The organism is Vibrio hannami (assembly GCF_029589055.1).
In the GTDB taxonomy this organism is placed as follows: domain Bacteria; phylum Pseudomonadota; class Gammaproteobacteria; order Enterobacterales; family Vibrionaceae; genus Vibrio; species Vibrio hannami.
In genome coordinates this window covers 1-230,686 of record NZ_JARQZP010000003.1, presented here as the reverse complement: position 1 = coordinate 230,686, position 230,686 = coordinate 1, and the positions used below count along the sequence as shown (strand labels likewise).

213 protein-coding genes and 13 pseudogenes (1 of these 226 cut by a window edge) are annotated in these 230,686 nt (G+C 43.5%); 78 read left to right on the top strand and 148 right to left on the bottom strand.

The features are described from left to right. The 10 genes and pseudogenes from modC to nifU all read right to left on the bottom strand — a co-directional run. Window positions 1-1,059, bottom strand: partial view of a molybdenum ABC transporter ATP-binding protein gene (modC, locus tag P7F88_RS02505; RefSeq protein ID WP_277821775.1) — the 5' portion only. It extends 39 nt beyond the left edge of the window; the window shows 1,059 of its 1,098 coding nt (coding positions 1-1,059); its start codon is at window positions 1,057-1,059; its stop codon lies off the left edge, out of view. A 9-nt stretch (window positions 1,060-1,068) separates the two neighbouring features. After that, a complete protein-coding gene (gene modB / locus P7F88_RS02500) occupies window positions 1,069-1,746 on the bottom strand; it encodes a molybdate ABC transporter permease subunit (RefSeq protein WP_277821774.1) in 678 nt (225 codons plus the stop codon). An 11-nt stretch (window positions 1,747-1,757) separates the two neighbouring features. Then, window positions 1,758-2,495 (bottom strand): molybdate ABC transporter substrate-binding protein, encoded by a 738-nt coding sequence (modA, locus tag P7F88_RS02495; RefSeq protein ID WP_277821773.1) that lies wholly within the window; start codon window positions 2,493-2,495, stop codon window positions 1,758-1,760. Between the two features lie 48 nt (window positions 2,496-2,543). Next, on the bottom strand, window positions 2,544-3,371 hold the full coding sequence (locus P7F88_RS02490) for a peptidylprolyl isomerase (RefSeq protein WP_277821772.1): 828 nt from the start codon (window positions 3,369-3,371) through the stop codon (window positions 2,544-2,546). Then, on the bottom strand, window positions 3,364-3,849 hold the full coding sequence (locus tag P7F88_RS02485; RefSeq protein WP_277821771.1) for a nitrogen fixation protein NifZ: 486 nt from the start codon (window positions 3,847-3,849) through the stop codon (window positions 3,364-3,366). The genes P7F88_RS02490 and P7F88_RS02485 overlap by 8 nt, the downstream gene beginning before the upstream one ends. 11 nt (window positions 3,850-3,860) lie before the next feature. Then, on the bottom strand, window positions 3,861-4,133 hold the full coding sequence (locus P7F88_RS02480; RefSeq protein WP_277821770.1) for a nitrogenase-stabilizing/protective protein NifW: 273 nt from the start codon (window positions 4,131-4,133) through the stop codon (window positions 3,861-3,863). A gap of 14 nt (window positions 4,134-4,147) precedes the next feature. Beyond that, window positions 4,148-4,351, bottom strand: a complete 204-nt coding sequence (locus tag P7F88_RS25730) for a hypothetical protein (protein ID WP_422127330.1) — start codon at window positions 4,349-4,351, stop codon at window positions 4,148-4,150. Between the two features lie 191 nt (window positions 4,352-4,542). After that, window positions 4,543-5,283: pseudogene (locus P7F88_RS02475) on the bottom strand (beta/alpha barrel domain-containing protein); the annotation flags it as partial. A 23-nt stretch (window positions 5,284-5,306) separates the two neighbouring features. Continuing rightward, a complete protein-coding gene (nifS, locus tag P7F88_RS02470) occupies window positions 5,307-6,548 on the bottom strand; it encodes a cysteine desulfurase NifS (protein WP_277821768.1) in 1,242 nt (413 codons plus the stop codon). Beyond that, entirely contained in the window at window positions 6,538-7,464 is a 927-nt protein-coding gene (gene nifU / locus P7F88_RS02465; RefSeq protein WP_277821767.1) for a Fe-S cluster assembly protein NifU, read from the bottom strand. The genes nifS and nifU overlap by 11 nt, the downstream gene beginning before the upstream one ends. A gap of 399 nt (window positions 7,465-7,863) precedes the next feature. Here nifU and P7F88_RS02460 point away from each other — a divergent pair, with 399 nt between their 5' ends. Beyond that, entirely contained in the window at window positions 7,864-8,136 is a 273-nt protein-coding gene (locus P7F88_RS02460; RefSeq protein WP_277821766.1) for a type II toxin-antitoxin system TacA family antitoxin, read from the top strand. Beyond that, entirely contained in the window at window positions 8,133-8,630 is a 498-nt protein-coding gene (locus P7F88_RS02455; RefSeq protein WP_277821765.1) for a GNAT family N-acetyltransferase, read from the top strand. Before P7F88_RS02460 ends, P7F88_RS02455 begins: the two co-directional genes overlap by 4 nt. A gap of 334 nt (window positions 8,631-8,964) precedes the next feature. On the opposite strand, the gene P7F88_RS02450 is transcribed toward P7F88_RS02455, so the two are convergent. From P7F88_RS02450 to nifH, 12 genes are all read right to left on the bottom strand, one after another. Then, complete coding sequence (locus P7F88_RS02450) at window positions 8,965-9,696, bottom strand: NAD(+)--dinitrogen-reductase ADP-D-ribosyltransferase (RefSeq protein ID WP_277824516.1); 732 nt, start codon at window positions 9,694-9,696, stop codon at window positions 8,965-8,967. A 96-nt stretch (window positions 9,697-9,792) separates the two neighbouring features. Further along, window positions 9,793-10,704 (bottom strand): ADP-ribosylglycohydrolase family protein, encoded by a 912-nt coding sequence (locus P7F88_RS02445; RefSeq protein ID WP_277821764.1) that lies wholly within the window; start codon window positions 10,702-10,704, stop codon window positions 9,793-9,795. 5 nt (window positions 10,705-10,709) lie between these two features. Continuing rightward, a complete protein-coding gene (gene fdxB / locus P7F88_RS02440; RefSeq protein ID WP_277821763.1) occupies window positions 10,710-11,015 on the bottom strand; it encodes a ferredoxin III, nif-specific in 306 nt (101 codons plus the stop codon). 38 nt (window positions 11,016-11,053) lie between these two features. Continuing rightward, window positions 11,054-11,548 carry a NifB/NifX family molybdenum-iron cluster-binding protein gene (locus tag P7F88_RS02435; RefSeq protein WP_277821762.1) on the bottom strand — a complete coding sequence of 165 codons (495 nt, stop codon included), beginning with the start codon at window positions 11,546-11,548 and terminating at the stop codon, window positions 11,054-11,056. Continuing rightward, window positions 11,542-12,945, bottom strand: a complete 1,404-nt coding sequence (gene nifN, locus P7F88_RS02430) for a nitrogenase iron-molybdenum cofactor biosynthesis protein NifN (protein ID WP_277821761.1) — start codon at window positions 12,943-12,945, stop codon at window positions 11,542-11,544. Before nifN ends, P7F88_RS02435 begins: the two co-directional genes overlap by 7 nt. A 10-nt stretch (window positions 12,946-12,955) precedes the next feature. After that, window positions 12,956-14,386 carry a nitrogenase iron-molybdenum cofactor biosynthesis protein NifE gene (gene nifE / locus P7F88_RS02425; protein WP_277821760.1) on the bottom strand — a complete coding sequence of 477 codons (1,431 nt, stop codon included), beginning with the start codon at window positions 14,384-14,386 and terminating at the stop codon, window positions 12,956-12,958. A 281-nt stretch (window positions 14,387-14,667) separates the two neighbouring features. Further along, on the bottom strand, window positions 14,668-14,955 hold the full coding sequence (locus tag P7F88_RS02420) for a hypothetical protein (protein WP_277821759.1): 288 nt from the start codon (window positions 14,953-14,955) through the stop codon (window positions 14,668-14,670). Between the two features lie 37 nt (window positions 14,956-14,992). Beyond that, window positions 14,993-15,646, bottom strand: coding sequence for a NifB/NifX family molybdenum-iron cluster-binding protein (locus P7F88_RS02415; protein WP_277821758.1), 654 nt, complete (start codon window positions 15,644-15,646; stop codon window positions 14,993-14,995). A 15-nt stretch (window positions 15,647-15,661) separates the two neighbouring features. Continuing rightward, window positions 15,662-15,880, bottom strand: coding sequence for a putative nitrogen fixation protein NifT (gene nifT / locus P7F88_RS02410; protein ID WP_277821757.1), 219 nt, complete (start codon window positions 15,878-15,880; stop codon window positions 15,662-15,664). A 167-nt stretch (window positions 15,881-16,047) separates the two neighbouring features. Then, window positions 16,048-17,619, bottom strand: coding sequence for a nitrogenase molybdenum-iron protein subunit beta (gene nifK, locus P7F88_RS02405; protein ID WP_277821756.1), 1,572 nt, complete (start codon window positions 17,617-17,619; stop codon window positions 16,048-16,050). 99 nt (window positions 17,620-17,718) lie between these two features. After that, complete coding sequence (gene nifD / locus P7F88_RS02400; protein ID WP_277821755.1) at window positions 17,719-19,188, bottom strand: nitrogenase molybdenum-iron protein alpha chain; 1,470 nt, start codon at window positions 19,186-19,188, stop codon at window positions 17,719-17,721. A 69-nt stretch (window positions 19,189-19,257) separates the two neighbouring features. Further along, window positions 19,258-20,133, bottom strand: a complete 876-nt coding sequence (nifH, locus tag P7F88_RS02395; RefSeq protein WP_277821754.1) for a nitrogenase iron protein — start codon at window positions 20,131-20,133, stop codon at window positions 19,258-19,260. Between the two features lie 346 nt (window positions 20,134-20,479). Between nifH and ahpC the strand changes: the two genes are divergently transcribed. From ahpC to cowN, 3 genes are all read left to right on the top strand, one after another. Next, entirely contained in the window at window positions 20,480-21,037 is a 558-nt protein-coding gene (ahpC, locus tag P7F88_RS02390) for an alkyl hydroperoxide reductase subunit C (protein ID WP_277821753.1), read from the top strand. A gap of 153 nt (window positions 21,038-21,190) precedes the next feature. Continuing rightward, on the top strand, window positions 21,191-22,786 hold the full coding sequence (gene ahpF, locus P7F88_RS02385; RefSeq protein ID WP_277821752.1) for an alkyl hydroperoxide reductase subunit F: 1,596 nt from the start codon (window positions 21,191-21,193) through the stop codon (window positions 22,784-22,786). 204 nt (window positions 22,787-22,990) lie between these two features. Beyond that, window positions 22,991-23,275 carry a N(2)-fixation sustaining protein CowN gene (cowN, locus tag P7F88_RS25725; protein ID WP_422127324.1) on the top strand — a complete coding sequence of 95 codons (285 nt, stop codon included), beginning with the start codon at window positions 22,991-22,993 and terminating at the stop codon, window positions 23,273-23,275. Between the two features lie 21 nt (window positions 23,276-23,296). On the opposite strand, the gene P7F88_RS02380 is transcribed toward cowN, so the two are convergent. Next, a complete protein-coding gene (locus P7F88_RS02380; protein WP_277821751.1) occupies window positions 23,297-23,938 on the bottom strand; it encodes an START domain-containing protein in 642 nt (213 codons plus the stop codon). A 296-nt stretch (window positions 23,939-24,234) separates the two neighbouring features. Between P7F88_RS02380 and P7F88_RS02375 the strand changes: the two genes are divergently transcribed. From P7F88_RS02375 to P7F88_RS02355, 5 genes are all read left to right on the top strand, one after another. Next, window positions 24,235-24,867 carry a substrate-binding periplasmic protein gene (locus tag P7F88_RS02375; protein ID WP_338405522.1) on the top strand — a complete coding sequence of 211 codons (633 nt, stop codon included), beginning with the start codon at window positions 24,235-24,237 and terminating at the stop codon, window positions 24,865-24,867. Window positions 24,868-24,950: 83 nt separating this feature from the next. After that, window positions 24,951-25,349: a hypothetical protein gene (locus P7F88_RS02370; protein WP_277821749.1), complete on the top strand. Its 399-nt coding sequence runs from the start codon at window positions 24,951-24,953 to the stop codon at window positions 25,347-25,349. A 111-nt stretch (window positions 25,350-25,460) separates the two neighbouring features. Further along, a complete protein-coding gene (locus P7F88_RS02365) occupies window positions 25,461-26,015 on the top strand; it encodes a c-type cytochrome (protein WP_277821748.1) in 555 nt (184 codons plus the stop codon). A gap of 14 nt (window positions 26,016-26,029) precedes the next feature. Next, window positions 26,030-26,470, top strand: coding sequence for a DUF411 domain-containing protein (locus tag P7F88_RS02360; protein ID WP_277821747.1), 441 nt, complete (start codon window positions 26,030-26,032; stop codon window positions 26,468-26,470). Between the two features lie 35 nt (window positions 26,471-26,505). Further along, a complete protein-coding gene (locus P7F88_RS02355; RefSeq protein WP_277821746.1) occupies window positions 26,506-27,261 on the top strand; it encodes an alpha/beta hydrolase in 756 nt (251 codons plus the stop codon). Between the two features lie 14 nt (window positions 27,262-27,275). Here the strand turns inward: P7F88_RS02355 and P7F88_RS02350 are convergent, their stop codons facing one another. After that, the gene (locus tag P7F88_RS02350) at window positions 27,276-27,734 is read right to left on the bottom strand and encodes an exoribonuclease R (protein WP_277824514.1); all 459 of its coding nucleotides are present in this window, start codon (window positions 27,732-27,734) and stop codon (window positions 27,276-27,278) included. A 106-nt stretch (window positions 27,735-27,840) separates the two neighbouring features. Next, complete coding sequence (locus P7F88_RS02345; RefSeq protein ID WP_277821745.1) at window positions 27,841-28,710, bottom strand: helix-turn-helix domain-containing protein; 870 nt, start codon at window positions 28,708-28,710, stop codon at window positions 27,841-27,843. Window positions 28,711-28,884: 174 nt separating this feature from the next. Here P7F88_RS02345 and P7F88_RS02340 point away from each other — a divergent pair, with 174 nt between their 5' ends. From P7F88_RS02340 to P7F88_RS02330, 3 genes are all read left to right on the top strand, one after another. Beyond that, window positions 28,885-29,355, top strand: a complete 471-nt coding sequence (locus tag P7F88_RS02340) for a putative pterin-binding protein (protein ID WP_277821744.1) — start codon at window positions 28,885-28,887, stop codon at window positions 29,353-29,355. Then, the gene (locus P7F88_RS02335) at window positions 29,345-30,436 is read left to right on the top strand and encodes a GGDEF domain-containing protein (protein WP_277821743.1); all 1,092 of its coding nucleotides are present in this window, start codon (window positions 29,345-29,347) and stop codon (window positions 30,434-30,436) included. Before P7F88_RS02340 ends, P7F88_RS02335 begins: the two co-directional genes overlap by 11 nt. Window positions 30,437-30,526: 90 nt before the next feature. Continuing rightward, window positions 30,527-33,667, top strand: coding sequence for an EAL domain-containing protein (locus tag P7F88_RS02330; protein WP_277821742.1), 3,141 nt, complete (start codon window positions 30,527-30,529; stop codon window positions 33,665-33,667). 67 nt (window positions 33,668-33,734) lie between these two features. Here the strand turns inward: P7F88_RS02330 and P7F88_RS02325 are convergent, their stop codons facing one another. The 5 genes from P7F88_RS02325 to P7F88_RS02310 form a co-directional block, all read right to left on the bottom strand. Then, the gene (locus P7F88_RS02325) at window positions 33,735-35,114 is read right to left on the bottom strand and encodes a DUF3373 family protein (RefSeq protein ID WP_277821741.1); all 1,380 of its coding nucleotides are present in this window, start codon (window positions 35,112-35,114) and stop codon (window positions 33,735-33,737) included. Window positions 35,115-35,237: 123 nt separating this feature from the next. Beyond that, window positions 35,238-35,564 carry a hypothetical protein gene (locus tag P7F88_RS02320; protein ID WP_277821740.1) on the bottom strand — a complete coding sequence of 109 codons (327 nt, stop codon included), beginning with the start codon at window positions 35,562-35,564 and terminating at the stop codon, window positions 35,238-35,240. Window positions 35,565-35,804: 240 nt separating this feature from the next. Further along, window positions 35,805-36,032, bottom strand: coding sequence for a sensor histidine kinase (locus P7F88_RS25720; protein WP_422127795.1), 228 nt, complete (start codon window positions 36,030-36,032; stop codon window positions 35,805-35,807). A 23-nt stretch (window positions 36,033-36,055) separates the two neighbouring features. After that, a complete protein-coding gene (locus tag P7F88_RS02315) occupies window positions 36,056-37,204 on the bottom strand; it encodes a histidine kinase dimerization/phospho-acceptor domain-containing protein (RefSeq protein ID WP_277821739.1) in 1,149 nt (382 codons plus the stop codon). Continuing rightward, window positions 37,197-37,922 carry a response regulator gene (locus P7F88_RS02310; protein ID WP_277821738.1) on the bottom strand — a complete coding sequence of 242 codons (726 nt, stop codon included), beginning with the start codon at window positions 37,920-37,922 and terminating at the stop codon, window positions 37,197-37,199. The genes P7F88_RS02315 and P7F88_RS02310 overlap by 8 nt, the downstream gene beginning before the upstream one ends. Window positions 37,923-38,102: 180 nt before the next feature. Between P7F88_RS02310 and P7F88_RS02305 the strand changes: the two genes are divergently transcribed. Continuing rightward, a complete protein-coding gene (locus tag P7F88_RS02305; protein ID WP_277821737.1) occupies window positions 38,103-38,426 on the top strand; it encodes a hypothetical protein in 324 nt (107 codons plus the stop codon). A gap of 14 nt (window positions 38,427-38,440) precedes the next feature. Then, window positions 38,441-38,653 (top strand): SHOCT domain-containing protein, encoded by a 213-nt coding sequence (locus P7F88_RS02300; protein WP_277821736.1) that lies wholly within the window; start codon window positions 38,441-38,443, stop codon window positions 38,651-38,653. Window positions 38,654-38,749: 96 nt separating this feature from the next. On the opposite strand, the gene copI is transcribed toward P7F88_RS02300, so the two are convergent. From copI to P7F88_RS02270, 6 genes are all read right to left on the bottom strand, one after another. Beyond that, on the bottom strand, window positions 38,750-39,250 hold the full coding sequence (gene copI, locus P7F88_RS02295) for a copper-resistant cuproprotein CopI (protein ID WP_277821735.1): 501 nt from the start codon (window positions 39,248-39,250) through the stop codon (window positions 38,750-38,752). 68 nt (window positions 39,251-39,318) lie between these two features. Further along, the gene (locus P7F88_RS02290) at window positions 39,319-42,450 is read right to left on the bottom strand and encodes an efflux RND transporter permease subunit (protein WP_277821734.1); all 3,132 of its coding nucleotides are present in this window, start codon (window positions 42,448-42,450) and stop codon (window positions 39,319-39,321) included. Further along, complete coding sequence (locus P7F88_RS02285; RefSeq protein WP_277821733.1) at window positions 42,447-44,150, bottom strand: efflux RND transporter periplasmic adaptor subunit; 1,704 nt, start codon at window positions 44,148-44,150, stop codon at window positions 42,447-42,449. Before P7F88_RS02285 ends, P7F88_RS02290 begins: the two co-directional genes overlap by 4 nt. Beyond that, a complete protein-coding gene (locus P7F88_RS02280) occupies window positions 44,150-45,481 on the bottom strand; it encodes a TolC family protein (RefSeq protein WP_277824512.1) in 1,332 nt (443 codons plus the stop codon). The genes P7F88_RS02285 and P7F88_RS02280 overlap by 1 nt, the downstream gene beginning before the upstream one ends. Window positions 45,482-45,609: 128 nt before the next feature. Next, window positions 45,610-45,990: a hypothetical protein gene (locus tag P7F88_RS02275; RefSeq protein WP_277821732.1), complete on the bottom strand. Its 381-nt coding sequence runs from the start codon at window positions 45,988-45,990 to the stop codon at window positions 45,610-45,612. Between the two features lie 174 nt (window positions 45,991-46,164). Beyond that, the gene (locus P7F88_RS02270; protein WP_277821731.1) at window positions 46,165-47,052 is read right to left on the bottom strand and encodes a LysR family transcriptional regulator; all 888 of its coding nucleotides are present in this window, start codon (window positions 47,050-47,052) and stop codon (window positions 46,165-46,167) included. Between the two features lie 140 nt (window positions 47,053-47,192). Between P7F88_RS02270 and P7F88_RS02265 the strand changes: the two genes are divergently transcribed. The 3 genes from P7F88_RS02265 (at window position 47,193) to P7F88_RS02255 (ending at window position 51,048) form a co-directional block, all read left to right on the top strand. Further along, window positions 47,193-48,185 carry a zinc-binding dehydrogenase gene (locus P7F88_RS02265; protein WP_277821730.1) on the top strand — a complete coding sequence of 331 codons (993 nt, stop codon included), beginning with the start codon at window positions 47,193-47,195 and terminating at the stop codon, window positions 48,183-48,185. Between the two features lie 117 nt (window positions 48,186-48,302). After that, window positions 48,303-49,349: a 23S rRNA (adenine(1618)-N(6))-methyltransferase RlmF gene (gene rlmF, locus P7F88_RS02260; protein ID WP_277821729.1), complete on the top strand. Its 1,047-nt coding sequence runs from the start codon at window positions 48,303-48,305 to the stop codon at window positions 49,347-49,349. A gap of 103 nt (window positions 49,350-49,452) precedes the next feature. Beyond that, complete coding sequence (locus P7F88_RS02255) at window positions 49,453-51,048, top strand: ABC-F family ATPase (protein WP_277821728.1); 1,596 nt, start codon at window positions 49,453-49,455, stop codon at window positions 51,046-51,048. Between the two features lie 73 nt (window positions 51,049-51,121). On the opposite strand, the gene serC is transcribed toward P7F88_RS02255, so the two are convergent. The 6 genes from serC to P7F88_RS02225 all read right to left on the bottom strand — a co-directional run bounded on the left by serC (window position 51,122) and on the right by P7F88_RS02225 (window position 57,854). Further along, the gene (serC, locus tag P7F88_RS02250) at window positions 51,122-52,315 is read right to left on the bottom strand and encodes a 3-phosphoserine/phosphohydroxythreonine transaminase (protein WP_277821727.1); all 1,194 of its coding nucleotides are present in this window, start codon (window positions 52,313-52,315) and stop codon (window positions 51,122-51,124) included. Window positions 52,316-52,360: 45 nt separating this feature from the next. Next, window positions 52,361-53,098, bottom strand: a complete 738-nt coding sequence (locus P7F88_RS02245; RefSeq protein WP_277821726.1) for a sulfite exporter TauE/SafE family protein — start codon at window positions 53,096-53,098, stop codon at window positions 52,361-52,363. Window positions 53,099-53,284: 186 nt separating this feature from the next. Continuing rightward, window positions 53,285-54,241: an ABC transporter permease subunit gene (locus tag P7F88_RS02240; protein ID WP_277821725.1), complete on the bottom strand. Its 957-nt coding sequence runs from the start codon at window positions 54,239-54,241 to the stop codon at window positions 53,285-53,287. Continuing rightward, window positions 54,238-55,092 (bottom strand): taurine ABC transporter ATP-binding protein, encoded by an 855-nt coding sequence (locus P7F88_RS02235; RefSeq protein ID WP_277821724.1) that lies wholly within the window; start codon window positions 55,090-55,092, stop codon window positions 54,238-54,240. Before P7F88_RS02235 ends, P7F88_RS02240 begins: the two co-directional genes overlap by 4 nt. Window positions 55,093-55,125: 33 nt before the next feature. Next, entirely contained in the window at window positions 55,126-56,154 is a 1,029-nt protein-coding gene (tauA, locus tag P7F88_RS02230) for a taurine ABC transporter substrate-binding protein (RefSeq protein WP_277821723.1), read from the bottom strand. 326 nt (window positions 56,155-56,480) lie between these two features. Continuing rightward, the gene (locus P7F88_RS02225; RefSeq protein WP_277821722.1) at window positions 56,481-57,854 is read right to left on the bottom strand and encodes an aminotransferase family protein; all 1,374 of its coding nucleotides are present in this window, start codon (window positions 57,852-57,854) and stop codon (window positions 56,481-56,483) included. A gap of 150 nt (window positions 57,855-58,004) precedes the next feature. Here P7F88_RS02225 and pdxR point away from each other — a divergent pair, with 150 nt between their 5' ends. The 5 genes and pseudogenes from pdxR (at window position 58,005) to P7F88_RS02200 (ending at window position 63,608) form a co-directional block, all read left to right on the top strand. Beyond that, window positions 58,005-59,492, top strand: a complete 1,488-nt coding sequence (gene pdxR, locus P7F88_RS02220; protein WP_277821721.1) for a MocR-like pyridoxine biosynthesis transcription factor PdxR — start codon at window positions 58,005-58,007, stop codon at window positions 59,490-59,492. An 88-nt stretch (window positions 59,493-59,580) separates the two neighbouring features. After that, complete coding sequence (locus P7F88_RS02215; protein WP_277821720.1) at window positions 59,581-60,357, top strand: SDR family oxidoreductase; 777 nt, start codon at window positions 59,581-59,583, stop codon at window positions 60,355-60,357. 61 nt (window positions 60,358-60,418) lie between these two features. Continuing rightward, window positions 60,419-60,787 (top strand): annotated as a pseudogene (locus P7F88_RS02210) (cyclic nucleotide-binding domain-containing protein); the annotation flags it as partial. A gap of 66 nt (window positions 60,788-60,853) precedes the next feature. After that, window positions 60,854-62,290, top strand: coding sequence for an aspartate ammonia-lyase (gene aspA / locus P7F88_RS02205; RefSeq protein ID WP_277824510.1), 1,437 nt, complete (start codon window positions 60,854-60,856; stop codon window positions 62,288-62,290). Between the two features lie 118 nt (window positions 62,291-62,408). After that, window positions 62,409-63,608: a DegT/DnrJ/EryC1/StrS family aminotransferase gene (locus tag P7F88_RS02200; protein WP_277821719.1), complete on the top strand. Its 1,200-nt coding sequence runs from the start codon at window positions 62,409-62,411 to the stop codon at window positions 63,606-63,608. 84 nt (window positions 63,609-63,692) lie between these two features. Here P7F88_RS02200 and P7F88_RS02195 read toward each other — a convergent pair whose 3' ends face one another. The 7 genes from P7F88_RS02195 to P7F88_RS02165 form a co-directional block, all read right to left on the bottom strand. Next, window positions 63,693-64,331 carry a hypothetical protein gene (locus P7F88_RS02195; protein WP_277821718.1) on the bottom strand — a complete coding sequence of 213 codons (639 nt, stop codon included), beginning with the start codon at window positions 64,329-64,331 and terminating at the stop codon, window positions 63,693-63,695. 191 nt (window positions 64,332-64,522) lie between these two features. Further along, window positions 64,523-64,705: a hypothetical protein gene (locus P7F88_RS02190; RefSeq protein WP_277821717.1), complete on the bottom strand. Its 183-nt coding sequence runs from the start codon at window positions 64,703-64,705 to the stop codon at window positions 64,523-64,525. A 75-nt stretch (window positions 64,706-64,780) separates the two neighbouring features. Next, entirely contained in the window at window positions 64,781-65,149 is a 369-nt protein-coding gene (locus P7F88_RS02185) for a hypothetical protein (protein ID WP_277821716.1), read from the bottom strand. Between the two features lie 57 nt (window positions 65,150-65,206). Continuing rightward, window positions 65,207-65,743 (bottom strand): GNAT family N-acetyltransferase, encoded by a 537-nt coding sequence (locus P7F88_RS02180; RefSeq protein WP_277821715.1) that lies wholly within the window; start codon window positions 65,741-65,743, stop codon window positions 65,207-65,209. Beyond that, window positions 65,736-65,972, bottom strand: a complete 237-nt coding sequence (locus tag P7F88_RS02175) for a hypothetical protein (protein ID WP_277821714.1) — start codon at window positions 65,970-65,972, stop codon at window positions 65,736-65,738. Before P7F88_RS02175 ends, P7F88_RS02180 begins: the two co-directional genes overlap by 8 nt. Before the next feature lie 19 nt (window positions 65,973-65,991). Continuing rightward, window positions 65,992-66,135 carry a hypothetical protein gene (locus tag P7F88_RS02170; protein ID WP_277821713.1) on the bottom strand — a complete coding sequence of 48 codons (144 nt, stop codon included), beginning with the start codon at window positions 66,133-66,135 and terminating at the stop codon, window positions 65,992-65,994. 108 nt (window positions 66,136-66,243) lie between these two features. Further along, on the bottom strand, window positions 66,244-68,802 hold the full coding sequence (locus P7F88_RS02165; protein ID WP_277821712.1) for a winged helix-turn-helix domain-containing protein: 2,559 nt from the start codon (window positions 68,800-68,802) through the stop codon (window positions 66,244-66,246). A gap of 395 nt (window positions 68,803-69,197) precedes the next feature. Between P7F88_RS02165 and P7F88_RS02160 the strand changes: the two are divergent. Then, window positions 69,198-70,066 (top strand): annotated as a pseudogene (locus tag P7F88_RS02160) (SDR family oxidoreductase). Between the two features lie 156 nt (window positions 70,067-70,222). On the opposite strand, the pseudogene P7F88_RS02155 reads toward P7F88_RS02160, so the two are convergent. Beyond that, window positions 70,223-70,374: pseudogene (locus tag P7F88_RS02155) on the bottom strand (tryptophan--tRNA ligase); the annotation flags it as partial. 114 nt (window positions 70,375-70,488) lie between these two features. On the opposite strand from P7F88_RS02155, the gene P7F88_RS02150 reads away from it, so the two are divergent. Beyond that, on the top strand, window positions 70,489-70,827 hold the full coding sequence (locus P7F88_RS02150; RefSeq protein ID WP_277821711.1) for a cytosolic protein: 339 nt from the start codon (window positions 70,489-70,491) through the stop codon (window positions 70,825-70,827). Window positions 70,828-70,965: 138 nt separating this feature from the next. Here P7F88_RS02150 and P7F88_RS02145 read toward each other — a convergent pair whose 3' ends face one another. Then, entirely contained in the window at window positions 70,966-72,705 is a 1,740-nt protein-coding gene (locus tag P7F88_RS02145) for a methyl-accepting chemotaxis protein (protein ID WP_277821710.1), read from the bottom strand. A 188-nt stretch (window positions 72,706-72,893) separates the two neighbouring features. Further along, complete coding sequence (locus P7F88_RS02140; RefSeq protein WP_277821709.1) at window positions 72,894-74,096, bottom strand: MFS transporter; 1,203 nt, start codon at window positions 74,094-74,096, stop codon at window positions 72,894-72,896. Between the two features lie 167 nt (window positions 74,097-74,263). Here P7F88_RS02140 and P7F88_RS02135 point away from each other — a divergent pair, with 167 nt between their 5' ends. After that, the gene (locus P7F88_RS02135) at window positions 74,264-75,139 is read left to right on the top strand and encodes a LysR family transcriptional regulator (protein WP_277821708.1); all 876 of its coding nucleotides are present in this window, start codon (window positions 74,264-74,266) and stop codon (window positions 75,137-75,139) included. 144 nt (window positions 75,140-75,283) lie between these two features. Continuing rightward, a complete protein-coding gene (locus P7F88_RS02130; RefSeq protein WP_277821707.1) occupies window positions 75,284-76,039 on the top strand; it encodes an SDR family NAD(P)-dependent oxidoreductase in 756 nt (251 codons plus the stop codon). Between the two features lie 92 nt (window positions 76,040-76,131). Here the strand turns inward: P7F88_RS02130 and cobA are convergent, their stop codons facing one another. From cobA to P7F88_RS02105, 5 genes are all read right to left on the bottom strand, one after another. Next, window positions 76,132-76,896, bottom strand: a complete 765-nt coding sequence (cobA, locus tag P7F88_RS02125; protein ID WP_277821706.1) for a uroporphyrinogen-III C-methyltransferase — start codon at window positions 76,894-76,896, stop codon at window positions 76,132-76,134. Window positions 76,897-76,989: 93 nt separating this feature from the next. Further along, entirely contained in the window at window positions 76,990-77,844 is an 855-nt protein-coding gene (locus tag P7F88_RS02120) for a formate/nitrite transporter family protein (RefSeq protein ID WP_277821705.1), read from the bottom strand. A gap of 113 nt (window positions 77,845-77,957) precedes the next feature. Further along, the gene (gene nirD / locus P7F88_RS02115; RefSeq protein WP_277821704.1) at window positions 77,958-78,284 is read right to left on the bottom strand and encodes a nitrite reductase small subunit NirD; all 327 of its coding nucleotides are present in this window, start codon (window positions 78,282-78,284) and stop codon (window positions 77,958-77,960) included. Beyond that, window positions 78,281-80,872 (bottom strand): nitrite reductase large subunit NirB, encoded by a 2,592-nt coding sequence (gene nirB / locus P7F88_RS02110; protein ID WP_277821703.1) that lies wholly within the window; start codon window positions 80,870-80,872, stop codon window positions 78,281-78,283. Before nirB ends, nirD begins: the two co-directional genes overlap by 4 nt. Before the next feature lie 258 nt (window positions 80,873-81,130). Beyond that, window positions 81,131-82,033, bottom strand: coding sequence for a LysR family transcriptional regulator (locus P7F88_RS02105; RefSeq protein WP_277821702.1), 903 nt, complete (start codon window positions 82,031-82,033; stop codon window positions 81,131-81,133). Between the two features lie 128 nt (window positions 82,034-82,161). Between P7F88_RS02105 and P7F88_RS02100 the strand changes: the two genes are divergently transcribed. Continuing rightward, window positions 82,162-82,950, top strand: coding sequence for a DODA-type extradiol aromatic ring-opening family dioxygenase (locus P7F88_RS02100; RefSeq protein ID WP_277821701.1), 789 nt, complete (start codon window positions 82,162-82,164; stop codon window positions 82,948-82,950). A 72-nt stretch (window positions 82,951-83,022) separates the two neighbouring features. Here the strand turns inward: P7F88_RS02100 and P7F88_RS02095 are convergent, their stop codons facing one another. Both P7F88_RS02095 and P7F88_RS02090 read right to left on the bottom strand, forming a co-directional pair. Beyond that, the gene (locus tag P7F88_RS02095) at window positions 83,023-83,847 is read right to left on the bottom strand and encodes a beta-keto acid cleavage family enzyme (protein ID WP_277821700.1); all 825 of its coding nucleotides are present in this window, start codon (window positions 83,845-83,847) and stop codon (window positions 83,023-83,025) included. Further along, a pseudogene (locus P7F88_RS02090) lies at window positions 83,813-85,191 on the bottom strand (aspartate aminotransferase family protein). The gene P7F88_RS02095 and the pseudogene P7F88_RS02090 overlap by 35 nt, the downstream one beginning before the upstream one ends. A 261-nt stretch (window positions 85,192-85,452) precedes the next feature. Here P7F88_RS02090 and P7F88_RS02085 point away from each other — a divergent pair. Both P7F88_RS02085 and P7F88_RS02080 read left to right on the top strand, forming a co-directional pair. After that, window positions 85,453-86,355 (top strand): LysR substrate-binding domain-containing protein, encoded by a 903-nt coding sequence (locus tag P7F88_RS02085; protein ID WP_277821699.1) that lies wholly within the window; start codon window positions 85,453-85,455, stop codon window positions 86,353-86,355. A 268-nt stretch (window positions 86,356-86,623) separates the two neighbouring features. After that, on the top strand, window positions 86,624-88,186 hold the full coding sequence (locus P7F88_RS02080; protein WP_277821698.1) for a polysaccharide lyase family 7 protein: 1,563 nt from the start codon (window positions 86,624-86,626) through the stop codon (window positions 88,184-88,186). Between the two features lie 346 nt (window positions 88,187-88,532). On the opposite strand, the gene P7F88_RS02075 is transcribed toward P7F88_RS02080, so the two are convergent. Then, window positions 88,533-89,495: a nitrilase family protein gene (locus P7F88_RS02075; RefSeq protein ID WP_277824508.1), complete on the bottom strand. Its 963-nt coding sequence runs from the start codon at window positions 89,493-89,495 to the stop codon at window positions 88,533-88,535. A 93-nt stretch (window positions 89,496-89,588) separates the two neighbouring features. Between P7F88_RS02075 and P7F88_RS02070 the strand changes: the two genes are divergently transcribed. After that, a complete protein-coding gene (locus P7F88_RS02070) occupies window positions 89,589-90,467 on the top strand; it encodes a LysR family transcriptional regulator (protein WP_277821697.1) in 879 nt (292 codons plus the stop codon). A gap of 308 nt (window positions 90,468-90,775) precedes the next feature. Here P7F88_RS02070 and P7F88_RS02065 read toward each other — a convergent pair whose 3' ends face one another. Continuing rightward, window positions 90,776-91,663 carry a LysR family transcriptional regulator gene (locus P7F88_RS02065; RefSeq protein WP_277821696.1) on the bottom strand — a complete coding sequence of 296 codons (888 nt, stop codon included), beginning with the start codon at window positions 91,661-91,663 and terminating at the stop codon, window positions 90,776-90,778. A gap of 107 nt (window positions 91,664-91,770) precedes the next feature. Here P7F88_RS02065 and P7F88_RS02060 point away from each other — a divergent pair, with 107 nt between their 5' ends. Next, complete coding sequence (locus tag P7F88_RS02060) at window positions 91,771-92,637, top strand: MBL fold metallo-hydrolase (protein ID WP_277821695.1); 867 nt, start codon at window positions 91,771-91,773, stop codon at window positions 92,635-92,637. Then, window positions 92,631-93,284 (top strand): DsbA family protein, encoded by a 654-nt coding sequence (locus P7F88_RS02055; RefSeq protein WP_277821694.1) that lies wholly within the window; start codon window positions 92,631-92,633, stop codon window positions 93,282-93,284. The genes P7F88_RS02060 and P7F88_RS02055 overlap by 7 nt, the downstream gene beginning before the upstream one ends. 285 nt (window positions 93,285-93,569) lie before the next feature. On the opposite strand, the gene P7F88_RS02050 is transcribed toward P7F88_RS02055, so the two are convergent. Then, window positions 93,570-94,553, bottom strand: a complete 984-nt coding sequence (locus P7F88_RS02050; protein WP_277821693.1) for an aldo/keto reductase — start codon at window positions 94,551-94,553, stop codon at window positions 93,570-93,572. Window positions 94,554-94,600: 47 nt separating this feature from the next. On the opposite strand from P7F88_RS02050, the gene P7F88_RS02045 reads away from it, so the two are divergent. Further along, complete coding sequence (locus P7F88_RS02045; RefSeq protein WP_277821692.1) at window positions 94,601-95,548, top strand: LysR family transcriptional regulator; 948 nt, start codon at window positions 94,601-94,603, stop codon at window positions 95,546-95,548. A gap of 95 nt (window positions 95,549-95,643) precedes the next feature. Here the strand turns inward: P7F88_RS02045 and P7F88_RS02040 are convergent. Then, a pseudogene (locus tag P7F88_RS02040) lies at window positions 95,644-96,180 on the bottom strand (shikimate kinase). 449 nt (window positions 96,181-96,629) lie between these two features. Here P7F88_RS02040 and P7F88_RS02035 point away from each other — a divergent pair. Beyond that, the gene (locus P7F88_RS02035) at window positions 96,630-96,917 is read left to right on the top strand and encodes a YciI family protein (RefSeq protein WP_277821691.1); all 288 of its coding nucleotides are present in this window, start codon (window positions 96,630-96,632) and stop codon (window positions 96,915-96,917) included. Window positions 96,918-97,073: 156 nt separating this feature from the next. Here P7F88_RS02035 and P7F88_RS02030 read toward each other — a convergent pair whose 3' ends face one another. The 7 genes from P7F88_RS02030 to P7F88_RS02000 form a co-directional block, all read right to left on the bottom strand. Next, window positions 97,074-98,942: a methyl-accepting chemotaxis protein gene (locus P7F88_RS02030; protein ID WP_277821690.1), complete on the bottom strand. Its 1,869-nt coding sequence runs from the start codon at window positions 98,940-98,942 to the stop codon at window positions 97,074-97,076. Between the two features lie 203 nt (window positions 98,943-99,145). Then, window positions 99,146-100,153: a LacI family DNA-binding transcriptional regulator gene (locus tag P7F88_RS02025; RefSeq protein WP_277821689.1), complete on the bottom strand. Its 1,008-nt coding sequence runs from the start codon at window positions 100,151-100,153 to the stop codon at window positions 99,146-99,148. A gap of 153 nt (window positions 100,154-100,306) precedes the next feature. Beyond that, the gene (locus tag P7F88_RS02020; protein ID WP_277821688.1) at window positions 100,307-101,404 is read right to left on the bottom strand and encodes an ABC transporter ATP-binding protein; all 1,098 of its coding nucleotides are present in this window, start codon (window positions 101,402-101,404) and stop codon (window positions 100,307-100,309) included. Between the two features lie 4 nt (window positions 101,405-101,408). After that, window positions 101,409-102,371, bottom strand: a complete 963-nt coding sequence (locus tag P7F88_RS02015; protein ID WP_277821687.1) for a carbohydrate ABC transporter permease — start codon at window positions 102,369-102,371, stop codon at window positions 101,409-101,411. A gap of 6 nt (window positions 102,372-102,377) precedes the next feature. Further along, window positions 102,378-103,241 carry a carbohydrate ABC transporter permease gene (locus P7F88_RS02010; protein WP_277821686.1) on the bottom strand — a complete coding sequence of 288 codons (864 nt, stop codon included), beginning with the start codon at window positions 103,239-103,241 and terminating at the stop codon, window positions 102,378-102,380. Between the two features lie 203 nt (window positions 103,242-103,444). Then, a complete protein-coding gene (locus P7F88_RS02005) occupies window positions 103,445-104,794 on the bottom strand; it encodes an ABC transporter substrate-binding protein (protein WP_277821685.1) in 1,350 nt (449 codons plus the stop codon). A 65-nt stretch (window positions 104,795-104,859) separates the two neighbouring features. After that, on the bottom strand, window positions 104,860-106,569 hold the full coding sequence (locus P7F88_RS02000; protein WP_277821684.1) for an alpha-amylase family glycosyl hydrolase: 1,710 nt from the start codon (window positions 106,567-106,569) through the stop codon (window positions 104,860-104,862). Window positions 106,570-106,867: 298 nt separating this feature from the next. On the opposite strand from P7F88_RS02000, the gene P7F88_RS01995 reads away from it, so the two are divergent. From P7F88_RS01995 to ohrR, 4 genes and pseudogenes are all read left to right on the top strand, one after another. Further along, window positions 106,868-108,274: a glycosyltransferase family 4 protein gene (locus P7F88_RS01995; RefSeq protein WP_277821683.1), complete on the top strand. Its 1,407-nt coding sequence runs from the start codon at window positions 106,868-106,870 to the stop codon at window positions 108,272-108,274. Next, on the top strand, window positions 108,219-109,580 hold the full coding sequence (locus P7F88_RS01990; RefSeq protein WP_277821682.1) for a phosphohexomutase domain-containing protein: 1,362 nt from the start codon (window positions 108,219-108,221) through the stop codon (window positions 109,578-109,580). The genes P7F88_RS01995 and P7F88_RS01990 overlap by 56 nt, the downstream gene beginning before the upstream one ends. A gap of 122 nt (window positions 109,581-109,702) precedes the next feature. Next, window positions 109,703-109,924, top strand: a complete 222-nt coding sequence (locus tag P7F88_RS01985) for a hypothetical protein (protein ID WP_277821681.1) — start codon at window positions 109,703-109,705, stop codon at window positions 109,922-109,924. Between the two features lie 133 nt (window positions 109,925-110,057). Next, window positions 110,058-110,493: pseudogene (gene ohrR, locus P7F88_RS01980) on the top strand (transcriptional regulator OhrR). 41 nt (window positions 110,494-110,534) lie between these two features. Here the strand turns inward: ohrR and P7F88_RS01975 are convergent. After that, complete coding sequence (locus tag P7F88_RS01975) at window positions 110,535-112,319, bottom strand: choline/carnitine O-acyltransferase (RefSeq protein WP_277821680.1); 1,785 nt, start codon at window positions 112,317-112,319, stop codon at window positions 110,535-110,537. Between the two features lie 290 nt (window positions 112,320-112,609). Here P7F88_RS01975 and betB point away from each other — a divergent pair, with 290 nt between their 5' ends. The 3 genes from betB (at window position 112,610) to P7F88_RS01960 (ending at window position 117,194) form a co-directional block, all read left to right on the top strand. After that, window positions 112,610-114,076, top strand: coding sequence for a betaine-aldehyde dehydrogenase (gene betB, locus P7F88_RS01970; RefSeq protein ID WP_277821679.1), 1,467 nt, complete (start codon window positions 112,610-112,612; stop codon window positions 114,074-114,076). An 8-nt stretch (window positions 114,077-114,084) separates the two neighbouring features. Beyond that, complete coding sequence (gene betA, locus P7F88_RS01965; RefSeq protein WP_277821678.1) at window positions 114,085-115,773, top strand: choline dehydrogenase; 1,689 nt, start codon at window positions 114,085-114,087, stop codon at window positions 115,771-115,773. 203 nt (window positions 115,774-115,976) lie between these two features. Continuing rightward, window positions 115,977-117,194, top strand: a complete 1,218-nt coding sequence (locus tag P7F88_RS01960; RefSeq protein ID WP_277821677.1) for a hypothetical protein — start codon at window positions 115,977-115,979, stop codon at window positions 117,192-117,194. Between the two features lie 78 nt (window positions 117,195-117,272). Here the strand turns inward: P7F88_RS01960 and P7F88_RS01955 are convergent, their stop codons facing one another. Then, a complete protein-coding gene (locus P7F88_RS01955; RefSeq protein WP_277821676.1) occupies window positions 117,273-117,566 on the bottom strand; it encodes a hypothetical protein in 294 nt (97 codons plus the stop codon). A 69-nt stretch (window positions 117,567-117,635) separates the two neighbouring features. After that, window positions 117,636-118,964: a D-serine ammonia-lyase gene (locus P7F88_RS01950; RefSeq protein ID WP_277821675.1), complete on the bottom strand. Its 1,329-nt coding sequence runs from the start codon at window positions 118,962-118,964 to the stop codon at window positions 117,636-117,638. A 134-nt stretch (window positions 118,965-119,098) separates the two neighbouring features. Between P7F88_RS01950 and P7F88_RS01945 the strand changes: the two genes are divergently transcribed. Continuing rightward, a complete protein-coding gene (locus tag P7F88_RS01945; RefSeq protein ID WP_277821674.1) occupies window positions 119,099-120,223 on the top strand; it encodes an amidohydrolase in 1,125 nt (374 codons plus the stop codon). A 60-nt stretch (window positions 120,224-120,283) separates the two neighbouring features. Here the strand turns inward: P7F88_RS01945 and P7F88_RS01940 are convergent, their stop codons facing one another. From P7F88_RS01940 to P7F88_RS01930, 3 genes are all read right to left on the bottom strand, one after another. Then, window positions 120,284-121,030, bottom strand: a complete 747-nt coding sequence (locus P7F88_RS01940) for a substrate-binding periplasmic protein (protein ID WP_277821673.1) — start codon at window positions 121,028-121,030, stop codon at window positions 120,284-120,286. Between the two features lie 125 nt (window positions 121,031-121,155). Next, window positions 121,156-122,217, bottom strand: a complete 1,062-nt coding sequence (locus tag P7F88_RS01935) for a 6-phosphofructokinase (RefSeq protein ID WP_277821672.1) — start codon at window positions 122,215-122,217, stop codon at window positions 121,156-121,158. Between the two features lie 17 nt (window positions 122,218-122,234). After that, on the bottom strand, window positions 122,235-122,426 hold the full coding sequence (locus P7F88_RS01930; protein WP_277821671.1) for a ribbon-helix-helix protein, CopG family: 192 nt from the start codon (window positions 122,424-122,426) through the stop codon (window positions 122,235-122,237). A gap of 263 nt (window positions 122,427-122,689) precedes the next feature. Here P7F88_RS01930 and P7F88_RS01925 point away from each other — a divergent pair, with 263 nt between their 5' ends. The 4 genes from P7F88_RS01925 to P7F88_RS01910 all read left to right on the top strand — a co-directional run bounded on the left by P7F88_RS01925 (window position 122,690) and on the right by P7F88_RS01910 (window position 127,815). Next, complete coding sequence (locus tag P7F88_RS01925) at window positions 122,690-124,768, top strand: TonB-dependent receptor plug domain-containing protein (protein WP_277821670.1); 2,079 nt, start codon at window positions 122,690-122,692, stop codon at window positions 124,766-124,768. 8 nt (window positions 124,769-124,776) lie between these two features. Beyond that, the gene (locus P7F88_RS01920; protein ID WP_277821669.1) at window positions 124,777-125,307 is read left to right on the top strand and encodes a YfiR family protein; all 531 of its coding nucleotides are present in this window, start codon (window positions 124,777-124,779) and stop codon (window positions 125,305-125,307) included. Next, window positions 125,304-127,325: a bifunctional diguanylate cyclase/phosphodiesterase gene (locus P7F88_RS01915; protein WP_277821668.1), complete on the top strand. Its 2,022-nt coding sequence runs from the start codon at window positions 125,304-125,306 to the stop codon at window positions 127,323-127,325. Before P7F88_RS01920 ends, P7F88_RS01915 begins: the two co-directional genes overlap by 4 nt. A 136-nt stretch (window positions 127,326-127,461) precedes the next feature. Then, a complete protein-coding gene (locus P7F88_RS01910) occupies window positions 127,462-127,815 on the top strand; it encodes a tRNA-binding protein (RefSeq protein WP_277821667.1) in 354 nt (117 codons plus the stop codon). 98 nt (window positions 127,816-127,913) lie between these two features. On the opposite strand, the gene P7F88_RS01905 is transcribed toward P7F88_RS01910, so the two are convergent. The 10 genes and pseudogenes from P7F88_RS01905 to P7F88_RS01860 all read right to left on the bottom strand — a co-directional run bounded on the left by P7F88_RS01905 (window position 127,914) and on the right by P7F88_RS01860 (window position 137,404). Next, a complete protein-coding gene (locus tag P7F88_RS01905; RefSeq protein ID WP_277821666.1) occupies window positions 127,914-128,201 on the bottom strand; it encodes a hypothetical protein in 288 nt (95 codons plus the stop codon). Between the two features lie 355 nt (window positions 128,202-128,556). Then, window positions 128,557-129,408, bottom strand: a complete 852-nt coding sequence (locus P7F88_RS01900; RefSeq protein WP_277821665.1) for a tetratricopeptide repeat protein — start codon at window positions 129,406-129,408, stop codon at window positions 128,557-128,559. Between the two features lie 65 nt (window positions 129,409-129,473). Next, window positions 129,474-129,740, bottom strand: a complete 267-nt coding sequence (locus P7F88_RS01895; protein ID WP_277821664.1) for a hypothetical protein — start codon at window positions 129,738-129,740, stop codon at window positions 129,474-129,476. Continuing rightward, window positions 129,740-130,420 (bottom strand): energy transducer TonB, encoded by a 681-nt coding sequence (locus P7F88_RS01890; protein ID WP_277821663.1) that lies wholly within the window; start codon window positions 130,418-130,420, stop codon window positions 129,740-129,742. Before P7F88_RS01890 ends, P7F88_RS01895 begins: the two co-directional genes overlap by 1 nt. After that, window positions 130,421-130,825, bottom strand: a complete 405-nt coding sequence (locus P7F88_RS01885) for an ExbD/TolR family protein (RefSeq protein ID WP_277821662.1) — start codon at window positions 130,823-130,825, stop codon at window positions 130,421-130,423. It lies immediately after the preceding gene. Then, window positions 130,822-131,306: pseudogene (locus P7F88_RS01880) on the bottom strand (MotA/TolQ/ExbB proton channel family protein). Before P7F88_RS01880 ends, P7F88_RS01885 begins: the two are co-directional and overlap by 4 nt. Window positions 131,307-131,365: 59 nt before the next feature. Then, window positions 131,366-132,703 carry a MotA/TolQ/ExbB proton channel family protein gene (locus tag P7F88_RS01875; protein ID WP_277821661.1) on the bottom strand — a complete coding sequence of 446 codons (1,338 nt, stop codon included), beginning with the start codon at window positions 132,701-132,703 and terminating at the stop codon, window positions 131,366-131,368. Then, on the bottom strand, window positions 132,700-133,437 hold the full coding sequence (locus P7F88_RS01870; protein WP_277824506.1) for a DUF3450 domain-containing protein: 738 nt from the start codon (window positions 133,435-133,437) through the stop codon (window positions 132,700-132,702). The genes P7F88_RS01875 and P7F88_RS01870 overlap by 4 nt, the downstream gene beginning before the upstream one ends. Window positions 133,438-133,531: 94 nt before the next feature. Then, window positions 133,532-135,220, bottom strand: coding sequence for a pyridoxal phosphate-dependent decarboxylase family protein (locus P7F88_RS01865; protein WP_277821660.1), 1,689 nt, complete (start codon window positions 135,218-135,220; stop codon window positions 133,532-133,534). 165 nt (window positions 135,221-135,385) lie between these two features. Then, on the bottom strand, window positions 135,386-137,404 hold the full coding sequence (locus tag P7F88_RS01860) for an alkyl/aryl-sulfatase (RefSeq protein WP_277821659.1): 2,019 nt from the start codon (window positions 137,402-137,404) through the stop codon (window positions 135,386-135,388). Between the two features lie 115 nt (window positions 137,405-137,519). On the opposite strand from P7F88_RS01860, the gene P7F88_RS01855 reads away from it, so the two are divergent. From P7F88_RS01855 to yegD, 4 genes are all read left to right on the top strand, one after another. After that, on the top strand, window positions 137,520-138,419 hold the full coding sequence (locus tag P7F88_RS01855; protein ID WP_277821658.1) for a LysR family transcriptional regulator: 900 nt from the start codon (window positions 137,520-137,522) through the stop codon (window positions 138,417-138,419). A gap of 117 nt (window positions 138,420-138,536) precedes the next feature. Next, window positions 138,537-138,893: an MltR family transcriptional regulator gene (locus P7F88_RS25715; RefSeq protein WP_422127297.1), complete on the top strand. Its 357-nt coding sequence runs from the start codon at window positions 138,537-138,539 to the stop codon at window positions 138,891-138,893. Beyond that, window positions 138,890-139,054, top strand: a complete 165-nt coding sequence (locus P7F88_RS01850) for a hypothetical protein (protein WP_277821657.1) — start codon at window positions 138,890-138,892, stop codon at window positions 139,052-139,054. Before P7F88_RS25715 ends, P7F88_RS01850 begins: the two co-directional genes overlap by 4 nt. 87 nt (window positions 139,055-139,141) lie before the next feature. Further along, window positions 139,142-140,494, top strand: coding sequence for a molecular chaperone (gene yegD / locus P7F88_RS01845; protein ID WP_277821656.1), 1,353 nt, complete (start codon window positions 139,142-139,144; stop codon window positions 140,492-140,494). A 51-nt stretch (window positions 140,495-140,545) separates the two neighbouring features. On the opposite strand, the gene fghA is transcribed toward yegD, so the two are convergent. Both fghA and P7F88_RS01835 read right to left on the bottom strand, forming a co-directional pair. Then, complete coding sequence (fghA, locus tag P7F88_RS01840; protein WP_277821655.1) at window positions 140,546-141,385, bottom strand: S-formylglutathione hydrolase; 840 nt, start codon at window positions 141,383-141,385, stop codon at window positions 140,546-140,548. A 79-nt stretch (window positions 141,386-141,464) separates the two neighbouring features. Beyond that, window positions 141,465-142,613 (bottom strand): S-(hydroxymethyl)glutathione dehydrogenase/class III alcohol dehydrogenase, encoded by a 1,149-nt coding sequence (locus P7F88_RS01835; RefSeq protein WP_277821654.1) that lies wholly within the window; start codon window positions 142,611-142,613, stop codon window positions 141,465-141,467. Between the two features lie 209 nt (window positions 142,614-142,822). On the opposite strand from P7F88_RS01835, the gene P7F88_RS01830 reads away from it, so the two are divergent. Beyond that, window positions 142,823-143,698, top strand: a complete 876-nt coding sequence (locus P7F88_RS01830; protein ID WP_277821653.1) for a LysR family transcriptional regulator — start codon at window positions 142,823-142,825, stop codon at window positions 143,696-143,698. A 41-nt stretch (window positions 143,699-143,739) separates the two neighbouring features. Here the strand turns inward: P7F88_RS01830 and P7F88_RS01825 are convergent, their stop codons facing one another. After that, window positions 143,740-144,651 (bottom strand): LysR family transcriptional regulator, encoded by a 912-nt coding sequence (locus tag P7F88_RS01825; RefSeq protein WP_277821652.1) that lies wholly within the window; start codon window positions 144,649-144,651, stop codon window positions 143,740-143,742. A gap of 352 nt (window positions 144,652-145,003) precedes the next feature. Here P7F88_RS01825 and P7F88_RS01820 point away from each other — a divergent pair, with 352 nt between their 5' ends. Beyond that, window positions 145,004-145,849 (top strand): enoyl-CoA hydratase/isomerase family protein, encoded by an 846-nt coding sequence (locus tag P7F88_RS01820; RefSeq protein ID WP_277821651.1) that lies wholly within the window; start codon window positions 145,004-145,006, stop codon window positions 145,847-145,849. A 160-nt stretch (window positions 145,850-146,009) separates the two neighbouring features. Further along, on the top strand, window positions 146,010-146,885 hold the full coding sequence (locus P7F88_RS01815; RefSeq protein WP_277821650.1) for a radical SAM protein: 876 nt from the start codon (window positions 146,010-146,012) through the stop codon (window positions 146,883-146,885). A 75-nt stretch (window positions 146,886-146,960) separates the two neighbouring features. On the opposite strand, the gene P7F88_RS01810 is transcribed toward P7F88_RS01815, so the two are convergent. Continuing rightward, window positions 146,961-148,265 carry a dicarboxylate/amino acid:cation symporter gene (locus P7F88_RS01810; protein WP_277821649.1) on the bottom strand — a complete coding sequence of 435 codons (1,305 nt, stop codon included), beginning with the start codon at window positions 148,263-148,265 and terminating at the stop codon, window positions 146,961-146,963. 577 nt (window positions 148,266-148,842) lie between these two features. Between P7F88_RS01810 and dcuC the strand changes: the two genes are divergently transcribed. Together dcuC and P7F88_RS01800 are read left to right on the top strand one after the other, a co-directional pair. Further along, window positions 148,843-150,210 (top strand): anaerobic C4-dicarboxylate transporter DcuC, encoded by a 1,368-nt coding sequence (gene dcuC, locus P7F88_RS01805; protein ID WP_277821648.1) that lies wholly within the window; start codon window positions 148,843-148,845, stop codon window positions 150,208-150,210. Window positions 150,211-150,408: 198 nt separating this feature from the next. After that, window positions 150,409-151,065, top strand: coding sequence for an NAD(P)H-dependent oxidoreductase (locus P7F88_RS01800; RefSeq protein WP_277821647.1), 657 nt, complete (start codon window positions 150,409-150,411; stop codon window positions 151,063-151,065). 82 nt (window positions 151,066-151,147) lie between these two features. Here the strand turns inward: P7F88_RS01800 and P7F88_RS01795 are convergent, their stop codons facing one another. Continuing rightward, entirely contained in the window at window positions 151,148-151,336 is a 189-nt protein-coding gene (locus tag P7F88_RS01795) for a hypothetical protein (RefSeq protein ID WP_277821646.1), read from the bottom strand. Window positions 151,337-151,616: 280 nt separating this feature from the next. On the opposite strand from P7F88_RS01795, the gene P7F88_RS01790 reads away from it, so the two are divergent. After that, complete coding sequence (locus P7F88_RS01790; protein WP_277821645.1) at window positions 151,617-152,213, top strand: TetR/AcrR family transcriptional regulator; 597 nt, start codon at window positions 151,617-151,619, stop codon at window positions 152,211-152,213. A gap of 10 nt (window positions 152,214-152,223) precedes the next feature. Here the strand turns inward: P7F88_RS01790 and P7F88_RS01785 are convergent, their stop codons facing one another. The 3 genes from P7F88_RS01785 to P7F88_RS01775 form a co-directional block, all read right to left on the bottom strand. After that, window positions 152,224-153,348, bottom strand: coding sequence for a GGDEF domain-containing protein (locus P7F88_RS01785; RefSeq protein WP_277821644.1), 1,125 nt, complete (start codon window positions 153,346-153,348; stop codon window positions 152,224-152,226). Between the two features lie 212 nt (window positions 153,349-153,560). Beyond that, entirely contained in the window at window positions 153,561-154,418 is an 858-nt protein-coding gene (gene yghU / locus P7F88_RS01780) for a glutathione-dependent disulfide-bond oxidoreductase (RefSeq protein ID WP_277821643.1), read from the bottom strand. A 101-nt stretch (window positions 154,419-154,519) separates the two neighbouring features. Then, a complete protein-coding gene (locus P7F88_RS01775; protein ID WP_277821642.1) occupies window positions 154,520-155,200 on the bottom strand; it encodes a glutathione S-transferase family protein in 681 nt (226 codons plus the stop codon). A gap of 202 nt (window positions 155,201-155,402) precedes the next feature. Between P7F88_RS01775 and P7F88_RS01770 the strand changes: the two genes are divergently transcribed. Beyond that, window positions 155,403-156,425, top strand: a complete 1,023-nt coding sequence (locus P7F88_RS01770; protein WP_277821641.1) for an acyltransferase — start codon at window positions 155,403-155,405, stop codon at window positions 156,423-156,425. Between the two features lie 65 nt (window positions 156,426-156,490). Here the strand turns inward: P7F88_RS01770 and P7F88_RS01765 are convergent, their stop codons facing one another. The 12 genes from P7F88_RS01765 to glgC form a co-directional block, all read right to left on the bottom strand. Continuing rightward, on the bottom strand, window positions 156,491-157,180 hold the full coding sequence (locus P7F88_RS01765) for a ChrR family anti-sigma-E factor (RefSeq protein WP_277821640.1): 690 nt from the start codon (window positions 157,178-157,180) through the stop codon (window positions 156,491-156,493). After that, on the bottom strand, window positions 157,177-157,803 hold the full coding sequence (locus tag P7F88_RS01760) for a sigma-70 family RNA polymerase sigma factor (RefSeq protein ID WP_277821639.1): 627 nt from the start codon (window positions 157,801-157,803) through the stop codon (window positions 157,177-157,179). The genes P7F88_RS01765 and P7F88_RS01760 overlap by 4 nt, the downstream gene beginning before the upstream one ends. 58 nt (window positions 157,804-157,861) lie before the next feature. Then, the gene (locus P7F88_RS01755) at window positions 157,862-158,506 is read right to left on the bottom strand and encodes an LON peptidase substrate-binding domain-containing protein (protein ID WP_277821638.1); all 645 of its coding nucleotides are present in this window, start codon (window positions 158,504-158,506) and stop codon (window positions 157,862-157,864) included. Between the two features lie 395 nt (window positions 158,507-158,901). Beyond that, window positions 158,902-159,420 carry a DUF2058 domain-containing protein gene (locus P7F88_RS01750; RefSeq protein WP_277821637.1) on the bottom strand — a complete coding sequence of 173 codons (519 nt, stop codon included), beginning with the start codon at window positions 159,418-159,420 and terminating at the stop codon, window positions 158,902-158,904. 122 nt (window positions 159,421-159,542) lie between these two features. Then, window positions 159,543-161,216, bottom strand: a complete 1,674-nt coding sequence (locus P7F88_RS01745; RefSeq protein ID WP_277824504.1) for an EAL domain-containing protein — start codon at window positions 161,214-161,216, stop codon at window positions 159,543-159,545. Between the two features lie 39 nt (window positions 161,217-161,255). Continuing rightward, on the bottom strand, window positions 161,256-162,182 hold the full coding sequence (locus tag P7F88_RS01740) for a DMT family transporter (protein WP_277821636.1): 927 nt from the start codon (window positions 162,180-162,182) through the stop codon (window positions 161,256-161,258). A 113-nt stretch (window positions 162,183-162,295) separates the two neighbouring features. Continuing rightward, entirely contained in the window at window positions 162,296-163,003 is a 708-nt protein-coding gene (locus P7F88_RS01735) for a helix-turn-helix domain-containing protein (RefSeq protein WP_277824502.1), read from the bottom strand. Next, on the bottom strand, window positions 162,996-164,288 hold the full coding sequence (locus P7F88_RS01730; RefSeq protein ID WP_277821635.1) for a hypothetical protein: 1,293 nt from the start codon (window positions 164,286-164,288) through the stop codon (window positions 162,996-162,998). The genes P7F88_RS01735 and P7F88_RS01730 overlap by 8 nt, the downstream gene beginning before the upstream one ends. Beyond that, on the bottom strand, window positions 164,285-164,545 hold the full coding sequence (locus P7F88_RS01725; RefSeq protein WP_277821634.1) for a DUF2249 domain-containing protein: 261 nt from the start codon (window positions 164,543-164,545) through the stop codon (window positions 164,285-164,287). The genes P7F88_RS01730 and P7F88_RS01725 overlap by 4 nt, the downstream gene beginning before the upstream one ends. Window positions 164,546-164,552: 7 nt before the next feature. Continuing rightward, complete coding sequence (locus P7F88_RS01720; RefSeq protein WP_277821633.1) at window positions 164,553-164,993, bottom strand: hemerythrin domain-containing protein; 441 nt, start codon at window positions 164,991-164,993, stop codon at window positions 164,553-164,555. Window positions 164,994-165,088: 95 nt separating this feature from the next. Continuing rightward, window positions 165,089-165,214, bottom strand: coding sequence for a hypothetical protein (locus tag P7F88_RS01715; protein WP_277821632.1), 126 nt, complete (start codon window positions 165,212-165,214; stop codon window positions 165,089-165,091). Window positions 165,215-165,389: 175 nt separating this feature from the next. Beyond that, window positions 165,390-166,658, bottom strand: coding sequence for a glucose-1-phosphate adenylyltransferase (glgC, locus tag P7F88_RS01710; protein ID WP_277821631.1), 1,269 nt, complete (start codon window positions 166,656-166,658; stop codon window positions 165,390-165,392). A 166-nt stretch (window positions 166,659-166,824) separates the two neighbouring features. Between glgC and P7F88_RS01705 the strand changes: the two genes are divergently transcribed. Continuing rightward, a complete protein-coding gene (locus P7F88_RS01705; RefSeq protein WP_277821630.1) occupies window positions 166,825-167,109 on the top strand; it encodes a hypothetical protein in 285 nt (94 codons plus the stop codon). Window positions 167,110-167,203: 94 nt separating this feature from the next. On the opposite strand, the gene P7F88_RS01700 is transcribed toward P7F88_RS01705, so the two are convergent. Both P7F88_RS01700 and P7F88_RS01695 read right to left on the bottom strand, forming a co-directional pair. Then, on the bottom strand, window positions 167,204-169,219 hold the full coding sequence (locus tag P7F88_RS01700; RefSeq protein ID WP_277821629.1) for a pyridoxamine 5'-phosphate oxidase family protein: 2,016 nt from the start codon (window positions 169,217-169,219) through the stop codon (window positions 167,204-167,206). A 38-nt stretch (window positions 169,220-169,257) separates the two neighbouring features. Then, window positions 169,258-169,905 (bottom strand): glutathione S-transferase family protein, encoded by a 648-nt coding sequence (locus P7F88_RS01695; protein ID WP_277821628.1) that lies wholly within the window; start codon window positions 169,903-169,905, stop codon window positions 169,258-169,260. Between the two features lie 150 nt (window positions 169,906-170,055). Between P7F88_RS01695 and P7F88_RS01690 the strand changes: the two genes are divergently transcribed. Beyond that, on the top strand, window positions 170,056-170,958 hold the full coding sequence (locus tag P7F88_RS01690) for a LysR family transcriptional regulator (protein WP_277821627.1): 903 nt from the start codon (window positions 170,056-170,058) through the stop codon (window positions 170,956-170,958). A gap of 132 nt (window positions 170,959-171,090) precedes the next feature. Here the strand turns inward: P7F88_RS01690 and P7F88_RS01685 are convergent, their stop codons facing one another. Then, entirely contained in the window at window positions 171,091-172,665 is a 1,575-nt protein-coding gene (locus tag P7F88_RS01685) for an ATP-binding cassette domain-containing protein (RefSeq protein ID WP_277821626.1), read from the bottom strand. 376 nt (window positions 172,666-173,041) lie between these two features. Here P7F88_RS01685 and P7F88_RS01680 point away from each other — a divergent pair, with 376 nt between their 5' ends. Further along, window positions 173,042-173,602, top strand: coding sequence for a carboxymuconolactone decarboxylase family protein (locus P7F88_RS01680; RefSeq protein WP_277821625.1), 561 nt, complete (start codon window positions 173,042-173,044; stop codon window positions 173,600-173,602). A gap of 219 nt (window positions 173,603-173,821) precedes the next feature. Here P7F88_RS01680 and fucO read toward each other — a convergent pair whose 3' ends face one another. From fucO to rhaB, 9 genes are all read right to left on the bottom strand, one after another. Next, the gene (fucO, locus tag P7F88_RS01675) at window positions 173,822-174,973 is read right to left on the bottom strand and encodes a lactaldehyde reductase (protein ID WP_277821624.1); all 1,152 of its coding nucleotides are present in this window, start codon (window positions 174,971-174,973) and stop codon (window positions 173,822-173,824) included. A 10-nt stretch (window positions 174,974-174,983) separates the two neighbouring features. Further along, on the bottom strand, window positions 174,984-175,808 hold the full coding sequence (gene rhaD, locus P7F88_RS01670; RefSeq protein WP_277821623.1) for a rhamnulose-1-phosphate aldolase: 825 nt from the start codon (window positions 175,806-175,808) through the stop codon (window positions 174,984-174,986). Window positions 175,809-175,837: 29 nt separating this feature from the next. Beyond that, complete coding sequence (rhaM, locus tag P7F88_RS01665) at window positions 175,838-176,164, bottom strand: L-rhamnose mutarotase (protein ID WP_277821622.1); 327 nt, start codon at window positions 176,162-176,164, stop codon at window positions 175,838-175,840. A 7-nt stretch (window positions 176,165-176,171) separates the two neighbouring features. After that, on the bottom strand, window positions 176,172-177,182 hold the full coding sequence (locus tag P7F88_RS01660) for an ABC transporter permease (protein WP_277821621.1): 1,011 nt from the start codon (window positions 177,180-177,182) through the stop codon (window positions 176,172-176,174). Window positions 177,183-177,203: 21 nt separating this feature from the next. Then, on the bottom strand, window positions 177,204-178,187 hold the full coding sequence (locus P7F88_RS01655) for an ABC transporter permease (protein WP_277821620.1): 984 nt from the start codon (window positions 178,185-178,187) through the stop codon (window positions 177,204-177,206). Beyond that, window positions 178,184-179,692, bottom strand: a complete 1,509-nt coding sequence (locus P7F88_RS01650) for a sugar ABC transporter ATP-binding protein (protein ID WP_277821619.1) — start codon at window positions 179,690-179,692, stop codon at window positions 178,184-178,186. The genes P7F88_RS01655 and P7F88_RS01650 overlap by 4 nt, the downstream gene beginning before the upstream one ends. Window positions 179,693-179,787: 95 nt before the next feature. Next, window positions 179,788-180,786 carry a rhamnose ABC transporter substrate-binding protein gene (gene rhaS, locus P7F88_RS01645; RefSeq protein WP_277821618.1) on the bottom strand — a complete coding sequence of 333 codons (999 nt, stop codon included), beginning with the start codon at window positions 180,784-180,786 and terminating at the stop codon, window positions 179,788-179,790. A gap of 104 nt (window positions 180,787-180,890) precedes the next feature. Beyond that, window positions 180,891-182,153 (bottom strand): L-rhamnose isomerase, encoded by a 1,263-nt coding sequence (gene rhaA / locus P7F88_RS01640; RefSeq protein ID WP_277821617.1) that lies wholly within the window; start codon window positions 182,151-182,153, stop codon window positions 180,891-180,893. A 3-nt stretch (window positions 182,154-182,156) separates the two neighbouring features. Next, a complete protein-coding gene (gene rhaB, locus P7F88_RS01635) occupies window positions 182,157-183,611 on the bottom strand; it encodes a rhamnulokinase (RefSeq protein WP_277821616.1) in 1,455 nt (484 codons plus the stop codon). A gap of 230 nt (window positions 183,612-183,841) precedes the next feature. On the opposite strand from rhaB, the gene P7F88_RS01630 reads away from it, so the two are divergent. After that, window positions 183,842-184,663, top strand: coding sequence for a helix-turn-helix domain-containing protein (locus P7F88_RS01630; RefSeq protein ID WP_277821615.1), 822 nt, complete (start codon window positions 183,842-183,844; stop codon window positions 184,661-184,663). A 28-nt stretch (window positions 184,664-184,691) separates the two neighbouring features. Here P7F88_RS01630 and P7F88_RS01625 read toward each other — a convergent pair whose 3' ends face one another. The 12 genes and pseudogenes from P7F88_RS01625 to kduD all read right to left on the bottom strand — a co-directional run bounded on the left by P7F88_RS01625 (window position 184,692) and on the right by kduD (window position 199,060). Next, window positions 184,692-185,519 carry a type 2 periplasmic-binding domain-containing protein gene (locus P7F88_RS01625; protein ID WP_277821614.1) on the bottom strand — a complete coding sequence of 276 codons (828 nt, stop codon included), beginning with the start codon at window positions 185,517-185,519 and terminating at the stop codon, window positions 184,692-184,694. Between the two features lie 236 nt (window positions 185,520-185,755). Continuing rightward, window positions 185,756-187,336, bottom strand: a complete 1,581-nt coding sequence (locus P7F88_RS01620) for a methyl-accepting chemotaxis protein (RefSeq protein WP_277821613.1) — start codon at window positions 187,334-187,336, stop codon at window positions 185,756-185,758. A gap of 141 nt (window positions 187,337-187,477) precedes the next feature. Continuing rightward, window positions 187,478-189,242 (bottom strand): annotated as a pseudogene (locus tag P7F88_RS01615) (sodium:solute symporter family protein). Between the two features lie 342 nt (window positions 189,243-189,584). Further along, window positions 189,585-191,552: a heparinase II/III domain-containing protein gene (locus tag P7F88_RS01610; protein ID WP_277821612.1), complete on the bottom strand. Its 1,968-nt coding sequence runs from the start codon at window positions 191,550-191,552 to the stop codon at window positions 189,585-189,587. A gap of 10 nt (window positions 191,553-191,562) precedes the next feature. Beyond that, window positions 191,563-192,978: a glucuronate isomerase gene (gene uxaC / locus P7F88_RS01605; RefSeq protein ID WP_277821611.1), complete on the bottom strand. Its 1,416-nt coding sequence runs from the start codon at window positions 192,976-192,978 to the stop codon at window positions 191,563-191,565. A gap of 117 nt (window positions 192,979-193,095) precedes the next feature. Further along, complete coding sequence (locus P7F88_RS01600; protein WP_277821610.1) at window positions 193,096-194,862, bottom strand: sodium:solute symporter family protein; 1,767 nt, start codon at window positions 194,860-194,862, stop codon at window positions 193,096-193,098. A gap of 244 nt (window positions 194,863-195,106) precedes the next feature. Further along, window positions 195,107-195,730 carry a bifunctional 4-hydroxy-2-oxoglutarate aldolase/2-dehydro-3-deoxy-phosphogluconate aldolase gene (locus P7F88_RS01595; protein WP_277821609.1) on the bottom strand — a complete coding sequence of 208 codons (624 nt, stop codon included), beginning with the start codon at window positions 195,728-195,730 and terminating at the stop codon, window positions 195,107-195,109. Between the two features lie 13 nt (window positions 195,731-195,743). Continuing rightward, window positions 195,744-196,673: a 2-dehydro-3-deoxygluconokinase gene (gene kdgK / locus P7F88_RS01590; RefSeq protein ID WP_277821608.1), complete on the bottom strand. Its 930-nt coding sequence runs from the start codon at window positions 196,671-196,673 to the stop codon at window positions 195,744-195,746. A gap of 69 nt (window positions 196,674-196,742) precedes the next feature. Continuing rightward, window positions 196,743-197,381 (bottom strand): RpiB/LacA/LacB family sugar-phosphate isomerase, encoded by a 639-nt coding sequence (locus P7F88_RS01585; RefSeq protein ID WP_277821607.1) that lies wholly within the window; start codon window positions 197,379-197,381, stop codon window positions 196,743-196,745. Window positions 197,382-197,435: 54 nt separating this feature from the next. Continuing rightward, window positions 197,436-197,756, bottom strand: coding sequence for a cupin domain-containing protein (locus P7F88_RS01580; protein WP_277821606.1), 321 nt, complete (start codon window positions 197,754-197,756; stop codon window positions 197,436-197,438). 9 nt (window positions 197,757-197,765) lie between these two features. After that, on the bottom strand, window positions 197,766-198,284 hold the full coding sequence (locus tag P7F88_RS01575) for a YgjV family protein (RefSeq protein ID WP_277824500.1): 519 nt from the start codon (window positions 198,282-198,284) through the stop codon (window positions 197,766-197,768). Window positions 198,285-198,301: 17 nt separating this feature from the next. Beyond that, window positions 198,302-199,060: a 2-dehydro-3-deoxy-D-gluconate 5-dehydrogenase KduD gene (gene kduD / locus P7F88_RS01570; protein ID WP_277821605.1), complete on the bottom strand. Its 759-nt coding sequence runs from the start codon at window positions 199,058-199,060 to the stop codon at window positions 198,302-198,304. 240 nt (window positions 199,061-199,300) lie between these two features. Here kduD and kdgR point away from each other — a divergent pair, with 240 nt between their 5' ends. The 3 genes from kdgR (at window position 199,301) to P7F88_RS01555 (ending at window position 202,748) form a co-directional block, all read left to right on the top strand. Further along, window positions 199,301-200,086 (top strand): DNA-binding transcriptional regulator KdgR, encoded by a 786-nt coding sequence (gene kdgR, locus P7F88_RS01565; protein ID WP_277821604.1) that lies wholly within the window; start codon window positions 199,301-199,303, stop codon window positions 200,084-200,086. Window positions 200,087-200,172: 86 nt separating this feature from the next. Further along, the gene (locus P7F88_RS01560; RefSeq protein WP_277821603.1) at window positions 200,173-202,032 is read left to right on the top strand and encodes a DUF294 nucleotidyltransferase-like domain-containing protein; all 1,860 of its coding nucleotides are present in this window, start codon (window positions 200,173-200,175) and stop codon (window positions 202,030-202,032) included. An 8-nt stretch (window positions 202,033-202,040) separates the two neighbouring features. Then, complete coding sequence (locus tag P7F88_RS01555; RefSeq protein ID WP_277821602.1) at window positions 202,041-202,748, top strand: 3'-5' exonuclease; 708 nt, start codon at window positions 202,041-202,043, stop codon at window positions 202,746-202,748. 36 nt (window positions 202,749-202,784) lie between these two features. On the opposite strand, the gene P7F88_RS01550 is transcribed toward P7F88_RS01555, so the two are convergent. The 8 genes and pseudogenes from P7F88_RS01550 to P7F88_RS01515 all read right to left on the bottom strand — a co-directional run bounded on the left by P7F88_RS01550 (window position 202,785) and on the right by P7F88_RS01515 (window position 211,689). Further along, complete coding sequence (locus P7F88_RS01550; RefSeq protein ID WP_277821601.1) at window positions 202,785-203,552, bottom strand: IclR family transcriptional regulator; 768 nt, start codon at window positions 203,550-203,552, stop codon at window positions 202,785-202,787. Between the two features lie 11 nt (window positions 203,553-203,563). Further along, window positions 203,564-204,870 (bottom strand): annotated as a pseudogene (locus P7F88_RS01545) (TRAP transporter large permease). A 4-nt stretch (window positions 204,871-204,874) separates the two neighbouring features. Continuing rightward, window positions 204,875-205,384, bottom strand: a complete 510-nt coding sequence (locus P7F88_RS01540) for a TRAP transporter small permease (RefSeq protein WP_277821600.1) — start codon at window positions 205,382-205,384, stop codon at window positions 204,875-204,877. Window positions 205,385-205,442: 58 nt separating this feature from the next. Next, window positions 205,443-206,426: a TRAP transporter substrate-binding protein gene (locus tag P7F88_RS01535; protein ID WP_277821599.1), complete on the bottom strand. Its 984-nt coding sequence runs from the start codon at window positions 206,424-206,426 to the stop codon at window positions 205,443-205,445. 19 nt (window positions 206,427-206,445) lie between these two features. Then, complete coding sequence (gene kduI, locus P7F88_RS01530; protein ID WP_277821598.1) at window positions 206,446-207,285, bottom strand: 5-dehydro-4-deoxy-D-glucuronate isomerase; 840 nt, start codon at window positions 207,283-207,285, stop codon at window positions 206,446-206,448. Window positions 207,286-207,653: 368 nt separating this feature from the next. Then, the gene (locus P7F88_RS01525) at window positions 207,654-209,273 is read right to left on the bottom strand and encodes a methyl-accepting chemotaxis protein (protein WP_277821597.1); all 1,620 of its coding nucleotides are present in this window, start codon (window positions 209,271-209,273) and stop codon (window positions 207,654-207,656) included. Window positions 209,274-209,525: 252 nt separating this feature from the next. Then, window positions 209,526-210,617 carry an NADH:flavin oxidoreductase gene (locus tag P7F88_RS01520; RefSeq protein ID WP_277821596.1) on the bottom strand — a complete coding sequence of 364 codons (1,092 nt, stop codon included), beginning with the start codon at window positions 210,615-210,617 and terminating at the stop codon, window positions 209,526-209,528. Between the two features lie 178 nt (window positions 210,618-210,795). Further along, complete coding sequence (locus P7F88_RS01515) at window positions 210,796-211,689, bottom strand: LysR substrate-binding domain-containing protein (protein WP_277821595.1); 894 nt, start codon at window positions 211,687-211,689, stop codon at window positions 210,796-210,798. Window positions 211,690-211,822: 133 nt separating this feature from the next. Here P7F88_RS01515 and cuyB point away from each other — a divergent pair, with 133 nt between their 5' ends. The 5 genes from cuyB (at window position 211,823) to P7F88_RS01490 (ending at window position 216,753) form a co-directional block, all read left to right on the top strand. Next, window positions 211,823-212,509 (top strand): cysteate racemase, encoded by a 687-nt coding sequence (cuyB, locus tag P7F88_RS01510; RefSeq protein ID WP_277821594.1) that lies wholly within the window; start codon window positions 211,823-211,825, stop codon window positions 212,507-212,509. Between the two features lie 138 nt (window positions 212,510-212,647). Beyond that, window positions 212,648-213,187, top strand: coding sequence for a peroxiredoxin-like family protein (locus P7F88_RS01505; protein ID WP_277821593.1), 540 nt, complete (start codon window positions 212,648-212,650; stop codon window positions 213,185-213,187). A gap of 242 nt (window positions 213,188-213,429) precedes the next feature. Continuing rightward, window positions 213,430-215,547 carry a bifunctional diguanylate cyclase/phosphodiesterase gene (locus P7F88_RS01500; protein WP_277821592.1) on the top strand — a complete coding sequence of 706 codons (2,118 nt, stop codon included), beginning with the start codon at window positions 213,430-213,432 and terminating at the stop codon, window positions 215,545-215,547. Next, the gene (locus P7F88_RS01495) at window positions 215,537-215,692 is read left to right on the top strand and encodes an EAL domain-containing protein (protein ID WP_277821591.1); all 156 of its coding nucleotides are present in this window, start codon (window positions 215,537-215,539) and stop codon (window positions 215,690-215,692) included. Before P7F88_RS01500 ends, P7F88_RS01495 begins: the two co-directional genes overlap by 11 nt. A 92-nt stretch (window positions 215,693-215,784) precedes the next feature. Next, a complete protein-coding gene (locus tag P7F88_RS01490) occupies window positions 215,785-216,753 on the top strand; it encodes a LysR family transcriptional regulator (RefSeq protein ID WP_277821590.1) in 969 nt (322 codons plus the stop codon). A 49-nt stretch (window positions 216,754-216,802) separates the two neighbouring features. On the opposite strand, the gene iadA is transcribed toward P7F88_RS01490, so the two are convergent. The 3 genes and pseudogenes from iadA to P7F88_RS26590 all read right to left on the bottom strand — a co-directional run. Continuing rightward, complete coding sequence (gene iadA / locus P7F88_RS01485; RefSeq protein WP_277821589.1) at window positions 216,803-217,960, bottom strand: beta-aspartyl-peptidase; 1,158 nt, start codon at window positions 217,958-217,960, stop codon at window positions 216,803-216,805. Between the two features lie 2 nt (window positions 217,961-217,962). Beyond that, window positions 217,963-218,862, bottom strand: a complete 900-nt coding sequence (locus P7F88_RS01480; protein ID WP_277824498.1) for a Na+/H+ antiporter NhaC family protein — start codon at window positions 218,860-218,862, stop codon at window positions 217,963-217,965. Between the two features lie 119 nt (window positions 218,863-218,981). Then, a pseudogene (locus tag P7F88_RS26590) lies at window positions 218,982-219,056 on the bottom strand (hypothetical protein); the annotation flags it as partial. Between the two features lie 563 nt (window positions 219,057-219,619). On the opposite strand from P7F88_RS26590, the gene P7F88_RS01475 reads away from it, so the two are divergent. The 3 genes from P7F88_RS01475 to P7F88_RS01465 all read left to right on the top strand — a co-directional run bounded on the left by P7F88_RS01475 (window position 219,620) and on the right by P7F88_RS01465 (window position 222,628). Further along, a complete protein-coding gene (locus P7F88_RS01475; RefSeq protein WP_277821588.1) occupies window positions 219,620-220,570 on the top strand; it encodes a LysR family transcriptional regulator in 951 nt (316 codons plus the stop codon). Between the two features lie 180 nt (window positions 220,571-220,750). Beyond that, a complete protein-coding gene (locus P7F88_RS01470; RefSeq protein WP_277821587.1) occupies window positions 220,751-221,920 on the top strand; it encodes a sugar efflux transporter in 1,170 nt (389 codons plus the stop codon). A 123-nt stretch (window positions 221,921-222,043) separates the two neighbouring features. Then, window positions 222,044-222,628 carry an NAD(P)H-dependent oxidoreductase gene (locus P7F88_RS01465; RefSeq protein WP_277821586.1) on the top strand — a complete coding sequence of 195 codons (585 nt, stop codon included), beginning with the start codon at window positions 222,044-222,046 and terminating at the stop codon, window positions 222,626-222,628. Between the two features lie 66 nt (window positions 222,629-222,694). On the opposite strand, the gene P7F88_RS01460 is transcribed toward P7F88_RS01465, so the two are convergent. Further along, window positions 222,695-222,988, bottom strand: a complete 294-nt coding sequence (locus P7F88_RS01460) for an ArsR/SmtB family transcription factor (protein ID WP_277821585.1) — start codon at window positions 222,986-222,988, stop codon at window positions 222,695-222,697. A 209-nt stretch (window positions 222,989-223,197) separates the two neighbouring features. Between P7F88_RS01460 and P7F88_RS01455 the strand changes: the two genes are divergently transcribed. Further along, window positions 223,198-224,250, top strand: a complete 1,053-nt coding sequence (locus P7F88_RS01455) for a permease (RefSeq protein WP_277821584.1) — start codon at window positions 223,198-223,200, stop codon at window positions 224,248-224,250. A gap of 25 nt (window positions 224,251-224,275) precedes the next feature. On the opposite strand, the gene P7F88_RS01450 is transcribed toward P7F88_RS01455, so the two are convergent. Together P7F88_RS01450 and P7F88_RS01445 are read right to left on the bottom strand one after the other, a co-directional pair. Further along, a complete protein-coding gene (locus P7F88_RS01450) occupies window positions 224,276-224,512 on the bottom strand; it encodes a hypothetical protein (RefSeq protein WP_277821583.1) in 237 nt (78 codons plus the stop codon). Between the two features lie 104 nt (window positions 224,513-224,616). Next, window positions 224,617-225,270, bottom strand: a complete 654-nt coding sequence (locus P7F88_RS01445) for a DsbA family oxidoreductase (protein WP_277821582.1) — start codon at window positions 225,268-225,270, stop codon at window positions 224,617-224,619. 110 nt (window positions 225,271-225,380) lie between these two features. Here P7F88_RS01445 and P7F88_RS01440 point away from each other — a divergent pair, with 110 nt between their 5' ends. Next, window positions 225,381-225,749: a winged helix-turn-helix transcriptional regulator gene (locus tag P7F88_RS01440; protein WP_277821581.1), complete on the top strand. Its 369-nt coding sequence runs from the start codon at window positions 225,381-225,383 to the stop codon at window positions 225,747-225,749. A 15-nt stretch (window positions 225,750-225,764) separates the two neighbouring features. Here P7F88_RS01440 and P7F88_RS01435 read toward each other — a convergent pair whose 3' ends face one another. Continuing rightward, window positions 225,765-226,190: a hypothetical protein gene (locus P7F88_RS01435; protein ID WP_277821580.1), complete on the bottom strand. Its 426-nt coding sequence runs from the start codon at window positions 226,188-226,190 to the stop codon at window positions 225,765-225,767. A 134-nt stretch (window positions 226,191-226,324) separates the two neighbouring features. Continuing rightward, window positions 226,325-226,885 (bottom strand): sugar O-acetyltransferase, encoded by a 561-nt coding sequence (locus tag P7F88_RS01430; RefSeq protein WP_277821579.1) that lies wholly within the window; start codon window positions 226,883-226,885, stop codon window positions 226,325-226,327. 176 nt (window positions 226,886-227,061) lie between these two features. On the opposite strand from P7F88_RS01430, the pseudogene P7F88_RS01425 reads away from it, so the two are divergent. Then, window positions 227,062-227,899: pseudogene (locus tag P7F88_RS01425) on the top strand (IS5 family transposase). A 126-nt stretch (window positions 227,900-228,025) separates the two neighbouring features. Further along, a pseudogene (locus tag P7F88_RS01420) lies at window positions 228,026-228,154 on the top strand (transposase); the annotation flags it as partial. A gap of 102 nt (window positions 228,155-228,256) precedes the next feature. Here P7F88_RS01420 and P7F88_RS01415 read toward each other — a convergent pair. After that, window positions 228,257-229,207 carry an NAD(P)H-dependent oxidoreductase gene (locus P7F88_RS01415; RefSeq protein WP_277821578.1) on the bottom strand — a complete coding sequence of 317 codons (951 nt, stop codon included), beginning with the start codon at window positions 229,205-229,207 and terminating at the stop codon, window positions 228,257-228,259. 193 nt (window positions 229,208-229,400) lie between these two features. On the opposite strand from P7F88_RS01415, the gene P7F88_RS01410 reads away from it, so the two are divergent. Next, entirely contained in the window at window positions 229,401-229,793 is a 393-nt protein-coding gene (locus P7F88_RS01410) for a hypothetical protein (RefSeq protein WP_277821577.1), read from the top strand. A gap of 38 nt (window positions 229,794-229,831) precedes the next feature. Here the strand turns inward: P7F88_RS01410 and P7F88_RS01405 are convergent. Then, window positions 229,832-230,686, bottom strand: an 855-nt coding sequence (locus P7F88_RS01405; RefSeq protein ID WP_277821576.1) for a LysR family transcriptional regulator, incomplete at its 5' end; no start/stop codon positions are given.

Here is a 230,686-nt window from a genome sequence, read left to right as displayed (position 1 = left end):
CATTCCGATTTGTATGCCGAGTTGACTCAGGGAGCGCTCAGTAATCACTGATAGTAAAGATTGTCCATTACTCAGCGTTATTACCAATATTTTTTCTCCACCATGTACCGAGTCTTCAATTTTGCATAGTTTTCCTTTTACCACATTCAAAATCGAAGTCTGTGCTGGTTTCGTAAGACATATACTCACGTCGGAAGCGAGAATTCTGCATCTTACATAGTCACCGATTTGGCCTTGTATCTCGGGAACATAGAAGTAAAGCCGTCTCCCCACTTCTAACTGTGTGAGATGATCAGGAGAAACATCGCTGATAATCGTGTCGAATATAGCGCCGGTCTCATGATTAAATATTCGACTATAGGCAGGATCAGACATCACTTCCACAGCCCCTCCTGACGTTAAAATGTTTCCCTGATAAAACAGCACTATATGGTCTGCCAGGCGTGCCAATTCTTCCACAGAATGAGTGACGTAGATAATTGGGATAGAGAGCTTCTTGTGGAGCTTCTCCAGATAGGGAAGGATTTCTGCTTTTCTGGCACTATCTAAAGCTGCTAGAGGTTCATCCATAAGGAGCATTTTAGGTGAAGTAAGTAGCGCTCTGGCAATCGCAACTCTTTGCATCTCTCCTCCTGAAAGCTTTTCAGGTGATCGTTCCAGAAGGTGAGTAATGCCCAATAACTCGCATACATCCCTCAACTTTAAAACCCTGCGTTCTTCAGCTACTCGCTTAAAACCGTACTCTAAATTCTTACGGACAGATAAATGAGGAAATAGCCCCGCTTCCTGAAATACGTAGCCAATGTCTCTTTGGTACGTTGGTACAAAAAAATCGTTCGCACTATCTTGCCAGGTGGTCTCACCAACCGAGAAATAACCACTACTCAACTTTTCCAATCCAGCCATGGCTCTTAAACAAGTGGTTTTTCCAGAACCAGAATGCCCGAACAATACAGTGACTCCTGTACTAGGCAGCGTAAGATCCGCCTTAAGGGAAAAATTTTCAAACTCGATATTAAATCGAGCAACGATATTCACTTCCTGGTTCATATCAGACATCAGCCTCCCTTATCCCATTTTTGACTGATATCTACTGTTTAACCAATACATAACCAGCAGGGCTGCGAATGAAAAAGCCACCATTCCACCAGCAAGCAAATGCGCCTTGCCATACTCTAGTGCCTCAGCATGATTGTAGATCTCTACGGAAACTACCCTTGTCTTCCCAGGGATATTGCCACCAATCATCAGCACGATGCCGAACTCACCCAGGGTATGACAAAAGCCCATAACCATAGCTGAGAATATTCCAGGCCAAGCAAGCGGGAATGTGACTGAGAAGAAAGTATCAACCGGAGAAGCTCTAAGCGTAGCCGCAACTTCTATCGGGCGTTTACCGATGGATTCAAACGCGTTCTGCAATGGCTGAATAACAAACGGAAGTGAATGCACGATACAAGCAATGGCAATCCCGGCAAAAGAGAATGGTAGCTGTTGTAAACCTAAAGCTTGAGTTAATTGACCCACCGGCCCATTCGGTCCCATTAGTATCAACAGATAAAAACCAAGTACGGTGGGTGGTAGTACCATAGGGAGCGTACAAACAGAGACAACAATACCTTTTAGTCTTGAGTTGGTATTCGCTATCCACCAGGCAACCGGGATTGATATCAGCAGCAGCCACAGTGTTACCACGAAGGCCAGTTTAAGTGTTGTGGTGATTACTGTGATATCTAAACCCATCATAGGAATGCCGCTTACAGATATCCAAAATCAACGATAATTTTTCGGGCTCTTTCACTCTTTAAGTACTCAATAAATGAATTCGAAGCATTTTTATTTTGGGCCGATTTGAGCAATACGGCGTTTTGCCTGATGGGGTCATACATCTGCTCAGGAATTATCCAGTAAGAGCCATCAATAAACTCGGAATCTTTGTAGATTTGAGACATAGCCAGAAACCCCGCCTGAGCGTTTCCAGTAACAACAAACTGATAGACAACACTTAAATTCTTGCCCTCAACAAGCGTCGATTTCAACTCAGAATACACTCCTGCTTTTTCCATAACCTGTACAGAAGCGTAACCGTATGGAGCAAGTTTAGGGTTAGCCAAAGCCAGATGTTTAAAGTTGTTTATCGTTAATGACGCAGCGCCTTTTTTCAGCAGTTGGCTATCTGAGGACCAGAGTACAAGCCTTCCTAAAGCATAGGTAAACGGCTCAGAGGCTAATCCTGCTTCCACTAACTTAGCTGGACGTGCAGCATCCGCTGACAAAAAGATATCAAACGGTGCACCATTGATTATCTGAGCATAGAGTTGACCGGTGGAGCCCGTGCTTATGACAACGCTGTCCCCAGATTGTTGCTGGTAGTCCCTAGCAAGCTCTTTAAGAGGGCCATAAAAGTTATTCGCGACAGCGACCCTAACTTCCGTAGCTGAGGCCTGAAAGGCTCCTAAAAGAAAAAACATACAAAACAGACTGAATCTTTTCATACAACCTCCGATTCATTTAAGACACTAAGGAACTATGCCACTAAGGAACTATGCCACTAAGGAACTAAGCCACTGACGTTGAAGAAAGGCTTTTGCTCTCGAAGTATGCTTTTCCTCCAGATATGGAAGAACTTCTTCGAAAGGTGCAATATAAGCGGGCTTTTGCTCATGCCATTGAACCAGGTGAAAGCCAACTTCTGTTTCAATCGGTAAGCTCACTTCACCTTGCTGTAATGTTTGAAGCGCCTTTGTAATCTCGGGAAAAAGTTTTCCTTCTTCACACCAACCCAACTGTCCTTTTTCAAGTGCACTTGGGCACTCTGAGTAGCGTAAAGCCAACTCTTCAAATGGTTCTCGCTTTGTTTTTTGATAGGCCTCTTCGATTCTTCGGAGAACGCTTTCATGTCTATTCTCTACGAACTCATCATTCACGGTTATCAGTATTTGACTAAGTTTCCAGGTTTTAGCACGAGAGAAATTGAGTTTGTTTTTATTGTAGTAATCAATAGCTTGTTGCTTATCCAATTTAGGGACGTCCTGAGCCACGCTATCTAAAACCTTGTCGCACCACAGCTCTTCGCGCAACGCATGCTTAAATCCTTCCTGCGTAATACCTTGTTTTTTGAGAACCGCGTAAAACTCATCTTTAGAGTCAAACTGTTCAATACACTTGCAATAAGACTCTACAACTTCACCTGAAGAAACCTTTATTTTGGAAGCCTCTTTAGATGAGATGATTTTCGCTTGTAATGCCTGAAGTTTGTTGACTTCTTCATCCAGCTCTTTTAATTGTTCCGCTGATAAATACTCTGGATTAAGTTTGTGCTTTTCTGTCGATAGCTTTATTCGCAAATATCGCTTCTTCTGTTTATCCATTTGCCGCTACCTCTCTCTGAACACTGCTCTCTTTGGGCGAGACTAAGAAACGAGAATCGACCCTGACTAATGACCCTGCAACCTCGATTTCGTAATCTAACCGCCCAGTTTCCAGATCTCTGTAAACTCTTTGAACCTCTACCAGATCCCCCTTCATTGCGACGATTTCATCCTTCATCTTAAGAGCGACCGTTAACGCAGCTTTATCGAGAGAACGAAAAAGGCAGGGAGACCAGGCTAGTGAGGCGTGGATAACTTCCTGATCTCTGACACCTATAGTGCGTTCGACAGCCGGGAAATAGACCTGGTATATCACCTGATCTTGCAAGAAGTAACCTGAACTTCTGACAATGCCTGTCTCTCCCTGAGTCACCAAAAGCTCACCTTTTTCTAGCCCCGTAAAGCTTCCATCATTACGGACATTTCTTACGACTCGCACCTCTGAGCCACTCAAAAACCTAGCGCTGGAACAATCCATTGTCCCCCTCCCTAATCATCACACTCAGTACAGCCTTCACAACTCCGTTCTGGAAACGCTAATTCATTACCGTTCTCCAGCTGTTTGTACGCTATTTTTAACGCTCTTTTATAGTCCTGGCGTTCCGGGGCTTTGTTCAAAGCCTCCAACACCGAATGGAACAGTCGGAGTAACTGTATGCGTTTGGTTTGTACAAGCGTTGGGTTGTAGTCCACTTGAAAGTAATTAAGAAAATCTTCAGCACTGGTTAACGCTGATAATTCAGATTCCATATTCTGGCTCATCTATTCCCTCTCAATTAGGCGGCATTGCCCTGGACAAGTTTGAAAAGATCGTCTGTTGTTGGCATACATTTATACCTTTCAGACCAGTGTCTAAGCTCTAATCGCAGTTGTTCACACTGAGCCGTAGACAGATGCACCCCGAGGTTTTGATATACCGCTCTGATGGCCTTAAGACCCGAATGCTTTCCAAGAACAAACTCGTGCTGACGGCCAACCAATTCGGGGGAAAACCCTGATAGTTATTACTATCTTTCATCAAACCATCAACATGAACTCCGGATTCATGAGTAAACACACTTCCCCCGACAATGGCTTTTTGTAACCACTCTGGACGACCAGATGCGTTTTGAACTAACTGGCACAATTGGGGAAGCGCCTGTAGGTCAATTCCTGTAAAGCCTTTGTTCAACACAGAAAGCGCAACCGCTACCTCTTCCAATGCGGCATTCCCTGCTCTCTCTCCTAAACCAACCACTGTGGTATTTATCGATGTTGCACCAGCATCAATGGCAGCCAGGGTATTTGCGGTCGCAAGTCCCAGATCGTTATGGGCGTGCATCTCAATCTGTAAGTCGGTATTGGCTCGCAAAGAAGAGATATAAGACCGAGTCTTGTCGCCATCTAAAATGCCAACTGTATCGGCGAACCGAACACGTTTCGCACCGCACTCTTGCGCTAATTCAGTCAATCGGAGCATAAAGTCTAGGTCGGCTCTGGACGCATCTTCCATGCCTACACAAACATCCACACCTAACTCAACAGCTTGTTTCAGGTATCTTTCACCGTGAGCAAAATACGCCTTATCTGAATCAAAGCCGAGCTTGCTTCTGATTTGCTGTTTTGAGACCGGAATAGACACGTCCACCCAATCGAGCCCGAGTCCGGATGCCGAGTTCAGGTCCTGATCCGTCATTCGGCACCAACCCATCGTCTTCGCTCTAGTTAAAGAAGCGGCTATTACAGACATTGTTTCTTGCTCTGCTTCACCCATCGCCGGAACACCAATTTCAAGTTCCTGGACGCCAACAGATTCCAGGTTTAGGGCAATCGCCAGTTTTTCTTCCGTGTTAAACGCAACACCCGGGCTCTGTTCCCCATCCCGCAACGTGGTATCGTTAATGGTTACTACAGGTATTTGATTCCTTTCCATCACCAACCTCTTTGATATTCCGTTTACGCGTAGGCGGGAGTAAAACTGCTTTCCGAGCCCTTATTCGTCGCGCTATCCCAATACGGAGACATTGCCCTCAGACGTTCAACAATTGGAGGCAAGTGCTCAAGTACAAGGTCGATATCCGAATCTTTAGTAAAGCGTGAAAGTGAAAAACGAAGCGTGCCATGTGCAGCAGTAAAAGGGATGTCCATCGCTTTCATTACATGTGATGGCTCCAGTGATCCTGAAGTACATGCTGAGCCAGAAGACGCTGCAATTCCGACGTGGTTCATCATAAGAAGTAAGGCTTCACCTTCAATATATTCAACAGCAATGTTTGTTGTGTTCGGAACACGTTCTCTAGGGTTTCCGGTCACAAAAGTATTTGGAACTCTCGCCAGTATCCCCTGCTCAAGTCGATCACGCATCACCGCTATGCGACTGATATCATTTTCCAGTGAGATTTCAGCCAGTTCTGCTGCTTTTCCCATCGCGATAATAGACGCGGCATTTTCAGTACCTGCACGTCTTCCTCGTTCCTGATGACCTCCTCGTAAAAGAGGACGGAACCGCGTTCCCCTTCTTAGATAAAGCGCACCCACACCTTTCGGTGCATGAAACTTATGACCAGATAACGAGATCATATCGATATCAGTTAACTTGACCTCGATTGGGTATTTGCCGATAACCTGAACAGCATCCACATGAACCTGCGCTCCAACCTTTTTTGCCAGACTGGCGATCTGAGCGGCCGGGAAAAGTGTTCCTGTTTCGTTGTTTGCCCACATCACCGACACCACTGCGACATTTTCACTCAGCGCTTGTTTGTATGACTCGATATCAAATCGGCCTTTATTGTCTACCCCAATCCAATGCACCTTGTACCCCTTTCGCTCAAGGTTCTGACACAACTCTAAGGTGGCAGGGTGCTCAATGACCGAGGTTATGACCTCTTTCCTATCCGGAAGTGCTTCGAGAGCAGAATGAATCGCTGTCGACGTTGCCTCTGTAGCCGACGAAGTGAAGATAATTTCGGAGCTATGCTCTGCCCCAACAAGCGATTGAACCTGTTCACGGGCAACTTCCAGTGCTTTACCTACAGTCGCACCTAAACGGTGAATAGAGGAGGGATTGCCGTAAAACTCCGTTAGATACGGCAACATGGTCTCCAGGACTAATGGGTCGATACAGGTGGTTGCATTGTTATCTAGATAAGCTGTATCGAGGTAAGCTACCTCTGATGGTTTTGAATCAAGAGTCATAGGTCGCCTCCTTTTTTGGAGCTGCACTTTGAACCGGGAACACTGTAATATTCTCGCCCAGTGATTCTGAGATTTTTGTTTCAACACTAGCCAAAGTAAGCCCGGACAAACCACAACCAGTACATGCTCCGGTAAGGCTAATGAATACGATATCTTCCTCAATATCGACCAATGAAATATCGCCGCCATCTAGCAAGATACCAGGGCGCACCTCTTCAATCACCGATTCGATGACTTCTACCCGTCTTTTCTTATTGGCGAACAGTTCCGCCGCCTCTGCCTCTTTATCCACTTTAGCCATATCTGCTTTTGATACGGCGGCCACAGGAAGGACTTCAGCTGATTCTTTTGCTTCCAGACATTCCTCTAAAACCCACTCGATTTTTTCGTGACAAGAAGCACAAGCACCACCTGCTTTGGTGTAGTTAACAACTTCTTCTAAAGTGGTTAAGTTATTGGCTGAAACCACGCGTTTGATCATCAGGTCATCGATGGCAAAGCACTTACAAATCAACTCACCTTCTTCGTGATCATCTTCGACCTCTTCTCCACGGTAATCCGCTATAGCAGCATGTAATGCTTCCATACCCATTACCGAACAGTGCATTTTTTCTGGCGGAAGACCATCAAGAAAATCTGCAATCTCCTGGTTGGTGACTTTTAACGCTTCATCTATGGTTTTACCGATAATGATCTCGGTAAGCGCGGACGACGACGCTATCGCGCTCCCGCAACCAAATGTTTGAAAGCCAGCGTCGGTGATCACCTCAGTTTCTGAGTCAATATTTAAACTTAAGCTGAGTGCATCCCCGCAACTTAAAGAGCCTACATCACCTTTTGCGCTCGCATTTTCTAGTAGTTTCGCATTTCTGGGCTGAAAGAAATGTTCCTTCACCTTTTCTGAGTAGTCCCACATAAGCACTCCTTGCCGTGTACTTTCTCCAAAACAGAGAATTCAAACATATGAGTGGCTTCTGCAATCATCACACCACAAGACGAAGATCACATATCTGGCTGTTTTAAATGGATAAAAGAGGGAGTAATAGCTGATTGAAAAGTGTGACGAACAACAAATTTATCTATTTTGTCGTAAAACGGATAATGCTTTGTCGTGTTTAAAACAAAGGGGGCAAGATGGTTTGTCCGTTTTTTAACAACAGTTAGAACTATCCCCCTAAAGCTACCGGTAGTTTAGTTTGAAAGTAAATCATCGTCTTATGTTGATATGCGTGCCAAAATGACACAATGATTGCTTATTACACACTTTACGACCATAATAGCCATGTGACACTTTGACACAATAGGAGATCACATTATGGCTACTAGTTTACCTCGCATCACGGCTAGAGTTGATGTCGATACACAAGATTTACTAACAAAAGCTGCCGCAATTGCTGGCATGTCGAGTATCAACTCATTTGTTCTAAGTGCTGCTATTGAAAAAGCTAAACAAGTGATCGAGCGCGAGCAGGCTCTAAAACTAAGCCAAGCTGACGCTATGCTATTAATGGAGGCTTTAGACAGTCCTGCAAAACCAAATTCAAAACTGAAAGCTGCGTCTGAACGTTACGAGAACAAAACTCAATGATGAATACGGTACTTCTGGATAAAGCCAAGCACGATAGAAACCGATTCAACTGTGGCATCGAAGCTCTTAATAATTACTTAAAAGCGATGGCGAGTCAGCAGGCAAAGAAAGACAACACCAGAACTTTCGTATTGGAAGACAATAACAACAACTCACATATCATCGGTTTTTACACGCTAACAATGGCACCAATTGACTTGAAGGCTTTGCCTGATAAGTTACAGAAGAAACACCAGTCATCTACTTCAGGTGGTCTCATTGCTCGCTTAGCTGTTGATGATCGATACAAAGAAAAAGGCTTTGGTGAGTGGCTACTTATCGACGCGCTCCGAAAACTTTTGACTGCTAGTGACAGCGTAGCGTTCCCTGTAATCATCGTTGACGCCAAAGACGGCGCGAAGTATTTCTATGAACGCTATGGGTTTCAAGCGTTTCAAAATTCTGAAAACAAGCTCTTCATTACTATTGCCGATGTCAGGGCGAGTTTAAGTTAGTTAACCTTTCGCAGGTGGATGATGTTTTATATGCCCAAAAGCGGGCATATTACATAAGTGCAGTAAGGATGTACCAAATTTGATAGTTGCTTAAGCTAGCTAACAACGCACCACCGATAGTGGAAAGAAGCAGTGAATATTTAGCGATTGTCATAACGTACTCCTGATGAGTGTTGGCGATTGATGGAGTAGATTATAAGCAGATTCTTATATAGGAAAAACAAATGTAATCTCCATTCACTGGTGCCAGAATTGCAACAATGGGATCGAGAGTCACACTACCCTAACGCTGTTAAGGTAGTGTTCTAGATTGATATACTTAGAAGTATGCACGCTAAAAATTGACTTTGCGCCCCTGGTATAAACCACCGAGTACCATATATTCCTGCTCACCATTCAGGGAACCGGGAAGAAGTGAGTCAAAGCAAACAACCTTGAATTTCGGTACTCTCACCTCGTAGACTTTTGTACCAAAGCGAAGCGCGGATTCAGGGTCAGAAGTTAAAGAGCTCAAGTTGTTAAATAGGTGAACCTCTTTATCCTCTATCGAATACTCTGGTAGGTCGGCGCAGCCGCGATACAAAGTTAAATGACTGGCTGAAGGGAATCTGAAATTGAGTTCGTGCTGACAAAACTGGTACAGCGCGTCCAGTTGAGAGTAAAGTTCATTAGTGTTGTGTATTGCTTTCGCACACAACTGTCGAAAGCGCAATTCTGACTCACTATCAGGAGGGCCTATTGGCTCGCCATGATAGCGAGTAATCAATCCAAAGCGAGACTCTACCCAACTACGCCAGGCTGCTCCTTGCTCGTTATCTGAGTCAAACAACCAACCGAGCAGTAGTTTTTTGTAGTCTACCTTAGCTCTTGTTGGTGGATCATCATTAAAGCGGTCATCCTCTTTCGATAGACGAAAACGTACCTGCATATATTCCTGAAAAGTAGCAACACGTTCATCGATACTATGAGAAATGTCCAGCGCTTGAAAAAGCTCTTTATTCCACACCTGCAAATTATCGATGTCGATAGGAATCGGTCGCTGTTGGTAGGACAAACTGGCTAATATTCGGGGGGAATATTGCAGTGGCTAAAGGCAAGCGTTATCTCTTTTAATAACGCCTCTTCGGTTTTACCGGATACATATTGAAAACTACCCATCGAATCAGATCTCTCCTCCTTGTAGATAAAGACGGTTAGCGAGTTCCATTATATCGCTATGCAGATAGAGAGCTTCCCGCCACTCTTTTCTGATCCCGCTATGTCCATAATAGGCTCCCGCGAGCTGACCTGCAATCGCTGCAGTCGTATCTGCGTCATTTCCAAGGTTTGCAGCGGATAGAACACAAGAGTCAAAACAGTCTGTGTTCAGAAAACACCATAACGCTGATTCAAGACTTTCAATCACATAACCACTACCCGTAAGATCATCATAGCTCAGGCTATTCACGGAGCCTAACACTATTCTCTCGAGTGTTTGTGTGGTTGGGGCATAACCGCTATCGAACACGACCTGTTTATCTGATCCATTGATAAGCAAAGATAGAATCTTCGAAAGATAGCGGCAACTATCCACACACTGCTCAGAACCATGGGTCGTTCGTGAACTTTCTCCTCCGAAAAACTCAGCTTGCTCTATATCACGGTGGAAATAGATAGGAATAGGAGCAAGACGCATGATCGACCCATTACCCGAGCTCATTTTTGCTTTAGACCCAGAATATGGCTCTCCGGTTTTTTGATAGCGCCTCAAAGCGGATGAAACGGTTATTCCGACATCAAAACAGACGCCGATACTGCTCATGTAACCGTTATCCATCCAGTCACAGTATTTTTCTATCTGATCTTTCGGGTTGAAACCCTGGCACTCTACCAGACTGTGACCTAAGCAAAGTGCCATCGAAGTATCATCCGTCCAGTACCCTTTTTTAAGGCTAAAATGGCCTCCTCCCTTCATATCAGTCAGAGGCTTGAACGTCCCTCTGGGTTTGAACTCTAGCGTAGTACCAATAGCATCACCAACGGCTAACCCTGCAAGGCAACCTTTTGATCTGTCTAATGCTTTATCTGAACTCATTATAATTACGCTGGCATAGCTGCCGATTCAAAGCTATGGCAGTTCTTAGGGCAAACTTTGGCGCACGAGCCACAACCCACACAATCCATTTGATCTTTCACAGCCATAACCATCATTACTTCGTCGTCATCGTAATCGTCGTATAGATCATCATCTTCATCGGAGATCTCCTTTTCAACCAGATCAAACACATCTCTGGAGCAAACCTTGTAACAACGGCCACAACCAATGCAGCTGTCCTGGTTCAATTCACTTATAAATTTTGGCTCCCATAACGCTCCACCATGGGTGTACCCCATTATCATGCTCATATAACATTCCTTGTTTTAAGTTAATATACTCAAGTAATTTACCAATCTTCTTCCATCATCTGAGCAAGTCTTTTCTCAGATGAAACATCACTATTCAATGGCTTATTGATCGACTTTATTGCCCTGTTAACCCAACCTGTCGGCGTACCCTTCAGCTTGTCCTGAAGCTCACAAATCAAATCGTGAATATCGGCTCCTTCATGAACCTTTACCGGGTTTATATCGTTCTCCAACAACTTACGAATCGCCGATACACCACAGGCATTACAATAGATAGCCGAACACTTGAGTTCAGCCAGATCCTGAATCCGCCCCGGTAACTTGTCGTGTCTTCGTTCATCACTGTCCGGATACTCAATCGCTTCAATTAAAGACCAATTATCTTTGCCGACTCCATAGACCAAAACACATTTCGCTGTACCGAAGTGTTGGTCTACGTGATGTCGATCCTGAGTAGTAAAAGCTACCTTAAGGTTAAATAGCGATTCATCTGGGCGCGGCTCTACATGCAGCTTTCTTTCGCTTCTTAACATTGTGTCTCCTTACGGGGCGTCTCATTACATGGCGTCTCCTGTTGAATGACCTCCGAAGGCTCAAAGCGGTAACTACTGACATGAGGTGGAACTTCTTCATGGGCATGAACCAATCGGTTTGCCAGCGCGAACAATCGTTCTCTACTTCCCTCATAACCAAATTGGCGCATATCCATATTGCCAAACTGATCATGGCAAGGATATCCTGCTCGGATGACAGGAATTTCCGGCTCACAAATATGCGCCGCATGGGTATTGCTGATAACTGCAGATATTTTTGTCGCCGAAGGCAACAACATGGATAGGTCTCCCACAATCACCTCATCGGCTTCTATACGTTTAAGACCACGAGTTTCTAATGTTGAAACAACCCGAACGATATTAGCGCCAACACTATTGAGTAACGCGCCGTAGCCAATCGCCAGATCAGGCTCTAGTCCCAATGAAATGTTTGCTGTGGTGAGGAAGAAATGAGTATCTACCATTGCATCCTGAAGTCGCTTTCTCTCTCTGGTTATCCATTTAGGAACAGGCATGCCACTTAATTCACTAAGAGCCATGATCAACTGGTCTACAGCTTCCAGTCCCATACCCATGTCTGCTTTAATCACCGGAATTTCGAAGCGTTTTTGCAGCCACTTCGCCGTCGGAAGCATAGATTCGCCCAGAACAATAGTCGCAGAGCTCTCTGACATCATTTCAACTTCGAGTATGGATGTTCCCCCTGTACTGGTTGGTGAGTAATCTTCGTCATCCATATGCCCATCCAGTGATAGAGATATATCAGGAACCACTACCGCGTTAAGTTGAAATGCCTCTATATACTTTTTCAATGTTTCGATATCCGCTGACGTCATCGCTACGGAACAGAGAACGTTGACCTGCTTCTTTTCAATTGGTCGGCCAGTAGCCGCTTTCACGTTCTGACGCACAATACGGTCTACTGCGTGCGCGAATCCGGTTTGCATCGATCCAGTAAAGTCGGGAGTATTCATATTTACCACCGTTGTCGATGCGTATTCCGGATGAGCCAATTTAAAGTCTTTTATTACCCTGACTAGATCTGTACCCTGCATTTCTGTTAAACCTGTAGTCATGACAGAAATTAGCTCAGGCGAATGTTTTTCGCACAATAAAGCCAGTGCCTGAAAGAGGCTTTCGTCACCTCCCATTACTGCGGAGATATGATCGATTGCTGTGTTTTGAGTTGGAATCGGTTCGCGAAAATGGGAAATCAGGTAGATCTTACTAAAAGCAGCACACCCTTGAGCGCCGTGTAACAGAGGAATACTCCCGCGAAACCCGAGTGTTGCGACTGTAGCCCCTGTAGCCGCACTGGTTTTTAGAGGCTGTGTCGCTAAAGGGCTGTTGGTTTTTGAAAATTTGGCTTTCTTCATGATGATCCCCTTACGCTTTTATGTTCGACGCCACAGCGTTATCTTCAAATAAATCAGCTTCTGGCTTTGAATCCCATGGAGCTGAACTTCTCGCCGCTTCCCACACAGGGCTTTCAATGGTACGACAGAGCTCTTTAGCCATGGTGATCATCCCTTCATAACCAGCGTAAGCGAGTTCTCTCTCCTGATTGATATGCAGGAAAGGAATCGGAGCTTTTAGGGCGGTGTACATATTCCGGCCACCCGCAATCATCACATCTGCATCGTGTTCGTAGTACACATCCAGTAGCCTTCTCGCTCCCCCTTCGTCCAACATGACCGCATCCTCGCCCATGATTTGGGTAATACGATTTTTATCCGATTGAGTGGACTTTCTTGTTCCTGTAGCCACAGTATGTATACCCAACTCAGCAAGAGCAGAGATCACCGACCAGGATTTAACACCACCTGTGTAGAGCAACGCTTTTTTGCCTTGCAACTTTTCCCTATACGGCTTTAGAGCATCACGTACCCGCTGCTCTTCTCGGGCAATCACCTCTTCGGTATGCTGAGTAAGTTTTTCATCATTCAACAAACGGGCAAATTGCCTCAACGCATCTGATGTGTCTTCAATACCGTAAAAACTCCCCTCAAACCACGGAATACCCCAGTTCTCCTGAAGCTTTCGGGCGACATTTATCTGTGCACGTGAACACACCACCATAGAGGCATCGGCGCGGTGCATGGTCTGAATTTGGTGGAACTGGGTATCACCAGCCATACAACAAAGAACCCTAAGCCCTAGCTCTTCAAACAAGGGAGACACATGCCAAAACTCTCCAGCAATGTTGTATTCACCAATCAGCACGATATCGTGCACTTTCCGAGAGGAGTCATGTTTCATCAGTGGCTTTTCTGGTGGCTCGGCACTACCAATCACCTTTTCCACCATCACCTCACCCGCAATTCGGTTGCCCAGGTTTTTATTGCCGTAGAAACCCGCGGCATCGACGTTGACAACTGGAATACCAAATCTCTTTTGAGCTAACTCACAGATCGCTTCTACATCATCACCTTCTAACGCCGGTACACAAGTCATATACACAAATACAGCCGGTGGTTGATGTTCTTCCACCAGCTGTTTTATCGCATGTAGGAGACGCTTTTCAGACCTCCCCATGATGACGTCTTGCTCATTAAGATCGGTAGTAAACCCAAGCCGAAACAGATTTTTTCCTGTCGCTCGTGTTCCACGGTTATTCCAGCTATTACCCGCACAACCAATTGGACCGTGAACGATATGGCCTACATCGGCAATAGGAAGAAGGCTTATCTGAGCACCATCAAACGTACAGCCACCCGCAGTAGCCCCTGGGGTTGGACGCGAGCATCCTGATTTTTCCCCATCATTGTGCTCACATGCGGGTTCATCCTGAAGTAATCGAATATCGGATCGTTTCATTGCGCCTCCTGCGACAGAATCCTTTTGTACTCTGTTGCAATTTGGAAACCAGAATATAACCAATTGTTTTATTGAACTTTTTTGGATAGAAAGAAGAGAATTGAAAGACAATTGTCATAAAGCAGACAATTTTTGTGACACTAGGGCATTTGGAACGAAAGTACTCACTTTCTGGGTGTCTCAGCGGAAATCTAATAAATTTTGGTACATTAAGTTGAATAGATCCCTGCCTTCGCAGGGATGACGGGCTTTATTAGCGATGACGGGTCTTATTAATGATATCACTCTTCGTGAAGCGCTATCAGAATACCATTGCACTGTTCTGCGTTGTAGGTGAGGTGACTACAACCACCGGGATGGGACGCAACCAGATGGATATCAAAGTTACTGAAACACTCGTAAGCTTCCCGCTCCCCTACTTCATCTTCACTGGACAAGGTGAACCGAAGCGAAGGGAAAGCTTCCCGTAGCTTGCTAATGGCCTCTTCATCGATAATGTTACGTGATTCGAGCAACTGTCCGATATACGCTATCTGTACTTCTCCAATAAGCTCTGGAGTTCTATCCATAACAAATCCTTACTCTTACTGCTTTACGCTGAAAGCCCTATTCTGAAAGTAGTTTCTTCATCCATGGAGGAGGCGAACCGGCAATTACCTTACTCAGCTCACTCAATACCTCTTCAGCGTTAACTGGAGCAAGTTTCTTCACAGGATGAATGTTGGCACGCGTCACTTTCGCTGCAGCAGGGCCACCAATTGAAAGCGTAAATAGAATTTGACATTCACGCAGCAGTGAAAGCATATAGTCAGAGCGCGACTCTCCTTTCAAGCTATTATCAACCGACCTCACGTCTACCAACTGGTAAGCTGTTTCATTTACTTCGTAAACTAATACCCGCATACAAGAGCCATAATGACCGTTTAACATTTCCCCCTGGTTTGAGGTAATAGCAATACGCAGCTTTGGCCCCATAAGTGGAGGAAGATCCGGGATATCCGGTATCTCTAGTGCCTCTAATTCCTGATTGGTTAATACAGCTAAAGCCGATGTAACATCTCTGCGAGATATACTGTCATCTAAAGAAGAGACCAGAATTCTAAAGGACTTGGGAGAAATTCTGCTTAACGTCTGCTCTGATAGGGGTTCACCCAGATGTTGTACAAGCAGTCCAAGCAAAGATTTAATATCTACATTTGGCAGAGATTTCGCAGCCATCGCTACTCGCAATGCTGCCTCATTTGAAATATTCGCATCCATACGCTTAACTCCTTATTATGCCGCCTGAAGTCGCCTTGCTCTGATAGTGATGGGAAGACGAGGTTTCGATATGGGTTCTATGTAGTAAATGGCACCACTAGGGAGGTGAACTTCTCCTCCCCATTTATCCTCTTCGTCAAACTCAAAGTGAGTGATTACTTCTTCAGAATCCTTTTTCGGTAAATACAAAGAGAGGTTACCTTCCTCGTTGTACTGAATCATTACATTTGCCATAGTGTTTTCCTCGGTTAACTGTTTCCAGACAGACCGCGATTCACAGAACCAAAGACTGTCATTCCACTAGCCGCACGCCTGCGAAGGCAGGAATCTTATTGCTTCTTAGATTCCCGCCTGCGCGGGAATGACGATAAGCCAACAGCTTTCGCTGTCGGCTTATTTATCTATCGAACAAGGTCGAAGCCAAAGTCTGTTTTACCTAAATCGCTCGTGTCACGATCCAGCTTAGCCAGCACTTCATTGACCAGAGTAGTCAAGATGTACATAGCACCTTCGTACCCAAGAGTGGTGCTGCGATGCAGGTGGTGACGGTCAAAGATAGGGAAACCAATACGAACTAACGGAACCTCAAACTCTGCACCTTTTGCCTTGGTATCACGTTCAATAAACTTACCGTACGAGTTACCAATCATCAGATCAGGTTTGTCTGTTAGTACCAGTGAACGGAAGTGCCACAAGTCTTTACCTACGTGAATCTCAGCGTTTTCACTATATGGAGACTCCGCCATCTGCGCTTCCATCTTCTTACGCCAGCGTTTGTTACCATTGTTACAAAGCACATGTTTGATTTCACAACCCAGCTCTGTCAGGAACTTACACATGCCTAGTAAGTAATCCGGATCCCCGTAGAGAGAAATAGACACACCGTGTAACCATGAATGGGAGTCGGTCATCATGTCCACCAGACGACCACGTTCTTTAGTGATCACTTCAGGGATCTCTGTACCTGCCAGCTCAGCCATCTTCATGACAAAGTTATCCGTCCACTCTAGACCCATAGGGATCTCTAGTTCAGGCACTTCCTGTTTCCATGTACCTGAGACGAATTTCTTCGTTTTAATCAGATGCTGTGGTTGAAGCAGGACGGTGGCTTTCGCATTTGGCGCGTCTTTAATCGCGTCGATTGGCGTACCACCTGAGTACATGCGGTATTCACCATCAGCCGGTGTATCCAGCACTTCTGATGGGTCACACAGGTATGAATATTCAATACCCATATCATCCAACATACGCTGAATTACGCGATAGTTACCAAGATATGTTTCAAACCCAGGAACGATATTGATCTTGCCGTTGCTACCTACTTCCTTACCTTCCATGTCGCTACGAGTAAAGTAACCAAGGAAGCCTTCAAACATGTTGTCCCAACCTGTCAGATGACTACCCACGAAACTCGGAGTGTTTGCGTGAGGGGTTGGTACGTCTTCAGGAAGATAACCGCCCGCTTTTGCGTTTCCGGTAAAGGCGTTCAAGTCATCACCGATAACCTCTGCCATACAAGTTGTAGAAATCGCAATCACTTCTGGTTTGTATAGTGCGTAAGCATTCTGCAAGCCATAGAACATGTTGTCCTGACCACCGAATACCGCGGCATCTTCTGTCATGGAGTCGGAAACACACGCCACCGGCTCTTTAAAATGACGGTTAAAGTAGCTTCTGAAGTAAGCAACACAACCTTGTGAACCATGCACATAAGGTAGTGTTTTTTCAAAACCTAGCGAGCAAAGTACTGCGCCAAGCGGTTGACACGCCTTAGCAGGGTCAATCGTAATGTGCTTACGTTGAAAGTTTAACTCTTTGTATTCTTCGGTTGTTGTCCACTCAAAGGTCTCTTTTACCTTTGCAGCTTCAACCGCATCTTCATGGGTATTACGCTTGCTCTTAAACATCTCCTGATATTCAGGCTGTTTGAACAAGTCATAACCAGTCTTGATATCATCAATTTTCTGGCTCATAGATATTCTCCTACCGTGCCACTAATCTGTGAACTCCGGTTCGGTTAACTTCTGATGGCTTTCTTTAATGTAAAATCCATCTCACATTGCATTGCTAAATTAAGCAGACTTCGCCAGAACTTCTTCTGATGCGTCATCTTTTAGCCATGGCGCTTTAACAGCTGTCCAGCATGGGTTGTTAATGGTCAAATCCATATCACGAGCAAAGATCGCAAAGCCATCAACACCGTGGTAAGGGCCTGAGTAATCCCAGCTGTGCATTTGACGGAATGGATAACCCATCTTCTGGAATACATACTTCTCTTTGATACCAGAGCCGACTAGATCCGGATTTAGTTTCTTAACAAACTCTTCCAGTTCATAAGCGGTCGCATCATCAAACAGCAAGGTGGCGTCTTTCACTTCCGGGGTCGTCTTCACGTAGTCATCGTTGTGAGCGAACTCATAACCTGCACCCACGATTTCCATACCCAGATCTTCATACGCACCAATGATGTGACGTGGACGCAGACCACCGACATAAAGCATCACGCTCTTTCCTTCAAGGCGAGGACGGTACTTATCGATAACCGCTTGCCACTGCTCTTTATAGCGCTTAATCACTTCTTCAGTTTGAGCCTTGATCTTGTCATCGAAGTATCCTGCGATCTTACGCATTGACTCTTCGATTTTGGTTGGACCAAACAGGTTGTATTCCACCCAAGGTACGCCGTGTTTTTCTTCCATATGGCGTACGATGTAGTTCATGGAACGATAACAGTGAACCAGGTTCAGTTTCACTTTCGGTGTGTTTTCCATCTCAGGAAGCGTACCGTCACCAGACCACTGAGCTACTACGTTAAGCCCCATATCTTCCAGAATGATACGTGAAGACCATGCATCACCACCGATGTTGTAGTCACCAATGATTGCGACATCGTAATCACCCGCCTCAAACTCACGCTCATCAGATTTAGAGAGAACATGGTCACGGATGGTGTCGTTCGCGATATGGTGACCCAGCGACTGAGATACACCACGGAAACCTTCACAGCGAACCGGAACAATCGTTTTACCGATCTCTTCACCTTTGATTTTCGCTACCGCTTCAATATCATCACCAATCAGACCAACCGGACACTCAGACTGTACTGAGATACCTTTTGATAGTGGGAACAACATCTCCAGCTCATCAATAGCCGCAGAAAGTTTCTTATCACCACCAAAAACGATATCACGTTCCTGGAAATCGGTTGTGATGTTTAACGTGCCGAATGAATCGACTCCTGTTGTACCCGTGTAGTAGTTACGACGGCCTGCACGAGAGTATTGACCGCAACCAACTGGACCATGAGAAATATGGATCATATCTTTCACCGGTCCCCATACCACACCCTTAGAACCTGCGTATGCACAACCACGAACGGTCATTACACCCGGTAAGGATTTACGGTTTGAGGTGATGCATTTACCACCCGCCTCTTGATCATTGACGCCAAGGTGTTTCGCACGGTCTTCACGCGCGACTTCCGGATAAACTTCCAGTACCTCGTCGATCAACGCTTGGGATTCTTCTTTATTCATAGACATTGCTGCCTCCAAATTGCTTCCTAGCTTTAGCTCATTATCTTTTCTAGCCCGAAGGCCAGACGTAAGGACTTACGCAACTTCTGCTGCAGACTTACCAATGATGCTTTCGTCTTCCACTTCCATGATGCCGAATTCCATCAGTAGGTCTTCAAGCTCATCCATAGTGGCTGGGTTTGGAATAACAAACATTTCGTTAGCGATCACTTTCTGAGCCAGTGCGCGATACTCGTCAGCCTGGTTACAAGTTGGATCATATTCGATAACCGTCATACGGCGGATTTCTGCGCGCTGAACGATGTTGTCACGTGGTACAAAGTGAATCATTTGTGTACCGATTTTCTCTGCAAGAGCGACGATCAGCTCATCTTCACGGTCTGTGTTACGAGAGTTACAGATAAGACCTGCAAGACGCACGCTACCAGATGTCGCATACTTACAAATACCTTTAGAGATGTTGTTTGCAGCGTACATCGCCATCATCTCACCTGATACAACGATGTAGATTTCTTCTGCTTTGTTTTCACGAATTGGCATCGCGAAACCACCACATACAACGTCACCCAGTACGTCATAGAATACAAAGTCTAGGTCTTCTTCGTACGCACCTTCTTCTTCTAGGAAGTTGATCGCTGTGATTACACCACGACCCGCACAACCAACGCCTGGCTCAGGACCACCTGACTCCACACATTTCACGTCCCCGTAACCGGTCAGTAGTACATCTTCCAGCTCGATATCTTCTACCGTACCCGCTTCTGCTGCCATCTCCATGATGGTGTTCTGCATTTTTGTATGCAGGATCAGACGAGTTGAGTCCGCTTTTGGGTCACAGCCGATGATCATCACTTTTTTACCGGCTTCTGCTAGAGCAGCAACTAGGTTCTGAGTTGTGGTTGATTTACCGATACCACCTTTTCCGTAAATAGCACATTGACGAATTGCCATAATGGTTCCCTCCATAGGATATGTGAAAAAACAATTCATCATGGTTAGTGCGAAAAGTAAGCCAATTCAAAAATTATACGTATCTATCTGTATTTAAAGAAATAAAATTAGCAGCCAAACAAATAAAACCAAACAAACAAACTGGTTTTGTCAGCTAATGTACAAACTTGTCTTGTTAAGATATGACTTGTTTTTCTTGCAAGAATCCTCTGTTAACGGACATCAAGATAACTTTTACCTATCAAATCTATAGTAGCAATCGATTTTTCTAATCTCAGTCATCGGGGCATGATAGACCCATCAACGCAATGAAGCGTTAAATACTAACAACTGAGAGAGAAAAGTTATGATCAACACGACTATTAAGCCATTCACAGCAACAGCATTCAAAAAAGGTGAGTTTGTAGAAATTACTGAGCAAGACGTACTAGGAAAGTGGGCAGTATTTTTCTTCTACCCAGCTGACTTCACTTTCGTATGTCCTACAGAGCTAGGTGACCTGGCTGACCACTATGAAGAACTTCAGAGTCGTGGTGTTGAGGTTTACTCAGTTTCAACAGACACACACTTTACACACAAAGCATGGCACGATACTTCTGACACTATCGGCAAAATCGATTACTTCATGGTAGGTGATCAGACTGGCACAATCACTAACAACTTCGGTGTTATGCGTGAAGGCCAAGGCCTTGCAGACCGTGCAACATTCCTTATCGACCCAGAAGGTGTTATCCAGGCGATGGAAATCACAGCTGAAGGTATCGGTCGTGAAGCAGAAGACCTAATGCGTAAGGTTAAAGCAGCACAATACGTTGCAAACAACCCAGGTGAAGTTTGCCCAGCTAAGTGGAAAGAAGGTGAAGAAACTCTAGCACCATCTCTTGACCTAGTTGGCAAGATCTAAGCCGTAATAACGCTTCGACAGTCTCCCCTGCCTCGCTCCTATGGGTGGGGGGGACACCCCAAAACCAGTAACATCATGTGGACCCCCTTTTTCTACACCCCCTTTTGAATCCCACTGATGTAAGAACCACAGTAAAAATTGATAGGTAACGCCATGTTAGATCAAGCAATGAAGCAACAATTAAAAGCGTATTTAGACAACCTTAAAACGGGTATCCAATTGGTACTTAGCCTTGATAGTAGTGAAACTGCTAGCAAGCTAGATGCGCTAGCAAAAGATATCGCATCACTGAATGATAAAATTGAGGTTGTTAGAGAAGACAATGCAAGTGAAAGAAAACCAGTAATGCAAGTGGTTAATCCAGAAAAAGGCACCTCTATCAAATTCGCTGGTTTGCCGATGGGACATGAATTTACTTCTCTGGTTCTTGCTCTGCTTCATTCGGGTGGTCACCCGATCAAACTGGAACAGGAAGTTATCGATCAGATTTCTGAGTTAGATCAGGAGCTAAACGTAGAGGTATTTATCTCTTTGTCTTGTCAAAACTGTCCGGAAGTCGTTCAGGCATTCAACATGATGTCTGCGATTAACCCACTAATCAAAACTACGATGATTGATGGAGCGGTATTCCAAGATGAAGTAAAACAGCGCGATATCATGGCGGTACCAAGCGTATTTGTTAATGGAGAGCTATTTGGGCAAGGGCGTATGTCATTGGCTGAAATCCTGAACAAAGTAGACACAGGCGCAGTTGAAAAGCAAAAAGCTAAACTAAGCAAAAAAGAGCCTTTCGATGTGTTAGTTGTTGGTGGTGGCCCTGCTGGCTCTTCAGCCGCTATCTACGCTGCACGTAAAGGTATTCGTACAGGTGTTGTTGCAGAACGTTTTGGTGGTCAGGTAATGGATACCATGGCAATTGAAAACTTTATCTCTGTAAAAGAGACAACAGGTCCAAAACTGGTTGCAAGCCTTGAAGAGCACGTGAAGGAATACGGTGTTGATATCATCACTGAGCAGCGAGCTGCCAACATTATCGATGCAGAAAACACTGATGATGGTTACATTCATGTCGAGCTTGAAAGTGGCGCTGTACTTAAAGCGCGTACAGTAATTAACTCTACCGGTGCTCGCTGGCGTGAGATGAATGTTCCGGGTGAGCAAGAGTATCGCAACAAAGGCGTTGCTTACTGCCCTCACTGTGACGGTCCTTTATTTAAAGGCAAACGTACCGCTGTAATCGGTGGTGGTAACTCAGGCATTGAAGCGGCTATTGACCTTGCAGGTATTGTTGAGCACGTCACTGTACTAGAGTTTATGGACACGCTACGCGCCGATCAGGTGTTGATCGACAAAGCGAACAGCATGCCAAATATTGACATCATCACTATGGCTCAAACGACTGAAGTGGTAGGTGACGGAACTCGAGTAACTGGAATCGAGTACAAAGATAGAAATACAGATGAAATTAAGCAGATAGAGCTTTCTGGAATCTTTGTACAGATTGGTCTGGTACCGAATAGCGAATGGCTGAAAGATTCAAAAGTTGAACTATCTCCACGCGGCGAAATCGTAGTTGACGCTCACGGAAGTACAACAGTAAATGGTGTCTTTGCAGCAGGTGATGTTACGACAGTCCCATACAAGCAGATCATCATCGCTATGGGTGAAGGTGCGAAAGCAAGCCTTGGGGCATTTGATTACCTAATTCGTAACCCTGCACCAGTAGTTGCTGAAGAAGCTACTGCTTAACTTCAAGCTTCATTAAAAAATACAGAAAGAGGTTCGCTGGTTGCTCGGTGAACCTTTTTTTGCAACCAACGAGTCAATGTCATATTGACGACATTTCACCGACAAACATTCATCGACCATTTATAAACTGACTATAAATCATAATGTTATATCTGGCACTTTAATTGCCTTATTAGTTCTTTTATTTTTTGGACCGAGGACGTTATGGAACAATCTCAAACGGATCGATACATTTCATTTTGCGATATAGATTGTGACAAGAATGCCGACAAGCTCATCGAGATTCTCGACAAGCATATTGAATGCGGAAACGGACACGAAAAATGGCAGCATTACTTTTCTTCAAAACGAAGTGAACAGCAGCGAATGTCGCACGATAATCTCCACTTCATAGGTAATCAAATCAATACATTATATTCGTATCTCAAAGATTGTAATGACGAAGCAGCACTAGCATTGTTATATCAACTTGAACAAGAATGCTGTTAAGCCTCAACTCACTGAATATAGTTACTCCTCTATTTGGGGATGAGAGAACTCTTGGTACTTAGGAAGCTGTTCCCGCAAACCTTCGAATGTTGATTGAGCTCCCTGTCTGGAGAGCTTGTTAATCAGCCAATTTGGCAACATACCTCCCGGATCAGCAAACGCCTTGTACTCAATTAAGGTAGTACCATTGGTGAGCTTCTGTAGCATCCAGCTAGCTTTGACGGAGCGGATGCGGACGTAGCCTTTTTGCTTGGTAAGGGCCGATTCAGGCGCATCGGTGATCGTTAAATTAAACCCTAATTCATCAACCCAATACTTAGAGTAGGTCACCATATCTCTATTTCTCGCTGGCCAAGGGGCAGAAAACTGCGTGTAGACGATATTCTCAGTAGCTGAAATCTGCCTTAGAACCCTGCTGTGACTCGCTTTATCAATCCAGTTAGGCACATTTTCGCTGTCTTCTAACAACGTTAAGAAAGCGCCGTAGCTGGTTGGCGTAAACATCCGGACACGAATCTCTACCAGCCCCTCTTTGTGTTCACGGGAATGGATGGTTATTCCATTATTATCACTATCAAACTGCCAGTAGTTTTTGACTTCAGCATACAATGAGCCTGATATTAATATGTTCACCAGAAACGTACTAACCCGCAAATATTCCATTACTCACCTAAGCGCAAAATTCCCTTTGGTTTTAAGCATAGTAGTATCACATGATACTGTTTAGTAATTAATTCCGCCATTTTCCCAATGGTTGTAAACAAAATACCGACTTATAAGCGGATTTAGCGGTACTAGCACTCTATAATTAGACTGTATCTGTAACTGAGGGTGATTTATTGATGTGTCGACGCGAAATAATACCAACAATAATTAGTTTAATGCTTCTTATATGGGTTCCATCGAGCACGTTTGCAGATCATAACCATGAACATAGAAACAACTTAATTATCGGAACAATGGATCTGAAGCCTTATGGGTGGATTGATGAAGAAGGAAAACAGCACGGATTAATCTATACGATGAACCACGAGATTGGAGCTCGTTCAGGATTAGCGTTTACCAACACCATCATGCCGTTCAAACGAATGGCAGAGTTGCTTAAGTTAGAAAGCGTTGACCTCATTTCATCTCAGCCTCATAAAGAGATACTAGCTGCCGGAGAAAAACTGGCAGTTCAACATCTGGTAAACGTAATAGTAGTAACAAAGAAAGACTCTGGAATTAAAACCCTAAGTGATTTAAAGAATACTCACCTCCTCTACCATGATCTTGCTTCTTATTCCAAGCTTGAAGGTGTGCCTGAATCTATTACCTATGTTCCAAATTACGAACAAATGCTAAAAATGCTTCACCACCGACCAAACTACGACGCAGGGGTTGTATCTGAACCCGCGTTTTATTATTTTGCAAAGCAAATTGGACTAACACCCGAAGATTTCGGAGACCTTATCACCCTAGAATCAGGCCTGGAACAATGGATAATAGTTAGAAAAGGGATGAACCAAGACCTTAAAGACAGCTTGAAATCTGTAGTCACAAATATTTATCAGGATCAACTATACGAACAACTGCTAGAAGATTTGAAATAGTCGTGAGTTTTGACCTCCATACTTGACAGCATTCCGCTACTGACAGATAGTCGATTTGATAGATTTAAGAATAAGAGTGTTTAATGTTCGGAAGATTGCACACATATTGGGTAACAACTGTAATGGTATTAGCTTTGCTAACCTCCAGTATGACGGTTAGTGCTCAATTTATGCCGCTGCAATTAACCGTTGATTCTCAAATGTCTGGCATTTCCCAAACAATAGTCGCGATGGACCACCATGACACTCACTGCGTACCAACCAAACATATTGACGAAAACAGTTCAGAACAATGCTGTGAGACTGAAGGTATAACGTTAGAGCTTCGTTGCTGTGCGGGAAGCGGTGTAGCAAACTACTCGATTCTATCTCATTCCTTAGAAATCTATCAGCCTCCTTATAGAAGAAATCTCATTTCTAGTGAACCAGTCGCACATTCCTGGGCGCTGACTAATCCACCATTTCGCCCTCCTATTGCTTAGCACCTCCTGAGAAATAAAAACATTACACACGGGTGGCCCGTGTAATCTCTATTATTGCTGATTTTCGTACTCATATTTAAAAGAAGTCAGCGACGGCCAGGAAATACAATAATGCCATATTTTAAGGTATACATCGCCTTAGCTGCTCTCACCTTCAGCAACATAAGCGGAGCCGAAAGCCCGTTATCTTTTAGTCAAGGTGAAGAGCTATTTCGAACCGCAGGCGGCTATGGTTGTTCGACCTGCCATGGTTTGTTTGCAACCGGCAGTGGTAATGTCGGAGGTAATATCAGAGGCAAAACGCTCAAAGAAATCAATACGGTTCTTGATACTGAACCGACGATGAAACTACTCAGTGAAGCACTGGATGAGCAAGACAGACAGTTGTTGGCTCTCTATCTAGGTGATCTCGGTGGAATTCCATCTATAGAGTGGGTTATAGAAGATAAGCCAACAACATTGACTGTCTCAATAGAACAAGGGAAAGAAAGTGAATTAGTGGTCTTTAATAAGGTATTGCAAACTCTCAGTTTGTCACTGCCGAATATTTCCACTGACCCTTTGACTATCAACCCCTACGAAACAAAAGCTATACGTTGGGTTCCTGAAATCGGGCAAATCCAACTCAGCTATCAACAGAATATTCTTGATATAGAAATCAAGTAACCAAAGGTGTTCATATGAACAAATTACAGAAAGCTATAATGATGTCGGCACTATTTTTTAGTGCTTCAACTTTTGCAAAATCCACGATTGAACTCTATAAATCACCGACGTGCGGCTGCTGCACTGAATGGGCAGCCATTATGGAAGACAAGGGTTACGAGGTGAATGTTCACCACCGTAAGGACTGGACAGACGTCAAACAGGAATTCGGCATGCCAGGACAATTAATGTCCTGCCATACAGCGGTTATCGACGGTTATATGGTTGAAGGGCATGTCCCGGAGTCCGACATCGCCCGCCTGTTAAAAGAGCGCCCGGATAATATATCTGGATTGGCTGCTCCGGGTATGCCTCAACATTCACCGGGGATGGCAGCACCAGGTCAGGAATACAAAGACTTTAACGTCATCGCTTTTGATAAATCAGGCAAGATGAGTCTATATAAAAAGTACTAAGTGTAGAAATTATTTAGACGAAGCAGGTACTGGGAATGAAAAGTATTATAGTTAATTTAGCTGTACTCTACGTCATTGTTCTCAGTACTCTTTATTTTCTTCAGCGTCAGTTCCTATACTATCCCCAACACGCGAGTAATGTTTTTGGGGAAATGAACATCCATTTCGTTGTAGACGATATACCGCTTTCTGGTTGGGTACTCAACGAAGGACAATCTGAAGCCTTAATCTATTACGGTGGAAACGCAGAAAGCATCGAAGCCAACATTCCATTCTTCAAAGCGGTAACCCCAAATTATACGGTCTACCTTATTCCCTATCGGGGCTACGGCAACAACCCCGGCACTCCTAGTGAGGATGTTTTATATAGCGACGCTATACAGATATTTCAATCAGTGAAAAGTAAACATGATTCTGTATCTATAATGGGACGGAGTCTTGGCTCGGGTGTTGCCACATTTGTTGCAGCCCACCAGCCAGTGGATAAGCTTATCCTGGTGACGCCATTCGATAGCATTGAGAATGTCGCAAAAGATGTTTACTGGATGTTCCCTGTATCCACAATGATAAAAGACAGATTCCGCTCTTTGGATAGAGTTAAAGAGATTACCTCTACAACCTATATCTTCATAGCAGAAGAAGATCAGGTTATCACGCGTACCAGAACCGACCAGCTAATCGCTGAATTTGGTGACCAGCTGTCGGAGGTGTTTGTCATTAGAAGCGCAGGCCACAACACTATTTCAGAGTATCCTGACTACGTGTCTGGGTTAAAGCGAGCACTGAACTAGCCGATGATTGGAAATTAACCCTGAGGATTTTGTTTTGCACTGATATCCGCATATCGGTGTAGAAGATCCGTGAGAGTATTTACCCAGTTAAATACGTCTACAGGTGTGTTTTTCAGTAGTGCTTCAACCTGCTCACAATGAGTTTCAAGCGGTATAGCTTGTTCCAGGCGAAATGAAATGGCATAAAAATGCCAAAGAACTAATCGTGTCATCCTTTCGCTATTTTGCTTCGCGTTTTCAGAGTCTTCAAAAGCCTGTTGGATTTCACTCAACGCGATAGCCGTCATACGCAACATTGCATCAAGACGTGCCGACAACATACGCTCTTCACTATCTACCTCTTCCTGCTCAAAAGTAAACAGTTCACTCATCACATCTTCCGGTACCATTTTACTGATCATGCGAGCACTAAACTCTTCGAGTTCATGACGAGGCATAGTTACAAGACATTCAAAGGTGTAATCACGAAGCATAAAATCACTATTGTTGGTTGCTAATTTAAGTTCACGCATTCTAAACGCTGAGATTTGATTTGCTACTATTAATATTCAACTCTCGCTCAAAACATACAAGTTCTTTCTAGCTATGACTTCGATAGTGAGTCCTATATTCAGAAGGTGAACGAGCCGTCTGATTTCGGAACACTCGACAGAAATAGTTGCTGTCGCTAAAGCCACAACGGTGCGCTACTTCCTTTACTTTCATATCGTACTCTTTAAGCAGATATTTCGCCCTTTCTAAACGAATATGGTTCAAGTGCTCATTGAACTTGATCTTTCCCTCTTTCTGAAAAAGCTGAGACAGATAGTTGGGTGATACGTAAAAATGCTCTGCTACAGATTCCCGCGTAAGTGGCTCATGGTAATTTTGCTCAATATAATCTCTTACGGCTTCGAATAACGCCTTACTACGCGAAGGAGTTTCCGGAGGGTTTTGCATCAGGTCGTTTACGTGGCTCAATAGTGATGCCACCAACAGCCTTGCCGTATGTTGATCTTCAGCGTGAGAGCGCAGCTCTTCAAGAGACTGAAGGATAAAGCTACCGGTTCGAGGTCCCCTGCGCTGAACATTGTCTTTAACCAGGGTTGAAAAGCGTTCTCCATCCCACTTAAGTAAACTAATACCAAAGCTTTGTTTTCCCACCAGTAAATTAAGCATAACCGCAGGCTTTTCCCAATGAGGCTTATTCCAGCAGTCTGTAGGGATATAGAGCGCATCCCCTTTGGTTAGGATATTCTTTGTATCGACCCCAATGTCATTCCCAACTTCCATCACCACTTCACCTTCAACCACGATCTCAAGGCGCTGAAAATGCACCTGATAGGCTAGTTCAGGTGGCTCAGGTAAATTACTGGCAAAGATTGTTTTACCAATATTTTTTGGAAAACCAGAGTAATCAGAAATTAGCTGCTGAAGGTATTGTTCTGGGGTTAGTTCGATAGGATTCATTAAATAACAATTTGATAGTTTTTATTTAACTCGATAATAAAGGAACACAGTTGATTTTGCAGTGCGCTGGAAAACAGTTATAAAAATATGAGCACTAAATCCACAAGCTCATTTGTAAACAACATGTTAAGACTATATAATTTTTCAATACATGATTAATTTTGGTGTTCTTGAATGCGTTTATTATTTTTACTATTGATAGCCTTAAGCAGCCCATTAGCTGGGAATGCCAGTACACTTTTCATAGAGGAGGGCGAAAATACTCTGGCGACATACACAATAAACGACCTCCAAAAAATGCCGGAGTTGTCCTATACCACTCCACTCCCCTGGATTAAAGGTGATGCTACTTTTACTGGTGTAAGCCTAGGCTATCTGATTAATCATGTAGCAGGTTCAATACCAGATACACTTAAGTTAAGAGCACTAAACGACTATTCAGCAACTATTTCTAAATCGGAAATTGAAAAATACGATCCTATTGTCGCCTATTTACGTGATGGAAAAGCAATGAAAATTAGAGATAAAGGGCCGTTCTGGCTAATTTACTCTCTTGAAAAATATCCAGAGCTCGATAATCCAAAAGCGCAGGGGCAAATGGTTTGGCAACTAGAGAGAATTATTATTACAAACAATGAGAAATAGAACTCGTGAGAGAAAAGTTCATCTGTACTCACGACCGGCTAAGTGGCTGCTCAGCTTACTGGCATTCTTTATTTTGGTCGCCAATACACTGATACTCAACGAAACAAACAAACTCGCTGACCTTTACTCAAGTCAGAAGAATCAGGCTACCTGGTTTTTATTCCATCTGGCCAAAGAGTATCGAGAACTCATGTTCGAAGCTCGAAATTTAAGAGATGGGCATGGCACCATCGACGCTGTGAACCTCCACTATGACCTGACCTGGAGCCGTTTTGATACCATGCTTTCCAGCCGAGAGTCCGATGATTTTATGTCGGTTACGCAGGAAAAAGCGCAACTTGAAGCAAAGTTTGATCGTTTCAAAGAGCTGGAACCTAAGTTACAAAATCTCTCTGAAAACGATCAGAACTCAATAGACGTTTTCTATATAGCCACTGAGCGTCTTCATCAGGAGGTATCAGACTACATTAATCAGATATTCCGTGTAAGCAACCCACTGCTACTGGAGAAGCAACAACAAGCTAACACACTAAATGTATTACAGATGGTTTTGCTTAGCCTTTTCATCATTTGCCTTCTTCTTATCTGGTTTATTTATTACCAGGAACTAAAACACAGTCGTTCACTGGCAATGACAGACTCACTGACTAACCTCAGCAATCGATTCGCTTTGTTTGAAAACACCAACAGATTAACAGCTGAAAATCAGAGGTTTGTGCTTTTTCTACTCGACCTGAATGGCTTTAAAGAAGTGAATGACGTACATGGCCACATCGCTGGTGATGAAGTGTTAATAGAAGTCGCATCCCGACTACAATCGCTTACAAATTATGACTGTGCACCTTATCGGCTAGGGGGCGATGAGTTCGCAATCATTTTGAACATTACCGACGCAGATTGTACATCGTTATTTAAGCAGGAGTTAATGTATCTATTTGAAGAAGCCTTCAATTACAATAATAACAAATTAAAAGTAACAACAAGTATAGGCATGGCAACTTACCCAGATGAAACATTAAATATTGATGAACTTTTAATGTTAGCCGACCAAAAAATGTACCTTATGAAAACTACTTTCTAAAGCTGACAGCTATTCCCTTACTAGATACAACACGATATATTGACCGATGGTATGAATACTGGTCTGTGAGACTGATCTACAAGGATAAAAATGCTGCTTAAGATTACTGTTGATAAGGTTATTCTTTGTTTCCTGCTATCTCTTCTTAGTTATTCAGCAACATCTGGTGCCGCTCAGAATACGCAAGATGAACTTATTACCATTCAGCTCCGTTGGCATCATCAGTTTCAGTTCGCTGGTTACTATGCGGCATTAGAAAAAGGTTACTATAAAGACGAAGGGTTAAACGTTTATATAAATGCGGGAGACCCAGACCACCAGCCAGTATCTGAAGTACTATCAGGCAGAGCCCAATATGCGGAAGGCAACAGCGAAGTCTTATATGAAAGATTAAAAGGTAAACCACTTGTCGCGCTCGCAGCTATTTTTCAACACTCCCCTTCCGTGCTGCTTACACTAGAAAGTTCAGGTATCCGTTCCGTACATGATCTTATTGGTAAAAAAGTGATGCTGGCGAACGAGGATGAAGACGCCGACTTTCTTACCATGTTTCTTAATGAAGGAATCGACAAATCACAACTGAATATTCTTCCAAGTAGTTATCAGCTCAACGATTTGATCGAAGGCAAAGTCGATGCATTTAATTCATATACGACCAACGAACCCTTTGTCTTACGCCAACTTGGGCTACCGTATAACATCATCGACCCAATGAATTATCGTGTCGATTTTTATAGTGATATTTTGTTTACCACTGAGCAGGAAGTGCGTGACAACCCTGAGCGTGTTGATGCCATGATACGAGCGACATTAAAAGGCTGGCGCTATGCGATGGACAACCCTAATGAAATCATTGACCTTCTGATAGATAAATATAAAGTCGGAAAATCACGCGCTCACCTGGAGTTCGAAGCGGCTGAGATGCGCAAGCTGATACTGCCGGATCTGATTAAAATTGGTCATATGAATTCTGAGCGCTGGCAACACATGACAGCAACATTTATCAGAGCTGGGCAGATAGAAAATGATAAGTACTTAAAGGGATTTGTCTACGATAACAGCCCTCGCCCACTCGCTCCCTGGGTATTTCCGGTACTCATCGCTTCTTTGATAATCGCGATAGTTGCTTCATCGATTACTTTCTACTTACATCGTTTTAATCGCCAAATGACAGTGGCTCAGAAAAGCCTGATGCAAAGTGAAGAAAGATTCAAAGCATTGAGTTCAGCTACTCATAGCGGAATCGTCATTCATAAGGGAGGTACGCTTTTAGAATGTAACGATGCTGTGTCTACATTAACGGGCTTTTGTTATAAAGAGCTTATCGGCATGAATGGCTTTGAGTTGATCGCCCCTGAATTCCATCACATTCTCGAAGAAAAGATTGAAGAAGATATCACAGAAAGCTACGAGGTCATTGGCTTGAGACGTGATGGTTCTCGTTACCCTCTTATGGTTACTGGCAAAAATATCTCCTTTAAAGGAATGGATGCCCGAGTCACCGAATTTGTCGATATTACCGAACGTAAAAATGCGGAAGAGCAACTCAAATTGGCAGCAAGTGTATTTACCCATGCCCGTGAGGGAATAATGATCACGGACAAAGACGGGACAATCATTGAGGTAAACGAAACCTTTAGTCAGATAACGGGTTATACCCGTGACGAAGCACTAGGGAGCAACCCCAGAATATTTAAATCTGGGGTTCATGAATCAGAATTTTATCACGAGATGTGGTCATCTTTGACAAACACAAAGCAGTGGAGCGGAGAACTCTGGAATAAGCATAGAGATGGCTCGCTATTTGCGGAGCTACTAACAATCAGTGCTGTTACAGATACCCAGGACAAGGTGCAGAACTATGTCGCCCTGTTTTCAGACATTACCCAGAAAAAGCACCACCAACAACAATTGGAACATGTTGCTCATTTCGATGCACTGACAGGCCTGCCAAACCGAATGTTGTTAGCAGACCGGCTCAATCATGCCATGAGCCAGTGCGAACGAAGAGGACAGTCACTGGCGGTAGCCTATCTAGACCTCGATGGTTTTAAGGCGGTTAACGACGCCTATGGTCACAGTGTCGGGGATGACCTATTAGTCGTACTTTCAAATCAAATGAATGGCTGTTTAAGGGAAGGAGATACACTGGCTAGAATCGGTGGTGATGAGTTTGTCGCTATCCTCGCGGACATAGAACAGATGAGCGACTGCGAACATATTTTGGGTAGACTGCTCGAAGCCGCAATGAAACCCGTGACTATAAAAGGAAACTCGCATCAGGTTTCTACCAGTATCGGTGTTACCCTCTATCCACACGACGGCGTGGATGGAGAACAATTAATTCGTCACGCTGATCAGGCGATGTACATCGCAAAGCAGACGGGCAAAAACCGTTACCACTTGTTTGATGTCCATAAGGATAAGTCGATTCAGACCCAACGCGAAACTATTGAGCACATCCAGCGAGGTTTGGAACAGCGGGAGTTTGTGCTTCATTACCAGCCTAAAGTCAACATGAGAACTGGTGATATCGTTGGCACTGAGGCTCTTATCCGCTGGCAACACCCTGAGCGTGGGTTGGTTTTCCCGAATGATTTCTTACCTGTCATTGAGAACCATCCCATCAGTCTGGAGTTAGGGGGCTGGGTTATCGAAACTGCTGTTAGTCAGATAGATAAATGGCAGGCTGCCGGCTTGAACATCCCTGTAAGTGTGAACGTCGACGCGTTCCAGCTACAAGATATAGATTTTGCAGCGAAGCTATCACTAGCTCTGGATGCCAAACCAATGGTATCGCCAAAAATGCTACAGCTAGAAATACTGGAAACCAGTGCTTTGGGAGATTTAACTGAAGTACTGTCAACCATGAATAGTTGCATAGAACTTGGCGTTGAGTTCGCATTAGATGATTTTGGTACCGGGTTTTCCTCGCTGACTTACCTCAAGCGCCTACCAGTAGAATTACTTAAAATCGATCAGAGCTTTGTTCGGGATATGCTAGATGATCCGGAAGACAGAGCCATTGTCAGAGGTGTGATTAGTCTGGCATCAGCATTTAACCGAAAAGTCACAGCTGAAGGGGTAGAAAGTATCGACCATGGTGTACAACTTTTATCCATGGGATGTGAGCTAGCTCAGGGATATGGAATAGCTAAGCCTATGGAAGCGGAAAGCTTCCTGGGATGGGCTAAGCAGTGGAAGCCTGATAGCGCGTGGCAACAGGCGTAAGTTATATTCCGTGGCTACAATAACCAGCCGACTCGCTCGGCTGGTTATTGTCGTAACTTTATAAATCTTAATATTTATATCTTAAAAGTAGGCGAATATCATTCGCTTCTTTAACAGGGTTCATTCCAAAGCCCTGAGCCTCAGACATTGTCATTGGTGCAGAAGCACTTCCAAAGAACCCGTTGCTACCAGTGTAATCGTACTTAATGTGTGTATAACGAATCTGTGCTACCCATACGTCATCAACAATTGGTAGGTTGTAATAGACTTCAAAAGCATCACCACGAGCAGCGAGTTTAGAGCCAATGACAGTGTCTTCACCGTATGTAAACGAGCGCCAGTACTTCGAGCCATGATTATACTCTACCCCAAACGAGTCATCCTCCATAAAGCCTGGGAAATTTGCTCCTATCCAGTATGAATATCCGGTTTCTTTATCTGTAGAGCCGAGCATCGCCATACCTGTGGCCGGATCGGTTTGTGATACGGAGTAAGAAGCAAATACTCTGGTGTTATCAAGAAAATCATTGATAAACTCGCCTATTCCGTTAACTTCAAGAGAAACCGTAGCGTTGTTTAGGTCTCCGAAATCATAAAATGAATAGTTGTTATTCATCATTATTTCAGTTGAGTCGTACCCGATAAGATTATTTGCTGTATAAACCATGGCCTTAAGATCGTACTGACCATCGTTATATGGGGTAAATATAAAGCCTACAAAGTCAATATCGTCTGTTTGGGACTCATCGACACTATAGTCTGTTCCTGCTGCGGTGAATCGGGTTGTTGTATTACTCAATCCTCGTCCAGCACAGAGTTTAATCGCAGCACCAGGTATACCCGTTAATTCATCCCACTTGGTATTTAAACTTAAGCCATCGAATTCAACATTGATTGAATGTCCTAAAGGAGACTGAGCTTCGTCGAACCCTTCACGGTTGTTAACCAAAAAGCCATCCGTTGATGGTCTTCGCCCTAAACTAAATGACCACCCCATGTCATCAATACCGATAAACTCTTGCCCTGTATAGAGAAAATATGCCTGACGAACCTTTAATGAGTTGTCGTTGGTCGGGTTTTCGTTAACTACCCAATCAAAATCAGCGTACCCATCCTCACTCCAGGATTCACCAAATGCTTTGTTATAAGCTAGCTGTCCCACAAAAGTGAGGTTTTCGTTGTAGTTATACCCCATGTTGATCCATAGGCGATTTATCAGTAAATCATTGTTTTTTGCCTTAGAGCCATCTGCCATTTTGTATTCAATGGAATCCATGGTAACCCGGTAATCCACACCGAATTTCAGATTCTGGCCTGCACTATCAATTTTTAGTTCCCGGATTTGGGATTTCAACTCGTCTATCTGTTCTTGTAAATCATCATTTGCTTGAGCGTTTGCCGCTAAAGCCATCATCACTGCTGCTGAAATAGGTAATAGTTTGCTCATAATTTTTCTCGCTATTTTGTTGCCTGACTTTTTCAGGCACGCAGAAGCCCCTGAGCAATCCCACATGAAGGAGATCTAATGTGTCTTTAAGTCAGCGTTATTTATAAAATCATTTACATTCTGTTAGTTACAGCTTGCTAACTCTCCGCTATCTGCTGCATATTTAATCGCAAAATCTTTTATATGAGGGGCGATTTTTTGGAAATCCTCGCTTGCCAGATAATCCGAAGCTTCCGGGTGCTTTTTGCTATAGGTTTTAATGAATTTCTTCGCGTCCTTTTTAAAGTAACGCTTCCATTCCACTTTAAGGTGTTGGGAAGCAAATTCTTGCCCGTTGTATTCAAAATATGGTCTCAGGTACTTGAGGTAGTACTTTTGTCCCTTTGCTGCGTCAGCAAACGCACCAAAAGACATCATCGCAACCATTAGGCCTAGCAATAGCTTTTTCATCGTGGGTACCTCTCCATGTAATTAAGCTCACGCTTTTTTAGTTATACGTGTTATATATAACTCTAAAGTACTATTTGCTAATATACGCCTTATTTAGCTATTAATCTCGCGCATTGCTGGAGTAAATAGAAGAGGTTTTAAATAGATCACAAAATATATTTTATGTATATGTGTCAATAAGATGATCAAAATCAATGCAGGCTTATACAACACGTCGTACTTGTAAAATCCGTAGATGTATTAGTAAATGGCAATCGTAAATGTACACGTCAAACCATGAGGTTTATTGTTACTTAACTGTAAGTTACCTCCATAATTGTTGGCCAACGCCTTTGTGATTGAAAGGCCCAAGCCAACATTGGAGCTATCTGTGCTTCTTGCCGAATCCAGGCGGATAAAGGGTTTGATTACCTCGTCTAGTTTTGTGCTATCAATACCGACACCCGTATCCGAAACAGTAAACTCGATATCGTTTGTATGCTTGGTTGCACTTAATGAAATCTCGCAATATTCCCCCCATACTGAACCGCATTGTTTACCAGGTTTTCAATCATTCTTCTAACAGTAATGGGGGGAATGTTTTCTGCTATGCAGCCTGTACTTTGATACTTGACTACTACTGACCTATCACTGTATTCGTCTACGATGGTCTGTAATAAGCTATCGATATTGGTTTGTTGCCTTTCTTCAATATCACTGTCGTTTTTAGCAAAGCTCATTGTTGCTTTCAGCATTTTTTCCATAATGGAAACTGAGTTGAGCATCTGCTCTTTATCGTTACTTTCTTCTGCAAACTCCAGCCGAAGCCTTAGGCTGGTTAAAGGTGTTCTCAAATCATGAGAGATGGCCGCAATCAGTCGTGTACGCTCTTGAATGAAATCAGAAATATCGACCTGCATTTTATTGAATGCTTCTATGGTTGGGACTAGGTCTTTTGGACCATCGGCTTCAATCGACGTTACCTTGCGACTAATAGCAAAATCAGATGCGGCTTCACGCAGCGTTTGAATAGGTTTTAGAGCACGATGAATGATTGATATGGCAAGAGTAATGGTTACTAACATCACCATGCATAAAGCAAAAACAACAGAAGTGGACCAGTGAGTGACGTCTTCTCGAATACCTGATGAGAAGTTCAGCCACTTACCATTTTGCAACTGAACTGAACCATCAATAGTGGCAAGATATCCCATTCGAAGCGCCCGTCTTTCCTGCATAGATATCCCCGACATCATCGCATTGCGCATATCATGCATATCCGTAAGAGGGCGTGCTCGTTCAACGAGCAATAGGTTTACATTGTCTATTTCTTTGGCTTTAAACTTAGCGATGAGCTGATTGGTTGCTTTCGAAAGGTTTTTAGTTTCTTTTATATGAGGCTGCGTTGTAATAGACAGCGTTAAGTCGTAGCTACTACTTGCTTCTAAAACTGTGGGATGAAGAGACTCAGGTGTTTGACCTAATAGCTCAATCATTGTCGTCACTCTTTGCACAGCAGAAGACGAGGAGAGCAGGTTTAGTGTTCTTGTACTCTCAGAAGAGAGCAAATTAAGCGAGAGATAAAAACTGATGACAAAGCCAAGTAAAACAACAGCTCCAATTTGATGTATCAGACTAAGGCTGCGAACCCACTTAATCATGATTTACCTCACAACTAAGCTGATAACCACCTCCCCAAATTGTCTTGATGAGTTTTGGTTCTTTGGGGTTTACCTCGATTTTGCGTCTTAGCCTGCTAATTAATGTATCAATTGCTCTGTCGTAAACATCGGCACCTCTGCCTTGAACCAGTTTCAACAAGTCCTCTCTAGACAGCACAACATTAGGATGAGTTAAAAAAGCAACGAGCAACTCAAATTCCGTCGATGTTAAAGAGACTAAGACGCCACTACCATCAAATAACTCTCTTGTGGTTGTATTTAGTTTCCATCCAGCAAAACTGTAATTTGAGTTTGTGGTAGAGGCTTGTTCACTGACACCTGGGATAGAGAAATGTCGCCTTAACACAGACTTAATGCGGGCGAGCAACTCCCTTGGATTAAAAGGCTTAGCAAGATAATCATCCGCCCCGACTTCAAGACCAATAATTCGGTCGATCTCTTCTCCCAGAGCTGTCAGCATAATGATAGGGATATTTGATGTCATGCGAACTTCCCGGCACAACGTCACACCATCTTTCCCTGGTAACATTAGATCGAGGATGATGAGATCAAACGACTGCTGACGCATGGCTCTTTCCATGCTGTCACCATCTTCAGCTGTGACAACATGAAAGCCATGAGGCGTCAAAAAGCGTTTTAGTAATTCTCTAATCTCAGCGTGATCATCAACTACCAAGATCCTATATGTCTGATCCATTAAGAATCCTCAATATTCTCTATACATTATTCAATATAACCAGTTTGTTAGCGAATGTGTGACAAAGTGTGTCAATCTGAGGCTTTGCCATCATTTGTCAGAAACAAATGGATTTGCGACACACATTCGAATGTAAAAATTGCTGTAATAAAAGTGAAGAAGACAACTGAGGGATGAATCATGAAAACATTAACCAAAATACTAGCAGCAGCTACCTCTCTTGCTATTTCTGTCAGCGTATTTGCACACATGGGTGGAGGAAAAGGCGGACCTGGATTTATGCATGCAATGATGAATACAGAAAGCCCTCAATATCAGGCAATGCTTGAACTACGAAAAGATCCTGAGGCTATGCGAGCCTGGATGCAAAGTATGCATGACGATCCAGAAGCTATGAGAGAATGGATGAGCCAAATGCACGGTGATGACTTTGCAAACCAGAAACGTGGTTTTGGATGCCGTGGCAATCGATTTAACAATGGACAAGAACCTGTATCAGAGTAGTTTGTGAGGTTATTATGCATGGATACTATGACTTCGGGTTTGGTATAGGACATATGCCTATGATGCTGTTATGGATCGTGATTATTGGATTTGTTCTTTGGGTGATATTTTCTCCGAAAGGTGCTTCGCAAGTACAACAAGAAACCCCTTTGGATATTGCTAAAAAACGTTATGCCAAAGGTGAAATTACCCTTGAGGAACTGGATAACATTAAACAAAACCTATGAACCATTATTGAGATTTTTAAATACTGAGCCACGTTGTCATTCGAATACATCGTGGCTCAAAGCTTAGATAGCAATATTATTTTTAAAGCGCTAAATCTAAAGCGTTACGCTCTTAACCATTCCAGCTTCCGCATGTCCAGGTATGTTGCATGAGAACTCTACATTTTTGTCACCATGAAAGTGCCACAGCAGTTGTTTCGCTTTACCCGGTTTAACCGTTACAGCGCTACCGCTGTCGTGCTCATGATTACCCATGGTTTTCATCATCTCACGATGCTTTAATTGCTCAGCAGCACTGCCGATTGAGAACTCATGGTCAATTTTCCCGGTGTTCATCACTACAAACTGAACCACATCATTAGATTCGATTTTTACCTCTTTTTTAAAACGGATTTTCATGTCATCGGACAAAAGGACATGAACCACCTTATCTGGTTTCGCTCCCATCGCAGGCATACCCACATCAGACATGCCTTCCATCGACATCCCAGAGTGGTCCATTTTCATATTGTTCATTTCGGAATGGTTGTGTTTTTCATCCGCAATTGCAGTGCCAGAAAGTGCTACTAGTGCCAGAGTGATTAGTGTCTTTTTCATAATAAACCTCAGTTTTGTATTCGTTAATTTAGCGCCTGCGATCAGGCGCATGCTGTCCGTTCATATTGTTAATTAGAGTGCTTGTTAACTTCGCGCTGTTTCCAGAGCTTGAAGATGGCTGGAAGAACCAGCAGGGTGAGTACAATGGCCGAAGCCATTCCCCCAATCATGGGTGCTGCGATACGTTGCATCACTTCAGAGCCCGTTCCGGAGCCCTGCATAATTGGGATTAAACCGATAATGACCGTAAGAACTGTCATCATGATGGGACGAACGCGCAAACCAGCCCCTTCGATAATCGACTCTTTTAAGTCTTCTGAAGTCAAAGGCTGTTTGTCTTCCATCAAATTAAGTTTTCGGTGATGCCATGCCTGATTGAGATAAACCAGCATGATGACGCCTATCTCTACCGCCACACCAGACAGAGCGATAAAGCCCACTCCGACCGCTATAGAGAAGTTGTAGTTCAGGTAGTGCATCAACCAGAGTCCGCCCACCATCGCCAGAGGTAAAGTGAGCATGATGATCATGACTTCGCCAACGCGTCTGAAGCTGAAATACAAAAGCAACATGATGATGGCGATAGTCACTGGTGTGACGATGCTAAGCCGCGCTTTTGCTCGCTCCATATATTCATATTGCCCAGACCAAGCAAGGGAATAACCGGCTGGCAAAGACAGCTGCTCTGATACCGCTTGCCTTGCTTCAGCGACGTATGAACCAAGATCCCGCTCGGCAATATCGACAAACACCCACCCGTTAGGACGTGCATTTTCGGTTTTAATCATGGGTGGGCCATCTTCAAAACGGACATCTGCCACATCCGCGAGCGCGATGCGTGCACCGTTTGGTGTCACTAGTGGAAGGCTTTGCAGCTTCTCAATTGAATCTCGGTATACCTGAGGGTAGCGAACATTAATCGGATAACGCTCCAGACCTTCGGTTGTTTCGCCTACGTTCATACCACCTATCGCGGTTGAGATAACTTGTTGGATTTGATTGATACTCAGGCCATAACGGGCGGCCTGTCTGCGTTTGATATCAATGGTCACATATCGGCCACCGGCGACGCGCTCAGCATAGACTGAAGCTGTGCCTTCAATGTTATTGAGAATCGGTTCGAGCTCCGCACCAATGTCTTCAATAACTTTCAGGTCAGGACCCGCGATTTTTATCCCGATAGGTGTTTTGATACCCGTAGACAACATATCGATACGAGTTTTGATCGGCATTACCCAGGCATTGGTTAAACCTGGGAACTGGATGAGGCTGTCAAACTCCTGTCGTAGAGAATCAGTTGTGACGCCCTCACGCCACTCCTCTTTCGGTTTTAGCTGAATAACCGTCTCAATCATGGTCAACGGAGCCGGGTCTGTCGCACTTTCTGCCCGTCCAACTTTGCCCCAAACTGTCGTCACTTCAGGTACGGTTTTAATAAGCTTGTTGGTCTGCTGCAAGAGCTCACGAGCCTTACCGATGGAGATGCCTGGATAGGTTGTTGGCATGTACATCAGATCTCCCTCGTCCAGAGGAGGGATAAACTCACTACCCATCTTAGTGATAGGGACGTACGCAGATGACATCAGGGTAAGCGCGATAAGTACCATGCTCTTGGGGTACTTGAGACTGACATTGAGCACAGGTTTGTACAAAGCGATAAGAAGTCGGTTAACCGGGTTCTTGTGCTCAGGTAGAATTTTTCCCCGAACCAGATACCCCATCAATACGGGCACCAGAGTGATAGATAAGCCAGCGGCAGCGACCATGGCATAGGTCTTGGTAAATGCCAGTGGCGAGAACATTTTGCCTTCTTGCCCTTCGAGCGCGAATACCGGGACAAAGCTCAGCGTAATGATAAGCAACGAGAAGAACAGCGGAGCCCCCACTTCTTCAGCTGCTTTACCAATTACCTGCCATCGGTTTTTGTCTGTTAGCGGGGTTCGTTCAATATGCTTATGCACGTTTTCTATCATCACGATAGCCCCGTCAACCATGGCGCCAATGGCGATAGCGATACCACCGAGTGACATGATGTTGGCGTTGATGCCCTGCCAATGCATGACGATAAAGGCAGACAGAATACCCACTGGCAAGCTGAGTGCAATGACCAATGACGAGCGGATATGGAACAGGAAGAGCGCACACACAATGGCGACCACGATAAACTCTTCCGCCAGCTTCTCCCACAGGTTTTCGACCGCTTTATTGATAAGTGTTGAACGGTCATAAGTAGCAACAATCTCAACCCCTTCAGGCAGGCTGGATTGGAGCTCAGAAAGCTTTTGTTTTGCATTGGCGATAACCTCACTGGCATTTTCGCCAAAACGCATCACGATAACACCACCGACAGCTTCACCTTCACCATTAAACTCGGAGATACCTCGACGCATCTGTGGCCCCAAGTTGATGTCGGCAATATCGCCCAATAGCAGTGGTGTACCTTTCTCTGTTACCTTGAGTGGGAGTGCTTTGATATCTTCAATACCGGACAAGTAACCTGTTGTTCGCACCATATGTTCAGCTTCAGCGACTTCGATTACTGATGCACCTGTCTCTTGATTACCCATCTTAATCGCGTTATTAACTTGCTGTAGCGTCAGGTCGTAAGCTCGCAATCTGGCAGGGTCTATCTGTATCTGGTATTGCTTAACCATGCCGCCAACGGTCGCCACCTCAGATACCCCATCGACCGTTTGCAGTTCATATTTTAAAAACCAGTCTTGATAGCTACGAAGCTCAGACAAATCGTGCTGCCCCGTTTTGTCCTGAAGTACATAGCTGTATACCCAGCCCACACCTGTGGCATCTGGCCCCAGTGTCGGTTTAGCATTGGCAGGAAGGTTCGGTGCAACCTGGCTTAGATACTCCAGTACTCTGGAGCGGGCCCAGTACATGTCTGTATCATCATTGAAGATGATGTAAACATAGGAATCTCCAAAGAAGGAGTAACCACGAACCGTCTCTGCACCCGGTACGGCCAGCATGGCTGTCGTTAGCGGGTATGTCACTTGATCTTCAACAACTTGTGGCGCTTGTCCCGGATAACTTGTCTTGATGATGACCTGAACATCCGAAAGATCCGGCAGTGCATCAACGGGCGTGTTCTTAACACTAAACAACCCGGCAAATACTAAAAACAACGTAAACACCAAAACAATAAATCGATTGTTCAGAGACCATCTGATAATGGCAGGGATCATTGTTTACCTCCTGCCGGCTCAAGCGCGATCAATTTGGGTTCATTACCTGATTTGTTGATTAGAAAACGAACCTGTTGCCCTTCGGAAAAGGGGGACAAATCAACGGCCTCATCTACCGAGAAATTCATCTCTCCCGCATCCCAGTTCCATTCTGCGACTGGCTCGTGATTGACGGTCAACATACCAAAGTCTGCCATGAGCATGCTTATCTCACCAGTGACCCATAGCTCGTTAGCAACAACAGAATCATCGACGGTAAAGTCCAGAATTTCATATTGACCAGAGTCAGTTTTCTGGATTTCAAATTCGATAGACTGACCTGATTGAACGGTTTCGATATCCAACCCTTCTGCAAAGGTAAAGTTCATGACCATACCCGGCCACTGCCACTCTTCCACAGGTTGGTGATTAATCGTCGCCATGCGATGTCCGGCCATCATGTCGGTGACCTGCCCCTTGACCCAGACACTCGGATTATCGGCTTCCACCCCATTGATTCGGGCAAGATCTGCGCTCTGACTGGATTCAGAGTCGAGCATAAACTGAGCAGAGGTCACGACCTGATCGTCTTCAGTGAGTCCGGCCAGCACCTCAATAACTTCTCCCGCTTCTCTGCCCACTTCAATTCGTGCAGAGCGATATTTACCCTCGCCCTCAGACAATACAACTCGGGTCATGCCTCCAGAGCGAATGACCGATTCTCTTGGGATAGTCAGTACTGGTGCTTCAGATTCTGTCTGAAGTACCACGTTGGCGAACATGTTTGGCTTAAGGGCTTCATCTTCGTTTGCAAACTTTAAACGCACTCGCAGGGTTCGTGTTTTTGCATCCAGAATGGGATAAATAAAATCAACTTTCCCTTGCCAACTGCGCCCCGGAAAGGCGCTCAAAGTCATAGTGGCATTGCTGCCCACATCGACCCAGTGAGACTGACGTTCAAACACTTCGACATCTATCCACACTTCATCGAGGGGCCCCGCACTGATAACTGTTTGAGCCGGGGAAATATAGCCCCCTTCACGAATATTCAGCTGAGCAATCACCCCATCAGTCGGGGCTTTTATGGCAACGTTCTGGCTTGCTCGCCCTCGTTTTGCAATTTGGTTAATCTGGCTTTTATCCAGCCCCAGAGCAATCAGGCGCTCTCTTGCCCCATTAACCAGCCCTTTGCGGCCAGAGCGGTAGGCGTTGAGCAATTCTTCCTGCGCTTTCACCAGCTCAGGGGAGTAGAGGGTAAAAAGCACATCACCTTTAGATACCTTCTCTCCAACCGCATCTACATTCAGTGTTTCCACCCAACCACTCACCCGGCTGTTGGTTTGCCACAAACGACTTTCATCAAAATTGATGTATCCCACGGTATCAATCTGCGGTGCCAATTTATTGAAAGAGGCGCTGGCGGTTTTAACCCCAAGGTTATTTTCTACTGCCGGGTCAATCTTAACTGTGCCTTTCTTTGCACTGCCTCCGGACTCTTCTTCATAAACCGGGATTAGGTCCATCCCCATCGGAGATTTGCCCGGAGCATCTCTGCGATAGTTAGGATCCATTGGTGCAACCCAATAAAGTGGTTCTTTTTCTCCTGACTCGGACATAAAGCCTGACGACATCTCATGTCCACCCATCAAATACTGATTTCCGGCAAAACCTAAAACGCCACCGATAAGCAGTGCCAGTGTGGCTACAGGTAGTGATTTCATTAATTGTTCTCCTCAAGCTCATAAGCTGCGCTTAGTTCGATGATATTCTGGTCATATTGGTTAAGAACATAGGCAAGTTCATTTTGGGTGCTATTCAGATCGGCCATTAGCCGCGCCTGTTCTTTGGCGATCATGAGCTCATCTCTGGCTGCGGTTATGAGTTCACCAAACGGAGCTGTATTGTTTTCATATCCACGTTCGGTTGCCTGAGTGCGCTCTTTCGCTTGTTTGACAAGTACTTTTTGGTAGCGCTGAATACGCTCTTCCAGATTATGTTTATCGGAAATCAGGGTATTGACTCTGGCATTCATCTGAACCAGAAGGAGATCTTTTTGAGACTTAGCTGCGCCAACCTGATGTTGAGCCGCTGCGTATTTTCGGTCTTGTTTTTTATTGGTGAACAGGGGAATATCCATGGTCAGATAAGCGCTGACTAAATCCGATGCTGGCTGACCATCCATTCCATTCGCCTGTCTGTAGGCATACGCCACTTCAACACCGAATTGAGGAGTGTAAGATTGCTCAGCGATAGACACTTGAGTTTCCTTACTTTGTATATTTTGTTCTGCGGCTTTAACTCTTGGGTGAGAGACAAGCAAATCAAAATACTCCGTCGAGTTAGAGTCAGTCACCTTGTCGATATCGAGCAATGACTGCCAGTGGCTTTCAAGAGAGGCATCTAGCTTAGCTTCTTGAACGTATTTTGGTTCTACCCACTCAGAGAGTTGAGCACGAATACGCTGCTGCATTTGCCGATTTTTCTGGAGCTTCTCGTCGAGTTGACTGACCTGAAGCTCTGCATAAAGCAAGTCTTGCGTTTCACTTTTGCCGAGGGAGTAGTTGGTCTCTATGAACTGGCTCATTTCCAGCATGAGTCCACGTATTTCTTCAGTAAGCTCTTTTGCTCGAATCAAGTATTTAAGCTCTATCCACAGCTGAGTAATGCCTCTAGCGATATCAAGCTTTCGCAGCTCCGCCTGATAACTGATAACCTGAGCTTGCTGTTCATATTGTTTTTTGGATAAATCGAGTGTCGCGCCACGGCTGAACTGCTGAGACAGACCAACAGAAATGTTGGTCATGGCATCTTCATCGAACTTAAAACTGTCGACAGGTAGGCCACCTACACCAAACTTTACCTTCGGGTCCATCAAGGTTGCGCTGGCAACACCGGTTTCCTTGAGTGAAAGGGCTTGTGAGTTGAGCTGAATGAGTCCCTGATCACGGGCAACCGCGAGCTCAATAATGTTATTTAAAGTAAATTGACCTTCACTGGCATAGGAAGGTGTCAACACCGCATTCAATACAAGTGCTAACGCAACTGGTTTAATTTTCACTTTTAATTCCAATCGTTTACTGATGCAAACAGTTAGCCGAAACCAATAGTTTGCAAATAGAACAAGGCACACGGAAAAACCGCGTGAAACGAAAATGATGACCTTAGGTCATCCGATGGAATTTAAGCGATGGGTGGCCGAAATAGAGCGCTGGCGATAGAACTGACGCGACTTATTGGATCTTTTGAGATAAGAACGAGATCTGAGGTTTGCGACAACTCATAGTTTGGTGTGGTGATAACTGAATAGCTGGTGACGCAACTGCTGTAACAACATTGATGTTCGGAGGTCATACTGTCTCCATCACAACACTCTTGCTGTTCATTAGAGACACTTTCATGGGAGGAGGTGCAGTGTGAATCACCAATGTTCGTTGACATGCTCATTTGAGAGCCTGCGAGCATTTGCAAAGGCATAAGAGGAGCACTATTTACCACGTTAGAGAGCATGATAGCCACTAACGTCAGTACTGTTACCCAAATTGTGCGCATTTTTTGTCGCATCACAAACTCTTAAATTCTGCAAAACACTGTAAATATCTATTAAGGCAGATGTTGTGTCAAGAATATATATTTGATTTGGCTACTTGATGAGAATAAAGCTTATTGATATTCAATCAGTTGATCCATGCGGCCAAGGCGTGTATCAAGTAATAAATTTTATTATGCGTTACCGTTTTAACACAATATTGCTTTTAACTTCTGAATTATCGTTGCAAAGCGTGCTGGTAACTCCCGGTTGCGCTTCCTAACCAGATACAACGTCTCACTCACTTCACGATTTGGCTGGTACACCTTTAGCTTTTCATTGTGCTCAAACTTCTCAATCGCACTTTGGGGTAATACCGTAAACCCTAATCCTTTGGATACAGGAAGCAATATTTGATTAAGCTGATTCACATAACCAGAGGCAGGCACATCATCTAGCTCCATCGCTTTGATGCCCTCCACTCCACACTGGGCAGCATATAGCGATAAGTAGTGCATAACATCCGGGTGCCTTATCAGCCCCATATTAACTAATGACTCAGATATATCCTCTCCAATATTTTTGTTAGATGGATACACGAGACAAAGCACCTCACTTCCTATTTTTTCGATATCGAAGAGGCTCGGATTAGGAACATGCGTCACAATCCCTAAGTCGATATCACCATCTATGATTTCATTAAGAATCTTCTTATTAGGGGCAGCTTCTAAGTGCACAACTAATCCTAAATGCTCACACTGCAACTCCAATAAGCCAGAGTATAGCAGTAGTGCTAACGAACCCGAGCAGGAAAGCCTGCAATGACCAGAATGAGGATCGTCAAAGTTTAAATTCTCGAGTAAATCTGCTTCCGCCTGTTCAAGTTGACTGGCATATTCATACACCAATCTCCCCTGCTCGGTTATTTCAAAGCTCTTTTTATCGCGCCGGATTAAGTCATGACCACATGCCTGCTCCAGCTTACGGATATGCTGACTCACTCCCGGCTGAGTCATAAACAGCTTCTCTGCAGTCTTTGTAAAGTGACCCGTTTCGATTAGAGTCCTGAAAGTGGTTAGCCAGTTTGGGTTTAACATAATCGCAATTGATAACTAAAAATTATTATCTTTAGAATAATTGATAATTTTTGTTTTCACCATAGACAATGTAATATTCAGCCATTCACATGAAACCAGAAAGCTTTTAGCTCTGTCGTATAAATGTTAGGAAAATAAAAATGAAAGCAATCACATACCAGAAAGCGTCAGACACCTTCACATATGCAGAATTGCCCGTTCCAGAACTGGAAACCGAATTCGACGTACTGGTGAAAGTAAATGCGGTTGGTCTAAATCCAGTCGATGCCAAAGTTAACTTTTGGACCGGAATGGTTAGCAATATGGATGATAATTTCGTTGGTGGCCTTGATGTCACAGGTGAGATTGTCGCAGTAGGTGGTAAGGTTTCCCAGTGGAAGGTAGGTGACAAGGTGCTTTACCACGGCAATATGCGCAGAGCACACGGTGGTTTTGCTGAATACGCGATTCAAGATGCCAGAACACTCACCGCGCAGCCAAATGTGAGCGCAGTAATTGCTGCTGCAACACCTTGTGCAGCCTGGACGGCTTACCGGGCTCTATTTGGAAAACTGTCTATAGAGAAGCGTGATTCTATCTTTATCGCAGGTGGCGCAGGTGGCGTTGGCAGCTTTGCAATTCAAATGGCCAAAATCGCCGGTGTAAAAACCATCATCACTACTAGTTCTGCGGCCAAACATGAATATGTAACAGGCCTTGGCGCCACACACGTTATTGATTACCGGAACGAAGATGTAATCAACAAAGTGCTAGAAATTACTGACGGTCAGGGTGTAGAAGTTTCTCTTGATTGCGTGGGTGGCGAGAACGATGTTATTTGTGCTTCTGTATTAGGTTTTGAAGGTGAGATGGTAGAACTGGTATCAACAGTGAACCCAACCAACTATCCGGATGCATTTCTTAAAGGCTTAAGCTTCCACCAGCTAAGCTTAGGTTCCGGACACGTAAACGGTCAGAAAGGCTTATCCTCTATCACCATTGCAGGAACAAAGGTATCTGAACTGATAGAAAAAGGAAAAATCACCATACCTCAGTTAGAAGTCATTAAACTGGAACAGGTTGGTGACGCGCTTAAAGCGATGAGAGAACAAAAAACGGTAGGCAAGATCGTCGCTTCAGTATCTTCAAACTAATTAACCCTATTCACACACGACAAGGAGGCGAACTAAGCCTCCTTTCTTTCTGTAAATCTGCTAGACTCCTCCTCCAAATCACTCTCAAGAACACTTTTTTAGCCCCATTATCTATCTATGAATCGTTCACAGACAACTTCACAAAACAAGCCTAATAGCAAATCTCAAACCAAGGTAGTTACGAAGAAAACACCGGTTGGATTGCACAAAAGTAATAAGCATCGTGGACGATACAACTTTGATGCCTTAGTGACTTCGTTACCCGAGTTAAAAAAACACATCATTAAAAATCCAAAGGGCGAGAAGAGCATTAACTTTTCTGATCCTGAGTCTGTGAAGATGCTCAATAAAGCCCTGCTTGCACACCACTATATGATTAAAGAGTGGGATATACCTAGAGGTTACCTTTGCCCACCTATACCTGGACGTGCCGACTATGTCCATCGTGTTGCCTCTCTGTTGGAAAACGAATCCAGTAAACTGGCTCATAAAAAGGTCAATGCGTTAGATATCGGTGTTGGCGCGAACTGTATTTATCCCATTGTTGGTGCAGTTGATTACGGCTGGAATTACATCGGTAGTGATATTGATCCTATATCGGTAAAAACTGCGAATACTATTGCCAAAGGAAACCCGGTTCTAAAAAACAAAATTGAATGCCGTTTACAAAGTGAAAGCCGCTACCTGTTTAAAAACATCATCAAGCCAGGCGAGTACTACCACATCACTACTTGTAACCCTCCTTTTCATAAATCTCTTCAAGAAGCGCAGCAGGGCACTGACCGTAAGCTCAAAAACCTAAACGCCAACAAAAAGAAAAAAGGACAAAGTGCGGTTCAAGACATGAAAGGAAAACAAGCGAAATTGAACTTCGGCGGTCAAAAAGCGGAGCTTTGGTGTCCCGGCGGAGAAGCTGCATTCATTAAAAATATGGCTTTTGAAAGCAAAGTCTTTGCCGAGCAAGTCCTTTGGTTTTCAACTTTAGTATCTAAGAAAGAGAACGTGCGTTGGATGCGTAAAAACCTTGAAAAAGCCGGGGCAACTGAAGTTCACATCGAAGAGATGAGCCAAGGACAGAAGAAGAGCCGCTTTATCGCCTGGACATTTAAGGACTCTGCTCAACGCAAGAAGTGGCTTGAGCAAAAAAACTGCCTGTCACAGTAACTATTACGTGATGCAAATCACGAAAACTGTTACTATGCCGCTCCATTTTTGTACTGACAGTTAGTCAGTCACATTTTCCGGATAACTTTTATTAGGAACGCTCGTGTTAACTACAGCTAATATCACCATGCAATTTGGCGACAAGCCACTGTTTGAGAACATTTCTGTCAAATTTGGTAACGGAAACCGTTACGGTCTAATTGGCGCAAATGGTAGTGGTAAATCCACTTTTATGAAGATTCTAGGTGGTGAACTTGAACCTTCCGCTGGAACAGTATCAAGCGATCCTAATGAACGTATGGCAAAACTTGGTCAGGACCAGTTTGCATTCGAAGAGTACACCGTTGTTGATACGGTGATCATGGGCCATAAAGAGTTGTGGGCGATTAAAGAAGAACGTGACCGCATCTACTCTCTACCAGAAATGTCCGACGAAGACGGCATGCGTGTCGGTGATCTTGAAACCGAGTTTGCGGAGATGGATGGCTACTCTGCTGAAGCTCGTGCAGGTGAACTGTTACTTGGTCTTGGTATCCCTGAAGAGCAGCATTTCGGGCTAATGAGTGAAGTAGCACCTGGCCTTAAGGTTCGTGTCCTATTGGCGCAGGTACTGTTTGCCGAACCGGAAATTATGCTTCTGGACGAACCAACCAACAACCTGGATATGCATACTATCGCCTGGCTGGAAGATACCCTGTTGGCGCGTAACTGTACTATGATCATCATCTCGCACGACCGTCACTTCCTGAACTCAGTATGTACTCACATGGCCGACCTTGATTATGGTGAGCTTCGTATGTTCACGGGTAATTACGATGAATACATGACGGCAGCAGAGCAAGCTCGTGAGCGCCTGCATGCAGACAATGCGAAGAAAAAGGCTCAGATTGCGGAACTTCAGACCTTCGTGAGCCGATTCTCTGCTAACGCATCGAAAGCAAAACAAGCGACATCTCGCCAGAAGCAACTGGATAAGATCCAGCTAGATGAAGTGAAACCATCAAGCCGCCAGTCCCCGTTTATCCGTTTTGAGCAGGAAAAAGAACTGTTCCGAAATGCGCTTGAAGTAGAAGGACTGAAGCAAGGTTACGGCGAAAATATCCTGATCAATGGCGTTGATCTTATGGTAGAAGTTGGTGAGCGTATTGCGATTATCGGTGAAAACGGGATCGGTAAATCCACTTTTCTGAATACGCTTGCTGGTGCAATGGAACCAATGGGCGGCATGGTTAAGTGGTCTGAAAACAGCAATATCGGTTTCTATGCTCAGGATCATGCCGATGAGTTTGATATGGATATGAATCTACTGGACTGGATGGGTCAGTGGAAAAACGAAGGTGAAGATGAGCAGGTAGTGCGCGGTATCCTTGGTCGCATGCTGTTTTCACAAAACGATATCAAGAAGTCAGTGAAAGTTATCTCTGGTGGTGAGCAAGGTAGAATGCTCTTCGGTAAGCTGATTATGCAAAGACCAAACATACTGCTGATGGATGAGCCGACAAACCACATGGATATGGAATCGATTGAATCGCTGAACCTTGCGCTTGAAAACTACAAGGGTACTTTGTTCTTCGTATCTCACGACCGCCAGTTCGTTTCGTCTATCGCTACACGTATCCTTGAGATTAAGGAAGACGGCATCCATGACTTCCACGGCACTTACGATGAGTATTTAGCGAAACAAGGGTTAACGGGTTAATCAATAGCCAGTGTCACTTTATTCTGTCCCTGCTGAGCGCAGGGACAGTTTTATAGAAACTAAAGCTTCTAATCTAAGCGTATTCCTTAGCAAAACCAATCATCAAGTCAGCCAAAACAGATACGTCTTCTTGAGTAACACCGTTGTACAAGCTTGCTCTTAGGTAATCACCCACGCCAAATGGCGTTAGAGTACGCAAGCCCACAAGCCCCTTCTCCCAACACTGGATCAAAAATTTATTTGTCAGCTCTTCATTGCCCCCATTTACATTAAAAGGGATATTCATCCTGCTTCGAAGTGATTTCTCTTCGATTGGTGTACCATAAAAGCCTAAAGAGCTATCGATAACATCATATAGAGCCTGTGCTTTTGCGATTGATCGTGCCTCATTCGTCTCCACACCACCATTCTGCTCTAACCAATTCATAAGGATGCCAACAACTTCAATGTTGAAAGTTGCCGGTGTATTCCATAAGTTTCCAGCCTCACTATTTGTGGTGTAGTTGAAAACTCCCGGACATAGAGGAGATGCTTTCCCCTGGCCAATTAGGTCTTTACGAATAACGGTCATAGTTAGACCCGGATGACCAATGTTCTTAGATGCACACGCAAAGAGCACACCAACACCGTTGCCATGCCAGTCAATAGGTTTGCTGGTAAAGTCTGAGCTTGCATCAACAATAAGGGGAATATGCCTGCGTGATTGTGGAAGTTTCGGCAATCGATGTAGCTCGATACCGTTTACCGTTTCATTAGAGCAAAGGTAGATATACTTACTCTCAGGATTGATATCCTCTTCCTTCAGCGTAGGGAAAGTGGTAAAAGCACCAGTATCAGGGTCACTACCATCGATGGTTTCAACCTGACAATATTTTTGCGCCTCGTCTCTTCCTCTAGCCGACCATGTACCGTTTACAATATAGGTAGCAACATCAGACTCTTCATGACATAGGTTAAGAGGAACGGCTGCGAACTGGCCATGCCCTCCTCCGTGTGTAAACAGTACCTCATAATCATCAGGTATGTTCATCACTCTTCTAGTGGTCGCTACAACATTATCGAGTATCACCTGAAATTCTGGAGCCCGATGGGACAAAGCAAGAGAGGTTAGCTCCGGCTTATTAAAACTATCTGCAATCTTTTGTTCAACTTCTCTAGGTAAGGATGTTGGACCGGGACCAAAGTTGATTATCCGTTCCGCCGATGGGGATTTACTCAGCGAACCAACTAATGCAGGGTGAATATCAGTTTTACATTCAATTTCCATATTAAAATTCCTTTTTAACCAGATTCTTTAAAGCTCACCTGAACTCTAGATAAGTTGTTTAATAGAGGCGCTGATCCCAAGGACGGAAACCATCACCATAATAGGTAGAGCAAAATGTTTTAGGGATTTAGGCGGGTATCGGTTAAACAACCACTGCCCCATACGAACAACCAACATAGTCGGTACAAGCAAGCTGGCTAGCATTGTTAAAATTTGCACATCTACCAGACCTCCAGCAAACAATGCCACCAGTGCAAGTAGTTCGCTGACAATAAAAAACAGGATCATGGTGGCGCGTTGCGCGCTTGGCGTAAGGGGGCTCGAGAGCATGTAGCAGACAATTACTGGGCCACCTACAGATGCACCAGCTGTACCGACACCGCTAGCCATTCCAAAACTTAGCTTTGCCGCCATCCCTTCTGCACTGCGAAGGCGAAAATCAAAGATAAGTGCCATAGAGAAGAGCAAGATCGCGATACAGATAAGTAGCTTCAAAACCTCTTCGGGGATTAAAAATAATAGGCTGAGACCGATTGGTATGCCCAAAACAGAGCCAAATGTCAGAACTTTAAAAGTGCTTATATCGGCCTGACGGCGTGCCTGACGCAACAAGCCGACACTGCAAAGTACATCTAACCCTAGTACTACGGGAATACTCTGTTGCGGAGAAAGAAAAAAGTTCATACCAACCACAGCAATTGCAGTAAAGCCGAAGCCTGCATATCCTCGAACTAATGCCGCCAACATAACTACAGGCAATATAATCAGAAAAGACTCAAACAAAATCGTTTACCTTATCTTTTTTCTGGAGACTGAAATCAGTATATGAACTCGCACATAACGTCATTAGCACCAAATATGAATATCTTTGGTACCAATATCAGGTGTTAATACTGAAGGTTTCTCTAGGATTAAAAAACGGGAGAGACTCTCCCGTTAATTTAAGTAAATTGAAGCAGACCTATCGCATTAGTATCCTTTCCATGGAACCAATTTCTGTTCCAGGTAACGCATGAATAAGTCAAACGAATAAGCGATCAGGCCGATGATGACAATGCCTGCGATAACCACGTCGGTAACCAGAAACTCAGCAGCGTTCAGTACCATGTAACCAATACCCGCCTCGGCAGCCACCATTTCACTTGCAACCAAAGTCGTCCATCCAAATCCGATACCAATTCTCAGGCCAGTCAGTATTTCCGGCATCGCGCTTTTAATAATCACGTGATAAAGCACCTGAGCCTTACTTGCTCCCATGGAATATGCTGCCTGAATTTGCTCACTCTTGGCTGAAGAGACACCAGCTCTTGCACTCAGCGCGATAGGCGCAAACATCGCCAGATAAATCAGGGTTATCTTGCTGGTTTCATCAATGCCAAGCCAAATAATAACTAGCGGTAGATAAGCCAATGGCGGTAACGGACGATAGAACTCAATCAGAGGATCAAAGATACCTCGTACCCAAACATTACAACCAATCAAAATACCTACCGGAATAGCGGTAAGAACGGCGAATAAAAAGGCACCAAATACTCGAGTCAAACTTGCGGTCAGGTGGTCCGCCAATGAAACACCAGCAAAACCATCTACCCAAAGGTCAACAAAACGTTCTGCTACTGCAAAGGGAGATGGCAAGAATAGCGGTTTAACCCAACCCGCTTCCGTAACCAGTGCCCAAAGCATGACAAAGCAAATTGAAGAGAGGATTGAAATCAGGCGTGAGTTACCCTGCCCCGGCTCGCCGTAGTACTCACCTGGTGTTAGCGTATAGGCTTTTATTTTGCCGAATAGCCTAATCAGGTGAGGCTCCGGAGAGTAAGTTTCTTGTTCGGTATAACTTTTCACTGGCTTGTACTCTACTTCTTTCAGCTCGGCTGGCGAGTCTGAATCTCTGGAGATAATAACTGACTGTTGACTCATGCTCATGCTGCTACCTCCGGTTGCTCGTCCTGATGAATAATCGAGAGGATCTTCTCCCGCATTTCGATAAAGTCCGGCATTGACTTCACCTTACGTGCGTCGCGGCACTCCAGAAAACGCTTATTGAAATCCAACTCAAAACTGTGAGTAATCCTTCCAGGTCGAGGTGACATTACGATCAGGCGGGAAGCCATAAACAGCGCCTCTTCCACACTGTGGGTAATAAAGAACATCATCTTGTTAGTTGCCTGCCAGGCATCTAACAGTAGTTCCTGCAACACTTCGCGAGTTAGAGCATCAAGCGCTCCCAAAGGCTCGTCAAGCAGAAGGATACTTGGGTCGTTGGTTAATGCACGTGCAATACCAACCCTCTGCTGCATACCACCAGATAACTGGTAAATCTTATGGTCGTGAAAGTCTTCCAACCCCACTAACTTCAGATATTTAGCTGCGCGTTCATTACGCTCTTCTTTACTAACACCTTGGAGCTTGAGACCAAATGCTGTGTTTTCTAACACATTCAGCCATGGAAACAGCGCATGCTTTTGGAACACGACTCCACGTTCAGCACCAGGCCCAAGAATCTGGTCACCAATATCTTTACCCATCTGAACCCTTGGTAAACCTTCTACTTGTGAATTTCCAAGTGTCAGGTAGCCATCCGTAGGCTGGATAAATCCAGCCATTAGGTTTAGAAGTGTTGTTTTACCGCAGCCAGAAGCGCCAAGTGCGACAACAAGATCTCCCTGTTCGATTTCCAGATTGACTCCCGACAGTGCGGTCACCGGGTCACCACCCTGGCGGTCTTCATATATCACTGATACATCCTGTATCTTTAGAACTTTATCTGTTGTCATACTGACGCTCTCCATGTGTCGTTTTAACTCTGATTACAGTGCTGCTTTCGCTTTTTCCGCAAACGCTGGGTTCACATACATGCTGTAGTCAGGTTGTAACTCGGTGATCTTTTTCTCTTTCAACAGGAACTCAGATGTAGACTTCAGTGCTTTTGTCGCACCACCTTCATCACCACAACCCAGCCACTGGCAAGAAAGCTGACCGTCGAAGTCAAGGAATTCATACAGTTTCATTGCTGCGACCACGCCTTCTGGGTCACCACCAACCACTTTAGCTACTGATTTCGCCATTGGGCTTTCAGCTGTCATAGCATCGCGACCAGCTACGTATTCACGGTCAACCGATGCCAGTGTAGAAAGGAACTTAACAACAAATTCTTCGTTTTCAGCGGTAAATTCTTTGCTGGCGATCATGCCGTCAAACGTTGGCTTACCCCAGGCACCCAGTTGCTTTGAAGTAATAAGTACCGAACCATCTTGTTTGATTTTGCCCAGTGCAGGATCCCAGATGAACGCACCATCAATGTCACCACGCTGCCATGCTGCCATAATTGCGTTTGGCTGCATGTTTATTAGCTTCAGATCTTTTTCAGATAGACCAAACTGTTCTAGCGCGAATAGCATGTGGAAGTGAGTTGTAGAAACAAAAGGAACCGCTATTTTCTTGCCTTTAAGGTCTGATGGAGATGAGATACCACTACCATCTTTAACAACCAACGCTTCTGCATCGGCGATATTCTCCATAATCCATATCAGTTCCATCTCGATGCCTTTACTTGCAGCACTGGCAATTGGGCTAGAGCCAGCTACAGTCATATCGACGGCACCTGCAGCCATCGCTGTAATCGCTTTTGCACCTGAATCAAACTTACGCCATTTGATCTCGTAACCGGTTTTTTCTTCAAATAACTTGGTATCAATGGCGTACTTCATTGGGTTGTACATCCCTTGATAACCGATGGTTACCTGCTCAGCAGCCTGAGTTGCTACAGAGCAAAGCAGAGTTGATGCCAGAGCAATTGTTTTAACTAGCGTTGATTTCTTGAATTTGTTGGTAATCATTGTCACGTCCTCTTTGAGCTTGATTTGCATTGATGTCCAATTGAAGTCATGGTGCCAGTTCACACTATCCTTAATGTTCTGGACCAATCCTCGCTTGGGTATCTACACAATAACCCTGGCTATAGGGCCAGAAATAGAGCCAAACTAAATCATTATTGGGCCAGATTTGCCCCAAAATAGCGCACCAGTTCGGTGCAAGCCCCATACTTTCCCAAGTAAATTTCGTGATCTCCATCAAATAAACTGTTTGGACATTCCAGAGACAAAAAAAGCCCGCTTCAAAAGCGGGCAAAACAGAAGGAATGTCTGTAACTAAACTTGATTTGCTAAATTTCGCCTAAACTTTCAAAAGCTTCCGAAAGTTTTTCGATAATAGTATCAGCTTGTTTTTGGGTAATAGTTAGCGCAGGGCTAAAGCACAGAGTATTGTTATACTCTTTGAATGAACGGTTAGTTCTGCCAATGATCAATCCTTGCTGCATACAAAGGCCAGCTATCTTCGCAGTGACCGACTCGTGGACAGGTTCTCGGCTCTCCCTGTCCTTTACCAGCTCAAGACCCAGGAAGAGCCCTTTTCCACGCACGTCACCTATGACAGGAAAACGTTCTTTCAGTTCCATTAGCCTTGCATACAAGTATTCCCCCATATGGGCGCAATTTTCTACCAGATGCTCTTGTTCGATAATACGCATATTTTCCAGCGCTGCTGCTGGTCCCGCGGTACACCCACCGAAGGTACTAATGTCTCGGAAATAACCCTCTGTATCAGCGGGGTCATCATTTAGCAGCTTGAACACCTCTTCGGTCGTCACCGTACAGGAGATAGCCGCATAACTGGATGCCACTCCTTTCGCCATTGTGACGATATCTGGCTTTATATCGTAATGCTGGTAGCCAAACCACTTGCCCGTCCGGCCCAGACCACAAACCACTTCATCAATATGGATAAGAATGTCGTACTTACGACAGATACGCTCCACCTCTTTCAGATAACCCTCAGATGGAGTAATAACGCCACCACCAGCAGTGATCGGTTCAATAACTACTGCCCCAACTGTATCAGGGCCTTCTTGAAGAATTACCTCTTCAAAAGCCTGAGCGGCCTTGATGCCATAGTTTTCGACTTCACCATACTGGCTACGGTATTCGCAGCAATGAGGGAACTCAACAAACCCTGGTACAAATGGGCCATACTGTTCTCTTCTTTGTTCCTGTCCGGTTGAACTCAGACAAGCGATTGTCGTACCGTGATAATCCCTTTCACGATAGAGTATTTTGTGTTTTTTCCCACCATACTTTTTGTGGGCGATCTGGCGTACCATCTTGTACGCTTTTTCATTTGCCTCAGAGCCTGAACTTGAATAGTAGACGCGACTCATTCCCGGCATTTTTTCTAAAAGCTTTGCTGCAAATTGAGCTGCGACAGGTGTACCTGCAGAACCAGCAAAGTAGTTCAATTTAACTAACTGTTCCCGAACGGCATCGGCGATACTTGTACGGCCGTACCCTACGTTCACGCACCATACGCCACCCGACGTAGCATCCAGATATTGGTTACCATTGATATCCCAAACATCCAGCCCTTCTCCACGATCCACGATAAGTGGATCCTGAGATTCAAATATTGCGTGCTGAGTTAAATGGTGCCAGACAGAACCCTTGTCCAGCTCTACGACTTGCTCAGTAGTCAGATTGTTCATAACAGCCTCCCTGCTTTTTCTTTTCACCATAGGGGGAGAGATATTTATCCGATAGAACCAGTAATAAATATTTATGGGGACAGTCAGCGAAATTGGCTGGCACAAATTATGCTGTAGCGCTGGTATCACCAACCTGATGTGAGCCAGACGATGAAAACAGACCACCTAATGCATATTCAGTTCACCCCTGAACGAAGCCTTCAGGAACAGATCCGCGAACATGTTATTGATAGTATTCAGCGTGGGATGTTTGGTACAAACGCACTCCCTTCATGCCGCAAAATGGCAGCAATGCTAAGGGTTTCGCGCAATACCGTCGTTCTTGTCTATGAACGTCTGGTCGACGAAGGTTACCTCTATTCTCAGGAAAGGAGCGGCTACTACGCGACTGATGACGCGCGCAAAAATCGTGATATATCGGTAGATGCACCAGATCTAGCAGATAGTCCTGCGAACATTAAGCCTGCACAATTCTGGCGCAACCGTGTCAAAACGGATCTCGATAGCCAGCGAAATGTTGTAAAAGCAACAAACTGGCAGCAATATCCTTACCCATTCTTATTTGCGCAACCTGAACACTCACTATTCCCCCTTGCCCACTGGCGAGAGTGTGGACGATTGGCGCAACGCAGTAGTGTTATCAAAGACTGGATTTCTGATTCCGTTGATTGTGACGACCCAATGCTGGTGAAGCAGCTACAGATTAATGTGCTAAGTAAAAGAGGGATAACAGCAAAACCTGAAGAGATCCTGATTACCGTGGGAACACAAAACTCACTCTACCTTCTTGCTGATCTACTTGTAGAGAATGGTACCAAAGTCGGGCTGGAAGACCCGGGTTATCCTGACGCAAGAAATATCTTCAGTTACCACGGCGCAGAGATAGAACCACTAAGTGTTGATCATCAAGGCGTAGAGGTAACGTCGAAAATGGCAAGCTGTGAATATGTTTATACTACGCCAAGCCATCAGGTTCCGACCAACGTCACCATGTCTATGGACAGGCGCAACGCGCTGCTTGAATCAGCAGAGAAAAACGATTTTATCATCATCGAAGATGACTTTGAGAGTGAAGTGAATGTACTTAGCCAGCCCTCACCTGCACTCAAGAGTTTGGATAGCAACGGACGAGTGATTTATGTTGGCAGTTTATCTAAATCTTTATCCCCAGGGCTGAGAATTGGCTTTATGGTCGCCGATGCCAACCTGATTCGAGAAGTCCGGAAACTACGCCGTTTAATGTATCGTCACCCGCCTTCGAACAACCAACGAACTTGTGCGCTATTCATTTCACTTGGTCACTACGATTCATACGTACGTAAGCTTAAGAACAGTTACAAAGATAAGTGGACTCTGATACGCAAGATGTTGGAGCAGCACATGCCACAATGCGTGACAGATGAAACTCTGGGTGGAAGCTCCTTTTGGCTAAAGCTGCCAAAGGGTGTAAAAGCCGAAGCCTTCGCTCTTAAAGCTCGGGAAATGGGTGTGCTGGTTGAACCTGGTGATATTCATTTTATGCATCCGGAAAGAGAGAGCCATGCTTATATCCGAATGGGCTTCTCTGCTATTGATATAGCGATGATACCAGCGGGCATAGAGAAACTGGCCTCAATTTTAGAGCCAGAACATGCTTAATTTAATAAAAACTGGCTCTAACCACGCATGTGTTACTTGCTGTAGGCTTTGATTCGATAAGGAATAAAAGACATGCAAGGAGCAATGAATGCCTGATTTTTCTCTACCTACCGTACTGATAACTGGAGCAACCTCTGGCTTTGGCCTGGCCACTGCAAGAAAATTCGCTGATAGCGGGTACCCTCTAATTCTGACTGGCCGCCGTGCCGAGCGACTTAGCGCACTTGCCGATGAGCTTGCTCAATTAACCCCTGTGTTTACATATCAGCTGGACGTGCGTGACTCGGAGCAGGTATGCAAGTTTATGGCAGTACTTCCACCAGAGTTTAAGCGTATAGAAGTACTGGTGAACAATGCAGGCCTGGCGTTAGGAGCATCGCCAGCGGATCAAGCCGACCTTAAAGACTGGCACACCATGATTGACACCAATGTCACCGGTTTGGTCAATGTTACTCATACACTACTCCCTATTTTGAAAGCACAGCCTAAAGCAAGCATCATCAACCTTGCGAGTATCGCCTCAAACTGGTCATATCCCGGCGCACACGTTTATGGTGCCAGTAAGGCTTTTGTCCAGCAGTTCTCCCGTAACCTGAGAAGTGACTTTGCGGGTACCGGGATCAGAGTAACCAGCCTTGAACCTGGCCTATCAGAAAGTGAATTTAGCCTGGTACGTTTTAACGGCGATCAGGAAAAGTACAACGCCATCTACGAAGATACGAATGCGCTCCAGCCTGAAGATATCGCTGATATTATTTTTTGGATCGCTGAACAACCAGCCCACATCAACATCAACAGCCTTGAAGTCATGCCTACCAGTCAAGCATGGGACAACTTTAAAGTTGTAAAAGGCAGTTCTAGCTGATGGGTTCCTTATTTAACTGTAACCAAAGCTCCTTTCCGGGAGCTTTTTCTATTATCTTTGCATGAGAAACCGAAGAACCATGAACATACAAGCCATTACTGAATGTCTCCGCCATATTGAATTATTTCAAGATATTCCTGAGCACGCGCTACAGCTGTTTGCTGAGTGTGCTGAGCAGCAACAATTAAGTGCGGGGCAGGCACTTTTTCATAAAGGAGACAGCGCTGAGACACTATTTATTATTGCTGCAGGTAGCGTACAGCTTTTTGATGATAAACATGGTTCTGAACAAAGCGTCACCGTATTTTCCCACCATGAATTTATTGGCGAAAACATATTGATTGCCCCAGCATATAAGCAAGATTTAAGTGCCAGAGCACTTATGAACACCACTATTTTCCGGTTTAATAAAGAGCAGTTACTTACGCTTTTTAACTCCCACGGTGAACTTGCGACGAAAGTTTATGCGACGATCTCACAAATAATTATCCGTCGTATGGAACATGCCAACAACCGCTATGAAAATATTGCCCAACTTTATCGAACTAATGGTCAACGAACGGAGCATGACCTACTTGGAGACAAAGCGATACCAGATACCGCTTATTATGGAATTCAGACTCTGAGGGCACTAGAAAACTTCGATATCAGTGGTATCAACCTTAACTTCTACCCAAGCTTTATTCGCGGTTTAGCCAGAGTTAAAAAAGCCGCTGCGCTAGCAAACCACGAATTGGATAACCTTCCCGACAGCATCACTCACGCTATTTGTCAGGCTTGTGACGAAATATCTATGGGTATGCTCCATAATCACTTTATCGTCGATATGATTCAAGGTGGTGCGGGCACATCGACCAACATGAATGCAAATGAAGTGATCGCCAACCGAGCACTAGAAATTCTGGGCCACCGGCGCGGTGAGTATCAATACTGTAGCCCTAACAACCATGTTAACTGCTCACAATCCACCAACGATGCGTATCCCACAGCGATAAAAATCGCCCTTTTGGAAGCAAACGATGAGCTGCTGCAAGAGGTCGATAACCTCATTGAGTACATCGATGCAAAAGCAGATGAGTTTTCAGATGTGCTCAAGATGGGTCGAACTCAGCTGCAAGATGCAGTACCTATGACACTTGGCCAGAGCTTCCAGGCGTTCGCCTCAAGTTTACGCAATGAAGCAGGGCGTCTGAAAACCTGTAGTGTTCCATTCCTTACCGTAAACCTGGGCGGTACAGCTATCGGCACCGGGCTAAATGCAGACCCAGGTTACCGAGATAAGGTCATTCCGCACCTTTGTAACATTACGGGGCGTAACATCGTTCTCGCGGATGATCTCATAGAAGCAACCCATGATACAGGCTCCTTGGTTATGTATTCGTCGGCACTGAAACAGTTGGCGGTGAAATTATCGAAGATCTGTAATGACCTTCGCCTGTTATCTTCTGGCCCAAGAGCCGGACTAAATGAGATTAACCTGCCCGCTATGCAGCCCGGTTCTTCCATTATGCCTGGTAAAGTTAACCCGGTAATTCCTGAAGTGGTGAACCAGATTGCTTACAAAGTTACCGGTAATGATTTGACCATTACCATGGCCGCAGAAGCTGGGCAGCTAGAGCTAAACGTAATGGAACCAGTGATGGTTGAAAGCCTATTCGAATCCATTGAGATCTTAAAAAATGGTATGAATACGCTTGGAGTGCGCTGTATACAAGGTATCACTGCAAACAGAGAAGTTTGTTCAGCAAACATAAGAAACTCCATTGGTGTTGTCACCGCCCTCAACCCTTACCTGGGTTATGAGGTTTGTACTCGAGTTGCAAAAGAAGCACTCGAGAGCGCAAGCAGCGTTTATGATCTGGTTCTTGAAAAGGAACTCTTAACTAAAGAGCAACTGGATAGTGTATTAGCACCTGAAAATATGGTTGGGTGAAGCAGCTAATTATAAAGCTTTGGCCCCAAACATATTCTGTTCTGGGGCTAACTTTAAGCAAGCGAGGATGGATAATGGATACAGGAAGATATTTTCGATAAAACAACAAGGAATACCAATGAAAAGATTTACAAAAGACTTTACCCAACAAGAGCCTATCTGCGAAGAAGGCATTGAAAAAGCGGTAGAGATCATGAGAAGTGGTAAGCTTCATCGGTATAACCTTGCCCCACAAGAGAAGGGAGAAGTTGGGCTTCTTGAAGAAGAATTTGCGGCATATATGGGCAAAAAATACTGCCTTGCTTGTGCTTCCTGTGGCAGCGCCATGTATCTTGCAATGAAAAGTGCTGGTGTAAAAGCAGGCGACAAGGTTCTTTGCAATGCATACACCCTCGCCCCCGTTCCCGGAGCAATCGAAAATACCGGAGCAACCATAGAGCTTGTAGAAATCACCGACGATTATACTATCGATTTGGAAGACCTTGAGAAAAAGGCTGCTTCAGGCATAAGCAAATGGTTCTTGCTCTCTCACATGCGCGGCCACATAGCAGATATGGACCGAATTACCGCTATCTGCGAAAAATATGACCTAACTCTGATTGAAGATTGTGCCCACACAATGGGAGCAACATGGGACAACAAAAAATCAGGATCGTTTGGCAAGGCTGCCTGCTTTAGCACCCAGACATATAAACACATAAACTCTGGAGAAGGTGGATTGTTGGTAACCGACGATGCTGAGCTTATCGCTCGTGCCATCATTCATTCGGGATCTTATATGCTCTATGAACGCCACTCTTCGCGTCCTAACCTGAAAGCTTTCGAAGACATCAATACTTTAACTCCAAACTATTCTTGTCGCATGGACCATCTCAGAGCGGCTATCTTACGCCCACAATTACGCAATATTGATGATCAGTGCCAACGCTGGAATGAGCGATATAAAATACTGGAGCAGGCTATTAATCGGGTTGATGGCCTTAGCTGCCCTGAGCGGAACCCAAAAGAAGGTTATGTTGGAAGCTCCATACAGTTTTCACTCATCGGACAGAATGAATCAACGGTCAAAGAGTTTTTAGCTGCCTGCCTTGAACAAGGGGTAGAGCTGAAGTGGTTTGGAAATAAAGAGCCTGTTGGTTTTACAAGTTCTTATGACAGTTGGGAGTATTTTGAAAACTTACCAGATCTTCCCAATACAAAACGTATCCTTTTTTCAATGTGTGATATGAGAATCCCCCTGACTTTTACCCTTGATGACTGCAATCTTCTAGGGGAAATTATAAAAGATGCCGCACACAGGGTTTTCGCACAAAAATAGCAGAGTTAAAGTTTGCTCATTTTATATCCTTATATTAAGTCGGTTTAATTATTCCACACGTTAGCTATCAACTAATCTGTTAATTCAACGCTGACTTCGTAAGGATCCCCCCAGCCAGATAAACCATAGAATCTGAGTGATACCAAAAATTTCGGTTAAGACTTCAGCGGGATATATTGTAGAAATTCCAGCAAATCCTACCGTCACACCAAGGTAATTGAGCCCTCGTGGAAGTATTTTCGCCTTTAAAGCTGCTAGACTAAGTAACAGAACCCAGAGTCCACCAACGAGTTCGTTTCCTCCTCCAAGGCTTTCGATTAATACTGTAATCACTCTCCATATATCAAAGGCTTTCTCTGCGGATACGTCCATTAGTTCAATAGCATGTGCAAGCCCAATATTCGCGAACATACCACTTGCAATAACCAGAACAACCCAAACAAAGCCGAAGACTGAACCGACTTTGACAAGTGGATCATTTGTCGATTCTAGTTTTTCAAATAATCCCACGACGAGAACGGATAGAAAAACTCCAAACACGACATACATCAGGAAATACATCATTGAAAAAGAAAGCTGATTTTCTGCTAAATAGGCCATTTTTTCTGATGCACTACCTTCCGAGGGAAATGCCCAGAAAGCACCAAAGTATACAAAGGCATGGATATAAATTAGTGCTTCAATCCAAGCTGCAGCTCCTACAAATTTTTGTAATCTGTCCATGATTTCTTCCCCTCAACAGCTAACACCACGTCACGCCATGACGATACTAAAGAATAAGCTTCGAACACAAGCCCGTAAATTAAACTGAAACCAAAGGACAATCGATTGTCACCGATAGACATCATTGCACACGTTTGCCGTCCTTTCGACTTTGCAACCTGTACTGTGTTGGTGTAACTCCAAACCACCTTTTAAACGCTTAGTAAGTTAGCCCAAGCAACCATTGCACTCATACTTCTTTCGATAGCCACCATAGGGTACTCGTCACATTGATGAAGAGTTAGCTTTAGAGTACAGGTGGAGCCATCGTTATCCATTTGCCATTGCTCTGCGGTGTTCATTAGAGAGGTGTTCTCAATGAAAGTATCTACCACTTCAGCTTGTGCTGTATCGATAATTCATATGGACATGACATTACCCAAGTCCCTGACAAGAACGAATGTTAAGACTTACATTAACACCACATAAGCTGCCAATGCTAGCATTAGTGTGGTAGTAGGTGCCCATATGAGTCTCTCTTTTCGGGAGGGAGTAATCCAGTTTAAAAGGGCACTTAAAGCCTGTATGGTCAACCCAGTATAGGGAACCCACTTCGGTAAACTTGTAATCAGCTTAGCCTCGGAGGCGACACCTGTCGCCATAAAGACGAGTAACACGGCAGAGATGCCAGCGGCTATTCGCCCGGAGACAGGCAACGCACCTTCGTGGCGGCCGCCTTGAGTCATTCTTCCCCAAGGCGCTCCCGCAATAAGGCAGAACTGAAAAACAATCACTCCCAGAATAATGAATATATAAGTAGTAGCAGCCAATTGAACCATATTTTCCGTCCGTGTTTATCCTCAGATTAAAATAGTAATTGAGTGACTTTTAGTTTTCTAACTACCACCCCACTCATCTCGCAGGATAGCCAACACGACCGTATCCCACCATTGGCCTTTGAAGTAACGATTTTCTCTAAAGTGTGCCTCTTTTCTCATGCCTAGAGCTTGGCAAAGCCTAATTGCTGCCCGGTTTTGACTGATGGTTTCTGCGTAAATACGGTGAACTCCAAGGTTTGAAAATCCATAATGTGCCAATGCCTGAGCAGCTTCCTGTATCAGTCCACTACCCTGGTACTCCCTGGATAGCCCAGCCCCCACTGAAGCTTGATTATCGTTTTCAAGGCGTAAACAGATTGTTCCAACAAATTGCCCGGTCATTTTATGCTCAATAGCTAATTGATAAGATTTCCGCGGAATTTCGTTTGCTTGTTCAATAAACAACTTTGTTAGTTCGCGATATTTATTCGGTTCACAATCCGACTCATCATAGAAACGCTGATATTTCGCATCTTGAGAAATAGTGACGAAGGTCGCCTCATCCTCATGCAGCATATCTCGTAGTATCAGCCGCTCCGTTTCCAATTTAAACATCTACAGAAAACCCTTGTTTTATCACTGCTTGCAACTTCAGCCCCATATTGAAAACCAAATTCACGATGCCGTGAAGCTCTGACATATCTTTACAATAAACCACAATACAGGTTCCACTTGCTACTTTTTGTACGGTTACTTCTGAAAAAGTTTGTTGCCAGTCTGGAGATAAATTCTCTTCTACATATACGTTAAAGAGACCGAACTCTTCATTGTGCACATTATGCATAATCCATCTCCCCTGCTAACTAAAAACGGTATCCGATATTTGCTCCCCAACCAATTCCGCCGGCATCACGTGTTTCTCCATTGAGCTTTTCTGCGGCGTTAGCGACTGTACCAAAAAATAATATTAAGCCAGACATTGCCAGAAAATTGAGTTTTGAGTTCATAATAAGCCCTTATTTTATTGAGAGGTTAAGCGGATTTGCTTAATGGCTAGATTACCCACAGGGCTCTTTACACACATCACCAGATGATGTGAATTATCATAGTTTGGTTCAAGAAAGTAACTTATGTAACTTCGCTTTATTTATGGCGGCGCGGCGGTTGCTGACACCAAGCTTTGAATAGATGTTTTTTGTGTGAGTTCTGAGCGTATTGAGGCTAACGAAAAGCTTTGACGCAATTTGAGGGCCGCTGAGTTCAGTGTCTAGCCACTGCAGGACTTGCGTCTCTTTTGCACTTAAAGTCTCAACCAGTGAATCTGCTATTATCATTGGTGAGAGCTTTTTCGGTGCTAAATCATATCTTGTAAATAGCTCATGTACAGCTTTGATCTCTATACGCCATACATCGGCGCCATTCTCTGCCATTAGCAATACCGCCTGCCTAAGTGCATGCTCTGCAGATTTTTTATCTTTGTTAGCTTCAGCGTCGATAGCACAAGCCACTTTCTGAACAAACTGTAATGTAGGCGGTGTATCCTCAGAGAAGGCATTATCCTGAGTCGACGAGACTTCCCTTCGCTCGTTTGGCTGTGTAATGAGATAAGTTAAATAGGCTAAGCTATTGATATGAAGAGGCGTGGAACAAAGAGTCTGTTTTGTGAGTAATTCACGGCTGCCTTGGTTAAGCAGGATAATACCTTTCCAGAGCGAGGGTGGTCGATGGCATGGATTGGGCGTCTCAACATACAGGGCCTCTGCATCACTGATGTACTTTAAAGCATCTTCAATACGGTTCTCTACGGAAGCAATCCTTCCAGAAATTAGCGGATAACGGTATTTTGTTTCCTGCATAGAGCCTGAAGCACCAAACTGCTGAGCAGTATCAAGCAAACTTAATGCGCTCTCAATGTTGCCTTGCTCAAATTCAATTTCTGAAAGCAACAGATATACATCAGCACTACCTTCGACAGTGTAGCTTCTACTTTGATCAACCCTATCAATCGCCGATTCGACAACAGACCTAGCCTTAGTCAACCAGCCAAACTGGTAATAGAAATCTCCCAGTAAAAAACGGCTTGTGATTTTAGCGCTGATATCTTCAGAGCGGTCCATATTGGCCACAGCGGCTTTAAGGCTACGTTCCGCAGCAGAAATCTCGCCATCCCGCCATAACGCAATACCTTCTAAGGCTCGGGAAGAGCCACGCCAAACCTGTTCATTTGTTGGTAACACATTCAAAGCATTACGAACCCGCTCAAGTACTTCTCTGGTATTGCTTTGAGCCGCATATATATAGGCTTGCCCGATATTGACTATACCCAGAGCTGTTTTTTCCTGGTCGTTTAATGGTGTGACACATCGCTCGAAATGTTCCTTTGTTGCATCAAGCAAAAACATTCCTTGCTCGGGGTTGTGAGGCAAAAGCACCAAACTGTAGTAGCCTGATAAAACTGGAAATGCTTGAATGCTTTCTATATCGACCGATGCAAGCCACTCTATCAGTTGAGAATCATGTGAATATGTACGTGCGGTTGGCCAATGGTTTTCTAATAGCCTCAGCAGCTCTTTTTCCCCACAGCAACGAATATATTGAACCGCATCAGCGAGGCGATCCTTGTCGGCCATCCATGCCACCGCACGCATATTCAGCTCACGCATTCTCTCCTCTGTGATATGGGCGTGAATGCGTAAAACATCAGCAAAGAGGTGATGATAACGATACCAGTTTCTCTCATTATCCAGAGAGATAAGAAAGATGTTGTTTGACTCTAGGTAAGTGAGTATTTCACCACAGTCTTCCCTGTTTAGTACATGATTGCAAAACTCGACAGAAAGCACTTTCAGGAAGAAAGTTTCACGTAAAAAGTGTCGCACCTTTTCGTTCATACCAGAGAGTACTTGCTCTGTCAGGTAATCGAGAATATAGGTATGCGTACCTGAGAGCCGAGTGATTATATCTTCAGGATGAGCACTACTATTGAGTGCCAAAGAAGAGAGTTGCAAACCAACTGCCCAACCTTCCGTTATTCTATTTACAGCGGCCACATCACTTTTTTCCAACTGCGCATAACAGGTGTAACTCAACAGCCTCCCGGCTTCTTCATCCGTAAATTTTAAGTCGGATGCGCGAATTTCAATAAGCTCTCCTTCCGCCCTTAGTCTGGCGAGAGAAATTGACGGATCTGAGCGCGTGATAAGAACCAGGTGAATGTTTTCAGGCATTCTGTCTAGAAAGTTATTGATAACAGAATCTGTCACAGCGGAGCTAGCTAAATGATAATCATCCAGTATCAAAGTTAGCTCTTTCTGATAATAGGCTAACTCATTTATCAGGCTGGTAATTACGTGGTCTGCATTGATCTCTTTCTGCACCTGAACGAGATCCCATGCTTCTTGCGCAAGGGTAATGTCCGCCTCTCTGAAAGCTGCGATAAGGTAACTCAAAAAGGTGTCAGTGTTTTTGTCATTACTGTCCAAAGATAACCAGGCAAGCTTTTCTTCCTTTCGGGAACACCAATCCGCAACCAGGTTTGATTTACCAAAACCTGCGGGAGCGGATACAAGCGTAAGTTTAGTATTAAAAATTTGCTTTAGTTTATCCGATAGAGCCTGTCTCAACACATAGTTTGATTTAGGCTCAGGAATGTAAAGTTTCGTTTTAATAATCATTCACATGCTCTGGAACGTTATTCTCGCCCTTTCCAAGTCTGAAAAGAGGTTGGAAGTACTATATACAATAGTAAAAACCAGAGTATCAAGGCAACTCCAAACAGACTAGAGAAGGTTTTATAAGATTCTAACAAGGTACACAGCCCCAAAAGAGTCACGGTTTACGGTGTTGCTCGCTTAACTGCAAAAAAACAAGGTAATGGTCAGATGGAGCAGTGACAAGAAATGCGGATCTAGCCTGGTTTATTGAGTTCATAGCAGTGATTCCTGAGTAAACAAAACAACGGCTCACACTACCAATAACCATGGAAAACATAATCACCACATATGGTGATTTAATGGCTAAGATTTCGGTGTAAGCTTTCAGAACTTAATTCAGTTGGGGAGACAAACAAGTGAAGAATAAAACAAGAAAAGTTCTGGTTGCAGGAGCAACTGGATACCTAGGCCGCCATATCGTTAACCAATTAAAAAACTCAGGTGAGGAGTTTTTTGCTTTAGCAAGAAATGCAGAAAAACTCAGGCAAACCGGGCTTAGTGATACACAAATTAGAATAGCAGAAGTTACCAGCCCTGATAGCCTAAAGGGAAGTTGTGAAGAAGTAGATATTGTTATTTCATGTGTTGGTATCACAAGGCAAAAAGATGGCCTCAAATATATGGGTGTCGATTATCAAGGCAACTGTAATTTACTGGAAGAAGCGCTGCGGGCCGGAGTAAAAAAATTTATCTATATTTCGGCATTCAACGCACCTGAGTACAGACATGTTCGTTTGCTCAATGCCAAAGAGACATTTGCTGACAAGCTGCTCTCCACACATCAGTTAATCCCCTGTGTCATAAGACCGAACGGATTTTTTCCGACCTGGAAGAATATTACAAAATGGCGCAATCGGGCCGAGCGTATGTATTTGGAAGCGGAGAAACTCAACTAAACCCTATCCATGGCGAAGATCTTGCGGATTTTTGCGTAAAAGCCATCGACAAGAATGATCGTGAATTAAGTGTGGGCGGACCTGAGACATTATCTGTAAGCCAGATAGCAGAATTAGCATTTGAATCTCAGAACAGAATCGCAAAAGTGACACATTTGCCGGACTGGGTACGAAAAACAGCGTTGTTTATTGCGGCTTCTCTACCTGAGCGCATAGGAGGACCCGCAGAATTTTTTCTTGCTGTCAGTGCAGGAGATATGATAGCTCCCCCGAGTGGGAACAAAAAACTGGCCGAACACTTTCGAAAACTCTACCTCTTAGATAAATGATATCAACAAAAACACAAGGCAATGCGAGTAATAAGACAAACTACTTAAAATTAAACAAAAAGGCATGGGACTCCAGAACTGACGTCCATATAAAGTCAAAATTTTATGATGTTGAGTCATTTAAAAAAGGGAAAAGTTCGCTAAATCCACTCGAGCACCAAGTCCGCCTCGTTGGTAATGTTCCTTCAAGTGAGTGATGTAGTTTGAATCTGGATGAAATGCATCAAAATAGGTAAAACAACGTTTCCTTCAACACGACAACCAGCATCGTCAACCTTCAAGTAATTTGGGTCGGTATCCATTGATTTTGTCTAGTGAATGCCTAGAAACAGCCCTGATGTACCACCTTTATCAACTAAATGTCTACTATGTTCTCCCCTGATAGTGATAAAGTCTCCACATCAGAATTATCGAGAAACTCCATGTTTATCCATCATGTTAACGGCATCGACTGGCTGGTGATTACCGCTTTTGAAGAACTGAAAACTCTATTTGTCGAAGAAGCTGGTACGATCCCATCTTACTTCTCTACTACCAGCGAATTGAGCCTGATTGATCAAGCCAAGCGAGCTTATGGTTTTTTGCCCACATTCAGCGGCGTAATTACCGATACCGGCACATTTCAAAGCCGGAATAACGAAGAAGATTTGCACCCACAACTTGCCTGTTTAGTTGCGGGGCGTGGTCGGGTGTTTATCTATCATGGCGGCTTTGTGGCTTTTGTCGATGACGATCAAACCTTTATTACCCGAATGGACTGAAAATTACTCGGTAAGAAAAGCAATGGGGCGGTTAACTGTCGAGCTGTCCTGCGACACTTTGTCAGTGATGCCGCACTACTAAGTTAAAAGAGACAAAAAGCCAAGGGCCAGTTATCAACTAACTGGCCCTAAACTGACTTAAATCTTAAACTTCCCAACAATATTAACCAGTTGCTGATTTGTGTCTGTCAGCTGAAGCGTACTTTCTACACTCGCTCTACCATTGCTGTTAAGCGTTTCTATCATTCCCTGTATCGCATTCATGTTGCGGTTAATCTCTTCAGCAACCGAGCTTTGCTCTTCGGCGGAAGTAGCTATCTGAGCAGTCAGATCATTGATTTCTAGTACAGCAGTGTTAACAGTATCAAGAGAATCCATGACCTGCGAAGTAATTTCAACTGTCTGCTGACAACTATTTTTAGTAGTGTCCATGCGGGAAACCAACTCGTCATTGCCAGACTTCAACTTGTCCAGCATTGAGGATATTTCAGCAGTACTTGTGTGAGTACGAGATGCCAATGCGCGCACTTCATCAGCCACCACTGCAAAACCTCGACCTTGTTCACCCGCCCTCGCAGCTTCTATCGCTGCGTTTAATGCCAGTAAGTTGGTTTGCTCTGCAATCGCTCCAATCACTTCCAAAACGCTGCTGATTTCATCAACATCTGCTTTTCGGGCGATAACCGAAGAAGCCATATTATCAACTTCGTCCATCAACTCATTAACACTAGACATAGCCCCCTGAACCGCTTGTTTAGATATATTCGCCTGCTCGCTTGTGCTCTGAGTATATTTAGCAGCTTCTGATGCGCTTTCAGCAACCGATTCAGCCGTTGCACTCATTTCGGTTACTGAGGTTGCAGCCATTTCCATTTCAGAACGGTGAGCAGTCAGCAAATCCTGGTTCGAGCCGGTCTGCGCTTCTAGTTGAACGATTTCCGAACTGATACTCTGACTTGAGCCAGATACATCCTTCATCATCATCTGGAGGTTTTCAATAAAGCGGTTGATGCTCAATGCTATCTGTCCAAGGTCGTCTTTTGTTTCAACTTTCAGTCTACGAGTTAAATCACCACTACCACTGGCCAAGTCAGTAATAAGTTCTCGTAACGTCACGATTGGTCTGAAAGCCAAATTAATTAAAACAATACTAATGGGAATTATAACTGCGGCGGCTATTAGCAATGCGATTGTAATGGAACCGTTCAAGCTATCTGTATTTGATTGAATATAACCATTGTCCACATAACCAGTAAGTAGCCACTCCTTTCCACCAAAGCTGATTGCTTCAGAAATCGGCATTAAGTCGCCATCGATTTTATTACTGAATACGACCGTTTTCTTTTCATCTAGTAGCTCAAAGTAACTGCCCTCTCCAGAAGACTCTGCCAACAACTGAACGACAGAGCTGAGATCGGCGTAAAAAATATTACCCGCTTTATCGTCTTCCGAAACAGAGATATAAACCATTGGTTTATCGTTTTCTATGTAGACGTCACTGACATAAGTTTGTCCAGGATATGAACCGATAATATCTAAATAAGCCTGAGCATCCGATCCTGGGTCAAGAATGCCATCCCTGGTCACAACCGTACCGTAGGTAACTTTTACAATGTCAGCAAACCCTGTTTTTTCGATGGTTTGCTTCATTTCGTTCAAACTGAAATTAGATGCTTCAGCTAACTGCACGCCACTGGTAACCGTACTTTCCAGCAACTCTTTTACCATCCCTACTTTGTTAGTGATGGTTTTAGTATCGCTAGACGAAATATAGTTGTTGATAAAGTAATTTGCGCTAAGGAATGAAGTTAATACGGTCACTGTTATTATAGAAATAACCAGACCATACATCTTAGCTTTGAATGACACCTTTTTCATTTTTATTACACTTCCTTGGAGATTGACGCATCATTTTAGCTATAAATAACTATATTTATTATGAAGAGTGTCACTAAATTGCAGCTAAAAATATGATCTTTATGAGCTATTTTATTAATTTTAATGCACTAAAACCTTACCTTTTAAAAAATAAGAAACTAATTTACTATTAAAAACAGTCAACACAGCTAGATAAATTGCTGAGATGAATGCTTTTTCTTCATCAGCAATATCTGGTACATAGAAAGTAATATCGCTGCACAACTTAGTGCAATGCCACTCGCCACTAATACACCTTGCCAGCCAGAAAGCATAAATGCTGGCTCATAGTACAAGACTCCCAAACTTGCACCCGAGTAATAAAACAGACTGTACAGCGCCTGTGCACTCCCTCGGGCTTTTTTCACAGATTTACCAATAAGCGTACTCGCGTTAGCGTGGCAAAAGAAAAAGCCGACAGCAAGCAAAATCATTCCTACGATCATGAAGAAAAGCTCATTGAGATGCAGGAGTAGCACGGAAAAAGTCATGATAACAATTCCCAACCCAATTCCAGCGACCTGACTGTGTTTTTGGGAAAATTTACCCGCTAATGATGAGCTAGTTGTTCCTCCTAAGAGCGTTAAAAACATCATGCTTCTAAGATCGCTTGGCATGCTATAAGGGGCTTGTTCCAGTACCAACATCAAATAATTAGTAATATTTACAAAGCAACCAAAGCCAATACCTATAGTCAAATAAATTAGTACCAACCTTAACTTGCCCATATGGCGGGCATACGTTCTCACGCTGTTATTCAAACTGAATTTTGCAGGAGTAAAATGCTTTTGCTTGGGTAATAGTGCATAAATAGCAAAGAACATCACCGTGCTAATTGCAGCGACCAGGTATCCCCCTGATGCCCAACCACCAAACATTTCTGCACCAAAACCACCAATTAGTCGACTACATAGTCCACCGAGGGTGTTTGATGCGATGTAAAAACCTACCGCGGTTGGTAGCCAGCTTTTTCTTAGTTCATCGGCTAATAGAGGAACCGCAACAGCAGGACACACAGCAAGAAACCCACCTTGAAAAAAGCGTAAGATCAAAAAGGTGGTGTAGCTTTCAGCCAAAGGAAGCAACAACGATACACAAAGACCAAGCCCTATGCCGACCAGCAGTACAGAACATCTACCAAGTGAGTCCGAAATAGTTGCACAAACAATTAACCCCAGCCCCATACCCAGTAGCGGAGCAGACATCGCCAAGTTGGCTTCAATGCTGGTTATATTAAAGCTTTCTTTAAGTAGAGGCAGCAAAGGCTGCAACCAATAAATATTGGCAAACGTGATAACTGAACAGAGGCAAACACAGAGAATATATCTTTGATAACGAGTTACTTTTTTCACTTTTTATGACTTCTATACTACGAGCGGTGGCATGATTAATCGGATGTATAACGCGTAGCATAAAAATTCATTGCCAATAAATAAAATATAATATATTTATCTATGTCATATATTTTTTTTATACCCTTTAACTTAAACCGAATCCTGAAGATAAGAGGAGCTATTCTTTGGAACTCAGACAACTTAAGTACTTTCTTTCCGTTGCAGAACAGGGATCTATATCCGCAGCTTCTCGCAAGCTTAACCTGGCACAACCTGCAATTAGTTCTGCGATAAAAAAGCTGGAGACAGAGCTAGAAACCGCGCTGTTTTATCGACAGGAGAGAGGGGTTAGCCTTACTATTGCCGGAGAAGAGTTTCTAGTTCATGCCCGCCAAATTCTGAAGCAAACCGCCGATGCTCAGCTCTCCATGAAAAACCTAAGCGGTCTTGATACTGGTGTTGTCGAGATAGGCGTTCCCAGCATGATCGGCTCGTACTATTTTCCCCCCATTCTTATGGCGTTTAAACACCAATACCCTGGATTACAGCTGAATGTGATTGACGATGGTACTCATAATATCCAGCAAATGCTGTTAAACGACGAGATTGAGCTAGGCGTTATCGCCGACCAGTACCTCACTCCAGAGTTGGATAGCGGCACATTAGTTAAAGAAGAGATGGTGGTTTGTATGGCTGCAGACCACCCACTAGCCCAAAAAGAGCGGATAGAATACAAAGATTTTCTGGCGCATGAACTGGTGCTGTTTCGCAAAGGTTATTACCATCACTCGCTTATAAACCGAATTAGCCGCGAAGAAAAACTCTCGCCCAAAATCGCCTTCTCTAGCAACCTGCTCCCACTTATCAAAAGCATCATACGGCAGGGATACGGAATCTCACCCATGTGGAAAGTCGCCATTCAGGACGATGACAGCATAGTAACAAGGCGGTTTAGCAAACCCTTCTATATCGAGTTGAGCCTTGCCTGGAAAAAAGATCGTTTCTTGTCTAGTGCTAATCAGGCATTCAGAGACTTTGTGCTGGCAAACGTAGGGTCTTAAATACTCATTTAGACCGATTTTCTGAACGTATATCTCATCAACACGACTCCTTAGGGTTTATTTGTATTATTATATTGCATTAATGCAATTTTATGATAATCTAAAACCAATTAATTAAGTTCACTCAACGGCAAGAGTACGATTATGTCTAATAAAATTGCACTGATTACAGGCGCCACTGGCGGTATCGGTTTCCAGGTAGCGAAACGCCTTGGTAAAGATGGTTACACAGTTATCCTTAACGGTATTGAAGATGAAAACGGTGCTGCACGAGTTGCAGAACTAAATGAAGCTGGTATCGAAGCAGAATACTACGGTTTCGACGTTACTGATGAGCACGCAGTAACAGAAAATGTACAGGCAATCGGCAACAAATTCGGCAAAATCGACGTTGTTGTAAACAACGCTGGTGGCCTTGGTGGTCGTAGCCCTATCGAAGAGATGACAACAGATTTCTTCCGTAAAGTAATGGCTCTGAACCTAGACAGCGCATTCTTCGTATCTCGTGCTGCTATCCCGTTTTTGAAGAAGTCTGACAACGCGTCAATCATCAACTTCACTTCAAATGCAGCGTGGAACGCTGGCGGCCCTGGTGCTGGTATTTACGGTACTTCTAAAGCTGCGGTACACACACTAACTCGTGCGCTTGCTAAAGAACTAGCACCGGCTGGCATCCGTGTAAACTGTGTATCTCCAGGTACAATCGATACACCTTTCCACAAGCAGATCAAAGAAACGAAGCCAGAAGTATTTGCTTCATGGGCAAACAGCATCATGCTTGGCCGTCTTGGTCAGCCAGAAGAAGTTGCTTCAGTTATTGCTTTCTTAGTTAGCACTGATGCTTCTTTCATGACCGCTGAAACCATTCAGATCGGTGGTGGTCAGGCTCTGGGTATTTAATTCCCAAAAAGCTAGATTTCAGTTTAGAAAGCCACATCATTTAGTGATGTGGCTTTTTATTTGTCTGGCAACTGATTGTTATTCAAAAAATGTTATTCCGGCTTAAACCAACTAAGTTTTTGGTGAAAAGATGTCACCGAACCGATCACAATCAAAGCAGGGCTTTCTGCCCCGGCAGCGGTTTCTTGAAGCGAGCTTAAATCGCAGCTCAACACTCTCTGAGATCGGGTCGTCCCCTTCTCAATCACTGCACAAGCTAATTCGGGGTTTAACCCGTTCTCTATCAACTTTGATGCAATATAAGCGCTTTGCTTGAGCCCCATATAAAACACCAAGGTTTGATTAGAATTCGCCAGTGCATTCCAGTCGATTTCCTGACCATCTTTCTGGATATGCCCGGTCACAAACTGTACTCCCTGGGCATGTTCTCTGTGCGTTAAAGGAATACCAGCGTAGGCAGTCGCTCCAGCAGCGGCCGTAATGCCCGGTACGATTTCGTAGGCGACACCGTTTTCAGCCAGAGCTTCTATTTCTTCACCGCCACGACCAAAGATAAAGGGATCGCCCCCCTTCAAACGAACGACTTTTTTTCCTTCCTGAGCCTTATCTACCAGAATCTGATTTATCTGTTCCTGAGGAACGCTGTGAAAATCGAGCTTTTTCCCAACATAGATCATCTCCGCGTCATCACTGGCGAGTGCAATTATCTCAGGGGAAACCAGCCGGTCGTAGACCACAACTTCTGCTTGTTGAATGACCCGGTGACCTTTAACTGTAAGCAAATCTGGATCTCCGGGTCCAGCACCGACAAGAGAAACAAAGCCACCAGATTGATTCGAAAATGTATTAACTGTCATAAGGTATAAACCCGATAGATAAAAAGAACAAAAAAGGAGCTTTGCCTCGCTGAGGTTAAGCTCCCTTTAATAATAGATGATATGCTGAATTACTTAGTTAGTACCAAATGCAGGTTCCGCATTTACTTTTTCTGTTTGCTCAGCGTCAATAGCAGGCGCTGTTTTAGCGTGAGTCAGGTATAGAGGGATACAGGTACAAACAAGACCACCTACAATGTTACCCAAAATAGTTGGGATAAGGTTGAAGTTCAGCCACGTTGCAATACCGAAGTCAGCACCTAGCATCATACCTAGTGGGAACAGGAACATGTTCACAACAGTGTGCTCAAATACAAGTGCGAAGAAGATAAAGATAGGTAGCCACATCGCCGCAATCTTGCCTGCAACTGTACGTGCGGTCATATTACCGATAACGCCCAGGCACACCATCAGGTTACAGAAAATGCCACGTACAAAACAAGTAATCCAACCATCGGTTCCAAGAGTTTCAAAACCAACAGTACGGGCAGTTGCAACCGCGATAATCTTCTGAGCTACCGCATTGGGGTCGATAGTGAAGTTTTTCGTTAGAGATAGCGCAATCAGAAATGCCACAATAAGTGAACCAATCAGGTTACCCAGACCAACAAGGCCCCAGCAACGAAGAATTCGGCCCCAGGTGATGCCCGGACGATTTTCAAATTTTGCCAGAGGAGCGAGGCCAAATACGCCTGTTACCAGATCATAACCCATCAGGCTAAGAATACAAAAGCCTACTGGGAATACCAATGCGCCAACAACACCCATGCCGGTTTGAACGATTGTCGTGATAGCAACTACCACAGCTAACGACAATATAACACCCGCCATGGTGCCACGTAATAAGAGATCACGAGTGCTGGTTTTCACTTTCGCTTCGCCAACATCTATCATGGTTTGTACAAATTCTGCAGGTTTTAGATCTGACATCTTATGTCCCTATTCAAAAGTTAAAATTTAAAAGTTAAGAATGAATAGTCAAAGGCTCTCGATTGATACCGAAACAGGCTCACCGAAAGCCCTTTGCTATTAATACTTATCGATTAAGCAGAAACTTCTACCTGCCCGTCGATGGTGCGAACCTGAAACGCCTTGATGTTAAACTGTTCGTCTTCCATACAAACGCCAGTCTTTAAATTAAAGCGCTGTTTTTTCAGCGGGCTAGCTACCCAAAGCTCGCCCTTATGTTCTACCGTCAGACCACGTGACAACACGTTAGCCTGAAAGAACGGATCCATATTGCTGATGGCAAATACTTCTTCAGTCGCTCTTGGGCGAAACACCGCTACCTGCTCACCTTCAACCAAAGCGCAAACGCCAGTACCCGGAATGATGTCATCTAGCTGACAGATTTTTGTCCAGTTGCTCATACCATTTCCTCCGATTTAGCTGATGAACCTACGTTTAAAGAAACATGCAGGATGTCCCCTTTCGCTTCAGGGTGTTTCTCAGCAAATGTTGCCGGACGGTGTTGCTCACGAGCCTGAACAAACATGACGTTGTTGTCGCGCTCTTTCGAGTTAACAAAGTGAGAGAAGCGCTTCAGCTGAGACTCGTCACTGATGGTGTCTTTCCATTCACAGCTGAAGTTTTCCACCAGCTTCTGAACGTCTGCTTCAAGTTGGTCATTGATGCCGAGCTTGTCGTCGATGATCACCTCGCGCAGATAATCGATGCCGCCTTCAAGGTTCTCCATCCACACAGATGTACGCTGAAGTTTATCTGCGGTACGAACGTAGAACATCATAAAGCGGTCGACGTATTTGATTAGGGTTTCTTTGTCCAGGTCAGAAGCAAGTAAGTCTGCGTGACGTGGTTTCATACCGCCGTTACCACAAACATACATATTCCAGCCTGCATCGGTCGCGATGATACCCAGATCTTTGCCCTGCGCTTCCGCACATTCACGGGTACAACCAGATACACCAAACTTCATTTTGTGAGGAGCACGAATACCTTTGTAGCGGTTCTCCAGCTCAACACCTAGGCCAACACTGTCTTGAACACCGTAGCGACACCAGGTACTACCCACACAGGTTTTCACCATGCGTAGAGATTTGCCATATGCCTGACCTGTTTCGTAACCAGCATCAATTAGCTTGCTCCAAATAGCAGGAAGGTCATCCTTCTGAGCGCCAAACAGACCAATACGCTGCGCACCAGTAACTTTGGTATACAGGTTGTACTCTTCTGCAACGCTTGCCAGAACAGCCAGCGCTTTTGGTGTTACTTCACCACCCGCCATACGAGGAATAACCGAGTAAGTACCATCCTTTTGCATATTGCCAAGGAAGTTATCGTTGGTATCATGCAGAGAAACCAGTTTTGGTTTCAGGATATGTTCACCCCAGCATGAAGCCAGAATAGAACCCACGGCAGGTTTACATACTTCGCAGCCGTAGCCTTTACCGTATTTCTCTATAAGCGCGTCAAATGTCTTAATGCCTTCGATTCTAATCAGGTGGAATAGCTCCTGGCGAGAGTATTCAAAGTGTTCACAAATGTGATTGTTTACCTCAATACCCGATTTTGAAAGCTCTGCATTCAGTACATCGGTGACCAAAGGAAGGCAACCACCACAGCCAGTACCTGCATTTGTAGCCGCTTTAACATCCGCCAAAGTGTGGTGACCATCTGCAACCGCCTGAGCAATCTTTCCCTTGGTCACATCAAAGCATGAACAGATCACAGCGCTTTCAGGCAGAGAGTCGGCACCTAGTGCAGGTTTTTCAGCACCTGCATGAGCTGGTAGAATCAAGGTATCCGGCTTTTCAGGAAGGTCGATATCATTCAGCTTAAGCTGGAGAAGATTACCGTAATCAGATGTGTCTCCAACCAGTACTGCACCCAGTAATTTCTTACCATCTTCAGAAACAATAAGACGCTTATAAACTTCTTCGTCTTCGTTCAGGTAAACATAACTTTTGCAGTTTGGTGTGCGGCCATTTGCGTCACCGATACTGCCAACCTTAACACCTAGCAGCTTCAGTTTTGCACTCATATCGGCACCTTCGAAACTGTTCTCGTTGCCAATAAGATGGTCAACCGCTACCTGAGCCATTTTGTAACCAGGAGCAACAAGGCCGAAGAAGGTCTCATTCCACGAAGCACATTCGCCAATAGCATAGATGTTTTCATCAGATGTCTGGCAGAAATCGTTGATAGCTACCCCACCACGAGGTGCAATCTCCAGCTCAGCCTGACGTGCAAGCTTGTCCTGAGGACGGATACCGGTAGAGAACACGATAAAGTCAACTTCAAGGTCAGTGCCATCTGCAAACTTCATTGTGTTTCGGGCAGACTCACCTTCAGCGACGATTTCCTGAGTATTCTTGCTGGTATGAACCTGAACACCCATACGTTCGATTTTGTTGCGAAGCTGCTGGCCGCCTTGAAGGTCAAGCTGCTCTGCCATCAGTACTGGCGCAAATTCGATAACATGCGTTTCCACACCGAGAGCTTTAAGTGCACCTGCGGCTTCTAGTCCAAGAAGACCACCACCAACAACTACGCCACTTTTGCTCTTCTTCGCCGTCGCTTCAATCGCTTTAAGATCTTCGATGGTACGGTAAACAAAACAATCAGGACCTTCGTTGCCTTTGATCGGTGGAACCCAAGGGAAAGAGCCAGTCGCAATCACTAGTTTGTCGTATTTTACTTCACGACCGCTGCTAGAGTAGATGATCTGGCTTTTACGATTAACGTTGATTGCACGTTCTCCAATCAAAACATTAATGCCATGCTTTTCGTAAAAACCTTCTTTAACGAGCGAGAGTTCTTCCGCCGTGTGGTGAGAAAAGTAAGAAGATAGGTGGACTCGGTCATACGCTACCCGAGGTTCTTCGCAGAATACCGTGACATCCAAATTCTGAATATCCGCTTTGTCTACCAGTTCCTCGATATAGCGATGCCCTACCATACCGTTGCCAATAACGACCAGACGCATCTTTTTGCTCATTGGGTTACCTGAATGTAGTAATCAAAATTAGCTAGAGTATTAGTGAGGCAGGTCACACAATTACTGATGTAAATCAATTTTGAAAAAAAACTACACTAAAGAGGTATGTTTAAATTGTGAACAAAATCACACGCAAACCCTGTTACGAAAAGGGCTCTTACTGACAAATTAAGCAATAAAATAGTTTCGTTATTTATAGAAGATAACGAAAGCATTTGAAGAGCTTAAGTTAAGAATGTTGGATATCACATCCGCTAATTAGCACTGATCCCAGTAAGGAACGTCATCATAATAATTACTGAGAAAGTCAATAAATGCTCTGGTTTTGCTTGGAAGAAACTGGCGGTTCGCATAGATCAAATATAGCCCCACAGGATCAGGCTCATACTCTTCGAGGATACGGACTAATTTTCCTTCTCTCACGTAATCTCCGGCAATAAACGTAGGCTGAATGGTAACCCCTGCACCTAGTATGGCAGAGCTCACCAGCATATCTCCATTGTTGGCACACACGCTATAGCGGATGTTCTGTTCACTAGCATTAACTCCTAGCAATGCGGTCAGTTGATCCTGATCAGCATAGGAGTAGTTTAAAAAATCATGTCCTGCTAACTCTTCAGGCTTTGACGGTGTACCATTTTTTTCTAGATATTCCGGTGACGCCAGGATCGCGATTCGGCTGGTGGTAATTTTTCGTGCGATAACACTTTCGCTTTTTAAGCTACCAATACGAAGAGCGATATCGACTCCTTCTGCCACAATATCTACCTTGGAATCAGTCAGATTCAATCTCACTTCTACATCGGGATATTTGGCCTGAAAGTCAACCAGTACTCGGGGAAGATGACGATGACCAAAAGACATTGGCGCATTGATTGTAAGAACGCCTGCAACCTTTTGATGCCAGTCGATTAGCGCATTTTCCATCTCATCAATATCATTCAGTACTTGATTACAACGTATCGTATATTGACGCCCCGCTTCCGTCAGCGTCACTTTTCTGGTGGTTCTGTTTAGGAGTCTGGCCTGGATTTTCTTTTCCAGATTGGAAACGTATTTGCTGACAAGTTGAGGAGACATATCAAGCTTGTCTGCCGCCTTTGAAAAAGAGCCCTCTTGCGCCACTGTCACAAAAGTTTTCATCATATCCAGCTTATCCATGCCACACCTTTTTTGAAACGTAATGTTTATAATAATTCAATAGTAGCATTATTTATAAACATATCCACGATTAGTATTCTTAGTCTTATACACAGAAAACTGTGGTTTGAAAGTAAGGAGCCCAAAGCATGAATACTAATAAACAACCCGCACTTTTTATCTCTCATGGCTCTCCTATGTTGGCTATGGAAGACTCTGAAACTTCACGCTTCTTGAAGCAGCTTGGGCAAAGATTAGAACAACCGAAAGCGATCATTGTATTCTCAGCTCACCTGGATATTCCCAACGACATTGTTATTACCGCAGGTGAAAGGCCTTCTTTAATCTATGACTTTTATGGTTTTCCCGAACCACTTTATCAACTCGAGTACCCTGCACCTGGTAACCCGGATTTAGCGACTAAGGTTGCTGAACTGCTTTCTTCCGCCGGGGTGTATGCAACACTGGATACACAACTAGGGTGGGATCATGGCGTATGGATGCCATTGCTTTTGATGTTCCCGCATGCAGACATACCTGTAGTACAAGTTTCAATTAACAGTCGCCTTGGCGCTGAATTGAATTACAAGTTAGGCCAGCTTCTCGCTCCTTTACGCGATGAGGGTGTACTGTTGCTCGGTTCTGGCGGAATAAGTCACAACTTACGTGAAGTGTTCAACGCAACCCCTGACCAGGGTAGCCGGAATAAAGTTGACTCTTTTACTTCGTGGGTAAATGAGAAACTGCTCTCAGGTAATATTGACTCATTACTGAACTACTTAAAAGAAGCACCTCATGTGTTCTATAACCATCCGACTCAGGAACATTTTATTCCTTTGTTTAATGCGATGGGTAGCAGCAATTTATCAGAGGTAACCCGGTTACATAATGCGGTCCAGTACGAGGTACTGGCGATGGATGCTTATCAGTTTAGTTAAAGCAAAGCCCAAGCGGAAAGCTCAGGCTTAGAAAGCAATTCTAAGAAACTACATGCTAATCAGCTATTGAATTTATCCACCTGTTCTGAAGTAATTTTGGTAACTTATCGCGTCATCTAGCTCTATATTTAACATTCTTGCCTGCTCCGAAAGATTGGTTATTTGCGTGGCATTGTTTTTTGCAGGGTTACCAAATTTATCCAGGTGATTATTCTCAAACCCAACCCTGATATCCCCACCAAGTAGCATGGCCGCAGTAAGGCACTGATGTTCTTTGGGACCAAATGCACACACTCCCCAACGTTCGTTATCAAGCAACTCTCTGGACAAGAATGGAATCAGATCTGATGGCTCCGAGAACTGATCTTTCTGATAGCGTCCTAACACTAGCAATGCATGGCGCCCCCTAACAGGCAAGACTCCGTCTCTACACAGTGAAAGATATCTATCCACATCCTCACGATCATAAAGAATATATTGAGCTAATATGTTCTGATCGGCGACCCAGTGAAAAAACTGTTCAGCTTTAACTAAATACTTTTCATCGGGGACTAGCTCCTTAAGAGCAAAAGATGCCGCAGGGGGGCATATCTCCCGAATCAGTTCCATCTGTTGCTCCGGAGAATAGATACCAATAGCCTCTGTTGTGAGTTGAATTATAACACTGTCGCCCACCCTATCTTTCAGCTCGTTAAACAGCACCTGATTATCGTCAACAGCAAGGCTATGGTTACCGTTTTTGTCTCTGGCATGGACATGCACCATTGCCGCTCCCGCATCGCGGCAGTCAAGAACATCATTGACTATCTCGTCAACAGTAACAGGCAACGCGGGATGGTCCGACTTTTGTTTTCTCGCCCCATTAGGCGCAGCGATAATAGCTATCCTGTTTCTCATTCAGGCTCTCCTTAACTTCCCAATGTGCGGCACACTCTTTAATGGCAATTGTTAGTTTATATACAAGCTCTTCCAGTTCGTTGTCACTGATAATAAAAGGTGGCGCGAGCAAGATATGGTGGCCTGAAGAGCCATCAATGGTGCCGGACATTGGATAACACATTAATCCCAACTCCATAGCCTTCGATTTGATTTTTTTATGCGCCAGCGTTGAGCTATGTAAAGGACGCTTGGCACTCTTGTCAGATACAAGCTCAATTCCCAGAAACATCCCTTTCCCCCGGATATCTCCGATATAAGGAAGTGACGATAAATCTCTTTGCAACAAACTTTTTAGCTTCTTGCCCTGTTCTTGCACTTTTTTGAGTAGACCATCTGAAATAATGGTTCGCACCGTTGCTAACGCGGCTGCACACGCCATCGGGTGCGCCATAAAGGTATGCCCATGCTGGAAAAAACCACTTCCACTGGCAATTTTTTCGAAAATTTTATTACTTGCGATCACAGCCCCTATAGGCTGATAACCCGCCCCCAGCCCTTTGGCAATCGTTACTAAGTCCGGAACCACTTCTTCTTGTTCAAAAGCATAAAAGCTACCCGTTCTGCCTACGCCACACATCACTTCATCAAGAATCAGCAGTACGCCATACCTATCGCAAACTTCACGCACAAGCTTAAAATAGTGTTTAGTAGCAGGGACAGCTCCGGCAGTCGCACCAACTACAGGCTCTGCTACAAATGCCATTACATTATCAGCACCAATATCCAGAATGGTTTGTTCCAGTTCGTCAGCCAACCTTTTCGAGTATTCGATTTCCGTTTCATCAACACGCATATCGCGATATGCGTTGCAAGGTGAAACGTGGTGAACATCTGAAAGCAATGGTTCAAACTGAGTTCTTCGCCACTGATTTCCTCCAACAGCCAGAGCCCCTAACGTGTTTCCATGATAGCTTTGCCGACGCGCAATAAACTGTGTTCTCTCAGGCTGACCAATTTCGACGAAGTATTGCCGTGCCATCTTTAAGGCTGACTCTACCGCTTCTGAACCTCCGCTTACGAAGTACACATGATTGAGGGGGCTGGGGCCAGACTCGCGAGCAGGCTTGCAAGTTGTTCACTACTGCTCGAAGTAAAAAAGCCGGTATGCGCAAACGGAACAGCTTCAAGCTGCGCCATTACTGCATGCTTTACCGCTGCATGGTTATGGCCCAGGTTCGAAACCGCAGCACCTCCACAACCATCCAGATAACGCTTACCATCGCTATCGTATAAATAAACGCCTTCTCCACGAACAACCGTTGGCAACTGACTGTGGCAGTGACGATGAAATACATGAGTCATACCGGATTCCTTTGTGATTGCTTGTTTTCGGCTATTGATACCCCTGTACGAGTCTGTAAACAAATGAATAGTTTTCCGACGGCATGAGCAAAAGGAATGGGTATCACCAAAACTGTGCATTTTCTTATAGTGACGCACCAATAATCAGCATATTAAGAGCAATAAACAGGTAATAAACGTACTTAAAAACATATATCGTAGATAATCATGAATAAAAGGAATAGACTCATAACAGCAGAGTAAATAGACAAGGACAAGTCAATGGTCAAAGGAAGCGAGCTCCCCTCAATAAAAGCGTTACGTACTTTTATGGCGGTCGCCAGCACCATGAACTTCTCAAAAGCAGCCGATGAACTGGCGATTTCTCAGGGTGCAGTTAGCAAACAAATAGCGACCCTTGAACGACAATTAGGGCAACCGCTGTTTCACCGCCATATAAACGGAATAGAACTGACTAATGCAGGAAAACGGTATTTGCCCAAAGTGTCCGAAGCACTCCAGATCATCCAATCTTCGACCGCCAATGTACTTCAGTCAGACAAGGAGAGGGATTTATTAACTATCAATGTCACCCCCTCTTTTGCCAGTTTATGGTTGATTGAAAAAATAGAAGAGTTTACGAAGCTATACCCACACATTCAGATCAGCATAAAAACAGGCGATGGCCCTGTAAAAAACAGCAACAGCGATCACGATGTGTTTATTCGCTGTCTCCCGCTTTCTCAACATTATGAACACGCGCGGCTTTTGCAGAAAGAGATACTTTTACTCGTTGCATCTCCCTCGCTTATGAAAAAAAATCCGATTCGAAAGCAAGAGGATTTAGCCCGCCATGATTTTATCCCTCAGGTTACACGGCCTCAGCTATGGGAGCAGTTTAAAAGCGAGTTGAAGCTCGATTCAGAGCCGGACTATCGCAAAGTCGGTTATGAACATTTTTTCATGTCTTTAACTGCGGTAATGGACAACCGTGGTCTTGCCTTGTTACCGGACTTTATGGTGAAACCAATGCAGAAAAAAGGGCAGCTGGTAAACCCTCTGCAAATGAGCATGACAAGCCTATTCGGTTATTACGTTATCGTTCCGAGCTATAAAAGAGGGTTAAGAAAAGTATACGATTTTGAGAATTGGCTTAACTCAGAACTCGGAGAGAACGATGCCTAGCTCCCGTTAGAAAATAATCTAGAGCCTCTTTGAGAACCTACCCACCCTAAAGTTTTTATTAATAACAATGTGATCTAGTTAAAGTATGAAAAGCACAGAAAGTGTCACTAGTCCCATTTTTTCAACCAAATAATTATTTGTAATATAAGATTATGTATTGTCACCAGCAACGGCAAAGCACCATAAGGTAACCTCCCATAATGTAGGTGGTTGTGAGCATCTTGAGTGCTTGAAGGTGTCGAATTTGTAAGACAATAATAGGTTTAGTATGAAACAAACGATTGTAAAGAGCTTGATTGCCTCTTCCGTATTACTAGCGATGGGTTGCTCGAACGCAACGACTGCTGATTTTCCAAATAACAAAGAAACTGGTGAGCCGATTCTGACGCCGGTAGCTATCACTGCCAGTAGCCATGATGGTAATGGTCCTGATCGACTGTTTGATCAGGATTTAACAACACGCTGGTCTTCCGCTGGTGACGGCGAATGGGCAATGCTGGACTATGGTTCAGTGCATGAGTTTGACGCTGTTCAAGCAGCCTTCAGTAAAGGCAATGAGCGCCAGTCTAAATTCGATATTCAAGTGAGCGTTGATGGTGAAAACTGGACAACCGTGCTTGAGGATCAGATGAGCTCAGGTAAGGCAATCGGCATAGAACGTTTCCAGTTTACACCAGCAGTTAAAGCTCGCTACGTAAAATACGTTGGTCACGGTAACACTAAAAGTGGCTGGAACAGTGTAACTGAATTGGCAGCGGTTAACTGTAATGTTAATGCTTGCCCTGCTAGCCACATTATCACTCCCGAGGTGGTTGCTGCAGAGGCAACAATGATCGCTGAAATGAAAGCTGCGGAAAAAGCACGTAAAGAAGCGCGCAAAAATCTGCGCTCTGGTGACTTCGGCGCACCAGCGGTTTACCCTTGCGAAACCACAGTAAAATGTAACACACGTACCGCACTGCCAGTACCAACAGACCTGCCAGCTACACCGCGTGCTGATAATGCACCAAGCGAAAACTTTGACCTCACACACTGGTATCTATCTCAACCATTCGACCATGACAAAAACGGCAGACCTGATGACGTTTCTGAGTGGAACCTTGCAAACGGATACCAACACCCGGAAATATTCTATACCGCTGACGATGGTGGTTTAGTATTCAAGTCTTACGTGAAAGGTGTACGTACTTCTAAAAACACCAAGTATGCACGTACCGAGCTTCGTGAGATGATGCGTCGTGGCGACGAATCCATTAGCACAAAGGGTGTTAACAAGAATAACTGGGTATTCTCAAGCGCACCTGAAGCCGATCTAAAAGCGGCAGGTGGTATCGACGGCGTTCTAGAAGCGACGTTGAAAATCGACCATGCGACAACAACAGGAAACGCGAATGAAGTAGGTCGCTTCATCATTGGTCAGATTCACGATCAAAACGATGAGCCTATTCGCTTGTACTACCGTAAACTGCCAAACCATGCAACGGGAGCGGTATACTTCGCACACGAAAGCCAGGACGCTACAAAAGAGGATTTCTATCCGTTAGTAGGCGACATGACTGCTGAAGTGGGTGAAGATGGTATCGCACTTGGTGAAGTATTTAGCTACCGCATTGCCGTTAAAGGCAACACGATGACAGTGACGTTAATGCGTGAAGATAAAGACGACGTTGTACAAGTGGTTGATATGAGTGAAAGCGGCTATGACGTAGGCGGCAAATACATGTATTTCAAAGCGGGTGTATACAACCAAAACATCAGCGGAGATCTAGACGACTACTCACAGGCGACTTTCTACCAACTGGATGTATCTCACGACCAGTATCAAGATTAATAGTAACGCAAAAAACATTGCCTCCTGCTCATTGAGTAGGAGGTTTTTTTGTACAAGAAAACACCTACGCAAGCGTATAGGTGATATATTAATCATTGCCTCCAGAACTGCATAATTATACCGGGATCTCGTTCCCACGGTCTCCGTGGGAATGCATATGAGATTCAAAGTTATCAGTCAGAATATAAACCAAATCCTGAGTAACACCATGTTTTAATTAATATTTTAAGGATACATTTTCAACCATGGTATGCATTACCACGCAGAGCGTGGGAACGAGGTAATACTGACACAATATAATCACCAGCGTATAATTCGTTGGCGGCTGTTCGATAAGATACGCCATCTATTTTTGCGTAGAGAATCTTGCTTGATAAGGCGTCAATTCATTCCCTTCCATCGTTAAGGGAGCGTAGAGATTAGGTCTACGACCTCTGATCCAGCGTCTGCCTGTACACATGTTTAGATCTTTCGCATTGAGATCGGCAATTACCATATCATTATCGACGCAGTCAGTTTCAGCGATAATTTCTCCATAGGGATTGAGTACCATCGCATTCCCTGTTCTAACTTCATCCATATCAACTCCAACACCGTTACTAAAGATCAGGAACATGCCATTGTCATGGGCACGCGCGGGTAGCCAACGCATTAACCACTTTCTTCCTTTAGAACCTTGCATTTCAGAACGAATCGACTCTGGGTCTTGTTTACAATGATGCCAAAGCTGAGGCTCAATCAATCCCATCGCATTAGGGCTGCGAGAGTTCGTGCCACCTGTTTGATGAGGGGCGACCAGAATTTCTGCCCCCTTTAATGCCGTTATTCGAACATTCTCGACTAAATTATTATCCCAACAAATCAGGATTCCTACACGGCATCCATGTGGCGTATCAAATACCGTGTATTCACTGCCACTTCTCATGTGTTCGCTTACAAACGTATGCAGCTTTCTGTGTTTGGCTATCTGACCATCAGGCATTGCCATTACATAAGAATTGTAAAGATCTCCGTTCTTGTCTTTTTCAATTAAACCTGCTCCGATGCTGATTTGATATTTTTCAGACATTTCTAGTAAGCGTTGAGATGTTTCTCCTTGCGGGATGAACTCAGACAAATCATCGATCTCCGACTTTTGCAGTGTTGAAACATGCCAGTAACCAGTAACACACATTTCAGGGAAGACAATGATTTTGGCTCCTTCTTTAGCAGCCTTTACTACATAACTTTGAATGATCGATAAATTGTAATTTTTATCGTTCGCATGGTGATTAAATTGCACAGTGGCAACACGGATATCTTTCATGATCGTTCCTTTTTACTCAGTGAATATCCTCCATTTTAAAAACCTCATTCAATTCCGTATAATGAATAAACTTCCCATTAACGATGAGAAAATGGAATGGATTTAGGTGATTTACGCACATTCTGTCAATTAGCGGAAGACGGTAATTATCGAGTAGCTTCGGAGCACTTACACATTACTCAGTCAGCTTTAACCAAGAAGATTCAACGTCTTGAGGCTTTTTGTGGCGTGGTGTTATTTGAAAGAGGAAGACAAGGGGCCAGTTTGACGGCGGCAGGGGTTGCTCTTTTACCTGAAGCGCAGCGAATTGTTTCAAGTTTTGAATCTTATAAATGTCTAACCCAGCGAGTAGCCAAGGGCATTGCAGGAAACCTCAATATAGGTTTTGGTATATCTTCTTATCAACTTGCACCAGATTACATCGCTAAGTTTAAAAAACATTATCCAGAGATCCACATTACGCTCAACGATATACCATCTCAAAAGCAGTCAGAGCTCTTACTTCGAGGAGATCTTCACCTCAGTTTTAGTCGTCTACCAGCTTTAGCTCCGCTGAAGGGCGTGAAGCTCTGCACAGATCACCTAGTACTTGCGACACATCGAAGCCAAAGCATAAACATAAACAAATTGTGGTTTTCGTTAGATTCAATCGATTATTTACAGCTTAATCCTGAGCGAGGTATGGGCCTAAGCCAACAAATAAACATGGTATTAGAGGAGCATGAAATAAAACTGAATGTAGTTCAGGAGGCAGATGATATTCAAACATTGTTAGCACTAGTCTCCGCAAATTTGGGTTTCACTATTGTTCCAGCAAGTGCAAGGCATATTGCGAATGAGCATGTCGCTTTTTGGGAACTGTCCGGGGAAAGCAGTTCATGGGATGTCGGCCTAATTTGGAATGAGCAGTTACAGAGCGCTGCAAAAGATAATTTCATTCACTTTGTTGAAAGGTTGCAAATTGAACGTCGTTGATTCTATGGGTGTGCTGTAACTCACCATGTATAGATCCGTTACAATTGGTGCTTTATAACGTGAAAGTGCCCCATTTCGGCTTAACGTAATTACTCAGTGGCGGATCGTGCCACTGAAATCACCGTACTGTTACTCATGGTTACCAGTTGAGACGCCGTGACAGCAAACTTCCAGAAGATGTCACTTTTTAACATTTCAATCTCTACACCACTTTCGCGTAATAATTTGCTTGGATGCATTGTCTGGCGGGGGTGTCCAGTTTGAATGGAGCAGTTTAGCTTTTGTAATGGCAAAAATCAGGCAAAACATTACCAACGAGCTTCGGCAAAATAGTTTGATAAATAATCAATCAGTGTACGAACAGTTGATGACATATATTTTCTGGAAGTATAGAGAGCATAAATGGTAAGGTCGTCTGGTTTCCAGCTTGGCAAAACCTGCTGAAGCTGACCACTTTTAACGTATTGGTTTGCGAGATAAGTTGGCTGAATAGCTATGCCTGCGCCACACAATGCTGCGTGCAGTAAGGTTGTCGTTTCATTTGCTGTCAGATTACACTTAACTTCTACCGATTGTTGCGAGTTGTCTTTTGTCAAATGCCAGATATGTTGTTGGAAATTTTTATACCCAAGACAAGTATGATTGGTTAAATCGCTCGGTTCAGAAATAGTACTATTTCTAGTCAAATACTGTGGCGAAGCTACCACAACTGACTCACATACCGATATAGGCTTGCCTATCAGAGCCGGATCAGGTGCCGACGCGATTCGGATAGCAAGATCTATCTGCCTTTCAGTCAGGTCGGTTACTGAGTCTTGCAAGTCGATATCGACATTTACTTTGGGGTTCTCTGCCATAAACTCTTGAATAGCTGGCACCAATTGAGAATAACCAAAAGACATGCTGGTTGCTAACCGAACTGTACCCGACAATTCACCACTGGTGTCTGCCAGCCTGCTTAGGCTTTCTGCTTGCCTAAGCCATTGTTTAACTTCCTCCAGACATGTTTCGCCCGATGTTGTCAAAGAAACTTTTCGTGTGGTTCGATGTAACAGGCGTGTATTCAGCCAAGCTTCCATCGTCTCAATGTATCTCGTCACCATGGGACGAGACATATTCAGCCTGTCTGCTGTGGCGGTAAAACTGCCAGTCGTTGCAACATCAAAAAATACTTTTGCGGCTGTTAGCCTATCCATACATTCGATCGAATAAAGAAACAATAATGCTCAGTTTGGTGTGTTTTTCTGAGCACGTCAATTCTTTATTATCCTCCCCATACCCAAACACATTGAAGGAGAACGGTATGAAAAAATTAACTCTAATCGCCACATCTGTCTTACTGGCCACAAACGTAACCGCAGCGGAAAATACACCACTTACTCTTGATGTTTATAACGCTGACAAGAACAGCTTCCACGTAAATTCAACATTAGTAATCGGTGAAAGTGAAGTCATGGTAGTCGATACGGGCTTTACCAAAGCAGATGCTCTGCGCATTGCCGCAAAAGTTCTTGATAGTGGCAAAGAGCTGAAAACTATTTTTATCAGTCAGGCTGACCCAGATTATTACTTTGGAGCAGAAGTACTACATTCACTATTCCCGAAAGCACAAGTTCTGAGTACTCCAGCAGTTATTGAGGTTATAGAGAAAAAGCTTGCAGGAAAACTAGCATTTTGGGGGCCTAAAATGGGGAATAATGCTCCGGTTGAACCGTATCTACCACAAGCTATCGAAGGCAATGCGTTGACAATTGAAGGACACAAAATTGAGATTCGTGGCACTCAAGGAGAATTGGCTCATCGTCCTTACTTGTGGATTCCTTCTAGCAAAACGGTTCTGGGTAATGTCGCCGTTTACGGCAATTTGCACCTTTGGATGGCTGACGCGCAGTCTGAGGGTAGTCTGAAAGCCTGGGTTAAGCAGTTGGAAGAACTACAGGAGCTAAATCCGGAGATAGTCATTCCGGGACACATGAAAGTCGGAACTAAGCTTGATGCAAGCACTATAAGTTATTCTCAGCAGTATCTGGCAGACTTCCAGCAGGCGAAAAGTAGCAGCCAGAATAGCGCTGAAGTGATAGGAAAAATGTCTGAAAGCTATCCTGATGCACAACTGTCTATGGCTCTAAGTATTGGTGCTAAGGTACATATGGGTGAAATAAAATGGTAAAAGTACACTACTTTTTCGACCCGATGTGTGGTTGGTGTTACGGTGCTACTTCTCTGTTAGTTGCAATTGCAGCTAACACTGAGATTGAGTTGGCGCTTCACCCCGGCGGTATGATTGACAATAAGGCTATCGAGCCCGATTTTCGGAGCCATATCCTCGTCAATGACGAGCGTATAGCCAAAATGACCGGAGCACAGTTTGGAGATGAATATATCCAGCGAGTGAAAAGCGACGATAAAATGATTTTGGACTCTTTCATCACAGCACGCGCAATTCTAACAGCAAAGCAATTGGGTATCGCCCCATTAGATATGTTGAAAGCCATTCAGCATGCCCACTATGTTGATGGTAAGCAGGTCAATCATCCCAAAGTACTCGAGGAGCTATCAGTAAAATTAGGATTAGAAGGCGCACAGTGGCATAAAACTATGAATGCAAATCTAGGTATCGAGCAGGAAGAAATACAGAGAAGCCGACTGTTAATGCAGAAGTTACAGGTTTATGGGTATCCGACGCTGATCCTTGAAGTTGCGAATAAGTTTATAGTACTTCCTCATACTGAGTTTTATGGCAAGCCTGATGAGTGGCAGCAGCTTGTTGATAGCTATATCCGCAGCGATTCCAGTACTTTTCAAACTGATATGTAAAAATATTGAAACGCGAATTAAGGTACGAGTATGGCTTCTCCAGATGTTGATCGAACACCAGAAGAAGCGGCTGAAAAAATTTTTGGATTATTTAAGACCGCTAAAACTGGCAGTTTCTGCAGTTTATTTGGAGGTGATAGCTCGTGGTAATTGCAATGAGTGATTTATAAACAACTTAAGAAATCACTTATGCATTGCTGCTAAGGTAGCGAAGTTGTCATGAGTAGCGCCTCCCAGATGCTTTTACAAGCACTACAAACATGGGAAAGCCTGCTGATGTAGTGCTTATGCGTTCAGTCCCTTCATTCCTTCAGGCGTATACCGCTCACCAATAACTGGAAGCTTTTCGACCAGACTCTCTAGGCGTTTTAGTTCTGCTGGGCTTAGCACAATTCCTGCAGCCTCAGAATTTTCCTGGATATACTTTAATTTTTTTGTGCCGGGTATAGGTACAATGTTATCTCCTTTCGATAGCAACCAAGCCAAAGATAACTGTGCTGGTGTACATCCTTTTTCAACCGCAAATTCAGCAATGACATCCGTAATTCTTTGATTTTTCGCCATAGCATCTTTTTCAAAGCGTGGTAAAGCCTCTCGGAAATCCCCCTCAGTAAATCCTTCACTACCCTGGAACCTGCCAGCCAGAAAACCACGCCCTAACGGTGAGTAAGGCACAAATCCAATGCCCAAAGCTTTACAGGCAGGCAGAATGCTTTCCTCAACTTCACGAGTCCATAACGAATACTCACTTTGAACAGCAGATATGGGATGGATTGCATGAGCTTTCTTAAGTGTTGATGCACTAACCTCGCTTAGGCCTATGTGGGCGATTTTTCCCTCTTTAACTAAATCAGAAAGCGTCGCAATTGTTTCTTCTATAGGTTGGGCTGGGTTTACCCGGTGGACGTAATATAGATCGATCTGCTCAACACCAAGTCGCTTGAGTGATGCTTCGCAGGCTAAGCGAACATAACTGGGGCTATTGTTGATAGAGCGGGCATATTCACCTGGCTTACGCACTATGCCAAACTTAGTGGCAATACGGACACTTGCATTTGTTTGCTTTAAAAACTTGCCGATCAACTCTTCATTATGGTTCGGCCCGTATGTGTCAGCTGTATCATAAAAAGTAATACCGAGATCATACGCCTTCGCCAATACCTTTAATGACACTTCATCATCCCGTGGCCCATAAAACTCACTCATGCCCATACAGCCAATACCTATTGCTGAAACTTGGAAGCCAGGTACCAGTTCTCGAGTTTCCATAGTGCGTCTCCTTGATTAATTTAAAGACAGTGTGACACTATCCACTAATGAAAAATACAAACAAAATAGAGAAAGAGCCTTCCGATATCGGAAAACAAATACCTAGAGACTGGGTATGGGATGATGTCAGAACATTCCTAGCGATCGCCCGTTCAGGAACCTTAAGCGGTGCCGCCTCAGAATTAAACCTTGGTATTGCCACTTTATCTCGCCGTATCGAACGGTTAGAAACCGCATTAAACCTTCCATTGTTTGTACGCTTTCAATCAGGTTATCAACTAACTGAAGATGGAGCGAGCTTGATAGAGAAAGCTGAAGCCATTGAAGCTGCTACAATAGTTTTCGAATCAAATGCCTCATTACAATCTCAACTTAGCGGCCGAGTACGACTGGCAACTGCTGAGAACCTGGCAAATCATCTGATCATCCCAGCACTGCCTGAGTTTCAGCGTCAATACCCTGCAATTACGATTGAATTCGTTACCGATATCTCTACAGCCAATCTACACCGACGTGACGCCGACTTAGCTTTACGAATGGTTCGACCCGTACGGGGTAATGTTACTCTGCGTAGGGTTGGAGAGTTAGGTTATGGTTTGTATGGCAGTGCACACTATGTAGATCAACGGCAAAAACTCGTAGATTCAGCCACCTTTGATGCCGATGATTTTATTAGCTGGGGTGAAATGCAGACACAACTACCCGCAGCACATTGGCTAGAAAGCGTACTACAAGGCAGAGAGCCCGTTCTAACAACAACCTCGCTTGCCTCGCAAGTTGCGGCAACAAAAGCAGGTCTTGGACTAGCTGTATTACCGCATCTGCTTGGAAATCTATATAATTTTGTCTGTGTTGAAAAAGACATTGGCATCAATCAAACCATTTACTTGGTTATGCATTCTGATTTATCACACTCACGAAGAGTACGCGCGGTAGCAGACTTTCTTGTAGAATTAGTGGAATCTAACCGCCCAATATTGTCAGGAAACCACTAAATTGGTTTTATTTCACCAGGAGTAAACCATCCGTACTTTTTGAGATTGGCACACTTGAATAGAGTGCGAGTTACTACATTTTCGGTAAGTGTAGCTCAAATCTCTGTCTGCATAGATAGCACCGATCTCACAATGTCATCAGCAACTTCTTCTGGCTTAACACCACCTGTACTGAACTGATGAAACTGGTTATAAAATGGCCTGCTCTGTTCTTGGAGCTTTATCATAAGCTCTATTTTATTTTTAGCAGCCTCGAAGCGTGGCCTGTACGTGTCTGTGCTAGAAGAAAGAAGCCTGATTACGATTTCATCTAGGTTAGCAACCAGGCAAATAATGTGACCAGTCTGACTCATAACATCAATGTTGCTCTGGCTTGTCAAGAATCTACCGCCAGTTGATATGACAAGGCCTTTCTATGAAGCTAACTCAGAGGCAACTTGTTCTTCTACCAAACGAAATTGCACGTCTCCATTTGGCTGGCTTAAAATATGACTTGCAGACCCTACATTCTCATTTATATATTCATCTGTATCGATAAACTCTCGGCCAAGTTTGGCTGCAACCAACTTACCAACTGTGGTTTTCCCAGTACCCATAAGGCCAGTGATTATCAGATTATCGGGTTCAAGCATATTTATTTACTCTATTGGTAACATAAGATATTCGGTTACTTTGATTCATTGTAAAAACTCGGTCAAGTATTAGCCTAGCGAAACGCATCTTGGGGCATTTTCGCTTCGGGGACTGCTGAGGTATTGCATACTTTCTAGAAACCAATGCATAAAGTCAGTCTGATGCGACAGATCGCTGGTGACAAGTTTTGCCCAGAACTAAGCAAGTTAACCACCGTTATTAACGATGATCTGTAATGTAACTGCATTATGAGAAGTTATATAAAACAATGTATAGAGGGTTACTACATCCGAAAACTTATAATAAAGAAATAGAACTTATGGTTATCAGCCTCAACTGAACGGGCAGATCAGAATTGGAAGCATTGCTTTCAAAGGTGTTTGTAGACTTTTATCTTCACTAAGAAGTACTGTATATACAATTAGTTGAGCTTAAGTGAGAGAAAACTATGTTTATAGTGTCATTAACATATGTATCTAAAATCGAAGAAATTGAAAAGCATCTATCAGCTCATATGATGTTTTTAGATAAGTATTATGAGTCAGGAGTTTTTCTGGCTTCAGGAAGAAAAGTTCCCCGTACAGGAGGGATTATACTGGCCAAAGCTGATACACCAGAGAGTTTAGAAGCAATCCTAAAGGAAGATCCTTTCTATATAAATAAGTTAGCTGAATACGATATTACGGAGTTCCTACCTACGAAGGCTTCTCAGAAGCTTTCTATGTTAATTGAGTAGGTATTTGCTGCTACCTTCCCAATAGACGCTTGCTAACTAATGTCCAAAAGCTCCTTAGAGCCCCTGCAATGGCATTGCATCAACCCGATCACCAGATTAAAAAAACGCCAGGCATCAATGCCTGGCGTTAATTGTGTTAACACGCTTAACTGATTGCTAGACAACAAACTGATTCAGGATATTGGCCTGATCTTTTACGTTTTCTGTCTGTACTTGCATTGCAACGCTTGCGTTGTTCGCTCCTTCAGAAACCATTACCGACAGGTCTTTAATCTTGAGGGTATTGGTATTAATCTCTTCAGCAACCAGGCTCTGCTCTTCTGCTGCGGAGGCTATTTGCAGGTTCATGTCTGAGATCTGTTCGATAGCATTACGGATTTTTTCTAATGCGAGTGTCGCTTCCTGAGCGTACTCTACCGTATTAACAGCAGTCTCGTTACTTTTACCCATTGCATTCGCAACCGACGCTGCACCAGCCTGTAACTGCTCTATCATGGTTCTGATCTCGGTAGTCGACTCCTGAGTTCGCTGTGCCAGGTTACGCACTTCGTCTGCAACGACAGCAAAGCCTCTACCTTGTTCTCCAGCACGCGCGGCTTCGATAGCAGCATTTAGTGCGAGTAGGTTGGTTTGCTCAGCGATATCGTTAATTACTTCCAGAACCGTTTCTATGCTACCTGTCGCCTGCTCCAGATTTTTAACTTGTTCTACAGCGTCAGATACGTTGGTTGAAAGCTCAGATATCGATGATGTAGTGCTCGCAACGACATCACTACCTTCTTTTGTAGCGTTATTGGCTTCCTGCGCCGCTGCTGCCGCGTTTTGTGCATTACCAGCAATAGTATTTGCGGTTGCAGACATTTCGTTCATCGCCGTTGCCAACTGTTCAAGCTCCTGTAGCTGCTCACTCATTGCATTAACCGACTGATTGGCACCTTCAGAGGTAGCTTCCGCGCCTCGAAGAATCTCTTCACTAATGCCTTTCAGGTTTTGTATTCGGCTTTGCAGGTTCTCTGTGAAGGTATTAAAACCAGAAGCTAACGTTGAAAACTCTTTATCAGTATCGGTACTCAACCTTTGGGTTAAGTCTCCCTGACCGGAAGCAACATCCTGGATGGCATCATTCAGGCTATCCAGAGGTTTCATCAATCTCGCAATTAAGCCTAGCAGAATCACTATACTAATCAGTACAGATACAAAAGAGAACACTGCGGAACTGTTACGTGTATCTGTGACGGCTTGAAGAAGAACCGACTGATCTAACGCCGCACCGATATACCAGCCATATTCTTCTACTTCAACAAAACGGAATTGATATTCATCGCCGTCAAGCTCGACGTACTGAACTCCCTCACGCAAATTAATATCAGGGTGGTACTTAGAAAATTCCTGCCCATTTCTCTCTTCGTCAGGGTGGGCAATATAGGTGCCATCGTTTGCGACGATAAACAGATTACCTGCATTAAAAAGATCGACTTTATTTACAATCTCAGCTAGGCCGACAAGGCTAACGTCAAAAAATAATGCACCTCTAAAGCGACCGTTTTCTTTAAGTGGCGTAGCGATTGATATAAGTATTTCTTTGGTAACGGCATCCGCATATGGGGAAGTAATAATAAGATCATTTGCCGCTTTAGCATCAACATACCATGGGCGAACTCTCGCGTCCCATGTAGGGCCAGGATCCCAGCTCCTGTCGCCACTGATCGCTTTACCATTTGTTTCCAGGCCACCGCCAACAAGTACAAATGGATTCTTCAAAGAGGGTTGATCCAAAATCGCTTGGATGCCTTCAGGCGAATCATACCTGTCGGCCATTTCGGTGGTATAACGGGCTAAGTCACTTCGTCCTTTCATTTCCGCAACGATATTATCATCGACGCTGTTCATGATATCACTCAGGCTGACTTCCAGTGATTCCTCTATTTCGCTCTTTATAGAAAAGAACTGAAAAGCGGATACAGCAAATGCACTGATAAGAAACAGAGCTGCTGACGCAATTACAATCTTATGAGCAAACTTCATTTTAACTCCCTGTAAAATTAGACTCGAAGACTTACTTTTAATTACTAACCTGTTGGTTGAAGTTATTACATATAGAATATCGACCGATACCCGATAAACTATAATTCTTAATTATCAGTATAGATCTATCTACTCAAATAACCTCAGGATGCAGCTGGTTAAACAGCACCCCAAGTTCACTCGAATATATTGGAAGGGAAAGGTTAAAGGATTACATCATCAGATTGTCTGGCAACAATCTCTGCAAAGTACCAATTCTTAGTTTCGAATTTTTTGTTCTCTAGCTTATTAAGCATGAGCTTTGCCATCTCTTCGCCCACACTCACCGTGTCGTACCAAAGTGATGTAATTGAAGGTTTGCTATAACGGCTCAACTCATAATCACCATACCCGGCTATGGCTATATTACTACCTGGCTGATAGCCCAACTCCTCACAGGCGGCTATCGTACCAAGCGCCATCGTATCATCCGCACAAAGGATAGATGTTGGCCGCTCTGCCAATGATAAAACCTGGCGAGCCATTTTAATGGCATGCTCTTCACTTAGATCGCCGTTAAGTAGCAATCTTGAGTCAAACTCTATTCCAGCTTCTTCCAGCGCTTTTTGATACCCGCGCTTACGTGCCTGAGAAAATGTCAGCTCTATTGGCGCATCCAGGAATGCAACACGCTTGTGCCCGTTTTTTATCTGGCGCTTGGTCAGGTGATATAACGCTTGTTCGTTGTCTACGTCCACAAAACTATCTTCAGGAAACCCTTCATCATGTCCTAGGCAAACATAGGGAAAGCTGCTCTCTTTCATCATGGCAATTCGTTCATCGTTGTTTCGGGTACGAACAATAAACAAGCCATCAACAAGACCGCTTTTTATAAAATCAGAATAAACTTTAGACTCATCCTGCCATTCAGCTACTGTCGTTACGATAAGTTGATAATCGTGTCTTGCCAAAAAAGCTGAAGCACCGGTTAGTACCTTGGAGAATGCCGGAGATACGAACATGCGGGAGTTAGCAGGAAGGAGGATACCAACATTACGGGACTTGCCTGATGCCAGCCGTTTTGCTGTAGGGTTAGGTTTATATCCTATTTCTTTAGCGGCCTTCAGTACCTTTTTACGGGTATCTGGATTAACGTCATGATAACCGTTCAATGCTCTGGATACGGTCGACTTAGAGAGCCCTAGATGCTCGGCTAGTTTTTTGATAGACATTGTTCTTGTTTAAACCTTTATTATAAAGGCAACACCAAAAGGTTGTTGACCAGCCAACGAATTTATCACATTGAGTTATAACAAGCGGTATAAATTTCAACCAAATGAATACTTATTATTTATACCGCCTGAAAACCTGTGAGCTATACCCGCTTAGATTCTTTCTTCTGTCTGTGCATCAAATAGCAACACGCGAGAAAGATCTACCAGTAGCTCCATCTTGTTACCACGCTCAACCTCAGAACGAAGGTCAAGACGAGCCTTCACTTTTTCTTCTCCAAGAGAGAACAGCACTTCTTTGTCGAAACCCATTGGCTCAACAAGATCTATCTCGATATGGTCGAAGTTGAACGTTGTGTCACTCTCAGCGAAGAACTCTTTATCGTTAAAGAAGTCTGGGCGGATACCCACTTTCACAGGCATACCTTCTTGTGCTACATCATCGCTAAAGTGAACGCTTGATAACAGGTTACGTGGTAACTTGTAATCACCCAATTCCAGATAATCCGGATACAGGCGGCCATCAAGAATGTTCATTGATGGTGAACCGATAAACGTCGCTACAAAGATGTTGTTCGGGTTCAGGAAGATATCCATAGGAGAACCAACCTGCTCAATGATACCGTCACGCAGAACGACAACTTTGTCAGCCAGTGTCATCGCTTCAACCTGATCGTGCGTTACGTAAACACTGGTGCGTCCAAACTTATTGTGGATCTGAGCAATCTCAATACGCATGTGGTTACGTAGCTTCGCATCCAGGTTCGATAGTGGTTCATCGAATAGGAAGCAGTCGGCGTCACGCACAATTGCACGTCCCATAGCAACACGCTGACGCTGACCACCAGACAGGTCCGCTGGCTTACGCTTAAGGTATTCCTCAAGCTTCAGCATCTTGGATACTTCTTCAAGACGACGCTGAATCTCAGCTTCATCCATTTTCAGACGACGCAGCGCGAAAACAATGTTCTCTTCTACTGTCTTATGTGGATACAGCGCATAGTTCTGGAACACCATCGCAATGTTACGGTTTTGTGGTTCAACATCGTTCACCACGCGATCACCAATGGTGATCTCACCGGAAGTTGCTTGCTCAAGGCCGGCTATCATACGCAGAGTCGTTGATTTACCACAGCCAGATGGGCCTACAAGTACTACAAATTCACCATCTTCGATATCCAGGCTGATGTTCTTAACAACCTTAGTATCACCATAGTTTTTCACGATATTTTTTAGAGAAATAGAAGCCATAATATTAACCTTTCACACCGCCATCAGTTTTACCGCCATCCATATGACGCATTGCGAACAAGAAGCAGATAATTACCGGAGCCAGCGTCAGCATAGAAGCTGCCATGATGCGGTCCCAGATTGCGTTTTTCGATACAAACAGCTCTTGCAGAGCCAGCGGCAATGTATAGAACTCTTTAAATTGTTTCAGGAATACCGAAGCAAACAGGTATTCGTTCCAGCCGATGATGAAGCAGTACATAAATACTGTCGCTAGCATCGGTAGTGAGAGTGGCAGAACCACTTTCCAGATGGCCTCTTTACGAGAGTAGCCATCCATCATTGCTGCCTCTTCAAGGGCAAACGGGATGGTACGGAAGTAGTTACCCAGCATGTACAGTGCTACTGGTAGTGTCTGTACGATATAGATAGCAAACAGACAGAGCACACTCCCCCACATGCTGCTTGCAAGACCCACGTTCACCGCCATCTGGTAGAGTGGAACCATCAACAGAACACCACCTACCATGTAGACAAACAGTACAGAGCGCTGCACCACAACCTGACCTGAGAACCTTAGTCGACTGATAGAGTATGCACCCATTACAGCGAACACCATGGATATCAACGCGGCACCAGCTGATAAACCAAAACTGTTTAACATAAAGCGACCAAAAGGAAACACATCCTCATTGTTGGTGAACTTTGCCAAAATAGCGTCTTTCTTCGCTTGTGGCAGCTTCGGGTTATTCAGCACCTTCTGGATAGCAGGAGGAACTTCAACGACCTTCTTTTCAGCTAAACCAAGTAGTTCCTTATACGCGTCCAGGTTAACAACCTGAGGGATCAATGATGGATTGCCCCAATCAAACTGATGCTTCAATGATGTAGACAGAATCTGAGCAAATGGTAGCAGGCAGAAGCTTACTAGTAGCAGGATGGCCAGTACGAACCCGATACGTCCCTTAATAGTTTTTTTACCTAACATAATCACTTACCACTTAAGAATTTTCTTCACATAGAACCAAATCAGCACACAGAGCACACCGAACTGGATAACCGAGGTTGCCGCAGCAAGCCCCTGGTCGATAACACCGGTAAATGCCTGGTAATAGGTAAATACAGGTAATGTCTCTACGTTTGGCGCCAACAGGAACACATCTTCAAATCGGTTCAGGTTCCAAATAAGGCGCAGAATAACCACCGTCGCCAGTACAAAGTAGATTTCCGGAAGCGTTACATGGAAGAAGCGTCCAATTGGGCCATAACCATCAATCGCTGCCGCTTCATACTGATCTTTCGGAATAGACGTCAGTTTTGACAAAATCAGCAAGTACGCAATCGGGAAGTGTTTCCACACATCGAAGATAATCACTACCCAAACGGCTGAATCCGGCTCACCAATCAAGTTGGTTCGGGCATCTAACAGATGAAGTACATCCACCATCAACCAGTTAAATACACCGTTCACTGGATCGAACAGGAACTGCCAACCGAATACAACCGAGATAACCGGTGCAAAATAAGGCATTAAGATTGCCGCACTTACCAAGCCGCGACCTTTAAAGGGTTCACGCATTAATAGCGCAACAGCAAGGCCTAAAAGCGTAGTACCAGCCACGGTACCAAACAGGTAAACGCCTGTTGTTGCAATGGATGCGTAATAATCAGGGTTAGACAACAGTCTTGAGTAGTTCTCCAACCCTACGAAAAGCTTGTCACCATTCAGCTTGACATCAAAAAAGCTGAGGTAGACGTTAAAAACAATTGGATAGAGTATTAGCAGGCCGATAATACCTAGTGTCGGTGCCACTAGTTTCCAACCAAACCGAGCTTCTGCTCTCTCTAATGGAGTCATGGGTATTTCCTTTCTTAATTTGGAATGCACTTACCCCGCATTCCTCGTTAAGTACTTATTAGATTATTCGTATGTATTCATCAAATTAGGTAGGCTGATATCGATAAGCAGACCTTCCTCGCCATGGATGGCGAGGCAGAGCTACATGGATGTATTCATGCGTGTCTGTGTTCGATATCTGCCTGCCTGTTATACGAACGATCTTACTCAGCGATAACTTTCTGCATCTCTGTTTCAGCCCAATCTAGAGACTTAGCTGTGTCCTGGTCTTCGATTACTGCGCTGTAAACCATACGAGGGATGATTTGCTTAGAGAAAATCTCACCAGATTTAGGGAACGCTTTACCATCAACCACAGAGAAGTTCTTGATGTTGTCGAAACCAGCAATGATCTCTTTAATAGACTCTTTACCGTAACGGTTAAAGATACCTTTTGGATCGTTCAGGAAGTCATCATCTTCTGCGATATCACGTAGCATTGGCAGGTGACCACCCGGTGCCATATGAGAATATGCTACCACCTGATCTTTCTCGTTCAGGTACTCGATAAACGCTTTCGTTGCATCCACTTCTTCTTTGTTGTCATTCTTCATGATAGAGAAGCCAACCAAAGTACCGAATGTAGAAGGTGACGATTTGGTAATCGTTGTAGCAAGACGAGTGTTCTGTGCCAGTTCAGGATCGAATGTCGCGCCTTTCAGGTCTTTAAAGTTATCTGTACCTAAGGAACTTGCTGCCGCTTCTGCCAGTGCGATGTCATCCATGATGTACGTCGAGTAGAAGAACATCGCTAGCTTACCCTGAAGGTAGTAGTCACGAGCACGCCAGGTTTGTGGGCCCGGTGGCGTGTATTCAGAAAGCTGCTTATAGAAATCCAGTGTTTCTTTCTGAGCATCAGAGTTAAATACTAGCTCACCATCTTTATTGAACTGAGCTGCATCGTTAGAAAGTGCAAACTGTGTGTAAACCTGCTCAGCAAAGCTATCTGCTTTTGTACCAATCAAGATACCGTACTGGTTTTCTTCTGGCTTATTGAAGTACTTAGCTGCTTTTTCAATATTTTCCCATGTTGTTGGTGGCTCAAGACCTGCGTCTTTAAACCAGTCAGCACGATACCAGATACCTTGTACCCAGCCACGGTATGGAATTGCAACAAACTTACCGTTTTCAGGGTTTTCAATCATCTTAAGCGCGCCTTTATAGATTCGCTCTTGACCCAGCTTGTTTACAACATCCGTTGTTGCATCCAGGTCTACGATACCTTGCTCAGCAAACGCCAAAGACAGGTTTGAACCCACTTCAATCATGTCAGGTAGCGTGTTTGATGCTGCTGCCGCTGCGATCTGCTTAGGAATGTCGTTTTCATCTACACCCACAACTTTCACGTCGATGCCAGGGTTCAGTGCTTCAAACACATCCGCCATCACTTCGATAGTCTGCATACGGTCAGACTGAGTCAGTGTTGTCCAAAATTCAACGGTAGTTGCATTGGCAACACTTGACATTGATAAGCCCGCAGCAGCGAGTCCAAGAGTCAGAGTTTTTAGTTTCATCGTGTTATCCCTTACGATTAGGATTCATATTGTTATAAACCGGGCTACCGAAATAGCCGGTGCCATTATTTGCTCAACCACATTACCTGATATGGCTGAACGGAAAGCTTGCCAGAAGCAGCTTCACCGCTAATCAAGTCTTGACTGATACCATCAAGTAAAGCGTCAGTATCTAATTCAACAACCTGATTGGAGATGTTGATGACCACGGCGACTTTTTCGCCGCGGACAAAGGTAATTAGTTGCTCACCAGATTTCACAACACGCTGAGAAGCAAATGGTGTAAACGCCTCTTCCTGTTTGCGAATAGTAAGTAGTTTCTTGAAGCGATTCAGAACCTGAGTACGACGAGATTCTGGATTAGCAAGGTCAGCCTCTACTTCACTTCTTACCAGCTTTTCACGGTTAATCGCTCGGTTGTATCCAAGTTTCTCAAGACCTTCCAGGTCATTCCCGGAACCCAGAAGACTATGTACATAGATTCCCGGAACACCAGCCATAGAAATAAGAATAGACTGTGCTGCCATAAAGCGGTTTAGATTGGTCTCGTCATCGGCATCAATTGCGCTAACTGCATCAAAATAGTTGATGTTCAGCTCATAAGGACTTTGAGTACCATCACCGTTATCTTTGTATGAAACGCGGCCACCATTGGTTTGAACAACATTTAGCAGGTGGTCTACCTGATCTTTGCTCAGAATGCCTTCAACAGGGCGAACACCGATACCGTCGTGTGATGCCAGGAAGTTAAAGAAAGTCGTTTTGTCAGAGCATGGTTCTAAGCTCGCCATCCAGTCGACGATCTTCTCACTGTTACCGGTTTGAATGGTGTGCAGTGTTAGTGGTGGTAGCGGGAACTGATAAACAAGGTGCGCTTCGTTCTCACCGTTACCGAAGTAACTGATGTTATCTTTGTGCGGTACGTTGGTTTCCGTAATCAATTTAACGTGTGGAGCCACTGCATCGATTACCGCTCGCATAGCCTGCACCAAAGCATGAGTCTGAGGCTGGTGAATACAAGGTGTATCGAGCTCTTTCCACATGAAGCCGATCGCATCAAGACGAACAAATGAAGCGCCCTGCTCTGCATAGAATAGTAGAAGCTCAACAATCTTCTGGAAAACTTCAGGGCAACGGAAGTTAAGGTCAATCTGGTCTTCACTGAATGTTGTCCAGATATGCTTTGTACCGTGTGCCGTTTCAAATGTAGTCAGTAGTGGAAGTGCTCGAGGACGAGTTACTGAGCTGTAATCGCGGTCAGGGTTTGCTTCAGTAAAGAAGTTGCGATATTGCTCTTCACCCTTTAGGTAACCCTGGAACCAGTCACTTGCTTGTGAAATATGGTTAATCACACCATCAAACATCAGATTGTAGTCACCAGACAACTTCTGAACGTTGTCCCAGTCACCCAGATCCGGATTAATTTTCCAGTAATCAACCACTGAGAAACCGTCATCTGATGTATATGGGAAACAAGGCAGCAGATGCACAGCAGACAGAATGTCTTTCGCATTGTCATTTAGAAACTCGTTCAAAGTCTGAAGAGGTGCTTTGCCTTCTTCTTTGATTGAGTCACCGTAAGTAATCAGCATCACATCACTTTGATCAACCCACTGCTTTTTACCTTCATATGAAGGCTGAGCTTCTATTACTTTCATCAGGTTCGGAATAAGAACACTTAGCTGTTCTGGGGAGTAGACGCCAGCCAGAATCTGTTGGAGATCCTTTTTAACACCTGAAAATTTTGTTTGCTCGTGGCCCATTTTTCTTTCCATTACTTTGACTTACAAATTGTTAACTCAAAACAACAAAACCGGTTTTGATTAACTTTCAAAAAAAAGTGACTATCGAAAATGTCACTGCCAATACTCAATTGCAAACAAGTATAGAACGATAAATTGAATCAATATTTGAACTAAATCTCATTTTACTCCCCAATCAAAACCGGTTTTGATGAAACGTGAACAAGATCAATTATTGACGAATAAATCAACAAAAAGCCTGTCTATACAGGTTGAACTTCCGTTAGATTAGCGCGTGATTGATAGATAGTTTGCGTTGGATGAACGAGAGATGAACATATTACTAGCACACTTTAGAGTTGGAGAAACTGACGGGGTTTCTCTTGAAATGGACAAGTGGAAACAAGCACTTGAAGCACTTGGACACAATGTATATTACCTGGCTGGATCTTCTGGAAGCTGCCAGGCACTACTGATTCCGGAGCTTCATTACCTAAACCCAGTCAACGATAAAATCATACATAACGCGTATGTAGAATTAACAGATTACGCATCAGAATCGGTTTTGATAAATGATATAGAACGCATTGCTGACAACATTGCAATCAAGGTAGCCGAAGTTATAGATTCTTATGATATTGATGTCGTTGTCCCTAACAACATCTGGTCTCTGGGTTACCATCTGCCAGCAGCTATTGGCTTAATGAAAGCAATAGAATCAACCCAGACCAAAGTAATATGCCACCACCACGACTTTCATTGGGAGCGCGAGAAGTACTCCAAACCAACATCTGCAAGCATACAGTCTCTGCTGGAAACCTACTTCCCACCAAAACACCCGCTAATTAAGCACTGCGTAATAAACCGAATTGCACAGACTGAACTGAAACAACGAAGAGACATTGACTCTACTGTTGTGCCGAACGTGTTCGATTTTCATGGTAACCAGTGGAAAATTGATAACTTCAACCAGGATCTTCGTGAAAAATTTGGTATCAAAGAAAACGATCTGTTTTTCCTTCAGGCAACAAGAATTGTTGCACGTAAAGGCATCGAAATTGCCCTTGATCTGTTGAAAAGGCTGCAAGACAGACGCGAACAACTTATCGGCAAAACACTCTACAATGGCCGAATATTCACTGAAGATAGCCGCATCATACTTGTGTTTGCAGGTATGAATGAAGATGAACCTTATCTTGAACTGTTGAAAAATAAAGCTGCTTCTTGCGATGTCGAGCTGCTTTTCATCAACGAGTCAGTAGGCCACTCAAGACACCTGGAAAATGAGATAAAAACCTACTCTCTCTGGGACGTATATTGTCATGCAGACATCATCACTTACCCGAGTCTGTTGGAAGGTTGGGGTAATCAGTTCCTTGAAGGATTGATCGCCAAAGTTCCGATGGCAACTTATCGCTACCCGGTTTATGACCTGGATATTGCTGACTATAAGTTCAATATCATTGACCTGGGTAACAAACATGAGCTTGACGAAGATGGTCTTGCTGTTGTTAACGAACAGACATTAGATAAAGCGGTAGATCAGACTCTCACTTATCTGCTGGATAAAAATCTTCGTGAAAAAGATATGTCACTTAACTATCAGATAGGTGAGAAGAACTTCTCTTACCCTGCGCTTAGAGAGTTGCTGGGCTCAATTTTTGGCACTGCCGAGGAAAAAAATGAGCTCATTGACCTGTTTCAAATCATACGATATCCGGGGCAAGCTCGGCGATGAACTTAACGAAGATATTGCATACCGAATTGGCAGAGCTTATGCCCAATATCTGAACCCTAAAGTAGTTGCTGTGGGTGGCGACGCACGCGAAACGTCACCAACATTAAAGGCAGCGGTTGCTCGCGGGCTTATGGACGGAGGCACTGACGTACTCGACATCGGTTTAGCCGGAACCGAAGAAATTTACTACGCAGCAAGCAACACTCAGGTAGACGGTGGCATTGCTATCACCGCTAGTCACAACCCAATTAATTACAATGGAATGAAGCTGGTAAGGGAGAACTCTAAGCCTATCAGTAATGATACCGGCCTGCTTGAGATCAAAAAACTAGCAGAAGCAAACCAGTTCGAGAGTAGCTATCACAAAGGAAATCTTCTTAATGTTTCTATGATAGATGACTATAGTGACCACTTACTTACCTACATCAATCCAAACAACATTAAACCATTAAAGTTAGTGGTTAATGCAGGTAACGGCGCTGCAGGACATGTGGTAGATATACTCGAACGCAAGCTTAGTAAACTGAATGCTCCAATCGAGTTTATCAAGATTCATAATGAACCTGACTTTACATTTCCGAACGGTATCCCTAACCCGATACTACCCGAAAACCGAGCAGACACATCTAATGCCGTACAGGAACATAATGCTGATATGGGTATTGCCTGGGACGGCGACTTTGACCGTTGTTTCTTCTTTGATGAAAACGGTGCCTTTATCGAGGGCTACTATATCGTGGGTCTTTTGGCCGAAGCATTTCTGAAGAAAGATAAAGGCGCAAAAATTATCCACGACCCTCGCCTGACCTGGAATACGATTGACACCGTAGAAGAAAACGGCGGCACTGCAATCCAGTCGAAAACAGGTCACGCTTTTATAAAGCAAATAATGCGAGAGAAAGATGCGGTTTACGGTGGTGAAATGAGTGCTCACCACTATTTTCGTGACTTTGCCTACTGTGACAGTGGAATGATTCCATGGTTGCTGGTAGCAGAACTGGTCAGCTTGCGTAATAAGCCACTGTCTCAACTTGTTGAAGACAGAATTCAGAAATACCCATCATCGGGTGAAATAAACAGAAAAGTTGCCGATACAGAAGTAACGATCGCGTTGATTCGCAATATGTTTGAAGCTGATGCAACCTCCATAGATACAACAGATGGACTCAGCATGGAGTTTGAGGAATGGCGGTTTAACCTAAGGGCATCGAATACCGAACCAGTAATAAGGCTAAATGTCGAAAGTCGAGGAAACCATCAGTTAATGACGTCGAAGACCGAAGAAATACTCAGCTTTTTGTCGTAGATCATGTAATTCGTACTAGCTATTGAGCGATCTCACATTTAAGACTTCTCAAGGCTAGTATTTTCCTAGTTTATTTGTATGATGATTAACCTATAAGAAAAATGTATGTCCGGCAGTGTATTATGAGTAATGTATACAAAATAGAAGCCCTAAACGAACACTACGCAAATATGATCCATGCGTTTATTGATGGTTTAGGGGGCAAATGTATTGTTCAGGGAAGTGCTATTATTACAGATTATCCTTTTGAAACTAATAATGCCCTTTGGCTGCTTCCTTTGATATCCGGAACTCATGACCAATTGACTGAAAGCGACTTTAGTTGCTGGACAGGAGCGTACTAGGGTCTATTGACCTTGATTGAAAAACTGCCATCAAAAGATGGCAGTTTTTCAATAAGGGCCTCGTTCATCTGGTTTTCTAATCTCAAGTTAAGTATATTGAGCACAATTTAGTTAAGCACGGTGAATATTAAACATGAGTGATTCTGACCAGATAATCGATATAGAAAACCAAATCTGTTTTCTCTCTATAGTGCCAGCAACGCAGTATTACGAGCCTATCGTCCGCTTTTAGATGAGCTTGACCTCACATACCTTCAATATATGACCATGATCGTCCTTTGGAAACATGCTCCGCTTAACGTAAAAGAGATCGGAAAAAAATGTATCTGGATTCAGGAACATTAACTCCCCTTCTAAAGCGTTTAGAACAAAAAGAATTAATAAGCCGCAATCGTAGTCGTGAAGATGAAAGAGTAATGGAAATCAGCCTGACACAAAAAGGCGAGAAGCTAAAAAAAGAGGCTGTTTCTATACCAGAAAAGCTCTCATGTAAGATCAACATTGCAAGAGAAGAAGCACTGGAGTTAAAACGAATCAGCGACGTTTTACTAAAAAACATTAATGCCTAGTAACGAAGTGGCTCGTTTCAACAACTCATAGTACGCACTTACTATGTATCGCCTGTCTCCATGAGTTCTCCCATTTCGACTAATGACTGCTCAATATAGCGATGCATTTTATCTAAGTTCTCAGAAAGTGCTGTTCGGCTAGTCATATTGAAACAGATAGAATCGTTACGTATAAAGTAACGAATACCATACCCATTATCGACAATTGGTCCATATCCTGCCAGTTCGACACCGTAATCGGAGGTTGTGCTGGTGCATACCACACTGTTCGTCAGCGCTTTGTACACATGAGAGTTAAATATGGATGGCATAGCATCAATGCCCAACTCTTTTCCGGCTTTTTTATATCGATGTTGCAACGCTAGACAATGAGAGTAAACGCCCTCGCCAAACCGGCACTCTTTTGCTCGATTTACGTGCTGTTGTGCCGCTTTTCGAAGCAAATCCTGGCTGATTTCAACATTTTGATCTTCCACAACCAGAGACTTTACAAAAGCCGAAGATTCTGGGGAAACGGTATAAAGCACATCAATACGTCCATCTAAAAACGTTCTTGTCATCACCGCTTCATAGGCGCTAAAAAACTTCCCGTAGAGTTTGAATTCAGCCAGCTGCAAGGCTAGCTGTACAAATGCATCAGGACTAACACCAAACTGCTTGATTCTATCTTTACCAAAATGAGAGAAGCTCAGCACTCGAGTTTGAGTATTCTCAACATGTTGATGGAACGCGTTTTTTGCATTTTGAATAGCATCAACCAATGTCTCATCAAGGTAAAACTCTATTTCCTGCAAACGAGCATCTGATTTAGCGACAAGTTTGTTTACTTGGCCTTCTTGTACGGACACTTTATCGATAGAGTTGTAGATATGCCCTATCATGCGAAGCATTACAGATCCATCTACACCTGTGTGTTCGAAGTTAATTCCTGTTTTTCCATTGTTAAATACGACAAACTGCAATGCCTTATCGAAATAACGATCTTCTCCACCACCATGCAATAGTTGTTTTGATATATCTGTTATTGCATCAGGGTTGCCGTTGTCTAAACAGAGAACAAATGCAGCATCTTCTATTATCTGCATGGCACGCTGATTGTTCTCTGATATATCCAGTAGATGCTTCCTGTCAAAAGCCCATGATTCCCGAGGAGTGGTTGTCAGTAATCCGAAGTTTTGTCCTTTATCCCCTATAGATAGAATCAATTGCAAATCATGCTCGATGTCCGGGACCACCCTGCGGCGACCACTCTCATCAAGAATGTCGACCTGAAACATCTTTTGATTGTGCAGAACAATAATGGACTTACGGCACTTTGACACTTTGAACTGGTCACTACCTACGCAAGGAATTCTGACCGAAGAAAAGATGTTCTTATATTGATTCATGCATAGGTAGCGATCTTTTTGCATGTCAACGCTCAATAGCTCGTTGTCAACTGAGCCAATAAAATCATAAACCGTCGCGGTTAATGCTGCTGCAATATGTGCTTGAGAATTCGATTTTTCATCGAGTTTGCTTTTTAGGTAGTAAAACACATTGCTGTTAATAGTCAGGGAATGACGAGCATCCAAATAAATATTCTTCCACACTGGTGCCGACCAATTGCTAACCGTGCTTTCCTGAGCCCATTCGATCAAATTTTTCTGTAGCTTTTCGCCTTCTCCTCCTGGTTCCAGGAATTTATCCACCTCTATCTTTGCTTCATTTAGCTCACTTTCAGTTAGTAATGGTTCTGCCCACTCAATCAGTTTTTTAAAGGTTATTGTTAACTCTGGCACTGGCATTTCTGGCAGCTTCGACTGGTGACTAAATGTGTTTTCCATTACTTCGTAGCCTTATAACTAAACAGGTAAGCATTCAATAATTGAGCGCTATTTACAAAATTAGTTTTAACTCTAATCATTTGAGGGCTAACTATATAAACTCACATTAATTAAAAGGCAATAAACATCTGATATTTTAATGTGTTTAGATCAATTTATTGCCTAATATATTTATATTTTATATGTTGTTATTATTTTGTTACCCCTTGATCATTAGAACTCAAATGATTAGGATAAAAATGCAACGTAGAGCGCTTGCTCAAATAGTAACCATCAAAGGAAATTAATTTATGTCACCGTTAACGACTTACCAAAACTATGTGCATGGTCGGTACGTACCTAACGATACGGGCGAAACATTTGAGGTGATAAATCCAGCTACTGGTAAGGTAAGTTATTTGGTTGAGGTTGCGGACGAGAGTGTTCAGAGTGCAGCTATCGAAAGCGCAAAATCAGGTTTTTTAATATGGTCTAAAATGACAGCAACCGAGCGCTGCCGAATTCTTCTTAACGCTGTTGCTTTACTACGCGAACGTAACGACGAACTTGCTGAAATAGAAGTTATTGATACCGGTAAACCCTGGCAGGAAGCTTCGGTAGTGGATGTGGTTACAGGCGCTGATTCTATCGAATATTTTGCTGGGTTAGCGCCTGGTATCGAAGGTACGCAACAACCCATTGGCGACGATTTTTATTACACACGACGCGAACCTCTTGGCATTTGTGCTGGAATAGGCGCATGGAATTATCCGTTACAAATAGCTTGCTGGAAGTCAGCTCCTGCTCTGGCATGTGGCAACGCAATGTTGTTTAAACCTTCAGAAGAAACACCGCGTGGAGCAATGTTGCTGGCCGAAATTTTTACTGAAGCAGGCGTACCCGATGGGGTATTTAACGTCATACATGGTGACGGTAAGGTTGGTGCTTGGCTAACCGCGCATCAAGATATTGATAAGGTATCTTTTACCGGGGAAGTGGGTACCGGTTGCAAAGTTATGGCTTCAGCTTCGGCATCTCTCAAAGAAGTCACAATGGAGCTTGGTGGCAAATCACCTTTAATTATTTTTGATGATGCAGATATCGAAAACGCGGTTTCTGCCGCGATGTTAGGCAATTTCTACACCCAAGGAGAGATTTGCACCAACGGTACGCGAGTGTTTGTTCATCAGGATATCTACTCACAGTTTATCGAACGACTCATTGAGCGCACCGAACAAAACATCATCTGCGGTAATCCAATGAATCCCGAGACAAATTTTGGCGCATTAATATCAAAACAACACCAAGAGAAAGTACTCACATATATTAATCAGGGCAAAGTCGAAGGAGCAAAATTACTTACAGGTGGTTTTGCCCTGCAACCCAAAGATTCCCCAGACGGATTTTTTGTCGCACCCACAATTTTCACTGATTGTACTGACGATATGACCATTACCCGAGAGGAGATTTTCGGACCAGTAATGTCTGTACTTACCTTTTCAGATGAAGACGAGGTGATACGTCGTGCAAATAATACTCACCTGGGGCTGGCCGCTGGCGTATTTACGCAGGACATCACTCGTGCGCACAGAGTAATAAGCCAGATGCAAGCAGGAATATGTTGGATAAATGCTTATGGCGCTTCTCCTGCCGAGATGCCGGTTGGGGGCTATAAAATGTCTGGGATTGGTCGGGAAAATGGTTCAGAAACACTGAAAGCCTATACTCAGACCAAAGCCGTCTACGTTGGTATGCAACCTCTTGAAAGCCCCTTTTAGGAACTCCTATGAACCAAGGAAAATATGACTACATTATAGTTGGTGCAGGCAGCGCAGGTTGCGTGCTTGCAAACCGGTTATCGGCCAATCCTTTACATAGAGTATTGCTTCTGGAAACAGGCGGCAGTGATAAGAGTATATTTATCCAGATGCCTACCGCACTGTCCATTCCTATGAACACTGAAAAGTACGCCTGGCAGTTTGAAACCGAACCAGAACCTTTTTTGGATAATCGTCGCATGCACTGCCCTCGCGGTAAGGTTTTAGGGGGATCCTCATCGATTAACGGTATGGTTTATGTTCGGGGGCATGCAAGAGACTTTGATGAATGGCAACAGGAAGGCGCTAACCAGTGGGATTACGCTCATTGCCTACCTTACTTTAAGAAAGCGGAAAACTGGATATCTGGAGGCAACGAATATCGAGGTGGAGAAGGTCCGCTTGCTGTGAACAACGGCAACAACATGAAGAACCCTTTATATCAGGCATTTGTAGATGCTGGTAGCGATGCAGGTTACATGCATACCGAAGACTATAATGCAGCCCAACAGGAAGGTTTTGGACCTATGCATATGACCATTAAAGATGGTGTGCGCTGGTCGACAGCAAATGCCTATTTGAGGCCAGCAATGTCACGTAGCAATCTGACTGTAGTGACTCACGCTCAGGTACATAAAGTATTACTTGAGGGCAAAAAAGTGGTCGGTGTTCGCTATGAAATAAAAGGAAATATTATTGACGAACACTGCCAAAAAGAAGTGATTCTTTCTGCGGGTTCAATCGGCTCTCCGCACCTATTACAGTTGTCTGGTATTGGCAATGCTGACATTCTAGCAGAAGCCGGAATTGACCTTGTACATGAGCTTCCAGGTGTTGGTGAAAATTTACAAGACCACCTGGAATTTTACTTTCAGTTCAAGTGTCTGAAGCCTATTTCTTTGAATGGCAAACTTGACCCATTCAATAAGCTGCTTATTGGCACTCGTTGGATACTGAACAAATCGGGGCTTGGTGCAACCAACCATTTTGAGTCGTGCGGCTTTATTCGTTCTAAAGCAGATCTAGAATGGCCAGATCTACAGTACCACTTTTTGCCTGCAGCCATGAGGTACGACGGTAGAGAAGCTTTTGCCGGGCATGGATTCCAGGTACATATTGGGCACAACAAACCTAAAAGTCGAGGCTCTGTAAAAGTTGTCTCCAATGACGCGAAGATAGCCCCAAAAATTCAGTTTAATTATTTGTCTCACCAGGAAGATATCGAAGGCTTTCGCGCATGTGTCCGCCTTACTCGGGAAATTATCAACCAACCGGCTCTGGACGAGTATCGTGGTGAGGAGATTCAACCTGGCTTAGATGTCCAGACCGATGAAGAGATAGACAAGTTCGTAAGGAGCTCGGTTGAGAGCGCTTACCATCCTTCCTGTTCATGCAAGATGGGAGAGGATCAGATGTCAGTTGTCGATTCCGAGACAAAGGTTCACGGGGTAGAGAACCTACGAGTCGTCGACTCTTCTATTTTTCCGACCATTCCAAATGGCAACCTGAATGCTCCTACCATCATGGTTGCTGAACGTGCAGCAGATATGATTCTTGGTGAAGAATTACTTGCGGCAGAGCATGCAGAAGTAATGGTTGCCGAACAGTGGGAAACGAACCAGAGATCACACTCCCCTAAAAGAGAGGTGACTTACTAAAAACGTCTTTGAAGGCATCTAACCAGCCTACGCGATACTCGCAAATGGTTTCATCTGGCTCCGAAACGGTTGATCAGGTTTTAACTATCGTCAGCACGATACTTAAGACCTGATGGCATCTGCTATCAAACGACTGTAGCGAGCTCAGCAAAACATAATAAGGATTTCATTGTGTTTTATAGCTACAACATGGAGGTCAAGTAATGACCACCTGGTTATCAACTGGTATTTTATTTACATTCGCCGCTATCATATTCATTCTCTATCGCTGGGGTAATATGCAATGCATCGGCGTTACTCCAGTACGTAAATTTACTTTTATCGCGATTCTATTTACATCCGGTTTAGATGTCGGGCTGATAATGTTCCCTCTAACCGAGTTTTCTGGCTACGCTGATGTCATCGCAAGTCCAGAATATGCATTTAGCAACCCGTTATCTATTGAGTTTGGGTTCTGGGCATTCTTTATCTGGGCTTTTTATTTCTTAACTTGCTTCTATTTTTGTGTCATTGAGCCTAGAGTTAAGTTTTTCGAAATTCCATTAATAAAATTTATTAATAACATTGTAATTATTGGCACATGTGCATTTACCGCATATTTGCTGCTGGTTAACTTGCCTTGGTATCTGCCTGAATTAGGTGACGGCGAAACGGTTATCGGCAGCTTCTACCTCATAGTGTTTGCCGTTATTGCTATCGCTGTTTATTCAAGCACCAGTATCCGTTATGTAAAAGTACTTAGCCTTGGCAGTAGCTGGCTGTTTTTCATATTGATTACAATGATGTGGGGTAACGCGTTCTTAGCCGAAAGCTCAAGTGTTGGTGAGTTTTTTGTCACCTTCTCTCTGCTTGGGGATTACTTTGCAAACCTTCATCAGTTTATTTTGCCAATCAACGACTACCACGAGTTTTACCTTTACTGGTGGTTCGCATGGAGCATTATGATTGGTCAGTTTACGTCGCGCTTTGTCGGTGGATTAAGAACCTATCAGGTACTGGCTGCGATGATGGTGTTCCCATCTATTCCAATTGCAATATGGTTTACGGTTCTATACTACTACAGCGCAAACGCTATTCCGGTAGACGGATTCTATAACCTGGCGATGGTTTTCGTAGGCATGACTTTTGTCGTCAACTCTTTAGATTCTTTAGTAAGGCTCTATACAGACAATCTGGACTTGACCGTGCAGCGCTTCGGTAAAACCCGTTACTTTGTCGGTAATCTGATCTTACTTTCTGGCTTAACGTTGTTGTTTAAGCTGGACTTCTTACAAATTCAGTGGGTTGGCGCGTTAGCAATTGGATTGATTCTTGGGTGCTTTATGTACATTATGGCGACAAGTTATCGCCGGGTTTCCGTTATCGAACGCTCTCCAAAAGCGAACAAAATTGACTTCAATAAGATTGAACTAATCAATTAAGCAATTTTTTATCTCTATTAAAAACGGCACCTGCATTGGTGCCGTTATACTTTGAGAGACAACAAGTCCAATTAAAACTTAATAAATCTCCATTATCCAAGATTCGATTTTTTTCTGTTGCCAGAACCCGACAATGATTGGTTCTAGCGTTTCAAGTACTTTCTGGAAATCTTCGTCTTTAACTTCGTTGTTGAACCAGCCTTTAATCGAGGAGTCACTGAAAGCCAGCTGTTTGAGATTACCTGAGCTCATCAACTGTTCTTCACCATCTGTGGCGAGTTGCTCATCAGTAAGCTCTATCTGCGACTCAAAATATTGCTCTGCCGCTTTATATAACTGCCAGCCATCATCTCTTTTTGCTACCAACTTCATGCGTACATCCCTTACCATTTCTAAAACAATCATAAGACCATAATTTTTAAGTGGATACAGAGAAACTACTCACAGACTTGCGTTTAGGTATTTCTGCATTTCTGACTCAGGTACCATTCCACCTCCGGTTGCCCAGATTATATGAGTGGCATTATTCATAACTGACGGGCTCAAACCAAATCGCTGCAAATAATCAGATCCTCGAATCACTGTCTGAGGGCCAAGCATTCCCGCCAAGGCCGACGGTTCCAAAAGTATTCCTTCGGCGTCATTCAATTCCCAGAGATAGCGCAGCATGCTCTCATCAGAGATGGTGTAATAGCCATCCAATAGCCGCTCCATTGCCCTACCTACAAACCCAGAAGCTCTTCCGACAGCCAAACCATCAGCCGTGGTCACGTTGTCGATGCCAATATCCTGAACGGCTATTTCATCATGCAATCCGGTATGCACTCCCAACAACATGCACGGCGAATGCGTAGGCTCTGCAAATATGCAGTGCACATGATCACCTAGTGCCATCTTCAATCCAAATGCCACACCACCAGGGCCACCACCGACACCACAAGGCAGATAAACAAAAAGTGGATGTTCTTCATCAACAGCGATACCTAATTGATCTAGCTGTGCTTTTAAACGCTCTCCCGCTACCGAATAACCTAAAAACAGTGTTTTAGAGTTCTCGTCATCGATAAAAAAGCAATTCGGGTCTTTTTCTGCTTCTTTCCTACCTTGCTCAACGGCGACACTATAATCTTGCTCATACTCCACAACGTTAACGCCATGAGCTCGTAGCATCTGCTTTTTCCAGTCCCTGGCGTCAGCAGACATATGCACCGAAACTGAAAAGCCAAGTTTTGCACTCATTATGCCAATAGACAGTCCAAGGTTACCCGTTGACCCTACCGCTATGCTGTATTGGCTAAAGAACTGTTTAAAATCGTCTCCTGCCAATTTACTGTAGTCATCTTCTATGGAGAGCAACCCAGCAGCAAGCGCGAGCTTTTCAGCATGAGCAAGCACCTCATAAATCCCGCCTCTAGCTTTTATGGAACCGGATATTGGTAAGTGACTGTCCTTTTTAAGCATCAGCCTTCCCGGTATTGAACAACCGGCTTCAGCCTCAACACGCTTTTGCATATCAGGGATATCCACTAACTCCGATTCAATCATCCCTTTCAAAGACGCTGTCTCCGGAAAAACCTTGCTCAAATATGGAGCAAACCTTTTCAGGCGCATACTGGCATCACGGATATCTTCGGAATCTAATCCAACATACGGCAAAGCCTTCTCCAACGAAGTAACTGACGGGTTAAACCAGGATATTTCCTTCAGCTCAATAAGTTCATTTAGAAGAGGAAACTGAGCAGTCAGCTCTCCAACATTATGCGAGGTCATTACGCTTCCTTACGGGAATGAGTTTGAGAGGTTAGTTTATCTAATCCTCAGATAGAAACCCCATTTATTTTTCTCTGTGATACTGTTGCCCTATTGGCAAACTAGGATAGATACTAAAAGAACAAGGATGCAGCATGGCCACTTTTAACGCTCCCGAGTTTAGAAAACAATTGCACCGCAACCCAGAGCTTTCGAACCAAGAGGAAGAGACCGCGCTTGCCATAGCTACGCAATTGCAAGCTTTTGGCCTTAGCCCGATAACAAAGATCGGTGGTCATGGGATTATTTGTGTGTTTGAGGGAACAGAAGAAGGTGAAACAACGCTGATACGAGCAGACTTCGATGCTATTCAGGTTAAGGAAAAAGCTGAACACAACCATGCATCCCTTAACGATGGCGTCATGCATGGTTGCGGCCATGATGGGCATACCACCTCTTTGTTAAGCGTGGCTGAACAGCTAAGCAAATATCCTCCACACAAAGGGAAAGTCATTTTACTGTTTCAACCAGCAGAGGAAACTGGTACTGGAGCCAAAGAAATGTTAGCAGATCATAATCTATCGGGATTACCGGTAGAAAATGTATTTGCTTATCACAATTTACCGGGTTACCCCTTGCACGAGGTCGTGGTCAAAAAAGGCACTTTCGCATGTGCATCTACCGGTATATCTATAGAACTGCAAGGAAAGACATCTCATGCCGCCTACCCTTCCAGAGGGATCAGCCCTGTAAATGAGATGATAGAACTTATAAATTTCTTACAGGATTTACCTCAGAAATACGCCGACACTTTTAGCCTGGTTACGATCGTACATGCAATCCTTGGAGAGGAAGCCTTCGGCGTTTCAGCAGGGAGTGCGAAGGTCATGGCTACACTTCGTAGTGAATGTAATGCCACGTTTGTGGATATGCAAAATCAAATCCTAGATAAAATTAATCTGATGCAGCAACAAAGTAAGCTAAAAATTCAGTATAGCTGGCATGAACCGTTCAATGCTGCGAGTAACTCAAATGTTCACGTCGAGCAATTGATTCAACAGGCGCAAAAACTGGATTTGTCGGTAACGGAACTTGATGAACCCCTCCGCTGGTCGGAAGACTTCGCCGAATTCCTTCTCAAGTCCCCCGGCGCATTATTTGGCATAGGCAGCGGGATAGATCATGCCGAACTTCACAATCCCGATTACGATTTCCCTGACCAAATTCTAACGACCGCTTCCAATCTGTTTTTATCTCTGATTGAGAGTAAGCATCGATAATACTCGATGCTGTTGACAGCAACTCACGGTTAGGTATGGCTAGTTAGCTTTCAAATTAACTCATCGATACTTATCGTAGATCTCGTCAATAGCCCCTTTCTCCTTGAGCTTTAGGATCGCATGATTAAAGCGCTCAACAGCATCTTGTTTAGAAGGATGAAATCGGATCATCATATCCAAAGAGTGGTAAGGCTCACCTACGACAAGCTTGTCACTCAAATTTTGCTCCCTAATCTGGTACTGGGCGAAATCCTTATTAATAAGTGCCTGGTGAATTCGTTCAGATAGTAGTAATTGGATTAGCTTGTTTTCACTTTGCGTTGGATAAGCTTCAATGCGGTTGTCTTCAAAATAAGGTGTATATTTCGGATAGTAATACCCTTTCACAACACCGATACTCTCACCTAATAAGTCGTCCTGAGATTCCACTTGTTTAACGTACTTTTTGTTAAAAAGAAGCGTTTCATCGGCAACGGTAAACGGCTCACTGTAAATACCAGGAACTTTAGATTCTCCCCGATAAGCCGGGTTGGTCATAGGTTCAATATGGATTTCTCCAGCTTCGAACATATATAAAGCACGGTTAAACGGAACTCGAACATATTCAATCTTGTCCCCTGTTTCTTCAGATAGAGCAGAGAATATATCCTTTATCGTTCCGGTTCGTGAATCGCTCTCTTCAAAGAAATAGGGCGGGAAAGATCCTGTATGAAGCATCACTTTCAATGTTTCAGCAACGCTGAGATGAGAAAACAAAATGGCCGATGTAAGGGTGAATAGTTTTAAGCTGTATCCTACAAACTTCATTTTTACCTCTAGAAAAAACCGGGAACATCGAGCAAGCTCAACATCCCCTACTCCATTTCATAGATCATAGTGTATATGCTGGAGTTAGTTGGTCAAATGAGTTATTTATCACCAAAAGCTATAACTTAATCAGCAAAACAGATTCCTGTCAGCTTCGCGGACTGAACGGCTAGATGATCTTTAGGTACAAACTTTGTTTTACCAGCGATATCCTCAAGCGGAACTGCAACCACTTCTAACCCTTTTGCCGCAACGATTTTGTTATATTCGCCTTTGTACAACAGCTCCGCCGCTTTAGCTCCAAACTGGGTTGCCAGTACCCTGTCATAGCCTGTCGGGCTGCCCCCTCTTTGCAAGTAACCCAAAACAGACACTCTCGATTCATAATCTGAAATTGCATTAAGCTCCTTCGATAGCCTGTCTGCAGCACCGATACCTTCTGCAGCTCGTTTTTTCTTAAACTTCTTCTTAGTTAAATGAGCTTCTTCTAACGTACGCGCACCTTCAGCAACCACAATCACGCAGAACTGTGATTTGGAATTCTTCATTCGCTTATCAACATGCTCTTTGAGTTTGTGAACATCGTAAGGAATTTCCGGAAGAATAATCGCATCCGCACCACCGGCAATACCAGCGTAAAGAGCCAGCCAGCCTGCTGAATTACCCATAATCTCAGCTAAAATTACGCGCTTGTGCGAAGCTGCTGTCGTGTGTAAGCGGTCTACGGCGTCTGTGCAAAACTCCAAAGCAGAATGGAAACCGAAGGTAATATCGGTACCGAATATGTCGTTGTCTATCGTTTTGGGGAGGCCAATAACATTCAGGCCTCTTTCTGTTAGCCAGTAACCCCGTTTATTGGTGCCACCACCACCAAGTACGACTAAACAATCCAGATTCCACGCATGGTAGTTATCTACCATTTTTTGAACTTTAGCTTCGTCTTTAAAAGGCCGCTCCCGGGAGTTTCTCAAGAAAGAACCACCTTCATGCAGGATACCGGAGAAGTCTGCGTGCTCCATCAGTCTGGCATTGTTTTCTACCAGGCCTTTATAACCGTCATAAAAACCCACAATTTCAATGCCATAGTTATCCTGAGCTGCTTTTGCCAGTCCTCTCATGGCTGCGTTCAGACCCGGTGCATCTCCACCAGCAGTCAATACACCAATTCTTTTAGTCACTGAACTCATACGTAAACTCTCTCTCGCTATTTCTTTGCTTTATCCTGATCGAGAAAATTCTTGATTAACTTCTCAATAATTTTTTGTACCGATGTATCTTCTTCTATTGCTCTAAGCTTAAGTGCTTTAAGCGTTTTTGCCTCTAGCCGTAATGAGGTATTTTTCTTGCTGCTTTTGTCTTTGTCTTTGTCTTTGTCTTTGTCTTTGTCTTTTGCCATAAATTATCCTTCAGCTTATGACACCATGACGTCATTACATCAATTAGTTACCTCAAATAGTAAATATAAGTTAGAAAGTGTGATCTAAAACATTTCTAGAAGAACGAAATTATAAAAGTGTCAAATACAAGACTGATTTAGCATTCATTTGAATTGTGTAAATGTTAAACTCGTTCCATTTATGCCACATAAACCCCATTTAAAATGTGGGCTTAATAATTCACGAGTGTAATAACACCAGCTTGTAGTATGGACCTAGTTATATGCCTTTCAAAATAAAGACAATAGTCCCTTTTGCATTATTTATGCCTCTATTTGCCTTTGGCAATGATTCTGAGGTGAACTCATTTGATCTCGAATCACTGATGAGTTCTGACGTACAACTTTCGTCAGTAATGAGACGGCTCCAGTCAACAAAAGATACTGCTGCATCTGTCTATGTATTAACTGGGGAAGAGATTCTTCGGTCAGGCTCAACTTCTGTTCCACAAGCGTTAAAGTTAGTTCCGGGTTTACAGGTAAGACAAATTAACCAGAATCTCTGGGCGATTACTTCAAGAGCATCTGCAAGCCGATACTCTAATAAACTCCTGGTAATGGTCGACGGACAGAGTGTTTATGACCCAATACATGCTGGTGTAAACTGGGAAGTACTTAAGGTTCCTCTTATTGATATCGAAAAAATTGAAGTTATCAGAGGTCAAGGCAGCCTGTTATGGGGAAGTAACGCCACAAATGGTGTCATCAATATAATCACCAAACATAGTGAAGATACGCGGTCTCTTGCACTACAAGCGAACACTGGCACGACACTAAATCACGACGTTACTGCACGATACGGTGATGATCTGGGGATACACGGCTCTTATCGTGTTTATGCGATGAGTGACGACCTTGATTCATCATTAAAAAGTAACCGAATCTCTACTCCAGACGATAGCAGTCAAAGCCAAAGTGTTGGTGGGCGACTGGATTTCAACTTAAGTGAAAGTCTATTCACCTTGCTGAAGATAGATTACCTGACAGCATCCATTAATAGCGATGTTTACTATGTCGATCTCGCTACAAACGATCCTTTCCCTAGTAATACTAAGGATAAATGGGACTCATTTAATTTGATGTCCAGAACTGAGCATGTCATCAATCCCAATACAACTCAGATGATGCAGCTCGCCTACTCATTTACTCAGGACAAAAGTGACTATTACCACGAAATAAAACGGACTGCAGATGCTGATTATCAGATGAATATCGTAGTCGACCATTATCAGTTCGATTGGGGGCTAAACTACCGTTATATCGATTTGGAACTCGAGGAAACAGACATCTATTCTCTGATTTCCGATGTAGATAAGTACGAACAATATGGTGCATTCGCTCAAGTTCAATGGGATCTGATTTCTGATACTGTAAAATTTATCGTCGGAAATAAATCAGAACACAATGACTTTACTGGTTGGGAACATCAGCCCGCTGCAAAACTCCTATGGCTTGTGGATGAGCAAAGCACAGTTTGGACATCCATATCAAGGGGCGTACGCATTCCTTCGATAACCGAAAATAGCGCACAATATCGTATCGGCGGGCCGACTCTTGGCTCTCTGGCAGAAAAATACGACCCCGCACTGGCCGCCTCATTGCCACAAGAATTGTATAGCTACAACTTTAATCATTATCTCACCGGCAACGAAGATATAGAGCCTGAAACATCCACATCAAAAGAAATCGGTTATCGCTATATGGCGAACCAATGGAATATTGATGTATCCCTTTTTCATACCGATACCAAAGATGTCATGTCAATTGAAACAAGCTCGAGCACAAGCGTAGATCAGTTGATCTCTCTGTATCTTACCAATCCAGCGAATTTTGCTAGCGCCCTCGCATCAACTTATGTGAACTCACTGTTTGTCACGGGTGCCGAAATCGAAAGCTATGGTGGCGAACTTGTCATTGGCAAGCAGATACTTCCGGGGCTCAAAGGTGAAGTTGCCTACAGCTATGTAGATCAAGACTATAAATTATCTGACTCCATGAAAAGTGCCATAGGTTACAGTTCTACACAGCAGCAAGTAATGATTAAAGCATCAGCGTTTCTTACTGATTCACATAGTCTATTCACCAAACTTAGATACGAAGATGGTGAGGCCTATGACGTAGACGACTTCTTCGCTCTGGACGTAAGTTGGCAATGGCAAGCGTCGCAAAACCTACAGCTAGGAATTGCAGCTAACAACCTTCTTCATGGTGATAAAGTGGAATTTGGAAATACAGACGAAATGTATACCCTACCAACATATATAGAACCCTCTTTCACCGCTGCCGTGTTAGTTAACTTCTAGCAGATAACATGTCTAACTTAAGCAAGCTCTTAACGTTGTTTTTGACATTGCTAGCATACTTTTCTCCTGTATACAGTTACGCAGGAGAGCGGGAGTTCGCGCTTAAAGCAGGCTTTTTATATAACTTTGCAAGATACAGTACCGGTGAGTGGTTCGATGAAAACGTAGATGATCAATACGTTATTTGCAGCTTAGACCCAGATTTTGTAGAAGTGGCGGGCAATACTCTTAAGAAGCAGATAGTGAAATCGCGCCCAATAAAAACCAGACAAATCACGGCACCAGAATCGGGATGCCATACGCTGTTTGTAACTAAAGCAGTATCAAATAATTTTATTAATAGTACAGAATTTAAAAACTCAATGATTGTAGGCCAACAAAGTTCGTTTATAGCAGACGGCGGACACATAAGCTTCTTCCTGGCAGGAGGAAAAATAAGATTCGAAGTCAGTCCTGAAAATCTATCTAATGCGGGAATAAAGCTTAGTTCTAAAGTGTTGAGATTAGGGAGAATAGTCGACGGGAGTAAAACACCATGATGCAGTCGCTTTCTGCTAAAAAGTCTTTAAGGGGAAAACTATTCTTCTATTTGATGTTGTTGGCAGCACTATTAACACTTGTCACCTCACTAGTGTTCACAGTCTATGAACTAAATTCAACAAAAGAGTCAGAAGCTGACCGTATTCACTCTATTAGTGAAATTCTGGCTCCTAACCTTACTGCATCCATACTCTTCCAGGATACAGATACGGTAAAAGAGTTGATTACACCTTTGATTGGCTTGCAAGATGTTGCTGCAGTGATTATCTACGATGCTAATGGTGACGTATTTTTAAGATCAGATCCCGGGACACAAAATACTAAGGATATATACGGTGAGCTTACTCGATTTTCGACTCAGCTAAGCCTTGAAGGGACTGACTATGGTGACCTGGTTATCTGGACAGATAATACTCGTTTAGACAATCAGGCTAACTCATACATACGCATATTATTTGTCATGCTACTGCTGTCTCTCGCGGTTAGCTTCTGGGTATCACTCTATCTCAGCCGTATTTTTACAAAACCAATTATTGGCCTGGTTGACGTTGCAGAGCAAGTGACAAAAAGTAATAACTACAAGTTAAGAGTAACTGAAACTCAACGAGGGGATGAGCTTGGCGTATTAACTCACTGTTTCAACACAATGTTGGAAGAAGTGGAACATCGAGATCTGTTTTTGGAATCCCAGGTTCAGGAACGAACCAAAGAGTTAAAGACACAGGTATATCGTGATCCCTTATCTGGCCTACCAAATCGCCGGTATATACTTGAGCAAATGAATAGCCTGGTCGAGAGCGAAAGTGTCGATGAGTTCACCTTGATGTATCTTGATTTGGATGGATTTAAAGATGTGAATGATAATCTGGGCCATGACGTTGGAGACGAATTACTTCGTTACGCTTCCAAGCGGATTGAAAGCGTCATCAGAAGGCAAGATACGTTAGCGCGCTTAGGTGGTGATGAGTTTACCGTACTAATGGATGGCACTCCTGAAACCTTCGTTCTGGATCGTATCTCCAAAGGCATTCTTAAGGAACTTGCAAAGCCATTTAACTTAAAAGGAGAATCGATACGAATTTCTGCGAGTATAGGGATTTGCCAATACCCCCATGGAGGAAAAACCACCGAAGAAGTACTCAAGAATGCTGATATTGCCATGTACGAATCTAAAGCAGCGGGTAGAAACACAGTCAACTTTTTTGCTACTCCAATGCTACAAAAGCTTCAATATAAGAGACAAACAATAAACGACCTGAGAGAAGCAATTCAAAACCGAGAATTTGAGCTGCACTATCAGCCGATCGTAAATCTACTCACCGGAGAAATTCAAAAAGCTGAAGCCCTTATTCGTTGGAACCATCCCGATAAAGGCATTATCTTTCCAGATGAATTTATATATCTGGCAGAAGAGAGTGGGCTGGTGGACGAAATCAGTTGCTTAATCAACGAACAAGCGTTTTCAGCAGTAAGACAATTCCGAGAATTTTCTGGCAAACCAATAAACCTGTCGATCAACGTTTCGCCAATTTTGTTCGATAACAGCAAAAACTGGTTCGCTCACTTTAATCAATGTCTTGATAAACTTGGTGAAGAAGAGTGCCCTGTATTCATAGAGATTACCGAAAATGTGTTGATGACCAGTGATGAATCAACACTGATGAAGCTCAAAACTCTTAAGTCCAAAGGTGTACATATTGCTATCGATGACTTCGGTGTTGGCTACTCATCGCTTTCTTATCTTCATAAGCTGGATGCTGATATTCTTAAAGTTGATAAAAGCTTCGTACAATCGATTGATAGCGATCAGGCAAGTAATACTTTGTGCAGAACTTTTTTACCCATGGCACAGGGTTTGAACATGAATGTGGTGGCGGAAGGTATTGAAACCGCCATACAAAGAGATCGACTCGTTAGCTACGGATATCTATATGGTCAGGGGCACTACTATTCTGAGGCAGTTTGTCACTCTGATTTCATGAGATTTTTGGAGCAAAAAGTTGCTGTTGGTCAGTGAGTTGAAAGGCTTCCATATAAGTTTGTTGCTCATATCAGTCAATCTTATGGGTGATAAATAATATTAGCTTTACTGAGTATTTCGTGTCTTATAGTCTCGTCTATGACATTCATATAACCTGGTTTAACGACAAACAATGACTCCAGCTCCAATTAAAGATCTTATCTCATATGATGACTTTGCAAAGCTTGATATCCGTGTTGGGAGAATCACTCAAGTCGTTGAAGTAGCCAAATCAGATAAGCTAATGAAACTAATTGTGGATTTTGGTGACCATGAACGCTCAATCCTTGCAGGTATAAAGCAGGAACGAGAGAACCCTCAAGAAATAGAAGGAAAACAGGCACTATTTGTCATGAATCTACCAGAGCGAAAAATGGCTGGGGAACTTCCGCAAGGGATGCTTTTTGATATTGGCTATGAAGATAAACTAACGCCATGTCTAGCTATGCCTGAATGCGACGTTCCAAATGGGAGTCGTGCTGGATAAGCACAACCTACAGCTCTTCATCAATAGACTAACACTCAGGTAGGCTTTAGAATCAATAAAAGGGCGAACATTTCGCCCCTTGAATATCACTACTTTAGTTACTTATGGCTAATGACTACCGCCATTTCATCACCATCTTTATATGGTGAGCCTCTCAGGTCGCTATAAGTCGCTTTTATTTCGAGCCCGTGTGCGTCAAGTTCATTACTTAGCATTTTTATGGTGAAGTGTTGCAACCAGTTATACACCGTCCATTCTCTTTTATCTTCGCAGATAACATATTTATCTAGCGTTACAGAGTCATCTTCATATTTGAAAGAAGACTGGATACACCAGTAATCTTCTGCGCTCCAAAAGCCATTCATGGCGTTTTTATCAAGGTTCAAGTATTCACTCTGCTTAGTAAAACGTGTCGCTGTATAGACATCGAGCGCAATTGACCCTTGTGGTGCTAGCAGTGATTTAAACTTGAATAGTTACACGTAATCCTCGTTCCCACAGTCTTCTGTGGGAATGCATATCAGATTCAACACTATAATTAGGTGTATAAACTTTCACTGAACTTATTTTCTTTATTTTGATTAACTTATGTGGATATATCTAACAGCAATATGCATTACCACGCGGAGCGTGGGAACGAGGTGGGGTATAATATTGCTTTGCATAAGCTTGAGAAATTTCTGCGTTATGCTCGGTAATAAGTTAGGTAGCGTGCAGGCCACTAAAATTTATCTCAAACTCCTACTGACTCAACACAGACAAATACCTAATCCAGCTTAGACTTTCTTCTGATGGCGACTGCTGGTGCGCCAGTTTAGCACTTTCCAATGCTTTGTTGTGCTTTCCCAAAGCATTTAAAGCTCTGGTCTTTGCTAACAATACCGTTGAACTCATATCAGGCATTTTTTCTATCGCATCAAGCGCACCCTGGTATTGATGTAACTGAATTTTTAGCTGAGCAAGCTGCCAGTAGTATTTGCCATCATGAATGGCTGCTTGCTTCCAAACACTCTCAGCTTTAACCCACTCTCTTGCAGTTTGCCAATAGCGTGCCGCCTGAACAGTAAAATATAATTCGCCATATTTGACGGCAAGCCGCTGAAAAGTTTCCGCTGCTTTTTCTGGTACACCAAGCTGGCCATATAGCTGTGCTAGTAGTTCGAGATACTGTTTACTAAGCTCAAATCCGGCACGTTCTGATTGCTGCAAAGTCACCAGCGCCAGGTTATAATTTTGAGTATGCATATACAGTGATGTTAGCTGCTTCCACCACAGCAGGTTATTCGGTTCCAGCTCTCGAATGGCCTTAGTTGTATAAATTGCGCTCGTATACTTACCCAACGCGACCTGTGAATATAACTTCATGTTTAGTGGAGATATTTTGGGGTTGAAGCCAGCTTGGTTCTGGTATTTTTGCTGGTTATCCACAGACTGCTCAACAGAAGTCCACTTATTCTGTTGATATTGTGCTTGGGCTATTCGCAACCAGATCCACTCTAAATCATCTGGTTTGCTATAAAGTGCCAACAAACTTTTATAGCTGTCTTCCGCCTGTTGATACCTTCCTTCTGATAAAAGGATATCTGCCAGCATTCTGGTCGTATCTTTTTGTTGCGATTCAGGCAGAGCTTTAGAATCAACGGCCTGCTTCAGATGTTCTATCGCCTGATGTTTTTTTCGGTTTGCCAGTACAGGCTTCCAAGCATACGATTCACATACGCAACGTCGAATTTGCGGCTTGATTCGATGCTCTCCAACATATCGATAGCCTGCTTCAGACTACCTTCTTGTTGCAATTGATAAGCTCGCTGCACCTTGCGAACTGTATAACTCGATAGCTCCTGCGCCAACCCGTTGTATGGTAAAGAGGCTCCAGCTAACGCAGTAATGAGCAATATCAGGCAGGAAAAACGACTCTTAATCATCAGCGGATCCTAAACTCAAGTTTGACTTCCTGCCCTATACGCTCTTGCGCTATGCCATTGACCATTTGCGGTTGATAGCGCCATTTCTTCAGTGCTTTTATCGCTTCCCGATTAAAAATACGTGCAGGGCTAGCCTCCGTTACTTCGATCTGAGTTGGCTTACCAGAGCGGTCAATATCAAATCTGAGCAACACGTAACCTTCGATCTTTCTTTGCTGCGCTTTTCTTGGGTATATAGGTTCGACACGCCTAATAGGCATCACCTGCTGAGTCTGTCCTGACATAGCCGGCAGTGCTTCTATTACATCCGGTGTGGCGTTTTTTTCTGTAACCGAGATAGATTGCGCCGGAGCCGTGATATTTAAACCGGAAACGGACAAATCAATACTCACCTCAGGAAGCGCCTGCAAATTTAACACTTCTAAAGAGACCTTCGATGTTTGTTTAGATAAGGGGGCTGATTGTACCGGTGTCGCCGGAGCCGGTACTGGTGGTTCTGGTAAGGTACGTTTCCGTCTTTCACTTGATTGTTCTTGCTCTGCAATTATCACGTCAAATCTAAGTGGCTCACGCTTTGGCTTATCTGGGTTGGTATTCAAATCTACCATCCAGGCCATCGCCGCGATCAGGCCTGAACAAACAAAGGCTGCGACCGGTAAGGCGAGCAAAAAACGTAGCATTTACTTCTGCTCCGTTGCTAACGCGATATTGGCTATACCAGCCCCTTTTGCAGAATCCATAACCGAGACAACGGCGCCATTAAATGCAAATTCGTCAGCCTGTATAACAACCGACGCGTCGGGTTGCTCGGTCACCAGATGTTCCAGCGTTGCCTGCACCCGCTCTTTATCGACGACTCTTTTGTCTATGTATATTTCATTTTGGGCCGTGATGGCTATAAAAATAGTTGCCTGTTTCTGGTTGACTGAGTTCGCCGCTTTTGGACGATTCACCTCTACACCAGACTCATTAACAAAAGAACTGGTCACGATAAAAAAGATCAGCATGATAAATACGATATCTAACATGGATGTCATATCTATTTGGGCTTCTTCTCTGTTTTTTCTTCGGTTCCCCAGTCTCATTTTCGGCTCCTCATCATTTTTTCTAAATGCACTTCTCTTCTCTCAATAAGCGCCGTCAGACGGGAGAATGAAAAAACACCGGCTAACGCAGCAACCATTCCCGCCATGGTTGGAATTGTCGCCATTGAAATACCAGATGCCATAAGCCGGGGCTGAGAAGAGCCTTCTGTCGCCAAAACGTCAAACACGGAAATCATACCGGTTACTGTGCCAAGCAACCCTAGCATTGGAAACAGACCGATCAGCATCTTCAGGAAACTAACATTCTGGAACAGCTCTAAATGCGCCTGACTCAACCATGAATCCCGCTGCTTTCTGGCAAACCACGACTGATGATCTGCTCTGGCATTCCAGGCGGACATCCATTTTTTTGCCTGTTGGGAAAAACAAAATATAGAAATATCAAACGCTCAACTGCCACTAACCAGAAAACTAGCATTAGTGCTGCCAGCCACCACAGAATAGGCCCCCCACGAGACATAAACTGCTCAATGCCAGCACCTAAATTAAACTCGGGCAACAAGCTATACCATTCCACTATTAATTTTGCTCCGCTGCCGTGAGTTCTGCTCGTTGTGCCACTAGCCCCACTCCCTGTTTTTCCAGAATGGTACGTATACTTTCCGCTTGAGAGCTCAGAATATTGTGAATAAACAAAAGAGGCATAGCCGCAACCAGGCCAAGTACTGTGGTTATCAGAGCAGTAGAGATACCACCAGCCATCACACGCGGGTCAGCATTGCCATACTGAGTAATCACTTGAAAAGTCTCGATCATACCGGTAACCGTTCCGAGAAGACCCAACATAGGCGAAAGTGCCGCGATAAGCTTAATCATCGAAAGTCCACGCTCCAGCGTTTGCAGCTCATCCAGAACCGCTTCAAAAAGCCTCAGCTCAAGCGCTTCAACATTCGGCGATTCATCATATTTATAGACACTAAGAACACGACCCAATGCGTTATTACCTATGTTTCCTGTATCTTTGAGTTGAGCGTTTATTTTAATGCGGCTATTCAGAAGAAAAGCGCCCTGAACCAATCCAATCAATAGGCCCGTAGCCAGAAGTCCAAGGATGATTATCCCAACTACACCACCCTGCTCAACACGCTCTGACAGAGTTGGAGTCAAAGCTAGTTGCTCAAGCAGCTGACCTTTGCTCGGGTCGATAGAAACCAACGAATTCTGGTCAGTTAAACTCGTTTTTAATGGGGTATTTATAGGCTGAACCTTGTAGGTAACAGCACCTAAGTTATCCCCTGACCATTTTAAATAGCCACTTTCGTTTGCTATCCCAAAAGCGCCAAGCCTGAGAACATGCTCGTCCCCTATCACGCCATCACTATGAACAACGGGAACGGTAATATCTTCAATACCGGAGGCGACTTTTAACTGTGCGTTAAGGGTTTCCCAAAGTGCGTATAACTCTTCTTTTGAAGGAAGCACCTTTGCTCGAACAATTTCGTTTAGTTGTTCAATACTTTTATCCTGCCCGATAGCCGTAACAGAACCGTTTAACTCACTCTGTAGCTCTTTTGCTACCTGGTGAACCACACCAAAAAGCTCTCCCAGACTGCCCGACTCCAGGTGCAGTGCCTTCTCTTTATCTGCTAGTAACTGTTCGTTCTCGCTAAAGTTATGACTCAGGTTATCAATGCTGGCTTCAAGGCTCTGTTTCTCTGCAAGAAGACGGTCACGTATCTGTCGCAGTTCCTCTTCTTTTGTATGAAACTGTTCTTCCCGTTGCTCGTTTTTAATCCGTTCTTCAGTTTGTACCTGTTTAGTCGAACTCAGTAACTCCGGCCCGGCGGAAGCCGGAGCGCTCAGCACAAATAGGATCGTCAATAGCACGCTGCCAAGGATGAATTTAACTTGTTTCATTGACTCACCTCCGCTTGCGACAGAGGAAGCTGAAGGATAGAAGGTGGCGCAAGTTTGTTTGCTACCGAATAGGCCTTTCCGAGTTCTGGGTAGAAGGATGTATCAAGTTCGTTCCAGCTTTTCGAGTTACTGCTCCATACCCAGTATTGTTGCTTATCAGTGCTCCTGGCCAGGTATGAAAGGCGACCAACGTAGAGCTGCTCTGCTTGCCGTTTCATTCCGTTGATCTCTATGATTCCTGTATAGGTTCCTATCTTCATGACGTAATCGAGTTCTATCTGGTAAGCCTCTAAAATACGACGAAACTTTTCGGCGTCACTAATATCAGCCTGTACCATTAAATTACGAAGCTTTTCCACCCTCTCTAATCGAGCCTGTTTTCGGATAGGCATATCACGGCTGATATAAACGGATAAGCCATCCAGCATTTCATACATTAAAGGAACGATACTCTGGCGGGTTTCGGCGATCTCTACCAGCTGTGAATCTAGACTTTTCACTTCCTGGTTCTGGTTTTCTACCACTTCTTTCAGGTGCTTCTCATAAACATTCAGCCTGTTTAATTCCGCCTCCAGTGCTTTTATCTCTGCTTGAAGCTCAAAAGCTATATCTGAGCTTTTGCTAACAACCTGTTGGCTTGCCTGAGCATCAAAAATGATGCTTCGTTCTATATTAGCGGACTGTTCGAGAGAGGATGAATGGGCTTGCGCTGTTACAATAACAGCGCAAGCAATGAAGGCTTTACTCGCATTTCGGTTCCGAAGTTATTCCATATATACTCACGTGACAAGATGCTGAGAATATTCTATTTTCGGTGAAATACAACTCCTAAATCCGGTGCCTGTGAAAATACAAATGCTCCACAAACTCCTGAATTTGATCTCTGGTCGTATGTGGATTAAAGAACACCGCTTTTTCGCCAGGCAGATATAGGCAATTACCAAAGCTGTTGTAATCCGTATGAGCGATAGACTCTACCCAATTGGTGTGCAGGCATCGTCCTTTGCGCGCAATAAAGTTCTTTCGATGATAGGCCGCGTGGTTAGCTTCACTATCAAAAAACTCATCGTTCACCACTCTGCGTTCCTCGTCAAACAGTTCATACGGGTCCTCTTTTGACTGCGGATGATACAAGCGGAAAGTCACACTTGGCCCTTGATTACTCGCCGAAACCACACGGCAGTGATCCTGCGTCGAAAGCAGATACCTCAGGTAATTAGCGTTTTGCATACAGTTTGAAATCAGCAACTGAAACCCTTCAATACCGATATAAGACAGTGCCGAATACGCAGAAAAAACACCGACCGCGCTTCTTGAACACTCTATTGTTGACTGTAAATGAGACGCTTCTTTCATCCTTGGTTCGAAGTAAGAGAAATAGTTAGGATCCTGCTTCAGCGCCTCCATATCTTTGCCATTTTTTATAATGATCATGCTCGATGTATACGGCACATAACCCCATTTTTGGAAATCGATGGTGATAGAATCTGCGTACTTCAGTGCCCGAACCTTTGGCATGATCGAGTCCAGTCCATGAAGTGTCGCTGGGTTGATATCAAGAGGGTTTGCTTCAAAATTGTAGCTATTGAAAAACATTAAGCTCCAACCCACCGCTGCATCAACATGAATGTGAGGCTTGTAGCTCAAATTGTATCTGTAGCAGAGCTCTTCTTTTATTCGATAAATAGCTTCTACATCATCGATGGCAAATGTGTCCGTCGTTCCGCAGGTCAGCAATATCGTTGGTACTTTAATCCCTTTTTGAATGCACTCTTTCATGCGACGTTCAAAATCTTCGACGTCTATCTGGTTATCACGATTCACCCGAACTCTCATTACCTGCTTGTTAATACTGATCCCCATTAATGCAAGATCGGTCATGTTCGAGTAGTGCCCGGCTTCCGAGTTCATCATGCAAAACGAGTGATTTGACAGCCCGTTTACAGACGAATCGGGAAACGCTTTTCGAATACCTAACAGATAGCCATAGAGGTTGCAGAAGGTTCCGCCCTGAGTAAAAAGTCCGGTCGCTTTTTTATCATCATACCCAACAAGATTGGCTATTTGCCGGATGACAACCTGCTCTAGTTCAACTGCTCCCCCCGCATACTGGCGAGAGACAAGGTTTGGATTGGCGATAGTTGCTAATAACGCACCATGAATAGCAGGATCGCTTGGTGTGGACACCACATTCTCTACTGATGCTGGATCTTCCCAGTTTTTCGACATATTCGCGGCATAAAGCGCGAGCGGATCAAAAGGAGTCGCTGCATCACTACTGGTTAAAGGGATGGTTGCTTCTGTCTCTAGCCTGTCCGCCATAGAAACATTTGAATGAGGATGAAGTGAGCGCCGACGGGTAACAAGATCGCCAAGCTCTGCGATTTGAAAAATAGGCCAGTGACGTGGATCCCGAGAAAAAAACTGCTGAACAATATTGTTATATTTTTGTTCAAAACGGGGAGAAAGCCGATTCGCCTTACTTTGTGTCCATAAGGCTTCATTGACTGGAATCATAACTGCCTCCACACCATACGGTGGTCAATTGCCCTTAATTGCAATATGTAGAGTATAGTTAATCGGCTTGTATCAGAGATCGGATGAGTGTTCTCTTGTCATGGTGTTTCTTACGAAAGAAGCCCCACATGATGTGAGGCTTCGGCTTCAATGCATAGTAACTATTTACTTGGTTGGCATTGGCAGTATCTCGAACAAGCCATCAAACTCGTCCAGGGTGCCAGCTAACTTCTGTAATAACTCAGCATCACCTGTCACTTTAACCGCACCAGCTTCAGCGAGTGACTCAAGTGTCGCCTGACCTAAAACGACTTTGGTCAGATCCTCTTTAGCGATATCAATCCTGAAATCGGTATTAGGCAACTCGTCAACCTGAATATTAGCCATATTAGCGTTTGAAACCTCACCATAGAACTTTTCATTAAGCTCTGGATGCACAACTGCAAAGTTAAAGTTCAGTGCCTCCGCTTCTGCTTTTTCTGCATTCAACATCACCGCCACAAAGTCAAGAAACATACCTGTTGGAGTGTTCGCTATTACATCAGCCGACGCTAACTTGATAGAAGGCTGAATCTCACCCGTTCGAAGCTCCACCGCACCCTGAAGGTATGAATTACGCCATGCCATTGTTTCAGACTGATACCCTTGCTGCTCAAAACTATCTGCTAACGCAAAACGGTACTGAATGTTATTCGGGTCGCACTGGACAAGGTCATTAAACAACTGCGAAGCCTCCTGATACTCTCCATTATTGAAGTGTACCATACCCGCGTTGTATAACGTTTCCGCCCCTGCCGCTTCTACATAAACGCAAGACTTATCTTTCGTTTGTAGCGGGTTTGTATTCACCGGATTCAGGTCATGGTAACCAAGGTACAAGTTCACTACCGCACGGGCATTGTGGCTGTATGAGCCGTGGTATCCATTGGTGTGCCAGGTATCTTTCTGAGACTGAGGAACCAATGTTTCAATTTCTCTGCCTACATCATTGATGCTTACGCCATGATTAGCCAATCGCATTGCTTGATTGTGAATAAAGCCGTAGTTATCACGCTGAAGCGCCATATATTCTGAGATTTCATTCACAGCTGTATTTGGGTCGTTCCATACTGGCGCAGAGTGTGCTGCATGGATATTGTCAACCAATCCACTGTCTACATAACGTAGTTTCAGCTCTGTCAGATATTTAGTCCAAACCAGTGAATCACGTACTTTTGCACCTCGGAAAGTATAAATATTATGCATACCGTCATAGGTCAGTTCAGCCGTGTTCAGAGAACGATACTCCGGCACATATAGCACGATTTCAGCAGGGGCTTCGGCACCAGGCATGTTTATCGCGTGAAACTCCAGTCCATCAATAACAATCACTTTCTCGCGTTCCTGAATTTCATGAGTAGGAGCAACCAAAGTTACCTCCCCGCGAGAAGTCCCAAGGCCCAATGCGTTATCCACAATACCTTTGGTGTTGTTATCTAGCGTTGTACCGTACTGGTAGTTCGCTCTACGTCCCATCGCAGTACCAGCGATCACATTTTCATCTGCCAGCTCTTTAATGAAATCTTTTGGTGCATAGATTTCTGCATCTTCTGCGAAATCGCCAGATTCAACGATACCTCGTGAACCACCAAAGTGGTCGGCATGCATATGAGAGTAAATCATGCCTGTAATCTTGTGTTCACCGTTGATTGCTGGCAGGTGCAGTTTCGCGAACTCCCACGATGCCGCTGCCGCTTCTTTAGACAACAATGGATCGTGAATTACATAGCCATTATCGGTACGATAGATGGTCATATTTGATAGGTCTGAACCACGAATCTGGTACACACCGTCAGTCACTTCATACAAACCACCTGCCGCATAATTGAGCATACCCTGACGCCAGATAGAAGGGTTCACGGATGCTGGCAACTCATCGACGGTCATGTCTGACATATACTCAAATCGATTCTTCAGTTCACCGGCTTCATGTGTACCAAATTCCGCAATAAGTCCTTTTTGCGTGCGCTCAAATGCGCTCGTATCTTCCCATGGTAGTTGCTTCGCCAACTCTTTATTTACTGCGATAGTGTGGTCGCTTGCTGGCTTACCCTGATAGGTTTCAAGGCTGGCATAATCAGCTTGTGCGCTAAAAGAAAAAACAACAGCCAGGGAGATAAGTGAAGGTGCGAAACGGGTTTTCATGTAGTGCCTCATTCTGTCTCAGTATTAAACTGTGACTAATGTACCCGTTTGACACATAACAAAACATAAATGAGAATATATACAACACATCATGTTTTGTTATGTATGGTGCTTTATGCTTAGAGATTTAGACCTCAACCTGTTGAAAGTTTTTATAGCCGTCTATGAAAATCGTTCTATTACACTCACCGCTGATGAGTTGGATATGACCCAGCCTGGTGTCAGCGGATTAATAAAGCGATTACAGCAACAACTGGGAGTTCAGTTGTTTGTCCGTTCTGGCCGAGGAATTGTACCTACGCACCAGGCTCATGAGTTAATAAGGCAAGTCAGCCCTGCGTTTACCCAAATTCAAAATGCGATAGAGAGTATCGATACGTTTAGTACAGAACAACCAAGAAAGTTTATTGTTTACTCTTCAGAACCCACCATGCTGATGCTGTTACCTCTAATTGAAAAAGATGAATCACTGGGTAATGTATCGATAGAGTTGCACCCAACCCTGGCAGACGAGGAGTCGCTGATACAGAGCCTGAACCAGCAACAGGCCGATTTGGCCATCGAATTTTCAAACTATTCAACGCCGTCTTTTTTCTCAGAATACCTGTTCGAAGATCAGATTTGTTTAATCGCCAGAAAGGGGCATCCAAGGGTTAATGGTGCTATTTCCGGGGAGCAGTTTTACCAGGAGAAACACATCACACTGAAACTACGTAGGGAAGACGCCTATCTAGCAGACTACTATACAAAAGAAAGAATGAATGAGCGTATAGTCGCCGCTGAATGTGAGTCTTTACTATCGCAGCTTTCTATGGTTTCAAGCAGTGATTGTATTTCAGCGACCGCTATTAGCATCGCAAAAATGTACAAAGATAAGTTTGATATTCAAATAATTGAGCCTCCATTTACGACCATTCCTATTCGATACCAACTCATGACCCATAACAGAATGAAACATAGCCCTGCCAATATGTGGCTGAGAGATAAGCTTAGGAGCTATTTTGATCAAAATTAGAACTGGTTTGCGCAAGGAATTAGAACTGGTTTGCGCAAGGAATTAGAATTTTCAAAGAAGAGCGACCATAATCAAATATACTAATTAAAACTCTTCGGTTAGTACAATCATCGGTTAATGGACGACTCAATACATAGGCAAGCTCTCTTTCTCAAACTGGATCAGTGTTCAGATGTAGCCAGTTTTTTCGCTATAAGCACGTCAGAGATAACCAAAGCAACTAATGAGCTTGCGCACAACTCCTTCGCATCCGATCTCTTTTCTGTTCCGTTAGTAGGCACTCTATTAGATACAGATGACGGTCCTATTGAAGAAACAATTGTTAAGTTACGAATACTAACGAACCTCGGTCAGATTAGTGATCAAGATATACAAGACATCACGACTATTTTTTTCTTTCTAAGAAATACCGACACGCTAAACATACAACCGAGTTCAACGATGAAGTTCTATTCAATACCATCAGCGAAATGAACATAGTGCAATCACTAAATCTGATGGACTTCCCGCTCATTGATAAAGATCTGAGTTTAAACGAAAACTTTTATTTGGAATCTATAGAGCATCAAAAAAGAGAAATACAGCACGACCTGGCAAAAGCGGTACTGGCTTTACTTGAACACCTTAACGCATAAAAATAGTTGTTTCCCACGCAGACAGGTAGCCAAATTCCTAAACTCCCTATATAGTGTGCGGCCGTTTTTATTCTGAGAGGCTCTCACATGGCTATTGGTTTTGATTTTGGTACTTCAAATTGCTCGGTTGCCCAGTGTAAGGATAACGAACTGACGCATATTCCCCTTTCTGGAGAAGGCTTTTACGTTCCTTCGACATTAAGTGCACCAAATCCAGAATCTGTCTCTGAATACCTGTTTCGTTGCCTGAACATCAAACCTTCAGATGAAACCGGTGAAACGGTTCTCAGGCGAGCAATAAAAGAGAACAACGAAGAAGGGTTGGAAATCAGAGCTGATGATATTCAATTTGGTCAGACAGCACTCGATCTCTATCTCGATGATCCTAAGTACGTCTACTACGTAAAATCACCAAAATCCTTCCTTGGTACACTAGGGTTAAGAGACGTTCAGCTTTCGTTTTTTGAAGATCTGGTATGCGCTATGATGGCAAACATCAAAGGTCGTACCGAAAGCTATCTTGGAGACTCGGCAACAGACGTTGTCATTGGACGACCAATTAACTTTCATGGCCGCGGTGGGGAGCGTTCGAACCAGCAAGCGGAAAACATACTTCGTAAAGCTGCCGCTCGTGCAGGATTTAAGAACATCGAATTCCAGTTTGAACCTGTTGCAGCAGGTTTAGAATATGAATCTACATTAACCTCGAATAAAACAGTTCTTGTGGTGGATATAGGTGGTGGTACATCCGACTGCTCAGTTATTCAAATGGGACCAAGCTGGAGAGGCAAAAAAGATCGTTCGGACTCCCTTCTGGCCCATACAGGTATCCGTGTTGGTGGTAACGATCTTGATATTGCTATCGCCTTCAAACGCTTTATGCAGGAGTTTGGTCTTGGCACAAACCAAGGTTCCGGTTTACCAGTACCGATTGCGCAATTCTGGAATAGCATCGCAATCAACGACGTTATTGCTCAGAGAGATTTCTACCGACCAGAAAATCTGAAGTTGTTAAAAGAACTATATAAAGGCGCTGAAAGCCCTGAAAAGCTTGTACGTCTTATCCATACCTACAACGGAACACTTGGTCACAGTATTGTCCGCTCTGCAGAGACAACCAAAATAGCACTCGGTGAAGCGGAAACTCACAGCGTTTCAATCAACTTGCTGGAAGAAGTATTCGATACAATAGTAAGTAAGGAACAAATGTCACAAGCCATTACAGAACCGGTAAACAAGATAATTCGTATCGTTCTGGAAGCGGAAAAACTGGCACAAACAAAGCCAGATGTTATCTATATGACAGGTGGTTCAGCTCGCTCTCCAATACTGCGAGCAGCGATACAATCCGTTTTACCTGATATCGAAATTGTCAGTGGCAGCTACTTTGGCTCTGTTACCGCCGGGCTTGCACGATGGGCAGATGTTTGTTTCAACTAGAGGTTAAATATGTCGCTTTTCTAGCTATAGAAAGGCGACATAAGAACTGAATTACGAAAACAGATAACGCGAGTGAAACTCCAGGTGTTCCTCAATAAAGCTGGAAATAAAGTAATAGCTGTGGTCATACCCAGTCTGAATGCGAAGTTCAAACTCTGCCCCATACTCTTTCGCTGCCGCTACGAGCATTTCTGGTTTCAGCTGTTCAGTAAGAAAATTATCAGCATCGCCCTGATCAACCAAAATAGGCAACTTAGAATCCGAACTCTTTAATAGCTTGCTGGAATCATACTGTTTCCAGTCATCCGTATTAGTTCCAAGATAGCTACTAAATGCTTTTTGTCCCCATGGGCACTGCATTGGATTGCTGATAGGACTAAATGCCGATATCGACCGATACGTATTCGGATTTTTTAATCCAATCGTTAGCGCACCGTGCCCACCCATGCTATGACCAGAAATAGCCTTAATTGACGAAACTGGAAAGTTGCTCTCAATTAAATCCGGAAGCTCCTGAATGACATAATCGTACATGTGATAATGGCTAGACCAGGGGTGCTGAGTAGCATTCAGATAAAACCCGGCTCCCTGACCAAGGTCGTAATTATCATCATCCGCAACGTCATCGCCTCGCGGGCTGGTATCCATAGCAACAATAGCAATCCCAAGCTCCGCTGCCTTGCGGAATGCACCCGCTTTCTGCATAAAGTTTTCATCAGTACAGGTAAGTCCGGATAGCCAATACAAAACCGGAACCGGGCTTTCTGACGTTGCCTTTGGCGGCGTATAAATGGCAAATCGCATCTTACAATTAAGTACCGACGAATAGTGAGAGTACTGTTTATGCCAGCCACCAGAAGCCTTGTTCTGGCTGATATTTTCAAGGGTCATTTTTTACTCCTGAGAGTGCCGCATCTATGTAATGTTGCCTCTAGATGCGGCGATAGCTATGTTATTTATCCGTATGGAGTTACTTATCCATATGAATAACGGTACGGATGCTCTTACCCTCATGCATTAAATCGAAGGCATCGTTCACGTCTTCAAGCCCCATTGTATGGGTAATAAACTCTTGCAAACCAAACTCACCCGCCATATATCGGTTCACGATCTCAGGAAGTTCAGAGCGTCCTTTCACACCACCAAAAGCACTGCCACGCCATACTCGACCGGTTACCAGCTGGAACGGACGAGTTGATATCTCCTGACCTGCGCCAGCAACGCCGATAATCACCGATTCACCCCAACCTTTATGACAGCACTCCAGAGCCTGACGCATTACGTTAACGTTACCGATACATTCGAACGAGTAATCCACACCGCCATCTGTCATCTCAACGATCACTTCCTGAATAGGCTTATCGAATGTTTGTGGGTTGATCACATCTGTTGCGCCTAACTGCTTAGCAAGATCAAACTTACTCTCATTGATATCAATACCGATAATTCGACTCGCGCCAGCCATCCGAGCACCAATAATCGCTGAAAGGCCTATCCCACCTAAACCAAAGATTGCAACCGTATCACCTTCTTCCACTTTTGCCGTGTTCAACACTGCGCCCATACCAGTAGTAACACCACAGCCAAGCAGACATACTTCTTCAAGCGGTGCTTCCTTGTTTACTTTCGCTAAAGAGATTTCAGGCAGCACAGTGTATTCAGAGAATGTTGAACACCCCATGTAGTGATAGATAGGCTCACCATTAATCGAGAAACGTGATGTTCCGTCCGGCATTAACCCTTTACCTTGAGTTTCACGAACGGCCTGACAAAGGTTCGTCTTGCCAGATTTGCAAAACTTACACTCTCCACATTCTGCGGTATAAAGAGGAATGACATGGTCACCAACTTCAACACTAGTGACACCGTCACCCACCATTTCTACAATACCGCCACCTTCATGACCTAATATGGAAGGAAAGATACCTTCTGGATCATCACCTGACAGTGTAAAAGCATCTGTATGACAAACACCTGTTGCTACGATACGAACTAAAACTTCACCTTTCTTAGGAAGCTGAACATCCACTTCTTCCATTTTTAATGGTTCACCAGCCGCCCACGCCACTGCTGCTTTAGATTTAATAGACTCTTGACCAGGTTTGATTGAAATTGCCATGTGCTTTTCCTGTTTCATTAATAGATGAGCTCCGAATGACAGTTAACCAACAGCGTTATTCGTTCACTCGATTGATATAAAACTAGTATAAATATTTCGATTTATCTGATAATCCCATCATTTTGAAAATCATTTTTACGAATATGTAATAATAGACTAAAATAGAGCGTTCTATTGTTGATGGTGTAAAACTGTAAAAGGCACAAAGCATGGCTAATTGGGAAGGTGTTACCGAGTTCGTCGCTGTAGCAGAAATAAACAGCTTTACCGCAGCTGCAGAAAAACTCTCTACATCTGTTGCGCAGGTAAGCCGCCGTGTATCGGCTCTTGAAGAACGGCTTGCTGTCAAACTGCTAAACCGCACCACTCGTAAGGTCACCTTAACGGAAGCTGGGCAACTCTATTTCAACCAATGTAAACATCTGGTTGAAGGCTTAGAGCTGGCTGAACTTGCCGTCACGCAAATGCAGTCTTATCCAAAAGGCTTATTGAAGATGACGGCGCCGGTTACCTATGGAGAAAAACAGATCGCACCTTTGGTTCATAAATTTCTTCAAACCTACCCTGAGGTTGAACTGGAGTTAATTCTGACTAACCAAAAGCTGGATTTGCTGGAAAGCGGCATAGACGTAGCGATTCGACTTGGTCAGCTAGAAGATTCTCGAATGATCGCCAGGCGACTAACCACTCGCCAGTTACATGTCTGCGCAAGTCCAGACTACCTTAGAAAATATGGTGAACCTCACACCCTATCAGAACTGAACAACCATCAGTGCTTGAGTGGCTCCATTGACTACTGGCGTTTTATCGTTGATAAGAAAGAAACATCAGTGCGCGTATCCGGTCGAGTGAAGTGCAATAGCGGCGTTGCTTTGGATGACGCCGCTAAATGTGGTCTTGGTCTGGTTCAACTACCCGACTATTACGTCGCAGATGATATAAACTCGGGCTCTTTGATTGAAGTATTAAAGCCGTTTCGGGCTGAACGCGAAGGTATCTGGGCACTTTACCCGGAGAACAGAAATCTATCACCTAAGGTTAGATTGCTGCTAGACTTTTTATCCAGGAATATATCTTCGCAGTAAAGTACGTTATTCAGAGCGGCGAGAAAGTTAAACAGCCTTTCTTAATTTAGGTGTTCAATATCGCTATCCCAATACGGAGGATTGCCGTAGTAACTGGCAAAATAGTCGATAAATGCCCGAACCTTTGGCGCAAGTAACCTAGAGCTAGGGTAGACAATCCAAAGTGCTGCATCGCTGATTAGTGGGTAATCTTTTAATATAGGGACAAGCTCACCACTCTTTAATTGCTCAGAAGCAATCCAGGACGCACACAGTGTGATGCCAAGGCCATTAACACATGCATCCCTCGCGGCTTCGCCATGATCCACTCTAAAATTACCCTTGTTTTTAAGATGGTATGCACCGTCTGGAGTATCAAATGTCCAGGTTTCAAGTCCGGTCAGTTTTAAACATTTATGATGATGCAAGTCTTCAGGTTTTCTCGGCTCACCATATTCCTTTAGATACTTCGGAGAGGCGCATATTACCCTATTGTCCGGGGCGATCTTCCTCGCTATCAGTGTAGAATCTTTTAGCTCAGCATTACGTATCGCGACATCAAATCCACCCTGGATCATATCCACAATAGAATCAGTGAGTCGAATATCAACAGATATATCGGGAAACTTCTCCATAAATCCATTCAATGCGGGTATCAGGTGCATACGGCCAAACGAAGCAGGTGCGGTGATTCTTAGAGTGCCTTGAGGTTGCAGACTACCACTTCCAACCGACGCTTTGGCCGCATCAATACTTGCAATGACCTCTTCCGCATGAGGCAGAAAGTTCATCCCTTCTTCAGTTAGAGATACCTTTCGAGTAGTACGATGCACAAGTCGAACACCCAAGTTTTCTTCCAGCTTGTTGATATGCGCGCTCGATACAGCCGGAGACAGGCCTAACTCCTGTCCAGCCTGACTAATGTTGTGTGTGGAGGCTATACGTACAAAAAGTTTCAGGTGCTCTATGTTCATTTTCCGGTCCAGTTGTAGGTATTTGAAACGAGTAAACTAGAAAGAAGACGCTATCTATTACCTTTATAATTGTTGATAACGTCTATGACTCGTCCGAGTATATTATTCAATAAAAACAAAACAATAAGACCAGAAACGAAACAGTTTATAGTTATCATTGAAAATAAACGTCTTTGTGCTCCAATTACAAGTTAACCTACCTCTCTGACACGTTAAAACTATCAACACTTTCTAAAAACTCATTTAGTTAGTTGCTCAATTATCACCCATTCGAAACGTTGCTAATCTTTTTCCCGAACCTGAGGAGCTCCTCAGAAAAACATTAAATCAACAAGGTACAAGGAATATAGAAATGGCTTACGAAGGCTACACAACATTTACAGCAGAACAAGAAAATGCAATTTTGACAGTAACTTTTGATTTCGGCTCTGTGAACGTTCAGGGTCAAGAGATGCTGGCTGACCTGAACGGCCTAGCAATGCGCCTGGAGCGTGATCGCTCAGTTAAAGTGGTTGTATTCCAATCTGCAAATCCTGAAATCTGGGTGTGCCACTACGACACTAACCTTCTAAAAGATATGTCTACTGAAGCAGTATCTCGTGAAGAGGCTCAACTTCTTGATCTTCAGTCTGTACTTGAGCGCATCAGCAAGCTTCCTCAGGCAACGATTGCTAAACTTGAAGGTTTCGCTCGTGGGGGCGGCCATGAGTTCGCACTGGCTTGTGATATGCGTTTTGCTGCTCGCGGCAAATATAAGTTCATGCAGATGGAAGTTGGTATGGGCATTCTTCCATGTGGCGGTGGTGCATCTCGTATGGCTCGTCAGACAGGTCTTGGTCGTGCTCTTGAAATCATTCTTAGCGCTCGTGACTTTACAGCAGACGAAGCTGAAGCGTACGGCACTATCAACAAGGCACTAGACCCAGACGAGATCGGTCCATACGTTGATGCACTGGCGAAGCGTATTTCTCAGTTCCCGGCGGAATCTATCAATGCATGTAAGCAAGCGGTATATGAGTCAATCGACAAACCAATTGATGAAGCATTAAAAGCAGAAGCGTACTGGCTATATCAAGCTACAAGCAAAACTCCTGCTATCAAGCGTTTTACCATCGCTGATGAAAAAGGTCTGGAACACGACATTGAAAACCAACGTAATTGGAATGATCTGGTGATGAACGTTCAGGAAATTAACTAACAAAACTAACACGTTCCAACTATTCAGCTACGAGTCAGCTCGTAGCTGAATGCCATTTTATTATCAACGAGTTCTATAAACTGATTTAGGTTCAACCCCAATTATCAACATTAGTTCCTATTGTTAGACTCTCTTCGTCAAATAGTTGAGGAAAATTCTTATGCATTATGAAGGTAAAATCTATCGCCCATGGATGGAGGCAGAAAGTGTACTAATCCAGACAACACTGGGATGTAGTAACAATCAATGCACCTTCTGCACTATGTTCGATGACAAGCGTTTTAAGGTACGCGACATCGAAGACGTATTTAAAGATATCGAAGAAGCACGAATCATATACCCGTTTGTAGAGTCGATCTTTCTTATCGATGGCAACGTAATGGCGATGAGAACAGAAAATTTACTAAAAGTTGTTGAGAAGGTGAAAGCAACGTTCCCAGAACTTAAGAATCTGTCGCTTTACTCAGGATTCAATGATTTCAGACGTAAAAGCATCTCAGAACTTAAAGAGATTCGTGAAGCTGGTGTCACTATGGCATACACTGGTCTGGAATCTGGAGATCCCGTTGTACTGGAAAAAATCAAAAAGAAAATGACGCGAGAACATGCTATCGAAGGTATGGCAATGGCACGCGAAGCAGGAATCAAAGTGTTAGCATCGTTCATTTTCGGCCTTGGTGGCAAAGAGCGCTCGAAGGAACACGCTGTTAATACTACCAGCCTGCTGAACATTATTAGGCCTGATGCTATTGCGCCAATGGCTTTGGCTGTTCAACCTGGCAGCGAGCTGGAGCGTGAAATAGCACGAGGAGAGTTTACCCTACCCACTCCATTGCAGATTTTAGAAGAAGAAAAGTATTTGCTGGAAAACATGGATGACTTTCCATGCTATTACTGGGGCGACCATGGTAACAACATCTCGCCAATGCGTGGCATGATGCCAGCAGCCCGTGAGCCGTTTCTGAATAAGATCAACCGTGATATCGCAACAAACCCAGTGACAAAGCAAAATGTTATTCAGACCTTCGCCTGGTAGGCACATAGAGATAACTGAAACCAAAAACGGGGCTACAAAGCCCCGTTTTTCCATAGAAGAGTATAGTTTCTAATGCTAGGCTTCTGCCTCGTGCAAGTGGATCTCTTCTTCCTTTTCACCCGCCTGAGGATCATTGAATCTTTCCATATCCAACGCACCTTCAGACTTGGCAACGATAATAGAAACCGCACAGTCACCCGTGATGTTTACTGCAGTACGGATCATATCCAACAAGCGGTCAACACCCATAATCAGTGCAATACCTTCCAGCGGCAGACCAACCTGATTAAGAACCATTGCAAGCATGATCAGACCAACACCAGGAACACCAGCAGTACCGATAGATGCCAGAGTTGCAGTCATAATAACCATTAGATAGTCAGTCATGGTCAGGTCAATGTTAAACGCCTGAGCAATAAATGCTGTCGCCACACCCTGCATGATAGCAGTACCGTCCATGTTCACAGTTGCGCCTAGAGGTACAGTAAAAGATGAGATACGGTTAGCGACACCCATACGGTTCTTCGCTGTTTCCATCGTAACTGGGATTGTCGCAGCAGAAGAAGCGGTTGAAAACGCAAACATAATTGCATCTTCCATCTTCTTCAGGAAGGTGATCGGGTTTAGACCAGTAAGACCTTTCAGCATCAGGCTGTATGTCACCAGGCCATGCAAAAGCAATGTACCAGCCAGTACCAGGAAGTACTCCGCCAGATTAAGAATTGCACCCAGTCCCAGGCCAGTGAAGAGCTTAGCCATTAGGAAGAACACACCGTACGGAGCAATGTTCATTAGCAAAGCAACAAGCTTCATGATCACATCGTTCAGGTCAGAGAACATGGCTGCAACTCGCTCTCCCGGCTTTCCAGCTGCGCTGATTGCGATACCAAACAGCACAGCAAAAACGATAACCTGTAGCGTGTTACCTTCCGCCATTGCGTTAATTGGGTTAGTTGGGAACATATCAATGATTACTTGTCCCAACGAAGGTGCTTCAGTTGACTTAAATGAGCTAGCAGCTGTTAGGTCAGCACCAGCGCCCGGCTGGAATAGGTTACCCATAGTCAGCGCTAGCGTAATAGCGATAGCTGTAGTGGCGATGTAAAATGCCAGTGTCTTACCACCCATTCGGCCTAGGGTTGATAAGTCTTTTAGTGAACTGGTTCCACAAACCAGTGAAACAAACACCAGTGGAACAACAAGCATTTTTAAGCTGGCAACGAAGATTTTTCCGCCAACTTCAAATAGTCCATTAACAATATATTCGTCGACAAATCCGTTGTCGCCAAAGAGGCTGCGTATAGCAAATCCTGTCAAGATACCCGCTACCATACCAATGATGACACGGCTGGTTAGCGACATAGGTTTCTTGGTATTCATTGTGAACACTCCTTATAGTTTTTCCCTTGAGTTCAATTCAAGGAGGTCAGGAGGCTATCAGCAGAAACACCTGTAAAAAAAGGATATTTGTCACCTCAAAATAATAAACGTGATCTAAATCACCTTAATCTTATATGTATTTACACAATAAAAACCATTCAACAAACAGAAAATTAACAACAAGCACACCAGGCCAACACTCATTAACGCAATATATACTTTTTGATTGTTGAATTGATTAATTTGCCAATATAACACCACAAGTGACATACCCATTACCTTGCTAAACTGATGCAAAATCACACACCAGATAAGTAATATCTCATGGAGATACACTCTTGCAATGAATGCTTCTAATTAAAATATTCACAAGGCTCATGCTTATTAAAGTCACCGTGATTCAATATTAACAACCACACATTAGCCAATTAGCAGAGTAATAAACTGTCTAATTTATTTTAATCGACATTTTGTCACAGATCATGAATCGACTATTATCAAATCGTATAGCCGTGAATTATTCGGTAAGCTCTTGGCGTTTTATGCAAATACAATCTCACACTAAGAGTAAATTAACATGTTGGAACTATTCATAGGATTAGCCGTTACCATTGCGGTCGGCTATTTTATCGTCAAAGGTTATAGGCCTGCTGGCACTTTATTAACAGCTGGTATTTTTCTTCTTCTTCTAACCGGCATTCTTGGTCACACCGTTTTGCCAGCTAAAGTCGCTTCTACAGGTAACATGGTTACAGATGCGCTGGAGTACGTGAAATATATGCTGCAGTATCGTGGTGGCGGTCTGGGTATGCAGATCATGCTACTTTGTGGTTTCGCTTCTTATATGACGCACATTGGTGCAAACAATGTTGTAGTTAAACAGTTTTCGAAGCCTCTCTCTTTCATTAAGTCTCCTTATGTACTTCTTGTTGCCGCATACATTGTTGCCTGCCTAATGTCTCTGGCCGTGAGCTCTGCTACCGGTCTTGGTGTGCTTCTAATGGCGACTTTATTCCCAATGATGACTGCGATGGGAATTTCGCGCCCGGCTGCGGTTGCAGTATGTGCTTCCCCTGCCGCTATTATCCTTTCTCCAACCTCCGGCGACGTTGTTATTGCCGCTGAAAAATCAGGATTGGCATTGGACGTATTCGCTGTTCAGACGGTTTTGCCTGTCTCTATTTGTGCCATTATTGTCATGGCAGCTGCGGCATTCTTCTGGAACAAGTATCTGGACAAAAAAGATAGTTCTCCAATGGAGCGTGTCGATGTGTCTACGATTAAAGTCGATGCACCGGCGTTCTACTGCATACTTCCATTCCTTCCAATCATCGGTGTATTCCTTTTCAATGGCCGCACTATTCCTGGACTGTCGTTAGACATCTACACCATTGTAGTTTGCTCTATCTTCCTGGGCGCCTTGGTAAACTTCGTTACTAAACGATTTAACGGCAAACAATCACTGGAAGATCTTGAATCCTGCTATCAGGGAATGGCGGACGCTTTTAAAGGCGTAGTAATGTTGTTAGTCGCAGCTGGCGTGTTCGCACAAGGCTTGATGTCTATTGGTGCAATTGACAACCTTCTTCACCTTGCAGACAAAGCGGGTGCAGGCGGTGTGGCACTTATGCTGATTCTGACTGGTTTAACGGTTGCCGCTGCAATCGCAACAGGTTCTGGTAATGCTCCATTCTATGCGTTCGTAGAGCTTGCACCATCACTAGCAGCGAAAATGGGCTTAAACCCTGCGTTCCTGATTATTCCTATGCTTCAGGCTTCAAATCTGGGTCGCACAATTTCTCCGGTTTCCGGTGTTATCGTAGCAACATCAGGAATGGGTAAGATTTCTCCATTTGAAGTGGTTAAACGTACATCTGTTCCTGTTTTGGCTGGCTTGATCACCGTGATATTCGGAACTCTGGTATTGGTGCCAATGTCTGCATAAGCAGCAATCCGCTAATACAACGTAAACAGGGAAGCATTATTTGCTTCCCTGATTTCATTTACGGCCAATTATCAATGAAAAGGAGAAAGTCATTCAACCATTAGCATCTTTTTCATCTCTTCTAAGCTCCTATAATGGCTTTAAAAGATAACAGAGTATTTACTCTTTTTAGCCAAACAGCATAACCAGGAGAAGACAGTGTCTCATCAAATCATTAAAGATCTGCATAGCCGTTACACCGCTAAAAAATACGACGCTGACAAGCGTATCTCAGCTGAAGATATGGAAGTAATCAAGGAAGCTCTTCGTCTTTCTGCTTCTTCTATCAACTCTCAGCCTTGGAAATTCGTAATCGTTGAAAGTGACGAAGCAAAACAGCGCATGCACGATTCTTACGCTAATAACTTTCAGTTCAACCAGCCACACGCAAAAGAAGCTTCTCACACTCTTCTTCTGGCTTACGATCCTAAGTTCACTAAAGAGAAGTTCAGCAAGCGTGTTGATGCAGAAGTAAGCTCAGGTCACCTGCCTGCAGACATGTACGATCAATTTATGGGTGCATATGCTTTTGCCGAAATGAACACTGATGAGAGCGGCTACAACGGTGGCTGGACTAAGGCTCAGGTATATATTGCTCTGGGTAACATCCTACACGTACTTGCTCGCCTTGGTATCGACTCTACTCCAATGGAAGGTGTTGACGCTGCAATGCTAACTGAGCTGTTCGGTGAAGAGCTTGACGGTCATGTATGTGACGTTGCACTAGCGATGGGTTACCGCAAAGATGCTGAAGACTGGAACTTCGGTCCACCAAAAGCTCGCTTGGCTCAAGAAGACGTTGTTACTGTTGTTTAAGTAAACCGACTTCAAAACAAAATAATAAGGGGAAGCGTAAGCTTCCCCTTATCACATATCCTTTTGTCGTTAACGATTCTAGTTATTTAATTTCGACGTTATTTAACATCTCGATCAACTCATCTTCTGTCGTAGGCACTTTAGCCAAATCAAACTCAGGTGACGCACCACCCTTTAGCATGTAAGCTTTCGTGGTTAAGTGATCATGATGAAACCACTTACCATTAATACAAACGTCCGTATAACATCTTGGGTCTTTTTTAAGTTCCATGCGCTTACCTCTTTTAAACCACTTCATAACACTCTTGCAACATATCGCACTATCCCGGAACTTAGAAATGATCCAGATCAATTTAGAGCGAGGATTAACCCGTATGGATTACCGTTAAATTCATCAATGGTGATCTCTAGCATGAAATTCTTGAGACCATTTCATCAATTCTCAATAAGGAACTATTCACATGGTGACTACTTACCGCATCAGTAGACGTTTGAAAGTATCAATAGTATTATGAACGAACGTTCATAAATAAGTATTAGGGCAGATATTAATGGCAAATCACGCAAAGTTTGACCGAGATGATGTAGTAGAAAAAGCAAAAAACCTCTATTGGGAAAAAGGCTTTCACGCAACATCTATGCGAAACCTTCAAGACGTGATAGACATGCGCCCGGGAAGTATCTACTCAACATTTGGCAGTAAAGAAAACCTGTTTAAAGAAGCTCTCCTACGCTATTCCTCTGATTTTGATCAAAGAATAGAACTATGCTGCAACGAAGAACAGTCACCTCTTGAAGCACTCAAGTTGTTCGTCAAAGCTTCGGTTATAGATTCTCGACATTCTGCGCCTAGCGGTATGTGTATGCTGGTGAAAACTGTTGCCGAGTTAACCGATGAAAACAAAGAGCTATTATCAGAAGCTCAGCGTTTACTAAAAAATGTTGAGACTCAGTTTTCACGAGTAATAAGAATGTCGATAGAGAGAGGCGAGTTGGATAGTGCTTCTGATCCTATCAAACTGGCAAGATACCTACAGGTTCAGGTCATTGGACTGCGTACTTACGTTCGCGCTAACAATAATGAACAGGATGCGTTAGATCTGTTAAATGATATTTTTGAAACAGGTCCGCTAAAGCGCGTTAAATAGGTCATGGTAACTACGCAAGGCTTTGCGTCATGTTGATATAACGAACCGCACCTTTTCCTGCTTTTTTGGCTTCGTACATTCCTTTATCAGCAATAGATAAGCTATCTGTTAAGTTTTGGTGTTCGGTATTTACAAAAACGACCCCGATACTACTACCTAAGTTGTGTTCAATATTTTTCAGCACAGGCATCTGATTGTGGTTTGTCATTGTCAAAATACGCTCAGAAAGTTTTCGTACTTTTTCTTCATCAGAAGCATCCCTGACAAAAACTGCGAACTCGTCGCCACCTAAACGACCTACGTCATATTCACCGACATTCTCTTCTCCCAAAGTGTCGTGTACTACTTTTTTGAGTGCTTTTGCATACTCAGCCAACACCAAATCACCAAAGTCGTGTCCGTTTAAATCGTTAATAGGTTTAAAGTTATCCAGGTCAATATAAACCAAAGCGGTCTTCTTGTTATGTCCTAATTGCACTTCATGATAGAGCACAGAACGAAAAGTAACTCGGTTGGAGAGCATGGTTAACGAATCCAGGTAAGCTAATGAAGCTATACCACCTTCATGCATACTTAAGATTTGTTCATCAGCCCGGCTTTGGAAGAATATCAATATATGGCACATACCGCTTAGTGCAAAAAGCGTAAGAATCACCCTAAATGCAAGCACTTCGGCATACTCGACTCTACTAAAGCCATAGTCATAACCAACCAGAAGTATCGCAGAAGCGATAACCAGAAATGCTATGTTTAATATTAACCCTGTGCGAAATGAGTTGATAAAAATCCCCACTGCAACCAGGAGATAACTCCAAAGCATACCAGTGGATTCATATCCGCCAGAGTATAAAAGCAGTAGAGCCAGAGAGTAATTGATGATAGTGAGACCAATTCGTCCCGCTTCCCGATTGCGATTCATTACAAACACGTTTACGAGCGCTGCAAGTGAAAAAACGCCTAAGATGCTACTTAAAAGTGTGTCATCGGTGTTAACTAAGCTATTTATAAAAAGCAAGATAAGAAAAATAAGGCCAAAAATGGTGAATGAGTTCACCATCAATTGCATTCTTTTATGTTTATCTTCAACAATGTTGATAAGTTTATCAGCAACAAAGTCGTGAGCGTTAATTGTCATCCGACTACCATGTTCTAAAATTACCCACGGCGGATATTAACAAAAATTGACCATTTTGTTACTATTTACAACGTAGAAATGAGAGTGACCATTTGTCTTTCAGTATTAAGTATTGAGGGTACATATGAAAACTACATTACATAGATACACAACAGCCCCATATACGTATAGGGCTGCTTATTTGCGTGACTCTTAGAGATATTCAATAAACTCTATGGCTTCATTTTTAATTTTTCAGTTATGTCTTCAGCACTGTGGCGTTCTAGCACTTGTTCCCACTCTTCTCCAAATGGGCGGTTTACCAAACGGCCACGCTGTACAACTTCGCGAGACTCAATAGCTTTAGCCCAGCGAACCACATTGGTATAACTTTCTACCTGAAGAAATTCTGCTGCGTTGTATAGGTTGCCTAATACAAGGTTACCGTACCATGGCCAGATAGCCATATCTGCAATGGTATACTCCTCACCGGATACATAAGTGTTCTCAGCCAGTTGCTTATCTAAAACATCTAGCTGACGCTTTGCTTCCATTGCGAATCGGTTTATTGGATACTCTTGTTTTTCATCAGCATAAGCATAGAAATGACCAAATCCACCACCTAAGAATGGGGCTGAACCTTGCGCCCAGAATAACCAGTTAAAGGTTTGTGTTCTGGCGCTACCTTCTTTAGGAAGAAACTTATCAAATTTTTCTGCAAGATGGACCAGAATCGAAGCCGATTCAAATACATTCACATCGCTTTCACCAGACTTATCCACCAAAGCTGGAATTTTTGAGTTAGGATTCACTCCCACAAATCCAGATGAAAACTGATCGGACTCGCCAATTCTTATTAGGAAAGCATCGTATTCAGCTTCCTTTATGCCAAGAGCCAAAAGCTCTTCAAACATGATAGTAACCTTTTGACCATTAGGTGTTCCTAGCGAGTACAATTGAAATGGATGCTCACCGACAGGCAGCTCTCGTTCAAATCTGGCTCCCGCTTCGGGACGATTGATATTTGCCCATTGGTTACCGCCATTGTCTTCGTTAACCCAGATTTTGGGTGGTACGTATTCGTTGCTCATTACACTTTCTCACTTAGTTATTCGTTGTATGCTCACGTATATAGCTACTAGTATCACATTCGGTAACTAAAAATATAGACTACTAACAACAAAAATACTGACTATGAATCAACCGGATAATTGGACGGATAAAGCGCTTTTCTCGCTTCCTCGTCGGCGGGAGCTTTAAACTCAATATCCTTACCGACTTCTCTCGCTCGCTTAACCGCTGGTCTACTATCAATATTTTCAAACCAACGCTTCAGATTTGTGTAGGGTTCTAGACCACTCTCGCCTAGTACTACTTTAGCTTTGTCAATCCAACCCCACGCTGATACATCGGCAATGGTAAATTCATCACCTACAATATAAGTGCGATCAGCCAGGTGGTTGTCCAAAACCTCATAATGGCGCTGGGCTTCTCTTAAGTATCTGTTTATCGCGTAAGGAACTTTCTCTGGCGCAGCTCGCTGAAAATGTACCGCCTGACCAGAAAAAGGCCCCAGACCTGTACCAATAAACATCATCCAGGAAAGTAACTCCGCTCTGTTTTCAGGAGCACCAGTCAACTCTCCCGTTTTCTCTGCCAGATAGATAAGAATCGCGTTTGAATCAAAAACACGCACACCATCATCCACGATAGCCGGCGTCTTCCCATTCGGATTAATTGTGCGATATTCTGGTGTGTGCTGCTCTCCTTTTGCTGTGTCTACGGGTATTAACTCATACGGCAAACCTGTTTCTTCTAGATATAGGGCTACTTTTGACGGGTTTGGTGTTGCGTGATAATAGAATCGAATCATGGTTGTCTCCTTACGTGATTTAAAAGCATTCAAACACAACATGAACGAACGTTCAATATTAATTTGAACAATCGTTCATAACTTTACGTTATGAGAAGTTACACTTTGTAACATGCAGAGTTCTCAAAAGAGCAAAGTCACTCTTTTTCCCGTCTATTCATAGCATTAACCTGTTGGTATCAATGCATTTTCAGGAATCATCATGAATTCTAATAAAATTGCCAGCCTCGAACTCGGCCGGGTAATAGCAATGTTCGCAATAATCCTTTTGCACTGCCACATACTGCACGAGTTACCTCTTATTAATGATGTGCCGTGGATCGGATACGTTGTGAACCAACTAGCGCGATTTGGTGTGCCTTTTTTCTTTATCCTGTCTGGCTACTTAGTACAGCCGAAGCTGACAGCATCACCACTATCTACGTTCAGTAGTTATAGCAAGCCTCTTTTAAAGATATGGTTTATATGGAGTGTTATCTGTCTACTTATACCGTTCAACTTAGGAGTTGTAGCAACCGAGGGGTATCTGGCAGAAAGGTTCGGTTACTGGGACTGGTTATTAGAAACACCAATAAACACCTTGATGGAAGGTGGCCTTATACATTTATGGTTTATACCAGGCCTGATATGTGCTGTAGGTATTATCGCTGTTGCCCTAAAATACAAAGCTACAAAGGCACTTCCTTATATAGCTATCGGCCTGTATCTATATGGTGTAGCAGGTGGCAGCTATGTTTCATTGACTGAGATATGGACGCCGTTTTTCACCCGGAATGGGCCTTTCTTCAATACATTAATGGTATGGGTTGGATTTGAGATCCGCCGTCAGGAATATTCCATAAAGCCAGTGACAGCGGCGATACTAGCCTGTGCTGGAATGTTAATTCACTTTGGTGAAGCTACCTGGCTATATAACCACGGCGTGCCTTTCAACACCCATGATTTCCTGCTGGGTACATCTCTATGGGGTACAGGCTTATTCATGTTATTACTTGCGAACCCAACGTTTGGTAACAAGCCAATTATTTTAACGTTGGCAAATATGGTACTTGGTGTCTACGTAGCTCACTTACCAATAATGATTCTGTTCCTCAACCTTGCCGGGGTGTTGGAATTAACAGGCTACTCCAAGGATGTTCTGGTTACCTTTGGCGCAACCATGGTGTCGCTTCTTCTCATATGGGGGATCTCCCGTTCCGCGCTACAAAAGGTTCTATTACGATAAACAAAAAGTCATTTATCCGTTCAGGATAAATGACCTTTTTAACCGAACCTTAGCTTAAAAGTATTCTAGTAGATTAACTTACCTAATGGATTAAAAATCTGGCTAACCCCTTGCGTAAAGTGAATGGCATCGCTCGATACGGTTAAACATACACAACCTTCTTTCGTTGCGGGAGTATGCGTATGCTCCCCATCAAGCCAGATAAAATCGCCAGCTTGATAGTGGCCCATTTCGTCTTCAAAACTTCCCTGGAGGAGCAATGTTATTTCAAAACCATTATGCGAATGAGACGGTATGTTTCCGCCTTCTGCAATATGAAGCAAGCTCATCCTCCTCTCATCGTCGTCTAGCTGCAGCCTGGCGCGTGAAACCTTTCCTAATCCCTGCCACTCTTTTAATACAATGGAACTCATCGCTCTGGGCAGCTCGATCTTCTTGTTTTCAAACTTTATCTCTGTCGATTTAACAGGCTGTTCAACCAAAAACTCGTCTTGTGTTTCCGTTATCAAATTTGCCAGTTGAATGGCTTTCGATTCGTCAAAATCCGCACTATAAAAGTCGAAATTATCGGAACTAAGGCAAACATCTGATAGTTCGAATGCATCAAGCGCAGCTTGTTCCGTTAATTGAAAAACTAACTCCTGACAATCAGGGCACATCTCTATATGGCTGGCTACAATAACAGACACTGAATCGTGCAGTTCACCTGCAACAAACTGTTCCAGTACAGCCCTGCTCGGGTGGTGTTTAATCATTTGTCTAAATCCCCCATATGCTGTCGAATCTTGGCGAGTGCTAATCTCAATCTTGATTTTACTGTTCCTATAGGTATACCGAGCTGCTGCGCCATTTGCTCCTGGGACAACTCCTGAAAGTAAACACCCTGAACAACCACACGTTGTGCCATGGGTAGCCCTTCAACCAAACGCTCCAGTTTCTCAGATGCCCAGTGGTCGTGAGTCATCATTGAATCATCGTTATGTTCAGCCATTGCTTGTTCCAATGGCCAGATATCATCTCCAATGTTCTGTTCAGGCTTACTCTTAATGCTTCTGTATTGATCAAATGAGGCGTTTCTCATGACAGTATAAACCCAGGTGGTTGCGGCTCCCTTACTTGCATCGTAAAGCCTGGCTTTACGCCAGACATTAGTCATGGTTTCCTGAACCAACTCGTTTGCCTGACTCTCGTTGCTGAACTTTTTAATACCAAAACGCTTAATCTTAGGAGCAAAAAACTTGAATAACTGAGTAAATGCAACCTTGTCCTGATTCTTTCCAACAAGTGTCAACCATTGACTCAGCTCCGGGTAAGTCGATGGCTCTCGCTTATTATTAACTTCCGTTATCAATTCTGTATTGCCTTCTGTCTGATGCATTTCAACTACACCCGTTTTCCCAACATACTATTGTTTACGTTGTCGATTAGGTATTGGATCACCTACTTTCAGCTTCTATTTCACAAAGCGTACCTAAGAGAGTCGTCAATTGGGTAAAATCTAACCGTTGAACGAACTTTTCTTTTTCAGTCATTGGGATTGGAACGATTTCCAACATTCGGGCGCATACCCATTCAGCATAGTCGAAGTAATTATTTTGATATAATTTTCTCAGTTCAGGATGCGCTTCAAATAACTCCCTCAAGATATTTGACAAGCGCTGGTAAATGATTTCATTCGCTTCAAAATATGCCGAATTTTCGAAGTTTGATGAACCAGAAGACCAATGATTTAGCGTTTTTGCTGATGCGACTAATAAGCCATCTTTCTGATAGTCAAACTCAGTTAATGAAACCAATCGGTCGGCCAGAACATCTACCGTTAAGATCCCATCTTCGCCCTTATCAAAATCAACCAGCTGGACATGAGTTCCCCATGAAGATGCCTTGAAAGTAGCCTTATCCTGATAAAGCGATATCACAAACCCATCTGTATTGTGAGCATTAGCAATCATGGAAACATATTTAGGCTCAAATATCCGCAGCCTCTGCATTCCGCCAGATAGTAGAAAAATCGGTAGAGGAAACACTGGTGAACGAGGATCAGTTTCCAGGTTTACCTTATCTACAATGTTCTGATTCAATTTCTTCTCCCTCTATAAGTATTTTTTGTTTCAACAAACTTAGAAACTTTTACGCTGTAAAGGGACTTAACGATCACCGTGAAGAATAGGGAATCGACTGTAAAAAATGCAGTGAATACTGTTGTTAGAAAGGTAAATTGGGAAACTGGATTTTATTTAAAGAATAATTTGCAATATGCATTTGCAAAATGCAACTAAGACTCTATAAATAAGCTCAAATTTCATCAAAATGACAAGGCAAACGTTTTCGTAAAAGTTGGCACACATAGTGCATTACTAAGAGTGACCCTTCTTAAAGCCGAGGGTCACCTAGCCAACTGACGTTGTTAGTGAATATTAATTGTTCACACTATCTATAAGCCAATCGCATTTATTGCGGTTGGCTCTTTTTTTATTTACCACATCAAATCGTCTGGTACGACAAAGTCAGCGTATGGGTCATCTTCTGCTGGAACTTCTTCGGTAACTTGAATCTCAATTACGGTATCTTCATCCCGCATCGCGATTTTCTTGGCTACTGCCCCAGGAATCACAACATAGCTATCTTCATAGCGGGCGATGGCCAGTACACCATTAGCAAGCTGATCACGGATCAATGACTCTACGTAAATCGACTTAACGAAGGTACCATCGGTAAAGTTATACTTGATATCACCTTCTTTTAATTCCAGCTTGTTAAGCTCTATAAGTTGCTTAACCTGTGCTTTAATCTCTTTAGATAACTGCTGCTCTTTACTTTGCTGGTTTAATGCCTGATCTTTTTCAAGCTGAGCGTTTTTATTCGCCTCTACCGCAGCCTTCACCTCTCGTGCCTGCACTCGTGATTTCTTGGAGCCTTTCTTCGCTTTTTTTAACTTTTTCTCGTTGACCAGACCTGCTTTCAACATCTGTTCTTGTAGGGATAGTTTCGCCATTTTTATTTCCAACTATAAACTTTAGCGGACTATTTTAACGGCAGAGTCTGGGTAAATAAAGAAAGCCTGCTTTAAACAGCAGGCTTTCTATAGTCGAGTGATTTTTAGATACAGATTTTGTTTTAGATTGGAAAAACCGTACTCGGTTTTATCGATAGTGCGTTTTCCAGCGTCATTGGTCGAGAATAGAAATAGCCTTGAAAATGGGTCACATCCATGTTTGTAAACTTCTCTACCATCTCAGTTGATTCTATACCCTCTACGGTAACCTTGATTCCCTTCATGGAGCATAGCATGGTTAAAAACTCCAAATAGGCTAACGGTTCTATCTCTTTCATAGACTCATTAGCTAACTCTCGATCAATCTTCAAACAGTTGAATGGCAGTTTAAAGAAGCCGGTTACAGAGCTATGACCAGAACCAAAATCATCCATGGCTAGCTCAAATCCAGCTTTATCTAACTCCCTCAACTGAGTCATCGCTTGATGCTGCCCTTCCAGTAGTACTGACTCCGTTAACTCGATAACGATACTTTCAGGTCGGGCACCTTCTTCTTGAGCGATACGAATGAGTTGTTGCGGAAAGTCGCTCGCCAACAACTGGAGCACCGATATATTCACGTTTATCTTAATGCTACAATTCCATATCTTGTCGTAGTAAGCGATGAAACTTGCTGCCTGGGCAAATACCTTCTCTCCTAATGCACTTATCAGGCTTTTGCGCTCGGCTGCTGGAATAAACTCATCCGGGTAGATTTCACCAATTTCACTTTTCTCCCAACGAGCAAGTGCTTCAAAGCTTCTTATCTGATTTGTACTTGAGCATACAATGGGTTGAAAACGGATAGATATCTCATCGTTTTCAATCGCACTCTTTAAGTTTCTCTCTATGTAGAAATAGCGTTCAACTTTTATCTGGATAGAAGCATTGCATACCGCCCAATGCGCTGGTTCATGTCGCAATGCGTACTCTGCGGTTTGATCGGCCCAGGCGATAATTGACTCTGGAGAGAGCCCCTTATCACTGCAAGGAAAGGCTCCAACAAAGACTCTGCCTGCGTATAAAACACCACTGCCAGTGGATATGCTGGTAAACTTTGAGATGAATTTTTGACACAACTTTGCCAGGTACTGCTCGGTTACTTCACTAGTAAGCAGAACCGCAAAAGTATCGATATCAGTCCGGTAGAATTTGCTGTTGAAAGACGAAAAAATCTCTGAGCATTCAATAATGCTGTTAACAATTTCCTTAACACTATCAGTACCGTACTGATTGATAAAAGAGCGTATACCATCAAGGTGGATACTAAACAGAGTAACGTTAGAATGTCGGTTCTCGAGATCTATTTTTAGCTGATCACTATTTGGCAAACCAGTACTTTGATCGAAATAGGCAAGGCGACGTATTGATGACTCCAACACCTTTTGTTCACTGATGTCACGGTGGTTACCCACCATAAACTCGCCATCAGCATCCTCTTGCATCACGCCTACCGCTTCAATCCAGCAATAGTTACCATCTTTTTTTAGCACTCTGTACTGGCTATAAACTCTCTCCGAACTCTTCTCTTCTTCATTGAGGTGCTCATCGACCCGCTCATCAAACTGGATACGATCTTCTGGGTGTATAAGATTGATCCAATCCTCTAGCGTAGCGTTCTCTATACTGATATCAAATTGTTGATAAAAAGAGTGGTTGTAATAGGAGAGTTTTCCGTCAGGAGTCATTATCCACAGTCCTTCGACTGCGGTGTTGAACATACTAATAAATCGTCTTTGAAGGACTTTGGAAATCATAATTGACTGAACTAAAAGATAGTTCATTGAAGAATAACATTACCCACGTGAATTCAAAACTCCAAACACCAAATTGGGTTTAATAATTTGGATCAACAGTGCAACACTGATGAGAAGTATTCCTATCAACGCAAGCAAGTTGAACCTTTCTCCTACTATCAACACAGCAAAAACCACTGCCACTGCAGGCTCGAGAAGAGTGATAAGTGTCACCATACTGGCTTCTATCTTTTTTAACGCATACCCAAAAGCCAGATAGCCCAAAAACATTGGTACTGTTGCCATGTAAATAGCGACGACTGTATTTTGCACTCCTGCAAATAAATTCTCTCCTGTTAAGTAGAGTGAAGGGAGTAAGATAAAAGCAGCTATACCAAATTGTGCGGACACCGCCGAGGAGGAGCCTACACCTTTTACAATTAATTCACGAGCTGACCACGAATACACGGCATAACTCAGTGCCGCTAATATTCCAAGTAAAATGCCATAAAGTTGATAAGGAGAGTCGCTATATTGTATGGAGCCACTTTGCTTCCCAACCGAAAGCAATATCACACCAAGGCTACCAATACAGAAGCTCCATACCCACTTAGACGCTATCGGCTTTCTATTAATGATTTTTTCAAGTAACACAGTGAAAAGGGGAGCACTTGCAATCGAGATAACCGTACCAATCGCAACTCCAGACAACCTCATGGAGGAATAAAAAGCCAGCGGGTATGCAGCAACAGATAAGCCGCCTACACATAGTAAGGGCAAATTATCTCGCAAACGAGGAAGATCTTCACGTAGTGTTCTAAAAGAGCGTAACACGAGTAGGATACCCGCGACTCCCATCGCAAACGCGCCAGTCGCGAGTGGACTTACGTCCAGAGTAAAACTTGCAGCGGTGCCGGTTGTTCCCCATAGGAAACTTGCTGCGACTACCGCCATTACTCCAAGGGTTGGTTCATCTTTTATTTGCATAATCTGTCATTGATGTTTCTCGAATAACAGAAAGCTTAAATGGTTAGCTTGATTTTTATTTTGCAGATCGGACGCTTTTTATTGCTGTATAAATGTAATTGGATTAATAATCTTTAGCGTGAAATCTTCGACGGCGGCATACCATAAAATTTGGAGAAACGACGACTGAATGCAGAAAGGTCCGAGTAACCAACCGACTCCGCGACTATTTGCATTGGATAATCAGTATGTATCAATAGAGCCTGCGCCCTTTCCATACGTAACTTAGTAATATAATCGGAAACGGTATACTCAGTTTGCTGTTTAAAAACCTTCTTAAACTGAGTAGGACTTAGACACGCCACACTTGCCAGGCCTGGAACAGACAAAGGCTCAGCTAAATGGTTTTCTATGTAGTCCATCACCTCACGAACCCTAGGGTCTCGTTTTCTTATTAATCTTTGCTCAGCGAGAACACTATAAAATGTGTCAAACATCAGCCTTTCTACCTGATTATTTAGCTGATGTTTGAGTTGAGCTTCTACAAATCCTAGGAAGTGAAACAAGGGAGGTGAAACTGAAAACACCACTGTATCTGAATAGCCTAGAGAGTCAGGAAGCGTATCCAAATCAGCGACAACAAATTTTGCTTCTGATTCTGCATTGAAGTAATGCATCTCTCCAGACTTCACGATGACGCATTCACCTGGCACCACTTTTCCTTTAAACGTCTCTACTTCGATATTAATCGCACCACGCAAAGGCAATACTAGCTGATGGTAATCATGAGCATGTCCTTTCCTTTGATGGCTATAAGAACGAATGGATAAAGAGTTAAGCATTGTATTCCAGCATCTCATTTCTCACTCGTGAGTATCTGGTTGCTGCGGTAACGATGTTGTACCCGACACACAGCCAGTTTGCCATAAATATCAGCCCCAAAAATTGTGTGAATTCAGGGTGCAGAAAAGCAATACTAATTGAAACAAGCACAGCTATATATAACCAGAACTGAGCTTTCCCTTGACTACGACTAATCAGGCTATAGTGATCGGGTAATAGCATCATGGACGCCGGATTTTTCATCGCGACTGATTGCAAATGAAGGCTGATAAGAAACGGAACTATCTTTAGCAACATCCCCTGGATAATACCAAGAATGAATCCACATCCAATAATCATCGCCATAAACACTTCAGTTTTTGATTGCCACTCAGTGGATAAAAACGGTAAAGCGATAAGCAATGTACAACCTGCGATTAAACTGACAAACGCAACCTGCCAATAAGAGATGACTACATCTGGCAGTTTGCGCTTGCGCTTACTTATCCGATTGAGCCCAAGCCCTGCATATAGGATAGCCACCAATGCATTTAAACTTCCAATCTGACTTATGTTAGTTCCTGCTAACGTGTCTGCGATAATAAGCCACAAACCAACCAAAGTAGCAAGAACAAGCCCTACCTGCCAGTAACGAGGAAAAACAGGAGTTACGTGAAACATTGGGATAACCTGGAAACTGACTGCCATTACCAACAACATTACCCAGCCAAACAAAGCAGTACCTGCATGCAAGTTGGTCAGGCTTTTTCCAGAAGCTAGTTGCCACCCCCATAGATAACCAGACAGCAGCATGAGTCCAGCGAACATCACGATACCAAGCGCAGCAATAGCGAATAAAATAGGTAAACGAGTCTGTTCACCGCTTGCCTGTACAATAAGCACCTTCATGAGCGCAAAGACGAAATAGCCAAGACTCAAGCCGAGCAAACCAAACCCTATGTCAAAACTCACCCACCCAACAAAGGCCGCACATAAAAAAAATGCGCCAGCTGAAAATGCAATGTGGAGAAGGGACACACGAATACCCGTTATAGGAATCGGTGCCCCACACAACACAGGCATCACCTGGAACAGGGAACCAATCATTACCATTCCCATCACCCCAAGGGCGATTAGGTGTGTTATTGCAAGGGTTCCGGGCATCCAGCGAGTGAGCCATATATTACTTCCCTGATCGAGCAATAACAGTGATGCAAGAATCGCAAATATAGGTGCTGTCAGGTAAAAACGGAAAGGTACATCAATCACCGGTATAGAGTCGAAATTCAGCCCCGCCATTCTCATTTTTTATTGCCCCTAATGTACTGTTCGGCGTCCGAATCATCCTTAAGCCAGAACCAGATGTGATGATCATCCGGCGCAAACTCCTGGTGGTCGAAGGCAAATCTAGGGTCAAGCATCTCAAACAGAGGAACCGGCTTTCGTCTGTGTGTAACATGCAGAACCTCACCCGTTTTAATCGATTCGAGTTTCTTACATATTTCTCTCATAGGTTGAGGAGGTTCCATTAAACTGACATCGAGATTAACGATATAAACCATACTCTTATTAATCTCTGGTCATATTTTCCATCTTAGCGACAACCTCTTCGTTATTTTGCAGGTGGTTGTCCGACATAGGATAGAGAATTTGCTCTTCTTTCATGTTGTGTTGCTGAATAAGGATCATCAGGCTTTCAAGAATACCCATCGCTTTATCGGTATTTTTATCTGCAACTGCCACCGTCATTTGTTCCATAAGGGCCCTTGCTTGCGCGTGCTCCTGACGCATAACCATTGTCGGTCCGCCAGTCATACCTGTTTGGGTCTCAAACTCCGGGAATAAAATGTCTTCTTCTAGCTGAAAGTGATGAAGCGTTTCTAGTTCAAACTCATTCCAATCTTCACTGAACTGTTCCCACTCTCCAATAGCCAGTTTTCCCTCAGCTTTAATGAGTAACTCGTCGCACGTTTTATGGTGCTGGGTCATAAAATTCTGAATTGTTGGCATATATTTCTCGCGCTCATTAGACAAATCTTAAGTTAATAATAATGAGCATATTCAATAAAATATATACCTTTAAAGTCGTATTTTACTCGTTGCCGTCACATCATACTTAAGTTAAACAAAAACTGGTAAATAAGATCTGGAAGATAGGCTAAAAGCATTGCTGAGTAATAAACGCCGCCAGCACCAAGCACGATTTTCAACATCGAAGTTACGTATTTCATCTATATTTCCCCACGCAGAGTAAATCAAATAGTGACTATGGCTAACTCACCATTATCACTAAGTGAAATAGCAGGAAATATACCGTTTTTTATCCTATAAAAATCAATGCATTAGAAATAAATGCTCTTTGCAAGATGTAATTATGACAACATAACGCGTTGTCAAATAGACAAACTATTGTCTATTTGACAGTGCATCGAGCATATCTTTTGTCACCAGCGTAATCCCATTTTCAGAGACCCGAAAGCCGTTAGCGATATCCTGTTCCCTATCGTAACCTATGGTCAGCCCCGCTGGTATGCGGCACTCCGCATCAACGATCACTCTAAGTAACTTGCAGTGCTCACCAATATCACAGCCTCGCATCAAAACCGAAAATTCGATTAGGCTATGGGAATGAGTATGAACGCGGGAATAAAGCAGCGATTTTCTAATCGTTGAACCCGAGATAATGCAGCCACTTGAGACTGTCGAATCCAAAGCGGTTCCTCGACGAAAATCATTATCAAATATGAATTTTGCCGGAGGTAACTGCTCCTGATATGTCATTATTGGCCAGGTACGGTCGTAGAGATCAAATTGCGGCTCGGGCTCCACCAGCTCCATATTTGCTTCCCAGAACGAATCCAGCGTCCCAACGTCCCTCCAATATGGCTTTTTACTTGTATCAGGGTCAGTAAATGCAAATGCGAAAATGTTATGTGTATCGATAATAGAAGGGATAATGTCATGCCCAAAATCATGGCTTGAGCTTTCGTTTATGCAGTCTTTTTCCAGTTGCTCAGTAAGAAACTCAATATCGAATACGTAGTTCCCCATAGAAGCCAGACAGTACCCCGGTTTTCCTGGCAACACTTTTGGCTCTTCGGGTTTTTCATCAAAAGCCTGAACACGGTTAGATTCGTCTACAGCCATAACACCAAAAGCACCGCGTGCTTCGGTTACTGTAGTCTCAACACAACAAACCGTCATATCGGCGTTGTTCTCTACATGTTGAGCAATTAATGTTCCGTAGTCCATTCTGTAAACATGATCACCAGACAAAACCAATACATACTTTGCGCCCGTGTTTCGAATAATATCCAGGTTTTGCCGCACGGCGTCCGCCGTGCCCGAGTACCAGTCCTCTCCATGCCTCTGTGATGCAGGCAGAATCTCAACAAACTCCGATAAATCCGCTTTAAACTGCCCCCAACCTCTGCTGATATGCTGGATCAGAGAATGAGATTTATACTGAGTAGCCACTCCTACCTTACAGACTCCCGAGTTAAAACAGTTCGATAAAGGAAAATCAATAATGCGAAACTTTCCCCCAAATGACACTGCGGGTTTGGCCCGCCATTGAGTTAACTCGTGAAGTCGACTACCTCGCCCTCCAGCAAGAATTACCGCATATGTGTTTTTGGTGAGATTACTGATATGGCGATCGTAAGTGTGGGGCATTTTGGGTCACCTGAATGTATTGTGTTTTTAATATCCCTTTAAACATAGTTGATATTCCGTGTACCCATGCATGACTTTAGTCTAGGTCTGGGCAGTAAAGATACTTCTTGTGAGCTATTTCTAAATTAGCAAATCAGATGGTACCCTTGCTCACCATAATTCAACCATGTCCCTCACCACCATGAAGCCTGATCGTATTACCGCAATGCGCTACATCATCGAACAAGCGAAAGAAGAATTTCCTCTTTATGAAGAAGACACCTTCGTTTGTGGTACAGACAATAATTGCATTGGTTGTCCCAAAAAATTGATGGAACTGGTTGATTCAGAGCTAACCTACTGGGAAAACACCATAAACCGGGGTATCTCCCCCGGATTCGATGACATTCGTAAGTTTGGAAAGCTCTGTACCAATGTGAAGCGGGGATTAGTACGAAACAATATTATATAACCTACCATTGCGATGGCAGTGCCCTTTCAGATGGGTCTTTGGAACTTGTAACTCTCCTCATTCACCATTTAGCGATTGAGACAAACAAGCGATTCTAATAAAAGTATGATTCCCGATGAATTTTCAAATCAGTTCCACCAAGGCTTTGCAACGACGTTGTAGCCATCTCCATAAGTGCGTTGGGACCACATAGAAACACTTCTCTAGCGGACAAGTGATCTATGCTCTCAAAGTCACTTTGTTGTAGTCGCCTTTGTTCTATTTCAAGAGTTGAGTCTGAAAACCCTTGCTTGAGCTCGAAAAACGTTTTGTTTCCATTTGACTCGTTAGTGCTGATACTCTGGTACCCAAATACCTTTATACGCACATTGCTGGGAAGTGAAGACGTTTTTTCCAGAAAAGGTTTCAGCAGATTCATATCATCATCGCGTCCAGCAAACAGCAGTATAATATCCGTCGTTAATTCTGTTCGGTCTGGGAGTGCGCGAGACACATTCAAAATACCGTCCCACATAGCCATAAACGGCGTAATACCTACACCACCTGCTACCCAAAGCATATACGGTGGAATAGCAGGCAGGCCACTGTAAGCCTTGTTGTTAAAGCAGCTAAAACCAGCACCAGCGCCTTTAAAACCAGAGCGTATAACACTGCTAGGCTTTTGATTTGTATTTTGAATTCTCTGCTCAGCATTTTCATGTAAAAGATTGGAAATTAATCCACCGGGTTTGCGTTTAACCGTTACATTGATTTCACTCACCGAGCTAAACTTCTTTGCTTCTACATCAAAGTCAGCTGAGCTTGAGAGTGTCCAGGTACGAATATAATCGTCGTTCACCAACTGCGGATTGTCGTCATCCATATGTCGGTAACCAGAATCAATAACTCCTGAAAAATCAAACACACCAAATCCTCCCGGAGAAGGTAACACTACCGCTTTTGACAATTGGAACGTGAATGTACTTACACTAGTTGTAAGCTGTTTAACCGACACTAACGTTGCAGAGATTGAATTGTCAGAATCAGGGGCAGCCTCTCCATAACGTCCCATTTGTTCTAGTTCATGCTTTAAGTATCTGATGGGCGGGTTATAGGGAGAAAATCGCTCTGCCGATACCATTTTGAGATTTAAGCCTTGCTTAATGTGTACAGCACCAGTTACACGGATTCGTGTTAATAAACTAACCCGAGGCATCAACTCCTCAGCCTCTTCATCAAACAGGTTTTCCGCCTCACCGGTTATATATAGTAGGCTGCCAGAAATGAAATCTGGAAATATCAAACCAACCTGTTTATTGATTTGGATATTTCCAAGTGATTGATAGAACCGGTTACCTGAATGATCCGGCATGACTATGTAGGTTGTAACTTCATCACCCATGATCTCTTCGTAAAGGCGTACAAACCCGGGTGCGCCACCGCGATGATTTAGCCCCATATCTGGCTGGTCATCGCTAACTGAATCATTATCCACTGTATGTTTCGTAGCTAAAAAGACCGTACTGGCCTGGTTAATCAGCTCCTTACTAATATCGGGTAGTCTGACATTAATCGATTCAAAACAATCGAATAGTATTTCGGCATTGCGCCTGTAATGCTCCAATGATCGAACCGTAATATATTTAGGGCAATTTCCTAAGTGTTGATTGGATGAAAGGTTTAGATGGATCTTGCCCGAAGGTTCTATGTCCACACTATCAATTGTTCCAGCAAACTTATTACGACGACGATTTGAGAAATCGATGCCAACACCTGCGAACAACGTTTTACCTCTCGGAGTATCAACCTTCATATGCTCTAACGCTCTTACAAATGGATCATATGCAACTGCGTCAGTCACTACCAATAGGCGATTGCGCTCAGTAACTTTGATACCAATAGAAGGATCGTCTTTCTCTCGTGTAACCAATAAACCCACCCAAGGCCGACCGTTAGCGTCCAGGGTCGCTAGGGGCAAGTACGGTAAGTCAGCATAAAACTCCGCGTGTTGCTGTGGCATATCTGCATCAACGAAATTCGGTATTTTTTGAGTCAGTTCATTAGGCGTATTTCGCCGTTTTTGAACAGTGAGTTCACCTGAGTGTAATGCATGTACATGACGAGTATTCATAGTTTACCCTGCCCCCTTTGAGAACCGACCTAATTTTTCTATTTAGACTCAGGCAAAGGCGAACGTGCCATGCCAACAAAACGTGGGTGCGCTTCAATGCATGCTAACCAGGCGCGAATAGCGGGATAAGGCTCAAGACTTACACCACCTTCAGGAACATGCGAAATGTAGCTGTAACCCGCAACGTCAGCCAGAGTGATTTTCTCGCCGGTCAGGTATTCCTGATTGCCTAGGTGTGGTTCTAATAAAGCTAACAGCGATACTGTTTTTTGTTTTGCTGCGTCGTAATCCAACGGAGCACCGAATACTTTAACAAGGCGGACAGCACAAGGCCCGGAAGCAATCTCACCAGCGGCGACCGATAGCCACCGTTGCACCTCTGCTGCTTTAAAGGGGTCTTGTGGTAACCAGTTATAACCATCATTGTATTTTTTCTCCAGGTAAATAAGAATCGCATTGGAGTCGGACAAGACAACACCGTTGTCATCAATCGCAGGTACTTGCCCAAAAGGATTTATCTGAAGATATTCGGGAGCTTTATGGGCACCGTTAGTCATATCTAAATCGATCGTCTCGTATGGGAGATCAAGTAAAGACAACATTAGTTCAACACGATGGCAGTGCCCGGATTTAGGGTTGCGATACAGTCTTATCGGAGCATTGGAGGAGTCAAATTTAGCATTCATCTTTCTATCCTTAAGGTTGGTTTTAGCTTGTTGTTCCAGTCTTAGAACTACTTTAGATGAAGAGAATCTGAAAATAATTATCGATATTTACAATTAATTATTCCCATTTGTGCAATAATTAATTCACATGTTTTCAGCTGGATCTAACACATGGATAAGCTTCACACTATTCAGGTATTTATTGAAGTAGCCAATCTAAAAGGTTTTTCCGCAGCCGCAGATAAACTGGGCCTTTCAGCACCCGTAGTTACTCGTTCAATTGCTGAACTGGAAGGTCGCCTAGGTGCAAAGTTGTTTAATCGGACCACACGACATGTGCGTTTAACGGAAGCCGGTACACGCTTTTTGCAGGATGCTAAACGTATTGTTGAAGACCTGCAAGAAGCAGAAGCAGCTGTGAAAGGAGTGTACACCAAACCCAGTGGTACATTATCTGTTACCGCCCCAGTTCTATTTGGCGAAAAGCACGTTATGCCTATCGTGACAGAATACCTGGAACGCAATCAGGAAGTTTCTGTCAAAGCCATGTTTTATGACCGAATAACCAGCCTTGTAGAAGAAGAGTTTGATGTTGCTATACGTATCGGACACCTCAAAGATTCTGGTCTGTATGCAATTAATGTTGGTGGATTAAGGCGTATTGTATGTGGCTCACCCGGTTACTTCGAGAAGTATGGCACACCAATAGTGCCTGCGGATTTACGCAAGCATAGTATTGTCTTCCCTTTAACCACCGGAAACATAAGCCAATGGTCGTTCAACAATCATGGGAAAAAAGAAGTCATCAAACTAAATCCACGATTGCGCTGCAATCAAATTGGATCTGCGCTTAAGGCAACAGTGCTTGGTCACGGAATTACTAGCTTGCTGTCATATCAGGTAGCTGAAGAGTTGGAAAAAGGCAATTTGAAAGCCATACTCACAGATTACGAAGAAGCACCTATACCTGTAAACGTGGTTCACCTAGAAGGCCGCCGTGTAAATGCCAAAATACGTTCATTTATTGATTTAGCTGCTGAGCGTTTACGCTCTAACCCGTTTATTAATCCGTAAGCGAGTATTTTGAGTAAGAGCTTTATCCAATACGATGATTCAATGAAATCATTCTTGCGGCATCGTAAGGGCCGATACCGCATTCTCAGTCATAATGTGGAAAACTCACTAACATATTGCCTTTATAGGATATTACCTACTTAGCAATAGCTTTTGCTTCACCCCTGACTCCTCTACAAAATCCTCATCATGGCTAACCAAAATAAAAGCACCTTTGTATTGATTGAGCGTGCTTGCTAATAAACACTTAGAATCGATATCCAGATGGTTATCTGGCTCATCCAATAGCAGCAGTGGTTGCTCGGGCTGGTTACTCACAATAAGCATCGAGAGCTTCATTTTTTCTCCTCCGCTTAAGTGGTCCACGCATCGATAAATCGTATCCTTTCTAAATCCAATTCCCGCCAGTAAGATACGAGCATCTGTTTCCAGTAATCCATCACACAATGACATCAGACACTCAAGCATGCTTAGCCTCGGTTCAAGTAAGCTAAAGTGCTGGTCCAGATAGACAACACTGGTATTTATATTGCTCTCCCCGCCGATAAGCCGTTCTTGCCCCAGTAAAACTCTCAATAGCGTTGATTTACCGCATCCGTTTCTACCCTGGAGGTGCAGCTTTGTGTTGCTGTCCACTTGCATATTGATAGGTGTGGATGAACCAAACGGCAGCTGAGCTTGAATGAAATTAACCAGCCTCTTCCCCGTCATTTCACTACCAGTTAGGTACATTTTCTGTGTTTTTACCTGTTCATACTGTTCATTTAGCGACTCTGACTGCTGTTTAAGGAACTCACGCCTCCCTCGTTCGTTTTTTGACTGGTTTGCGGCCGAGGCAGTAGCGCTGTCTCTCATGCCATCCAGAATGATCTTTGCCTGACTCCCCTCTTTTCTCGCCTTGGTACCTTTGCTTGCTCGTTGCTCTGCTTTTTCCTTGTTCTTTTGGGCCTGCTCTTCAAGAAAACGCTGCTGCTGTTGCACATTCTTAATCTGTCGTTCGAGTGCCAGAGTATCCTGAGACTTCTGCCTATAGTAAAAATCATAGTTCCCACCATATCGCTTCAGCCCCAGGTTGCTTAACTCCCAAATTTGATCCATCTGGTTCAGAAGTTGTCTGTCGTGACTTATCAGAAATATACTTCCACTGTATTTACGCATTTCCTCCATCAGCCAAAGCCTACCTTCACTATCAAGGTGATTTGATGGTTCATCCAAAGCCAATAACTCTGCATCACTTTGAAACAGTTGCCATAGCTGGAGTCTGGCCAGTTGCCCGCCACTTAATTGCTTACATTGGGTATAAACATCGCCTGGTAATCCCATTTCAATCAGCTCCTTACTGATCGAGTTATTTAGATCCCACTGGTCACCAACTAACTCGAACCAATGGTTATCACAACTCCCCGCTTCTATCTGTTCAATGGCTTTTAGTATTTCATCAATTTGCAGATATTCAGCGACAGTACATTCACCATCGCGCAACTGCGATGGAAGTTGGCTGTACTTAGCCAGAGACGCGTTTATCACAACACTGCCATCGGTCGGTTTAAGTTCACCCATTAGCAACGAGGCTAAAAGTGACTTCCCAATGCCATTGCGACCAATTAAAGCGGTTCTGCGATCTGTCAGAGAGCAGGAAATATTTTTGAAAAGCGTATCGCCATTGTCGAAGCGAAAGCTAATATTGTTTGCTTGTAAAAGTGGCATAATTTGCCTCCTGTCTTGCAGGGGCACTAAACGCAGCGATATCAACAGACCTCAGATAAAGCACTGAAATTCAAATAGATAGGTGTTTATCAACAATAACCAGTTCTAAATAACTAGCATATAGAGAGAAGAAGCTACGCCTACTAACCCTGTGTACCAAATAAAATGTGAATAAGATTGGATAACAGGTATTAGTTATTCATTATGGCGAAGACTCCTGAAGAAAAGATGCCGCTAGTTTACGAGTCCTATTGTATAAAATGCAAGCGATATAGCTCACAAGGTTAACTAATTTGAATAAGATTCTGTTTGCAGTCGGTCTTGTTGTTTAATAGCTTAGAGCCCGTTGCCAATAATCATACTCAAAAGGCCATTCATGAGAGTTTCTGTAAAGTCATTAAAAGAATACCCATTGTTCCTAAAGCCATTTTTCTGGAGCCAGAAAAAACGCTACGGTGAAGTACTAATGCCTGGCTTAGTTTGGGGTAGAGTACCTAAACTGTTTTCTACCGTCGCACTACTGTATGGCGCGTTGGACAGAAAAAGTTCGCCTCTTTCTCCCTCTTTAAGATCGCTTGTTACCGTCAGAGTCTCCCAGATCAACTGGTGTGAATTTTGTGTCGATATCAACTCGATGACGCTAGCAAACCGAGCTGGCTCCATGGACAAAGTGGAAGCACTCGATCACTGGAAAGAGAGTGAGCTGTTCGATGAAAAAGAGCGCGCCGTTCTCGCTTATACAGAAGCAGTGACATACTCCGATCAGCAGGTGACAGATGACATCATGGCGGAAGTTAAAAAGTACTTTGACGACGATGGCGTTGTTGAACTGACAGGTTTAATTGCTTTCCAGAACCTCTCAAGCAAATTTAATGCTGCGCTGGACGTGCCTGCTCAGGGATTCTGCAAAATGCCAACACCTAAAGATACGGAGTAGTATCTAGAGTACTAGTATTGGTGAAGCAATAACGAACACTAAAGTGGTTTATAGCCCTACAGACTGCATAGCGAACAACGCCGCTGGTTTGTGCGACACGTCAGCAAGCTTAACGTTTTTGTTGATACCTGTTGGAGCTCCAAACATAATCAGGCACAGCGTATTGCTGTGCCTGAGTTGTGGGAAGGTGGGCATCAGCTCATTAAAAGGCTACTTATATTACAACGCAGCTTTATATAGAGACATCACTTCTTCAGGGCTTGGTAAGTGTGGGTTTCCAGGTAAACATGGGTCCGCCATCGCTTTATCAATCCATGGGCCGATATCCGCTTCAGTAACACCAAGCTCTGAGAAACCTTTAGGAATAGCAACTCTAGCCGAAAGCTCCTTGATAAGTTCTACTGCGCGCTGCGCGCCTTCTTCCGGAGTAACGTTCAACTTAGTATCAAGCATCGCTTCCGCAACTGCTGCAAATCTTTCAGGAACATACTGAGCGTTATACTCACAGATATGAGGAAGAAGGATCGCGTTACATACTCCGTGCGGCAAGTCGTGAGTTGCGCCTGGTTGGTGTGCCATTGCATGAACTAAGCCTAAGCCTGCACTGTTAAATGCCATACCCGCTAAGAACTGAGCACAGGCCAGCTTATCTCGTGCCTCGACATTAGAACCGTCTGCAACCGCAATAGGCAACCATTTAGTGATTAACTTAATCGATTCTAATGCAGTTGGATCGGTTAATGTGTGAGCACCTGGCGTTACATAGGCTTCTACAGCATGTGTAAGTGCATCCATACCTGTTGCTGCTGTTACGCTTGCAGGTAGTCCTACCATCAACTCTGCATCATTTACCGTTACATCAGGTATTTGTTTCGCATCGATGATAACCATTTTGACTTGATTTTCCTCGTCGGTAATTACCGAGTTAGAAGTCATTTCAGCCGCAGTACCTGCTGTTGTATTGATCGCAACAAAAAACTGGCCTGGATTCGTTACTTTGCCTACACCGTTGAACTCACAGATATCTTGGTCAGGGTTAGAAGCCAGAATACGAATCGCTTTACAGCAATCCATTGGGCTACCGCCACCAACCGCGACAAAACCGTCACAGCCATTTTCGAGATAAGTTTTATAACCTTCTCTTACCAGTGTTGCTGTTGGGTTTGGAGTCACTTTATCGAACAGTGCGTAATCGATGCTATGAGCTTTAAGTTGTGCAAACACCTCATCCAGAATGCCAAGCTTAACCAGATTTCCATCGGTCACCAGCAATATTTTTTTCAGAGGCTGCTGACTCAGTACCTCAATTGCATCCTTTACGGCTCCAGCGCCGGCAAAACTTAGTTTTGGTAGATTTAATGCAAATGCCATCGTTGTTCTCCTATAAATTAAATGTTTCCTTTAGATCCTGCATATCAGAGTCGCTTACACCTTCTGGCTCAAAGCCACTGGCTAAACAACCTAGAAATAATTTTGCACCTTTATTTGCCACATCGATGTAATCAAAGGCTTCTAAAGCGTCGCTGCCCGTAGCAACAGCTCCATGTTTCTCCCAGATAGCTACGTCATGAAGCATCAGCTTCTCTGTAGTACTGTTTGCCATATCCTGACTGCCAGGCATGCAGTACGGCACAACCCCTATACCTCGTGGCACAAATGCTCGTACTTCAGGTAACATTTTCCAACATGCGTTGGTATATGCTTGCTCGTTGTGGGCGTAATCTGGATGATGTGACAACATGATCAATTCAAGCGGATGAGTGTGCACCACACATCTGTCGCTCGATCCTGCTAGTTGTTTAGCAATAATGATCTCTACGTGAGAAATAAACTCGCTGGTTGGTGCGTAATCATCTGCATCTCGTCCGCCCCAAAGTAGGTGATAACCTTTCGCTTCATCATCTATCCGCAGTACACAACCTGCTTTTTCAGGCTGATTTAATTCTCTAATGCGCTCGCCAGTTCCTTTTACAAAAAAGATATGGCCCGCACTCTCTTTCGGAAAAGCAAACTCGCCAACACTTTGCAGGAAGCAATGAGGGAATTCACTTAAATCTTCGTTAAACTCACCGTATATTTCCGTTAGATCAACAGAGATATTTCCTCCATTTCTTTCCGCCCATTCTCTACGCCATAAATATGATCCAGCTTCAGAAACTTTTTCTATTTCCTCTAACACTTTTTCGTTCAAATTTACTTTTTTCACAACATTAAAATCCTATATATTCACTTTCTCTACTTCATAAAGAAAACATCTTTTAACTCTTTTGAGATTGGAGAAAAGTCATCATTAGTTGGCATGATATCTTTCATAAAACGCCACCATCTTTGGCATATTTCGGTATCTGCAACTTCATCCCAAGACTGTTGATTTTTTATCTCAACATAAGCAAATAAATTTCCTGTATCTTCGTCTAAAAAAATGGAGTAGTTTCTAGCTCCATGATTACGAAGCGTATCGACTAATTCCGACCAGATATCATCATGCCTTGTTTTATACTCATCATAGCAATCTGGATTTACAGACATTAAAAATGCTTTTCTTATATATTCATCACTCATATAGACCTCATTTCGCTGAGCGAGTTTTTAGCATCCCAAATACTTTAGGAAGGGCAATTACACTGATTAACATCAGGCCTATAATTATCGACATTACAATACCTGGAACGTTTACCAACCCTAAGCCAACGGTAACCAGCCCCATTAAAAACACTGAAATGACAACACCTATGATCGTACCTGAGCCACCCAAAATGCTCACACCGCCTAATACCACCATGGTAATGATGCTTAACTCCCAACCGAAAGCGATTGTAGGTCTGGTACTGCCTAACCTGGACGTCAACATGATAGATGCAATACCGCAGAAGAAGCCTACTAAAGTAAATAAAATCAACTTATGACGAGCGACATTAATTCCAGAATAATAAGCAGCTGTTGGGTTATTACCTATTGCGTAGGTACGTCTGCCAAAGTTAGATCTTTGTAATAAGAAATAAAACACTACGGCAAGCATTAGAAAAACGATAAATTCAAAACTAAATACCCAAAATACGTATCCCTGTCCAAAATATGCAAACTCTTCAGGATAGTTTTTTAAAGCTTCATCGCCCAATAGAATATAGGTAATACCACGAAACAAACTCATCGTACCTATTGTTACAACAATCGAAGGAATGTTTAGCCTGGTAACTAACAAACCATTAATTGCACCACATAAGGTTGCTACCACAATCCCAGTAAAGCATATAAGGGGTAGACTACTACTCACTTCCGCCATAAAACCCATAGCGGTTGAGCTTAGAGCAATAATAGATGCAACAGATATATCTATTTCTCGAACGATAATAACCAGAGCAAGTGGCAAAGCTATTATCGCTTTTTCGGTAAAGTTAAACGTTGCATCAGACAAAGACCATGGGTCTAAGAAATATGGCGACGCAAATGAGTTAATAATAAAAACACAGATTGCTGTACCTAATAAAAATGTTTCCCAGCTAAAGAACCACTGAGGTAGTTCCAGACCCTTGGACTTTGAGCCTGGGCTTTTAAAAGTTTGGTTGCTTACTTTTTCCATTTTCTTATCCTTAAGCAATTATCAAGATGCATTTTGAACTGCTTTTCGAAGAATGATTCGACCCAGCTTGCGTTCAGAACGTGAGTTCGCAATCACCGCAAGAATAATGACTGAACCTGAAATCGCCATTTGCCAGAAAGGAGAAACTCCAATAACGGGCAAAGCGTTACTGATAATGCCTAAGAACAACGCACCAAGAAGGCAGCCCAGAACGGTACCTGTTCCCCCAGCAATACTCACACCACCGATAACACAAGCCGCAATCACTTGTAGCTCGAACCCATTGGCTATATCGACATATGCCACTGCATAGCGAGAGATCCACAAGTAACTGGCTATTCCTGCACACAAGCCCGATATAGTGAAAGCCAGGAACTGTTTTTTACCCACATCGACACCAATGTAATAGGCTGCAGTAGGGTTATTGCCTGCTGCAAAAATCTTTCTGCCAAGCTGTCTGTGTCGCGTGAAGTAATACATCACTGCCACCGCAACGACTGAGCACCAACCGAGTACAGGAAGACCAAGTAGCTCGAATCTTGGTACTTGCAAAAACGACTCACTCATCTGATGGGCGTTAATCCAGGCTCCTTTGCTTATAAGAAAGACGGTGCCACGATAAATACTCATCGTGCCTAGTGTGACAACGATAGCTGGAATGTTCATCTTCCATACTAACCAGCCGTTGATCATGCCAAGTAAGGTTCCCAACATCGCGCCAGTTAAGATGATCACAAATACTGGCAGTTCTGGGTAAAGATTGTTTAGGGTAGCAACGACCATTCCTGTAAGAGCAACATTGGCAGCGACAGATAAGTCGATACACCGGGTCACGATAACCAGCATTTGCCCCAAAGCGAGGATAATCAGAATCGAGGTATCGTTGTACACACCAAGAAGATTGGAGAAAGCCAGAAAATCTGGAGTGATAAATCCAATCAGCAATAGCAACAAAGCAATCACCATTCCTAACTGCGCTTCGCGGTTTTTAATTAAATCCTTCATGCAACTTCTCCTGTCACGCCCGTCGCCGCACTAACGAGTCGTTCTGCTGTGAACTCGCTTCTGTCAAACTCTTTAACCATCAGCCCTTCTCTCATGACGATGGCGCGATCAGCCATACCCATCACCTCCGGCAGCTCTGATGAAACCATAATGACAGCAAGCCCCTGACCCGTTAGCTCAGACATAAATTCATGTACAGCAGCTTTCGAACCGATATCGATACCTTTAGTTGGCTCGTCCAGAATGATGACCTTCGGCTTAGTAGCCAGCCATTTACCGATAACTACTTTTTGCTGATTACCGCCAGAAAGGTTCTCCACCTTCTCATTCCAGTCAGGTGCCTTGACACGAAGTCGCTTGGCATACTCATCCGCAAGCTCATATTCGGACTCGTTGTTTAACATGCCGCTAGGGTTAATTTTGTCTAGCTGAGGTAATCCGATATTCTGATATATCGGGAATTCCAATACGGTTCCCTGACTTTGACGCTCTTCCGGGACATACACGATGCCTGCTTTTATCGCGTCACTTGGGGAGGTGATATTGATCTCTTGCTTTTCAACTTTAATCTGACCTGTTGCGATATTGGTCACCCCAAACAGGGATTGCATTAGCTCAGTACGGCCGGCTCCAACTAAACCATAAAAACCTAGGATTTCCCCTTTACGAAGGTCGAAGTTAATCCCTTCAAATTCTGTTGGATGGCTAAAATCTCTGACTTGCAGTATTTGATCACCTAGTGGAACATCGGTTTTCGGGTACGCGTTCTCGATGGTTCTGCCAACCATCATTGTGACCAGCTCTGACTCTTGCACTTCAGCTATCTTGCCGTTGCCGATATAGCAACCGTCCCGGAAAACCGTAAAACGATCAGCTATGGTGTAAATTTCATCGAACTTGTGGCTAATGAACATGATCGCACAGCCTTTCGCCTGTAGGCGTCGTACGATATTGTAGAAATCTTCAATTTCACGGTGTGATAAGGCAGCGGTTGGCTCATCAAGGATAACGACTCTTGCGTCAAAAGAGAGTGCCCGTGCAATAGCCACCATATGTCTTTGACCGATACTCAGCTCTTTCAAAAGCTTTTTAGGATCAAGTGGCGCATCGATCTCTTTCAGAATTCTTGTTGCTTCCTGCTCCATGCGTTTCCAGTCTAGTCGACCGGAAGAAAAGCTTAAGTAATGACCTGCAAATATATTTTCAGCAACACTAAGCTCATCAAACAATACCGTTTCCTGATGGATCGCTGTGATACCTAACTTTCGCGCGTCATCTGGCGTAGCTAGATCAATCTCTTTCCCATCTAAAATAAGACTGCCTGATGTTGGTTGATGTATTCCGGTCATCACTTTCACAAGTGTCGACTTGCCTGCCCCGTTCTCTCCGACAAGAGCGGTTACTTCACCCGGATAGAGGTCTAGCTGAACTTCATCAAGCGCTTTAACACCAGGAAAATGCTTGCTTATATTCCGCAATGAAAAAATAGGTTTTACTTCTGACATAACTATGCCTTCTTCTATGGATACTTTCCCTACGAAAACCAGGCTGGCACGCGGTACTCAGTACCAGCCTATTCCTACTAAATCACTAAGAGGATTTAGAAAATTTTCGCAAATTTAGCTACATTACTGCTGTTGTAGATAAATGGTTTCGCCATTGCAGCACTTCCATCCTCGGCCAGCTGAGCAGTACCCATGCGTCCCATATCCACTTCAGTCTTAGTTGCATTACCCGTAACCAGGTTGTAAGCAATGGTTGTTGCGGCATAACCAAGGTCAATAGGGTTCCAGATAGCGAAACTCTTAACAGCACCAGACTCTACGTGACCTGCTAGCTCAGAAGGTAAGCCAAGACCTGTCACATAAATTTCGCCTGTTTTGCCCATATCAGTAACAGCCTGAGCAGCGGCAACGATGCCTACTGAAGTCGGTGCCACAATCGCCTTCAGGTTAGGGTAAGTCTTGATAAGACCTTGAGTTTCTCGGTAGCTTTTGTCTGCCAGATCATCACCATAAACCGTTGCAACAAGATTCAACTCAGGATGCTGAGGTAGGACCTTTTTCATTTCACCAATCCAGATATTTTGGTTGGTAGCCGTTGGTGTTGCACTCAATATCGCGATATCGCCTTTTTCACTGTTTGCCGCTTTTACCGCTTCTGCTGCAAGATCCACGTTAATTTGACCAATCAGAGCGTTACTAGAAGGATTTAGGTGAACCGCGCGACCTGGTGCTGCAACGCCAGAGTCAAATGAAACCACTTTGATGCCGCGCTTTTGTGCTTTCTTAAGGATTGGAACTAATGCATCGGTATCATTAGCAGAGATAACAATCGCATCGACTCGCTGAGAAATAAGCGAATTAACAATCTCGATTTGACCTTCTGCGGTTGGTGTTACCGGACCGGTATAGATAATTTCTACGTTATCTTTGATTTCCGCTGATGCCTCTTTTGCACCTTCGTAAGCCGCTTCAAAGAAGCCGATACCTTGTGCTTTTACAACGAGACCAATTCGATAATCTGCAGCTTGTGCCATCGCAGTTGCAAGCAGACCTGTAGCTAATAGGGTAGATTTAAGAATTTTTACTATTTTCATGTCTAAACTCCGTTTTTAGAGTAATTTTTGTTTCACGTCTCTGGCTGATTTATCCCACCAGCGTTCATTCCATTTCGTATAATTCGTTTCAACCTGTTTTTAATTTATCGTTTAAGTAAGACCTCTTCCTCATATTGTTTAACCTGACCAAGCCAACTTGCACCAACAGGCACTTCCTGCTGCTCGCAGTAGTAGTCCCAAACGGCTGCCCATGGCAGAGATTTGCTCTCTTCCAACATCGCTAGTCGACTCGTGAAATCACCCTCTTTTTCAAAATCTCTAAGTTGCTGTACCGGTTCAAGCAGAGCCCTCAACAGCGCTTTTTTCATATTTCTTGTACCGATAACCCATGCTGCGATTCGGTTTATTGAGGCATCAAAGAAATCCAGACCAATATTGACCCTATCGACCAAGTCGTGACGAATGATCTCGTTCGCAATTGCCTGCGTTTCATCATCAAGCATCACTACATGGTCGCTATCCCATCGAATAGGTCTACTTACATGAAGAAGCATTTCATCAACAAATAGTGAAGCAGAAGAGATCTTGTCAGAGATAACCTCTGTAGGATGGAAGTGACCGGAGTCTAGGCACAACATGATGTCTCTTGATGCGGCATATCCCAGATAGAATTCATTAGAGCCCGCAGTGTATGACTCTGTACCAATGCCAAACAACTTAGATTCAACCGCATCTTTGTGGAATTCCTTAGAAATTGGATCTGCAATAATCTTGTCTAGTGACTCCATCAAGCGTTTACGAGGAGCCAGACGATCTGCAGGAACATCTTTATAACCATCCGGAATCCAGATATTCATCACTGAAGGCGTGCCAAGTTCTTTACCAAAGTATTCCGATACTTTTCGACTTGCGATACAGTGGCGAATCCAAAACTCACGTACCTCTACATCCGGGTGAGTCAGGGTCATATTGTCTGCACTCAGAGCATGAGAAAAACAAGACGGGTTGAAGTCCAGACCGATGCCTTTTTGTTTTGCCCAGCTTACCCAGTTCTTAAAGTGCTCAGGTTTGATCTCATCACGATCGACAAACTCTTCACATTCAAGGTAAATTGCGTGCAAATTTAAGCGAAGCGCTCCTGGGATCATGCTCATTGCCACATCGATATCGGCTCTTAATTGTTCCGGCGTTGTAGCCTTTCCAGGGTAGTTACCTGTTGCTTGAATACCGCCTGTCAACTCTCCTTCCGGGTTCTCAAATCCAGAGACGTCGTCTCCCTGCCAGCAGTGCATGGATACCGGAATATCATTTAACTGTTTCATCGCTTCGTCAGTATTTATACCCAACTTAGCGAAAACCTGTTTAGCGTTTTCGTAGTTAGCTTTTACCTGCTCTTTTGTACTCATTTTCTATCCCCTCGGATCTAATTGGCTAATACGTTCAAATTCCTCCCAACGAGCCAGAAACTCATCGGTCCTTTTTGGCAAGTAAGCTTTTATAGGAAAAGAACGGGAAATTGTATTTCGTGCGTGTTGAACGCCAGAAAGTTCATTCAGTGCAATAAGCTGTCCACATAAATTGCCGATTGCAGAAGCCTCTACAGGCCCTGTACGCACCGGGACACCACATGCATCTGAGCAAAGTTGGTTGAGGAACTCATTCTGAATACCACCGCCAAAGATATGAATCTGCTCTAATGGTTCGCTGCTAAGCTGATTAAGCTCCAACCAAACTCTTCGGTACTGGAAGGCAAGGCTTTCGAAAACACATCGAGCCAGTTCTCCCGGAGTTTCAGGAATGGGTTGGTCGGTCTGGCTGCAATAGGTACAGATGGCATCTATCATGGACGAGGGATTCAGAAAGCTCTCATGATCCGGTGCTATTAAGCACTTAAATGGCTCGGATTCTTTAGCTAGCTCTACCAGCTCTCCAAAGCTGTGTTCACCCAGTTCCTTTTGAACGTTCTGGATGAGCCACAAGCCCATAATGTTTTTCAAAACTCGAAAGCGAGATTCTGCGCCACCTTCGTTTGTGATATTTAATGACTGAGCAAGCGAAGAGGTTATTGGGGATTCACTTTCAATGCCCATCAACGACCATGTTCCGGAGCTTATATAAACGACATTAGAATTGGTTACTGGCATAGCCAAAACCGCAGATGCCGTATCATGGCTAGCAATGGAAGCAACCGGGATTTTTTCGCCTGATTTAGAGTAATAAGATCCGATCAACTTATTTGGGTCACTTGGTTCTAAGAACCAGTGCTCTGGAATACCTATCGCCTTCAGTAGCTGGCGATCCCAAGTACCTGTAGTGCAATTTAACAACTGGGTTGTCGATGCATTGGTGTATTCACAAACCTGACTCCCTGTTAGCTGATAGTTCAAGTAGTCCGGGATCAATAGCAGACGAGCAACGTTATTTAACCAGTCAGGTTCTTCATCTCTTAGTGCATTCAATTGATAAAGCGTGTTGAACGGTAAAAACTGAATGCCAGTAGAGCTATATATATACTCTTGCGAAACCTTATTTGCGACAACTTCTAACTGCCCTTCGGTACGCTTATCTCGATAAGAAACCGACTCCCCTAAGCGCTCACCCTGTTTATCAAGGAGCACAAAATCTACACCCCAAGTATCTATTCCAATACTATCTATCGTGTGTCCACCCTCAATCACCAGTTCGATACCATGTTTTATTTCCATCAATAGATAGTCTAAATTCCAGCAGGCTTTGCCGTTTCTTAAAACAGGTCCATTTTCAAACCTATGTAACTCATCAAGTTTTAACTTCTTGCCATCATAGGTCCCAAGGATAACGCGACCACTCGATGCTCCAATATCTACTGCAACTATTTTTTTCATTTCAGCAAACCCCTTTGTCTGATGTATCCATCTTAGGGGTTGGTTAATTAGCGCTCCTTTAAAAAAACACTAGATATCACACTACCGATGTGTTTTTTTGAAGTTACTCGTTAGCCATTTCACATTTTCATCAAATAGACAACTTTTTGTCTAAACCTATTGCTAATATTATTTACATCGATAGCAATTACGCGAGAAAGTATAATTCGATGCCAACGGAATGTGAGTAAATGATCTATTTGAAATCTAATGAGTTTTTTATTAATTCAGATATACCAATAACAACCGAACTTAGAGAGCCACAGGAAAATTTTCCTGAGCACTATCATACATTTGAAGAAATAGTTATTGTTTCTAAGGGCACAGGCATCCACGTCATTAACGATATCCCAATGACTTTAAGTAAAAATTATGTCTGCTTTGTCGGAAAAAATGACCGACATCTATTTGATAATGTTAATAAACTCTACCTTAGCAATGTTTTATACCAACAAGATAAATTCAGTTCTTCTGTACAATTGAAAGACTATCTTCCAAATAGCAACCACGGTCCAGTGGATTGGTTTATCGAGGATGAAACGGCTATTCGTGTTAACTACATTATAGAGAGACTTAATTTTGAAACTCATTCCAATACCATTACATCCCGAGCGATGTCAGAACTTCTTTTTCAGCAATTAGTTGTAGAACTTTGGCGAGGAAAAATAAATGATACAACTTTTTTGTCCCACGATGACAAAATTATTGCATCCATTGTTTATATAAATAAAAACTCAGATAAGAATATAAACATTGAGTTATTAGCAGAACAAGTTGCACTGCCAGCCAGGACCCTAGCTAAAGATATTAAAAGAGCAACAGGGATGAACTTCAGTCAATATTTGCACTTTATTCGGGCAAAAAATGCAATGGCACTGCTAATTAATACCGATAAATCAGTTACGGATATTGCCTTTGATGTTGGTTACTCTGATAGCAATTATTTCTCTACTAAGTTTAAGCAAGCTATAAATAAAAAACCCAGTGATATCCGAAGAAAATATGGTGATTGATTTCTCCGCATTGAGAACAAAATCAAAATTAACGCATCTCAATAAGTCCGGGGTTCCACCACAGCTTAGACTCATTTAATGGCACTGTATCAGGTAAAAGATGATTTCCCACATCAATGATGACCCGCTGTTGAAGGTTGGCTCGTTTGATTAAATCACCGTAATACTCGTTAAAAAGTTGCTCTAATGATCCATCTTCCACTAATTCAGTCATACCTAGTGACAAACGCTTCGCCAATCGAGGTTCATTGTGAGATACAAATATATAGGCAGGCGCTGGGATATATAGAGCTATATTAGGAGCGACCATGAGATTAGACCTGGTCGTTTTATGACGGTTTAGCTCATCATATATTTCATTAATACCACGTGGAATATAATGAAACCGTTGATGCTGTAACATCGAAATCAAACTGTCATAATGCGAACTTGAAACTATAGTAAATCCTAGGTGGTTTAACACTCTCCAGGTCATCCAACTTCGCCTTAATCCGACATTCAGCGCCTTAAGCTCATCCACTGTTTCTATATTAGTAAAATACGGTAGACTATCCTTATGAATCAGCAATAACCTGTAATTTAGAATTCCTCTTCTAACCGGTATACGTATCGGGATGGTACGTTTCTCCCAATCTTCGTTCGTCAGGGCAATAAAAACGTTGATTAACTCACCAGTTTCAAGCTCCTGTATCGCTCTTAGTGAGTTCATTCTGGGTGCATTTGTCCTTATTTCATAAGGTCCATAGGTATCTTTAGTACGTTCCATCGCGAGTGTAAGTACTTCTTTTTTATAACGAAGCCTTTGGTCAGAGTCGTACTGACCTGATTCAAAACGAATTATATCTACGGCTTTCACTGACTGGCTTTGCAGCGAGCAGATCAAGCAAAAGATAAGAACTCCGAATCTAGTTAGCAGCTTAGCCAAGTGTGGGATCATGTACGTTGAAATACCTGATTGTTTTCCTTGAATAGAGTGTAGACAAAATCTAGTGGAAAGTAAGTTATCAGAAAACCGTTATAAGCCATTATTCTCAATAAATTACTAGAGTAATGGCTTGTCTATTTTATCTTCCCATATGAATAAGCTTTAAATTAGTTTGGGTTCCTTTTAAAGTGGTTCGAGTTTTCCAATAACTCTTCTGACAAATCTTTTAAACTTTGGGAAGTTTCAATAAATACGGATACCTGGCTTAAACTATCATTTTGTAGCGCCAGTAGTTTCTCCATACACGCCTCGACATGCGTAGCAACACTCTCTTCTCTCTCTGTCGTTTCCTTCATGTTTAATACCATAGCCTGTGTATCTCGCGCACCAGATGCAACTTTATTGAAAATATCGGCTACTTCAGTTGAACGAACCTCACTTTCCTGCGCTTTTGGCAGTAAGAGTTTAAGTTCATCAGAAACCTGTTGCGACTCTTTAAGAATGGCATCATTCATTTCGGTTATTTCAATCGTAGCTACCGAGGTCTTCGCTGCCAGTTGCCTTACTTCGTCAGCCACCACTGCAAAGCCTCTTCCTTGTTCACCAGCTCTGGCAGCCTCAATAGCTGCGTTTAAGGCAAGTAAGTTCGTTTGCTCGGCAATACTTTGAATAACCTCAACAACCCCTCCAATGCTCTCGTATCTCTTTTTAAGACCATCAAAGCTACTGAGCGAGTTTTCGATATTCGACTTGATCCCACTAATGGAGCTACCCATTTCTACAATAAGTTCTGACCCTTCTTGAGAAACATTTAACGATTGTTGGCTTTTTTCGTTGGTTAAGTCAGCACCGTTCCCAATCTCCTTGATATCAGATTTCAATTCGATGATAGCCTGGTTCGCTTCGTCTGAAATCATCTTTGTATTATCAAGAGACTGAATGATATGCGTTGCCTGACTTTCGATAGACTCTGTCGCTTCACCTAGTTTATGAGTCACCGACCCAATTCGATTGATGATGGTTTGGAGAGAAGATTTCATCAACACAACCGAATGCAAGATACTCCCTTCACTGATATTTTCTTTTACTTCCTCAGTAAGGTCACCATCTGAGATTTTTTTGGTAATCGAAACAACTTGGTTTGGTTCACCACCAACGGATTGATAGATACTACGGGCAATAATCAGACAGGAAATAACGATAATGACAAAAATCAGACCGCATATAATGATTAGATTTCTCGCCAGCTCATTGAATGTTTTATCAACGTCATCCATATAGATGCCCAACCCGATAACCCAGTTCCAACCTGGTATCAATGTGATAGCGCTCACTTTGGTTGTGCTTATATTTGTTCCTGGCTTATTGACTTTTCCTACTACAAAGTTGAACTCTTTATCCTTTAAAAGCTTGGTATGCCTAGCGTAGGATTCCTGAAACTGACCTAGTTTTTCATTTTTAACGTGAACTCTGGCAATGGCATTATTATCATTTGACCAAATGTATGTATTCCCTTCCCGGTATGACGACAGCAACGCCACTACCTTCGCTTCGGTTTCAGGGGTATTTCCCCCTTCTCGTATAAGTTCGACAGCCTGATTTTTAGCGAAGGTCAGTATCGATTCAACCTCATGCTTTTGAGCGGTTACAACAGCGTTTTTGATGGAGTTAAGGCTAAACGCCACTACACTACATATACCGATAGCAATAATAAGAAAGAGCATGACACCTTTTTTGAACAAAGACATTTTATACCTCGTACGATCAGGAGTAACTGCTATAAGGAACAGCTAACTTTTACTTACGTTATGATGAAATGGAAGGTAAACCCTTTTCCCTCATAGAAATGAGAGAAAAGGAAATACACATATAGTTAAGGCAAGATTTATTTATGAGGATTGCGCACAGAGATGTTTCGTCTCTTTCGCACTCTTAAGGAGTAAACTACCCACTGTCACAATAACCGCACCACAGAACAAGAACGCCATACGTCCCCAGAATGGATTCGGTATCAGCATCATTGCAAATACAAGGCAACCAAATACCAGGATTAGTTTACCCAGCATGTTACGCTGCTGACGGTCCATCTCGTCCTGACCTGCCTCTTCAATTACCGGTGTATCTACATCGTTCCAGAACGCTGTCAGCTCTTTCGCTCGTGCTTGTTCCGGCGCTTTGTAGAACTTCGTCGTCAGACAGAAGAAACCACCAGTAATAAATAGATGACCAACAATACCAAGCAGTACTTTCAGGTCTTTCGCTTCTCGACCTGTAAAGCCCGATTCCAGGTTCAACATGTCTGCAATCACATCCGCCGTAAACACAAAGCTCACCAGATAAGAAACCACCATACCTACTGCTAGCGTTGCCCATGCCGCCCAGTCCGGTGTCTTCTTAATGAACATACCGAAGAACAGTGGTACCAGAATTGGCATCTGCAGAAGCGTACTTACATACATCATCGCATCAAACAGGCTCAGACCACGTAGTGAGTTGATAAACAACGCTACCATGATAATCAGAGCACCAAACACCAAAGTCACCAACTGACTAACGCGCATCAGCTTCTTATCGTCAGCGTTCTTATCAATGATTGGGGCATAGAAGTTACGAACAAATACACCCGCGTTACGGTTAAGACCTGAGTCCATTGAAGACATGGTTGCCGCAAATACAGCTGACATTAACAGACCGACCATACCCACTGGCATCGCATTTTCTACAAACACAAGATAAACCGCATCCGCTGCTTTACCACCAAGCTCTGCCGCATGCGCGGTTGCTGCCTCTGGGTAAATCACTGCTGTAACCCAAGGTGGTAAGAACCAGATTGCCGGACCAATCAACATCAGAACAAACGCCAGTAGGGCTGCTTTACGTGCGTTGATAGAGTCTTTCGCCGTTAGGAAACGATAAGAGTCCTGCATGTTGTTGATGTTCTGCAGCTGTTTAACGAACATAAAGATAAACCAGGCAACAAACAGCAGTGGGTAGTTCATGTTTGAACCCATAATGCTGTCCGCCGGGAACTGTTCAATCAGGTTCGATGGGCCACCAATCTTAATCAGTGCAGCAACCGCACACACAACCGTTACCGCCATGATAACGACCATCTGTACGAAGTCGGATGCCACAACACCCCATGCGCCGCCAATCACTGAAATAAACAGTACGATTAAGCCCGTCACGACGATTGTGGTTTCAATGTCAATTTTGAACACCGCACTCACAAACAGCGCCAGACCGTTTAGCCAGATACCGGTATACACGATGCTGGTTGGCATGGTTGCCCAGGTAAACACTTGTTCGTTGGTCGCACCAAAGCGGCGACGCACGCCTTCAATAGGAGTGACAACACGCATCTGGCGGAAACGGTAAGAGAAGAATAGCCAGGAAAGGAGGAAGCCAAATGCGTTTGCCATGAAGACAACCATAATTGGAAAACCATCAGTAAAGGCTTTACCTGCCGCACCAGTGAACGTCCAGGCACTGAACTGTGTCATAAAAGCTGTTGAGCCTACCATCCACCACAACATCTTACCGCCCCCACTGGAAGTAGTCGCTGGTAGAGTTACCGGCAAAACGTTTAAAAATAACGCCTATCGCTATCATGAAGATAAAGTAGACCCCTACTACAAGCATGTCGATGTTCATCTCATACTCCTTTTTATTCCCCGATTTAATAATTTTTTAAAACGCAGTTTTATTATTGCACGATTGAGAATTTTATAAATATAGAAAATCTATTTTTGTGAACTATACAGAATGAATAATGCTCTATAAAAAATCACCCGAAAACAAGTAAAGCATATATTAATCAAAAAGATTGAAACATAAACGCCGACTTAGTTAAGTCGGCGTTGTTAAATTGGTTAATTAAGGAGTATTCCACGCTTTGATATGATAAACATTTTCGAAAACAGTTCGGCGATTGATTTGTCCAAATACCACGTCGCTTAATGTTAGTCGGTCAAAAAGCAACTAAGCCACCGCTGTCTACCTGATATTCTTGCTTATCTTCCCCCTAACTAAGACAAAACGAACACCATTCGGTGACCACTCAAAATTCTGCAATTGAATCTGTTCTTTAGAACTTAAATCATGCAATATCGCCACATTGAGTTCCTTATCTGTGGAACGCACAATCGAGTATGCTAAATCGCTAGTCGCAGGATTATCTGGCGCGTAACCTTTCAATATTGAGACATCATTATTAGTCACAATTTGTTGAGTGAAGTCTTCTTGTCCCTCAATCGCATAAGTTAATTGGTGGCTATTTTTAACAACCTCAATATGACAATTACTCATTCTCGCCAGAGGTCCTGACATTGGATTTTCACATTGATTGTCAGCATTCAGCCCGATATGCTTCCCGCGCACATGACATACAAGATCAAGTTGGTTGCCATGAGGGTTTTGAACATGGTTAAACTCAATCACAGCATCTCCCAGCCAAAGGAACTGTCGACGGTACGTAATACCCCTGTAGGCTTCCTCATCCCACTGCACAATAGTGTGACTGTCAACTTGTGGTAGTTCTCCGCACCAGTCAACCTCTGTATCCAGCCAGGTATAAGATTCTGTCTCGGCAAAAGCGTTAACTCTTGGATTCGCCGGAGCCTGATTCTTTTGTTCAACCGACAAAGTATTGTGAGTTAGCGTGTTCTTGTAATAACCGTAATGGAGCTCTGCCCCGTAACCCGTTGTGCCAAGATCAGGAACGATTTCCTGTCCATATCGGGTAATGATCAGCCCTAATCGGTCATAATGATCGTGCTCACCGCCAAATGGGGAATGCTTCACCAACAGCATATTGTTTTGCTCTGGTTCGAGCATGATGGTGACCCCCGATTGTTCAGCATGAATAGCGTGACATGTTAATGGTAGTTCTTCAGGCAACCTTTCCACACCATACAACAAGGCTTCAATATTGTTCCGCTCCACCGACTGATAGATGCTAGATAACGCTCTGGCAAATAGCGGATCGTTAAACTCTCGATACGCAAATTCGAACAAATGGCTATGAGTCAGCTTCTCCTGACCAGCGATACAATCGTTTAAGCGAGGGAAGTTGCCGTTATTCATAAGAAGCTTTAACGGAAATGCCAGCATGGTATGGAAGTTCGGATGCGACTTCAGCGAGTGCTCTGTTTTGCAGGCGATTTTTTCAAAGTTTAGTAACGCTTGCAGAGCATAATAGTGGTAATGGATCGAGCCTTCGAACCATAGCCCTTCACCTTTCACGCCGTTTTCTAGCTGGTAAATCAACCCATAAGGCGTGTCTACAGCAAAATCTATGAACTTAGTCTCGTTTAAAATGATGCCTATAACACCGATAGTGGCACTTATCTTCATCTCGTGATTATGCAGTTGGTCACTACGGTGCTGCATAAGAAACTCTGCTCCTTCGCGCAGTAGTCTCTCTTCGATATAACTTTGTTCTTCTGCAGTTAATGCTTCCTTAACGAAGTCATACCCTCGCGCAAAATCAATGTTACAGTTAGCTTCACATAGCGTCTGCGCATTTGCCTTACCAGGACCGTTATAAGGAATGCCTCCGTGCTCCTCGTAGTCTGGATAGTATTTTGCGTAACCCATCAAAATATCTCTCACCTTATGAAGATATTTGTCGTCCTGGGTAATTTGCCATAACAAACCCAGATCATTACACGCTTTAGCATTCAAACCATTTAACCAGCGCCACCAGGCACCATCGTACGGTTCGCCAGTAAGAACTTCGCCATCTACTGGACAAACATGCTCTTCTGGTTTGTTTCTATCCCATGTCAGGCGAACACCATGAGTTGGGCAAAAATAGTATAGATTCCAGGTTGCACGCGCATCAGGTGGAACTAGTGTGTCTGAGTTCAAAACGACATGATTGTCTTCCAGAATTTGGTTAATGATATCTTCACTGGCATTCTTTCGAATGTTAGACATTTCATTTGAGGAAAATTGCAACATAACGGACTACCTATACCGACTTTGAAAATTGAAAATACTTTTTGGCATTTAAATAACAGATGTTTTCGATGGACTGCTTTAATAGCTGCTCATCCTGAGGGAGCTCACCGCAATCCACCCATGAGCCAATCAGATTGCACAAAATGCGGCGAAAATAATCATGCCTCGAAAAAGACAACACACTTCTTGAGTCGGTTAGCATACCAACAAAACGACCCAATGCTCCCAAACTAGCAAGATCTTGTAGCTGCTTTTCCATTCCAGCTTTATGATCGTTAAACCACCACGCCGAACCTAGCTGAATTTTTCCTGGCTGAGCGTCACTATCTTGAAATGCGCCAATAATAGAGCCAAGTACCGGACTATCTTTTGGATTTAAGCAGTAAACAATGGTTTGTGGAAGCTGTCTTTGTTCATCTAACATGCTTAACAACTGGCTAAGATTCTTAGCAATACCATTATCACTCATAACGCTAAAACCAGTACCACCTCCAAGAGCCTCCAGCCTGCGCTTGTTGACGTTAGTAAGAACACCAATATGTAGCTGCATCGACCAATTATTCTGATGATATAACTCACCCAACACCTTAAAAGTGGCTGTTTTAAACTGCGCTATCTCAATCGCACTCAAAGGTCGGTTGGATTTTATTTTGTCAAAAGTATTGTTTAGTTCTGCTGAAGTGTAGTTCGCGAACTCTACCGTTTTTAATCCCAGATCGGATAATCGACAGCCATGTTTCGCAAAATAGGCTACCCGTAAACTTAGCGCATTTGCATAGGAGGCAAAGCACTTAATCTCTGTATTGGTTTTAAGTGTTAACTTATCTAATAAGTTGTTGAAGCTATAAGTATCTTCAACTTCTAACAAGCTGTCAGCACGGAACGTCGGCAAAACCTGAACCGCAAAGCCGGATGCTTTTAGCTTTTCATGAAAAGTCAGGTCGCATAGAGGATCGTCCGTTGTGCAGAGCGATTGCGCATTACTATCCATTAGAAGTTGTTGGAATCGATGAGAATCTTGTTTAAGCTTCTCGTTGCAATGTAGCCAGATCTTTTCGCAATTCTCTGGTTTGATGACTAAATCGAGATCAAAATATTTTTTTAGTTCCAGATGACACCAATGATAAATAGGATTGCCAATCAGATAAGGAACGGTTTCACACCACTTTTGAAACTTCTCATGATCAGAAGCCGCCCCCGTAATGTAATGCTCATCAACTCCATTGCTCCTCATTGCTCTCCAGAGGTAATGGTCACAACTCAGCCATGCCTGGGTAATATTCTCGTATTGCTTATTAAGATATATTTCCTCTGCACTAAGGTGATTGTGAAAATCTACAATTGGCAAAATCGATGCATAGTCGTGATAAAGACGCTTTGCAGTGTCTCCTTGTAGTAAAAAGTCTGAATGTATAAATGTAGACATGTAACAAACCACAATTAGAAAAAATAGGAAAAAACTCTACTTTGAAAGGCTTTTGCTAGTGATTCTATATGGAGGGAAATAGTCAGAGAGGAATGCCCCTCTCTGACCAGTTATTAATTATTCTGCGTTCGAAGTCGCGAGTTGCGGGGTTTCTTTCGCACTCTTAAGGAGTAAACTACCCACTGTCACAATAACCGCACCACAGAACAAGAACGCCATACGTCCCCAGAATGGATTCGGTATCAGCATCATTGCAAATACAAGGCAACCAAATACCAGGATTAGTTTACCCAGCATGTTACGCTGCTGACGGTCCATCTCGTCCTGACCTGCCTCTTCAATTACTGGCGTATCTACATCGTTCCAGAACGCTGTCAGCTCTTTCGCTCGTGCTTGTTCCGGCGCTTTGTAGAACTTCGTCGTCAGACAGAAGAAACCACCTGTAATAAATAGATGACCAACAATACCAAGCAGTACTTTCAAGTCTTTCGCTTCTCGGCCTGTAAAGCCTGATTCCAGGTTCAACATGTCTGCAATTACATCCGCCGTAAACACGAAGCTCACCAGATAAGAGACCACCATACCTACTGCTAGCGTTGCCCATGCCGCCCAGTCCGGTGTCTTCTTAATGAACATACCGAAGAACAGTGGTACCAGAATTGGCATCTGCAGAAGCGTACTTACATACATCATCGCATCAAACAGGCTCAGACCACGTAGTGAGTTGATAAACAGCGCTACCATGATAATCAGAGCACCAAACACCAGAGTCACCAACTGACTAACGCGCATCAGCTTCTTATCGTCAGCATTCTTATCAACGATTGGAGCATAGAAGTTACGAACAAATACACCCGCGTTACGGTTAAGACCTGAGTCCATTGAAGACATGGTTGCCGCAAATACAGCTGACATTAACAGACCAACCATACCCACTGGCATCGCATTTTCTACAAACACAAGATAAACCGCATCCGCTGCTTTACCACCAAGCTCTGCCGCATGCGCGGTTGCTGCCTCTGGGTAAATCACTGCCGTAACCCAAGGTGGTAAGAACCAGATTGCCGGACCAATCAACATCAGAACAAACGCCAGTAGGGCTGCTTTACGTGCGTTGATAGAGTCTTTCGCCGTTAGGAAACGATAAGAGTCCTGCATGTTGTTGATGTTCTGCAGCTGTTTAACGAACATAAAGATAAACCAGGCAACAAACAGCAGTGGATAGTTCATGTTTGAACCCATAATGCTATCCGCCGGGAACTGTTCAATCAGGTTCGATGGGCCACCAATCTTAATCAGTGCAGCAACCGCACACACAACCGTTACCGCCATGATAACGACCATCTGTACGAAGTCGGATGCCACAACACCCCATGCGCCGCCAATCACTGAAATAAACAGTACGATTAAGCCCGTCACGACGATTGTGGTTTCAATGTCAATTTTGAACACTGCACTCACAAACAGCGCCAGACCGTTTAGCCAGATACCAGTATAAACAATGCTGGTTGGCATGGTTGCCCAGGTAAACACCTGCTCGTTGGTCGCACCAAAGCGACGACGCACGCCTTCAATAGGAGTTACAACACGCATCTGGCGGAAACGGTATGAGAAGAACAGCCAGGAAAGGAGGAAGCCAAATGCGTTTGCCATGAAGACAACCATAATTGGAAAACCATCAGTAAAGGCTTTACCTGCCGCTCCTGTGAATGTCCAGGCACTGAACTGTGTCATAAAGGCTGTTGAGCCTACCATCCACCACAACATCTTACCGCCCCCATGGAAGTAGTCGCTGGTAGAGTTACCGGCAAAACGTTTAAAAATAACGCCTATCGCTATCATGAAGATAAAGTAGACCCCTACTACCAGCATGTCGATGTTCATCTCATACTCCTTTTCATTTTTTATTCCCCGATTTAATATTTTTTAAAACACAGTTTTATTATTACACTAATAACGTTTTATTAAAGCGTGCGGCATGAAATTTGTGATCCGCCCCACCAAAATAGTCATACAATAACCCTAGTAAAAAATTGACTATATTCGATAGAAAATTGTCCAAAAAAACCAAGCCAAAAGGCTTGGTAAACATATGGGGAGAAGGTTAGGTGTAATCTTAGAAAAGTACTTACGCCTCAATGATTGAAGCAACTTCCTTAACCAGTTTCGCAAGCTCATCCCATTTATTTTCATCAATAAGTGAGCCAGGAACCATCCAGGTACCACCGCATGCAAACACGCTTGGTATATTTAAATAACTATTTACATTGGACGGTGTAACGCCTCCGGTTGGCATAAAACGAACCGGGTAAACTGCGGTAAGTGCCTTAAGCATTGCGGTACCACCAGAAGGTTCTGCTGGGAAGAACTTCAGGGTTTTCAAACCTAGTTCCATTGCTTGTTCAACATGACTTGGGCAGTTCACCCCTGGAACTATTGTAATACTTTTACTTTGACAATACTTTACAGTCGTTGGGTTCAGACCAGGGCTAACAATAAAATCAACGCCGGCATCAATCGATTCATCCACTTGTTCTTTTGTCAGTACAGTACCCGCGCCAATCAACATCTCCGGGTAGGCTTTTCTCATCGCTCTTATTGCATCTGCAGCTTGCTCGGTTCGAAACGTCACTTCAGCACAGGGAAGCCCATTTTCAATTAACACCTCTGCCAGTTTTGCTGCTTTTGAGGCGTCTTTAATCGCAATGACAGGAACAACTTTAATCTCCGCCAGTCTTTGTTCTAAACTCATCTTTCTAACTCCTTTAAATGTTGGGCATGCAATCTAGTTGGATGATCGCACCCGGATATTGAATCACAGTTCCAGCGAGCAGGTGACCAGCCTGAGCAGACTGAACCAAATCACCACCGGTTAGCCTTTTGGCTAGATAACCAGCACTGAAAGAATCCCCAGCTGCGGTGGTATCAACAACGCGTTCAACCTTATTAGCAGCAACAATTTCAATGTTATCTGCTGTTGCGACATAACAAGCGTTTGCTCCGCGCTTTACTACGATCTCTTCCACACCAAGTTTGCGCGTACGATCAATTGCCTGCTGTTCATCAGTATCAGACCAAAGCTCCACCTCATCGTCATAGGTGAGAAAGGCAATGTCCGTTAGTTTTAGAATACTTTCGTATGCTTTTTGAGCGTCTTGTGTGGATTCCCACAATACACTTCTGTAATTGTTATCGAACGCAATTTTAGTTCCGTTTTCACGGCAAATTTGAATAACGTCGAGCAGCTTATGTAAGCAATCTTGTGGCAAAATAGCTAAACTAATCCCGCTTAGATAAATCCAATCCTGAGGGGACAATTTACTAACTAGCTCCTCAACGCTGTACTCGCGCAACCAATATTTTGCAGCAGATTCAGAACGCCAGTAGTAAAAGCTTCTTTCTCCGTCTTCAGCGGTTTCTATCGCGTAAATACCAGGTGTTTTCTTGTCAGAGATATGAACCAGATCAGTATTTATCTGCTCTTGCTGCCAGGCGGTAAGCATGTCACGACTGAAAGGGTCTTTTCCTAACCCGGTGACATAACTAGTTTCTACATTGTGGTCGTTAACCAGGCGGGAAATGTACGCTGCGGTATTAAGAGTATCGCCACCAAAACTCTGATCTAACGCGCCATTTATTTTGCGCAGTTCAACCATACACTCGCCAATCACGGCAATACGGATGTTTATCGTCATGTGTCTGCTCCTGAAAAGTGTTAAAAAAACCAGCCGGTATGGCTGGCTTTTCGTTTAGCAACTTATTCTTTAGTCCAGAATAGAACGGACATACTCTTCAATCTCTGGCACCTGACAGTGGTCGAAGAAACACTGTTGGAAACGGGCACTACCTACCGCTGTTTTCACTAGCTCCTGGTCAATAGCACGAAGAGAATCAACCACGTTGTCCTTCGCAACCGCAGCTTTTACATCATTAAGAAGAGCTGCGTTACGTTGTTGTGGTTCAGCACGTTCTAACGGGTAACCCTGGCCACGCTCGCCTGTAAATGCCTTCTCGAAGATATAGCGAACGTTAAGTTCACCTGCCCAACCAAAACCTTTTGCAAACGCCAGTGCAAGAGCATTTCCGTTGTTGATCTGATTGAACAGGAACGCATCAGATGGCTCTAGACAGTAACCACATGTAACCCCAGGATGTAGGTTTAGAGACATCATTGCCCCTTGGCCTGTACCACAACCAGTTACAACGAAATCAACTGCTTTTGAGTTAATTAGAATGCTCGCCATAATGCCTAGATGGATGTAAGTCAGGTGATGGTCATTTTCGTCTGTCATGCCAAGGTTAAACACTTCATGGCCTAGCGAACCGGCAACACTTTCCAGCTCACCAGCAACCATTGCGTTTTTGCCTGCCTGGCTGTTTTCCATCATTAGTGCGATTTTCATTGTTCTCTCCTGCAGCGTTATTGCTGCGCTATCATTTTTTAATATCTAAATTTCTTAAACAAAGTCTTTACGCATAGGCGTAAAGTTATCAATTAGTACGCCAGCTTCAAGGCAAACACAGCCATGTTCAATTCCCGGCTCTTTATACATGGTGTCACCCGCATTCACGACCTTTGTTTCATCCCCAATCGTGAACTCAAACGAGCCAGACAACACGTAAGTAAGTTGCTCGTGAGGGTGATTGTGCATAGCCCCAACGGCGCCTTTTTCAAAGTGCACTTCTACAGCCATCATGTTGTCACTATGAGCCAGAATCTTGCGTGAAATACCATCGCCCAGATCTTCTAGTTCAACATTATTATTGTATACAAACATGCAAATACCTTACTGGTTTGCTAAAGCCATCGCTTGTCGTTTATCACGATACAACCTGAATATCGTAATGGTATTCATAGTCATCACTGATATTTCCAGTAGCGTTCCCCCGATAGAACCCACCAGAATATTGTTGATTAACCAACAGGTTGCACCAAATAAAAAACCAAACCTGAGCGCGATGCCTTTAAGCATAAAAATAGAGAAGGTTCCGATTATCGTTCCGGCGATTGGCCAGAGTTCTGATATATTTTCCGCAAACATTAAACCACTAACCAGGCTTATGCAGATAAATATAAGTGCAACCCAAACAGACTTACTGTAGATCGCTATCCCGGTGCGAAAGGCGGAAAGCAGCGCACCAATAGCTGAAACAATGGAACCCAGAAGTAAAAAGTGTATTAGATGGCTGACATTTAATGCCAACATCACTAACTTAAGTTTTTTGTCGTCTTTCTGATAAAAAGTAGAAAGACCCAAAACTAAACTTAAGATGCCAAACGCCTGAGCAATAAAAGCATCAACCATCACAAGGACACCCTCAATTAACGTGCTAGCCAACCACCATCAACAGCAATTGTGTAGCCATTAATATAGTCGGATGCAGAAGATGCTAAAAATACACATGGGCCTGCTACATCCTTAGGAGTACCCCAACGATCGGCTGGAATGCGCTCCAAAATAGCTTGATTACGCTCAGCATCCTCACGTAGCGCCTGCGTATTGTTTGTGGCCATGTATCCAGGCGCAATTGCGTTCACATTGATGTTATGGCGAGCCCATTCATTTGCCATCGCTCTGGTGATACCCATAACAGCACTTTTAGACGCAGTATAAGAAGGAACTCGAATACCTCCCTGGTAAGAAAGCATTGATGCGATGTTAACGATCTTGCCACCAGTACCTTGCGCAATAAATTGTTTAGCTACAGCCTGAGACATAAAGAATACCGTCTTTGAGTTGATGTTCATTACGTCATCCCAGTTTTGCTCTGAAAACTCAATCGCATCTTCACGGCGGATAATACCAGCGTTGTTTACTAGTACATCTACTTTACCGAACTCAGTAATCGCTTTGTCTAAAATCTCAGGTATCTCATCCTGTTTTAATAGATTTGCTCGGACATCCAAAAACGTATGGCCAGCAGCATTCATCATTTCGATGGTTTCTGTTGGTTCAACATAGTTAACACCTACAACTTTACATCCGGCTTCGGCTAAGCCAATTGCCATCCCCTGACCTAAACCAGTGTCACAACCAGTAACAATGGCTACCTTTCCTTCTAGATTGAATGACTCAAGCATTTCATTTTCCTCGATAGTGTATGGCTTTGGTGAACAACTGTCTCACCTCTCAATTAGTCATACAATAAAGCATCAAAACAACCATGGCAATATTTTTAAAACAACATTTCATTTTTAACTGAGATTTGCACTACAAATGTGAGATAGATCCTTATTCGGTTCTTTTTTATTGAAATGGCTTTTTAAAAAAAGTAGGGAGTGTTAACTTTGCAAGATCACAAAAACTAAAGAGAGGGAATCATGGAGAAATCCACTCAACCGGAAGCTGTATCTTCGGTTTTAAAGGTATTCAACATCCTCGAATCACTAGGGGAACAAAAAGAAATTGGCGTTTCCGAGCTATCCCAACGATTGATGATGTCCAAGGCAACGACCTACCGCTTCCTACAAACAATGAAGATGTTAGGTTATGTATCCCAACAAGGTGAAGCGGACAAATATTCACTAACGCTTAAGATGTTTGAACTCGGTTCTAAATCTTTAGAGTGGGTAGATTTGGTCTCTATCGCAGAAAAAGAGATGCGTATTATCGCAGAAGAGACCAACGAAACAACTCACCTGGGTGCACTCGATCAAAACTCTATCATCTATATTCATAAAATTGACTCTAGCTTCGCTTTGAGAATGCATTCAAGGGTGGGAAGACGAAACCCACTGCATACCACAGCAATCGGCAAGGTATTGCTGGCTGAACACGATGAAGACTATGTTCGTAAACAACTCGAAGGTGCTGAGTTTATTAAAAGCACCCCTAATACCATTGAGAGTATCGAATTGTTTTTAGAAGAACTGGTTACTGTTAAACAGCAGCATTTTGGTGAAGACAACGAAGAACAAGAGCCTGGTTTACGATGTATCGCAGCTCCTGTATACGATAGATTTGGCAATGTTATTGCCGGTGTTTCTATTTCATTCCCAACCATTCGATTTAGCGAAGATATGAAAAACCGCTATGTGGAGTTACTGCATAATGCCGGTAGAAATATCTCCGAGCAATTAGGGTTTAAAGAGTACCCGGTAAAATAGTCGAAAAGCAGCTTCCCCAGCTGCTTTTTTTGTGCTAAATTACAGCAAATGAAACATCGTTTCAAATTTCAACATAAGGACAAGGCATGGGGACGTCGATAACCACTAACGTAAGTGATTTCTTAAACACAATAGATCCTTTCGATAAGCTGCCAGTAGATTTGGTAGACACACTTTCGGACTCCATCATTGTTAAGTACTTATCTAAATCGGAGACAATAGAGTTCAGCTCTTTGTGTTCAACCCGTTATCTCTACATTGTCCGCACTGGTGCCATTGAACAACTTTCGCCCTCGGGAGAGTTAAAAGCCCGACTTGGTGAAGAAGATCAATTTGGATTTACCTTTCTTGAGCCTCTTAAGGATAAAGAAGATGGCTATCGAGCCGTTGCAATTGAAGACTCCCTGCTTTACTTGATTCCTCATACTCAACTTAAAAGTGTCTGTGACGAACACCCTGAGTTCAGTGACTATTTTGCTTCCGCGAGCAAGCAACGATTAAAAAGTGCTATCAACCATTCCGTAGACAAGCGTGACAAGAGCCTGTTCTTTCTTGATGTAGGAGATGTCGCGAGCGACAAAATTACTATCGTGGAGGAAGACACTCCGATTCATGATGTGGCGAAGCAGATGTGTGGTAAACGACCAAGTTCATGTGCGGTTGTTTTACGTGGTGATGATATTGTTGGCATCGTAACCGACAGAGATATGACCAAAAAGGTCGTTGCAGCGTGCGCGAATAGTTCTAGCCCAATATCCAGCGTGATGACGCGTTCACCCGTCGTCATACAGCAAGATGATAAGGTAATACAAGCCATCTCAATGATGCTTCAATACAACATTCGTGTACTGCCGGTGCTAAAAGAAAAGCAGGTAGTTGGACTATTAACTACTTCTCATCTGGTTCATAACCACAAAACACAATCACTTTTCCTGATTGAAAAAATTAAGTACGCCAATAGTATTGATGACCTTTCAGCACTGAAAGAAGAGAAACAGACAATCTTTCAGGCCCTGGTAGAAAGCGGGGTAAGCGCCGAGATACAAGGGCATGTCATGTCTATGATCATGGATGCGTTCACAAGGCGAATTATCCAGCTCACGGAAGAGACTCTAGGCAAACCTCCTTGTGATTATGCCTGGCTAGTCGCCGGTTCCCATGCACGCAATGAAGTACATATGTTATCTGACCAGGACAGCGCTATCGTTCTCTCCGACGACGCAACAGAAGAAGATAAGATGTATTTTCTTCACCTTGCCATAAAGGTTTGTAATGGCCTGGCAGCCTGTGGTTATCCGTTGTGTGATGGAAAATATATGGCAGCTACACCAAAGTGGTGTCAGCCTATCTCTCGTTGGAAAGAATACTACCGAAAATGGGTTGCCAGCCCAGAATACAACCACCTACTAAGTATTACTGTCTTTCTAGAGATTCGAGCTATTCATGGCAACTCAGATTATGTAGATCAGATTCATAGCTCCATGCACGAAGCGATACACGAAAGTCCCGGATTTATACCCGCACTAGTGAGAGACGCTATAAATACCAACCCACCATTAGGTATTTTTAACAGCCTTGTACTAGAAAGAGGCGGTGAGCATTCAAATACTCTAAATATTAAAAAATTCGCCCTTAATTTAATTATCGACCTTGCTCGTATATTCAGCTTGTCTGCGAAAGGGAACATAACTGGCACAGAAGAACGTTTCCGGTATGCCGCCAAGAACGGCGCTATGTCTCAAGACAGTTGTGATAACATAATCGAAGCCTTCCGATTTATTACTCAGGTTCGTTTCAGACACCAACTGAAGTCAATTCAACAGGGAACAACACCCAACAACCACATCTCTCCAGATGACATCAGCAGTTTTGAACGCAAGCATCTAAAGGAAGCATTTAAAATAATCTCCCAAATGCAAGATCTTGCAAAGTTGAAGTTTTCATAAGGCATAGCATGTTCGACTTTCTAAATCGCTTTAAAAACACATCAAGAAAGAAAAGCCAGCGTTCATACGCTCCAAATGAGCTTTGGAGTCCTGCACTACATAAGTATATGGATACTCCTTTGCCATCTACCTGCATGGATAAATCTCAGGCTAAGTTTATCGCAATAGACTTTGAAACAACGGGACTCAATTTCGAACACGATAAGATCCTATCCATTGGCAGCGTCGAACTAAGCAGCAATGAAATCTATTACTCAACGAGTAGTGAGGTCTATGTTAATCATGGGCAATATGTAAAGCCTTCTAGCGCTTGCGTAAATAAGTTGACACCGAAACAGCTTGCGAATGGACACGACATTAAAGTTGCGATGGAAGAACTTCTCCAGTCCATCGCAGGTAAAGTGGTTCTTGCACATGGTGCTATGATTGAGAAAGGTTTTATAGACAGCTTTATGCGCGAACATTACCGCATCGACGAGCTACCTTGCCTCTTTGTCGATACGCTAGAGTTAGAAAAACGCTTCAGTTACAGGGCAAGAATGAGGCAGCACACCAGCTATCAGCTCAATGACCTGCGCACTCACTACAAACTACCCAAATACCAGGAACACTCGGCCGCGAGCGATGCAGCCTCTTGCGCAGAGCTTTTCCTGGTACAGCAGAAAAAGCTAACGCAGCTTGAAAAGGCGACCTTAGCAGACCTTATATTTACGTGAACGCAAAATTCAGAGCTAGCTTGAGCATTAGATGAGTTAAGGGGTAAGTTGTCGACTAATTGAAGCACAAATTTCTACAAGCTCGTCCTTCGTCGTTTCTATACTGTCGACAGCATGGTGAACGGCATCTGAGTCAATGGTGACATAAGGGACGGTAAGGACAGCCAGCCATTTTTTTCCTGAAAATATAGGCACACTGACGTTTGTTATCCCTGATATCTGTGGGCTTGGTCCGATAAAGTAACCTTGCTTTCTTGTTTGCGCTAGTAGTGATTCTGCTTGCTGCTTTTCACTTTCCGTTGCACCGCTACTCTCAAGAATATCCGCCTTTGCGTCTGGCTCACAGAAACTGAGCAACACAATACCTGAACCTGAAGAACAAACATCGTGTTTGGCACCAACTTTTAGGCTAAAACCCATTTTATACGGGCTCTCTTCTCGACCAATAACAACGAGGTGTTGATTGTCATACCAGGAAATATGGCAAGACTGATTGACTTTTTCGCTCAGCTTTTTCATCAATGGCTTAGCGATATTAAGCAGCTGAGACTGAGGTGGGTACTGATTGGCAACACTGAACATTTTCATTGCGAACATATACTGACCAGTATCTTCGTCAAATGAAATATAACCACGTCGTACAAGAACGGAAAGTACTCGGAAAATTTCACCCACGCTTCGACCAACCGTTACCGCGATTTGCTTCTTAGACATGGGCTCAGTTGAACTTGCTAGCAACTCTAGAATATCCAACCCTTTTTCAAGAGCAGGAGCGTTATACTCCTGCCTGACTACCTTTTCCAAGTACTTACTCCTTACTTAACTAACCCCATCATTTGTGGAATCGTCATCGAAATCGCCGGAATATAGGTCACAGCCATCAACACCAGGAAGATAACTGCGAAGAACGGCAACAGCGTTTTAATTACATGGTCGATCTTTACATCACTAACCTTACAACCAGTAAATAATATCGGACCAACAGGTGGAGTAATTGTACCTAGTGAAAGGTTAAATACCAGTAAAATACCAAACTGAACCGGATCCATACCGAGATTCACACAGATCGGTAAGAAGATTGGAGTGAAGATCAATACCGCGGGAGTCGGGTCCATAAATGTGCCGACAAACAGTAATATCACATTGATGATTAATAAAATGACGATTGGGTTGTCTGTCATCGCAAGTAAAGTATCAGCGATAACGCCGGGAATCTGAGTGAATGCCATCACCCACGACATAATAGATGAAGCTGCAATCATAAAGATGACAATTGCCGTCAACTTAGCTGTCGATAAAAGGATATTCGGTAACTGCTCTACTTTCAGGGCTCTGTATATAAAACCAAGTATCAACGAATACACCACCGCTATTGCCGACGCTTCTGTAGGAGTAAATATCCCCGCCAGAATACCACCAATAACAACGACAACTAATGAGAGACTAGGTAAGGCGTCTACCAAAAGCTTGAAACGTTCTGACATACTCAGCATATGCTTAGTCATATAGCCTCGGCGATACGCCATGATTCCAGCTATCAACATAACACCGCCTCCCCAGAGAAGTCCTGGCAGATACCCCCCATAAATAGCGCAGAGATGGATACAGAACCAGCAACAGTGGCGTATACAATAAGTGTGTTACTTGGCGGAATAAGCATTCCTGTAGGGGCTGATGCGATGTTTACCGCAGTCCTAAATGCAGAATCATAGCCTTCTTTCTTTTGAATAGGATTCATGATGCCGCCAATTGCTGCGGCAGAAGCAACCCCTGAACCACTGATAGAACCAAAAAGCATGTTTGACACAACATTCGTTTGCGCCAATGCGCCCGGAAAATAACCCGTAACAATACGCGAACAGTTGATTAAACGTATGGCGATACCACCATTGTTCATTATGTTGCCCGCAAGAATAAAGAACGGTATAGCAAGTAAGGCAAAACTGTCTAGCCCCGTAAACATACGCTGAGCAGCGGTTGTTGTTGCTCCAGCCATTGGCAAGATGCTAACCATTGCAGCAAAAGAAGGTAAACCAATACTTATACCAATAGGAGCGCCTACAATAAGTAAAAAGATCGCGCCGCCGAACATAATCAAAGCAGCGAGTGAAGCAGCATCCATACAATTACCCTCTCACACTAAGTTGCTGATATTTATTAATGAGCTTAATTTGATTGATGAAGAAATAGATCAACATAAGCACTGCAGCTATTGGCAATGCCGAATAGATGACTCCCATTGGTATTTCCAACGCTGAATCGAGTTGCCACATTTGGCGAACCGACGCCTTGTATCCACCTTGCCACATCACGATATAAGCGAAGTAAGCGATTGCCCACTCAACAGCAATATCAACCACAACCCCTACTTTAGGCGAGAACTTGTCTCGAACATAGGTAATCGCCATATGTTCTCTCAAGCCAAACACATATGCCCCGCCGATCAAAACAAGCCAGACAAATAAGTAACGGGACAACACTTCACTTACTGCACTCGGACTATCGAACACGTAACGAGTGACTACCTGGTAAGTAACAAGAACCGTTAATAAAACCATGATTGCAATGCATGCCCGCTCGACGCACCAATCCATGACTTTTTTCACTTTTTCTGTCCAGATAAATAATTTTTCCACTAGACTCTTTCCTTAACACTAAGTACAGAGCCAGGCCAGAAGCCCGGCTCCGAAAGCTTTAGCTTAGATCGCCGATCACTTTAGTTAGTTCTTTTTGTGCATCAGTTTTGATAAGTTTCTGCTTAAGCGGCTTACAACTTTCCTGGAACTGCTTCACATCTACATCCATAAACTTCGCACCGTTTTCTTCTGCAACAGCACGTGCTTTACCAATGGTCGCATTCCATTTCGCGAATTCATCAACTGTTGACTCTTTGGCAAGGCGGCGGATTGTCGCCTGGTCTTCTTCAGACATTGAGTTAATAAAATCATCACTAATAACCACCAGGTCAGGCACCATTAGGTGAGATGTTTTGCTAAAGTAAGGAGCAACTTCATAATGCTTCATGTCTGCATAGGTGATCTCGTTGTTTTCACCGCCATCAAGCACGCCCTGTTGTACCGCTGTGTATACTTCACCCTGGCTCATCGGAACACCAGTTCCTCCCATACAGCCCAACATCTCAACCATGGTGTTAGATTGCATCACGCGAATTTTCTGACCTTTCATATCCGCTACAGACTGAACATTACTTCCTTTTGTATAGATGTTACGTGAACCAGCGGTATAAGCAGCTAGCACTTCAAAACCAAATTTCTTGGTTGACGCAAACAGTTCGTCCAGAACACCTGAAGTGAATACTTTCTCCTGGTGTTCAATACCTGTGTACGCGAAAGGCATACCGATAGCTGTGAAGGTATTGTCATAGTTTTCAATAAGTGGGTTAGCTACCACTGCCATTTGAACCGCACCGGCCTGAACCAATTCTAATGCCGCTCTTTGATCACCTAATAGCGCATTAGGGAAGATATTAACCTTGTAACGACCATCAGTCGCAGCTTCTAGTTGCTTACCAAATTCTTCCAACGCCAGATATTGTGGATGGCTATCAGACTGGTTGAAAGCAGCCTTGATTTCCGTCGCAGCATAAGTCATTGATGAAATTGAAAGTGCTACACCAGCAGCAGTTGTAGTAAGTACAGTTTTTAGAGTTTTGTTCATGTTAATTTCCTATTGTTATCTAAGCCAATTTATCCATTGGTATAAAGTCCATATCGTCGAATGTCTGGTTTTCTCCTAACATTCCCCATATAAAGCTGTAGTTCTGTGTTCCGCAGCCAGAATGAATAGACCAACTTGGTGACAAGACCAGTTGTTTATCACGCACAATAATGTGGCGCGTCTCTTCTGGTTCGCCCATAAAATGAGACACGACTTGAGAAGGTTTCACATTAAAGTAAAGATAAGCTTCCATTCGTCGTTCATGCGTATGAGCAGGCATGGTATTCCAAACACTGCCTGGTTGAAGGTGAGTGACCCCCATACACAATTGACATGTAGGCAGAACATCTGGATGCAGGTATTGATTAATAGTTCTTACGTTTGCGTTTTCAACTGAACCAAGGTCCACTTTGCGCGCATCTTCCTGAGTAATCAGTTTCGAAGGATATGTTTTATGTGCTGGTGCACTTAGGCAATAGAGTGCAGAATCATGTTCAGCGTCTAGCAATGTGAACTCAACTTCTTGCTCACCTTTTCCCAAATATAGCGCATCAAGGTACTCTAGGGTGTACGAACCAGACTGTGTTCGAACTTCTGTTTTACCACCGAGATTAACTATCCCCATTTCTCTTCTTTGTAAGAAAAAGTCGGTACCAAATGCCTTTTTATCGACATACTCATCAAGCCGAATGGCTTGCTCTTTAGGGCAAATACCGATAGCGACTACGCGGTCGATGTGGCTGTAAACCATATTGACGCTACCAGTTGTAAATAACTCTTCTGTTAAGAACTCATCCCTTAGTCTCTGCGTGTCATAAGACTTCGCATCAACGGGATTGCTGTTGTAATTGATAAACATGCTAATACTCCTGTTGGATGTGTTTATAATACGAACAATTCATATATGATCAATTTAAATCACATATGAATACCCCCAAGTGTGACTAATAGCAAAAAACACAACACAAAACCTTTAAATAATAAAATGCGCTAGATATTTTTATAAAACGGCATTTCATTTGCATTTCTGACTAAAAGGGCATCTCATTAAGCGAACAAACTTGAGTTCACAGCTTAAATGCGGTTTGGGATGCTAACAGTTCTCGTAAAGGCAAGAATCAACCGGTATTCGACAATTTAGAATGTTAGATTTCCGGGGAAAGTGAAAGCGCACATCTAGGGTGTGCGCTTTAAACTCCAGTGGTAGCGTTGCTAATATTGGCGACATCAAACGCTAAAATAACGGAGGCTCTGGTTGAGTTGATCTGCATTGCCCACCAGCACTTGAGTCTGACCTGCTACACCCGTGGCCGCTTCTCGAACTTCATGTGCCGACTGACTGATTGCGACAATATTCTCGTTTATCTCATTTGAGACCGCGTGTTGCTCTTCGGATGAAGAAGCAATCTGAGTCACCATGTCATTTGCCATAGTCAGGATTTCAATCATTGAGATCAGCTCATTACGTGTACGTTCCGATTTAGCCACACACTCACGAACCTTTTCCCGACCAGAGCTAACCGCCTGAGAGGCATTTGAAGCACTGGATGTAAGCTTGCTGATAGACTCCTGAATCTGCTCGGTCGAGTTATTGGTGTTAGTCGCCAGCGTTCTGACTTCATCCGCAACCACGGCGAAACCTCTTCCATACTCACCAGCTCGTGCGGCTTCAATTGCTGCATTTAGTGCCAGCAAGTTTGTTTGCTCAGAAATTCCTCGGATAACATCAACCACTTCTGCAATAGCTAACACGCCAGAATTCAACTCTTCAACAAGCTCAGAAGTAAGTGCCATTTGGTTATCGGCATCCTCAATACTCTGAACCACGATTTCCATATCTTTACTGCTTTTATCGGCAAGTCCGGCAACGGATTCCGTTGTCGCTGAAGCATCACCGGCGTTACGTGACACTTCGGCATTTGCTGTACTCATCTGGTTCATAGCTGTCGCCAGAAGCTCTAGCTGGGTATGTTGGGCGTTTGTACTATGCGCCGTCTGTTCACTCGAGGAGGCAATACTACTCACCATATCGACCGAATCATTAGCGGAACTACTAGCCAGAACCAGAGCAGACTGAAGCCTTTCCAGCATATGGTTCATATCTCTGCTGATATCGCCTATCTCATCTTTACGTTTGGTGTGGAAACGGATAGTCATGTCACCGTTTGATATCGAATGAACCTTATTCAGCAGATATTCGATAGGGTTTACGATATTTTTACCAATCAGCATACTGACCGCACCAAGCAAAATGGTGCCAATCAGGATCGCCATCGCTGTTTTGAAGATATTTGAGAAAAAAGCCTCATTGATATCAGACACCAATACGCCTGAGCCGATAATCCAATCCCAATCTTTTACATAGTAAACGTAAGAAACTTTATCCAGAATCTCACCATCGGGAGATTTCCAACTGTAGTCGAGAAAACCATGCTGTGTCGAGCGACTGATCCTGGCCATTTCCTGCCAATGGTATTTACCGTTACCGTCTTTAAAATTGGTGGCATCTTTGCCAATAAGTGCGGGCTTTATCGGGTGCATCAATACTTCAAGACTCTGGGATGTAATCCAGAAGTAATTTTTACCATCATACCTAAGCGCTTTGATTGCATCTAACGCATGAGCTTTAGCTGCTTCCTCGCCCAATTGCGGAATCAATGTATGGTAATAATCTACAAGAGCGACTGTTTGCTCAACCTGAGATTCGAGTTTCGCCTTCCTATCCTTCAGGGCACTATTTCTTTGCTCCATCAAACCATACAACGCGATTGCAGTCATGATGACACAAGAAATAACAACCAACAGATGAAGCTTACGCTTTATCGATAAGTTTCCTAACCAAGCCACATTGTGTTCCTAGCCAATTATTTTTTTGTTTAACTATTATTTAACGTCTTACATAATCAAGGATAGAACATGTTTTCGAAATGGAAATTAGAATAATTGCTTTCATTCACATATTGACAACATGGCGAGACTCTACTCACTAATTGTAGTGATGAAGGGGCGGTTAAAGAGTAACAAATTGAGCAAAAGCATTGTGCAGCGACCCGATTAGCTATCGGCTCGCTGCTATGTTGTATGGAGGGAATTTGTTGATTATCGCTTATTGTAAACGACGCAGAAGTTGCCTCTGCGCGTACGGCATTTTGAGCACCTTTCACATTGGCCAGGGGTTCTGTCGCCTTCTTTCCAGCGCTTGATTAAACCCGGCTCAGAAAGAAGCGGCCTAGCGATTGCGAAGTACTGAATATTTGTATCGTTGGCAATATCTTCTATGGTATTGATATCAGAAAGGCCACCTACCGTAATCACAGGTACGCTGACCTCATTACTAATCACTTTACCATATTCAAGAAAATAGCCTTCTTCCTGAATGGTGTAACCATCATAGCTTTCACCAACCATCTCCTTCGCTTTACCGTGGATGTTGCCCGAGATTTCAATACCATCCACACCAATGCGTTCCAACGTTTTACATATGGAGCGAGTTTCCTCGAAGGTTAAACCACCCTCAAAAAACTCAGAAGCCGTTAGTTTTACCAGAATAGGGAAATCATCACCAACGACACTTCTCATTTGGGTGTAGATCTCCAGCAAAAAGCGTATTCTGTTTTCCAGACTGCCACCATATTCGTCTTCACGCTGATTATAGTAAGGACTCAAGAACTGGTTAATCAGATAAGTGTGCGCACCATGAATTTCCACACCATCAAAACCTGCATCTTTTGCCCTGCCAGCGGCTTTTGCGAATGCATCAACAATGTAGTCGATCTCTTCTTTAGTCATTGCTTTGCCGAGTGTCTGAGTCCCTCTTTCTGGTACTTCACTTGGCGCAAAAATGATCCTCGAACCGACATTATGAGTTGTTTTAGTGCCACCATAAGCAAGCTGCATGACGATTTTCGAATCACTATCGTGGACGATGCTAGTCAGCTTTTTGTACTCATTTATAAAAGAGTCGTCATAGATACCCATCATTCCCGGGTTTGGCTGCTCTTCTTCAACGATATTGGCATACCCGGTGATAATCAGGCCAACCTCACCTTCGGCTAGCTCTTGATAAATATCGTAAAGCTTATCTGTCATATGCCCGTCTTCCGTGGTCATGTTTTCCCACGTGGCACTTCTGATAAAACGGTTTTTTACTTTCATTGCCCCGATATAGGACTCTTCAAATAAGCTTTTCAAAACGATCCTCTTACAAAATAACACTGTCATGGCATCAAGCCATTTGGCTGATAACCGTACAAGGGGCGCTATTCTGTCATGAAAGGGATAAAATGCATAGTGAACATTGTACTCATAACAAACATGATTAAAACGCATAAATAAAATGCATGTTAGTCATAGTTCAGACAGTTACTCATCACCATTCAACGTGAGTATATTCGCATAACTTCTGCCAAACTCGTTCTGCTGCTGGGTGCAGTTTAGTTTGGGAACGGTAGGCGAAAATCTCTGCTATCATAGAGTTCTCCACCTCATCCAGAATAACCAGCTCACCAGAGGCCAGTTGATCATGTATCGAGTGTTCCGGTAGCCAACCTATCCCTTCACCACGAACAATCAGGGCCTTAACTAACTCAGTCATTGAAGATGAGAATATAGGCTTCAAGGCATATTCGTTGCTCACTTCTTTGGTTAATCTCCCCATATAGCTGCGGGTGGAGTGCATAACCCATGGGGTGATGTTGTCTCTAGATAGCTGATACCTGGGCTTTTGATTTGCATCTAAACCGGTAACACAATAAAGCTTCGATTCACCAAGCTTGTGGGATAGGTATGAACGAGCGTGCAACTGGATATTCTTATAGCTCATTACGATGTCACATTCGCCTTCTTGCAGCGCATCCACAGCATCATCAATATCGATAGCCCGAACATCCAGAATAATCTCTTTTTGTTCAGTGAAAAGGTTAAGAGGGATTCGAGGTAGAATATCCGTAGCGATAGAATGACCTGCGACCAAACTTACTTTTTGATTTCCAAGCACAGATAGGTCATTGAGTTTTTCCAGGTCATATTCAAGTTGAGTCACCAGACTTCTGGCACTGGTACGAAATGCCTTTCCATTTTCTGTTAATGCAATCGGCGTTTTATCGCGATCAAATAGCTGGCAGCCCACAGCATTTTCCAGAGCTTGTATACGGCGGCTAAACGCTGATTGAGTCACGTTACGCTCTATCGCTGCTTTGGAAAAATTTCTCAACTCTGCCAGCTTTAAAAAGTCCAACAGCCATTTGGTTTCTATGTTCGTCATTTTGTCGTACCCGTAACTGTCCACAATCAGACAGATTATACATAGCTATGCGATTCATGCATAACCATGCCAGATAATTCATTTCTACACATAACCTACATTTGATAAATTCTGTCGAAACAAAGGAGTTATCATGAGCAAAATGTTAGGTGTATTGGGTGGAATGGGGCCAATGGCTACCGTCGACTTTGTTAAGCGCATAGTAGAAAAAAGTCCTGCTCAAAGTGATCAGGAACATATTCCCATGATAATTTCGAATAACCCAATTATCCCAGACAGAACCAAATGTATTCTTGAGCAGGGTGAAGATCCACTTAACACCATGCTTAACAACCTGATGTCGTTAAAGCAGTCTGGCGCAACCAGAATGGTCATCCCCTGCAACACGGCACACTACTGGTTGAACAAACTTAGTAAAACAGATGTTCCTTTTATCAGCATTATCGATGCAGTGATTCAGGAAGCCAGTCGCAGAAAGATGAAAAAAATCGGCATATTGGCAACCACAGCAACAGCAAAAACGGGCATCTACTCTGAAGCGATAACACAGGCGGGTATGGATTATTTGCTTCCAGATGAAATCGATCAACAGCAAGTTATGGATGGCATCTATGCAGTAAAAGCAGGCCGAATTCTGGAAGGAAAGGATTTAATGGAACCTGTTTTGGACCAGCTGGTTAAACAAGGAGCAGATGGCGTTATTCTCGGCTGTACCGAGATTCCACTGGCTTTCGATACCATCGCTGATTACAAAAAATCGATATCTTTGGATTCGCTAGATCTGCTGGCAAATAAGTGTGTTGAATATTACTACCACTAGACAGTTTTAAAACTGTCATTTATTGGCAGGTTACCAAAAGTATACTAATTGACTTATCGTACATGGTTACCATAATAAACCACAAAGTGTATTAGCAACGTTTTACATCCTAACCAACACAGTCGATAGGTAACTTAAATGGCATATTCACAAAAACTGAAAGCTGGCGATACTTTTCCAGCCTTAACAGCAACATTGCTAGATGGCTCAACCGTTAAGCTTGGAGAACCACAAGGTGATGCGACGTGGCAGGCGGTTTTCGTCTACCGTGGTAAGCACTGCCCTCTTTGTACCCGATACCTGAATGATCTGGAAAACTATAAACAAGCATTCGCAGATGCAGGCGTTGATATTCTGGCAGTATCGGCTGACTCCAAAGAGCAACTAGAAATGCACAGTGAAAAGCTGAACATCAGCTTCCCTATCGCCTATGGCCTGACCGAAGAACAGATGAAAGAGCTGGGTGTATATATCTCCCTTCCTCGGTCAGAGCAAGAAACCGACCATAACTTTGCAGAACCAGGTCTGTATGTAGTAAACGAAAAAGGTCAGCTACACGTGGTTGATATATCAAACAACCCGTTTGTACGCCCCGAGCTAGGTGCTCTTGCAAATGGCCTGAACTGGATCCGTAATCCGGATAACAACTACCCGATTCGCGGCACACTGGATTACTAATCGACTTTTACGGGACACTTGTCGAAACATCTGTCCCGTTCATCCCCGCATAACTCCTATTCAATACACCCCATATCCCTACCAAATAGTAAGCGCCTTCGGTGTAAGACTATTTACCTATTTAGTCGAACTAGACGAATATGATACTGAATACTAAGCTAAGTTATATCGGGAATTGCGTATTACTCTTATTCGCTTTAGAGATTGCGTTTTAATCAATGTTATAACTTAAGGTCGTGTCGATGCTTCAGTACAAAGATCATCTTTTCGAATCTACTCACTACCTTTCTGAACTTTTATCTATCCAACAAGACGTATTAGAAAAGATTGCATTAGGAGCCAATCTAAAAGATACACTTAATCTTATTTGCTCTGGAATAGAGTTAATATTTGCTGAGAAGGGAGCAAAAAGCTCCGTTCTATTACTTGAAGGCGCACACCTCAAAGATGGGGCTGCGCCCAGCCTGCCAGAGGCTTATGTTCAGCTTATCGACGGAATAGAGATTGGCCCGAATGTGGGCTCGTGCGGTACGGCAGCTTACTTAAAGAAGAGGTATATTGCATCAAACACCTTAACCGACCCCAACTGGCAGGCGTATCAATCTCTAGTAAACAATTTTAATCTCAAAGCGTGTTGGTCTACTCCGATTATTTCCAGCGATAGTGAAGTACTAGGTACATTCGCTGTTTACTATGACATCCCACAGGCACCGAGTGATTCTGAGCTCAAAGTCATCGATCGTTTTACTCATTTAACGGGGCTGGCAATTGAGAAAGAGCGAGCCTCCCGCAGGGAGAGAGAACTCAATTCCAGACTGAAATACAACCTGGATAAAATGCAGGCTATTACCAAAGTATTGCCTGATTTAGCGTTAATCTTTGACGATCATGCAAACTATATCGACTCTTACGGTACAAATCATCAATGGCACCTCGCTCCGACAGCAACTCTTAAAGGAAAGCTAAAAATTGAACACCATAGCTCAGAAGAAACTCTAACTGTGCTAGAGGTGATAACCAGAACCTTAAGAAGTAGTAAGGTGCATGTATTCGAGTACAAAATCCACACTGAAGATGGGTATCGCTATTTTGAAAGCCGGGTGACGCCATTAAATGAGTACCTCTCATGCAACCGTTCAACATCTTATGTGCTTTGGATGGCCAGAGACATAACAGAGCGTATACATGCCGAAACAGAAATTCAGAAATTGGCCTACAGTGACTCTCTAACCGGGCTTCCTAACCGACGTTACCTGTTAGAAAAACTCTTAAACCTAATGGGTGAGGAAACCAGGCTAGAGAAAATCGGCGCACTGTTATACCTGGATTTAGATAACTTCAAAGGCATCAATGACTCTCTGGGACACTCTACCGGAGATGTATTACTTGCCGAGATTGGTGAACGATTAAGCATCAAACTTCACCCCAAAGATACCATTGCCCGAATCGGTGGAGATGAGTTTGTTGTACTTCTTTCTAAAACTCCAAATAAAAAGCTAAATATCGAAGAGTATGCCACTCAGATCGCGACCGAGTTACTCGGCAGACTAAAAAAGCCTTTTAGAATCGAACATCGGGAAATGTATATTAAAGCCAGTATCGGAATAACCATCATCGACTCTAATGATACCCATGCGGACAATATACTTACCCGAGCAGATACCGCCATGTATTCAGCCAAAAGAAACAGCGAACACGACTACTGTTTCTTCGATCCAAAGCTGCATGAAACCTTGAGAAGACGGTTGGAGCTGACAACTGAGCTCAGTACGGCCATTGAGAACAGAGAAATAGAAACATTTTTCCAACCCAAAATAGCCCCGGATGGTGCCATTGTTGGCGCAGAGGCACTGGTTCGTTGGTTTCATCCTGTTAAAGGGCCAATTTCACCCGTTGAGTTCATCTCTATCGCTGAAGAATCTGGTTTAATTGCCCCTCTGCAAAAGATAGTAATGGAAGATTCATGTTGGTTACTTAACCGTATCTCGCCTTCTGAACAGTTTAAGCTTTCTATTAACGTGAGTGCAGAACAGTTCAAACTCCCTGCTTTTGTTAGCGAAATACGCCAATTGTTCAATGAACAGCAAGTTCCGCCAGAAAGGATAACCCTTGAACTGACAGAAAGTATGCTGGTTACAGACATAGAACAAGCGGTTAAGCAGATGGAAGATCTCAAGTCTTTAGGCTTTAATCTATCCATTGATGATTTTGGTACTGGCTACTCATCTTTAGCGTATCTGCAAACATTCCCGATAGACGAACTTAAAATAGACAAGAGCTTTGTCGATAACATGTTCCAAAAAAGTAGGGACTGGAATCGTAGACACCATTCTCGCATTAGCAAAGCATATGAACTATGAAGTGGTCGCAGAAGGCGTGGAAGAGAAAGAACAGGTCGACTATCTGGAACAGAAAAATATCACCTCGATGCAGGGATACTACTTTGCCAAGCCAATGCCTGCCGCCGAGTTTGCCGCCTGGATGTTGGATCCAGCTTCGATATAATCATATGTGATCCAGGGTTTAAGTTACTCCATAGAGCCCATATATTAGTAATATCAATTTCGCACCACTAAATATAAGCGAGAAATATTCTTATGGATCTCACTAGTCGATTGTTGCTGTTTCTTGATGTCGTTGAGAGAGGCTCCTACGCGAAGGCCGCTGAGTTGCGATTAATGGATCGCTCTGTTGTATCTAAACAGGTTTCAAAGCTGGAAGAAGAGTTAGACGTTAGGCTGCTAAACAGAACTACACGCAGTTTTTCTCTGACATCTGCCGGGGTTGAAGTTAAGAGAAAAGCAGAAGTGCTAAGAGAGAATCTTAGAGATACCATTCAAGCCGCTCACAACTTCCACGAAAAACCCAAAGGGTTGCTGAAGATTACCACCACGACGTCCGTTGCACGCAACGTTCTTCGGAATGTGATAGACGATTTCCAAAAAAAATATCCTGAAGTGATTATCGAACTTAGAGCAGACAACCGAATTGTCGACATCGTTGGCGAAGGCTTTGACATCGCTTTTCGCTCGGGGGATATGCAGGACTCTTCTCTTATCGCAAGAGAGATCGCAAGAAACCGCCCGATACTGTTAGCCTCACCCGAGTTTATAAAGAAGCATGGTGAACCTATAACTGTAGAAGACCTGCAAAAACTACCTGCCGGTGGGTACGCTGCGGACAATTTCAGATCCAAAGCACTAACGTATGTAGATGATGATGGTCAGCGACAAAGTGTACCAATGAACTTAACTTTCTACAGCAACGATATCGACCTAGTGATGCATAGAGCGTTAAGTGGTGAAGTGTTCTGTGCAAACATGGCCGCCCATGTCACCGATGAGATAACGTCGGGTAAACTGGTGCCTATTATGACTGATTTGAAGATCCCAAACTTCAACCCGATTTATGCTGTATACCCGCACAGAGATATGCCAATCCGAACCCGCCTCTTCCTCGATGCTGTACGTGAGTACATCGGAGAAGATGTTCCAGTCTGGGAGCAAAACATTCCCGGATTTGCAGAAATGTACGGGCAACCGACACGAAAAGAGTGGGATAAATAATGTGTACTGGCAAGCAAACACTTGCCAGTAGCCTTGGACTATTGATCGTTTACTGCTTTGTAAATAAGCCTCGTATCAAGGATTCACTATCTCGAAAAACACACTGACCTTTTGCCCATGTCTGTTCTATTTCAAGGTCATCACCAAAGATAACAAAGTCAGCATCTTTGCCAGTCTCTATTTTTCCTTTCGAGTCCAGTTTTAGCCAATCTGCAACGGTTGAAGTAACAGGCATAAGTGCCTCTGATAAAGAGTATCCGAGCCTAACTTGATCTTTAATTACCTTTAGTAAACCATCCTGTTCACCAACTCCCATACCCATAAGTTCACCGCTATCGTTAAATATCGGCATCGAACCCTGAGCATCAGTAGACACAGATATACATTCTTCAGCAATACCGTTTTCACGAGCAGTTACTACGGCATCCAGTGTCGATACAATATGGTCGCCTACTTCAAAGCCAGTAGTAATGTCCATCCTGCCTCCCAGGCTTCCCCACTTAATCACTTCATCATACAGGCTCTTATGACGGTTAATATGGGTAGGAATAAATTGCTGCCTAGGGATAGCAGACTCCTTACTTGCTCTAAATAAAAGCTCAAGGTGCTGCGGGGCATCTCCCAAATGAACAGTAAGTGTACCAGCCTTACCAGACAGCATACCCGCAACACGGCAATCCGAAGCATAGCGAATAAACTCGTCGTAACTGATATGTGGAGAGCGGTGATCTGATATCGCTAGTTTTCCACCAATACATAAGTCTGCATAGAGGATGTCATTACGAACTGAGCCCGTAATGGTGGGAGATGGAACATTGTATCCACCAGTGAGCATCCAAGCACTAATCCCCTCTTCATTTAACGCTTTCGCTTTTGCGAAAAGGGTTGATGGATGCCTTGCGTCACAATCTGTCCCAATTAAACCAAGCACGGAAGTTACACCGTACTTAACTATAGTGGACACTTCTATTTCAGGCGTTCTGCTGGCAAACCCTGCCTCACCACCGCCACCAATTAGGTGGACATGTTGGTCAATAATACCTGGAGTTACAGTTCGACCCTCAAGGTCTTCAGTTTTCAGATTCGGTAAAGATACCGAATCTGAAAGCAACCCTATTGCTGCGATTTTCCCTCCAGCAATTAGGATATCTTGAACGCCCAACTCCTCAGGAGCAAAAATCCGGGCGTTTTTTAGTAATGTAAACATTCTTAAACGTTTTCCGTTGCTACGGTATTTACGCTTTCAGCAGTTTCTTCGTTGTCTGCTTTAGCAATACCAAATCCAGTGTAACCGTAAACTATTGCGAAAACCCAACCGATATAACAGAATACCGCCCATGGAGCGAAGTCCAAAACAGGCACACCTAGTGTAGACGCCATATAAACACCTGCCATAGACCATGGAACCAGAGGAACGGTTACAGTGCCCGAGTCTTCTAGTGTTCTGGACAAGTTTCGAGCCGCCAAATTACGACGCTTATATTCATCGCGATACATCTCACCAGGAACAAGGATTGAAAGGTAAGAAGAACCAGTAACAATCGCCATAGTGATACAGGATGCTACCGTTGTTGTAATCAACCCGCCAGTTGTTTTAACACCTTTTAATAGGCTGGTTAGGATCACTTCCAAAGCACCAGATTTCGACATTACACCAGCAAAAGCAAATGCACAAAAAGCAATAAGGCAGGTTCCCATCATGCTCATCATCCCGCCACGGTTTATCAGTCGAGTTACTTCCCAGGTAACGCTACTGCTATCGAAACCATCCTTATGAACCATGGTTACATTGAACCCTTTCACCATGGCGTGAAAACCGTCTTTTGCGTCAAATCCCTGAAAGATTATACCCATTGCAAACGCTAGGACAGAAGCACCCAGCATTACAACAAGCGATGGCCACTTCTTAAGTGCGCCAACCAAAACAACAAGAACCGGAATAATAAGTGAGAAGTTCCACTCAAACATAGTGTCTAATGTGGAGAGCATAATTTCCATCTTCTCAGGTGTCGCAACTGTAGTTCCAACCAGGTCACTATTGCCAGCAAAAAAGTAGATAATAAGAGAAATTGCAAAAGCAGGAATAGTTGTATACAGCATATGTCCGATATGTTCATAAAGGGACGAACCTGCTGAAAGCGGAGCAAGGTTTGTAGTATCAGAGAGAGTGAGAGCTTGTCACCAAAGTATGCTCCTGCTACAACAGCGCCAGCAGTTGCAGGAAGTGAAACACCTAAGCCGGTTGCAATGCCCATAAAGGCTACACCAACTGTACCAACCGCCCCCCAGCTTGTACCTGTCATTGTCGCGACAATAGCTGATCCAATACAGGCCACAACCAATATATATTCTGGTTCGATATACTGCATTCCAAAGTAAATAACCATAGGAATTGTTCCTGAAAACATCCAGGTTGCTATCAAGATACCAACAGAGATAAGAATCAGGATAGCTGGCATTCCCTGATTTATTTTTTCAAGAATGCCTTCATGAAGGTCTTCCCATTTATAACCGACAGACAAGGCTATAAATCCTGCTATCATTGTTGCTATTAGCAGCAATGGCTCTGGTCTCCAGTGAAAGTACCCATAACCTACCCCCAAAAGGAGCAACATTGCCACTACCGGAGTGTATGCGGCTATTTTTGACATGCTTTGTTGTGTTTGCATATTACTGTTTCTTCTTTTCCATTAAATTTGATTGCGTAAACATTTTTGTTTCATAAGTGGCACATCCTTGTTATTTTATTTGGATAGATATTAGCCAACTTATTCACTCAGTTTATCTATTGGTAATTTGTTAGCTACACAGATCATGCAAAGCCGTATTGCAAAAATTGCAATGATGCCGTCCTTAGGAGACAACTATGAGCGTCAATATTGATGATTTGAGGATTTTCCTTGCTGTCTGTAAAACCCGTAGCATCACTCAGGCAGCGGTCGCTTGCAATACAAGTTCTTCAACCGTAAGTCGCCGAGTTAAAGCCCTGGAGAAGGACCTCGGTATAAAGCTTATACAGAAATATGGTAGCGCTATTCGCATTACACCAGATGGGGCGACATTCAAGTCAACCGCAAAACAAATTGTAAATAAGTTGGAGTTCTCAATTGAACAGCTGAGCTGCAAGCGCTCAAGGCTCAAAGGCGTAATTAAGCTGGGGATATCGCATACATTTGCACGTCACCTCTGTACTCACGTGATCCCTCGAATTATTGAGGATCAACCTGAGATTGATATCCAGATCATTACCATCAATCCCGCACTTACCTACACAATGGGTGATTTCGACATTCTAATTACGCCTATGGAGATACAGGATCAATCCCTGATAGCCAGAAAACTAGTTACATTAAAGCGATATTTTGTGGCATCAAAACAGTATCTTGCAGCGAATGGTGGTTCACCTAAAAATCCATACCAACTAAGAAATTATACCGGAATAGATAATGCTTCCTCTCGTCACCACGGTGTTGAAGCAAACTGCTCATGGACAACAGAAGATGGAAAAGATGGTCATTGTCAGGTGATATGCCGCATGTCTGTTGATTCATTTGATTTAGCTGCAACACTCACCGAACAGGGGGCTGGAATATCCCTTCTGCCTGCAGGTAGCATCCGTTTACTATCTCCAGACAAATGTAGCGTCTTGTTTAACGGCACAGCATACAATGAGCAAACGGTTTATATTGCTTACCGGGATAAGGAATACATTACAGAGCGACTTAGATATACGATTTCTGAATTGTTCAACTTCATTGACGATATGCCAGAGCTGCGAAGACTAACTGAAGAAGAGATACAAAATTACTGCCTATAGTATGATTGGTGAGTTGGAGCCAAGCTTTCAATATCGTACCTTTAGACTTCTTCGCCTTACATAAAATTTTGGAACCGAACCGGGCATTAAAAAATGTCCTCTTCATTTCTTAATAGAGTTCTGTACACTATGCGCTCTTTTTTTGTTCAACCGGATTCGATCCGGTTTTTGGTGAGTATCGTGTACAGAGACAAAACAGCGCTGTTATTTATCTTTACAGCGTTTTTATCTGGAGCTTCTAGCTCTTTTTTCTACCCTCTATCTAGCCTATTTATCATTGAAGCGCTAGATGCTAAGCCCGCTATGCTCAGCTTATATATGGCTCTTGCAGTGTGCAGTTCTGTTATCGTCTCACAGTTTATTGCCAGCCATTCAGATAAAGGATGGCCACGAAAGAAGATTCTTTTGGTCGCACTAGGGTGCTACCTGATCACCGTAAGCAGTTTTTCATGGGTTCGTGACTATTATGTGGCAGTAGCCATTGCTGTATTGTTTGGCAGTGTAAGTGGCGCAGCATCCGGGCAACTATTTGCTCTAGGCCGGGAATACGGTGATAAGCACCTAAAGAACAGCACTTCATTTGTAGCAACGATGAGAGCAGGAATAGCCATAGCCTGGGTATTTGGTCCTCCAGTCGCATTTATGCTGAAAGGCAGTTTCGGCTTCAGTATTTCGTTTCTGACTTCAGCAGCAATGACCAGCCTGTGTATGACAATCGTAGCGCTGTTTATCCCTAATAGCAGACAGGACAAGTCAAACGACCTCTCCAAAGAAAAAAGCGCGGGAAGCAACAAGCTAAATCGCAACATCGTTTTATATTGCATCGCTTTGGTTCTGATGTTTTCTGCAAACAATCTATACATCAACAGCATGCCGCTATACCTTTCGAAAGAGCTTTTGATTGATGCGAGTAAACTTGGCTTCCTTTTTGGCCTTGCAGCACTTTGCGAAATACCCGTTATGATGAATGCCGGGACGCTGGCCGCCAGATTTGGAGCAGCGAAAATGCTTTCCATCGGGTTAGGTTTTGCATGCTTGTTTTATATTGTGGTACTTAGTGCGACAGAGTTCTGGATGCTTGCTATCGCTCAGTTGTTTAATGGTATCTTTATTGGTTTAAGTGCCACCCTAGGTATGGTGGTATTGCAAAACCTAATGAAAGATCGTCTTGGCTTTGCCTCAACACTTTTCACCAATATGCTGCAGGTCAGTATGTTAGTAGCCAGTATGTCTATTGGTATTGCAGGCGAATATTTCAGTTATCACAGTGCCTTCTTCTTCTGCCTGACCGGGGCAGCCTGTGCGCTCATCTTGATGCTATATTTCTTAAATTCCCGAACATTGGAATAAATCCAGAGCCAGGTTACCAAAAGTTAACTAATTGACTATGGTAACCTAAGATCCATAATACCCCCATCGAGAGGCACAGTGTGATTGCCTCAATTTTATTCTATGGGTAACAGGATCAATACAATGAGCAACGTTTTAATTATCAATGCACATGAACCATCTCCTTTTTCCGCAGGTAAGCTAAATGCTTCGCTAGTAGATAAAGCAGCCACATTACTCGAAGCAAAAGGCCACAGCGTTCGAGTTGTAACCATGCAAGATGAGATTGTCGTTGATGAGCAACTGGCACATTTTGAGTGGGCAGACCGTGTCATTCTTCAATCTCCAGTAAACTGGATGACAATTCCATGGTCATTTAAAAAGTACATGGATGAGGTTTTCACCGCAGGCATGGGCGGTGCACTATGTGCATTTGACGGACGCACACCGGAAGAGCCGAAGAAAAACTATGGTACTGGCGGTACAAAAACTAACACCAAGTACATGCTGTCTCTGACGTTCAATGCACCAAAAGAGTCGTTTAACGACGAAAGCGAATATCTATTTCAAGGCAAGAGTGTTGACGATTTGATGTTCCATATGCATGCGAACTTCCGTTTCTTTGGTATGGAAGCAATGCCGACATTTGCTTGTTACGATGTGATGAAAAACGCTGATATCGAAAACGATTTCAAACGATTTGAAGATCATATCAACGACAACTTTTAGCTTTTCTATTGCTCAAACTGGCTCAGCATCGATACAAATATGTTGAGTCAGTCAAATCTAGTCGCTTTAAGGTTGCTCATCAATACAACATTCATCTTGCAAGTAGCTGATCACACCTTCTAGGCTCTTATACTCTGCAACGCAATACAGCGTACGCCCTTCTCTTCTCTGAGTGATCAGATTCGCAGATACCAGACTTGAAATATGATGGGAAAGCGTTGAGTTCGGAACCCCTAACTTCTCCTGAATCTGACCAACAGCGATTCCTTGATAACCCGCCTTTACCACTGTTTTATAGATAGCTAACCGTGTTGTATGGCCTAGTTCTTTTAGTGCTTTTGCGACGCTTTCGATATCCATGGTAACTCCTATAAATTATATTTCGATATTATTAGAAATAAATGGCTAATTCAAGCCTTCCAACCCTTTTGTTTCTATCTCTTTGTTAGTAAAGAAAAATTAATTTTATTTCGACAGGCACCGAAATATGTCTTGACCAGCACCCGGTACATGGATCTATAATTCCAGAATCATCGAAATATTAAATTACTTAACAAGCGAGATTAACTATGAGTCCTGAGTTTATTCAAATGGCTAAAGAGACATGGGATATGTTTCTGTTTCTGGCTGCAGAGCTAATCATTCTATTTTTGGCAATCAGCTATTTTGTAGGAATGCTTCAGGAGTTTATCACTCCGGAAAAAATCCAATCAGTATTGAGTTCACGCAATGGAAAAGGTTACGTGGTAGCAGCGCTGCTTGGGTCGATTACTCCTTTCTGCTCCTGTTCTACCATTCCTTTCTTGAAGGGACTATTGAGGGCAAGAGCGGGCTTTGGCCCTATGATGGTGTTCCTTTTTGCCTCCCCACTGCTTAATCCAGTGATAATTGGATTATTTGTTGTGACATTTGGCCTGAAAGTAGCAGTATTTTACTTCACTGTTGCCATGGTGGTTTCTGTTACCGCCGGGTATGTTCTTGAAAAGCTCGGCTTCGAGCGCTATGTAAAACCTGAAGCTTATCAGGCCGCTGAGAGCTCAGGTTGTGGTTCGAACAGCGCTTCATCTTGTGGCACTTCTGCATGTGGAGCACCTGAGCCAGTAGTTGCGAAAAACACCTCTTGTTGTACCAAAACAGAAGAGCCAAAAGTAGAAGTATCCTGTTGTTCGGCTGATGGCGGTGCAACTGCAACTCTGGCTGAAAGCAAACCAAATCGCTGGATGAAGGTCTGGTTATCTACCTGGAAAGACTTTAAGCAGGTGTTCCCTTATCTGATGTTAGGTATCACCATCGGTGCGTTTATCTACGGTTTTATGCCTACCGATCTTATTGCAAAATATGCCGGTACTGGGGTCTGGTATGCCATACCAATCGCAGCAGTAATTGGGATTCCACTGTATATCCGAGCGGAAGCAGTTATCCCACTATGTGCAGCACTTGTTCAGAAGGGGATGGCTTTAGGGTCAGTCATGGCATTGATTATTGGTAGCGCCGGGGCAAGTTTAACAGAAGTGATTCTTCTGAAATCTATCTTCAAAAACCAGATGATTGCAGCGTTTTTGACTGTCATTCTAGGAATGGCGATAGGTGCAGGCTTTATCTACAACTATCTTTGGGGCTAAGCACTTAAAACAATAGGTAGGGAGGTCACTCCTCCCTACCTTCATTTTTGCTTTCGCCTTCATCGATATAGCTAAACTCACCTTCTATCGTCTGTCCGTGAGAACGCGCAGAGACTTCCTGTTGCATTTTCTTAACCATGCGATTGCCAAAAACTGCCGCTGCAATTGATAGTGGAATAGCAATAATAAAACCCACCAGCATAGTAAACAGAGCAATTATCGCTGTCGCACAAGCCAATACAAATCTCTTTATTTCTGTCATTACATATCCTATTTGTGGTTAGAACCGTCTATAGAACTAGTATGCAATAGTGAATATGAACTGAAGCTGAATGAGGAACTTTTAGTGCCATTGGCAGAATGAAATTATAAGGATTGCTCATCAAGTAGCTCCGCTACAACCTGCTTATAGACATCCACAGGTTGGGCACCTGTCAATGCCGAAGTCATATTAAACACGACGGTAGGAACCGAGTTGATGCCTAAATTTCGCCAACGCATTTGTTCCAGTTCTAATGCACTTTGTGCTTCGGTTTTATCCAGATATTCAAGTGCCTCTTTTACGTTCAGCCCCACCTTTTCTGCTGCATCCGCAAGTACTTCTTTATCTGATACGTCTTTCCGTTCACTAAAGAAAGCAGAAAACAGTGCCAGTTTAAGCTCGGTCTGTTTACCAAACTCTTTAGCATACTGAAGTAATAGATGAGCTTTGTTTGTGTTGTACATTCTCATGTCATCAAAATAGTCGAATGTAAAACCTAACTCTTTTCCTAAATGCGTCAGATTGTCGCGAGCTCGGATGCTGTCCTCGAGCGTTGTCCCGTATTTGTTGGCAAGGTGCTCTCGTAAGTTCTCTCCCTCTGCTGCCATATTGGGATTCAGTTCGAACGGATGCCATTCAATTTCAATTTTATCTGATACACCAAGCTCTTTAATTGCCTGCTCTAGTCGCTTGTATCCGATAACACACCACGGACACACAACATCGGAAACTAGATCGATCTTTAATTTTGAACTCATCACGAACCTCATAAAGGAATATTTATCACACTGGTATATTATGGTAACCTTATAAGAATATTCAACCAGTATACTTTTAGTTACCGTAAATAAGATTTATAGGAGTTCCTATGGAGAGCGAAGTTGTTGTCGATCCTAGAGGGCGAAAATCCGTACTTAATGTCTGTAGCGAACCTTGCGCTATTGAAAAAGGAATGCGTTTAATCGGTGGAAAATGGAAAGGATCCATCGTTTACCACCTAAAAGATGGTCCGGTAAGATTTAACGACCTGGCGAGAATGCTGGGTGGAGCCAGTAAAAAGATGATTGACCAGCGCCTGAAAGAGCTGGAGTCGGAAAATATGGTGATCCGAAAAGTAATAAGCGACCGCCCGATTGCGGTTAGCTATGAATTAACTGACTTTGGTCGCTCTGCTTTAGATATTCTTGAGCAGCTACGTATCTGGTCGGAAGATAACAATATAGAACTGAAGAAATAAGCGTCACACAGACACTTATCCTTCATTCTCATCATCCTTCCAGAATAAGAGTGAACGTTTTGGCTTGTGCTTGGCTCTTGAAAGCTGCCTGTAGTAAAAATCCGTTCGCTCTTCCCAGTTTTGTTCATCTACACAGTTTGCGCCTTTTTGAACAGCGAGAATAAAAGTCTCTTTTTTATCTCCAGTTAGTTCACTCACCTCTTTCAGCGCATACTCGTAAATATGGCTTTCCTTTACCTCAACATAGCTGGACTTCTCCAACGCGACTCCGCATAACCTTTCATGCATGGACAAAATAGCAGAGGCGATCTCAGCGCAGTTTTCGCAGTTCAATTCTTTGGTTTGTTGTGCCTGCTGGTAAATCGAGGCATCGATCATAGGGTTGGCATTAACACTAAATGCAGAAAAACAGCAAAGCAGAGTACTGATGATTTTTTTCATTACAACTAATCCATTACAACATAGATTTATCAGCCGATAATTTCTATTTCTCCGGAAAACAAAATAGCGAGGGCTTATCGACCTCGCTATCTAATAATTCTATCACTATTACGGATATTTAGAGTACGGTATTTTTAGTTTTCTATAGCTCGAATCACACGACATGGATTACCTGCAGCCAAAACGTTTGCTGGTACATCTTTCGTCACCACAGCACCCGCACCAATGACAGAGTTATCGCCGATGGTCACACCTGGACAGATAATAGCTCCGCCACCTACCCAAACATTGTTACCAATCTTAATTGGTAAACCGAACTCAACGCCCTCTTCAACACGACCTTTAACATCCAATGGATGACCAGCGGTATAAACCTGAACATTTGGAGCAAACAGCACGTTGTCGCCAATCTCAACGGTATTTACATCAAGAATCACACAGTTGAAGTTGGTATAGAAGTTCTTACCCGCAATGATATTGCTACCATAATCGCAGCGGAAAGGTAGTTCCAGATACAAACCTTCACCAGCATTTGGTATCAGTTCCTGCATCGCCTCTTTCCACTCATCGGAATCCGGCAGGCTATTGTTTAGCTTCCGCATCACTTTACGGCAGTTTACTCGTTCTGTATAAAGCTCATCATCCCATGCCTGATAAGGTTCACCCGCCAACATTTTTTCTTTTTCTGTTCTCATTTTTTCCCCGTTAAAAATATAAAAAATAGCAAAAGCGTATTATCTGATTATCGTTTTATTTTGCTGTGACTAAAGTCACCAACTTTTAGCTATCAACAGGCTTTGTTTCCTAATTCAATGGAACTAAACGTTAACTCTGGGATCTGATCTGGGAAGTCCACTACCTAGCTCACAATATGCCTAAGCCCAAGTACAAAACGAAAAACTGGCCACAATACAATCAATCACTTGTTAATAGAGGCTCTCTTACATTCTGGATTGATGAGGCTGCTATCAAGCAATGGAATCACCAAGCCAAGCAACCTAAACGAGGAAGACCTCGGTTATTTAGTGATATCGCCATTACGACTGCATTGATGATGAAGCGCGTATTCTCAATGCCCTTGAGGGCATTGCAAGGTTTTATCAACTCAGTATTTCAGCTAGCTAAAGTACCGCTTGTTGGCCATCGATGCTACTGGGCTAAAAGTCTACGGTGAGGGGGAGTGGAAAGTTAAGAAGCACGGTACTGACGGCAAACGCAGGACGTGGCGCAAACTCCACTTAGCAGTTGATGCAGATACCCATGACATTGTTGCGGCTGAGTTGAGCCTATCCAATGTAACTGACGCTGAAGTTCTTCCTACATTACTCAAACAAACCTACCGAAAGATAATTGAAATATCGGCAGACGGTGCTTATGACACACGAGACTGCTACAACGCAATTCGTGTTAAACGAGCGGTGCCCCTTATCCCACCCAGAGCTAATGCCGCTTACTGGGAAAGGTATCATCCATGTAATCTTGCCGTTGCGTGTCAGGAGCTATATGGCTCCAACAAATATTGGAAAAAGAAGTATGGCTACCACAAGCGTTCGCTGTCAGAGACAGCGATGCATCGTTTCAAAAAGCTATTGGGTAACTCTTTGAGTTTAAGATGTTACAACGCTCAAGTTGGAGAAGCATACGCAATGGTTAAAGCGTTGAACAAGATGACTGAGCTTAGTATGCCTGAAACAATTTTAATAAAATAATGCTGCCACTCTTAGAAGGCTACGTAATCGCTTAGAAGAATTAGGAAACAAAGCCCCTTTCCCCCTAAATTAACACCATGACTTTGATGAGATTTCTAATACACTAGAAATAACGGAGATCTCAAAATGAAAAAACGGTACACGGAAGAACAGATCATTAAGGCGATAGAGCAGCATGAGGCTGGTGCTAAAGTAGACGATATTTGTCGTGACATGGGGATATCATCAGGCACGTTTTACAGATTGAGGGCTAAGCCGAAATCGTAGCTTGATTTGGTGAATAAATGTTCTTAGCGTTCACACCGTCTAACTTTTAAGCAAAAAGAAAGCGGGTCCTTCTGAAGGCCCGCTTGTTTATTACCGTGTTTGGATGTCCACATTCAGTAGCAGCACGGTGTTGTTTGGCGCTATTGCTACTTTGCAGTTTACTTGTGCACTGATAGCCTTGTTGGTTCCAGAGGTTGTTCGCCCATCAATATCAACGCGCATCCTGACCAGGAATTCATTTTTCGCGTCGGCTTTAGTTACGCTAAATTCCGCAACGTTATGCGTTAAGTTTGGCTGGTATTGTTCACGGAAGCTGTTCATCCACTCAATAAAGCCTTCATGTCCGGTATAAACTTTATCGTTTATTTTCAGAGCCGTATCAGCAATGCAGTGCGCCGTAAAGTAACCATTTTCTTCCAGCTCATCAAATGCTGGTAACCATTCGTTGATGAAAAACTCTTTGATATGCTTCTCTTCTGAGAACTGAGTAAGAGCCTGAATGCGTTCCACCAGCTCTTCACCATATCCTTGAGCACGCCTTTTGACGATCTTCTTACTCTGATAGATATCAGGAATATAAACTGAACCATAGGCCAGGACAGGTTTTTGCCAGCGCATACGGGTTTTTAGTGCGGTCTGCTCATACGGGTAGAGTAGCTGAGACATATGGAAGTTATTGCCCCCGCCAGGCTGATAAAAATCCTCAGCGGCACCAACGGTAGTTGAAATAATGAACTGCTTTCCTTCCAGTTTGTCACCTAGCGGACCATATGCCCAATTGAAAGCGAATACGGCATCAATGTACTCTTTAAGCAGTGATGGTGCGCTGTACCAGAACCACGGGAACTGAAAAACAATGACATCCGACTGCTCTAGTGCAGCCTGCTCACTTTCTACATCGATTTTAAAGTCCGGATACAGAGAATAGATGTCCCTTATTTCTACATCCGATGCTTTTTCTTTTACTACGTTGACAATAGACTTATTGGCTAATGATGCATCCATATTTGGATGTGCCAGGATAATTGTGGCTTTTTTCATAACTGATTACCTGAGTTAATTTCGTTTGTTAGTTCTCCTTATAGTACCTGCCGTGGTTGACCTTGGTTGATCCTGATAAGTTAAGTTGCCTTTAACCATTGGTTAATGAAAGCAGGTATGTTTTTTTAATCTATGTGTGATGTTTTTGCTTCTATACTAGAAATATGAAGAGCGAGGGAGTCAAGATAGAGAGATGTTTAAAGAGCACGGCGAGTTCAAAATATGGGTAACCAAGGATATTCTGTATGCCCGACTAAGCGGTACGTGGAATGAAGAAACCGCAATTCATTATGTTAAGGAGTTTAAAAGGCTGGTGGATAATGACCTGCCTGATAAGTGGGCTCATGTTGTCTATCTGGATAGATGGGAGATGGGAACTCCGGAAGTAGAGCCGGTTATTGAGGAGTTAGTGGATTGGGGTGTTGCTCATGGTGGTGTTCACGTTGCTCAGGTATTTGGCAAAGCAATCCTGAAGTTTCAACTTGATAAAATGGTCACAACTGAAAACCCCAAACTTTGCCGAAAACAGTTTGAAGCGGAAAGGGAAGCGTTGTGCTGGCTACAGGAATGCGGTTTTTACGTGTAAGAAGCGCAAACTAGTGTACATTTTCTATGTTTTTGTTATTACTCAGAAAAATCTATATCGGATAAATAGTCTATCAATGCTCTGACACTTTGCGGGATGTAGTCTCGAGAAGAGAAGTATAGATATACAGGGATAGAAGGCCCCCAGTATTTCTGCAGAACAGGAACCACGGTTTCAGCTTTCAGCTCACTTCTTATCATCCATTCGCCTAAGCCAACGATTCCCCAGTGAGCACGTAACATGCCTTTGGCGGCAATAAAACTATCTACTGTTACCTTACCCTGTGGCGTGAATATAAGCTCCTGGTCGTCATCATAGAGGTTAACACTGCGTATTTTCCCTCGCTCTATTGAGCGAATAGGCAGACATTGGTGGCACGTCAGATCGGCTGGCGCTGTTGGTAATCCGTTTTTCTCCGCATACTGAGCTGAGGCATACAGGCCAATTTTGCTGGAAAAAAGGCGGCGGGCGATTAACCGGGAGTCCTGGTTGATATAAGTACCAATACCAAGATCGAAGCCGTTTGCCACTAAATCCACACTCGCATCACTAAAATGAAGATCAAATTCGACGTTAGGGTTTAGCTCAGAAAATGCCATTAAATGGGGCAATATGACATCGACACCAAGAGATGTTCCGGGCAGGTTGATCTTAACAATGCCAGAAAGTTCGTTGTTCACTTCCTGACTGGAAGCTATAGCGGAAAATATCCCTTCTACAGCGGGCTGCAGATCAGTGAGTAACGTTTGTCCTACAGAGGTCAGGCTTAACGAGTGTGAAGAGCGATGGAACAATTTAAGTTTCCACTGGTCTTCCAGTTTGTTGATGGCTTTGCTCACGGCGGGAGTGGATATACCCAGGTTTCTTGCCGCAGCAGAAAAGCTTTGCTCTTG

Coding starts and splice junctions, on each gene's coding strand:
- P7F88_RS01410 (WP_277821577.1), top strand. CDS start 229,401: ATGTTTAAAGAGCACGGCGAGTTCAAAATATGGGTAACCAAGGATATT.
- P7F88_RS02445 (WP_277821764.1), bottom strand. CDS start 10,704: ATGAGTTCAGATAAAGCATTAGACAGATCAAAAGGTTGCCTTGCAGGG.
- rlmF (WP_277821729.1), top strand. CDS start 48,303: ATGAATCGTTCACAGACAACTTCACAAAACAAGCCTAATAGCAAATCT.
- pdxR (WP_277821721.1), top strand. CDS start 58,005: ATGAAAACAGACCACCTAATGCATATTCAGTTCACCCCTGAACGAAGC.
- iadA (WP_277821589.1), bottom strand. CDS start 217,960: ATGTTTACATTACTAAAAAACGCCCGGATTTTTGCTCCTGAGGAGTTG.
- rhaB (WP_277821616.1), bottom strand. CDS start 183,611: ATGAAAAAAATAGTTGCAGTAGATATTGGAGCATCGAGTGGTCGCGTT.
- ahpC (WP_277821753.1), top strand. CDS start 20,480: ATGATCAACACGACTATTAAGCCATTCACAGCAACAGCATTCAAAAAA.
- P7F88_RS01955 (WP_277821676.1), bottom strand. CDS start 117,566: ATGAAGTTGGTAGCAAAAAGAGATGATGGCTGGCAGTTATATAAAGCG.
- kduD (WP_277821605.1), bottom strand. CDS start 199,060: ATGCTTGAGTCATTCAATCTAGAAGGAAAGGTAGCCATTGTTACTGGT.
- P7F88_RS02060 (WP_277821695.1), top strand. CDS start 91,771: ATGAAAAAATTAACTCTAATCGCCACATCTGTCTTACTGGCCACAAAC.
- P7F88_RS02015 (WP_277821687.1), bottom strand. CDS start 102,371: ATGTTAGGTAAAAAAACTATTAAGGGACGTATCGGGTTCGTACTGGCC.
- nirD (WP_277821704.1), bottom strand. CDS start 78,284: ATGAGCAACTGGACAAAAATCTGTCAGCTAGATGACATCATTCCGGGT.
- P7F88_RS02065 (WP_277821696.1), bottom strand. CDS start 91,663: ATGGATAGGCTAACAGCCGCAAAAGTATTTTTTGATGTTGCAACGACT.
- P7F88_RS01715 (WP_277821632.1), bottom strand. CDS start 165,214: ATGAAATACGTAACTTCGATGTTGAAAATCGTGCTTGGTGCTGGCGGC.
- P7F88_RS01975 (WP_277821680.1), bottom strand. CDS start 112,319: ATGGAAAACACATTTAGTCACCAGTCGAAGCTGCCAGAAATGCCAGTG.
- P7F88_RS02005 (WP_277821685.1), bottom strand. CDS start 104,794: ATGAAACTAAAAACTCTGACTCTTGGACTCGCTGCTGCGGGCTTATCA.
- nifE (WP_277821760.1), bottom strand. CDS start 14,386: ATGAAACGATCCGATATTCGATTACTTCAGGATGAACCCGCATGTGAG.
- P7F88_RS01695 (WP_277821628.1), bottom strand. CDS start 169,905: ATGAATGCTAAATTTGACTCCTCCAATGCTCCGATAAGACTGTATCGC.
- P7F88_RS01825 (WP_277821652.1), bottom strand. CDS start 144,651: ATGAACATAGAGCACCTGAAACTTTTTGTACGTATAGCCTCCACACAC.
- P7F88_RS01830 (WP_277821653.1), top strand. CDS start 142,823: ATGGCTAATTGGGAAGGTGTTACCGAGTTCGTCGCTGTAGCAGAAATA.
- P7F88_RS02350 (WP_277824514.1), bottom strand. CDS start 27,734: ATGCTTCGTGATTACACCTTTGAATGTCTTGTAACTATGCCTCGTCAT.
- betB (WP_277821679.1), top strand. CDS start 112,610: ATGTCACCGTTAACGACTTACCAAAACTATGTGCATGGTCGGTACGTA.
- P7F88_RS01580 (WP_277821606.1), bottom strand. CDS start 197,756: ATGTTTGTATACAATAATAATGTTGAACTAGAAGATCTGGGCGATGGT.
- P7F88_RS01465 (WP_277821586.1), top strand. CDS start 222,044: ATGAGCAACGTTTTAATTATCAATGCACATGAACCATCTCCTTTTTCC.
- P7F88_RS01600 (WP_277821610.1), bottom strand. CDS start 194,862: ATGAACATCGACATGCTGGTAGTAGGGGTCTACTTTATCTTCATGATA.
- P7F88_RS01445 (WP_277821582.1), bottom strand. CDS start 225,270: ATGAGTTCAAAATTAAAGATCGATCTAGTTTCCGATGTTGTGTGTCCG.
- betA (WP_277821678.1), top strand. CDS start 114,085: ATGAACCAAGGAAAATATGACTACATTATAGTTGGTGCAGGCAGCGCA.
- rhaM (WP_277821622.1), bottom strand. CDS start 176,164: ATGAGTGATGAATATATAAGAAAAGCATTTTTAATGTCTGTAAATCCA.
- P7F88_RS02340 (WP_277821744.1), top strand. CDS start 28,885: ATGCGTTTATTATTTTTACTATTGATAGCCTTAAGCAGCCCATTAGCT.
- dcuC (WP_277821648.1), top strand. CDS start 148,843: ATGTTGGAACTATTCATAGGATTAGCCGTTACCATTGCGGTCGGCTAT.
- P7F88_RS01475 (WP_277821588.1), top strand. CDS start 219,620: ATGAGCGTCAATATTGATGATTTGAGGATTTTCCTTGCTGTCTGTAAA.
- P7F88_RS01490 (WP_277821590.1), top strand. CDS start 215,785: ATGGATCTCACTAGTCGATTGTTGCTGTTTCTTGATGTCGTTGAGAGA.
- fdxB (WP_277821763.1), bottom strand. CDS start 11,015: ATGAGCATGATAATGGGGTACACCCATGGTGGAGCGTTATGGGAGCCA.
- kdgK (WP_277821608.1), bottom strand. CDS start 196,673: ATGACGATAAACATCCGTATTGCCGTGATTGGCGAGTGTATGGTTGAA.
- P7F88_RS01835 (WP_277821654.1), bottom strand. CDS start 142,613: ATGGCAATTTCAATCAAACCTGGTCAAGAGTCTATTAAATCTAAAGCA.
- P7F88_RS01815 (WP_277821650.1), top strand. CDS start 146,010: ATGCATTATGAAGGTAAAATCTATCGCCCATGGATGGAGGCAGAAAGT.
- P7F88_RS01795 (WP_277821646.1), bottom strand. CDS start 151,336: ATGGAACTTAAAAAAGACCCAAGATGTTATACGGACGTTTGTATTAAT.
- P7F88_RS02415 (WP_277821758.1), bottom strand. CDS start 15,646: ATGGATGCGAATATTTCAAATGAGGCAGCATTGCGAGTAGCGATGGCT.
- P7F88_RS01740 (WP_277821636.1), bottom strand. CDS start 162,182: ATGCAAATAAAAGATGAACCAACCCTTGGAGTAATGGCGGTAGTCGCA.
- P7F88_RS01935 (WP_277821672.1), bottom strand. CDS start 122,217: ATGAGTTCAGTGACTAAAAGAATTGGTGTATTGACTGCTGGTGGAGAT.
- nifT (WP_277821757.1), bottom strand. CDS start 15,880: ATGGCAAATGTAATGATTCAGTACAACGAGGAAGGTAACCTCTCTTTG.
- P7F88_RS01725 (WP_277821634.1), bottom strand. CDS start 164,545: ATGGTTTATATCGTTAATCTCGATGTCAGTTTAATGGAACCTCCTCAA.
- P7F88_RS01750 (WP_277821637.1), bottom strand. CDS start 159,420: ATGGCGAAACTATCCCTACAAGAACAGATGTTGAAAGCAGGTCTGGTC.
- P7F88_RS02050 (WP_277821693.1), bottom strand. CDS start 94,553: ATGGAAACTCGAGAACTGGTACCTGGCTTCCAAGTTTCAGCAATAGGT.
- nifD (WP_277821755.1), bottom strand. CDS start 19,188: ATGTCTATGAATAAAGAAGAATCCCAAGCGTTGATCGACGAGGTACTG.
- P7F88_RS02435 (WP_277821762.1), bottom strand. CDS start 11,548: ATGTTAAGAAGCGAAAGAAAGCTGCATGTAGAGCCGCGCCCAGATGAA.
- P7F88_RS01460 (WP_277821585.1), bottom strand. CDS start 222,988: ATGGATATCGAAAGCGTCGCAAAAGCACTAAAAGAACTAGGCCATACA.
- nifS (WP_277821768.1), bottom strand. CDS start 6,548: ATGACTCTTGATTCAAAACCATCAGAGGTAGCTTACCTCGATACAGCT.
- P7F88_RS02480 (WP_277821770.1), bottom strand. CDS start 4,133: ATGAGCCAGAATATGGAATCTGAATTATCAGCGTTAACCAGTGCTGAA.
- P7F88_RS01855 (WP_277821658.1), top strand. CDS start 137,520: ATGCTTAGAGATTTAGACCTCAACCTGTTGAAAGTTTTTATAGCCGTC.
- P7F88_RS02485 (WP_277821771.1), bottom strand. CDS start 3,849: ATGGATTGTTCCAGCGCTAGGTTTTTGAGTGGCTCAGAGGTGCGAGTC.
- rhaA (WP_277821617.1), bottom strand. CDS start 182,153: ATGAGTACAAAAGAGCAGGTAAAAGCTAACTACGAAAACGCTAAACAG.
- P7F88_RS01735 (WP_277824502.1), bottom strand. CDS start 163,003: ATGCTTAACTCTTTATCCATTCGTTCTTATAGCCATCAAAGGAAAGGA.
- P7F88_RS01890 (WP_277821663.1), bottom strand. CDS start 130,420: ATGCTACGTTTTTTGCTCGCCTTACCGGTCGCAGCCTTTGTTTGTTCA.
- P7F88_RS02490 (WP_277821772.1), bottom strand. CDS start 3,371: ATGGATAAACAGAAGAAGCGATATTTGCGAATAAAGCTATCGACAGAA.
- cuyB (WP_277821594.1), top strand. CDS start 211,823: ATGAGCAAAATGTTAGGTGTATTGGGTGGAATGGGGCCAATGGCTACC.
- P7F88_RS02330 (WP_277821742.1), top strand. CDS start 30,527: ATGCTGCTTAAGATTACTGTTGATAAGGTTATTCTTTGTTTCCTGCTA.
- P7F88_RS02070 (WP_277821697.1), top strand. CDS start 89,589: ATGGATTTAGGTGATTTACGCACATTCTGTCAATTAGCGGAAGACGGT.
- P7F88_RS01760 (WP_277821639.1), bottom strand. CDS start 157,803: ATGCATCAGACAGAAGGCAATACAGAATTGATAACGGAAGTTAATAAT.
- P7F88_RS02365 (WP_277821748.1), top strand. CDS start 25,461: ATGCCATATTTTAAGGTATACATCGCCTTAGCTGCTCTCACCTTCAGC.
- P7F88_RS01985 (WP_277821681.1), top strand. CDS start 109,703: ATGAGTAATGTATACAAAATAGAAGCCCTAAACGAACACTACGCAAAT.
- P7F88_RS01875 (WP_277821661.1), bottom strand. CDS start 132,703: ATGAAACAAGTTAAATTCATCCTTGGCAGCGTGCTATTGACGATCCTA.
- P7F88_RS01920 (WP_277821669.1), top strand. CDS start 124,777: ATGTCTAACTTAAGCAAGCTCTTAACGTTGTTTTTGACATTGCTAGCA.
- P7F88_RS01950 (WP_277821675.1), bottom strand. CDS start 118,964: ATGACCTCGCATAATGTTGGAGAGCTGACTGCTCAGTTTCCTCTTCTA.
- P7F88_RS02360 (WP_277821747.1), top strand. CDS start 26,030: ATGAACAAATTACAGAAAGCTATAATGATGTCGGCACTATTTTTTAGT.
- P7F88_RS02370 (WP_277821749.1), top strand. CDS start 24,951: ATGTTCGGAAGATTGCACACATATTGGGTAACAACTGTAATGGTATTA.
- P7F88_RS02175 (WP_277821714.1), bottom strand. CDS start 65,972: ATGCATAATGTGCACAATGAAGAGTTCGGTCTCTTTAACGTATATGTA.
- P7F88_RS02200 (WP_277821719.1), top strand. CDS start 62,409: ATGAAAAGATTTACAAAAGACTTTACCCAACAAGAGCCTATCTGCGAA.
- ahpF (WP_277821752.1), top strand. CDS start 21,191: ATGTTAGATCAAGCAATGAAGCAACAATTAAAAGCGTATTTAGACAAC.
- P7F88_RS02020 (WP_277821688.1), bottom strand. CDS start 101,404: ATGGCTTCTATTTCTCTAAAAAATATCGTGAAAAACTATGGTGATACT.
- nirB (WP_277821703.1), bottom strand. CDS start 80,872: ATGAGCAAAAAGATGCGTCTGGTCGTTATTGGCAACGGTATGGTAGGG.
- P7F88_RS01940 (WP_277821673.1), bottom strand. CDS start 121,030: ATGAAGTTTGTAGGATACAGCTTAAAACTATTCACCCTTACATCGGCC.
- P7F88_RS02380 (WP_277821751.1), bottom strand. CDS start 23,938: ATGGAATATTTGCGGGTTAGTACGTTTCTGGTGAACATATTAATATCA.
- P7F88_RS01885 (WP_277821662.1), bottom strand. CDS start 130,825: ATGAGACTGGGGAACCGAAGAAAAAACAGAGAAGAAGCCCAAATAGAT.
- P7F88_RS01810 (WP_277821649.1), bottom strand. CDS start 148,265: ATGAATACCAAGAAACCTATGTCGCTAACCAGCCGTGTCATCATTGGT.
- modA (WP_277821773.1), bottom strand. CDS start 2,495: ATGAAAAGATTCAGTCTGTTTTGTATGTTTTTTCTTTTAGGAGCCTTT.
- P7F88_RS01820 (WP_277821651.1), top strand. CDS start 145,004: ATGGCTTACGAAGGCTACACAACATTTACAGCAGAACAAGAAAATGCA.
- P7F88_RS02240 (WP_277821725.1), bottom strand. CDS start 54,241: ATGAGCATGAGTCAACAGTCAGTTATTATCTCCAGAGATTCAGACTCG.
- P7F88_RS01585 (WP_277821607.1), bottom strand. CDS start 197,381: ATGAAAATCGCACTAATGATGGAAAACAGCCAGGCAGGCAAAAACGCA.
- P7F88_RS02010 (WP_277821686.1), bottom strand. CDS start 103,241: ATGACTCCATTAGAGAGAGCAGAAGCTCGGTTTGGTTGGAAACTAGTG.
- P7F88_RS01960 (WP_277821677.1), top strand. CDS start 115,977: ATGACCACCTGGTTATCAACTGGTATTTTATTTACATTCGCCGCTATC.
- P7F88_RS01440 (WP_277821581.1), top strand. CDS start 225,381: ATGGAGAGCGAAGTTGTTGTCGATCCTAGAGGGCGAAAATCCGTACTT.
- yegD (WP_277821656.1), top strand. CDS start 139,142: ATGGCTATTGGTTTTGATTTTGGTACTTCAAATTGCTCGGTTGCCCAG.
- P7F88_RS02030 (WP_277821690.1), bottom strand. CDS start 98,942: ATGAAGTTTGCTCATAAGATTGTAATTGCGTCAGCAGCTCTGTTTCTT.
- P7F88_RS01850 (WP_277821657.1), top strand. CDS start 138,890: ATGAACATAGTGCAATCACTAAATCTGATGGACTTCCCGCTCATTGAT.
- P7F88_RS01900 (WP_277821665.1), bottom strand. CDS start 129,408: ATGCTGGCAGATATCCTTTTATCAGAAGGAAGGTATCAACAGGCGGAA.
- P7F88_RS02265 (WP_277821730.1), top strand. CDS start 47,193: ATGAAAGCAATCACATACCAGAAAGCGTCAGACACCTTCACATATGCA.
- P7F88_RS02275 (WP_277821732.1), bottom strand. CDS start 45,990: ATGCGACAAAAAATGCGCACAATTTGGGTAACAGTACTGACGTTAGTG.
- tauA (WP_277821723.1), bottom strand. CDS start 56,154: ATGATTACCAACAAATTCAAGAAATCAACGCTAGTTAAAACAATTGCT.
- P7F88_RS02345 (WP_277821745.1), bottom strand. CDS start 28,710: ATGAATCCTATCGAACTAACCCCAGAACAATACCTTCAGCAGCTAATT.
- P7F88_RS02130 (WP_277821707.1), top strand. CDS start 75,284: ATGTCTAATAAAATTGCACTGATTACAGGCGCCACTGGCGGTATCGGT.
- P7F88_RS02000 (WP_277821684.1), bottom strand. CDS start 106,569: ATGGAAAGAAAAATGGGCCACGAGCAAACAAAATTTTCAGGTGTTAAA.
- P7F88_RS01415 (WP_277821578.1), bottom strand. CDS start 229,207: ATGAAAAAAGCCACAATTATCCTGGCACATCCAAATATGGATGCATCA.
- P7F88_RS01680 (WP_277821625.1), top strand. CDS start 173,042: ATGAGAGTTTCTGTAAAGTCATTAAAAGAATACCCATTGTTCCTAAAG.
- kduI (WP_277821598.1), bottom strand. CDS start 207,285: ATGTTTATCAATTACAACAGCAATCCCGTTGATGCGAAGTCTTATGAC.
- kdgR (WP_277821604.1), top strand. CDS start 199,301: ATGGAGAAATCCACTCAACCGGAAGCTGTATCTTCGGTTTTAAAGGTA.
- P7F88_RS01620 (WP_277821613.1), bottom strand. CDS start 187,336: ATGTCTTTGTTCAAAAAAGGTGTCATGCTCTTTCTTATTATTGCTATC.
- glgC (WP_277821631.1), bottom strand. CDS start 166,658: ATGCCCCACACTTACGATCGCCATATCAGTAATCTCACCAAAAACACA.
- P7F88_RS02025 (WP_277821689.1), bottom strand. CDS start 100,153: ATGTCTATCAAAAAACTAGCCGAGCATCTAGGGCTCTCTAAGTCGACC.
- cobA (WP_277821706.1), bottom strand. CDS start 76,896: ATGACAGTTAATACATTTTCGAATCAATCTGGTGGCTTTGTTTCTCTT.
- P7F88_RS01775 (WP_277821642.1), bottom strand. CDS start 155,200: ATGATTCGATTCTATTATCACGCAACACCAAACCCGTCAAAAGTAGCC.
- rhaS (WP_277821618.1), bottom strand. CDS start 180,786: ATGAAAATAGTAAAAATTCTTAAATCTACCCTATTAGCTACAGGTCTG.
- P7F88_RS02270 (WP_277821731.1), bottom strand. CDS start 47,052: ATGTTAAACCCAAACTGGCTAACCACTTTCAGGACTCTAATCGAAACG.
- P7F88_RS02285 (WP_277821733.1), bottom strand. CDS start 44,150: ATGAAATCACTACCTGTAGCCACACTGGCACTGCTTATCGGTGGCGTT.
- P7F88_RS01560 (WP_277821603.1), top strand. CDS start 200,173: ATGGGGACGTCGATAACCACTAACGTAAGTGATTTCTTAAACACAATA.
- yghU (WP_277821643.1), bottom strand. CDS start 154,418: ATGAGCAACGAATACGTACCACCCAAAATCTGGGTTAACGAAGACAAT.
- P7F88_RS01455 (WP_277821584.1), top strand. CDS start 223,198: ATGAGTCCTGAGTTTATTCAAATGGCTAAAGAGACATGGGATATGTTT.
- P7F88_RS01690 (WP_277821627.1), top strand. CDS start 170,056: ATGGATAAGCTTCACACTATTCAGGTATTTATTGAAGTAGCCAATCTA.
- nifK (WP_277821756.1), bottom strand. CDS start 17,619: ATGAGCCAGAAAATTGATGATATCAAGACTGGTTATGACTTGTTCAAA.
- uxaC (WP_277821611.1), bottom strand. CDS start 192,978: ATGTCTACATTTATACATTCAGACTTTTTACTACAAGGAGACACTGCA.
- P7F88_RS01495 (WP_277821591.1), top strand. CDS start 215,537: ATGAACTATGAAGTGGTCGCAGAAGGCGTGGAAGAGAAAGAACAGGTC.
- P7F88_RS01685 (WP_277821626.1), bottom strand. CDS start 172,665: ATGCCACTTTTACAAGCAAACAATATTAGCTTTCGCTTCGACAATGGC.
- P7F88_RS02225 (WP_277821722.1), bottom strand. CDS start 57,854: ATGAACAATCTGACTACTGAGCAAGTCGTAGAGCTGGACAAGGGTTCT.
- P7F88_RS02045 (WP_277821692.1), top strand. CDS start 94,601: ATGAAAAATACAAACAAAATAGAGAAAGAGCCTTCCGATATCGGAAAA.
- P7F88_RS02455 (WP_277821765.1), top strand. CDS start 8,133: ATGATGAATACGGTACTTCTGGATAAAGCCAAGCACGATAGAAACCGA.
- P7F88_RS01930 (WP_277821671.1), bottom strand. CDS start 122,426: ATGGCAAAAGACAAAGACAAAGACAAAGACAAAGACAAAGACAAAAGC.
- P7F88_RS02145 (WP_277821710.1), bottom strand. CDS start 72,705: ATGAAAAAGGTGTCATTCAAAGCTAAGATGTATGGTCTGGTTATTTCT.
- P7F88_RS01720 (WP_277821633.1), bottom strand. CDS start 164,993: ATGCCAACAATTCAGAATTTTATGACCCAGCACCATAAAACGTGCGAC.
- P7F88_RS02180 (WP_277821715.1), bottom strand. CDS start 65,743: ATGTTTAAATTGGAAACGGAGCGGCTGATACTACGAGATATGCTGCAT.
- P7F88_RS02105 (WP_277821702.1), bottom strand. CDS start 82,033: ATGGATAAGCTGGATATGATGAAAACTTTTGTGACAGTGGCGCAAGAG.
- P7F88_RS02320 (WP_277821740.1), bottom strand. CDS start 35,564: ATGAAAAAGCTATTGCTAGGCCTAATGGTTGCGATGATGTCTTTTGGT.
- P7F88_RS01860 (WP_277821659.1), bottom strand. CDS start 137,404: ATGAAAACCCGTTTCGCACCTTCACTTATCTCCCTGGCTGTTGTTTTT.
- P7F88_RS02195 (WP_277821718.1), bottom strand. CDS start 64,331: ATGGACAGATTACAAAAATTTGTAGGAGCTGCAGCTTGGATTGAAGCA.
- P7F88_RS01745 (WP_277824504.1), bottom strand. CDS start 161,216: ATGATTTCCAAAGTCCTTCAAAGACGATTTATTAGTATGTTCAACACC.
- nifN (WP_277821761.1), bottom strand. CDS start 12,945: ATGAAGAAAGCCAAATTTTCAAAAACCAACAGCCCTTTAGCGACACAG.
- P7F88_RS01770 (WP_277821641.1), top strand. CDS start 155,403: ATGAATTCTAATAAAATTGCCAGCCTCGAACTCGGCCGGGTAATAGCA.
- P7F88_RS01990 (WP_277821682.1), top strand. CDS start 108,219: ATGAGCTCATTGACCTGTTTCAAATCATACGATATCCGGGGCAAGCTC.
- modB (WP_277821774.1), bottom strand. CDS start 1,746: ATGATGGGTTTAGATATCACAGTAATCACCACAACACTTAAACTGGCC.
- P7F88_RS02460 (WP_277821766.1), top strand. CDS start 7,864: ATGGCTACTAGTTTACCTCGCATCACGGCTAGAGTTGATGTCGATACA.
- P7F88_RS02315 (WP_277821739.1), bottom strand. CDS start 37,204: ATGATTAAGTGGGTTCGCAGCCTTAGTCTGATACATCAAATTGGAGCT.
- P7F88_RS01910 (WP_277821667.1), top strand. CDS start 127,462: ATGACTCCAGCTCCAATTAAAGATCTTATCTCATATGATGACTTTGCA.
- P7F88_RS01630 (WP_277821615.1), top strand. CDS start 183,842: ATGATCTATTTGAAATCTAATGAGTTTTTTATTAATTCAGATATACCA.
- P7F88_RS02170 (WP_277821713.1), bottom strand. CDS start 66,135: ATGAACTCAAAACTCAATTTTCTGGCAATGTCTGGCTTAATATTATTT.
- P7F88_RS25715 (WP_422127297.1), top strand. CDS start 138,537: ATGGACGACTCAATACATAGGCAAGCTCTCTTTCTCAAACTGGATCAG.
- P7F88_RS01500 (WP_277821592.1), top strand. CDS start 213,430: ATGCTTCAGTACAAAGATCATCTTTTCGAATCTACTCACTACCTTTCT.
- serC (WP_277821727.1), bottom strand. CDS start 52,315: ATGGAAATTGAATGTAAAACTGATATTCACCCTGCATTAGTTGGTTCG.
- P7F88_RS02420 (WP_277821759.1), bottom strand. CDS start 14,955: ATGGATAGAACTCCAGAGCTTATTGGAGAAGTACAGATAGCGTATATC.
- P7F88_RS01945 (WP_277821674.1), top strand. CDS start 119,099: ATGGCCACTTTTAACGCTCCCGAGTTTAGAAAACAATTGCACCGCAAC.
- P7F88_RS01785 (WP_277821644.1), bottom strand. CDS start 153,348: ATGACAATTAACGCTCACGACTTTGTTGCTGATAAACTTATCAACATT.
- P7F88_RS02095 (WP_277821700.1), bottom strand. CDS start 83,847: ATGAGAAACAGGATAGCTATTATCGCTGCGCCTAATGGGGCGAGAAAA.
- P7F88_RS02335 (WP_277821743.1), top strand. CDS start 29,345: ATGAGAAATAGAACTCGTGAGAGAAAAGTTCATCTGTACTCACGACCG.
- P7F88_RS02215 (WP_277821720.1), top strand. CDS start 59,581: ATGCCTGATTTTTCTCTACCTACCGTACTGATAACTGGAGCAACCTCT.
- P7F88_RS02100 (WP_277821701.1), top strand. CDS start 82,162: ATGAATACTAATAAACAACCCGCACTTTTTATCTCTCATGGCTCTCCT.
- P7F88_RS02355 (WP_277821746.1), top strand. CDS start 26,506: ATGAAAAGTATTATAGTTAATTTAGCTGTACTCTACGTCATTGTTCTC.
- P7F88_RS01650 (WP_277821619.1), bottom strand. CDS start 179,692: ATGTCAGAAGTAAAACCTATTTTTTCATTGCGGAATATAAGCAAGCAT.
- P7F88_RS02085 (WP_277821699.1), top strand. CDS start 85,453: ATGGTCAAAGGAAGCGAGCTCCCCTCAATAAAAGCGTTACGTACTTTT.
- P7F88_RS02165 (WP_277821712.1), bottom strand. CDS start 68,802: ATGATTATTAAAACGAAACTTTACATTCCTGAGCCTAAATCAAACTAT.
- cowN (WP_422127324.1), top strand. CDS start 22,991: ATGGAACAATCTCAAACGGATCGATACATTTCATTTTGCGATATAGAT.
- P7F88_RS02080 (WP_277821698.1), top strand. CDS start 86,624: ATGAAACAAACGATTGTAAAGAGCTTGATTGCCTCTTCCGTATTACTA.
- fghA (WP_277821655.1), bottom strand. CDS start 141,385: ATGACCCTTGAAAATATCAGCCAGAACAAGGCTTCTGGTGGCTGGCAT.
- P7F88_RS01575 (WP_277824500.1), bottom strand. CDS start 198,284: ATGGTTGATGCTTTTATTGCTCAGGCGTTTGGCATCTTAAGTTTAGTT.
- P7F88_RS01555 (WP_277821602.1), top strand. CDS start 202,041: ATGTTCGACTTTCTAAATCGCTTTAAAAACACATCAAGAAAGAAAAGC.
- P7F88_RS01595 (WP_277821609.1), bottom strand. CDS start 195,730: ATGAGTTTAGAACAAAGACTGGCGGAGATTAAAGTTGTTCCTGTCATT.
- P7F88_RS01505 (WP_277821593.1), top strand. CDS start 212,648: ATGGCATATTCACAAAAACTGAAAGCTGGCGATACTTTTCCAGCCTTA.
- P7F88_RS02300 (WP_277821736.1), top strand. CDS start 38,441: ATGCATGGATACTATGACTTCGGGTTTGGTATAGGACATATGCCTATG.
- P7F88_RS02185 (WP_277821716.1), bottom strand. CDS start 65,149: ATGGTTCAATTGGCTGCTACTACTTATATATTCATTATTCTGGGAGTG.
- P7F88_RS02325 (WP_277821741.1), bottom strand. CDS start 35,114: ATGAGCAAACTATTACCTATTTCAGCAGCAGTGATGATGGCTTTAGCG.
- P7F88_RS01730 (WP_277821635.1), bottom strand. CDS start 164,288: ATGAGAATGGCGGGGCTGAATTTCGACTCTATACCGGTGATTGATGTA.
- P7F88_RS01705 (WP_277821630.1), top strand. CDS start 166,825: ATGTCCCTCACCACCATGAAGCCTGATCGTATTACCGCAATGCGCTAC.
- fucO (WP_277821624.1), bottom strand. CDS start 174,973: ATGGCATTTGCATTAAATCTACCAAAACTAAGTTTTGCCGGCGCTGGA.
- P7F88_RS01515 (WP_277821595.1), bottom strand. CDS start 211,689: ATGACGAACATAGAAACCAAATGGCTGTTGGACTTTTTAAAGCTGGCA.
- P7F88_RS01700 (WP_277821629.1), bottom strand. CDS start 169,219: ATGAATACTCGTCATGTACATGCATTACACTCAGGTGAACTCACTGTT.
- P7F88_RS01995 (WP_277821683.1), top strand. CDS start 106,868: ATGAACATATTACTAGCACACTTTAGAGTTGGAGAAACTGACGGGGTT.
- P7F88_RS02310 (WP_277821738.1), bottom strand. CDS start 37,922: ATGGATCAGACATATAGGATCTTGGTAGTTGATGATCACGCTGAGATT.
- P7F88_RS01435 (WP_277821580.1), bottom strand. CDS start 226,190: ATGAAAAAAATCATCAGTACTCTGCTTTGCTGTTTTTCTGCATTTAGT.
- P7F88_RS01865 (WP_277821660.1), bottom strand. CDS start 135,220: ATGATTCCAGTCAATGAAGCCTTATGGACACAAAGTAAGGCGAATCGG.
- P7F88_RS01450 (WP_277821583.1), bottom strand. CDS start 224,512: ATGACAGAAATAAAGAGATTTGTATTGGCTTGTGCGACAGCGATAATT.
- copI (WP_277821735.1), bottom strand. CDS start 39,250: ATGAAAAAGACACTAATCACTCTGGCACTAGTAGCACTTTCTGGCACT.
- P7F88_RS01535 (WP_277821599.1), bottom strand. CDS start 206,426: ATGAACAAAACTCTAAAAACTGTACTTACTACAACTGCTGCTGGTGTA.
- P7F88_RS02120 (WP_277821705.1), bottom strand. CDS start 77,844: ATGTCAGATCTAAAACCTGCAGAATTTGTACAAACCATGATAGATGTT.
- P7F88_RS02150 (WP_277821711.1), top strand. CDS start 70,489: ATGTTTATCCATCATGTTAACGGCATCGACTGGCTGGTGATTACCGCT.
- aspA (WP_277824510.1), top strand. CDS start 60,854: ATGGAACATGCCAACAACCGCTATGAAAATATTGCCCAACTTTATCGA.
- P7F88_RS01430 (WP_277821579.1), bottom strand. CDS start 226,885: ATGAGAACAGAAAAAGAAAAAATGTTGGCGGGTGAACCTTATCAGGCA.
- P7F88_RS02235 (WP_277821724.1), bottom strand. CDS start 55,092: ATGACAACAGATAAAGTTCTAAAGATACAGGATGTATCAGTGATATAT.
- P7F88_RS02375 (WP_338405522.1), top strand. CDS start 24,235: ATGGATCTGAAGCCTTATGGGTGGATTGATGAAGAAGGAAAACAGCAC.
- P7F88_RS01895 (WP_277821664.1), bottom strand. CDS start 129,740: ATGATTAAGAGTCGTTTTTCCTGCCTGATATTGCTCATTACTGCGTTA.
- P7F88_RS02305 (WP_277821737.1), top strand. CDS start 38,103: ATGAAAACATTAACCAAAATACTAGCAGCAGCTACCTCTCTTGCTATT.
- P7F88_RS01610 (WP_277821612.1), bottom strand. CDS start 191,552: ATGTTGCAATTTTCCTCAAATGAAATGTCTAACATTCGAAAGAATGCC.
- nifU (WP_277821767.1), bottom strand. CDS start 7,464: ATGTGGGACTACTCAGAAAAGGTGAAGGAACATTTCTTTCAGCCCAGA.
- P7F88_RS01925 (WP_277821670.1), top strand. CDS start 122,690: ATGCCTTTCAAAATAAAGACAATAGTCCCTTTTGCATTATTTATGCCT.
- P7F88_RS02290 (WP_277821734.1), bottom strand. CDS start 42,450: ATGATCCCTGCCATTATCAGATGGTCTCTGAACAATCGATTTATTGTT.
- P7F88_RS01765 (WP_277821640.1), bottom strand. CDS start 157,180: ATGATTAAACACCACCCGAGCAGGGCTGTACTGGAACAGTTTGTTGCA.
- P7F88_RS01915 (WP_277821668.1), top strand. CDS start 125,304: ATGATGCAGTCGCTTTCTGCTAAAAAGTCTTTAAGGGGAAAACTATTC.
- P7F88_RS01660 (WP_277821621.1), bottom strand. CDS start 177,182: ATGGAAAAAGTAAGCAACCAAACTTTTAAAAGCCCAGGCTCAAAGTCC.
- P7F88_RS01790 (WP_277821645.1), top strand. CDS start 151,617: ATGGCAAATCACGCAAAGTTTGACCGAGATGATGTAGTAGAAAAAGCA.
- P7F88_RS02055 (WP_277821694.1), top strand. CDS start 92,631: ATGGTAAAAGTACACTACTTTTTCGACCCGATGTGTGGTTGGTGTTAC.
- P7F88_RS02035 (WP_277821691.1), top strand. CDS start 96,630: ATGTTTATAGTGTCATTAACATATGTATCTAAAATCGAAGAAATTGAA.
- P7F88_RS01655 (WP_277821620.1), bottom strand. CDS start 178,187: ATGAAGGATTTAATTAAAAACCGCGAAGCGCAGTTAGGAATGGTGATT.
- nifH (WP_277821754.1), bottom strand. CDS start 20,133: ATGGCAATTCGTCAATGTGCTATTTACGGAAAAGGTGGTATCGGTAAA.